This window comes from Leeuwenhoekiella obamensis, from assembly GCF_055391795.1.
This window is the reverse complement of the sequence record NZ_AP029251.1, coordinates 1335415-1566100: the sequence shown is the minus strand read 5'-3', so window position 1 is coordinate 1566100 and position 230686 is coordinate 1335415. Positions and strand designations below refer to the sequence as shown.

Genomic DNA, 230686 nt, shown 5'->3' with positions numbered 1-230686 from the left:
CGGCGAGCGAGTTGCAGATTAATTTGCGCAAAGAGGTTTAAATATTTTCGGTCTTGTTCTTGAGTACTAAAGGCATCACCTTCTAAACTTCCCATACCATCATTTTCTTGGTACAGATTTTCAAAAAGTTTAAATTCATAATGCTCATCAAAATACTCTACGCCGGCACTGGCTTTCGCCGGAAGGCCAACAAGATCAAAAGCAGAGTTGAATGTACTGCGAATACCAAATGCAAAAGAATTCTCATCAAGAATGTCAAATGGTCGCGGTTCGTAGCCATCTCTTGCATTGAGAAAAACGCTCGTTTTCCAGGTAGTATTTGCTGAAAAATCATGTTTTAATGAAAGTCCGCCGAGTACTTTATCATAAGATTCAAAACCTCTTGCAGCGCCCCAAGTGAAGGCCGCCTTTTCAGGATTGTTATTAAAATCATCTTCGTTTAATGAACTCGGGATGTATGCCTTCACGTGTGTGTAAAGCCCAAATGCAGAAAGTGAGGTTTTTTCTGTGAGATTGGTTTTCGCGTAAAGCGAAACATTCTTACGGTCATACTCGCTATTTGCTCTAAAACCACGTTTATCTAGTTCATAATATCCTACTTGTAAAAAGGATTTGTAAGAAGAGGTGAATGCGCTTACACCGCGCTGCCAGTAGCCGTACGAACCGCCGGAAAAATTAAGGTCAACGCCGGTAACATCTTCTAAAGGCTTTTTAGTTTGAATATTTATCGCTCCGCCGAGGCCAGATCCATAAATATTGCTGCTAGGACCTTTAATGATCTCAATGCGATTGATCATATTAAGATCAATATCTTCTAGAGTGGTTTCACCTTCACCGGTAGTTAATGGTATTCCGTCTAAATAAGCCTTTACACGATTTGTAGAATACTGACTGCGCGCCCCAAGACCGCGAATAGCAATGCGACTGGTGTTTGTCGCTCCTTGCTGCATCTGCACGCCAGGGATCTTGTTCACTTCATTTGCGATCGAAACAACATCGCCACGCTCTATTTTTTCACTGTCTATCAAAGCAACCGAAACCGGAAGTTTGTTTAACGTGTCGCTAATGGGTGTAGAAACAATAAAAACCTCCGGCAGCGCCGCAGGTTTATTTTTTTTGTCAGTCTGCCCGGTTGCATGGTAAGCAACGAGGCAGAGCATAAAGGCTATAATTTTTTTCAAGAATCTTTATTTAGCAGTCACTTTCCAGATGATACCAGCGTCGTCATCATTAACGAGCAATGAACCATCAGGAGCAATAGTTGTACAAACCGGACGGCCGTAAACTTCGCTAGCCGATTCGTCTTTTATAAAACCAGTTAAGAAATCTACTGCTGGTTGTGGTTTTCCATTTTCAAAAGGAATGTATACTACTTTGTAGCCTGAAAATGGTACGCGGTTCCAGCTACCGTGTTGACCTACAAAAGCTCCGTTTTTAAATTCGGCAGGGAACTGGTCTGCGTCATAGAATACAAATCCTAAAGAAGCTGTATGTGCGTTTAAAGGAACATCTGGGATGATGGCTTTATCTACAAGATCCTGATGCGGATCATCTTCCCAACGTGGATCATTGATCTGCCCGTAATAGCTATAAGGCCAACCATAGAAACCACCTTTTTTAACGCTAGTGGCATAATCTGGAACAAGGTTGTTACCAAGTTCGTCTCTTTCGTTCACTGCGGTCCAAAGTTCACCATTTACGGGATTCCAGTCCATCCCAACAGGATTGCGGATACCAGAAGCATAAAGTATCTCATTAGAACCATCAGGATCGATCTCTAGGATAGCCGCACGACGTTCTTCTTTATCCATGCCATATTCTCCCACATTACTCGCAGAACCTACAGAGATGTATATCTTATCACCAGCTTCATTAGTGATGATATTACGCGTCCAATGATTGTTGTAACCACCAGCAGGAAGATCTAAGATCTTTTCGCCTTGAGCGTCATTACTATTCGCGCCTGAAGTGTATGGGTAACGGTAAAGTCCGTCAGTATTTGCAACGTAGAAATAGTCGTTAAGCACGAGCATACCGAAGTTCTGATTAAGTCCCGTTAAGTACACATGCTGTTCATCTATCTCGCCATCATTATTTGTGTCACGCAGCAAAGTGATCTGATTCTTACTGCCGTTGCCTGTGTTTGCTTCAGCCACAAAAATATCGTTGTTAGGCGCAACATACGTCCAGCGAGGATGCTCAAGACCTTCGGCAAAACGTGTCACGGTAAAACCCTCTGGAGCCGTTGGAGCCATATCTTCTGGCCAGCCCACGACTTTGCTGTTCTTTTGTTGTGATTCAGAAGAATATGGAGCCACAAGATCTAGCGGGCCAACGGTGGTTTGCACCGTTACCGTACTATCATTTGCGATCTCTTCCTTTTCATCTTCAGAAACGTGCGTTTCAGATTTACAGCTAAACAATGCAAGAGCTGCGATCGCTGGTATAAGTAGTTTTTTCATTTCTAGAATTTTGCCGTTAATTTAACTAATCAAAATCCCACTACCGCCGTGGCGTTGTAGGATTAATATAAGTTTAACGGGGTTTTGAAGTTTAGGTTTTTTGCTTTCCATGCCATGGGCTTGGTAGAAAAGCCAAAAGAATTTATCCCATCACCTTTGCCATCACATGATAGCGCGGATCGTCGATATCTTTCTCAATGACTTTAGCAAGTTTAGGTGAAGCCTTTATCATAAGCTCTTGACACTCCTCGCTAAGGTGTTTTACCTTGAGGTTTTTGCCAGCCGCATCGTATTTTTCAACCAGTGCGAATAAAGCTTCAAGGGCAGAGTGATCGCTCACTCTACTCTCCATAAAGTCTATCTCTACGTTTTGCGGGTCGTTTGCCACATCAAATTTTGAATTAAAAGCCTGGATGCTCCCGAAGAATAAAGGACCCCAGATCTCGTAAACCTTTGTGCCATCTTCTTTGACGTGCTTGCGAGCTCTGATGCGTTGGGCGCTCTTCCATGCAAAAACTAATGCACTTACGATAACACCCGCAATAACCGCAATAGCAAGATCAAAGATCACAGTTAATGAAGAAACAAGGATCAATACAATTGCGTCTGCAATAGGTATTTTACCTAGAATTCTAAAGCTAGACCAAGCGAATGTACCGATCACTACCATGAACATCACACCCACAAGCGCAGCAATTGGGATACGCTCAATAAGTCCACTAGCAAAAAGAATGAAAAGCAACAAAGTTACTGCCGCCACAATACCAGAAAGACGCGTGCGCCCACCAGATTTTATATTGATGATAGATTGCCCGATCATCGCACAACCACCCATACCACCAAAAAGGCCAGTAATAATATTTGCACCACCTTGAGCCATACACTCGCGGTTTGCATCTCCACGTGTTTCAGTAAGGTCATCAAGAAGGTTAAGAGTCATTAACGACTCTATAAGACCGATGGCAGCAAGTATTAAAGCATAAGGAGTAATGAACTTAAAGGTTTCCATGTTTAAAGGCACTTTGTCAAAAATGCGCCATTGAAATTCTGGTAAACCACCCTCAAGACCAGATCCGCCACCGTCTCTAATAAAAGAACCTACAGTCGCCACATCAAGGTCTAGACCTATACCGATAGCCGCAACCACAATGATCGCTGTCAATGCTTCAGGAAGTACTTTAGTGATCTTAGGAAGACCCCACATGATCAGCATGGTAAGTGCAACCAGACCAAGCATAAGATATAATTTAGAACCATGAACCCAAACTTGCTCACCGCCTACATTCTCTTTAAATAGACCTAATTGTGCCGTGAAGATCACGATAGCAAGACCGTTTACAAATCCCATCATCACAGGATGCGGAATCAAACGCACAAATTTACCAAGCTTAAAAGCACCAGCAAGAATTTGAAAAATCCCCATTAAGATCACGGTAGCAAAAAGGTAGTATAAACCTAATTGTTCACCTTCAGCACCCATGGCGTTACCCTCTGCAACAAGTGTAACCATAACCACAGCAAGTGCACCGGTAGCACCAGAGATCATCCCAGGACGACCACCAAATATAGAAGTGATCAACCCTATCATAAATGCGGCATACAAACCTACCAGTGGATCAACACCTGCCACAAAGGCAAATGCAACCGCTTCTGGCACAAGGGCGAGAGCAACGGTAAGACCACTTAAAATATCGTTCTTTGCGTTCTTTGTTCTTTTTCTAATGAATTCTGTCATGATGGCTTTTAAGAAGCCGCAAAAGTAATACTATTAGATCAAAGGTTGAAACGGGTTATCTTTTGGCTTTAAGCCAAATAAAAAAACCGACACTGTTGAGTGCCGGTCTATATGATCGATAAGCTGTGCTTAGTCTTTGTTTTGTTGTTTCTTAATGGTCTTCTCGTCAATATCCACATCATTCGTTTTGATATTGCGTTCACCAGTAGGGTTGGTAGGATTTGTTTGATGCTCCTTACGCTCGAATTTCTTTTCTATAGTTGCCATAATTTCAATTTTTATTTGATATAAAATTAATGGATCGTTAGCGTCTTGTGTAATAAGGGTTTGCTAAAGATGGGTTAAAAAGTCTTAAAGCACAGTAGATTGAGTAAATTGATTTAGCTAGATTAACCTTGCAGAAATATTTACTTAACAATTTGTTAATACAGAATTTTAAAAATACTTTTGCCTGCAAATCCCCCTATTAGCGCATATGCGAATACAATGGAGACCCCCGAAGACTGATCAAGATAATAAAGATCAACTTGCTGTTCTTATTGAGCTAGAGTATGCTTTTAGAAAAGCCATGACCAGATTATTTCTTGTGCATGATATAGACTTTGAGTGTGAAGCCGGGTCAAACAGTGGCGAGATAGAGTTCTTGTTCTGTACTGAGACGCGCAAGTTTATGCTGCTTAGCACAGGTTGCGAGAGTTGTGATAAGATCAGTTCATTATTAAGTGCGCCAGAGGTAAGTGAATACTTCGCTTAACTAATCATCACCCTTTTAGAACCATTTGCCGCCGACTCAAATATGGCTTGTATAACCTTGATATCTGCCAGACCTTCTTCGCCCGGGCACATCATGGGTTCATTATTCATGATAGCCAAAGCGTCATCATCCATCTGTATGGCTTGCTGGTAGCATTCACAAGGTTCAAGTTTCTTCCCATCGCTGGTGGTGCCTTGCACCCCGTTGTATGCCTGAAAAGGAGCAAGTTCATACCATCCCTCTGCACAATTGATCTTCAGGAAGTTTGTATTATCATTATAGGTAACACGACCTTGTGTGGTTATCCCGCCAGGGAACTCCAGATCAAAGTAGGTGATCTCTGGGGCACCATTAAGAAACATTTGTTTACGCTTAGTCTCATGTCTTGCAGTAACAGATATGGGCTCTAATCCTGTGGCGTATCGAGCGCCATTAATGTTATATACGCCCATGTCATAAATGGCTCCGCCGCCTTTAGCGCCATCTAGACGCCATCCACCGTTTTCGCCTATTCTAAAGCCAGACTCGGTGGAGACAGATTTTATTTCGCCGTAAGGCTTATCATCTGCCCACTGCATAATGGTCTGTGTGTTTTGCTCGTGGTGCATGCGGTAGCCTATGGCAAGGTTTACATTGTTTGCATTGCAGGCATCAATGATCTCCTGACATTCTGTGGGATTCATCGCCATGGGTTTCTCACAGAACACGTGCTTGCCCGCATTTGCTGCCATAATGCTAAACTTCTTGTGCAAGAATGTAGGTGTGACGATATAGACTACATCTATATCTGGATTGTTTGCTATTTGCGGGAGGGTCTCATAGTTGTATATGTTCTTATCTGGGATACCGAATTTTTCTTTCCATTGTGGGATCTTCTCTGGGCTGCCGGTTACTATGCCGCGTAGCTCAATATGCTGTGTTTGCTGTAAGGCTGGCGCCAAAAGATTTGTGGCGTAATTGCCTAGTCCTAGCAGGGCGATGCCTAGTTTCTTTTTGGGGTCTGTAGAAGGAGTATTCTTTGCTTTGTCTTGAGGTGCGCCTTTGCATGAAAGGTAGTGCAGAGGCAGTGCGGTGGCTGCAAGTGCAAGGCTGGATCTTTTAATGAAGGTTCTTCTTTTTTGCATGGCTGTGTTTTGTAGAAAGTTAAGAAGATTATTTTGATGTTGAGCACTGGTATGTGTATAAAACCTACCTTAAAGCAGGTGTTTACCTAGGGTAAGGTGCAATTAAACCACAAGTAACTACGCTATAACCACGCTATAACTATGCTATAAGGTGGGGTGGGGAACCCTCTGACCATCGTTGCACTCGGCCATTACGCCGAAAATGGCGCACAGGCTCCCTTTTAGTAAAGGGAGAATTTAATTATGGCGGCCATCGTTGCACTCGACCCTATTGTTAGAAAGTTCGCTATGGCTCCTTTTTTAGATTTTTTTGTGGTCTTTATTACACTCGGTCATTACGCCGAAAATGGCGCACAGGCTCCATTTAAGTAAAGGGAGAAGCTAATTATGGAGGTCATCGTTGCACTCGACCTATTTTTTAGAAAGTTCGCTATTGCTTTTTTTTTGATGCCTTTGTTTCACTAGGCCTTTTAGGTAAAAGTTCGCTAAAGCTCCTTTTTAGTTAATGGAGAAACATATTTGAGGGGCCATTGTTGCACTCGGCTTTTGAGTTAAAAAAGTTCGCTATTGCTCCTTTTTGGTAAAAATGTAAATATCATTTATTTCACTCGGGCTCAGTCTCGCATTGTGCCCAGGCTTCCTTTTTGTTCATTATTTCAGTCAAGCTATAGTTTCACTTGGCTTTTTTTAAGGAAAGTCTGTATAGGATTCTTTTTGGCTATAACTCAAAGTTAAACTATGATGATGAGAATAGTGAGGTTGTAGTGTATTTTGTTGTTATTTAGTATATTATAGCGTTTAATGCATGTTTTATGGCAAAACAGAAAGGAATTTTAAAGGTAGAAGGTAAGCTAGGTGACTTAAGTTTTTATAAGCTTAATGGCAAGTATGTTGTGCGTCGCAAGGGTGGAGGATTTACTCGAGAAGCGATAAAGCATGGAGCTAATATGGCACGAACTCGCGATAATGGAAAAGAGTTTGGGCATTGTTCGGCGGTGAATAAGGCGTTTAGAGTAACGCTGCGACCGTTGTATGAAGGACATACTTTTAAATATTTTCATAGTAGATTGATGAAGCTGTTTACCAGTCTTAAAGATCTGGATACTGATAGCTCCAGAGGATCTCGAAAAGTTTATGTTGGCGCAGTTACTGAAGAAGGGCAAGAGCTACTAAAAACCTATAGTTATACGCCACGCTGTGAACCTCTGACGGTGCTGCCTTTTACTATGCGGTATGATGCTGATATGCACATGCTACTTATTAAGAATGTAAATGGTGATTTGATACAATTTGCTAAAGGAGCTGATTGCGTGGGATTGACGCTGGCGGGTTTACATTTTGATTTTGTTACTACGCTTGGCTCTTTACATCTGTCTGAACCTGTTTATTTAAATGCTGATACAGCGCAGCAGGATGTAAGCTTATGTATAGAAAATGTGGCGGAAGAGTTCGAAATGGTATTTCTGGGAATACGCTTTTATGAAGTTGTTGATGGAAAGCGTAGTTTACTTAAACGGGATAATGCTGTGGGGTTTGGGGTGGTGTGAACCCTCTGACCATCGTTGCACTCGGCCATCTCCCTTTTGGTAAAGGGAGAAGTTAATTATGGAGGTCATCGTTGCACTCGACCATTACGCCGAAAATGGCGCACAGGCTCCCTTTTAGTAAAGGGAGAAGCTTATTATGAAGGTCATCGTTGCACTCGACCTGTTTGTTAGAAAGTTCGCTATTGCTCCTTTTTTTTGCGGCCTTTGTTTCACTCGGCTTGATTGTTTGAAAGTTCGCTATTGCTCCTTTTTGATAGAGTTAGAGGTTTATTTGGGTGATATGCGTTTTGCATGGTTATTATTCTAAAATGGGGTTTTCGGGTGTGTGAGGGGTTTCAGGGGAGATAGGGGGTGAATTGGTGTTGTATTTTAAAAATTTTAGTGGATGTATGTTTAGCGTTTTGGCCTAAAGCCAAAAGAACATTATGCGCTGCTATAGTATTAATTGTTAAAGATCTGAGGTATGCCGACTATTTTTTTAAAACCGTTGAATAAGAACGATGCCCGATATGTGGCTGTCTATTTTGACTATGCTGAGGATGTAAAGGATCATGTGAAGCGTTTTGCAGGGATATCATATTCTGCCACAAGGCGATGCTGGTATTTTAAAGATAGTGTGGAGAATCGCAGGCGTTTTTTTGATCACTTGCGTGAAAAGAAGTGGTATTTGAACTATAGTGCTTTGTCAAAACCGCAGCGGCAAGTTGCTGATAAAAAGCGGCGTGAAACACCGGCAAAACCTACTCTTACTGTAGCTGAAGATAAGGAAATAGCTAGCTATACAGATTATCTTACCGGTTTGCGCCTGAGTGAGAATACTCAAAAGGTGTATGGGACTTTTATAAAGCATTTGCTTATTTACAGGCGTACGCATCTAGATGAAGCGTTTACTGCTGAATGGTTGCGGCTTTTTGTAGAGCATGAGATCAAGGTGTATGCGTATGCGATAAGTACACACCGGCAACTGATAAGTGAATTGAAGCATTATTGTGTATTGCATGGCGAGGAATCGTTAGCCTTAGAGCATTTGGCCAGACCCAAAAAATCAAAAAAGCTTCCAGTGGTTTTGAGTAAAGAGGAGGTGGTGCGTTTAATAAGCAAAACAGAAAATCTTAAACACAGGATGGCGATAACGCTATTATATTCGGCAGGAATGCGCATAGGTGAATTGATGAATCTTATGGTTTATGATATGGATATAAATCGCAGACAAATAACTATACGTAATGGTAAAGGCCGAAAGGATAGGGTAGTGGTGCTTGCTCATAGCATTTTGCCGATGCTTAATAATTATCTTATTACATATTCGCCTAACACGTATTTTATACCAAGCAGTGATGGCGGTAAGTATAGTGACTCTAGCGTACGCAGTTTTTTAAAGAAATGGGCTAAGAAAGCAGGGATTAAAAAGCGTGTAACACCGCATTGTTTGCGTCATAGTTATGCTACACATCTTATTGAGAACGGAGTGGGGCTGCGCCATGTGCAAGAGTTGCTAGGACACGCCAAGCCTGAAACCACAATGATCTATACGCATATTGCGCGCAAGGATCTACTTGATATTGAGAGTCCGCTAGACCATGCGGTGAAGTTATACAAAAGGGATAAACAGGACGAAAAACTGCGGATATCCCGACGTGGGAAGGGATAAATGATTACTTTAGTGCGGATATAACAAGTTGTGTGCAAGCTGAAATAAAACGAACTGAAAAACAAAATATGAAAAAGATTAATCTAATGTTACTGACTATACTTTTATGCATCTCTTGCGGAAAAGTTGAACAGAAACAAGAAAAATTTAATACTGACAAAATGATGATTAGAATATCGGAAATCGAAATAGAACCCGAATTTCTTGACGAATACTTATTAATATTGAAGGAAGAATCTAAAGCATCCGTGGAATTGGAACCAGGAGTGATTTCTATTTTTCCAATGTTCCAAAAAGACAAACCGACAGAAATTAGAATTTTGGAAATTTATTCGGACAGAAAAGCTTATGAAAGCCACCTTGAAACACCTCATTTTAAACACTACAAGACTACGACTTTAAAAATGGTAAAATCCTTGAAGTTGGTTGATATGAACACAATAGATGGAGAATCTATGCCAATGATATTTAAAAAAATAAAATGACCTTAAAAAGCCTGCACACAACAAGGGCTATAAGTAATTGCTGGTTCTCGCCTACTTCTGAAAATCCTAGCGGATTTTCAGCTTGGTGTGTACTTGCAAAGTTAACTGCTCAAACACGCAACTACCCATAGCCTAGGCCGTTAGCGGTCATTTTAAATCACTTCATTAAATTAATATTTGTATAGACAAACGGTTAAATTCAAGACTTTTTGAATTTCTTTCTTGATTCCTCAATAAATTCCATATTGCTTTTTGCCCATTTTTCTAAATTATCGATTAGCGGAACAAGAGATTTCCCCAAGTCAGTAATTGAATATTCTACTCTTGGTGGTACTTCTGGAAAGATTTTACGCGTTATAAAACCATCGGCCTCTAGATTTCTTAATGTAACTGTTAGCATCTTTTGAGAGATGTCAGCACCAATTTTTTTATTGATTTCATTAAATCTTAAAGTTTCATAACTACCCAAAATCAGTAGTACAAGTAAAGACCACTTATCTCCAAAGCGGTCTAAAACTTTCCTTACAGGACAATTTTCTATATCTAAATCATTTTTAAAAATTTTTATTTTCCGCATAAAGCATTGGTTTTCAGCAATAATTACTTTAAAGTTAGGTGCTAACCTAATAGCAAGCTCTTTTTTAAATAGTTAAATATTGTATATTTACATACTATAGTATACTAAGTTACTTTTAGTAAGTAAAACTAATTAAAACTATTCAAAAATGAAAAATATAATCTCTTTAATCATCATTTCTTTGTTTGTGTTTGGGTGTAAGCAAAATAACAAAGTAAATGCGCAAGGAAACTTTGGTGCCCAAAACGAACGATTTGCTAAAGCAGAAGATGAAAACCTCAATTCAACTTATAAGGGTATAGTAACTTCAAATGGAAAAGTTGAAGGGTTATTTCCAATTAAATCTACTGGAGTCACAACGAAGCCTATAAAAATTGCAGCCGATGATTTTTTAAATGCACTTACTAAAGAACAAATAATAAGAACCCAATTTGAAATCACTGATAACGAATGGCAAAAGTGGGCTAATATGGACAATGGTTTTTACAAAAGACAAGGTATAAGTATAAAAGAAATGACTAAAGCCCAAAGGAAGTTAGCATTTTTATTAATGGAAAAAGCTTTGAGTGCTAAAGGATTGCAATTAAGCAAGGATATTATGAAAACCGACCAAACCTTAAAAGAACTTAACAATGACAACCCAGATTTTGATGAAGAACTCTATTTCTTTACCATAATGGGAAAACCATCAATGACCGAACCTTGGGGTTGGCAGATTGACGGTCATCATTTGGTTATAAATTATTTTATCTTGGGTGACCAAGTTGTTATGACACCTGTTTTTATGGGCGGTGAACCTATTATTACAACCACGGGTAAATATGCTGGCAACACCATATTTCAAGACGAACAGAATATTGGGTTAAAGTTTATGCAGTCACTTTCAATAGAACAACAAATTAAAGCGACTATCGAACAAGATAAAGACAGGAACAATATGGAAGCAGAAGCTTTTTCTGATAATAAAACTGTTGATTACCAAGGATTATCGGCTAATGATATGACTCAAAAGCAAAAAGAGCAATTATCAGACTTGGCATATCAATACATATCGAATATGGAAGATGGACACGCCAAAATTAAGATGGAAGACATAAAAAGCCACTTGGATGAAACTTGGTTTGCTTGGATAGGAAAAACAGATGAAGATGCAGTATTTTATTATAGAATTCACAGTCCAATAATATTAATAGAATTTGACCATCAAGGACCAGTTGGCATAAAAGGTCAAGGTCGAGAAGCGACAAGAAATCATATACACACTATGGTAAGGACGCCGAATGGCAACGATTATGGAAAAGATTTATTACAACAGCACTTAAAAGAAAAACACAAGCATTAAAAAAATCTATAGAATTAAAGCAACGAAGCGCTAACACCGTATATAAAAAATAGCGGTTTAAGCGCTTAATCGAAAATGAATTTTATAAATTTAAGGTCAGTACCAAACCGAAAAGTCCGTGAGTAAAACCCGCTACTTTCCATATACAATACCGTTAGCTGCAAGCAAAACAGAAATTTTGCAGATATGAAAATGACTAAAAAAATATTAATCTTATTTTCAATTTTACTGTTTCAAAATTATTTGAATGCTCAGAAGTTTGATGTCTCAGATAGTATTGAAATAAGCAAACCGAATATTTATAATATATTCCAAGAAACTGTAGAACAGGATAAAGACTTTCCGACAACTCTTTGGTTCAGTGACAATACGAATGATAAATATTTTAAATCTGATACAATTAAATTAATTCACGCAAATAGTTACAAAAGAGATTATTGCAACATAATAAATTGGACATTTCAAAAGAAGGATGAAATGATTAGAACTTTTGCAGATTACTGCGAAGAACCCCCTACCGCAAAAGTAACTACCGAAAATGACTATTTTGAAGTTCGGATTTCAGAGAAAAAATCAAATACATTTTTAGAACTATATAACAAAAAGAGATTAGTAGAAAAATTCAAAATTGAATCATTAGTGAAAAATCAAATTTTATCGTACGAGCACGTAATTCAATATATTTTAACTCTAGTTAGAACCAACTAATTTGCCAGCAGCTAACAACGGTTAATCGCCAATAGCCGGCAGAATTAGAAAGAAAATAATTAACTTGACCAACAACAAAATACTAAGCCGACAAATCCGCGTCCCTTACTCCGCCAACTGGCGATAACCGAGACCGTTATCTTCCAGAACTCCGATTAAATCATAATTCTATTAATTTGAATATAGATTAGATTTAATTCTTGCAGATCAAGAAAATTCAAATGACGAAAAACTTGTATCTGTAAGAGTTTCTAAAGAATAAACATTTCAGATTCGAATCATACAAAATGATTATCGCTGCGGAAAGACTATCAAAGCGCAGAAAAAATTAAAAGCCAATCTTTACGGAATTAAGATCCTGCGGATCTCCACTCATGCATATAGAAAAAGCTAGGGTAGAAGCAGAGCGTGTCGTTCCATAAGATTACAACGCATAACGTCCATTGCTTCTGATTTTCCTGGCGGAAAATCTTCGGCTACTCGTAATTCAGGTGTTTTAACTATTTTAGTGCTAACGTTCCGCAACGGAACGTTATTCGAAACCGTTGTGCACAAGCTGAAAAAATCGTAACTTAATGAAAAACAGAACGATTGATATAAATGAATCTACAATTAAAGAATACGTGGAATCATTACGACCTGAAAATATTGAAATTAGAGAACAAGTTGATATTGGATATTCATATGATGGAAAAATTATAATTCTGTTTGAAATTCGACCTGATTGGCAAGACCCAAAAAAGAAACAACAATTTGATTTTGCCAAAATCCGATATTACAAATCAAGAAAAGAATGGAATTTATACTGGATAAGAGCAAGTGGAAAATGGGAAATATACGAACCGTTTCCCGAATCTACTTATTTAGATAAAATTGTAGAAATTATAAAAGAAGATAAACACGCTTGCTTTTTTGGATAATTCTAAACAAAATATAATTAAAGAAATTGCGCAGGAATTGGATTGCGGATTTGATTGCTATTACAATTGTAAAACCAATGAAATTCTAGCAATACCGAACTTTTCGCATATAGCAGACGAAGATGATTTTAAAGAAGCTTTTAGAGAGGATTTAAAAAAAATAAAGAAGCATCAAGCGGATTTTGTAAAAATTGAGGTTTTACAAAGTTTTGAGAGTTTTAAAATAATGGAACTTTTTGTTGAGCAGTTGCCTGACAAAAAACTTCAAGCGGAATTAGAAAATGTATTAGCTAATAAAAAACCATTTCAAAATTTTAAAAATAGAATTGACCATTCAAATTTTAAACAAAATTGGTTTGATTTTAAGCAAAGTAAACTAGAAAAAATAGTAGAAAATCAACTAAACGGCAGAAAAGCCAGCGCACAACACCGGCTATAGTTCATTGCTTCTGACTTTCCTCGCGGAAAGTCCTCGCAAATTTGCTATCTTCAGTTTATGGCGGAAAATCCTTGCGGATTTTCACGCAACGAAACCATAGCCAAACACGTTGTGCTTCATACCTGAAACTAAATACACTTGAAAGAAATTTATCGAATAAAAAATGGAATAATCGAATCAGGTGGAATAAAAATTCCATTCTTTTTTGGAATTGTATTCAGTGATGATGGCTTCATAAGACTTGATATTTATGTCAATGAGGATTATGATTTAGCCAAATTGATGGATGATGAAAACAAAGAATATTGGCAAAAAGACTATAAATTAAAATCCTTTACTGAAGATAATAATCATCTATTACTAGACGAATTAAGATTTTCTCAAAATTCACCACATCGTTCTCGAATTAAAATGGTCTGTTATGGGAAAATGGAGCATATAAAAGAAGAAAAAAATTATAAAGAAGAATACGACTTAAAAGAATATATATCTTACCTACTCATTGAAGGACTCAAAGTTGAATTCACAGATTTTACTGAAGAAATACGAGCTAGAGCAGGGAAAAAAATTGAAGATTTTAACGACCATAAAAGAGACCACATAACCACTAATTTAGTTTATAAACTAGCACCTTACAGTCAAACTTATTATCAACAAAAAAATTCTGAAGACATTGTTGTTGAATTCACGAATGAGCATAGTAATATGATGAGCTATGAACTGTTTTTAGAATTAAAAAGAGATTACGTCTCTGCTCTTTCATTTGTTAATGGCGCAGAAGTTAGAATTAGAAAAGAATGCCACGGAACATATCACACAATCGGAAAAGTAGATGCTGAAAAAGTTGTGACTTACTCTTTCAGAACAATAAGCAATGATAGAAATAACAAATACTTGCCTATTAATGACCATAACAACAGAAGCGAAAGAGTATTAACTAAAATGTTTATGTTTAGTTTTGACAATTTTGTTAAATGGAATATAGAACTAGATTTGAATTCTATCATATTCTATCTAAATAATTCTCAACAGTCAAAAAGCATAGAAGAAAAGGTTTTTATTCAAATAATAGCTTTTGAGAGGTTGTCAACAATGTATGTTGAATATTTAGGTCAAAAAGAAGATTTTTTACCTTCAAATGATGAGTATCAACCAATAAAAGAACAATTTCTAAAAATAGCCAAAGAAAATGAAGAAAAGTTTGGTAACGCTTACAATACAATAAAAAGTAAACTAGGAAATTTGAATCAGATTAAAAGGCATTCTACTACAGATAAAATGTATAGAATAATTAATGATTTTAAAATACCAATTAATTCAAATCTGGAACAATTAATTGATGTTGTAAGACATAAAACTGTACATAGAGGTGATATTGGAAAAGGAAAAGAAGCTGTTATAATTTACCATTTACTTGATGAATTAATAAGGGAAATTCTACTTCGAATGATAGATTATAAAGGAAATAGAAATAGTTTAATATTATTAAAAGAATAAGTACGAAAGCACAACAATGTGTATAATTCATTGCTAGTTATAGCTTACTTACGAAAGTCCTCGCGGACTTTCTATCTGTGATTTATTTGCTAACTTTAGTGCTTAAACACGCAACGAAATCATACACAAACCCGTTGTGCAACATTTGACCAAAATATCCTGAAAAATATGTTTACACCAATTATTAGAATTGTACTTGTTATATTTAGCTTAATTGCGGCTGCATATTTTTACTCAAAAGAGGATTTTGTAAATATGTCAATGATGTTAATAGCAGGTGGACTTTTTATTTACGGATATTTCAAATACGGAACTGTTTATGCTGCGTTTCAACAAATAAAAAAAGACAACGTAAAAAAAGCAGAAGAACTGATTTCTAAAATCAAAAACCCAGATAAACTGACTAAAGGACATAAGAGTTATTACTACTTTACAACTGGAATAATTGCTTTAGAGAAAAAAGACTTTGAAAAAAGCCATTCTGATTTGACTCAAGCATTGGATATAGGTTTAAGAACTGAAAATGATAAATCAATTGTATTATTGAATTTGGCTAATGTCGAACTATTGAGAGAAGATTATAATAAAGCGTTTGAATACATTAAAAAAGTTAGGCAACTTAAATTAAAACCATTAGTCGAATCGGAAACAAACCGAATTGAAAAAGAAATAAAAACGTTTTACAACAATGTATCCTATGAAAAGCCCTAGTCCAGTTCTTTAAAGTTAATATTTAATTTTTGATTACTTCATATTTTTGATTTTAGCGTATTGAATTTTGGATGAGGCTGTGCATCATCTTTAATTCAATACCTATATAACTTGCTCGGCATCCTATATGTGATACACGCATCTAGGCGGTTCACCAGCATCTGTATGATTATAAGCTATAATAAATCTGGTCACTTGCTAACCGATGTGATTCCCGATGACTATTGGGATCACCTACATTGTTTTGTGATCCAGATTTTGCTACTTCTATGTTGAGCTTTGTTATTGGTTTATTATTCTACAATCCCTATTTCGTAGGGAATTCCTGTTTTTATTACAGCTAAGGTGCGGCTTAGTAATTTACGAGCTACCTTAACGATTATTGATTTTACGTTCTTGCCGTGATTTTTACGATAATATGCTTGCATTACCGGGTCTGTTCTGATCGCTTGCCATGAAGCCTCAATAAAATAACTGCGTATCAAGCGGTGTGCTCGCATACTCACGCCGGTATGTCTTAGGGTATCTCCACTTTGATAAATACCTGGGGCTAAGCCCACATAGCCTGCCAGATGCTTTATGTTTTTAAAGCGTCGCAGATCTCCAAGTTCACTAAGTATACCACTGGCCACAATAGGGCCGATACCCGGTATACTTCGTAATAACATATAATCGTGTTTAAAATGCATTTTAGTGTGTCTTCTAAGTAAAGTAGATACATCCCTAAACTCCTGATCTATAAACCGAAAACTACGCATACGACTGCGTAAAACCTCTGTGCCTGTATCATACTCAAACTTCAAGTCATCTAACCAATACCTGAAGTTATGGCTCCAGTGATCATTGTCGTACTGCGGAGGTATTTCTATACCATAATACAGCAATTGCATTTTGATATAACTCTTGATCTGACGCATATCTTTAACCAGATCATTACGCCGACGAAAAAGACTACGCAATTGCTCACGGCATTTGTCAGGCACGGATATACTTGTTAACCTACCGTCCTTTAGTTCACGAGCGATCAGTTGGGCATCAATACGATCAGTCTTTGTAAAGCGTTCTTTACCCTTTCTAAAAATATCTGCAGGATTCACAACTAAGGAACTCCAACCATAACTCTCAAAGCAACGATGTGCGTGGTAGCCGCAACATCCGGCCTCATAGGCAGTGGTTACTTTATAATCGCTATAATGCTTGGCAACATAATCCTTCAAGACTTCAGGTCGAGGTGGCATACTAAAGGTCTTGCCTGAAAACAAATCGGTAGCGCAATGAATCTTCCAGCTACGCTTGTGTATATCAATGCCAATGAATAATTTAGACGATGCAGTTTGTTGAGTTTCCATATCTTTTGATTTTAGTGAATCTTAAAGATACTCGACAGGCTGCTTTTACATAGATGCTAACCGCAATTACGGCGGATTCTACTGCGTCCAAATCCAGCGCGAATTGCTAACGTCAGTTCTTAACCGAAAATTATTAACTTTAATCCCGTAACTGACGGTTATACGAGACCGTTGTACCCAATTTGAGAAAACGTCATTTCCTGAAATAGGTTGACCAAAAATCAATCATTTAATTCAGGATCAAGATGAAATACAACAAACCTCCCTACCCAAAAAAAGAATACCAAAAAGTAAGTTTTGAACTTAAACTCATGATCATTGACCAAATTCAAAATGGTCAGATCTCTGTTAATTTTGCAGCCAAATCCTATAACGTTTCAAGATCTTCTATTGACTATTGGCTAAAAAAATACAGTACCTTAGAACAAAAGAAACGAGGTATGAGTAAACAGGATGAAATCAAAAAGCTAAAGGAGAAGATCGAAGAATTAGAGTTTATTAAGGAGTTTCAGAGGGATTACATCGCTAACCTAGAGAACCTTTCAGGACTAGACTTGGCAAAAAAGCATTTGCCCGAAGCATTGGCCAAAGAAATCGAAAAACGCAAAAGAGACCTTTTAAAATGAAATGGGTCTATCAATGCTTCGGGATATCCAAACAAGCCTTTTACAAGCGTCTGACCAATTTTAGAGCATCCAACCTTCAGGAACAGGTACTTCTGGAGCTTGTTGAAAACGTACGAAAAGAAATGCCTAAAACAGGCGGTTTAAAGCTTTATAAAGCTATCAAGCCGGCATTGGTTCAAAAGGATATCAAAATCGGCAGAGATCGCTTTTATCAGTTTCTAAGAAGACATCGATTGTTAATGCCCAGAACTAAAAAAGCACACATCACAACAGGCTCAAAACATCATTTTTATAAATATCCTAATCTCATTAAAGACTTTATTCCTACAGCCGCAGAGCAGTTGTGGGTTAGCGATATCACCTATATCAAAATTGAGGGAGGTAATGCTTATCTAGCATTGGTTACAGATGCGTATTCAAAAAAAAAAATGGGTTACAAAATTGATGATCATATGAAAACAAGCCTTTGCATAGATGCCTTAAGAATGGCAGTCAATCAGCGAAAATATGGTAATCAGAAGCTCATTCACCACTCTGATCGTGGCTTGCAATACTGCAACCCTAACTATACTAGTTTTGCTGAAATCAACGGTATCCAAATTAGTATGACGCAGCATTATGACCCTTATGAAAATGCTGTAGCCGAAAGAATCAACGGAATATTAAAACAGGAATTTGGATTGGGTAAGACAATCGTAAACTTGAAATTAGCGCAGAAGATGGTCAAAAAGGCCGTAAAGATCTACAATTCAAAACGAATGCATTACAGTCTAGGATTTAAAACACCAGACTTTGCTCACATCTATCAAAACCACAGTTACAAACAGTACAGAAAAATGCCGATATTAGTGACCACTTAAAACAAAATAGTAAACCAAAAATGGTCAACCTATTTCAGTATAAGACAAATGAAAAGTCTACTAAAACAAATATCAGAGAAAGCGATTGAGTTAGCCAATTTTGAGTTTACTCAAAAGCATACAGAAAATAAATGGTTAGGGACTAAACCAGCTTCCGAAACTGAAATAAAACTGACCGAAAAAAGACTCGGAATTGAATTCCCAACAGACTTTAAAAAGTTCTTATCTATAACAAACGGATTTGCTGCACCAAATGATATCGAACCTACTTTTGAGCCAACTGACAAAATTAACTATTTAAAAAAAATTGATAGTTTCATAATCGAAGCTTACAGCATTGAAGGAATTGAAAATATTGGTAAGGAGCTGGAAAAAAGTATCCTTGTTGGTGGAATTAACGAAGAACAACACTTTTTATTAATCCCATCTGACTTGAAAAGAGGAAAATGGAAATATTGGAAGTTTGCAAATTGGTATCCTGGAGAAGTTGAATATGAAAATTTGGAACATTATTTTAATGATGTGTTGGAATTTATGAAAGAACAAATTGGACCGGAATAAAAAAAACTAACCACAACACCGACTATATTTCATTACTGTTGTAATCCTCACCGTTTATTTGGGCAACTTTACCAAATTTATGTTTGACGGAACCCCTATTGCTATTTAGACCAGTGAAGGTTTCCAGCAACGAAAACATAGCTATAACTATTTCGCGTAAGCGTGAAAAAATAAAACGCTATAAGAAATGAGTGATACATCTATCTCAATAGTTTCAGAAACATTAGATGTTGCTGCTGCAAAAAGAACTGCGGAAAGAATAATTGAGTTTCTTGTGAAAGGAAAGATTATTCAAAAAAATCTACTGATTGTGTTTTGGATAGAACTCATGGATATGTATCTGCAGATAATGCTCAACAAAACCATATTCAATACCGTTGTTACCTTTTTAACGCAACCTTTTATAAAAATTTACATCTTATTAAAAAGTAAATTATAATTGAGACATGAAAAAAACGCTAATCCTAACCCTAGTTATAATCACATTCTTAAGTTGTTCTAATGATGACGACAATAGCAATTCAATTAATAATTGTGATCTTGAAGTTGTTGTAAGTGCTGAACAATACGAAAATGCACCTTCTTTCCAATTATATATTAATAGCTTAGAAATTGACGGTAATTGTTTGAAGATAGATTTTACTGCAAGTGGTTGCAGTGGAGAATCTTGGGAAGTTAAATTGATTGATTCAGAACAAATTATAGAATCAAATCCTACACAACGCAATTTAAGACTTTCATTAAAAAATAATGAGCTTTGCCATGCTTTACCTAATAAGACTATGACATTTGACATCTCAAAATTACAAATACAAAATAAAAATCAAGTCTATCTTAATATCACGAATTCTGATGACAAAATTCTATATGAATATTAATTTAATGGCATCAAAATAAAAGGCTGAGATAAAATAATTTTTAATTTACTATTATTAGATCAGATAATAATTAAAAACATTTAAAATGATTCAAACAGCGCCTATAATAATTCTAATAATCGCTATCCCCACCTTTTTTATATTCCGTTGGATTTTAAAAAGGTTTGTTCAAAACAAAAAAACTCACAATTTAATTTCAATTGCAGGAACTATAATTGTTGCGCCGATTTTATATTTGGTATTAAATTTTGCTTTTTTTAGCTACCTGTTTTACGAACCACAATTTGACTTTGACAAAGAAAAATGGTTTGCAGACAAGCATTCTCGTTATAAAATGAGAGAAGACATTATAGAAAGCAAAATACTTGAGGGGAAAAGTAAATCTGAAATAGTTGAGATCATAGGAAAGCCAGAATCAAACGATTCAATAGAATTATGGACATACGATCTAGGGATGTCTGATGCTGGTTTGGGTTGGCAGTTTAACTACTTAGAATTGACATTTAAAGACGGAAAAGTAATTAACGTAAAGGAACTTAAAGTAGCTGATTAAAACTTCTTACAAGAATACACTCATTCTAGTTTCATGAAAAACCTTATTTTATTGTGTGCAATTCTTATTTGCACAGGATGTAACACAAATCCCGAAACAGAAAATATTTCGGTTGAGAATAAAAAACTTCAAGAAGTACAAGAAGGTAAATTCACTTTAAGATCAGAGATATTGGATCAAGATAGAACCTATCATGTGCGATTACCAGAAGGTTATTTGGATGCATCCAAAGAAAAAAAATATCCACTCATTATATTGCTTGATGGTGAAACTTTTTTAAAAACTACAGAAGAAGTTGTACACTTTATGAGCTCAGACCGTAATAGGAATCATTTAATGCCGGCAAGTATAATTGTTGCTGTTGAGAACATTGATCGCGAGCATGATCTTACTGTAACGAAGATCAAAACAAAACGAGAGAATACTATGGGCGGCGGTAGAGATTTTCTAGATTTTATTCAAGATGAGTTGCTACCACATATACGATCTAATTATAATACAGAATCTCAAACAACCCTCATAGGCCACTCGCTGGGCGGTCTTCTTACATTAAATGCCTACATACATGAGAATAGCATTTTTGACTCATATTTAGCCATAGATCCTAGTGTGTTTTGGGAAGAAGAGATGATGAGAAGTAAGGTGGATACAGTGACTCAAAAGGCGCTTCAAAAGAAACTATATATAGCGACAGCAAATCAAGGAGAAGGTAATCATGGCAAAAATAAAATACGTCACGATGCGCTATATGCTATGCTTAAAGCTAAAGCGAAAGACACTATGAGATTATCGATACAATATTTTAATAATGAAAATCATCGCTCAGTGCCTCTAAAGGCTTTGTATGAGGGGTTAAGATTTTTAAACCAAGGTTGATTGTTCTCTTCTCAAAATAATAAGCAATAATCATTAAAAATACCGAGTATTGAAATGAGAACTTTTCGCGAAAGCGTAATTGTTTAAAGATCTATCAAATGTAGTAATGGCGCATGGTTGTGCGTTTTAGTACGTATTTACCATTCGTCTACACATATCTACCATCCGTCGACAGTAATTTTCGGTTAAACTGGGTTTGCTTTATTTATATTTTAATAACTTCAAATTTGCATAACCTTAGTAAACCCTATACTCGTGAAAGAACTTACTATTATGCTTATCGAAGATGATGCCATTGAAGTGATGAAACTTCATAGAGCATTGACGAAGCATCCCGTAAAACATAATGTCGTAGAAGCTGAAAATGGTGAACGCGCTCTTGAGTTGTTACGCGATGGAAGTAAATTACCAGATGTGATTTTCTTAGATCTTAACATGCCTAAGATGAATGGTATAGAATTTTTAACTATCTTAAAAAGCGATCCGGTAATTAAATATATTCCCACTGTGATACTATCTACTTCTGCTAATCTTAATGATGTAAAAACATGCTATGAGATAGGTATTGCAGGCTATATTATCAAGCCGCTTAAGTATGAAGATTACACTAAGCGTATTATGAAAACTGTAGATTACTGGTCTGTTAATCAACTATACAAATAAAGTATGAAAGGAATTGTCTTTACAGAACTGCTAGAACTTGTAGAAGAAAAGTTTGGGATGCAAATGGTAGATGAGATCATCACGGCGTCTGATCTTGAGTCTAACGGAGTGTATACTGCGGTGGGCACTTATAGCTTTTCTGAAATGTTGAGTTTACTTACAAACCTTAGTGAACGTACACAGTTAAGTATTGATGATCTTTTGCTGGTTTATAGTGAGCATTTTTTTAAAGTGATCGAAGATTCTTACCCTGGATTACTCAATACATATTCTGGCCCTATAGAATTATTATCTTCAATAGAAAATCATATTCATATTGAGGTAAGAAAGATCTATCCAGATGCAGAACTTCCTACATTTATTATAGAGAAGAAAGGTGATGATCATCTTAGTATGATCTATAAGTCTAGCAGAAAAATGAGCAGTTTTGGCTTAGGATTAATGCAACAAACCTTTAAACATTTTGGTAAAGAAGGTGAAATAAAAGTTGAAAAAATAAACGATGATGGTTCAGAAGTATTATTTTTAATAAAACAAAAATAGTCTGTGCAAGAGGATGTTAATATATATAAACGTGCTTTAGAGCGCGAAAGGCAAGCACGTAAGGCTGCCGAGAAAATCCTCGAACAAAAATCAAGTGAGCTCTTTAATCTTTCGCTAGAGCTTAAAAAATCTAATGACAAACTCCTCGAGATCTTAGGGGAGCAAAACTCAGAATTGCAAGGGCTTTTTAAAAACCTTGTAGATGCCTACGTTGTATTTGATTTTAAGGGTCAGGTATTGCGCATGAACGATGCAGCGACAAAACTTGTGGGTAGAAAATTAAGCGATGAACCCTTATGGGTTAACGGCATTATTGCTCCTGAAGACAAGAAGAGAACATTTACAGCCTTTAATCAACTTAAAAGAAAGGGAACTGTAACTAATCTTAAATTCAATATTGATACACCTCATGGTGGTAGGAGACTTATTCTGGTTAACCTTAGCGTTATACGTGATATAAAAGAAACTCCTATTGCAGCTCAAGGTATTATAAGAGATATTACTAAAGAGCAAGAAGCAAAATCTAATCTGCTAGAGTCTCAAAAAAGGCTTAAATCCTTAATCATAAATTTACAGGCAGGTATCCTGCTAGAAGATGAGAACAGAAAAATTGTTTTTACAAATAAGATGTTTTGTGAGATGTTCTCAATACCTGCAGATCCAGAGAGCCTTAAAGGTATGGACTGTACACGGTCTGCAGAAGATGTAAAGCACTTTTTTACAGAGCCAGATGCATTTGTAGCGCGTATATCAAAACTAGTAAACGCTAGAAAAACCACGCTGGGCGATGAACTTCACTTGATTGATGGTCGCATTTTGCAAAGAGATTACGTGCCTATTTTTGTAAATAAAGTATATAAAGGCCACCTGTGGAGCTACACAGATATCACGATCAAGAAGAAGTTTGAGTACGGCCTGCAAGTACAAAAACAGAAGTACAGCAACATTATCGCAGATATGAATCTGGGTCTTGTTGAGATGGATAATGAGAACAATATTCAGTGGGCTAATGATACATTCTGTAACATCACTCAATTTGCTTTATGTGAGTTACTCTCAAAGAATATTAATGATCTGTGTAAACATGAAAATGATGAAACTGTAATAGATTTGGCTGTAGCCAAAGAAATAGAAATACACACCAGAGAAGGAGAGATTAAAAATTTGTTATGCAGCCAGACGCCTAATCGCGATATCACAGGAGCGATAAAAGGTATGATAGGTACATTTCTAGACATTACCCACATCAAATCTTTAGAGAAAGAAAAAGAACGTTTACTAGTAAATCTAGAGCAGAGCAATCAGCAGCTTAGTGAGTATGCACATATTGTCTCGCATGATCTTAAATCGCCTTTAAGAAGCTTGCAAGCATTGATCTCTTGGGTAAGAGAAGATGAGGCAGATAAACTGTCAATTGAAAGTGTTCAGAACTTTGATCTCATGGAAAATACTCTGGTGAAGATGGAGAATCTAATCAGCGGTATATTAAACTACAGCAACATACAAAGCGCTGGCAGAAATGATAAACCTATAAATCTCAATACAGTAATTGAAGATCTAAGGCAAATTCTCTATATACCAGAGCATATCAAACTTATCCAGAAAAAAGAGTTGCCTACCATTGTGGCAGATAATACAAGAATGCAGCAGCTATTTCAAAATTTGATCTCAAATGCAATAGATCATATTGATAAGCCTTTCGGCGAAATAGTTATAGACGTAACAGAAGATACAACTGAATACATTTTTACAGTAGCAGATAATGGCGTAGGGATTTCAAAAGTGTATCACGAAAAGATCTTCAAGATGTTTCAATCACTTAGTGAACAGAAAAAATCAACAGGTTTAGGACTTTCTATAGTTAAGAAGATCGTTGAGATGTACGGCGGTAAGATCTGGTTAGAAAGTGAAAAAGGCATTGGTACTACATTTTATTTTTCAATAGCGAGATCATGAGAATACAACAAGGCAGTAGAATTAATCTAGGCAAATGGCAGTATAAAGGATGTGAGGCTAAAGACTTCAATCCACAATTAGTATTTGTATTTGCAAACAGGTTTTTATTAGAGCAACCTAAGATCTTAAAAGAAACTAAGACTTTATTTGCAAACGCAGATGTAGTTTTTGCTTCTACCGCAGGCGAGGTGATGGGAACTACAGTGAGAGATAATACATTAACATTTACTGCAATTGAGTTTGAGCATTCGCATCATGAGATTTTTCGTGTAAACGTATTAGATTATGATAAAGATTCTTACCGCGCCGGAAATGCTCTTTGCGATCAGATCAACAAAAAAAATCTAAAACACGTTTTTGTAATATCAGAAGGTAGTAATGTAAATGGCAGTTCGCTGATAGACGGTCTAGAAAAAAATCTAAGTGAGAAAATAGCGATCACAGGTGGTATGTGTGGTGATGATGCCCGTTTTGAACGTACGCTTGCCGGCGTAAATAATTTTCCAGAAGAAGGTGAGATCATTGCGGTGGGATTATATGGTGACACGTTAGAAGTGAGCTTTTCTAATCATGGCGGTTGGATTCCCTTTGGCCCTGAGCGCATCGTCACAAGGTCTGAGGGTAATGTGCTTTTTGAACTAGATAATAAACCAGCTTTAGATCTATACAAAACTTATTTAGGAGATAAAGCTGCAGAACTTCCGCAGGCTTCACTTTTCTATCCTCTTAGCGTTAAGATCGAGAGTAAAGAGAATCCGCTAGTGAGAACGATATTAAATATTGAGGAAGATACAAATGCGATGATCCTTGCAGGTGATATTCCAGAAAAAGCCAGAGTTCAATTGATGATGGCAAATGTAGATGGTATTGTAGATGGTGCAGTGCAAGCGGCACAACAGTCTATGAATGGCCGTAAAGAAAAACCACAACTTGCGATCGCGGTAAGTTGCATAGGCAGAAAACTCGTGATGGATCAAAGAGTAGAAGAGGAGATAGAAGAAGTTTCTCTTGTAATAGGAAGCGATGTGCCCATAACAGGGTTTTACAGTTATGGAGAGATGGCACCCTTTGCTGGTAGCCGCAACTGTGAATTGCATAATCAAACGATGACTTTAACGTTAATAAGCGAATAATGAATTCACTGCTTCAAAGACAAATAAGAAAGTTGCTAGCAAAAGAAGGAGAAAATCCTAGTGCTGAACTTACCGCATTTCTCAATGCAGTAGATCAATCTTATGAAAACTTTGAAGACCAGTTAAAAATGATTCAAAGAGCGATGTCTGTTAGCTCAGTAGAGTTAGAAGAAGCAAATAAGCGTCTTCGTCATGAGACAGAGCGTCAACAAGAAGTTATAAAAAGTCTTAATGACACGATAAACACATTAAGAGAATATGCTAAAGCTTCTGGTAGAGTTCAAGATGCCGCAGATGATGGTGTATCATTAGCAAGGTTAATTGAAGATCAAACACAAGAACTTATAAGAACAAATAAAGAGCGTGATATGCTCATGAAAGATCTTGAGAGGCGCAACAAAGAACTAGGTGATTATGCGCATGTAGTATCTCATGATCTTCAAGCACCGCTAAGAGGTATTGACGCTTTACTCAATTTCTTAAAAGAAGATTATTACAAGCTTTATGATGAGACAGGTAGAAAAAATATGGAAGGTATTTTTTCACTTCTTGAAAAAATGGATAGTCTCATTAAAGGTATTCTAGAATATGCAGAGATCGCACCATCTGAAGAGATCAAAAAAACGGTTGATCTTGATCAATTAGTAAATGAGGTAGCGGCATCAGCTTATCCGCCAGATCATATTAAGATCAAAGTAGATAGCTTACCTCAAGTACAAGGTAATGCTTTGCGATTTAGGCAGGTTTTTCAAAATCTAATTCAGAATGCCATAGGCGCCATAGATAAGCCTTACGGCGAAATAAACGTAGGTGCAACAGATCAGGGTGAGGTATATAAGTTTTGGGTTTCAGACAATGGTAAAGGCATAAGCAAGAAATACCACGATAAGATATTTGAGAAATTTCAAAGAATAGATAATAAACCCAATTCATCAGGAATAGGTTTACCTATAGTTGAAAAGATCATCATTCATTATGGAGGCGAGATCTGGCTAGAGTCTGAAGAAGGAATAGGAACAACATTTTATTTTACAATACCTAAGTAATTATGGAAAAGCCAGATCTTACGGTTATACATGAAATGGGAGGTGGAGACAAAGAATTTGAGGCCACAATGATAGAGATCATGCAACGCGAGTTCCCTAAAGAAAAGGAGATTTTCTATGATACTTTAAAACAAAATGATCTAAAGCAAACCGCACAGATCGTTCACAAGTTAAAACATAAGATTAGCCTGCTTAATATGCATGAAAGCTATAAATTTTCAATGGTGTTTGAAGAAGAGTTAAAAGCAGGAAATAAAAAGTCTGTAAAAAAGTTTGAAGATATATTAGATACCATTACCTTGTATCTCAAAGAATTGGCCCCATGATAAAATGTTTAATAATCGATGACGAAGAACTCGCCAGAGCGGTTATTGCAAAACATTGCAAAGCTGTAGAAGAACTGGTAGTTGTAGAGCAATTTCCTAATGCTATCCAGGCGATAAAATACCTTAACTCAAATGAGGTTGACCTGCTATTTCTAGATATTCATATGCCAGATTTTACAGGTTTTGACTTTATTGAGACACTTAAGAATCCGCCATTAACAGTGCTTACCACTTCTGATAAGAATTTTGCTATAGAAGCTTTTGAGTATGATTCTATTGTAGATTATCTCGTTAAACCTGTTATGCTTCCACGTTTCTTAAAAGCGGTGCAGCGCGCACAGAGTCTCCTAGAAGAAAAAGAAGTTGAGGTAGAGCAACAGGCTCCTGTAGAAAAACCTTTGGCGAAAGCCCAATCTTCTAACAGTGATCTGTATGTAAATATAGATAGACGATTGATCAAGATCAATTTTACTTCTATAGACATCATAGAGGCGCGAGGCGATTATATCTATATTAAGACAGAGGATAAGAATTACACCGTTCACTCTACATTAAAGAAAATAGAGGAAAAATTACCCGAAAGTATTTTCTTGAAAATCCACAGGTCTTACATTATTAACTTTCATAAAATAATTGATATTGAGGATAATAGCGTCTTGATCAAGAAAGATGTTATACCTATCAGCAGGTCTAATAGACCAGAACTTATGAAAAGGCTCAATTTACTTTAAGTAACTCATCGATCATTAAGTAACATTCGTCTACACTTTTTTCGCTTCAAGCGAAATAAACTATGTAAACATCAGTAAGTCAGTAGTTTTACTTCATAAACAAAAGCCATGAAGAAACTTCTACTATTTACTTTACTATTGACAACCGGTTTTGCTTATACGCAGAATTTCAATTATATGGGCACTTTTGATAGTCAGGGTGTACCAGATTATTTAGACGGTCGTGATGAGATCTCTGCAGAATTTTTAGAGCGAGTAAACAACTCTGTTCCTGAAAGTTTTCCTGTGCCTATTTATAATCCTCATTACATTACAGCTGGTTATGACACAGATATTCATATAGAAGAAGATGCTGATGTATGGGTAACGTTTGTAAAAGAAGGGGCGGGGTATAAAAATGTTTTGGGGTTTTACACTTATGATATAGATAATCCCAGAACCACAAAACCAGAAGATCATGAGATCACTATAATTTTTCCTAATGTATCAGAATTATATTCCGGTGGCGGTTTGATCGCAGGAGATCGTGTGAAGCTGGGTTCTTTTGAAGCAGGTACAGGTATTGGTTGGGTACTTTTGGCGAATGCCTGGAATGGATCAGGAGCAGGTTATGGTTACTGGCAATTATTCTCTAATCCAGATTTTAATCCAGAGGCAGAAGAGACTTTGCGCTATCATAATGTTTTACTTGCAGATCCTGATGAAGAGCGTATCATATTAGGTTTTGAAGACATTCGCAGAGATTACGCAAGTTGTGATCAGGATTTTAACGACGCGTTGTTTTATGTAACAGCGTCTCCATACACGGCGATCAAGAAAGCAAATTTTGCTGAGGTAAGCAAAGAAGCGCCAGTTTATAGCGCCTTTGATGGTGGGTTAGAGAGCAACGGTGATCTTTCTATGCTTATCGCGAAAAGAAATATGCAACGTGTAAAAGACGGTGTGTATGTAAACCAGCGAAAGTATCAGAAGAAGTATAGAAGAAATTCTGGTCAGTATAAAAGTGCTGTTGCTAAAGACTATTTTCCAGATACAGGATTATTTGGTGATGAGACCACTTATATTTCTTCGCCAGAAGATCTACTTGCAATCACAAACGCTACAGATGTTTTTGCGATAGATTATTATAAAGGCGAAAACCGCGTTGCAGCTGCTCTTCTAACCGAAACTAGCGGCAAAGTGTACAATCATACAAAAACCATTTGCGATAGATTAAATGGATCTCTTTTAGAAGACATTCGTACGATCAAGCTAGATAATTATTCTATGATCATGGCACAGATCATTAGAGACACCGGGAATCGTGAATACGCAATAAGTTTTTCGATCAAAGATAATGCTGGCAGCAGCGAATTAATGAGCTTCTGGAACATCTCTCAATACCCTGAAGGGAATTACAAAAACTTCCAAGTTTGGGGGAGTAACATGGGCCAGGTGAGTCATATAGTTTACAACATTTTAAAGACGATAAAAGAAAATGGCTCTGTAAAACAAAACAACGTTGAAGATATGATTCCAGATGTTTTTGTACAGCACGGATATTATGATGCAGGTAAGATCTATTTGCAACTTAAAAACAGAGGAGAAGCTACTCAAGTAAGCGCAAATGTAAACTTTAAAAAACATGAAAACGCTGAAAACCAGCAATACACAAAAAACGTAAGTCTTGTAAAGAATGAAATTACAGAGGTGGCACTAGAGACAGGATATCTTTTTGACGCGGGTATTGGGCTATATAATGTTAACGCAGCGATCGCAGACGAATTATACCTGGCTGATGGCCCATGGGGAATAGATTACAACGGTGAGGAAGCAGTAGTAAATGATTTCTCTATTGTACCAGAAGATAATTTAACCATTGAAGATAATTACTATGCAGTAGAACGAAGTATTACGCTAGATGCATCCATACGAGGAACGGTAAATATTTTCAGGCATATTTATGCAGGTGAGTTGAGCTTTGATGCTAGTAACTACGCAGCAGTAGAATTTACAGCGAGCAATTCAATACCTGTTGAGGTGATAATTGTACAAGAAGGCTTATCAGACTGGAATAACAGATTGCGATATACAATTCCTGCGAGTACTAAAGAAAACAAATTTGTGATCCCTTTTGATTCTTTTGAGAATGGAAACGGCGAAACAGGTAAAGTAACAAAGGTTAAAAGTGTAGTGTTCTCCCTACAAGGAGATTATGTTAACGATAAAGAAGTTAGAGCAACAATTGATGATCTGGCCTTTAGTAATAACACGGCGTCTTTGAGCATTGATAATACCATAGCTCATAATGCAGTAACGGTGTCAAATTATCCTAATCCCTTTACTATGGAAACAACATTTACTATCCCAGTGCAAACAGATAAAGTAAATCTTAAGGTTTATGACCTTAATGGTAGAATCATGTATCAAGCCTTTCACCCCACGGCAAATGATAACAAAACAATACAATTTAACCGCAATGGTTTGAGCTCTGGCTTCTATGTATGCCAATTGACAACCGCAGACGGTGAAACATTTAAAAAGAAAGTTCTCGTTAATTGATTTGGAGAATAATTTGGTTGGTTAGTTTTTTTGGATAGAAGAGCGCGGGTGGTTCCGCGCTTTTCGCTTTTTATAAAGTATCGTGTTACTTTTCGCGAAAGCGTAATACTTATAGCATACCATCATAAAAGATTCACAGCATGAGAAGGATATATTGTAACTCTATAAAAAGTGATTTTAAACTACTTCATGACGATAAAATCGTAGCAGATGTTGTGTATAAAAACTGGCTTACCGGCAAAGCGCAAGCAACGGTTAATAATAGTTTGATCTGGCTTTCGCCAAAAAATATCTGGACGAGTAAAATACGCATTATAAAGGATGATGAGGAAGTGGGCGAGATCACTTTCACTTTGCGCGGTACGATGGTGATCACCTTAGAAGTTAATGGTAAAGAGATCAATTATGTGCTTAAGAATGTAAGCAAATTAAAGCTAGAGTTAAACGTGTATAATGATGCAGAAGAGCTTCAATTCACAATGAAAAGCAAAGGAAAATGGAATAAGCTTAACTATGATTATAAGATCAAGATGGCAGACTTTAATAATGCTGTGGATCTGGACGAACTCTTAGTGTATTGCGGCTATACAGCTAATCTATATCTTGCGATCATAAGCTCTTTATAAAGAATAAAACAATAAAAAACCCCGGCGATCACCGGGGTTTTCTTTTCGCGAAAGCGTTATTCTATTTTGCATTCCACTGCAGGTTAAAACCAAATTCTGTAAACTTAAAACCGGCTGCCGTAGCAGAAGCGATGTTACTGTATTTTGCATGTAAGCCAGCCTTGAAGTTAGAAGTAAAATAGTAGCCCAGCGAAGCTTCTAAGCGGTATAAAGTGCTGGCATCATCTTGCTCTACAAATTGATAACCACCAGCTGCAAGCGCATGATATGAAATTCCGTTTGCGCTGTTGTGTGTAATATCTGCAAACACTTCAACCGCCTGATAAATTTCTGGACTAAAATACAACTCGGGCATTTGCTCTTTAAAGCCTAAGTATTGATAATTCACACCCATTTTAAGCGGTGGCACTCGAGTGAGATTATAGTATAGCGAAGTGAATACAATGTTTCGTGTGTTTCCGTCTGTTTGCGGTGTGTGGATGATTGAGGTGTACCAACCTAATTTTGGCGTAAAGCCAATATTGTGATTTACAAAATAGTTATTCATAAAGATCTTAGAACCTATCAACTCAGCATTAAATGCCTGCAATTCTCTGGTGTAACCCACAGTAAGATCTTGGCGTGTCATAGGTTTCATTTTTGCCTGCAAGGTTGTGCTATAACCCGTGTAATCGCCATTTGCAGTAGCAGCTTTTACAAGACCTGCATTTGCCTCAAGATCCATCCATGGTAGCATATCATAGGTTAACCCTGCGCCAATGCTTTGAGAATTTGCCTCGTCGTTACTCAGGCCATTTTTTGTGTTTCGGTAAGAGTAGGAGAGTTGGGCTTTTAATTTTTGGGTTAACCCAAAAGAACCATTAAAAGCTGTATAATACGCTGTATTCTCACCATTATCTTGCGTTGTTCCAGAAGTATTTGAAAGCACTAAAGCGCCGTCATTCTCTATTTTTGCTAAGAGAGAAAGCGCGTCTTTTTGACCAGGAAAATAGGTAAGCGTTTTTTCAGCATAGGATGCTGCCATTTTTTTTTTGCCAGAAGCAAAATAGGCATTTGCAATTCCTAGATTCCCATCAAAGGAAGTGCTGTCTTTTTCTAGGATCTTACCATAGGCGGTAAGTGCATTTTTAAAATTGCCGGTGTACATCCCCAGCATGGCTTCACTGCTATTTACTTTTGTATTCTCAGGAAACTGCAGTTTAAACTCCTCTAGCGTATTTTGTGCTAGCGCATATTTAGCATTCCAGACTAACGCTTGAAAATAGCGTTCATAAACCATTGCTAATTGCTCTTCTGTAAGCTCATCTTTTTTTGCAAAAGCTTCTTTAGCGAGGTTTAAGGCCGCTTTTTCCTTCTTTTGTAAATGCGCGTTGAGCGCAAGGCCGGTAAGAACTTCAATATTGTAAGCGCTGTCTTGCATCAATTGCTCATACGTGGTGGCTACTTTGTCATATTGCTTCGCAGCAGTATACAGATTTACTAAATTTTTAAGGGTGTCGGCATCCTGAGGTAGCATTTCGAGGTTTTCAAGCAGCAGCGCTTCGGCTTCAGCGTATTGCTCATTTTTAGAGCGTTGATACGCATAGCCTAATCGTATATATTTTAAAGACGTGATCGCATTAGGATTTCCAGGAGAAACTTCTAATCCGCGGTTGATGGTTTTTAACGCATTTTCATAATCCATAAGGTTACTTTGCGTGTTTGCCAGACCTAATATGGCAGTGAAGTTTTCAGGATATTCATTTACTAAGGTTTCATATATAGGTAACGCTTCCGCGAAATTTTTACTCCACAGTAGAGATTCGGCATGATTTAAACGTATTTCTAGATCCTCTGGGTTTGCAGCTAGGATTTGATCAAAATATTTTTTGGCGGAAGCCGCATCACCACCTAGACCTAACGCGCGACCGTAACAGATCTTTGCCGTCTTATTATCAGGGTGATCGTTGAGAATAGATTTAAAATACATTTCAGCCTGCTCATATTTTTGATCTTCTAGGAGCTCAAAACCTTCTTTCATGTCTTGTGCAAATAGTGACGTGGTAAGCGTCATTATAAGTATTGCGAATATTAGTTTCATGGTGGTGTGTTTTGGTGAGATAAAATTATAGGGCATAAGCACATATTTAATCTACAGATACTTACCACTCACCGAAGGTAAACTGCGATTAATAGAGGTCGAGACTGTCTGCAACGTCAATTGTGGCGCTACCTCGCTAAATCACTATGTAATTTACTGATAATTAATGATTTTCTGTTTAAAGCGCTTTTGTTACAACTCGTCGACACATAAATCCCATCTACCGAAAAACAGGGGTGATAAAGAACACTATATGAGAAATTTACAACACCAAATCACCAAATTATGTCAGTTACAATTAACATCACTAGAAAAATATCTCCCGCACAGTGGTTCATGTTGAGTTCGCTATTAGTGAACGTTGGCAACTACGTGTACAATCTTATACTTGGCCGTTTACTTGGTCCAGAGGCATTTGCAGATGCGGCGGTGATGGTAACTTTTTTGTTGATCTTGTCTTTTATAGCAATGACTTTTCAACTTACTGTGGCGCGTTTTATCGCTGAGGTAGAAGAAGATAAACAAAGCGCTGTTTATAGAATGATCAATAATTGGTCATTGAGATTTGGTATTACGGTTGGGATTTTAGTTATGGCTTTCGCCAAAAATCTTCAAACCATATTTCACACCTCATCATCAGAGATGTTCATGATCTTTGGAGCTTCTTTGCCATTATATTTTATAATGAGCACAAACCGCGGAAACTTTCAAGGAAGACAGGAATTGTACAAGCTATCATATACCTATCAAGGAGAAATGATTGCACGCTTAAGTATAAGTTTGCTTCTTATTTACTTATTAAATTGGGAAGCTTCAATACTTATTGCAATCGGGATCGCAGTATCGTTTTTGATCGGTCTTTTTCCTTATCATAAAAATAAAAGTCTTAATACCCTTAATGCCCCTTACACCCCTAATTCCCCTTGTCCCCTAAACCTAAGAAAGAGCATTATGCACTTTCTCTTAATCACTGCCCTTTATGAAGGCACCCAAATCATCATTAACAATAGTGATATCCTACTTGTGAAGCATTATTTTCCTAGCTATGATGCAGGATTGTATGCGGCGCTAGCACTCATAGGAAGGGCAGTGTATTTTGTTACCTGGATGTTTGTTATGATCCTTTTGCCTAAGGTTGTAGAGGCGCATAAAAATGGTTTGCCTCATGCTTCTTTGCTCTACAGTAATCTAAAAAGTATAGGGATTTTATGTTTAACGATTGTTTTAGGATGCTTCCTGTTTCCTAAGTTGGCTGTAAGTATACTCTTTGGCGAAGCCTATCTTGATGTAGCCTATTTATTAGGACCATATGCGGTAGCAACTTCACTATTTGCACTGGCGAACGTATTTGTCTATTACAGCTTATCACTATCAAAATACAAACCTGTTTTCTTAGCATCAGTTTTTGGAATACTCCAAGTAAGCGGAATTATCTTTTTGCATGACAGCTTATTACAAGTAGTATTAGTGCAAATCGGTTTAATGTCAATTCACCTTTGCTTACAGGTTATCTATTTCCTTAGATCACAGATAAACCGTTAGTCGATATGTAATTACGTTTTATCGACATCAAATTACCCTCTATCACACCTCCTCAATTATTAAGTAAAGCAAATGCAATATTTGCTATATCATTTAAAAACAAAGAATTATGAAACTAGCTATCGTAACCGCATATCCGCCCAGCAAAGTAACACTTAATGAATATGCTTATCATTTAGTAAAAAGCTTTCGCACTAATGAAGAAGTAGAAGAAGTAGTAATTCTTACTGATGTAGATGTAAGTAAAGAGTTCATCGAGTTTGGTGATCAAGGCTGCAGAGTGAAGACTGTAAAATGCTGGGAATTCAACAGCATGTATAATACTCCTAGAGTCTTAAAAGCAATACGTCAAGAATCACCAGATGCAGTGCTTTATAATCTACAGTTTTTAAAGTTTGGAGATAAGAAGATCCCAGCGGCTTTAGGCTTAACGCTTCCGTATCTAACAAGAAAAATGGGTATACCTACAATTGCTTTGATGCATAATATCCTTGAACAAGTGGATCTAGAAAAAGCCGGAATACAGGGCTCTAAATTCATGCACAAGATGTACAATGCCTTCGGGACACTTTTGACGAAAGTCTTATTAAAAGCAGACCGTTTTGCAGTAACCATCAACAAATATGTAGAAACTCTAGAGGAAAAATACAAAGCAGAAAATGTGGTTTTAATGCCTCATGGATCCTTTGAAGTGCCAGCAGAACCTTCTTATGAATTACAGGAAGGACCAAAGAAGATCATGGCTTTTGGCAAGTTTGGCACCTATAAAAAAGTAGAAAGCTTAATTGAAGCTGTACAGCAAATAAGGATTAAATCTGATCACGATATAGAACTTGTTATCGCAGGTACTAACAATCCTAACGCTCCTGGATATCTTGAGGATGTATTTCAGAAATATAAGCATGTGCCACAGTTGAGATTTACTGGCTATGTGGAAGAAGAAGATGTGCCAGTGTTGTTTAAAGAATCTGCGATCGTTGTTTTTCCATATACGTCTACAACGGGTAGCTCTGGCGTATTGCATCAAGCGGGATCTTACGGTAAAGCGTGTGCGATGCCAGATCTAGGAGATCTTGCCTTATTAACCCAAGAAGAAGGATATGAAGCACAATTTTTTGAGCCAGATGATAGCGTGAGCATGGGAAATGCATTGCTAGCATTGCTTGATGATGATGCTTACCGCCAGCAGGTTGCAAAAGCGAATTATACAGCTGCAACACAATATCCTATGGAGCGTATCGCGCAGATGTACATCGATGAGTTTAAGCAGATCATGATGGACAAATACAGCGAAAAATACAATTTAAGTGTTTAATTAATTTGTTTTCAACTACGGTTGTAAACCCCGCCCTTGCATCTTTTCCCCTAGGATGTGAGGGTTTTTTATTGCCTAAAAACCGGAAAACTTTCCTTTGGCTTACCTTCATTATCTATTATCCCAAATGCCGCCTGTGGCTTTTTACGCCACGGTAATTTCCCCACAACTTGGCTAGGAACCTCAGTAAAATCATAAAGCGTCCAGAAGGCAAAATGAAGTTTTTCTTCATCTATGGTTTGCAGCATGGTCTCATAATATTCTTCTTGATCTGTTTGGCTTTCGCCAAAAGGTCTCCAAAAGCCACGATACGTGCTTAATCCAAACTCCTGCAGCATCAATGGTTTTTCAGTTTTTGATCTTAAAGTTGCAAACGCTTCCTGAAAACCATCTGCTTTTTTGTAATAATGAAAGGAAACCAGATCTACTTCTTCTTGTAACTCTAACGCAGCTTCGGTTGAACTCCAGCCTACGGTCATTAAAGCGTCGCTATCTTCAGATCTTACTGTGTTTATCATGGTTTGTAACCAACCTAAAACGCGTTCTTTTCCGCGTGAAGCGAAATCAAGATCAGGTTCATTTTTAATATCCCAAGCCAAGATCGCAGGATGATCCTTAAATCTCGAAACGATCGCTCTTGCATGCTTCTGAGCTGCAGGCCAATCAAATATTGAGTAGTTGCCATAAAAATCAAAAAGCGTTACTACGACGTTCAAATCATTTTGATGTGCGCTATCGAGCAGTTCTTCAAGCTTATCTAATTTTTCAGGAAGTACATATTCTTTTCCAAAATCTTCATAACCCACAAAAACCCTGATCGTATTTAAGTCAAGATCTTCAATGATCTTAAAATCCTTGTTTAAACTATCAACATTGAATTTTTCACCAAATGTATCCCAGGGAGCATCTTTTGGATAATAATTTATACCGCGTAATTGAGATTTTGATAAGCTATCAACCTTTGGTCTTAGTATAGAATCTTGCTTTTCAGGATCAATTTTTACAATGTGTCGCACGCGCCATCTACCGTCTTTTAAAAGCATGATCACTTCATAAGTTGATCGTTCTGTGCTTGTCGCTTGCAACATTTCATTTTGATACACATATTGAACTTCTTCAACATTATGATCTGTTAGCGCCAGCATTTGTCCGTCTGCACTGTAAAAATCCAAGTCCAGGTCATGTGCCAGCGTAGTAGATTCTATCTGAATATTTTGAGAAGCATTGAGGTTTAAAATTTGCTTTAATTTTTCTAACTCTTGATCTGTATAATGATCTTCAAGAAACTCAATATCATTGCTATATAACGCAAGTTGTCTAGCATGCCACGCGTTTAAATAATCTATTTCAACAGTGTTTTTAGCAGATTTATCAAGCGGTCTACTTGGATTTTCAATATTCTGCCAGATTAATTGAGGTTGGTAAACAGTAGTTTCAAGACTGGTAAGCTTAAGCATTGTGCTTCGCTCTGCACCGGTATTAAAAAAGCCATAGGCTTGCGCCAAAAAGTAGATCACAACAAAATTGATCGCCAGAAAAAGCGAGATCAAAACAATTTTTATTGAGCTTTTTGTGTGTTTCACTGTGCTATGTTAATCATTTTAGACTTTTCCTTTCCTAAAACGGTGAGCTTTATTTGCCATTTTCCTGTAGGTATTTCTTCCGCCGTAAGGCTAAAAGTCACCATCCCGTTTTCTGCATGTTTGATGAAGTCATGACTTTCATTATCATTTGACACGATCAGTTCAACAGTTGTTCCCTCGGCAATGCGTTGCTTTAAAAAAGAATATACAGGACCCACAATTATGGTTCTATCATCAACCTTGAATTCAAAATCTTCTACAGCTGAAAAATATTGAATAGAGATCGTATCGCTCTCTGCAATGCCGTCAACACCTGCTTTTACAGTGAGGATTACTGGTTTTTCAGGATGATTTATCTGTGTTTTAGCAACGCCATGAATCGTCGCGCCGGTTGTTCTATAAACTTCGCCATGATCATCTGTGATAAAAAACTCTACTAACGAGCCGTCGCTAACAGTGTTTCCATATCGATCTAGAATCGTAGAAGTAAACAAATTCGTGATCTGATCGCCATCTGCAAATTTGTTTGGCCTTTCGGCGAAAATCATAAAATCAGTTGGCAGATGCGGGTAAACTTTTGTGAACATTCCCTCTGCAGCTACATCATTGCTACTGGCAACGACCATAATTGTACCGTCTTGAAGCGGAGAAAAGATGTCCTCAAAAACAAAACCTTTATGCGTTCTAAACTCATTTTGATTCACCGCTTCTTTAAATTGATCACTAACTTTTACCAGCGTACTATCAGGAAAGCGATTATCAAATTGATCTACAGGAATGGCTGTAAGCTGCGTAAAATCTTCACCGCCTGCAGTTATACTCGACGGACCTAAATAGGCCTCTATCGCCTTTGTTTTTAATGTGTCAGCTTCAATTTTAATGCTTCCGGTGTGTTTAGTTTTTCCATTTTGAATTAAGCGGTAAGAGAGTTTACCTTTTTGTTCACTGTAGATCTTGGGGATCTCGAAGGTGAGTTCGCCAGCTTCTTGTTTGCCTTTAAGAAGCGTACTTCCTAGACTCGCTTGTATAAAAAGGATCGCGTCTTTGTCGCTTTCGCGGAAGCGTAACATAATATCATCTCCTGCTGTATAGAATTCTTGATCTTGTGCCAGACCTGCAACTGCTAAAAACAGCAAATAAACAACCGATATGTAGTGTTTAGCTTGCATCATTGTTCTTCTGTATAAACGTTAAGCGAAAGCCTTACAAAACCGTCTGAAACCTTGAGTAATTCGGTTTTATTGTAAGTTGATATTTCTCTAGTATAATGCGGCGAAAGATCTTTATTTGGCAAGCCATTGACATAGCATTTTGAGAGATCTTCGATCAGGATTTCGGTAGGAGTGAAGCGCAACGGAATCGCAAAAGTACCGCTGCGTTGCGAGCGAATACCTTCTTCAATAAAATACGATTGTACGTCAACAAGGTTTTTATCATTATCGTAATATGAGATCATGATCTGCGGTACGGTTGCTTCTTTGATACCGTGGTTAAACAACTTACCTTCTACCATATTATCGGCGATCCTCACATCTTGAAAAGCCACGTTTTTATACAGTTCGCTACTCGCAACATGACTTGCGATATGAAGGTCAAAAGTTTGTGGTTCATCAGGAAGTTCAGCCATGGTGATCTGGTCTGGATCAAAGGTATCAGGAATTTTATCCTCCTGTTTTACCCAGGCAACATCTTCAAAGTACAGTTTAAACTCTGTGGTTTCCATGGGCATAAGTCTGTGTTTTGCCTCAAATTTTACTTGATATGTTGCCAGCGGTTTATCTGCAGCAGTGTACAACGTAGATTTTATCACCACATCTGCTGGCATATTTGCGAGATTCTGCATTTTACCAAGGATGATATATTCATCATCTAGGCAAACCATTTTTGCGTTTAGCACCTCAATAATAGGTTTTACAAGAATGTCAGCATGATCGGTTTGATTTGTGCTTATTCGGCGTTTACCGTGCCCGTAAAAGGTAGTTTCGTTTTGAGATAAAAAGCGCTCTGGCGGAATGTTGAGATCTGCTTTTTCTGGAATTATAAACCATTTTGCACCTCGTTTTATCAAGTCGTGATTAAAGGTCCTTTTGATCTTTTTTACCGGTGTGATCCAGAAACCGTCTACCTTGGCTTGCGCCAAAGTATCTGAGCGATAATTAAAATCAATATGCATAGAGTCTAGCTTTGCATAACTTCCCAGCAGACCATTTGTCACAGAGATCTCAAGCATAAATTGATCCATGCTTTTGCCAGCCTCAGGATCCATATAAGAATGTGCACGCTCAAATTCTTTAAAATCCATCGCATCATAATAAGCTTCAATAACATTCTCAGCGCTTAACTGCGCAGCGTTGCTTACCGCAAAAGAGACGCTCAATCCGGCTACAAAAAGAAGCATGCCCGCCATCCAGATAAAGCTAAAGCGAAATAGATTTCTAGAGTATTTATTGTATTTGTTTTTGACAATTAATGCCTTAGGGATTACATCAGGATTGTTTTTGTTCTTTCTTTTAAGAAACAAACGCCAAAACGCAACAAGAAGTGCGATGATCACCGTAAGCACAGGTATAATTCCCCACATCAGATTAAGAATAGGATTTCCTTTTTCTGCAGGAAGTAAAGAAGGCAATGGCGGCACTGAGAGTTTTTCCCAAACCACAATACCATTTTCTAACGGTCTCAAGCGTTGCCAACCTGAGAAATATAGCAGCGGATCGTAAAACTTATCATTACTGAAAACGTATTTTAAATGATATTTCTCAGGAACGGTGAGAAATTGTTGTAATGATCCTAAACCTTCTATTCCTCTAAATTTACTATTCTCAAGCCGCTCTATCGCTCTGCTGGTAAGCTCAGGTAATCTTCTGGCAGAATGGTAATTTCCGTCAACGGTTAAAGCATCTGTTTGGGCTGATAGCCATGCAATCTGATCGCCAAATCCCAATGGTAAAAAGCGCCAGCGATAATGCATATCCTGATTTAAGAAATTAACCAGCGGTAGCATATCAATGGGTTCAGGTTGTGAAGGTCTAAAGCGTCCCAGACATAAACTAAAGACAGTTACTCCTAAGAATATAAATATCAAAAACCCGGTCATTATACGATGGATCGCGATACCATAACGTTTTACAATATACCTGTTGATATCGCCCTCAATAAGACGTTTAGCCATTTCGCCTACGAGCGGTAAAACCATAATACTCGCCCAAAGTGTAAAACGGTCTAAAGTGAGAATATTAAAGGCATTATCGCCCAGAAGCATTTTTGGGATAGGTGTGGTTCCGCCGGTTCCCAGAATAAAAAGCATGGTTAGGCTTAAGCCAAAAAACAACTTCCGTTTGTGATAATATCTATAGAAAAAGTATGGAAGGAATAGCAAGAGCACACCCCAAGGAATCAAGAAAAATACGAGTCCGGAGGAAGTGATCTCAATAAAATTGTCTCTAGACCCATGCGGAATGGGAACTTGAGTAATGGGATTATTTTTTGTGTTTACCCAATAAGGAAGAATACAAACAACAACTGAAAATAAAGCGCTTGCGCCAAAAAGGATAATTCTTTTGAGTTTACTTTTAGTTAGCAGTACGGTAAAGAATAATCGTGGCTTTATCTCCTTATAACTACTTACACGCAGTCTGGCGGCATCCATCACCGCCATCCCGATAGTTGGGAAAATAAAGAATACCATGCCAAAGATCGTTGTTACATGATGCGAAGTAACGGTGACCATAAGTAAAGAAACTGCCGAGATAAAATTCTTTGTCTTGCCGTGTAAGACCCATAAATAGATCTCTGGTAAAGTGATCATTAAAACAGAGATGCCAGTAAGACTAGGAAGTTGACCAAAGAGATGCAGAGTTTCTACAAAAGAAGAAGACAGCATTGCGATGATCGCAGCATAACCAGCGCTTCTTTTGTTTGAAGTCATTAAAAGGGTAAATCGGTAAACACCTATAATAAATAAGCAGACTACAACTAGGGTAAGTGTAAATAGGCCAAACTTCAATCCACCAATATAAGAGAGTAAACCCATTGCTTGATGTACAAGCGGCGGATAACCTTGCACGGTAAAGCCGGTGTACCACTTCTGGCTCCACGGGTTAAACCAGTCTCCTGCATAGTGCTCTGCAAAAAACAAATGTATGAGCGCGTCGTATGTTTTTTCTAAGGTAAAAAACATAGCCGTCCCGTGAAAAACGAGGCCTAGACCTAGCGCTACATATAGAAGTTTACTTTGTTTTTCCTGCACTTTAAAGTGAGTTAATGTTTACGGTACTAAGTTAAAACAATCGACGAATGGTAAATCTATCGACGAACGCTTTCTAACGAAGCAAAGGTTTTACTAGTCGAAAATCACCGATTTCAGGCGGCTTTCACTGGTAGGTTTGTGGTGTAACTAAAAAGAAACACCGTATGAAAACTGCAATTATCATCCCTTGCTACAACGAAGCTAAAAGATTAGATAAACAAGCTTTTAGCGCATTTATTCTGGAAGATAACAATTATCATTTATGTTTTGTAAATGATGGTAGTAAAGATAACACCCTTGAAGTTTTACATGAGCTTCAAAAGGTAGATGAAAACAAGGTAAGCGTTATCGATATGAAGCGCAACTCTGGTAAAGCCACTGCTGTGCGTGCAGGTGCCAGATACCTTTATAGTAGATCAGATGTTAAGCAAATGGGATTCATCGATGCAGATCTTTCTACAGATTTTAAAGATTTTGATGAGTTAGTTAAAAAGCTTGAAGATAATACGCAGCTTAAAATGGTTTTTGGATCTAGAAACAGCGGCGATAATGACGACATCAAAAGAGATGGAAGCCGCAAACTTCTTTCAAACATTGTAAAATTATTCATTTATATGATTTTGGGCTTACCCATAAAAGACACACAATGCGGCGCAAAAGTCTTTACACGTGATGTGATACCTATGCTTTATGGAAGAAGCTTTAAAAGCAAATGGTTGTTTGATGTAGAGATCTTCTTGAGATTAAAAAGATCTTATGGAAACAGCAAAATGGTAATGAACCACATCTTAGAAGTGCCATTAAAAAGATGGGTACACATGGACGATTCAAAACTTGGTATGGTAGATTCTTTGAAAATTCCATTAGCACTTATGGAAATCTGGTTAAGCTACAACACCCCTTCTTTTGAAATGAAAATGGAAAGAACCTTTGAACCAGAAGTTATCCCATCATTCTCAATCGCCTAAACATGAAATAAAATTATATTCTCAGTTTTAATATTTGGATTTTTTGGTTGGTTATGTACTTATTCCCATCTGGTTTTGCGACAGATGGGAATAAACTTTTATTAAAACTTTTTCTATTGAGCGGTAATCTTATAATTTCGAAGGTAAACCGCAAATATGGCCCAACGCATCGTTATCGTAGGAGGAGGTTTTGCCGGACTCAACCTGGCAGGATCGCTCGCAAAGAACAAAAACTTTGACATAACACTGGTAGATAAAAACAACTACAATTTCTTTCCGCCTCTTATTTATCAGGTTTCTACAGGTTTTTTAGATCCATCGTCTATTTCTTACCCCTTCCGTAATTTGTTTCTCAATAAGAAGAACGTACATTTCTTTATGGGTGAGTTGCTTCATATCGCTTCCGCGAAAAGCAAAATAATTCTAGATAGCGGTGAACTTGAATATGATAAACTCATCATCGCGACAGGAACAAAGACCAATTACTTTGGCTTAGAAAATCTACAGAAACACGCCATACCCATGAAAACCCTAGAAGATGCGCTAAATATGCGTAATCTTCTTTTACAACGGCTAGAGAAGGCCACAAAGATAAAAGACAGCAGTATGCGCTTGCCGTGGATCACAATGGTGATTGCCGGCGGCGGTCCTACGGGAGTAGAGATCTCTGGTATTTTTGCCGAGTTAAGAAACAGGCGTATACGCGAGGAGTTTCCTGAGTTGGTAGGAGCAGGAGGAAGAATCTACCTCGTTAATGGTGGGAATGAGTTGCTTTCGCCTATGAGCGAAAAGAGTCAGAAATATACATTAGAGAAGCTGCAGAAAATGGGTGTGGAGGTTATGCTCAACACTCGGGTGGTAGATTATGACGGTGAGAAGGTCGTGATGAAAGACGGCTCACATATTTATAGTAAGAATCTTATTTGGGCTACCGGCGTGACCGCTTCTCGTTTTGATGGACTGCCAGAAGAAAGCTATGGTCACAGCAATAGGCTTAAGGTAGACGCACATAATAAGGTAGAAGGCACAACGAATATTTATGCTGTGGGCGATACCTGTATACAAACATGCGATGCAGATTATCCGCTGGGGCATCCACAACTTGCGCAGGTCGCCATACAACAAGGAAAGAACCTGGCAAAGAATCTTAAAAACGAGTTAGAGAACAAACCGCAGAAGCCTTTTAAATATAAAGACAAGGGAAGCCTCGCCATAATAGGTGGGAATAAGGCCGTGGCAGATTTGCCAAAGCTGCACTTTAATGGACTCACCGCTTGGTTTATTTGGGTTTTTGTTCACCTATTTGGGCTTATTAATTACCGCAACCGCTGGCGCACCTTTTATAACTGGTCATTAGATTATTTCTCAGACAATCAAGATTTGCGACTTATACTTAGGCCAGATAGGCGTAAAAGTCCTAAAAAGGACGAGGTGTAACCTATTAAGTTATTGTCTGGACGCACTCTGCAGCGCCTTAGCGGGCTCTGCAATTACCGGAACACACTTTGTAACGCTCTGGACGCACTGTGCAACCTCCGGAACGCGTTGTGCGAGCACCGGAACACATTCTGCAGCGCCTTAACGGACTGTGCAACCACCGGAACACACTTTGTAACGCTCTGGACGCACTGTGCAACTCCCGGAACGCGTTGTGCAATCACCGGAACGCATTCTGCAGCGCCTTAGCACGTTGTGCAACGCCTTAGCAGGCTGTGTGGCTTCATTCAATTATGGGGCAAGAATAAGATCACACTTTGTTTATTTGGCTTTAAGACAAATAAAAACCTTTTTAATTGCTTACTAATCAGTTTAAACCTGTGTAACAATATTCTTCTAGCTGCGACATATTTTATATGCGTTTCCGTTTTTAAAGCAGTTTATCATATTTCGCTGTGGCGAAAAGCTATTAATTTACAATACGTTACGGTAGATATATTGCTTTTAAAGCGAGAAAAGGACAGTTGCATTATTTGTAATTATTGAAAATAAGTGCAGTCCTTGAGAAAAGTTAAGTCACTTCAAATCAATATATTTTACTAAGTTTAGACAATCACAAAACCATTCATCATCATGAGACAGTATTACTTTGTGCTATTATTTTGCCTATTTCAGTTAACCGATTTAGTCGCTGCGGGAGATCCGATACGGGTAATTGAGCATCCGGCAGTAGAATTTTCAACCACTTCACGTTTTGAGATCTCAAAAATTGAACTCAGCGATACCGAAACTCGGATCACTTTATCCTGGTCATTGCAACCCGGCTGGTGGGTTACCTATGGTGACGATACTTGGATAGAAGATGTTGATAGTAAGGAACGCTATGTGATCAAATCTTTGGCGGATGCCACATTTGCAGAAAAGGTTTACGTGGATGATGAAGGTAAACTTACTAATGTGCTGATCTTCCCGCCGTTAAAAAAGGGAGTGAAGAAGATAGATTATAACAATCAGTTTTATGGAGTTTCACTGCTTGAAACAGCAAATACCACAGAAGCTTCAATTCCTGTTGCCGTTGAGAAATGGATAGATGATGAATTGGCAAAGGTCACTAAAGAACCTTTAAAGGATTTTGAATCAGATGACTTCTTTAAACGCAGTACTGGTAGGTTAGTAGGCTTTATTAAAGGGTATGATAAACGAGCCGGTTTTGAAACAGGGATCATTTATGTAGATAATGAGTTTTTACAAGAAGATTATCCACTGGTAGTGGAAGTTCACCCTGATGGGCGTTTTGAAGCAGATATTCCTTTAAATCATCCCATTTCGCAATTTATGGTCATGAATAATCGGTTTATCTATTTTTACTTAGAGCCTGAGCAAACAGTTGCACTGATCTTAGATTGGAAGGATTTTTTAAAGTTGGATCAGGTTAATGGGCGCGATTATCCAGCAGAGAATATTGAATATCGCGGTAAGTTGGCAAGAATTAATAAGGAAGTTTTTAGCTTTCCTAAATTAGAATATGACTATCAAGAATATAGCGAGAAAATGGGTAAGATCTCTCATGACGAGATGAAACGTCTTATTCTGGATGAAAAGCAACAGTATGAACAAAAGCTAGAAGAACATATTGCAGCACATGATTTCTTAGAAAAGTCTGAAATAATTCTTAGGGAAAGTAATGATGTGATCGGTACTATGCGAGTGTTGGACTACCTTATGGATGTAGGCTTTAAGAAGAGAACCGAGCCTAATAATGAAATACTAACTGCAGAAATACCATACTCTTATTATTCATTTTTACAGGACTTTCCATTAAATAAGCAATCAATGCTAATTGATTCTCAGGTGAAGAGTTTTATTAACCGTTTTGAATTTCTAGATCCTTTAAGTTTCTATGCTAATCCAAAAATGTTCAAGCCAGAAATATATTTTAAAGAATATTTAGAAAATGAAGGTATTGAGTTAACTGAAGAGGAAAGGAAATTATTGGAACCACAATCATTTTCTATGGATCAGAAGGACGAGATGGAAGAGTTTAATAAGAAAATGATAGCGTTTAATGAGAAATATTCTGATAAAAGGAAAACATACACAGATAAATATGTTACTCCATTTTTACCACAGAAAAATGAAATAGATTTTATGGAACCATGGCGTAAAAAGGATTCTGTACTGACCAATCATCTTAAACTTCAGAAGAGTCTTTTTTATGATATTACTAAAACCAGAAGGTTAAAGTCTGAATTTGATAGAATTAAGGATGCAGAACAAGCTTATAAGTATTGGGATGCGCTAAAAGCAACCATTGAGTCTGATTTTGTTAAAAGCCAAGGTCAATTATATGTAGAGAGTAAATTTCAAGATCCTGATGCGCCGCAGCAACCAGAGGGCACAATGCAAGGATTTAAAGTAATGAGTGAAGCAGTCGTCTTGCCCGATGGTAAAGCCAAAGAGTTGTTTTATAACATAGCAGACAAGTATAAAGGTAAAATCGTCTTTCTTGATTTCTGGGCAACAACCTGCGGACCCTGCGTTGGTTCTATTAAAAGTATGAAGGAAATACGCGCAAAACATAAAGGCAATCCAGATTTTGAGTTTGTATTTATCACAAGCGAAAGAGATAGCCCAGAAGATCGCTACAATAGTTTTATTGAAGAACAAGAGATGGAAAACGCGTATCGTGTGGATACAGATACCTATAACCGTTTCAGACAGCTGTTTAAGTTTAATGGAATACCACGTTATGTGGTTTTAGATAAGAATGGCGATGTGATCGATGGAGATTTTGAGATGTATAATTTCACCTATAAACTTCCTAAAATACTAGAGCTGTATAAATAAAATTTGATCTTTTTTCGCTGCAGCGAAAAGAACATTACCCGTATTTCAACCATTATTAATGAGACATTATTACTTTATACTTTTAGTATAACATATTAGAAAATAAATCAAACACGGTTGTTAGCTGTAATTTTTACAATAGAAATTTTTGAATTCAATAAGATAAACTTTATATATAAGCTCTAAAATGAGGCAAAATCCCACGATCTATAAAATTGAAGAATCCTTTAATTTACCTACTATTTTACAGAAAATTGGAGAACACCTAAAATTAAATAGTAAAGTTTTTCAAACAAAGGATATTAAGTTAGGAGAATATCTTGCTAAACTAATAGTCATTGAATCAGATGAAAAGGAATCTGAGTGGTCAAATTTCTTTCCTAAACAATATACCGAGAATCTCTCGTTGACCTACAAAATTCCTTCTCTACTAGTTTTAGTTTCAACAAAAAGCGGAATTTATGCAATTATAGGTGGAGCATTTTATCAATATATCTTACCATTCTTAGATACTTCATATGGTCTTAATACTTATTCTCGATTAATGGATCCAGTTTTGGATGAAATAATTTCCATTAAAACTCGAGGAGTAACGGGACTAAGAGCTGGAATGTCAGAACAGTTCAAGGATGATTACAGAGTAATGGATTATATTAAATTCGGTAAAATCCCTACCGAATTAAGAATAAGGTTAGCCAATGATACCGCTGAATTATTATTTGATCAATATTTATCGAATAGATCACCAAGTATAATATTAAATATTTCAACGGGATTCAATATTAATAAGGATCTGTCCTATTCCAACTTAGCTTTATTAATAGAAATATTAGAACACGTTGAAACCAAAAAGGCAAACGATTTCTTTAGTTCCTACAAAGAAATAACAGATGATGAGAAAATTAAAAATTCCTTGAAACCAGCGGTAATTAATGAACTTTTTAATAAACGTGCAGATATTCTGAATAATAAAATTTCAAATTTTGATATCTGTTATCCGAACAAAGTTGAAGAGTTTTATACTGCAGATGAGTATGCAATAAAATTAAAAATTGATAAACATAAATTCGATTTAATTGGCCGTACGAATGACAAAAGAGAAATTTTAAGAACTATTCTCAAATATTTAAGCGAAAAGGGATTAGATCGAAACATATCTACTTTCAGTTCTAATATCTATAATATATACATTAACACTTATAAAAGCCATAAAAAGAAACCAATTCTACGAACAGCTCTGATATATCATTTGAATACAGAACTATACATAAATGGTTTGGGCACTTACATATATCTAGATTCAAAATGGTACAGGCTAAAGGAGATATTTGTCAATGAGATGAACGCGAGATGTTCAGAGATTTTAATTAATAATAACCTCAATAATTCAGTATTAGATAAAAAGTGGGTTAAGAAAGAAAATGGTAATAGAGAAGATGAATCTAGTTACAATGGACACTATGATAAACCAAACTATTTAATTCTTGATGAAATAACAGTAGATTCAATTGAATTAGCAGATATAATGAAAATTACAAATGACACTATTTATTTATGTCACGTAAAATATGGGTTTAGTACAGATATAAGAGCTTTATATAGTCAAATTATTTCATCAGCAAGGAGATTAAAAAATGATCTTAAAGATGAGAAAAACACATATTTAAAATCAATTTTTAAAATATTAAAACGTAAAGGTAGAGAAAGGGAATTCACTGAAAAAGAATTCGTAGACCTTTTTAAGGTGAAGAAAATCAATTATGTAATGGCTATAACAAGCCACTTGAAAAATAAGCCTCTAATAGGAAAAATCGAAAAATATCAATCAAATATTGCAAAACTTTCCTTAATTCAATGTTTTACAGAAATGAGAACAGAATATTTCGAAAATTTTGAAATTGAGATTATAAATAATCAAGATTGTTTTGCAAACTAGTAAAAACTACAGCTGTCAACGGCTCATCGCCAATTACTGGTATTATCGAAAAAGTGTAATTTTAGAAACTAGGAAATAATACAATTAAGCCAACAACTCTGCGTTCCAACTCCCGCAACTGGTGATAGCCGAGACCCATAAAAGTTATCATTTAAAAATTTGGCCTAGCTCTTATTTGATAGACCCATCAGGTAAAATTATCGATGCTAACCTTAGAGGAAATGCTTTAGAGAATAAACTTAAAGCTCTGGGCATTCATAAAAAGTAATTAGAATATTGGTTTTGTTTTAGAAACCTAACTAAAATCCCTATTCACTCGTTAACTTCGCGTAATTAAAAGATCTTAATGCGCGTATTTCAATTTATAGTTTTCTTTTTGGTTTTTGGGGCAACCCTAAAAGCACAAGAGTTGCCACCAGTGCAAAATTATTTGCCGCAAGAATATCTTGCTGGTAACCAGAATTGGGGCATAGCGCAAGATGATGATCGCAATCTGTATTTTGCGAATAATGCCGGTTTACTTACCTATAACGGTTCGCAGTTTAAATTATACAATTCTCCTAATAGCACCATTCTTCGATCTGTTAACGCTCGCGATGATAAGATCTTTACAGGAGCGTATATGGATTTTGGCTACTGGCAGAAGGATGAAAAAGGTCTTCTCAATTATACCTCACTGGTAAAAGAATTGAATATTGACGTAGTAGAAGATGAGCAATTCTGGAATATTCTTTTCATTGACAAATACATCGCTTTTCAATCATTAAATAATATCTATTTATACGATTCAGAGATTGAGCAAATACAGTTGATCGCGGCAGATGATGTTTTGCTAAAATCCTATAAGTTAGAGAACACTATTTTTTATCAGGTTTCTGCTCAAGGGCTGTACAAAATAGAAGGAGGGAAGCCTAAGTTGCTTTTTAGTAGCGAAGTTTACCTTAATGATGTAATTGTTTCCATTCATTATAATGCATCTCGTGAGCTTATTTTGCTTACGCAGAATAACGGCTTCTTTGTTTACGATGCAGTTCGTGGCGTGAAAAAATGGGAAGTTCAATCTAACGAAATCTTAGCTCGAGAATCAGTGTACAGCGCGATTCCTACAAATGATGGCGAACTCATAGTGGGTACGGTTGCAAACGGCTTGTACAAAGTTGACACCACAGGAGCGATCGTCGCTCATCTTAATCAATCTAAAGGTTTAGCGAATAACACGGTGCTTTCCACCTTTGAAGATATGGATGGTAACGCTTGGCTGGGTCTTGACAACGGTATTAGCGTAGTGAATTTTCATTCTCCATTTCGCGTGTTTCAGGATGTTGAGGGCGAATTAGGAACGGTATACACCTCTGCTGTGTTTGAAGATCATTTATACCTTGGGACAAATCAAGGCTTGTTTTCAAAACCTCTTAACGATCAAGATGATTTTAAATTAATTCCTGGTACGCGAGGCCAAGTTTGGAAACTTAAAGAAGTAAAAGGAACGCTTTTTTGCGGTCATAATTTAGGAACATTTATCATTCATAATGATGCCGCTCACATGATCAGCTATGTGACGGGCGCATGGGATTTTAAAACCATATCGTGGAACGACGATCTTATTGTGCAGGGTAATTACAGCGGTTTATTTGTTTTACAACGAAAAGGAGATACTTGGGAACTCCGCAACAAACTTGAAGGTTTTGATATTTCTAGCAGATTTTTTGAGATCTACGACCAGCAAACCATACTTGTGAGTCATGAATATAAAGGCGTTTTTAAACTTGATATAGCTGAAGATTTACAACGAGTGAATGATTACCAGATCATTTCAGAAGATAGTAATGGAGCAAAAAGCGGACTCGTAAAATATCAGGGAGAAATTCTTTACGGCTACAATAACGGAATTCTAAAATACGATGCCGCTCAGGAGAAATTAGTAAAAGATACTATCTATTCTCAAGGTTTGCTTGAGAATACAGAATATGTAAGCGGTAAACTTATCGCAGATGATAAACAAGACCTTCTTTGGGGATTTACGCAAGACGGCTTGGTTTATTTTGGTTCGGCCAGTTTAGATCAGGAGTTAGTGGCACGCAGAATTGCTTTTCCTTCCCAAAAACGCAAGGATATGCAAGGCTATGAGAATTTAGTGAGCTTAGGCGAGAATCAGTATTTATTGGGTTTTGCGGGAGGTTATTCCATTTTTGATCTAGAGGATTTTGATACGAATTCTTATACTATTCAGCTGCAATCTGTTGAGAATAAATTTCGCGAAAGCGAAGCTCAATATTTTTCCACTTTAAGTGAAAAGGACTTTGAAGCAAAATTGAATAATCCTGCTTTTACCTTTTCTGTGCCGGTTTATGGCAAGTTTCAGGCGGTTGAATATCAATACAGATTACTCGGTTTATACGAGAATTGGAGCCCTTGGACTACTGAAACCAGCGCGTATTTTGAGAATTTGCCGCATGGTGATTACACCTTTGAGGTGAGAGCAAGAGTCAATAATCAGCTTACTGAGAATACGATACAGTATTCTTTTGCTATTGCGCGGCCTTGGTATATTTCGATTCTTGCGATCATTCTTTATGTAATCGCATTCGTGGCGTTGCTAATCCTTTTTCATCTCAATAACCGTAGATATTACAACAGGCAGCGCGAGAAGCTGATAGAGCGCAATAAGCGGGAATTAGAAATGGCAAATGTGAAGAATGAGGGAGAGCTGATCAAATTGCGTAATGAGAAACTTCAAGACGATGTAGAAAGTAAAAACCGTGAGTTGGCCGTTTCTACCATGAGCATGGTTAAGAAAAATGAGCTTCTTAATAAGATCAAGAAAGATTTGCTTAGCGCCAAAAACAAAGATGATATTAGAGGCGTTATAAAAAACATAGACAAAAGTCTGAACAATAATAAAGATTGGGAATTTTTTGAGGAAGCATTTAATAATGCAGATACAGATTTCTTACATAAAATAAAAGACCTTCATCCTAATCTTACACCTAGCGATCTAAAATTATGTGCTTATCTAAGACTTAATTTATCTTCTAAAGAGATCGCACCACTTCTTAATATTTCAGTGCGCAGTGTAGAGATAAAAAGATATCGTTTGCGTAAAAAAATGGAGCTTGAGCACGAAGCCAGTCTCACAGATTACATTTTGTCGATATGATGTGGTGATACAATAGTGTTAAATTACCACAACATCACCACAACGATAACGTTTTTTAATAGTGCATAGATATTTTTAAAAGTACTTGTATTTGTTTTTAAATTATTGATAAATAAATAATTGATAGCTTTTTCTTAAAGCAATTTTAAAAATGTTAAGCTAAAGTTGTTATGTAGATTTTTTGTTGAGGTGAAAAATTACAAAGTTGAAGTATCAAGGATGTAATTTTCCATTCATTCAAATTAATCAAGTAACAAATGAAAAAAATCCTTGGATTAACTATCCTATTATTTAGTTCGCTGGGATTGTATGCTCAAACGTTTTCGGTTTCCGGGACCGTTACTTCTGAGAAGGACAGCATGCCATTACCAGGTGTAAATGTATTAGTGGAAGGGACAAGCAATGGGGCCGTCACAGATTTTGATGGTAACTATGTTTTGAACAATGTTGAGAATGGACAAGTGATCGTCTTTTCTTATTTGGGCTTTAAAACCCAAAAGATCACTTCTAATGGTCAAACCACACTTAATGTATCTTTATTAGAAGACTCTGAGTCTTTAAATGAAGTTGTTGTGATAGGTTATGGATCACAGGTAAAAAGGCAGGTAACTGGTGCGGTTTCTACCGTGGGTGATGAGACTATCGCCGCCCTTGAGCCAGTAAACGCAGCACAAGCGTTACAAGGAACAACATCTGGGGTAAACGTTACTCCGCAAGGTGGTGCTCCTGGAGCAAGTGCTAACATTAGAATTAGAGGTGTTGCCACAAACGGTGATAACCGTCCTTTAATTATTTTAGATGGTTTTCAATATGACGGAGATCTAAATTCTATTAATGCATCAGATATTGAGAACTTTACTGTTCTTAAGGATGCTCAAGCTGCTATTTATGGTGCAACTGCTGCTAACGGTGTAATACTTATTACAACTAAAGCTGGTCGTCGCAATCAAAAAGCTAAGATCAGTTATGATGGTTACACGGGTATTCAAGAAACCACAAGAACGTTACCATTGCTTAATGCTCAGGAGTATGTTCTTTTGCTTAACGAAAGCTACGCAAATGCAGGACAGAGTCTTCCATTTCCTAATGCGAGTGGTTATGGAGTTGGGACAAATTGGCAAGATGAGGTTTTTCAAGATGCACCGATCTCTAGTCACAACTTAAGAATAGATGGCGGAGCTGAAAAATTAAACTACTCTATCAGTGGTTCTCACTTGTATCAAGAAGGTATTGTAGGTGGAGATAAAGCAAGCCAAAGAAGAAATACAGCTTCCTTAGCTTTAAATGCTGACCTTTCAGAAAAATTGAACATCTCAACTAAGCTTTTCTATACCTATAGAAAATCAAGAGGTATTAATTCATTCAGTTTAGGATCTGTATTATTTAATGCGGCAAACATTGCACCGATCATTGATCCTTCTACAGATAACCTTGACGGCGAAATAAACTTGGGTAACGAAGTTGTAAATCCGCTGACTCAAATTGAGAATACGTTTAACAGTAACATTCTTAATAGATTGAGTGGAAACTTTCAGGCATCATACGATTATGCAAAGAATCTAGAGTTAACCGGTAGAATAGGTTTCAATACTTCAGAAAGTAAAGGAAGAGATTTTGCTCCTATTTATGATTATGGTACTGGTAAGATCTATACTCGTGATGGAAACATGGTGAGCTTATCTAGTGTTAATAATAATGATTACACGTTTGACCTTTATAACACGTATGAGAACACTTTTGGCGAAAGCCATGAAGTTACAGCAACTGTAGGTCTAACAGCTTATAAGACTTGGGGTCAAGGATTGTTTGGTAGCCGTACTGATGTGCAAAGTAACAGTTGGCAATTTGCAGATTTTAATACTGCAACAGGAACAGGTGATAATCAAACGAATAGTTCTTATGCGTATGACATAAGAAGATTATCATATTTCGCGCGTTTGCAATATGCCTTTCAAGATAAATATTTGCTTTCTGCGATGTTGAGAAGAGATAGTTCAACACGTTTTGCTCCAGATGTGCGCGTGGCGTATTTCCCATCGCTTACGGCTGGTTGGGTATTTACTGATGAAGGTTTCTTCCCAGAAAATGATGTGTTGACCTTCGGTAAATTGCGTGCTAGTTATGGTGTGCTAGGAAATGACAGAATTGGTGATTTCTTATACCTTTCGTTATTAAGTGGAGAAGCTACTTATGTGCTTGGGCCAGATCAGGCGCTTGCTAATGGTAGAGCTTTAGGAGCGTTGCCTAACCCAGAGATTCAGTGGGAAGAGGCTAAGAAATTTGACGTAGGTGTTGATCTTAATTTCTTTGGAGGTGAATTGACATTCACTGCTGATTACTTCATTAACAATAGAGATAATCTTCTTATACCTAATATTCCTGTATCTGGAATTTATGGTACTGGCGCTCCTGCAGCTTCTGGACCTACAATTAATGCAGGTGCTGTGAAAAACACAGGTCTAGAATTTGCGTTAGGTTACAACCACACATTTAATGAGGATTTTTCGCTTAACGCGAACTTTAACGTTAGTACATTAGAAAATGAAGTTACAGAAGTTAACGGTACAGCTTTTATTGAAGGTGGTGGTTTTGGCGTAGGTCAACCAGCAGCAGCACGTATGGAAGTTGGTATGCCTCTAGGATATTTCTACGGTTATAAAACAGATGGTATTTTCCAGAATGCTCAAGAAGTAGCAAATCATCCTTCTCAGTCTGCGCTTGGCGCGGAAGCAATGCCGGGAGATATTCGTTATGTGGATGTTAATGGTGACGGCGCGATAGACGCTAATGACAGAACATACATAGGAGATCCTATTCCTGATGTAACATTAGGTTTTAACCTTTCTTTAAACTACAAAAACTTTGATTTCTCTGCTTACACATACGGAAACTTAGGTAATGAGATCGTGAGAAACTATGAGCGTAATCAACCTAACGTGAACCGTATGCGTTATGTGCTAGATCGTTGGACGGGTGCTGGAACAAGCAATACAGTACCACGTGTTACAACTGCACCTACATCTAACGGTGTATTCTCAGATTACTATGTAGAAGATGGTTCTTTTGCAAGAATCCAGACAGTGAGTTTAGGGTATACAGTGCCACAATCATTTACTGAGCGCGTGGGTGTATCAAAGTTTAGAGTATATGCAAAGGTTGACAATGTTCACACATTTACTAAATACTCAGGTTATGATCCTACAGCTTCTACAGGAGCTCCTATAGGTGGAGGTATAGACTATGGTTTCTATCCTATTCCACGTACGTATATCATGGGTGTAAATCTTCAATTCTAAAAAAAATCAATATGAAAATGAATATAAAATATTTCATGTTCCTAATTATCTCAGGGGGATTATTGGTTTCCTGTGGAGATGATTTTGTGGACGTTGATCCTAAATATCAAATTACTTCTGGTACATATTTTACCAGTGAGGCAGATTATGAAAATGCTTTAATAGGAGCATATGATGTGCTACAATCTACGTATGCAAATGTTATTCTGGGCGAGATAGCTTCAGATAATACACACGCTGGTGGCGAAAGTGCTACAGACGTGATAGGATGGCAGCAAGTAGATCGTATGCAGCACACAGAAATTAACGACAATCTAGATGATATCTGGGATTGGAATTTTGCTGGTGTACAACGTGCGGCTTTTATCATTGAAAATGAAAATAAATTTGATTTTGATGGTAAGGCACAGATCATCGGTGAAGCTAAGTTCTTAAGAGCGTATTTCAATTTTGAATTAGTAAAATGGTTTGGAGCTATTCCTATTAAGCCAGAAGGACAGTTTCAACTAGGTGATGTGACTGAGTTTCCTCGTACTCCTGTAGATCAGGTGTATGCTTATATTATTTCAGACCTTCAGGATGCTGTACAAAGCATGGCATTAACTCCGGTTCAGGTAGGTCGTGCAAGTAAATATTCCGCGCAAGCGTTATTAGGAAAAGTACAATTATACAACGGTAACTTTGCTGAAGCAGCTACTAACCTTAATGAAGTGATTGGCTCTCAACAATACCATTTATACGGTACTGAGGCTGGTGAGGATTATGCAGATCTTTTTGAATACGTAGCAGAAAATGGACCTGAGTCTGTTTTCGAAATTCAGTATACGGGTCAAGAAGGTGCTGGTTTTGGATGTCTGCAGTGTAGTGAAGGTAATGTGATGGTAGGTTTTAGCGGTGTGCGTGGTTACAGCGGACCAGTTTTTGAATCCGGATATGGATTTAACTTACCTACTGAAGAAGCGTATAATGCCTTTAGTGATGGTGATCTACGTAGAGATGTAACTGTTTTAAATATTGATAGTTGGTCTTCTGCTAATCCATCAGTAAGTTATAACGTAGGTAATCCTGATCCTGTAACTGGTCACACAGGATATTACAACCGTAAATATTTACCACGTCAAAACGAAAACCAAGGTGATCCTAACCTTACTCAGCCTAACAACTACAGAGCGATTAGATATGCAGATGTGTTACTTATGGCTGCAGAGGCGATGATAAAAGCAAATCTTAGCGAATCACAAGCACGTGGATATCTTAATCAAGTGCGTAACCGCGCTGGTCTTGCAGATGTAAGCAGCAGTGGTAATGATCTTCTAGACGATATTTATGAAGATCGCAGACTAGAGCTTATGGGAGAAGGACATAGATTTTTTGATCTTGTTCGTACCGGTAGAGCTGCTGGTGTGATAGACGGTTTTACTGCTAATAAGAATGAGGTTTTCCCTATTCCGTTAGAAGAAATGCAATTTGCTCAGGGAACCTGGGATCAAAATACAGGATATTAAAAAATAGAATATGAAAAATTTTGTATCAAAAACATTTTTGGCTTTATTTCTCATTATAGGAGCGATCTCCTGTTCTGAAGATGAGCAGCTTACTGAGGTAAGCGCGGGAGCGCCTATGGAAGTAAGTGCAGACTTTAGCATTACTCAAGATAACTCTGGTGATGTTTCAATTTTTCCTTCTGGGAAAAATGCAAACAGCTTTCAGGTAGATTATGGCGATGGCAGTGGATTATCAGATGAGTTTGAGACTGGTAAAAGCGTGATGCACACCTATGCTGAAGGTAATTACACAGTAACTATCTATGCAAAGAGTGTTACAGGAGAAGTAACAGAGGCAACTCAGGAACTTGTAGTTTCTTTTAGAGCTCCAGAAAATCTTGAAGCTCAGGTAAGCGTAGACGGCGCAAATCCTTTTTTAGTAAGCGCTTCCGCGGAAGCAGACTTCGCAACGTCGTTCACAATAGATTGGGGAGACGCATCAGATCAAGAAGCATTCATGGCAGGTGAAACTGTAACGCATGAATATAGCGATGTAGGTATGTACACGATCACTATCACTGCTTTAAGTGGAGGTTCGGCAACAACTACGTATACAGAAGATGTTACAATTGTAGATCCACTTGTATTGCCTATCAATTTTGAGTCAACTACTGTAGATTATACTATTTATGCTTTTGGCGGAGGCCAAAATACAACAGTTGTGGATAACCCAGCACCAAATGCAGTAAACGATAGTCCTAAAGTGGCGATGTATACTAAGCCATCTGGCTCTGAGACTTGGGCGGGTATCGCAAGAGAATTGTCTGAAGATATTGATTTCTCTCGTTCTAACTTTATTGCGGTAGATGTGTATTCTCCAGCTGCAGGAACTCCAGTTCTGTTTAAAATAGAAAACAGAGATAACGCAGATATCAATGTAGAATTTACTGCGACTACAACAGTAAGTAATGAGTGGGAAACGTTGATCTTCGATCTTTCGGGTAGAGATGCGGCGCAGACTTATGGAACAATGGTAATGTTCTTTAACTTCAATACTTCTGGTACTGGTGAGACGTATTACTTTGATAATATTAGAACAGAAGTTATTGAGAATACAGAACTTCCGCTAACATTTCAGTCAGAAAATCTTAGCTATAACTGGTCAGGTTTTGGTGGTGCAGGTGGAGCAGTTGTAGACAACCCAGATATGTCTGGCATCAATCAGAGCTCTAGAGTTACCCAGCTTGACAAGAGCAACGGAGCACAAACTTGGGCAGGTATTTCACTTAATCTTGATGTGCCACTTGATTTCTCAAATGGTACAACCGTGAGAATGAAAACATGGTCGCCAGCTGCAAATGTGCCTGTTCTATTGAAGTTTGAAGATTCTCAATCGGCGCCAGATGGTAACGGTAATCCTAGCGTTGTGGTAGAAGTAATTACAAATACAACAGTGGCGAATGCGTGGGAAGAATTGTCGTTTGATCTTACAACTTTTGGAGCGTTTGATACAGCTGTAGATTATGATAGAGTGATCGTATTCTATGATTTTGGTAACATGGGAACAGGTTCTACATTCTATTTTGATGATATCGCACTAGGTGATCAGAGCTATGTTTCGCTTTTCAGCGAAAAGGACGACGATGTAAATGTGGATACTTGGAGAACAGGTTGGTCTGTTGCAGATTATGAGGAAACTACCTTTGAAGGAAACCTTGTAAAGCATTATTCAAATCTGGATTATGTAGGTATAGAAGCTACAAACCCAATGATCGATGCGACTGCGATGACACATTTTCACACAAGTGTATACGTAAATAGCGGAACGACTTTTAGGATCAAATTAGTTGACTTTGGAGCTGATGCTGCTTATGGTGGTGGTGATGATGTAGAGCATGAAATAGAGTTTACAGATCTTCAACAAGGACAATGGAATGATCTTGATATACCATTATCAGATTTTGCTGGTCTAACCACAAGAGGTCACATTGCACAATTGATTTACTCGGGTGCACCAGCAGGAACAGTAGATGTTTATATAGATGAAGTTTACTTCCACAATTAAAAATTAGACTATGAACAGAATTAAAATATATTTAGGAATTTTTCTGACGGCCCTTGCATTTATTGTGCAAGGTTGTCAGGAAGATGATCAGCAGTTCGGAGATATTTTGGCTCCAGCCAACTTAACCATTACTGCAAATATTCTAGGAGCAGACGAGCAAAACCCTTACGGTGACGGTAGTGGTACTGTAGAGTTCACTGCAACTGCAGACAATGCATCAAACTATAAGTTTGCTTATGGTGATAATGCAAGCACTTTAGCGTCAGATGGTGTTGTAGAACACACATTCACAACTCCAGGAACTAATGAATATGTAGTCACTGTAATCGCTACAGGAACTGCAGGTGTTGCAACAAGTGAAACAATGACGCTTACAGTTTATAGTGAGTTTGATGATCCTGAAACTAAATCTTTACTTACAGGAGACAATACTAAGACTTGGTATGTGGCAGCAGCAATGCCAGGACATTTAGGTGTTGGTCCAGTAGAAGGTGCTGATCCTAGTTATTATGCAGCAGCGCCATTTGAGAAAGATGGTGTGGGATGTTTTTATAACGATGCGATAACCTTTAGTCTTGATGCAGGAGGGAACATTGTTTTCAATCATGATAATCAAGGAGCTACTTTCTTCAACGTTGATTACTTAAGCGTTGGCGGTGGCGGCGGAGGTGAAGACCAATGTCTAGGTTTTGATACTTCTGGAGATAAGTTTGTTAATTTGGCTGCAGTCCAAAGTGCGGTTCCAGAAGAGTTAACAACAGGAACTCAAATGATCATTGGTGACGGTGGATTTATGAGTTATTACATAGGTACAAGTAATTATGAGATTCTTGATATCAATGATGATTACATGTACGTTCGTGCAATTCCTGGTTCAAATCCTGCGCTTGCATGGTATTTAAAATTCACTACAGATCCTGATGGTGGTGGCGGCAGTAGTGCTACCCCAGAAATGCTAGAAACTCAATATGAGACCTTAGCTTGGTCTGATGAATTTGATGCAGCTAGCCTTGATACATCTATCTGGAATTTTGAGATAGGCAACAACAATGGTTGGGGTAATGGTGAGCAACAGTATTATACAGAGAATAATACAGAGATCGTAGATGGTGTTTTAAAGATCACTGCTAAAAGCGAATCTACAAATGGATTTAACTACACATCTTCACGTATCACTACTCAAGATAATTATGAGTTCACTTATGGTAGAGTAGAAGTAAGAGCTAAGCTTGCAGGTGGTGGCGGTACATGGCCAGCGATCTGGATGCTAGGCGCAAACTTTGATGTAGTAGGCTGGCCAGAAACTGGTGAAATAGACATCATGGAGTATGTAGGTAATAATCCAGGTCATACTTCTAGCGCGCTTCATTTGCCAGGAAACAGCGGTGGTAACGCGATCTTTAACGATACTGAAGTAGAAAATGAAACTACAGAATTCCATAACTACACAGTAGAGTGGAGAGAAGATAAGATCATTTGCGCAGTGGATGATGAGATTCACTTAGTGTTCAACAACACGGCTTCAACGCCATTTAATGATCCATTCTTTATTATTCTTAACGTCGCAATGGGCGGTGCACTAGGAGGAGATATTGATCCAAACTTTGATCAATCTTCTATGGAAATAGACTATGTAAGAGTTTATCAGTAAAAGTATGATCAAAAGGAAAGCCCTTGGGGCGATACTATTATGCGCGATTGGCTGGACTTCAGGAGCAGCTCAACAGGGATTGCAAAATCTGGATCCAGCCATAGAGCATAAAATAGATTCTGTACTTGGTTTAATGACGCTACATGAAAAAGTAGGGCAAATGAACCAGTATAGCGGTGGCTTTGAAGTTACCGGCGAACCATCTGATGTGAACACGCAGGCAAAGATCGAAATGCTTAAGAATGGCGAATTAGGATCTATGCTTAATGTGCTTGGCGCAAAAAGTACGCGCGAGTACCAAGAGCTTGTTATGGAAAATTCAAGGATGAAAATTCCATTGCTTTTTGGTTATGACGTGATTCATGGTTACAAAACCATTATGCCTGTTCCGCTAGGAGAAACTGCAAGTTGGGATCTTGAAGCGATGCGCGAAAGCGCTGAGATCGCAGCAAGAGAATCTGCGGCTGCAGGTTTACACTGGACGTTCGCACCTATGATAGACGTTTCTCGAGATGCGCGCTGGGGTAGAATAATGGAAGGCGCTGGTGAAGATCCTTACCTCGTGGCAAAAGCCGGCGAAGCCAGAATTAAAGGTTTTCAAGGAGATGACCTGGCGAGCGAACAAACCATTGCAGCTTGTGCAAAGCATTTTGCCGCATACGGTTTTGCGGAAGCGGGAAGAGATTATAACACCGTAAACATGGGAACTTCTGAGTTGTATAACGCAGTTCTTTACCCATTCATAAAAGCAAATGAAGCTGGTGTTGCCACATTTATGAACTCTTTTAATGAGATCGATGGTGTGCCTTCTACCGGTAATGAACATTTGCAGCGTTACATTCTTAAAGGAGAGTGGGGTTTTAATGGTTTCATGGTTTCAGACTGGGGTTCTATCGCAGAGATGATCGTGCATGGTTTTGCAAAAGACAGCGATGATGCGGCTAAAATTGCTGCCGTTGCTGGGAGTGATATGGATATGGAAGGTCATATTTATGAGGCTTCTCTTGAAAAAATGGTTGACAACGGCACCGTTCCGGTTGAGATCATTGATGATGCGGTAAGAAGAATTCTTCGCGTGAAGTTTGCTTTGGGGCTTTTTGACGATCCTTATAAATATTGCGATGAAGATTTTGAGGCTAGCGAACTGGGCTCTCAGGAGAATTTGGCGAAAGCCAGAGAAGTAGCCCGCAAATCTATCGTACTGCTTAAAAATGAAAATAACATTCTGCCTTTAAAGAAGGACCTTAAGAGCATAGCAGTGATCGGTCCGCTGGCAGACGACAAAGACAGTCCTATAGGTAACTGGCGCGCTCAAGGCGAAAAGAACTCTGCCGTGTCTGTTCTAGAAGGAATAAAAGCTGCCGTTAGTAAAAAAACGAAGATCAACTATGCAAAAGGCGCTGATCATGGTATGGGTGAGCGTAGTTTTTTAATGCCATTAAAGATCAATAAAGATGACGAGTCTGGTTTTGCCGAAGCTGTAAATGCAGCAAAAAAATCTGAGGTAGTTGTAATGGTTTTGGGCGAAGATGCGTTTCAAACAGGCGAAGGTCGTAGTCAGGTAGATATCCAGATCTCTCAAGTGCAACGCGATCTTTTAAAAGCGGTAAAAGAGGTAAATGAGAATATCGTTCTTGTTTTGATGAACGGTAGACCGCTAGATATTGTTGAGCCTAGTAATTTAGTAAACGGAGTTTTAGAGACTTGGTTTCTTGGTTCAGAATCAGGAAATGCGATTGCAGATGTACTTTTTGGCGATTACAATCCTAGTGGGAAGTTGCCGGTTTCATTTCCTAGATCTGTGGGGCAAGAACCGCTCTATTACAATCAGAAAACTACGGGTAGACCAGCAAGTGATATGGTAACATATTCTGGCTATCAGGATTCTGAGCGTGATGCGTTTTACCCTTTTGGTTTTGGTCTGAGTTATACAGATTTCGCTTATAGCGAAATAAAACTTGACGCAACATCTTTTAACAAAGGAGAATCACTGAAAGCGACCGTAACAGTTACAAACAACGGTGACAGAGCGGGTAGAGAAGTGGTGCAATTGTATATTCATGACAATTTTGCCAGCAGAACAAGACCTGTAAAAGAATTGCGTGATTTTGCGATCGTTGAACTAGAGCTTGGAGAAAGTAAAGAAGTTACTTTCACTATAGATGAAGAGACTTTAGAATTTTATTCGGCAATGAATAAATGGGAAGCAGAATCTGGTGAATTTGATATCTTTATAGGAACTAACTCTATTGATAATCAACGATCAAACATTACTTTAAACTAAGATGAGAAATTTTGTATTTATTCTTTTGTTTTTGCCTTTAAGCATATTCGCTCAATCTGGAGGTGTTTTAGTTTGGCAAGAAGATTTTGATGGTGATGAGTTAGACATGAACGTTTGGAATTTTGAATTAGGCAACGGTTGTCCAAACATTTGCGGTTGGGGTAATAATGAACGCCAATTCTACACCAAAAAAAATCATGAGCTTAAAGATGGTTATTTGATCATCACAGCAAAAAAAGAAGACTCGATCTATACATCTACACGTATCACGACTCAAGGTAAAAAAGAGTTTAAATATGGTCGTATGGAAGCTCGTGCCAAAGTTCCTGTAGGACATGGTATTTGGCCTGCATTCTGGATGCTAGGTTCTAACATTGGTGAAGTAGGCTGGCCACGTTCTGGTGAGATCGATATTCTAGAATATGTAGGTAGACAGACAGATACGGTTTACACAACTTTGCATTTGCCTGTGGGGTATGGTGAGAATGCTTTATCAAAGCAAACCCGCATGCCAGATATAGAAGAAGGCTTTCATACCTATGCGGTAGACTGGTCACCTGAAGAGATCGTATTTCTGGTAGATGACAAGAAGGTATATTCATATTCAGTAGATGAGAAAACCGAAGAGAACTGGCCGTTTGATCAGCCATTCTATTTCATTCTCAATGTAGCGGTGGGCGGTAACTTTGGCGGTCCAGATGTAGATGATTCAATTTTCCCACAACAGTATATTGTGGATTATGTAAGAGTATTTAAAACCAATTAAATATTTGATTACTTGTTAGCTTATTGCAGAACCCTCATTCGTAAGTTTGAGGGTTTTGTTTTGGCTTAAAGCCAAAAAATTAAATGAGTTTACCTATTTTAGATTTTTAATAAGCTCCACAATTTTGACGTTAAAAGAAATTGCCAAATTAGCCAACGTTTCTCAGGGAACCGTAGACCGCGTAGTACATGAACGCGGTAGAGTGTCACCCAAAACGAAAGAAAAGATCTTAAAGATCTTAAAAGAAGTGAACTACAAGCCTAATATTTATGCGCGAGGTTTAGTTCTTAATAAGACTTATGAAATCGTTGCTTTACTGCCAGAGTTTGTTGAAGGTGAATATTGGCAATTACCTACTCTTGGAGTTTTAAAGGGAGCAAAGGATCTGGAACAATTTGGTGTTAAGCTCACTATCTTATCCTTTGATCAGAAGAATGCAGATAGCTTTCTTCATCAGGTAAATAAAGTTTTGGCGATGAAACCAGATGGAGTTATTTTAGCTCCTGTTATAAATGTTGAAGCTTTAAAACTTACTGAAAAGCTTGCAGAGATCAATACAAAGTTTACCATAATAGATTCTAATCTCGACACAAACAAATCTTTAAGTTTTGTGGGGCAGGATGCATATCAAAGCGGTAGACTTGCTGCGAGTTTAATGATCCCTAATTTAGAACAGAGCAAGACGATTCTTATAATATCAATAAAGAGCAATGAGAATCACAATAGCACTTTAAAAAAGCGCATAGATGGCTTCTATTCTTATATCAACGAAAGTGAGGACAATATTGATCTAGGACGATTTAATATTGATGAGCGTGATAAGAGTTGGTATAATGATCTACAGAACTTAATTACAGCCAGCAACGCAACAGGTATTTTTGTTCCTAGTTCTAAAGTGCATCATGTAGCAAAGTTTCTAGAAAATGCTGATAAGAAAATACATCTTATAGGATACGATCTTATTGCAAAGAATAGTTTTTACCTAGAAAAGAATGTAATTAACTACATCATAGGGCAACGTCCAGAAAATCAAGGTTATATTGCGATGTATAATTTTTATAGAGCATTGATCGCTAAAGAGGAAGTAAAAAATCTTCATTACTTACCTATAGACATAATTAGTAAGGAAAACCTTATGTATTATAAGGATGATATCCTCAATTAGTGATTAATATATCAGTAATCTTATTAATTCTTAAAGTAATACTTAGTTAAAAAGAAAACGTTTTAGTAAGTTAGCTTCATAAAGTTTAATTAAAAGCGTGTTCGTACACATAATTTAAAATCTAATAAAAATAGAATGAAATCAAGACGAACTAAACTACTGTCAGTTATTGTCACAGGTCTATTATTTACGGCTTGTGAGAATGCTCAAGAAGTTAAAGATCCAAGTATCGCCCTTTTAAATGGCAAAGATCTATCTGGCTGGAGCCAAAAGAACGGCGAAGCAAAGTATGAGGTTAAAGATGGAATGGTCGTAGGAACTACGGTTTCAAACACGCCAAACTCTTTTATGACCACAGATAAAGTGTACGGTGATTTTATTCTTGAATTAGATTTTAAAGCTGATCCAAGTATGAATTCAGGAATACAGATACGCAGCGAAAGCAAACCGAATTATCAAAATAACCGAGTGCATGGGTATCAGATAGAAATAGACCCTTCTGAGCGCGCATGGAGTGGTGGAGTGTATGATGAAGCAAGACGAGGATGGTTGTATCCTTTAACGCTTAACACTTCCGCGCAAAGCGCCTACAAAAAAGATGACTGGAATCATTATAGAATTGAAGCTATTGGTGACACGATCCAGACTTGGGTAAATGGTGTAGCTGCCGCAAATCTTGTTGACGATAAAACCAGCGAAGGATTTATCGCGCTTCAAGTACATGCCATAGGCGGTGATGATGAACCTGGCAAACAGATCATGTGGAAAAACGTGAGAATCATAACTGATAGTTTAGACCAGTATAACATGAAAAGTGACGCACCACTTTTCAATACAAAAAACCAACTTACAGAAGCAGAGAAAAAAGACGGCTGGAAGTTGCTCTGGGACGGTAAAACCACTAATGGATGGCGTGGAGCAAAGTTGGATAATTTCCCTGAAAAGGGATGGGTTTTAGAGAATGGTAATCTTATTGTGAAATCTACGGGCGGTGCAGAATCAGCTGCCGGCGGAGATATCGTTACCACTCAGAATTATTCAAACTTTGAGCTTAAGGTTGATTTTAAACTTACTAAAGGCGCTAACAGCGGAATTAAATACTTTGTGGATCCAGATCTTAACAAAGGTTCAGGTTCGGCAATAGGGCTTGAGTATCAAATCTTAGATGATGAGAATCATCCGGACGCAAAACTGGGGAATCATGATGGTAGCCGTACAGTTTCTTCATTATATGATTTGATCAAGGCAGATCCTAAAAAACCAATTAATGCCATTGGTGAATGGAATACAGCCAGAATCGTTTCTAACAATAACCATATTGAACATTGGCTTAATGGCGTAAAGGTTTTAGAATACGAAAGAAAAAGCCCAGAATACCTTAAACTGGTCTCTGAAAGTAAGTATGCAAAATGGCCAAACTTCGGTGGATGGGATGAAGGTCCTATTCTTTTGCAAGATCACGGTGACCACGTTGAATTTAAGAACATAAAAATCAAACCACTTTAATAGCATTTTCATGACTTCAAGAAGAGATTTTATTACAAAAGCTGCTCTAGGCGGCGCGGCTGTAACCCTTGGCGGTTCTGCTATGGCGATGCCTGCAAAGAGCTATAGAAATATCATAGGGGCCAATGACCGATTGAATATTGGTATCGCTGGTTTAGGAAGAAGATGGGGCGGCTACATTGAGCCCATCATCAGGAAAGAATCTAATGTAAAATTGCTTTACCTCTGTGATGTTATGGTGAGTCAGCGAGAAAGAGCATTGAAGCATTTTCATGAAAAGAGTGGTTATAAGCCAGAAATCATCAACGATATGAACCAAATTCTTGATGATAAGGATGTGGATGTGTTTATAAATTCTACTCCAGACCACTGGCATACCCCAGGAGCTATCCTGGCAATGAAGGCCGGTAAGGATGTTTATGTTGAGAAGCCATGTAGTCATAATATGTGGGAAAACGAATTGATCGTTGAAGCAGCAAAGAAGTATGACAAGGTTGTGCAAATGGGTAATCAACAGCGTTCTTCAAGCCTTTCGCAAGAGATCATAAAAGAAATTCATAACGGCGTTATAGGCAAGCCATATAAAGCAGTTGCTTTTTATACAAATAGTAGAGGTGAAGTCCCGACGCAAAAGAAAGCTGCGCCACCGCAAGGTTTAGATTGGAATTTATTTCAAGGTCCAGCTCCGCACAGAGAGTATACAGACAATACTTGGGATTACAACTGGCATTGGTATGGTTGGGATTTCGGGACTGCAGAAGCAGGAAATAATGCAACGCATGAGTTAGATATCGCAAGATGGGCTTTAGGAGTAAATTATCCTTTGCATGCTGATGTATGGGCAGAAAAACTCCAGTTTGAGAATGACGGTTGGGAAATGTATGATACCATGCAGGCAACGTTTAAATTTCCAGAGGGGAAAATAATAGAATGGGATGGCAAGAGCCGCAACGGTTATGATACGTATGGCGCTGGTCGCGGAACGATAATTTACGGTAGCGAAGGTTCAGTATTTATTGATCGAGGAGGATACAAACTTTTTGACAGGGCAGGTAAAGTTGTAAAGGATTCCTCATCGGCTACAGCCGAAGCAGGCACAGCACTTGGTGGCGGTGGCGATCTTACTACTGGTCACATGGTAAACTTTTTTGACGCTGTACGCGGAAAAGCTAAACTCACTGCTCCCATCGATGATGCAACGGTAAGTATGGCCATGGTGCATTATGCGAACCTTGCGTATAGAACAGGTAAAGGTTTTGACATTGATGACAAAACCGGAAAGATTTATGACAGGGATGCCATGAAACTTTGGGGCCGTGAATATGAAAATGGTTGGAAACCTCAAATCTAAACTATGAATAGAAGAAATTTTGTTGTAAAAAGTAGTCTGGCCGGTGCTGCCTTAGCTAGCTCTGGTCCGCTTCTGGGCAACATTTTAAATGCGAATGAAACAATAAATGTAGGCGTAATCGGTACAGGAGATCGTGGCGGAGGTATTATTTCGCTTATCAATCAAGTGCCAAACCTTAAAGTGGTTGCATGCTGCGATATTTTGGCGTTCAGGCTAGAAAATGGTCTGAAGCGTGCCGGAATAAAACGTGGATATGCTGACTACAAGAAGATGCTTGACGAAAAGGACATCGACGCTGTAGTTGTTGCAACGCCATTTAGCACCCACGCTGCGATTGAGTGTGATGCAATTGCTGCAGGCAAGCATGTATATGGTGAGAAAACCATGGCAAAAGGCTTTGATGGCATTCACAAATTACTCGAAGCAAAAGACTCAAATCTCATTTTTCAGACGGGGCATCAATACCACAGTTCACGTCTGTACACGCATGTTGTGGATATGATTCGTGATGGAAAGGTTGGTAAAATAACCGCTTTTGAATGTCAATGGAATCGTAATGGTGACTGGCGTAGAGCTGTGCCAGACCCAAAATTTGAAAAGCTAATCAACTGGCGTATGTACAAAGAATATTCTGGCGGCCTTACGGCAGAATTATGTTCTCACCAGATTGATTTTGTGAATTGGGTTACGGGTAATGTGCCGCTTCAAGTTTTTGGAACTGGAGGGATAAATTACTGGAAGGACGGTCGTGAAACCTACGATAACGTGCATCACATTTATGACTATCCAGAAGGAATACGGGCCAAATTCACTTGCTTGACCTCTAATGCCATGGGAGATTATGGCATCAAGGTTATGGGTGACAAAGGAACTATAATGTTAGATTACTCAAAAGCCTGGTTCTATCCTGAAGGAAAGGAAAATAAAGTGATTGGTGAAGTTGACGGCGTTGCGGGAGCCACCGTAACCTGGGAAGCCGGCAAAGGTATTCCTATCACGATAGATCATCAAGACCCTACCAAGCAGGCCTTGATGGATTTTAGAGATTCAATAAAGAACAACAAAGAGCCTGAGAGTAGCATGCAAACCGGTGCAAAAGCCGCGATGTGCGTGCAAATGGCTTTAGACTCAATGTACAACAACGAGATTGTAAAATGGGAGGACAAACACAGCAAATGGCTTCATGTTTAACCTCACAAAACAATCCCTAACCGAGACAAGAACGATGAAGAATCGTCCTTTTATTACAGATAATTTCTTGCTGCAAAACAGCTTTGCAGAAGAGCTTTATCACAACTATGCTGCGCCGCAGCCCATCATTGATTATCACAATCACCTGTCTCCGCAATTGCTTGCAGAGAACAAGCCGTTTGAAAATTTGACCAAAGCCTGGATTGACGGCGACCATTATAAATGGCGTGCCATGCGCGCCCTAAAGGTGGATGAAAAATATCTTACGGGCGATGCGAACGATAAGGATAAGTTTTTGGCTTTCGCCAAAACAGTTCCGCTCGCAGTGCGTAATCCTCTGTTTCACTGGACGCATCTAGAGCTCAAGCGCTATTTTGACGTTGATGAATTGCTAAGTGAGAAAAACGCAAGTGAAATTTATGATTTGGCTACAGCCAAATTGCAACAATATTCTCACACTCCGCAAGGGCTTTTGAATCAAATGAACGTAAAGTTTGTTTGCACAACAGATGACCCTACAGATGATTTAAAACATCATCAAAACATTGCGGGTCAAGATATTGACCTTAAAGTCAGTATGGCATTTAGACCTGATAAAGCTTTGAAAATTAGCGATGAAGATTTCGGTGATTATATCGTTAAATTGGCTGAAGTTGCTCAAATTGAGATTGATTCTTTTACAAAACTTCAACAAGCTTTACTTGCCAGAATTGATTATTTCCATGAAAATGGATGCAGGATTTGCGACCATAGTTTAGACAGCATGCCTGTTGCTGATGCTACTTCGGCAGAGGTAGATGCCATTCTTAAAAAGCGATTACAAGGTGATGGAATTTCGGCGCTTGACGCAGAAAAGTTCACAAATGTTTTGCTACGCTTTTTGTGTGAAGAATATCATGACCGCGACTGGGTGCAGCAGTTTCATTTAGGGCCGTTGCGCAATAATAACAGCAGAATGCTACGAGAATTAGGTCCTGACACAGGTTGGGATTCTATCGGTGATTTTTCGCAAGGTGTCGGACTTTCTCGTTTTCTAGATTATTTGGACAATAAGAACAAGTTGGCAAAAACCATCATTTATAATAACAATCCTGCAGATAATGCGGTGTTTGCCACTATGGCTGGGAATTTTAATGACGGCAGTATAAAAGGTAAAGTGCAGTTTGGTTCTGGCTGGTGGTATTTAGACCAAAAGCAGGGAATGATTGACCAAATCAACACGCATTCTAACATGGGCTTGATAAGCACGTTTGTTGGGATGTTGACCGATTCTAGGAGTTTACTTTCGTTTCCCAGACATGAATATTTTAGACGGATTTTGTGTAATCTTTTTGGTGAAGATATGCAGCGTGGCGAACTACCGCAAGACCCTGAATTCATTGGGAAATTCATCAAAGACATCTGCTATTTTAACGCTAAAGAATATTTTAATCTCTAATGAAAAAGCAGGGTAAAATAGTCACATTTGGTGAGGTTATCATGCGCCTCAATCCACCGTATAAATTAAAAATGCAGCAGGCGAAGCAGTTGGATTTCACCTTTGGGGGCACCGAATTTAATGTTGGTGCTTCCTTGGCAAACTTTGGGCATCAAGTAACGCACGTCAGCGCACTTTCAGACGATTTTGTAGGTGATGCGGCGTTTCGATTTATAAACGGATTTAAGGTTGATTCAAAGTTTATCACCCGAAATGTAAATCCGCTAGGGCAATATATTCTTGAAGAAGGAATCGGGATGCGCCCCGGGCAAATTGCATACAATCGTTTGCACGGCGCTTTCGCAAATATCAATCCGGCAGATTTTGATTGGGAAACCATATTAGAAAATGCGGATTTCTTTCATTGGACGGGCATAACTCCGGGCATTTCAGAAGATGCGTTGATAGCGTTGAGGGATGCTTTGGCTGTAGCCAAAAACAAAAAAATACAAATAACCTTTGACCCAACCTACAGAAGTAATCTTTGGAAATACGGTCAAGATGGGCAAAAAGTTCTTAAAGAACTAGCTTCATCGAGCACAATTTTATTGGGAAGCGTAAGTGAAATCAATAGTTTGATTGATACAGATTATCCTGAAACAGAAGAAGGTTTCAAAAAAGCAGCTGTAGGTTTAATACAGAAAATCCCAAATATTCAGAAAGTTTTTGGGAAGGTTCGTGCGGATAAATCGGCTAACAATCACTCGATTTGTGGACAAGCTTTTAATGGAGAATACATCAAAGCCGAAACTATTAAAATCACCGAGATTGTAGATAGAATAGGCACTGGCGATGCTTTTGCGGCCGGAGTCATTCATGGTTTACTTACCCAAGATGATGCGTTTGCGCTTAAATTTGGACTTGCGGCATGTGCCATAAAACACACGATTCCCATGGATATCAATTTGGCGAAAGCCCATGAAATAGAAGAAATTATGAACGGCAACCTGAAAGGCAGACTTAAGCGGTAAGCATGGCAAAATCTAAAGAAGAAATAAAGGATTTGATAGGTTCAACTGGGATGGTGCCCGTGTTTTATCATGCCGATTTTGAGGTTTGTAAAAACATCATTCAGGCGTGTTTTTCTGGTGGTGTGCGAGTGTTTGAATACACAAATCGTGGCCCGGAAGCTTTGGCTGTTTTTAAAAATTTAGTAGAGTTTGTTGATAAGAATCTTCCTGAACTAGTGCTAGGAATTGGTTCTATTGTGGATGCAAAATCTGCTGAGGAATTTATTTTGGCTGGAGCCAAATTCATTGTCTCACCTATCTTAAATCCAGCAGTCGCCGAAGTATGTGAAAAACACAATATTCCTTGGTCGCCAGGCTGCGGAACGGTAACAGAAATTTATAACGCACAGCAATTAGGAGCTGATGTTGTCAAGGTCTTCCCAGCATCACAAGTCGGTGGACCGGGATTTATCAAAGCCGTTAAAGGGCCGATGCCGTGGTCAACCTTAATGCCCACCGGCGGCGTAAAACCAGAGCGAGAAAACATAGAATCCTGGTTTAAAGCTGGCGCCTTCTGCGTGGGAATTGGCTCTGCACTGTTTCTAAAGAAAGCTGATGGAACTTTTGATTATGAAAAGATTGAAGCCCTTACATCTGAGACCATTCAAACGATAAAAACTATCAAAAGTGCTTAGATTTTTCAAAAACATATGCGTTGCGGTTTTGCTTGTAGCTTTTTTTGGCTGCAGCCAAAAAAACGACGTTACGGTTATAAATCTTGCACACGGCCTGGATACAAAACACTCTGTACACAAGGCGATGGTTTTTATGGGAGAGCGCCTCGCTGAAAAGTCAAATGGAAAGTTAGAAGTACATATTTATCCTAATCAACAATTGGGTTCAGAGCGTGAACTTGTTGAACTCTTACAAATAGGAACCGTAGGAATGACAAAGGTTTCAACGGCTACGATGGAGAATTTTGTGCCAGAATTTAGAGTGTTGGGAATGCCATATTTATTCCGGGATGGTGAGCATATGTTTAGAGTTCTAGAAGGCGAAGTAGGAGAAGAACTTTTGCAAGAAAGTACAGATAAACGCTTGTTGGGATTGGCTTTCTACGATTCTGGTGACCGTAATTTTTATGCTAAGAAACCCATTAAAACTCCAGACGACCTCAATGGGATGAAAATTAGGGTGATGCCCAGTAAAACGGCTATCAATATGGTGGAAGCTTTGGGCGGTTCTGCGACACCGATTTCGTGGGGAGAACTATACACTTCGCTACAGCAAGGTATTGTGGATGGTGCAGAAAATAACCTTCCAAGTTTTTACTTGAACCGTCATTATGAGGTGTGTAAATATTTTACAATGGACGGTCACACTGCGGTTCCTGATGAATTGATAATCAGCACACAGGTTTGGGAAAAACTCAGCGAACAAGAAAAAAAATGGGTTAAAGAAGCCGCGATGGAATCTGCGCAATATCAAAAGAAACTCTGGAAAGAATCTGAGGATGAAGCTCTAGAAGGAATCAAAGAAGCCGGTGTAGAAATCATCGAGCCAGACAAAGAATTATTCAGGGCAAAAGTTGAGGAAATGTACAAGGAATATGAGAAAGACCCGCAACTCAAAGAAACCGTAAAACGAATCAAAGCCGTACAATAATGCAGTTTAAAAAGATACTCGACAAAATTCTTGGGTCGCTACTCATCCTGCTTATGGCGACCATGCTATTAAGCGTTTTATGGCAAATTTTCACGCGTTATGTGTTGAATTCGCCCAGCTCGGTAACCGAAGAATTATCAAGATTCACCTTTATCTGGATGGGAATTTTAGGCGCTGCGTATGCCAGCGGACAAAAAATACACGTCACCATTGATTTGCTTTCGCCAAAATTGAACGAAAAACAACAGCGCTTTGTACAAACGGCAATCGCAGTTTTGATAATGCTTTTTTGCCTTTTGGCCTTGGTCATTGGCGGTGGAAATCTAGTTTACATAAACCATTTTCTTGGTCAGCAAAGCGCCGCGCTCAATTTGCCATTATCCACGGTATATTCAGTGTTGCCGCTAGGAGGCGTCATTATCATCATTTACAAATTGATTGAATTATTTCAACCTAAAACCCAGCATTCATGAGTTACGAAATTCTTGTTTTGATAATTTCATTTGTTTTCTTGTTGGGCATAGGCGTTCCCGTGGCGTGGAGCATCGGGATTTCATGTTTGTTAACGCTCATGATCGCGGTTGACCCAGTTGCGGGTTACACCACGATTGCGCAGCGTATGGCGACCGGTCTAGATAGTTTCTCGCTGCTAGCGATACCTCTTTTTATTCTCGCTGGTCAAATCATGAATCAGGGCGGGATTGCAAATAGGCTTATCGCTTTCGCGAAAGCGTTAATGGGGTCATTGCCCGGCGGCTTGATCTATGTAAACGTAGTAACGGCAATGCTTTTCGGGGCGATTTCTGGCTCGGCAGTGGCGGCAACGTCTGCCATAGGTGGCGTGCTGGGACCACACATGGAAAAGGAAAATTACTCCAAGGAATTTGGTGCCGCGATAAACATTACATCTTCCACAACAGGATTGATAATACCGCCGTCTAATGTGCTGATCGTTTATTCATTGGCGAGTGGCGGGGTTTCAGTAGCGGCGTTGTTTTTAGCCGGTTACATTCCCGGGATTTTACTAGGCCTGGGTATGATGATCATGGCTGCTTTTTGGATTAAAAAGAAGAAATATCCTCGAGGAGAACGCAGTAGCACAAAACGAGTTTTGACAACATTTATAGATGCTTTGCCTAGTTTAATGCTTCTTGTCATTGTGATTGGTGGAATCGTAGCAGGGATTTTTACAGCCACCGAAGCTTCAGGAATTGCGGTGCTTTACGCCTTGATTTTATCCTTTATTTATAGAGAAATCAAACCATCGGGATTGTCTAAGATTTTCTTGGATTCGGTTTGTACCTCTGCGATTGTGATGTTGCTTATCGCGACGTCTATGAGCATGTCTTGGGTAATGAGTTTTGAGGAAATTCCGCAGACGATTAGCCAGAGCCTTGTAGCGCTAAGCGATAACAAGTTTGTGATTTTGATGATTATCAACCTCATTCTGCTTTTTGTAGGAACTTTTATGGATATCACACCAGCCGTTTTGATTTTCACACCTATCTTTTTACCTGTGGTGACAAGTTTGGGTATTGACCCAATTCATTTTGGGATAATGATGGTAATAAATCTTTGCGTGGGGCTTTGTACGCCGCCGGTAGGTTCAGTTTTATTTATCGGTGTGGGTGTGGCTAAAACATCAGTTCAAAAGGTTTTAAAACCACTAATTCCGTTGTATGCCGTGATGGTGCTGGTGCTTATTCTGGTAACAGCGGTTCCGGCAATCAGTATGTGGTTGCCCAGTTTATTTGATTAACACTAAACCAAAAAATTATATGAAAGTTGTAGTAATAACGGGAGCTGGCGGAGTGCTGTGCAGTACTTTGGCGGAAGCCCTCGCAAAAGAAGGACATAAAATCGCGGTGCTGGATTTAAAACTGGATGCGGCTACCGCTGTTGCGGAAAAAATAAAGTCAGAAGGCGGTACAGCATTGGCATTATCCGCTGATGTTTTGGACAAAGAATCACTTGAAGCTGCGCAGAAAACCATCACTGAAGAGTTAGGAAAGTGCGATATTTTAATCAATGGAGCAGGAGGGAACCATCCGTTGGCGACAACCTCTCACACGCATTTATCTGAGAGTGATTTAACAAACAAAACAGAAGGACTAAAGACATTTTTTGACCTGGATTTAAAAGGAGTTCAGTTTGTTTTTAACTTGAATTTCCTCGGGACTTTATTGCCCACACAGGTTTTTGCAAACGATATGATGGGAAGAAAAGGCTGTAGCGTGCTCAATATTTCTTCGATGAATGCCTTTACACCACTTACTAAAATCCCGGCGTATAGCGGGGCAAAAGCTGCGGTTTCAAACTTTACACAATGGCTTTCTGTGTATTTGTCAAAAATGGGAATTCGTGTGAATGCGCTTGCTCCCGGATTTTTCTTGACAGAGCAAAACAGGACTTTACTTACAAATCCTGACGGTTCTTTGACCGAGAGAGGAGAAACGATTATCAACCGCACGCCGCTTGAACGTTTTGGGAAACCTGAAGATTTAATCGGGACGACTTTATGGCTTTGTGGTGATGGCGCTGAGTTTGTAACGGGTGTTGTGGTGCCTATCGATGGCGGATTTAATGCGTATAGCGGAGTTTAAAATAGGAATATGAAATTAGGATTAGAACAAACCTGGAGATGGTATGGCCCAAAAGACGGCGTTTCTCTTAAAGATATAAAACAAGCCGGAGCAACCGGCATTGTAACCGCTTTGCACCACATCCCAAATGGTGAAGTATGGAGCATTGAAGAAATTAAAAAACGCAAAGACGCAATTGAAGCCGAAGGTCTTTTTTGGTCAGTTGTGGAGAGCGTGCCGATTCACGAAAACATCAAGACACAGTCTGGAGATTTCAAAAAGTACATTGAGAATTATAAGCAAACCATAACAAACCTTGGCGCTTGCGGCATTGATACCATTTGCTACAATTTTATGCCCGTTTTAGATTGGACGCGCACGGATTTAGATTTTGCAATGCCAGATGATTCTACTGCGCTTCGGTTTGAGAAGGCCGCTTTTGTGGCGTTTGAAGTATATCTTTTAAAACGTCCGGGAGCAGAGGAGAATTACAGTAAGGAGGATTTGGCTGCAGCCAAAAAATATCTAGAGCAATCTACACAAGAAGAACAGAATAAGCTCATCAACAATATTATCGCAGGACTTCCAGGGGCGGAAGAAGGTTACACGCTAGAAGAATTCAATGATATTTTGTCGACGTATAATAATATTGATGCAGCAAAACTGAAAGCACATTTGTTTTACTTTTTGGAACAAATTATCCCTGCGGCTGAAGCTGCTGGCGTGAATATGTGTATTCATCCAGATGACCCGCCGTATCCTATTCTTGGACTTCCACGTGTGGTGAGCACAGAACAAGATATCCTTGATCTATATAAAGCGGTCGATAGCCCGAACAACGGATTGACATTTTGTACAGGTTCATTTGGCGTACGCCCAGATAATGACTTGGCCGCAATGGTCGAGAAGTTAGGAGAGCGCATTCATTTTATTCACTTAAGAAGTACACTGCGCGATGCTGATGGAAACTTCCATGAAGCCAATCATCTTGAGGGCGATGTGGATATGTATGGCGTTATTCTAACCTTATTGAAAGAACAAAGCAAACGCAGTAAAAACGGCAGAAAGGATTTAAGAATGCCTATGCGTCCAGACCACGGTCACAAGATGCTAGACGATTTGAGAAAACAAACCAATCCTGGGTATTCTGCGATTGGCCGTTTGCGTGGTCTTGCAGAATTACGCGGCGTTGAATATGGGATTATTAGAGGTGGTTTAGTTTAGCGATCAGTGTTTGATAGATCGTAGCAAACTATCTAATTCTTTGCGAGGATAAAGATTACCATTTTTTATCACCGTATTGATGTCTTCAGTGTTTTTAATATCCTCTAACGGATTAGTGTTAAGTAAAACAAGATCAGCAATATAATTTTCTTTGATCGCTCCTTGATCACCATCTTTTTTAAGAAATACAGCGCCATTGTAGGCTGATGTTAACAGCACTTCTAAAGGTGATAGGCCAGCGTTTGCAAGTGCTTCCATTTCTTTGTGGATTGAGATCCCTGGATAAGTATAGGAGTTAAAAGCGCCACTATCTGACCCTGCCAAAATAGTCACATCATTTTTACTTAAATTATAAGCTAGATTCCCAAAAAATGAGTCTAGCTTTTTTCGATTTCTGGATGCTTCTGGTGAAGCGCTAAGAGCACCTTTTATTCTGCCTTCATAGGTTTTTTGAATTCCGGGAGACATGTACTTTAAATATTCATCGTTAGTATGATCTTCTTCATCCAGATAACTCAATGTATGGCCTATGTGTAGCGTAGGTATAACTACCACATTGTTTGATCTTAATTTATTGAAAGTACTTTTCGCAACAGCGTCATCATAAGTATTTTGCAGTATTGGCATGGCTTGCCAAAAACCGATCTCACCCTTTAAAAGTTGACCTGTAACTGCGGTTTCTTCGCTTGAACAGCCTTTCATCACATAATAAAGATGTTCAACACCGTCAATTCCTGCGTCAATTGCATCGCTGAGTTCAACGGTAAAAGGCATGTGCCCGGAAGTTATCATATTGCGTCGCTCCGCTTCCTTTATCGCATTGAGATAGGCGTCTTTACTAATGCGACTGTCGTAAAGTTTTATAAAATCTACAGGGATCTTTTGAAGTGAGTCGATAGCGGTTTTAATGTCTTCTTCATTTTCAACTTCTAGAGAGCCGGCCCAAGTAGCATTAGGTCCGTCAATTTTAGGTCCAGAAGTATAAATGGTAGGTCCTATCAATTTATTTGCCGCGATATCTTCTTTCCACTGCATCACAGAAGTTGTAAGATCACCGCCAGCATCGCGCACAGTAGTCACGCCGTTTGCGATAAAGAGTTTTAAGAGCTCTTTGTTTGAAGCGATCAGAGAATCACCACCTCTAAAGTGCACATGATTATCCCAAAATCCCGGAAGTAAATATTTACCTGTTGCATCTATATTTTTTTCTGCAACATAATCATCCACAAGAGAATCTAAGATCTTAACGATCTTGCCATCATTAATATAAACTGAGCGCGTTTGCAGTTCGCCAGAAGAAAAATCAATGAGTTGCGCGTTAGTTATCACAACATCAAAGGTTTGTTTTTTTGAAGTTGAGCAACTCGCTAAGATCAGCATGATGAGTAAAAGGGGAAAATATCTCATGGGTAGTATTTGTAAACGCTAAAAATACTACATAAACCCTAATCTATATATTGAGTTCTTCCATGCGGGTGCGCACCATTGCGATAATTACATCTTTGGGCAACGGCTCATTTAAAGGAAATTGTACCGATCCTTTCCCGGATTTATAAGAGCTTAATTCTTTTGAAAACTTTGAGATAATGCTGGGCGTAGGATAAAATCCTACATGTTTTTCATAGCCCGCAATCATAATTTGTTTGTCCCTTTTACCACCTTTGATCAATGCATACGCAGGGATATTATAATTGATAAGCTCTGTCGTATGTGGAGCAGCTTCAAGAATGTAACTTTTTAATTCTAGTAATTTTAAAAGCAGACTTTCGGGTAGGGAGTCAAAATAGTCATCCGCACTTTTAAACTGAACGTCATTTCTCATAGGTTCAATTATTCTCGGTGTACTTCTTAAAATTGTCAAGAATCGCTTGCCAGCCCTGCTGCTGCATTTCTACTGGATTTTCATTCTCGGCCTCAAAGGTTTCAATGATGGTTGTTTTTTCGTTCGCTTCCGCGAAAACTACGCTTACCTTACGGTTGTCATCCAATGTGTAGGTTAGCTTTTCCTTTTCTACTACTTCGTCATAAGTCCCACCAAAATCAAAACCGAAACTTCCATCTTTAGCTTCCATTCTAAAGGTAAACTTGCCGCCTTCTTTAACTTCGTTTTCTGCTTTTGGCGTATGCCAATCATCGCTGGGAGAATTCCATTTTATGATGTGTTCTGGCGCTGTCCAGTAGTTCCATACTTTATCGATATCAGCGTTTATTGTGGTTTCGATCTTGATTTCAGTGGGATTGCTCATAATAAGATGTTTTTAAAATAATGGTGCGTATTTCTTGCGGTTGTCAATTAGAATCCAGATCAGGATGGCCCAAATCACCAAAGCAATTATTAATCCTGACGTATCCACTACCGAATTGGTTAAAAAGATTCCCACTGCAACAGGGAAAATAATCAAAGCTCCTAGGGCTCTTGTTTTTGGGATGATGATAAGAATTCCTGCGGCAATTTCGGCGACAGCCACAAGAGGCAACAGCCATTCAATTTCTACAAAAGCCGCAAAGTCATTTGCCAATGCTTCTGGCATATCCTCGGGCATGGGCATGTAATGCAAGAACTTGTCGAGGCCGCCATTGATGAACAGCAGGCCCATAAGGGCAGATAGAATGTTAAGTACGATTTTCATTTTTAGTTGTTTTCGTTATGGTTTATCATCCAGCACACGCCGAATTTATCCTTAAAGCTACCAAAATAATCGCCCCAAAATTGATCTTCCATGGGCATTTCTATAGAACCGCCTTCTGAAAGGCCTGCAAAGATCCTATCGGCCTCTTCACGACTCTCAGGATGCAGGGAAATGTAGTTGTTATTACCCATTTGCAGCGTTTGCCCCATAGATGGGCAAATGTCTGATGCCATGAGGACTGACCCATTTTTTCCTATAGGAAGTGAAATGTGCATGATCCTTTCTTTTTCATCATCTGGAAGTTGGTCCGCAAGTCCGGGAGCATCCTTCATTTTCATAACCATGCGGAATTCACCGCCAAAGGTCTTTTTGTAGAACTCAAAAGCTTCTTCGGCCTGGCCGTTAAAGTTTAGATAGGGTTGTGCGATCATATGATTGGTTTTTATGTTTATAACTGTTCGTTTTTTGACTCTTTTTATTATTTATCCCATTTTGGTTATATCCATATATAGCATTCCCCAGCGGTGGCCATCAATGTCAGCAAAACCTATTAAGTACATCCATCCATCAACTTCTTGAGGTTTTGCAAAAACATTTCCGCCAGCATCTTCAACCATCTGTGAAAACTCATCCACATATTCACGTGAGGGCGCATCAAGGTTTAAAAATACCTCGGTAGCCTTCGCGGTATCACACACGGGATTATTTGCAAAGTGAGCAAACCTATCTTCTTTAAAAAGCATTAGAACAGTTTTGTTCTCATCAATGAAAAAGCTTGCAAACTCATCACCGCCACTATGTTTTTCATTCTCGATAAAACCTAGATCTTTAAAGAATTTTCGGGATTTGGCGACATCTTTTACAGGAAGGTTGACCCAGAAGGTCTTTACTTTATTTTTCATGGTTTATGGATTGATTAATTTTTTTACTAGTGTTATTTGACCCAGATGGTAAACATCATGCTGAATGATACCTTCCAGCAGATATTCAATTGAATACGTTCTTGTGGGGACTTTTTGATTCAATATAGAATCCTGTGAAGATTGTAGAATGGAGAGGATATTTGATTGCGTTTCTTTTAGCTTTCGCAAAAGCGACTCCCACTCTTGCTCTGTGGTTATTGTAATTTCCTTCCAGTCATTTGCATCATTCTGCTGAACATTAAAAGAATCGTCACCCTGAAGACTTTTAATGGCAAATTCGCGCCAGGTAATCATATGTAGCACGATACGTGCGATGGAATTAAAATGTTCTCTAGGAATCTTGTTCACATCGTCAATATTCAAGTTTTCTAGGACATCCATAATTGATTCGCCATACCACGGGTCGTCCTGGAAAACTTGATTGAGTCGTTTGCTTATATCCTGGAGCTTATTATTCATTCTTTAAACTGATAATATAAGATTGCAATTGTTTCACTTTAGGGTTTTTAAAGCCAGATAACTTATAGATGTCACTGTAAGCGTATTGTTTTTTGTCGGGCATCGTTATGATACCGTTCACTGCTGCCATATCTCCATGGGTGATGATCTTGTCAACCTTCAAAATCACCTTAGCATCAGATGCCATTGTCTTGATTTCTTTGCTAAATGCCTCCTTGCCAATGATCTTTTTGTCCCCATAAATCGTCCATTCAATATCATCTGTGACACTATCGATTATGAATTTTGTATTGCTTTTGGCGAAAGCCTCATTGAATTTATGCAGGAATTTTGCTTTCTCAGTCATTGTGTTTTATTTCAATAAGTTATGGTTCTTAAAATGTGGCGATAATCAAGAACAATCCAAAGATAATCGGAATAATGATGTTTTAAAATGTGTGAATCCGACAATAGTAGGGGTTGATTACGACAACGATTAAGTTTACCTTTAGCTTACATTATATCAATCAATTAATTGTATAACCGATGAAACATGTTTCACTTTTAGTTCCCAAGGGAGATGCTAGTTTAAGCAATCTAGAGGCCACACATAAAATGTTTAATATGGCTAACCAAACCCTGCAAAAAATGGGTCAGGGGCCGTTATTTAACGTTCAGCTTGTCTCAATGGATGACGAGGTGCAAAAATGTTATGGGATCTTTACAATTCAGCCAGACGCGACAATTGACAGTATAACAAAAACCGATTTGATAATGATTCCTGCGGTGCATGGTGACAGTAAAAAAGTCATGGAAGATAACCAAAGGTTTATCCCATGGATCAATAAGCATTATCAAAATGGAGCCGAGGTTGCTAGCTTTTGTATCGGAGCTTTTTTACTTGCCGCAACGGGATTGCTGGATGGTAAGAATTGTGCCACGCATTGGCTTTCGGCAGATGATTTTAGAAAAATGTATCCTCAAGTAAACCTTCTAGATGATAAGATCTTAACCGATGAAAATGGGATTTATACCAGTGGTGGTGCTTATTCATCATTGAATCTTAATCTCTATCTGATTGAAAAATATGCGGGAAGGGACCTTGCCGTTCTATCTTCAAAGATCTTTGAACTTGACATGGGCAGAGTTACTCAATCCCCATTTATAATCTTTAAAGGTCAAAAAGCGCATGAAGACAAGGAGATACTTGACGTGCAATTGTACATTGAGAAGAATTATGAAAAGAAACTGTCAGTTGATGAACTATGCGAAAATATGGCCGTAAGCCGTAGGACCTTTGAGCGAAGATTTAAGGGAGCAACCTCTAATACCGTGATAGAATATATTCAACGTGTACGTGTTGAGGCGGCAAAGAAAGCCCTAGAAAATCAACTAGTAGGTGTAAACGAGGTTATGTACAGTGTAGGATACAATGACCCTAAAGCCTTTAGAACTGTTTTTAAAAAAATAACCGGGCTTACGCCAAATGATTATCAGCATAAGTTTGTGGGGAATATGGTAGCCTAGCTTTTATCTAAAGGATTTTATGCGCAACTTTGGGTAAAAATCAAACAAATGAAAAAGATAGTTTTAACGCTAAGTATTTTTGGCGCAAGCCTAATGATCACCAGTTGCGGCACTTCGCAGAGTGACAGTGATTGTATTGACGAATCTAAGATTAATGAAGATGGCATTTGCACAATGATCTATAAGCCGGTGTGTGGATGTGATGGTAAAACGTATAGCAATGAATGTGTTGCGGGTAATAAAGGTGTTACCTCGTGGACAGAGGGTGAATGCCCAGATGCACAGTAAAAAGAAATGCCCTCGGGAGACCGAGGGCAGATCTGAAATTGGATTTTGTTAGTGGGTAAGGGTAATTAAGGTTATGAGTATTTTATCTCGCTCCTAGAGTTGACTCAAAGTTGAAGCTTTGTCCGCTTACAGATTTGTTTGCTTCAGCGACAACCATTACACCGTTAGTGTACTCTGGAGTGAATTTTTTATTCTCGTTAAGAACCACTGCAGCAGCTGTGTTGCTTAATTGCAGTTGGTCATTTTGAAAATTCTCTGTTGCTTCGTCTGTTTCAAAAAATATAACTTCGTTAGAACCAGCGATTTTTTTGCTTCCTCTGTTGTGTTCTGTAATTCCTACAGCAATACCGTTTTCAAAAAGAATTCCTTTTCCTTCTGCATCATTTTTAGGGAAAACAACATAAGAATCTGATATAGCAAAGTATAATTGGATCTCCGGGTTTGCATCAATGATCTCTGCTTTTGCGTCTAGAGCCTCTTGCACTAATGCGTCTGTCTCATTTTTAGAGTATTCATGACGATCAGCATTTTGATTCCAGTTAGGACCTTGAGCATTTGCAGCGATTGAGAATCCAATAAAAGTTAAACCGAACAAAATCGATTTACTAAGCGTAGGTAGTGTTTTCATTAGGGGGATATAAGATTATTAAAACAGGGCAAAATTAAATAATGTACAAGTAATTAATTGTTAAATTCTTACAAATTTTTAATTTTCCACTTGTAAAAAATGACATTAACGTCTCTATGCCCGATTTTACTGCCTTTCAACGAATGTTAAATTTAACTTGCTTTAAAATAATTATTTACGGTTATTAAATAGTTTGAAAAGTAATTCAAATGGATAATTAATAAGAGATTACGAATTTGGATAATACAGATTTTCTTGCTGATTAAGAGATTGTTTGCTTTGTGTTGTAATACTATGCTTACATTTTAAATTTTATGTTGTGTTTTTTAGATTTTGATATTAATTCTTCAAAGAAAAACGAATACGATTGAGAATCATTTTTCGGCTATTTTTGCATAGAATCTTTAATTTCTAGGTACCAATAAATATGCTATTTTTATAAACGTAATAATTACACTTATTTGATTTTTGTTTTGATCAACTTATACGTGTAGTGCCATTTAACTTTAAGAATATGCATAAAATAGTACGCACAGGAATTACTGTGTTATCATTAGCAGCACTTTTAAGCTGTAAGTCTACAAAGGATGAGAGTAAAAAGGATGCTTCTAAAGATCAGCGACCTAATATCGTGTTGATCTTAGCAGATGATCTGGGTTACTCAGATCTAGGTTGTTATGGTGGAGAAGTAGATACTCCTTATTTAAATTTCATGGCGCAAAACGGGATGCGTTTTTCTCAATTCTATAATACTTCAAGGTGTTGTCCTAGTAGAGCTTCTCTTCTTACAGGGCTTTACAACCATGAGGCAGGAATTGGTGAAATGACCACAGATAGAAATCTACCGGGTTACAGAGGTCATATCACAGAAAATGCGGTGACACTTGCAGAAGTGCTTAAAGAAGCTGGCTATCACACAGGGATGACAGGTAAATGGCACGTGTCTAACACGGTTGTACAAAATACACCTGAGAAGCAGTTGAACTGGTTAAACCATCAGGAAGAGCACCCTTTATTTTCTCCAGAAGAGCAATATCCTACAAACCGTGGGTTTGATAAATACTTCGGGAATATCTGGGGAGTTGTAGATTTTTTCGATCCGTTTAGCCTTGTGAGCGGTACAGAAGCCATTACAGAAGTACCAGATGATTACTATCACACAGATGCAATAAGTGATACAACGGTGGCTTATATCAAGGAATTTAGTCAAGATGACAAGCCATTTTTTCTATATGTAGCAGAGACGGCACCACACTGGCCTTTACATGCGCTTCCAGAAGATATAGAGAAATATAAAGACACCTATAAAGAAGGTTGGCAAAGCATTCGCGAAAAGCGTTACGCGAGAATGGTTGAACTTGGTCTATTAGACGAGGCTACAGCCAAATTATCTGAGCGTTGGAACGACGATCTGAGTTGGGAAGACAATCCGCATAAAGAATTTGATGCGCGTGCTATGGCAGTTCATGCTGCGATGATAGATCGCATGGATCAGGGAATAGGAAGAATCATCGAAGCATTAAAAGAGTCGGGCGAATTAGATAATACGCTCATTGTTTTCTTGAGTGATAACGGTGCCAGCCCAGAAAGTTCTGCGGGTTACGGTCCTGGATTTGACAGACCAAGTCAAACGCGCGAAGGTGAGAAAGTGTCTTATTCTACAGAGAAAGACGTGATGCCTGGTCCAGAAACTACGTTCTTTTCGATAGGGCAGCGCTGGGCAAATGTTGCAAATACGCCATTTAGGTTATGGAAGGCAGAATCCTTTGAAGGTGGTGTACACACCCCAATGATCGCTTACTGGCCGAAAGGTTTAACAGCAGACAAGGGAACCATCACTCCGCAAGTTGCCCACGTTATGGACATCATGCCTACGGTAGTTGAACTTGCAGATGCAAAATATCCTGAAACCTTTAATGGTAACGAGATCACTCCTGTGCAAGGGTTAAGTCTTGTACCAGTTTTTAAGGGAGAAACTAGAGCAGGTCATGACATGGTTTTCAATGAGCATTACGGAGCAAAATATGCACGTTCTGGTGATTGGAAGTTGGTTCAGCGTTCTGGTGGTGATCAAACTTGGTTCTTGTACAATCTTGCAGAAGACCCAACTGAGACTAACGATCTTGCTATAGATAATGCAGATAAAGTAAAGGAGCTAGAGACTAAATGGCAAGAATGGGCAGAATCTCATAATGTATTGCCTAAACGATAAGAGATTTTTTTTGGCTGCAGCCAAAAGAACAAAAGCCTGTAAGTTATACTGCTTACAGGCTTTTTTTTTATTCTTTGTCTTTATTCACCTTAATATTAAAATTAGGCACTTTATAATCTGGCGGTAAATAATCTGCCGGAATAGTGATCATATTCCCATCGCGAACAGCGCGGTAATGTGGCGATAGAATCTCGACATCACCTTCATTAAACGCATCCTGAATATTCGCATGTAACTGACTGTAAATCTTTGCAGCAATGCCCGCTTGATCTGTATATGCGTTGATCTGATAGCTCACATAAAAATCATCAAGACTGGTTTGTAGAACAAAAGGTTTAGGCTCTTGTTTTACATGGTCTGTCTTTAGCGCAGCGCTTATAAGCAATTCATGCACATTGCGCCACGGCACGTCATAACCTATGGTAACCGTACTGCTAAGAATAAGACCTCTGCTCTGTGCGCTAGAACTATAGTTTACCGTATTCCCGTTTAAGATCGAACTGTTTGGGATGGTGACATCTTCATTTTTAATGGTTCTAAGGCGAGTAACAAGCATTGTTTTTTCGACAACATCGCCTACTGTATCACCAATTTTTACGCGTTCACCAATTTTAAAAGCACGCATATATGTAATTACGAGTCCGGCGATAATATTGCTTATCGCAGAAGAAGATCCTAGCGAGAACAAAATACCCAGAAATACACTTACACCTTTAAAAACATCAGAGTCACTTCCCGGCAAATACGGAAAGATCATCACAAATGAAAAGGCGTAAATAATGATCTTAAGCAGGTTATACGTAGGATTTGCCCAATCTGGATAAAAACCCGGAAGTTGCAACTTGCCCGTTTCGACCTCGCTGGCAAGAAACTTCAGGAATTTTACAAAATATCTTGTCAGGAAAAGGATAACAACAATGGTTATCATCTCTGGTATATACCCAAGAACCGAAACTCCAAATGCTTTAAGCGGATCAAGCACATAGCCCAAAAGAGTACTTGCCATACCTGTAGTCGCAGGAAAAATACTAAAAACAACAGGCAACGTGAGATAAACTACAATTAGGATAAAGAACCATTTAAGCATCTTAAGCAACCAGCGTAGTAATTGTTCTTCTCGCTCTTGCGAAAGGAACTCATAGTTCTTCAATTTTACGCCGTTTATAAAGCGTTTACCTTTTTTCAGCAGCCATTGATTAAACCATGTAAACCCTTTGTGCGTGAATTTTATGATGATAAAGAGTACTACAAGAACAAATAGCAATAGGCCAATGCGCTTAAGAGAAGTCCACAAACTTGTATTGTCTTTATACGCTTCAATACTTGCAATGATCGCAGCTTGATAATCGTTAACAACCTCAAGCGGAGATTTATCTAACCAAAACGCATCGCGGCTAGTCACACTAAGGATCATAAGATCATCATGAATAAGATCTACACTCTCTTCATTCTCTAGAATTCTAAATTTTTCTTCGTCATACAAATGCTCATCAACAAGCATTTCTATTTTTTTAGAAATAGTTTTTGCTCTATCGCTTGCGCTAAAAGGACCCAGCTTTGCGTGCACAAAAAAGATGGTGTCATTAAAAACGGTAACAGGAATACCTGGTGTTTTAGTTTTAAGAGAATCTACTTGACGTTTTATGCGTGTATTTCTTTCTTGCTGTGCTAATGTAAGAGAATCAAGTTGTGCCTTAAGTTCTTCTTTGCGTTGCGTGTCACTCGCTCTTAGTTCTTCAATTTGCTTAAGAAGTGCTTGCTGCTGAAGACTATCAGACAGATGTAAAGAGTCTGCTGCGGTAATGATCCTTTCAGAATACTCAAGGTTAGACTGTGCAAGACTATCTTGAATGGCAATGGCGGTAGAGTCTTGTTGCGCAGTTATTTTGGCGCAAAGCCCTATAAAGAAAAATAGATATAATACGTTTTTAATCAATGTCTTAAATGTTGTGTTTGGTGTTTTTAAAACGAGGTGCAATTATATGTAAAAGAAGTATACAAACTCTTGATAAAATGCAGTTTAGAAAATCATTTTTAAATTAAAGTTTACAAGATAGTAATGCTGCATGAAGAATTTTAGCATTTTTTTGAAATTTGGTTAGTCTATCAATTTGTTAAATACGCTTATCTTGCCTGTCTAACCAATTATACTTTATGGCTTCAGGATTTTTTGCGCTACTGGATGATATCGCTTCATTGATGGATGATGTGGCAACAATGGGAAAAGTAGCGGGTAAAAAAACAGCTGGGATCTTAGGAGATGATCTTGCAGTAAATGCAGAAAAAGCTTCAGGTTTTGTGTCTTCTCGTGAGTTACCCGTTTTGTGGGCGATCACAAAGGGTTCTTTACTTAATAAATTGATCATTTTACCCGTGGCATTTTTATTAAGTGCCTTTGTTCCTGTCGCAATTACTGTGATCTTAATAATCGGCGGACTGTATCTGGCGTATGAAGGAGTAGAGAAGATCTATGAGTTTTTCTTTCCGCATGCGCATGAAAGTGCTTCGATAAATGATAAAGATCTAAGTAAAGAAGAGATACTTGAACTAGAGAAAGAGAAGGTGAAGTCGGCTATTTTAACTGATTTTATTCTCTCTGTTGAGATCGTGATCATTGCTCTGGGCACTGTTACCGGCGAAGCATTAGCCACGCAAATAATGGTGGTTACGCTAATCGCACTGGTGGCGACTATAGGAGTTTATGGTATTGTAGCGCTTATTGTGCGTATGGATGAATTTGGTTTAAAACTCATAAACCTTAATGAGCAAGATGACAGCTTTTCAGATAAAGTAGGCCGACTGCTAGTAAGTGCGTTGCCAAAAGTGATCAAAAGTCTCTCTGTAATAGGAACGATCGCGCTGCTAATGGTTTCTGGTGGGATATTTGTGCATAATCTAGAATTTATGCATCATCTTGAAGAAGCAATTCACATTCCCGGGATTTTATTTGAGATGCTCGCTGGGCTTATCGTAGGAGCTGTTGTTGTAGCAATTGTAAAGGGAATAACTTCTTTAATTAAAAAGTAATAGCATTTAAATATATAGAACGAAAAAGCCTGCTCTATCTGAGCAGGCTTTTTTATGCGCCTTAAATAGTAAAAACTTTAAATCGATTTAGGTAAAAGCCTTGCTAATATTTAAGATTTGCGTTAATGGGTAATCAATTATATTTGCAAAAAGAGTACTATGAAAACACCTCTACTATTGCTATTTTTTATTATCACAACACTATCGTTTGCCCAAGAAACGGTAGGTTTAGTTTATGATAATACAAACAGAGAAAAATCTGAAGGATACACCTTATTTACAGCGCTTAATGATGACAGAACATTTCTGATCAATAATTGTGGAGAAGTTGTAAATGAGTGGACAAGCACCTGGGGAAATGCTCCCAATCAAAAAAGTAGAATGGTCTACCTTCTTGAAAACGGGAATATTATGATAGGTAGTGGCCTAGACGTAGAAATACGTGATTGGGACAATAATAAGATCTGGGGTATAAATTATCAGCAGAAACTGGGCTTTAGAATTCACCATGATATAGAGCCTCTTCCCAATGGAAATTTTTTAGTACTTGTAAGAGACTCTAGAACAAGTACAGAGATGTTTGCTGCTGGTATGGATACTTCATATCCAGAAGATACATATGTTCTTGAAAGAATAGTAGAGATCAAACCTATAGGTACAGATGATGCTTCAATAGTATGGGAGTGGAAACTCTTTGACCATCTTGTGCAGGAATTTGATAATACAAAACCTAATTATGGTCAAGTTTCTAGTAATCCTCAATTATTAGATATGAATTATGATGCAGGTCATGGTTCTAACCCTATACATGCAAATGCTGTAGAATACAACGCAGAGCTTGATCAAATAGCAGTATCTGCAAGACACCTTAGCGAAGTATTTATTATTGATCACAGTACAACCACAGAAGAAGCCGCAACGCATACTGGTGGTAATTCTAATAAAGGAGGAGATCTTTTATGGAGATGGGGTAATCCAGAAGTTTTTGATAAAGGTACGGCAGATGATAGAAAATTAGGAGAACAACATGATATTAAATGGATAGAAGAGGGGCCTCATAAAGACAAACTATCAGTTTTTTCTAATTATGGGTATGGTTCTGATCATGAAGCATCCTCTATACACATTTTAACTCCAGTATTTACAAATGGCGCTTACGCGATGAATGCGGGTAAATTCTTGCCTGCAGATTACACCTGGTCTTATGATGGTACCATAATGGGCGAAGTAGTTTATGAACCCAGTAGGAGTGGAGTGCAGATCATGAGTAATGGTAATGCGCTGATCAATGAAACCGGTAAAGGGCGTATTTCAGAAGTTGACGCTAATGGTAATCTAGTATGGGTTTATATAATCCCTACAGCGAGTAACAGTACCTTTGATCAATTTGAAGATCCCATAGGTAATGAAGCCTTTCGTGCTCATAGATATGCAACAGATTTCTCAGGTTTTGATAACGTAACTTTTGTAAATCAAGGGATCATAGAAAACGAGAACACAATATCTCAAAACTGTTCAGAATCTTTATCTGTTACTAATTTTGAGTTAAGTAGCGTGAATATATATCCTAACCCAGTAAGTGATATTATCAATATCCATGCTTTAGATAAGATCGACCTTCTTGAGCTTTATGACCTTTCAGGAAAATTGTTGATCAAGCGTAAGGATGCAAATTCACTTGATCTCAATGCATTTTCTAATGGAATCTATTTACTCAAGATCTCAGCGAATAACACCTCTCAAATTCATAAGATCATAAAGAATTAGATTTTAAACATTTAATAAAAAAGCCTGCTCGATCTGAGCAGGCTTTCTTGTTTTTTATCACTTCAGTGAAAATTACTCATCCGTAAGCGAGTAGGGCATATCTGCCTCTTCAGTTCCTCGAACTTCGTTAGGAGTAGCTGACATATCAAAGTTTAGCGTACCGCCATTGATCAATGTGTTGTGCTCAATAAAGTTTTTAGTATATGTCTTGCCGTTAAGCTGAGCAGACTCTATGTATCTGTTGGTCTCACTGTTATTCTTTGATGTGATCACAAAATCCTTGTTATCATCAAAGTGAATGGTAACCTTATCAAATAATGGAGAACCTACAATATATTGGTTAGTCCCTGGTGTCACCGAATAAAAGCCCATCGCCGAGAAAACATACCATGCCGATGTCTGACCATTATCTTCATCACCACAATACCCATCAGGAGTTGCGTGATACAGCTTATCCATGGTTTCTCTTACCCAATATTGCGTTTTCCACGGTTGCCCGGCAAAGTTGTACAGATAGTTCATGTGCTGTATGGGTTGATTACCATGAGCATATTGCCCCATGTTCACCACTTGCATTTCGCGCATTTCATGCACAAGGTCTTTAGGTTTTTCGCTTCCGCCAAAAGTAGGAGGCATCAAGAAAACCGAGTCTAATTTTGATACGAATTTCTCCTTACCGCCCATCAAGTCTATCAGTCCGTCGATATCATGGAAAACAGACCAAGTGTAATGCCAGCTGTTACCTTCAGTAAAGGCATCCCACCAGCTTACCGGTTTAAAGTTTGAAGGAAAAGAACCATCCTTATTCCTTCCACTCATCATATTAAATTCTTTGTTGAAGGTCTTTGTGTAGTTAAGACTTCTTTCGCGGTACAGCTTAAGCTCTTTTTTAGGTCTTTTTAGCGCTTTTCCCATCTGGTAGATACACCAGTCGTCATAGGCGTATTCTAAAGTACGAGAAGCATTGTCACGTATTCCTACGTCATAAGGCACGTAGCCTAACTCGTTATACAATTCATACCCCAATCTTCCGGTAGAAGAAATATGTGGATGGCTGCTATTAGCGCCGTGCAACATGCCTTTATACATTTCTTCAGCATTCTCTTTAATAAGCCCTTTTTTAAAGGCATCATAGATCACGGCGGCAGAGTTATTACCCACCATACTTTCACGGTGACCAGGACTTGCCCATTCTGGGAAAAAACCACTCTCGCGATATGTGTTCAACAATCCTTTTTGAATGTTTTCTCCTATCTCAGGATACACAAGATTCACATAAGGAATAAGTGAACGGAAGGTGTCCCAAAAACCCGTATCAGTAAACATGTACCCAGGCAAAACCTCTCCGTTAAACGGACTGTAGTGTACAATCTCGCCTTTTGCGTTGTATTCATAAAACTTTCTTGGGAAAAGCACCGTGCGGTATTGCGCAGAGTAAAATGTTTTCAGGTTTTCTTTATTATCATCTTCAACCTCGATCTTTCCTAGAGTTTCATTCCATGCTTTTTTACTTTGAGCTACATTTTCATCAAAGGTTGACTTTAGTTCTTTCAGGTTAAGTTCTGCCTGCTCATAACTTATAAAAGATGATGCAACTTTAGCATGAACCACTTCGCCATCTTTGGTTGAAAAACCAATAATTGCACCAGAATGATTTGTTGCAGACTCTAGCTCATTTTCTACGATCTCTCTTTCTTTGGCTACAGCCTTATACTCAAAATCCTTATCAAACTCAATCACAAAATAGTTCTTGAAATTCTCAGGAACGCCGCCACTGTTTTTTGTAGTGTACCCTATTATTTTGCGCTCTTCTGGCAAGATCTTCACATAAGAACCATTGTCAAAAGCATCAACGATGATGTATGAATTGTCCTGCTGTGAGAAGGTAAACTTAAACATCGCCGCACGCTCTGAGGTAGTAAATTCGGTCACAACATCGTAGTCAGAAAGGTAGACCTTGTAGTAATACGGTTTTGCAATCTCAGTCTTGTGGCTGAACCAACTTTTGCGGTCTTCCTGGTCAAAAACCACCTTCCCGGTAATGGGCATTAATGAAAACTGACCGTAATCGTTGATCCAAGGGCTGGGTTGATGTGTTTGTTTAAATCCGCGTATTTCATCGGCATCATAAGTGTAGGCCCAACCGTCACCCATTTTGCCGGTTTGTGGCATCCAGAAATTCATACCCCAAGGCATAGCGATCGCAGGGTAGGTGTTACCGTTAGAAAGTCTAAACTTAGAATCTGTACCCATAAGCGGGTTTACGAAATCCACGACGTCTGTGGTTTGTCCAAATGTTTTGAGCACTGAAATGCACAAACAAAATAAAAGGACCATATTTTTTTTCATATTGTGAAAAATAAGCTTTGGTTAAAGAATATTTCCAAATATAAGTAAAACGATTTAGTAATTGTTAATTTTTTATGATTAAGCACTAGAATATGATTTTCAGTCTATTCAAGTTATTCTAAAATGCTATTGAGATTTAAGTTTAGAATACTCTTAATTATAACGCTTACGCGAAAAGGTGATGTATAGAATTCATGGAGTGGAATAGGTGTGATCTTAGATAAAATTTAGGTTTTATGTGTATTAAATATAGTTTATGTAATTTCCATACACTATCCATACACTATCCATACACTATCCATACACTATCCATACACTATCCATACACTATCTATGCTATAACTATGCTATAACTATGTAGTAACTGGTTAAAGGGATAAAATTATATATGAGGATAAAAAACTGCGGATATCCCGACTATATAGTGTGATATCTGTTATATTTATGCGGATATAACAAGTTGCCAGCAAGTTAAACAAAACCATGTGCGAATTGAAAATCTGAAATGAAAAGAATAATATGCCTACTTATTTTAGCGACTTTGATAAGTTGCAGATATTTCAATGTTAGCCCAGTAAATGGAATTACAACAAAAAATCTGACTGAAAAGCCGACTCAAGCGGAAATGATTGGAACTTGGGAAGTTGATAAATTCAGTTATGAATTAAACGAAGAAAAAGGCTACGAAAAGAAAAAAATTAAACTGAACCTCAAGGACAATGGAACTTTCTCAATAACGAACTTACCGAATTATGTAAATGTTTTTGACCAAACCGAACAAAAATTCGTGAATACAAGCGGAACTTGGAAAATTGGAAAGGACTTTAAAGGAGAAAAATGGGTTCTGAATATTCGATTTGACAAAAGCAACTTGTATGAAGATGGAATGTCGACCTATTACGATTTATATTTGCAAGATGACGGAATTATAATCTGGAATTTTATTGGAGACCCAGATTCCGGAGAAAGATTTTTATATAGAAAAAAGTAAAAAAAACCAGCTGGCAACAATGGCTATAAACAATTGCTATTACAGGCTCATCCTGAAAATTCCTGCGGAATTTTCAGCTCGTCGTGTACTTGCAAAAGTCCGTGCTAACCCACGCAACTGTTCATAGCCGAGACCGTTGTAACACATTTACGTAACAAACAACGGAACATTAATTAAACATAATGAAATGAAAAAAATTACACTTCTGATTATTGCAGTTCTGACTCTGAATTTAATGCAAGTTCAAGCACAAAAGAAAGTTGAAAAACTTGACGAATATGCCGCTTCTAACGGAGTGACTTACAAAGTTGGTGATGAATTTAAACTTGGGCAAGGTTCTGACACAAACGGAAAATTTGTCTACGTGAATATTGGAGGTTGGGGAATGTCGACTAATGCAGAAGCAAACCGACTTGGAGCAGCCAACGCTGGACTAATAGTTACTCTAAAAAAAATCAAGAAATATAACTACAAAAGATACAAAGGAGTTTATTTCACAGTTGGTGGTGGAAATATTACGAATTACACTATTGATATTGAAAACGCAATAAAGTCGTGCGAAATCGAAATTTGTAATGACAAAAAAGAAGTCGCAGAATCAAAACCTGACAAGTATGACCAATTGGCGAAACTGAAAAAATTGCTTGACGACGGAGTTTTGACCAAAGAGGAATATGACGCTGAAAAAAAGAAAATATTGGAACAAAAAGACTGATAAAAAACGTGTTACAACAAAGAACTGAGGTAAAAAACAACTCTTTTTCGCATAAAATTTTAGGCATATCTATCCTTAGCTAAAATCCATATTAACAGATCTTAGCTGTTTCATTTTTTATATTTAAGACCTATCCTTTAGGTAAGACAGATACGTGATTTTCATCGTAGATTAGGCCTGATTTAGCTATTGCAAAAGCCTGTTTTAGAAGTTTATTTGCTACAGCAATCAAGGCGAGTTTCTTACTCTTACCTTTTGCTAGAATCCGCTCATAAATTTCTCTACATGCCTTGTTATGTTTACACGCGTTAAAGGCACATAAAAACAATAGATTCCTTAGTTTTTTATTGCCCACTTTACTTATCCTACTCCTACCTTTTACACTACTTCCTGACTCCCGTATTGTTGGAGTAATTCCTACGTAGCTGCACAGTTGCGAAGCTTTCTCAAACTTGGCGAAGCCATCCGTTATGACCACCAGGAATAATGCAGTCTTTATGCCTATACCGGGTATGCTGGTCAGTAGCGTTAGTTGCCGTTGCTGGTCCTGCTTCACAAGCTCCAGCAGGCGGTCTTCTATTCCTTTCACTTCATGGTCCAGATGTTTAAGATCACGTTTCAGGGACCTATAGGCATACCTAGAGGGAATGCCCAGGGCTTCTTCTCCATGGAGCTTGTTCTTGGTGGCCGTACGCTTCTTTAGATAGCTATCCATAAGCCTAAAGAGCTGCAGGCACTCTGCCTGTACATCGGTAAGGGCATTGTACAACGGAACCTCGTTTGACAGGGCATACTCACAGATAGCCTTGGCATCGCTCTTATCGGTCTTTATTCTGGCCAGCTTCATCTGTATAAAACGCTTGACCGATAATGGGTTTACTACAGACACCCCTATACCGTTCTTGTAAAGGAACTGTGCAAGCCGATAGTGGTAATAGCCCGTAGCTTCCATAACCACAACACTGTCCCGGGGCAGTGCCTTTAGAAATAGCCCAAATCCCGAAGGATCATTCTTGAATTGGGAATGTCCGCTAGCACTGCCATGAACATCGAAGACATCCTTACTGATATCAACTCCAAAAGTTTCTTTATATTTATTCATAAGAACTGTATTTGGAAAGAACACACTACCGATGTTTCAACAACTTAAAATCGAGTTTTGCACTCATAGAACTGAACGAAATGAAGGTAGGAAAAGAGAGAGGGTTATCAATGTTGACGAAGTCGAACGCTTCAACGTATAACATAACCTTGCTTCTCTCTTTTGTTCTTTCTGATTAGACTATTAATTTAATGAAAATCAAACTTAAGACGTGTATAGCTCATTGCAGCTGAATTTCTAATCGGAGTTCATTGCAATTTGCTATCTTTCGGTTGCGCCGGAAAATCATAGCAGATTTTCCGCAACGAGCCATACACAAACCCGTTGGCATTAATATTATGAAAAACGTACTTACCATTCTACTATTGATTTTGACCAATTATATTTTTGGACAACGAATTCAGTATGTTAATGCTGACAACGGATTAATCATAAGAGAAAAACCCAATGCAAGTTCTGAAAGAATTGGGAAACTGGAATACGGAACAAGAGTTGACATTATAAAAGAAACCGAATTCGACTTAACAATCAAAGACGGAAATAAAAATATTAGCGGAAAATGGGTTGAAATTCAAGAAATCGATGGCAGTCAAAAAGGTTATGTTTTTAATGGTTTTTTGACATCAAACCGATTAAGTAAAAGAATTGAAATCAAATTTCAAGATTTTTCACTACAAATGGAATTAGAGGTTTGGGACGAAAATGGAGAACTTAAAAAAGTTCAGAATGATACCGCAAAAGTTTATGTAGAACTTGGAGAAACGCCACAAGAAAAAAAAATAAAAATTAAACAATCTAAATTTAAAAAAATTGAGATTTTCCAACGATACGAAAATAGTGTAACTATAATGAACGAAGGTCCACATTGCGACTTAACAGAATGGAAACACTATTATTCCGATTGGAAAAAATTGAATTTTGATTTTACAGAAAATACATTTGTTTCTGACACATATGAATATAAGGATTCGGAAAAGTTCATAGACATTGATATAAATGAGTTAAAAAAAGCTGTCGAAAAAGAGTGTGGCGGATACTGGCCAGAACATATTAAAGATATAAAAAACGTTAATGAATATCCAAGTGGAGTTTCAATGAGCAGGATTTTTTTAAAAATATTATTGACTGATGAGAAAGATTCAGTTATTGAAAAAACTATCGAATTTGAAATTCCAATGGGATGTTAAAAATACTAATGCCAACAACGTGTATAGCTCATTGCGGCTGAATTCCTAATCGGAATTCATTGCAATTTGCTATCTTTCGGTTACAGCGGAAAATCATAGCTGATTTTTCGCAACAAGCCATACACAAAACCGTTGGTAATAATTTTGAAAAAAAACTGCTCTATATTGATCGTTGTCGTTACAATGATGTTGATTTCATGTGGTCGTAATGAACATGAAAAACAACTTTATGGAAAATGGTATGAGCTGGAAAGTAATCTTGTAACTTTATTAGATTTCAATTCAGATAGTCTAAGAATTACTGACAGTAAAACTCAATCTGTAAGTTGGACAGCAAACCAGTCAAAAATCAGATTTGATTATAATACTTGGGAGGATGGTTTACAAAAAACAATTCTTGAGTATAATTTATCTGTAAAAAAAGATACGCTATTTACTAAATTCGTAAAACCAAAAAGAGAACAGAAATTCAATTTGATTCGAGCAGATAATTATATTGACTTCTTAAATAAAAAAAGTGGTCTCAAATTTAAACTACCGGAAAATGATATCTCTGAATATATTGAATTTGACAGTCAGTATGGACTCAAAATATTTATAGGTTATTCAGGGACAAATAATATTATAAAAAAGACTCAATTCTCTGATGACTTAGCTAATTTAAAAGATGATATTAAAAAAATTAAGAATAATCTTATAACTGGTCGACCAGAGACGGATCTCGCAATTGATTATCGCTTTCATTTTAGAATTTTCGCTGATAGGGACATTTCAGATTCTATAATTACTAAAAGCTTAGCCGTAACAGAAAATAGTGACCTTTTTAAAACTAACGATTATCCTAGACCGCCGAATGACACTTTACCTATCAAAATATATCGGATATATCAGACTAAGGAGGAAAATAATCTTGATATTTTGAAAGGAATAAAATTAAAAACTATTGCCAACACCGTGTATAATTAATTGCTTTGGCAAGAGCTTACTTGGAAAATTCCGAAGGAATTTTCTGCGGTCAGTATTTCTTTACTAAATTAGGTGCTATACACGCACCTAATCATACACAATCACCTAGAGCACATTATAACCTGCTAGATAATTTATGAAATCATTTCAATTCGTCTTTCTTTTATTCTTAACTCAACTAACATTTTCGCAATCTATTGGCAGTTATTTATCTAACCTTCACATGTATGATAAATATGAAGGTATTGAAGAAATAATAGAAGAAACTACATTTTACAATTCCGATGGACCTGAAACAGACGTTGAACATAAAACATTTAACAATTCCATGGATTTAATAAGCCTGCAAAGGTTTAATGAAGCAAATAAATTAATATGGTTAAATCTATATAAGTACGACAGCTTGGGGAGAAGGATTAGATTAGATAACAAAAAATGGATTAATATAATAGGTTATCAAACTAGTTACACCACTTATGAATATGACGAACAAAACAATTTTGTAGAAGTAAGCTATAATTCTGCAAATCAACCATTATCCATTTTCGCTTATTATTTTGATGATAAACACAATTTAATTCGATTAGAGAATTATGATCAGACTGGCAGTTTATTTGGATATGAAACTGCAACTTATGATATTGAAACTAATAGAATGAGAGTAAATGTTTATGACAATCAGAATAACTTAAAAAGTTCTAATGAAAGACCAATTCGTCATGAGGGCGAGTACCAACAAGATTCAAAGAATAAATATAATGAACATGGAGACATCATATACTGGGATCGTGGCTGGAACAAGGATGATAATGTCTGTTATACGGTTGATTATAAATATGACGACAATGGATACTGGATTTCACAAAAAAGATATAGTTATGAGAAAACTGATGAAGGAAAATTGAAAAAGAAAAAACTTAAAATGGTGAAGACGCGTAAAATAAAAATGAGAAAATAACGTGCCCTAACAAAGAACTGAGGTAAAAAACAACTCTTTTTCGCATAAAATTTTAGGCATATCTATCCTTAGCTAAAATCCATATTAACAGATCTTAGCTGTTTCATTTTTTATATTTAAGACCTATCCTTTAGGTAAGACAGATACGTGATTTTCATCGTAGATTAGGCCTGATTTAGCTATTGCAAAAGCCTGTTTTAGAAGTTTATTTGCTACAGCAATCAAGGCGAGTTTCTTACTCTTACCTTTTGCTAGAATCCGCTCATAAATTTCTCTACATGCCTTGTTATGTTTACACGCGTTAAAGGCACATAAAAACAATAGATTCCTTAGTTTTTTATTGCCCACTTTACTTATCCTACTCCTACCTTTTACACTACTTCCTGACTCCCGTATTGTTGGAGTAATTCCTACGTAGCTGCACAGTTGCGAAGCTTTCTCAAACTTGGCGAAGCCATCCGTTATGACCACCAGGAATAATGCAGTCTTTATGCCTATACCGGGTATGCTGGTCAGTAGCGTTAGTTGCCGTTGCTGGTCCTGCTTCACAAGCTCCAGCAGGCGGTCTTCTATTCCTTTCACTTCATGGTCCAGATGTTTAAGATCACGTTTCAGGGACCTATAGGCATACCTAGAGGGAATGCCCAGGGCTTCTTCTCCATGGAGCTTGTTCTTGGTGGCCGTACGCTTCTTTAGATAGCTATCCATAAGCCTAAAGAGCTGCAGGCACTCTGCCTGTACATCGGTAAGGGCATTGTACAACGGAACCTCGTTTGACAGGGCATACTCACAGATAGCCTTGGCATCGCTCTTATCGGTCTTTATTCTGGCCAGCTTCATCTGTATAAAACGCTTGACCGATAATGGGTTTACTACAGACACCCCTATACCGTTCTTGTAAAGGAACTGTGCAAGCCGATAGTGGTAATAGCCCGTAGCTTCCATAACCACAACACTGTCCCGGGGCAGTGCCTTTAGAAATAGCCCAAATCCCGAAGGATCATTCTTGAATTGGGAATGTCCGCTAGCACTGCCATGAACATCGAAGACATCCTTACTGATATCAACTCCAAAAGTTTCTTTATATTTATTCATAAGAACTGTATTTGGAAAGAACACACTACCGATGTTTCAACAACTTAAAATCGAGTTTTGCACTCATAGAACTGAACGAAATGAAGGTAGGAAAAGAGAGAGGGTTATCAATGTTGACGAAGTCGAACGCTTCAACGTATAACATAACCTTGCTTCTCTCTTTTGTTCTTTCTGATTAGACTATTAATTTAATGAAAATCAAACTTAAGACGTGTATAGCTCATTGCAGCTGAATTTCTAATCGGAATTTGTTGTAATTTTCTAACTTTCGGATACGGCGGAAAATCATAGTTTATTTTCCGCAACAAGCCATACACAAACCCGTTGTGTGTAATTTGAGCGAAAATGTACAAATTTGATTTTTTACCAAAAATTGGTATATTTAATGAAAATTAATAAAAATGAAAAATACATCAATATCGCTTGGAAATTATTTTGACCAGTTTGTACAAACCCAAGTTTCTGCTGGACGATATAAAAATGTAAGCGAAGTAATTAGAGCTGGACTTCGACTTTTAGAAAATGAGGAAAGTAAAGTAATTGCGTTAAGAAATGCTATTCAAGAAGGAATTGATAGCGGAATTGCTCACGATTTTGACCCGAAAAAAAATCTTGAGGAATTAAAAGCTAAACGCAAAAAGAATGGCTAAATACGAACTGACTAACAAAGCCGTGACGGATTTAAACGGAATTTGGGAATATACGCTCGAAAATTGGTCGGAAAATCAAGCTGATAAATATTACGATATGCTTCTTGATATTTGTCAAGACATAGCTGATAATCCAGAATTGGGAAAAAACTATGATGGAATCAAATCTGACCTTTTCGGATTAAAAGCAAATCGACACGTAATATTTTACCGTAAAAGAATTGACCATCCGATTGAAATTACGAGAATTTTACATGGTCAAATGGATTTGAAAAACAGAATAACGGAATAAAAAAACTACACACAACAAAGAACTGAGTTAAAAACAAGAATATCTAGCTCAAATTATTGGCATAATTTGGATCGTATGGTAATCCACTCTTTGCGATTGCAAAAGCTTGTTTTATTAGTTTATTTATCACTGCTATTAGTGCTAACTTTTTGCTTTTGCCTTTAGCTATAATGCGTTCATATATTTTCTTACAAGCGATATTATATTTGCTTGCAGAGAACTGAGTTAAAAAACAAGAATATCTAGCTCAAATTATTGGCATAATTTGGATCGTATGGTAATTCACTCTTTGCGATTGCAAAAGCTTGTTTTATTAGTTTATTTATCACTGCTATTAGTGCTAACTTTTTGCTTTTGCCTTTAGCTATAATGCGTTCATATATTTTCTTACAAGCGATATTATATTTGCTTGCAGAGAAGGCACATAAAAATAGGAGGTTTCTGAGTTTTTGGTTGCCCATTTTACTGATTCTGCTTTTGCCTCTGACACTGCTTCCTGATTGACGTATGGTTGGGGTTGTTCCTGTAAAACTACAAAGCTGAGATGCGGTTTCAAACTTGGTAAAGCCATCAGTCAATACAATCAATAAAGCTGCTGTTTTGTCTCCTAAACCTGGGATACTTTTTAAATTAGTCAACTGTTGTTGATGCTCTTCTTTAACTAGAGATAATAAGTGTGTTTCTAGGGATTTTATTTCTTTATCCAGTATTTTTTTCGATCTATTTAAAGATCTTAAAACTGCTTTTGAAGGTATGCCCAAAGCTTGCTCTCCGTGAATTTTATTCTTTAGTTGAGTACGCTGCTTTAAGTACAGCTCTAATAAACGCAGAAGTTGTAGAGATTCTGCTTGATTCTTATCCTTACCAGTATATAAAGGAACTGGATTGATCAAAGCATAATCACATATGGCTTTAGCATCACTTTTATCCGTCTTGATTTTTGATAGACGCATTTGTATAAATCTCTTAACCGATAAAGGATTTACAACAGAAACCGGTTGGCCGGATTCAAACAGGAACTGTGCTAAACAATAATGATAATAACCCGTAGCTTCCATAACGACAATTGCCGAAGTTTTTATTTCTTTTAAGAACCTTTTAAACCCTGCAATGGTATTAGGATACTGACAGTAAAAGCCTGTGGTATTTACAACATCAAAGACGTCTTTACTAATATCCACTCCATAAGTTTCATTATATTTACTCATAACAATTAGAATTTGGAAAGGACAATCTACTTGGTATTCAACAACTTTAAAACGAGGTCGTATCCTCACAGAACTGATCGAAATCTAAGTAGAAAAGAGCAGGGATTATCAATGTTGACGGAATCTGAAGTTCCAACGGCTATATTAACCTTAATCTGCTCTTTTGTTCTTCCTGATTAGACTATTAATTTAAATAGAATCAAACTTAAGCCGGCTATAGTTCATTACTGCGGTATTCCTCAAAATATACTCGGGTAACTTAACTATCTTTAAGCTGGATCGAATTCTGATAACTATAGCAACACCGTCTGTAATTTAAACCAACTTCTGTAGTAAAAAGAAAGACAGCGAATAGATAGAAACAAAAAACCCGGTGTAAAATATTATTTTACACCGGGTTTTTTTAATGAGTTTTAAACTCAAGAAGTGGAGTCGGGCGGAACGCCCATTTTTAAATAGATATATGATTATCAGTAAATTACATGTGTAGTTATATAAGTGTGGTACCGATTAGGTATCACTTTAACAATATTTAACATACATACGAAGTAAATGACTAATTCTAGGCTATTTCTATTTAATGAATATTTCTATTAAATTATCTACACTGTCCGCTCACTAATAGTAAATAGGTTAAGTTATTTATATAATTATGATGTCATTCAAATATTAATTTTTTTAAAATTATTGTATCTAAAGCTTAAATAATACAATGTTGTTATTTCGTGCCAATTAATGTGTATCAATTTTCTGACTATTTCTATTTTTCCTAATAATATACAATCTATTATTTGATAATAATTTTGCCTTAATCTTTTAAATAATCAATATATTCGAATAGCCTGATGCTCTATTTTGCTAAGCTTATTTATAAATAATTTAAAGTCTTAAGAAAATATGTCATGAATCTTCTGAAGGATGAAAATGTAATTTCAGAACAGTGGATTATCACACATGGTAACCAAGCTTTACTAAGCATGCTAACTAATCAGAGATTAATAATAGAGTGTGATAATGAACATGAAGTTTTTGAATTAAAGGATATCAATAAAGCTAGATTAGAAATTGTCACAAGACAAGACAAACCTAAATTGGAATATTTAATTTTTGGAGCATTACTGATAGCCATGACTGGATTTATATTATCAGCTATAATTTACTCTTTAGATCAAACAGATGTCTATTTATTTTCATTTCTTATAACTTTGCTAGGGATTTTAAGCTTATTAAATTATACCAGAAATGAAGCGTCTGTTTATTTAGTTATTGATAGAATTGGTGGAGCTAGATTTTATCAAGTAGTTAATACCGTTGCCTTAAACATCTACGTAGATCACATTAATCAATCATTAAATTTTATTCACTCGAAGAATATTTTATAAATATTCAATAGCCATAGATACTCATGTCTGAAGTTTAATACAATTTGACTATCCATAATATTTATAACTTATTTTTCATTATAAACGCAATATTTCTATATAAAAATATCTAGAATTGTATCGAATTTGCTCTAAAAATATACTAGTAGATTTTACATTTTGTAGTTAAATTTGTTATCTACGTTATAGTAGGGCCACATCATTGTGGTTTGGGGCATAATCCTCGTACATAGTGCGAGGATTATATTTTTGGTTACTTAAATATCCATATAACATATTTTTGAATTAGATAAACTCATATAGCTTTTTGATACTCAAATTCTCAACTTAATCTTTAAAAGATACGAAATTTTAATATTGCTAAAAGCTCATTAAAACTTCTTGATTTTCTGAATTAAAATTCACTTATAATTTCAATTCAGAAATACCAAAATTACCAGTATACTCCCATATAAAACCTTCAATTTTATACTTAGCCAATTTTTCTCGTACACATTTAAGATATATTTCTCTGGAGTTTTTATCTGCATTAATTGAAACTCCATATTCTGTACACCATACTTCTACACCATATTTCATGGACCATTGGTTCATTATAGAAATTTTATCCTCTACAGCTTGAAAAGTGCCAGTTAGGTGATAATCTTTATAATTAATTTCTCCTGGGGTGCCTAAAACGTCAGGATGTAAAGGAGGCATTTTAATAGTATCAAGAGTAGGATAAGGAAATGGGATGTTGATAGTTTTAGTTTGATTGCCAGTCCAACTCGTGCCTTGATGTGTGAAAACATAGGGCTCATAGAAATGAAAGGCATATATTATATTACTGAATTTTAAAGGTTCGGAGCGAGATAGCTCGTATAAGCTATTATAATTTGAAGCACCATATATTATTTTAATATTGGGATTTTTTTCACGAATCTTTTTTATAATATAAGTCCCGGTCTGTTCCCATTCGGTAGGGTATAAATTTGGTTCATTAGCAATATCAATATAAATATTAGAAATATCTCCCTTTAAAAGAGCCAATATCTCTGACCAATTCTCAACTATTTCTTCTCGTTTAACGTTGTAATTATTTAGAGATAAATTATGATTAAAATTAGCTAATATGAGATCTACATTTTTCTTTCTACTTAATGTTACAATTGAATTTAAAGCCTTATTAAATTGTTTTTTATGAGTATTTAAATGGTAATGAATATCTATTGGTATTCTGAAAGAATTATATCTATTATCACTTAAAATTGATATTTCAGTTTTTATTTTTTTTACTACCAAAGAAAATTGAAAATCTTCATTCCAAGTTTGTTCTAAACCGGTAAGATTTATTCCTTGACTATACATCCTATTAAAAGCGCCTGTATAAATTACAATTACTACTAAAAATAATATATAGTTTAAATTGGTGATTCTACCAAATTTACTAACTTCATCATATCCCAATATAAATCTTATGAGTTTAGCCAAACTTTCCCGTAAAGATTTCTTAGAAGAGTTGCGAGTGCAAATGTGGCAGACTTCTAATAAATTAGTTTGGGGTATTGTTTTCTTCATCGTTTTGATATCAATATTAGATTTTTTGATAGTTCCTCAACTTTATCTTGAGTTGTTCATCATCAAAGTCATTGATATGATAATAATCTTGCTGAGCCATTTTCTTCTCTCCAAGGTACAACAAAAACCGATTCTTCTTTTACATATTCTTCTAATAACCCAATTAATGGTATACTTCTATAGTTTGAGTATTACCCCAGAGATTGGGAAAATATTATACTTGGTTTTAATTACAGTACTATTCGTAAGCTTCAATACTGTTGCGCTTTGGAGAGTAACTGATGCGGTTATTCAATTCATAATTTTATGTTTAATGTTTATCTCATTGAATATTTTAAAAGTTATTGATCTTAACCAAATTCTTCTTTTGGGAGGCTATACAGCATTATCAGTGAGTGCAGTTAGTGTTGCTTTTCCTGCAATTAGAATGCTTGCGTTAAGAGAAAGGGTTGAAAAACAACTTTTAGTTGACAAACAATTAGCAGATGCCCTAAGATCTAAAGAAGGCATTGAAAAAGAATACAACCACAATTCAGCTAAAATCTTAAGTTTTCAAAAAGAAATTAAGGTTTTACGACATGATTTAAAAAACCGTTTAGGTAGTATTGAATCATTGATTGAATTAATAGAGCTTGAAAAGCGATATATTCATGAAATGGGTCAATATGATTACATGCAACTAATTAAATCTTCTATTTCTGATCTCTCAAATTCTACAGATTCTCTATTTGATTTTTTTACTAAAGAAGATATCTCAAATTCAACTGAGATTATAAAAACGCAAGTTGATCTACATGATGTTTTACAGAATAATAAATATAAATTTTTCGAAAGTACATCCTCTAAAAATATTAATCTCAATTTCAGCCTCATGGCTAAGGATAGTTTGATATATGTTGATAAAAATATGATTGATGTAGCGGTTCATAACTTGATGAAATACGCTCTAAAATTTTCTAAGAATAATGATACGTTAGAGATAAATACTAGGCTGGCCCAAAACAAAATCTATTTGGAAATCATAAATAGAAACTCTGGTATTTCAATGAGTGAAATGGAAAGACATTTTAAAAACATTGATGATTACCAACTTAAAGATATGCATCATTCAAAAGGTTTAGGTCTAGGTATAGCAAAACACTATATTGAAATTTTAGATGGTCATTTGAGTTATAGCTCTTCCTTATCCCTAGGTTTTGAATTTATTGTTGATTTTCAATTGGATAATTTTAAATAAAAAAAATAACTATGATATATAGAGTAGTAGTTCTAATAACCTTTTTGATTCTTTCGAAATCCATTGTAGCACAATCAAAATTTAGTTTTTCTGATTTTGATTATCCTAATGAATCTGTGTTATATGGTTCCAAAAATAGAACCTCGTATTTTATACCAGTTAAGGGAAAAAGTATCCAATCAGACAGTGAAATTTTTCTATCCTTTAAAGCGTCAGAAGTTTTAGATAAAAAAAATAGTTTTATAACAGTAGTTGTTGCTGGCATTCCCATGAGTACCGTAACACCCTCACTAGACAATAGCATAATTAACATTAAAGTTCCGCTAAGCTCAAAATATGTATTAAATGGTTACATAAAAATAGACGTAATAGCTGATCTAAAAATAAGTGATGAAATTTGTGAAATATATAATGAAGGCGCCTTCTGGGTTAGGAGACTACCATCTTCTTATATAATTCTAAATACATTAAAGGAGAATTCTATTGTAAAGTCTCCACGCCATATGAGTGATTTTCTTCCTATGGCAGATAAAATCTTACTTCTAGAAAATCCTGACTTGTCAACCTTAAGTTATGCTTCATATATAAAGTTTTATTATCAAGAAAAGTTTAATCAAGAACTTGAAATTGGAACTTTAAAAAAATCGGATACTATTGGTTTTCATAATGCTTTACTCTTAGGCAAACTATCCGATTTACCCGCGTCAGTACATTCAAAACTTACTAAACTCCCAGATGAAAGTGAGGGGGTGTTATCTATGGTAGATTTTGGCAATACCAAAGATTCATTGGGTACACATCATTCTTTGATTATAACAGGTGGAAATGAGAAGGGACTGAAAAAAGCTGCTCTGACATTATTAGATGATAATATGGTAAAATCATTGTTTACTAATCAAGTCAATGTTTACCAAAGTGTGGATATGAGACAGGCTAATAACAATATTGATTTAGCTTATCTCAATTTGAAAAGTTTGGGAGTTGAAGAAGGGATGATAGAGGGAATAGGTAAAATGTCGCGAGAAATTACGATACCTCGATCGATTTTTGGGTCCAACTTAAAAGAAATGGATTTTCATCTTAATTTCAACTATAAGCCGCTAAAAATATCTGAAGATGCCTATGTAAATATATTTTTGGATGATGTGTTAAAGGAAAGTCATGAATTAAATGAATCTGGTACTTTCAGCAAGGAAATAAATTTTGATCATTTCGAACTTAAAAAAAATAATGTTCTTAAAATTGAGTTTTACTTCGTGCCTGATGGCGGATTATGTATTTCAAATCCTACCTCTTTTTATGCTCAGTTAGATTTATTAAATTCTAATATTAAGCCTATTAGCTTTGATGAGAATCCTGAATTGAATTTTTTTAATTTTCCTGAGAACTTTAAGAAACTACCCACACGAATCTATTGGAATACTCAGGTAGAAGTAAAGAGTGTAAATACTCTGGTAAAACTCATAACTGGACTTAATTCAACGCAAAAAATTAATTCATCATATTATTTTCCTCCAATCGTACCAATTGACAGTTTGGATTCATCTAGCGATTCGGAATATAATAAGATTATTATTAGTGATGAACTAGAACCCTTTAAAGGTATATTGAATAATAATGCTTACTTAAATGTTTCAAACGATCGCTTCTCCTACAAGAGTGAACATCATAATCAGTATTTTAATTTAGAATATTTAATTCCTGTAGGATTTAATCAACTATTTAGGCAAGACAATAATGAAATTATGTTTGTTTATACGCCTCAAAACAATCAAAGTATACTTGATAATCTATTAAACAAAATGGATAGTGATTATTTATCCAATACCGGGAATGTTATAATCGCAAATAGTGAAGATTCTCATTTTTTTAATCTACAAAAAGAGAATGTAAATGTTGAAAAAGAGCAATTAGAAACAGGCTTTAATTCTATCTGGCAGAAATATCGAGTATTTCTCATTTTTGGTTGTTTTATTTTAATGGTAGTATTATTAATTTATGTGTTCCAAAAATCTCAGCAGTCTAAAAAGAATATCACTGATGACTAATAAGTATTATATTCAATGGATTGTATTACTTGTGACATGGACATGTGCATTTTCACAGGAAAATAAAGGTGTAGGTGATCTAAGAAATAGGGATATAGAAGATTCCACTAAGGTCCATAACCCTTGGCAACAAGCAGATGGCAGTATTCTTATCTCACCGTACATTAGTCATTATAGTACATCAACATTTCGTGATTCAGAAGGTAATAAATCAAATTTTTCAAGTGATGGTCAGTATAGTAATTATAATCCTAGAGTATATCTTGCTATTCCAATTCTATCGGATCGACTGAATTTAATAGCTTCTATTCCTTATTTCTCCAGCAAATACGAGGATGACAATCTTAGTTTAAAGAATCAAGATATTGGTGATATTGAAATAGGAGGTAGGTTTAACATTACAAATTTTAATGAGAATTTTCTGATGGGGGCTCTAATTGCATATATTCCTGCATATTCGAATTCCCAAGAACCCTATGCAGGATATCAACTGTTTGGATTAGAAAGTAGACTGATTCTAGGAGGTACTCTAAAATTTTTAGGAGATTACAATAACTTTCATAAGGTAGAGGCAGGTGTTCGTTACTTTTTTCCTGATGATCCGTTTCAGTTGCGATTCCTCGTGTCAGAAGGTTTTAGAATTACGGATAGATTTTTATTACTTGGAGAACTTGAAGCTATGTTTTCTTTTAGTAATAATAACGAGTTTATTGCGAGTAACCTGCAATCCATTGCTCAATACAAGATGATAAAGGCATCCTTTAATCTTGGTTATGATTTCAGTCCTAATTTTTCATTATATGGAGGTTTTTTTCATGACGTTTATAATAGAAATTCAGCGATTGGTAGCGGCTACCAAGTATTTGCTGTACTCAGAATAAATTGATATGCAAGAATTTCACAGAAATGATTTATTCTTAAAATCTCATCTAGTTAATGAAAATGAGTATTTTCAAATTGAGCGTATAGCTGTTGATCTCAATAAATCTTTTCTTAAAGTAGCATTAAATTATTCATTTATATCCAGGCTTTATTATAAAGAGCTTTTGGAGAAAGAGGGAATTCATTTCTATACTTTTGATTACGATAATCTTTCACGTCTCAACGTTGATTTAACAAAAGATGATTTAGATTTTCTACTGGATCATAATCTCTATCCAATTGATAAAGAAGGGGAAGGTGTTGATATAGTAAGTGCGGATCCTTCTGATTTTATTATAATCACAAAATTTAAAGAACGATTTAGCTTGGAAGTAAATAATATCCACATAGCAGAAGATATGGATATTGTAAAAGCTTTACATGTAACCTATGGTCAAGAAATCTTACATAAAGCTGTATTTGATTTATATGAAAAAGATAGCAAAAGCTCTGCGCTAGAAACTTTTACCTTTCGTCAACTTATCGTTTTAGGAATAATAGGCGTTATAATACTTGTTTTACTTTTCTTTTATCCTATTACTACGATTATAGGGATTAATTTAATTATCAATCTATTTTTACTAGTTGCCATATCTTTTAAATTCATTCTTACAGTTGTTGGTGCGAAATCAGAAACAATCAAAAAAATCTCACAAAATGAGATAGCTTATTATAATGATGATGATTTACCAATTTATACCATACAACTACCAGTTTTTAAAGAATCAGAAGTCATATACAAATTAGCCTATAACTTACAAAATTTGGATTATCCAAAAGTCAAGTTGGATGTGAAACTTCTAATAGAGTCGGATGACGAGGTGACCTTTAATGCAATTAAAAATTTAAAGTTCCCTTGTATATTTGATCCCGTAGTCATTCCCTATGCTCAGCCTAAGACTAAACCTAAAGCTTGTAATTATGGATTGCATTTTAGTAAAGGGGAATATCTTACTATTTATGACGCAGAAGATATACCAGATAGTGACCAGCTGAAAATGGTACATGCACTATTTCATAAGTTGCCTGATGAATATATTGTCGTTCAATGTGCTCTCAATTACTTTAATAAAACTGAAAACTTTCTTACAAGAATGTTTACTCTTGAGTATTCCTATTGGTTTGATTATATGCTACCGGGTCTGGATGGTTTAGGGGTTCCTATTCCACTTGGGGGTACGAGTAACCATTTCAAATTCGATAAGCTTATGGAATTAGGAGGTTGGGATGGGTTTAATGTTACCGAAGATGCTGATTTAGGGATTCGAGCCTATGCTAAAGGATATAAGGTGACTGTTCTTGATTCAACTACATATGAGGAGGCTAATAATGCATTTTATAATTGGATTCGTCAACGTTCACGATGGATAAAGGGATATATGCAAACGTATTTAGTGCATATGAGAAACCCCATGAAGCTTTTAAAAGAAGTGGGTTGGAACGGTTTTTTTGGTTTTCAATTTTTCATTGGTGGTACCTTCTTTACATTTTTAGCCTATCCTTTATTGTTGTTTTTATTATTGTTTTATTTCCTTGCCACATTAGATTTTAGTAATCATCTCTTTGGGGATTATACCACTACAGGAATTCAAAAACTTTTCAAGCTTGTATTTCCTGATTGGGTCATAATTATTTCTGTTTTTAATTTTTTTGCTGGTAATCTGCTGATGATATATATCAATATGATTGCCGTTTTCAGACGTAAATCTTATAGTCTAATTCTTTTTGCCATTGCAAATCCGGTGTACTGGTTGATGCATTCTATATCATCGTATAAAGGACTTTTTCAGTTGATTAGCAAGCCTTTTTATTGGGAAAAAACCAATCATGGTCTTACAAAGGCTCATAAACAGGATTCTATATGAAATGGAAAAGGGTAGTCATATTGGTTCTAGTGGCTATATGCTACTCTATATATTATCTCAGTATTGGAATTTTTGGTTTAAAGATGGGTTATTTTAACTATGAGCAGCTTTTTATTTCAGATAAATTGCAACTCTTATTTTCTTCAGACACAAATACCTTAGAGGTTTTTTATTTCACATACCCTGTATTAGGTCAAGTTATGGCAATACCAGCAGGGTTAATTGATCCCATTATAGCTCCTATTATTACTTCCTCTTTGTTCACTGGTTTTTTGGCTGCTTACCTCGTCACTAAATTAATTAGTCTTGATCTCAAGTTTTTCGCATGTATTACATCCGCTTATTTCATATTTAGCCCTGTAATGATTTTTGTCGCGATGTCTGGTATGACTTTGTATCTCTTTTTAATTCTCTATTTTTTATTTTTCCACTATGTATTCAAATATTCTCGAGATTTAACTACATATAACTTCGTTATTATTAGTATATGCTTGTCTGCATTTGTATTTCTTGATTTTTCTTTTCTTTGGATAATTGTATTTATGATCCCTTTGGTATTCTTATTTAGTATTTACAGTGATCCTCATTTAAAACCTAATTTCATTGCCATATTTAATCAAATCACATTAAGAAATGACAAGGTAAAAGAACTCATTGGTAGATTTTTATCAAGTCTTTTGGTGATTATTTTCACACCGTTAATCAGCTTACTTTTCTATTTATTGATTAATTATTGGTTTACGGGACAATGGTTTTATTTTAAAAATTTATCTACATCTCAATGGGATCAAAAAGGATTTTTGAATTACACGTTTTCTAATTCGCTCATAAAAGAGAGTTTTACCGTAAAATATGTTTTGAAAACATTGTTTTACTTAAGTTCATTTCTTTTAACTGCTTTATGGTTAGGAAGACGGAGATTGTTATTTACTTACTCTTTAATTATGGTGGTACTATGGATAATATTTAACAAGAATTATGATGGTACCCAATTTTTTTCACTCAATACATTACTCATATTGACAGCTTCAGGTATTGCCGGTATATTACATCTCTTCCAAACCTCTTTAATTGATTCTTTAAAAAATAAAACTTTAACCTCTATTTTAATATCCACAGTTTTTGTACTTACTCTTACAGGTGAAGTTTTTTATTTTAAATCAACCCGAAGTGCCCTTGAGAATAATATGGTTGACTTTGTTTTTCAAAAAAATGCAAATGAAGAAATGACTGCTTTCTTGGATATGGCCGATTTCATAAAGACCAATTTGAATAAAACCGATATTATCTTAACAGATAATTCTATTTTTTACCCTGTTACAGCAATGACTAGGACAAATATTTCATATTTGGATCAATATAATGAGTCCTATTATTCAGCCATACAATTTCCGAAAAAATTTGCAAATTACATATTGGTAAGTAATTTGGAAACAGAATATTATACTAAGGATCAAATGACAGCTGTAAAACTGCAAAGAGAATCTTTATGGTATAAAGTGTATTCAAATGATTTTTTTACTATTTACAAATTATAGAACAAATTACATTCAAGTAAACTATGGTAAAAGAAAGGAATACAGATAAAAGTTTGAATACCAGAATACTCATTGTTGAAGATGACCCCGTTAATGTATTTATCATTAAAAGTCTTTTTGAAAAATTTAAGCTAACTATTGAATTTATTCATGCTAAAAATGGAAGTGATGCAGTAGATATCTTTAAAAAATTAACTCCTGATTTAATTTTTATGGATCTCAACTTACCGATAAAAGATGGATTACAAGCGTCAGCTGAAATTAGAAGTTTTGAAGGAACCAATTCTCATATTCCTATAATAATTCTTAGTGGAGAACGAGAACAAGATTTAGAAGACTCCAACGAGCGCAATCTTATAGACGAATTTGTAATGAAACCATTAAGGTTTTCAAAATTGCAGCAAATTGTAGATAAGTATATTTAAAACATAAAAATTCTGAGAATATTGGTTAAATTTATTTAAAACACTAAATATTTTATATCACCTTAAATAGAAAGTTGAATAATCATTACAATCAAGTAAGAGTATCTAATAGAATTAATGTAATTTCTTATGCAATCTATGGCATTCATCTATCCAACTTATTTTTACAACATAGCGACAACTCCTGAGGTAAATAAGTTTATAGAAAACTATTGTATTTATGGAATGTTATATGTTGATAATATTGAGAGTGAAGTAATTTTCTTGAACCCTACGTTACTTAGTCATTTAGGTTTCAATACTTCTGATCATAATATTGTATTGGCTAAAAATCTTACTTCTATAAATCATTTTGTTACCAATCCTGTTGATAATACGCTTCAATTATTGGATGCTAATGATGAACTCGTGAATTTCAAATGTTACCGAAAATTAACCTCAAAGGGGATTATAATTGGTTGTTATAATAAAAAAGTAACTGACGATAAATCACAGTTAGAAATTCAACGATATCGCCATATTCTGGAAGGCACATCGATTGGGGTTTGGGAATGGAATATTCAGAAGGGTGAGGTCCTGATAAATGAGGAGTGGGCAAATATATTAGGATACAGTAAAGAAGAGCTCTATCCAATTGATGAAAATATCTGGAAAAAATTAAGTCATCCTGAAGATTTTGAGCATTGCACTCAACTGCTCGAGGAACATTTCGATAATAAAACTTTTTTGTACCAAAGTGAGGCCAGAATGAAACATAAAGATGGACACTGGGTTTGGGTGAGTGATCAAGGTAAAGTCGTAAGCTGGAAGAATGGTAGGCCGGAATGGATGACAGGGTATCATAGAGAAATTACCAAGGCAAAGCTTGCTAATGAAATTAAAAAAACTTTTATAGATCAAGCTCCTGGTGCTATAGCTATGCTAGATAAAAATTTGGATTATTTAGCAGTTTCGAAACAGTGGCTTAAAGATTATGATTTAAAAGAAAACATAATAGGTCGAAATCATTATAAAGTTTTTGATATTCCGGAGCGCTGGAAAGAAATTCACCAAAAATGCTTAGAGGGAGAAACTCATGAGGCTGAAGAAGATAGATTTGTTGGAGTCGATGGAGAAGTTCATTACTTAAAGTGGCAGGTTAAACCATGGTTTACAGATAACAATGAAGTAGGTGGAATTTTAATGCAAACAACTAATTTAACACCACTAAAAAAGCTTGAAATTCAAAGGTATAGGGATAAACAATTGATGCAAACAGTTTTTGAGTCAATGGAGGTAGGTGTAGTTGTGTGTAATGAAGATGGCGAATTGACCTTCTTTAATAGAGCAACCAGAAATTGGCATGGAATACCATCTGCAAAAATTCCACGATCAGATTTATCTCAATATTACAATTTGTACTACGAAGACGCTGAGACCTTATTAAAAGAGGAAGATATTCCTTTGCTTAAAGTGCTCAACGGAGTTCCTTTAGATGAAAATGAGATCATTGTTATTAAATCAGCAAGTGGAACGCGTTACGTTAAAGTAAAAGGTGAACGATTATATAATAATGACGGTGAATTGTCTGGAGCGGCTGTAACCATGTATGATATCACAAGAGATCGTGAATCTCGTGAAAAACTAATGATTAGTGAAGAAACATTTCGCGGAAGCTTTGAATATGCTGCCCTAGGAATGGCATTAGTTTCTCCTATGGGTAAATGGATAAAGGTAAATAAAAAAGTACCAGAAATTTTTGGTTACTCTGAAGAAGAACTTCTTAAGATAACTTTTCAAGATATAACACATCCAGAAGATCTAAATAAAGACCTTAAACATTTTAAAAGGCTTTTAAATAACACCAGTGACAATTATCAAATTGAAAAAAGATATTTTCATAAAAATGGTGAGATAATTTCCACACTTCTTTCCGTTTCTATAGTGCGTAATAAAGCTGGTGCACCTCTATTTTTCGTTTCACAAATCTTAGATATTACAGAGCTTAAGAATTCAAAAGCCTCGCTTGAGCATATTTTGAAAGTGACTAAGAGTCAAAATGAAAGGTTGAAAAATTTTGCACATATTGTTTCTCATAACTTGAGATCTCATTCAGGTAACTTTGAAATGTTACTAAATCTTCTTCTTGAGAATGGTGAAACATTCAAAGAAAATCCAATTATTAAAATGTTGAAAACTGCTTCTGATCAGTTGGGTGAAACCATTATCCATTTGAATGAAGTTGCTGCAATTAATACTAATAAAGATATTGAATTGCAACCCTTAAACTTGAAGGAATATCTTATTAATGTTTTAAGTAGTATTGCTGGACTTATTAAAGAAAATGATATTCGAATAATTGATGAAATTGAGGATAGATGGAATGTATATGCCATACCTGCATATCTTGAAAGCATTTTACTTAACTTTTCAACTAATGCTATCAAGTATAGATCAGACAATAGAGCATCATTTGTTAAATTTTCTTGCAACATTCAAGAAAATTACCTTGTTTTATCAATTATAGATAATGGTATAGGAATAGATCTAAAACGTTATAGAAATAAAATTTTTGGAATGTATAAAACATTCCACAACCATAAAGATTCTAGAGGTATAGGCTTGTTTTTGGTTAAAAACCAAATTGAGGCAGTAGGAGGGAGAGTAGAGGTTGAAAGTGTGGTTGATAAAGGTACAGAATTTAGAATATTTTTTAGATATGAAGAAAATTGATGTTGCGTGTATAATTGATGATGATCCAGTTTTTGTTTTCGGTGCTCAGCGAATGATGGAAATTACCAGATTTAGTAAAAGTATAATGGTATTTCCGAATGGACAAGAAGCGATTAACGCTTTAAAACCAATGATGAGCTCGGAAAGCAATATAATTCCGGATATTATTCTTTTGGATTTAAATATGCCTGTTATGGATGGTTGGGCTTTTCTTGATGAATTTTTACTTATACCTTCTAATAAAAAAGTAGAGATTTATATAATAACTTCTTCAATTGACCCAGCGGATATAGAGAAAGCAAAGAGCTATGAAGGAGCAGTGAGAAATTACATAATAAAACCTATATCAAAAGTAAAGTTAGAATCGATCCTTAAAGATCAATTGGAATAATGACTATTAAATTATTCTAAACTAAAAGTATTAGTTATAACAAAATCTGAATATAATGGGAAAATTTGTAGTTAAAAAAAGATCGAATGGTGAATTTCAATTTAATCTTAAAGCATCAAACGGACAAGTAATTTTATCCAGCGAGGGATATAGTTCTAAATCGGGTTGCTTAAACGGGATTGAATCGGTAAAAACTAACGCAGAAAATGATAAGAGATATGATAGAAAGAACTCAACCAATGGTAAGTTTTACTTTAATCTTAAGTCTTCTAACGGTCAAATTATAGGCTCCAGTGAAATGTATGAAACGAATGCTAGTCGTGAAAATGGGATTGAGTCTGTAAAAAAGAATGCACCTTCAGCTGGTACAGAGGATGAGTCTTAAATGTTCTACACTTTTTACATCCTAATTTAGGAATTATCTTCGCTTATCATAATATTAGCTTGAATTTGCTGAATAAATTTTAATAAGCAAATTCAAGCTTTCTTATATGTTGCCTGTATTATATGCTATGTAGTCCTTTACGTCATTCAACAAATTAATAAAGAGAAAATACACTATAAAATTCTCTCTTCAATATTCCACAAACCAAATTACATTGAAGTAAAGTTTCTTTTATAGTTACGCCGTTTAGCACATCCCCATACATTTCATTTCTTTTCATTGCTGGGAAAGAGCTGCACTCCAAATTATCTTGGACACAATCCACCTTTTCAGATTTCAGCTTCATTGTATTCTCACAACTTTAATTAATAGCCTCTTTTGACCACTAAAGTGAATTGAGTCCGCTACTACCAACGGAAAGTCAGTATTTCGATTCTCTAAACGGATTTGTTGGTAAGATTAATTTAAATCTTTTCAAAATCCCTGAAATCAAAATACTGACTTACACATTTTAAGGGGTTTATAATGGGAAAGGCTTTTTACTATTTTTCGGTACAGCGAAAAATAGGTAGACTATAACCAATACTAAATTATATACAGCCGCTTATCTCGCTTAACTACCTGTACGCTCAAACACAGCTGCATATAAAAGTATAGCTAATACTCTTATGGAACTTATCAAGGCCGTGGTTGATTTTAGAGCGCAGATAAGGTTTCTACTTCCTTGAATCCCGATAACTATCGGGATTACTACGTCGCAGACACTCCTGATTTGTGCTCTAAAAGCCTTGACAAAACCCACATTTCCCATTGTGCGATGCACGAAAGAAATCAAACAAACACCCCTTAAAATTTGATTTCAAAATAATGCACAAGGGGATTATTAATCTTTTAAAATTTAAGTTATGAGTACAATTAAAAATCATGTACAGCTAATCGGAAATGTTGGACAAGAACCAATAGTTACAAATCTCGAAAGCGGAAAGAAAGTAGCCCGTTTCTCTTTGGCAACTAATGAATATTACAAAACCGGTAAAGGAGAAAAACAAACCGATACTAATTGGCACACTATCGTAGCGTGGGGTAAGACCGCAGAAATCGTTGAAAAGTTCATTGATAAAGGGAAAGAATTAGGAATAGTAGGTAAGCTTAAAACTCGAACCTACACTGCTGAGGATAACAATCAGCGTTATGTGACTGAAGTAATAGCAGATGAAATATTACTGCTTGGAGCAAAAAGTGAAGACTAATATGTAAAAAGAGAGAATGCGTTATTGATATATGCGCATTCTCTTTTTTTTGTTTCAATTCTGACGCAATGAAAAATACGATAAACGAGATAAAAATAAGTTATAAAGGAGGCTATAAAGCTTCTAGTTGGCATAAGGTCTCCAATTCCAGAGAAGGTGCAAAGTTATTATATAACAGCTGGGACAAGGATACGATTGGGATTCATGAGACTTTCAAAATTGCGCTATTAAACAATAATAATATGGTGAAAGGAATATATCAAATCTCCCAAGGAGGGATCACAGGAACAATGGTGGATTTACGTTTACTATTTGCAGTAATTTTGAAATCTTTATCCGTAGCAATTATATTGTCTCACAATCATCCTAGTGGCATTTTAAAGCCAAGTACAGAGGATATAAAACTGACAAATAAAATAAAAAAGGCAGCAGAGCTTTTTAATGTTCGTGTTCTGGACCATATCATTCTTATCCCCAATGGTGAATATTACAGTTTTGCAGATGAGGGCATTTTGTAATTAAATACTTTTGGCAATAAACACCTCTTTCGTGTGAGGTGTTTATTGTTTAAGTATAAATAATTCGCTGAAAATTAATATCTTTAAAGATGATTGATGCCTTGATATCAATCCGGTTATCTAAACTCTTTCGCCGATAACCGATTTATTATAAATCATAGAGGAAATAGTATTTCCGAAAACAGCAGTTCGCTTTCGAAAATGTATCGAAATGATTCTGGTCGTTTGAATTTTTGTTCGCTTGAAGCGAACGAAAAGGAAAAGCAAGAGGGTAACACGCTACGCGATGTTAACAGGATCTATCAATTTTAAAAACGCTGAAAAACAAGGGTTTGTAAATTAATTGTTTTTCTCGTCTTTAATAATTTGCGACAATTGTCCGCTAAACTGCCATTTTTCGGGACCTATTTGCTACAAATCGGCAAAATATGGAAACATTTATTGGAATTAGATTTAAAAAAGATACTGCTAAACGGTTTCAAGAATTTTCTAAAAAACATTTTAAATCACATACGGAGGCCATGGCCACGATGCTTGATTTTTTCTTCTATAATGAGATTTCACCAAAAGAGCAACTCGGTCCTACAGCTCGAACACTGGAAAATAAACTTCTAAAAAGAATTAATGCTGTCATTGCCATAATGAGAGACGTGGAAAAAACACAAACTAAGCCCACGGCCGCAATGCTTCAATCTCTTTTTCAAATGGAAGAACCTCCAGAGAAACCGCTGTTTGTAGAGAAGAAATATGCTGATGATCACTCAACACCCCAATATCAGGAAAAGAGAAATTCTTGAGAATAATTTTTAAATCACTTCCATGTATATCACTATCTCACCTCAAAAATTAGGAAAACAGTATTCACAGAGCGCAGCAGATTTTGTAGGGTATCTTGAAAAGGAAAATAAAGAATTACCACAAGAAAATCATGAATATTTCTTTAATCAGTTTGGTGATGGAATACCATCAGAAAACGTAATAAAAGAGATTGATGCGAACACTGCCAAACTGAAAAAAAGAGAACCTAAATTTTATTCGATCACAGTGAATCCATCAAAATATGAGTTGAAACAATTGAAGCATACTACAAAAAATCTAAAAGAATATACACAGGAATTGATGAAAGTATACGCTGCTTCATTCAATAGAGAAATCAATGGTCGTCCTATCTCAATAACTGATATCAAATACTTTGCGAAAATTGAACATCAAAGAAAATTTAAAGGTACAGATAAAGAGGTTCAAGAAAATCAAAAGTATGCCACCAAGATCCTTCAATTAAAAAATGAAATTCGTAATGCCAAATCTGAAAGAGAAACTGAGCGTATCCTATTAGTAAAAAAACAAATCGCTCAACTTGAGCAGAATGCTCCCCATAAAATTGATGGAAAAAGAATCGTCCAGGGTATGCTGAAACCAGGGAATCAAAGTCATATTCATATTATTGTTAGCCGAAAGGATGCTTCTAATTCGTATAGTTTATCACCAGGTAGTAAGCATAAAGCTTCTGAAGTGGAGATGCATGGTAAGATAGTGAAAAGAGGTTTTGATCGAGATAACTTCTTTATGGAGGCTGAGAAAATTTTTGATAAAACTTTTTCCTATCAACGCAACTATGCAGAAACGTATAAGGCTAGAAAAAATTTCATAAATAATCCTCAGAAGTACTTCGCAGCATTACTAAAATTACCAGCTAATGAAAAGGCTTTAGCTTTTAAAATATTAAATGCTTCAGGGACTTCTATAGTACCTTCAGTTCCTATAAATAAAGCGCAAATTGCGCTTAGAGTATTGAAAAGGTTAAAGCGTGGTGCTGAGATCGCTATCAATTCCAGTTCAATAGGTATATAATCGTGGATATAAAGTTTATAACATATCTTTTATGTACAATTGGAGTGACAGTCGTGGCCTTCTACGTTATGTATCGGGTAAGTAAGTATGCTTTTGTCTTCAATTTCTTAATTCTTGGAATTCTAACTTATTGCATGTATAACGATTATTCATTGCATATGATATTACTATATCTGGATTGCCCTCTGATGATGATGAATATTGTGTTGTATGTATTTCTGCATGAGACAAAAACTCCTATTAAAAAAGATGCGGTGTACAATGTCATTTTCGAAACTTCTAATGGAGAATTTGAATTAGATAATATCAAACGGGGAGCTTCAATTATTGGATCAGCAGGGAGTGGGAAAACAGAAAGTGTAGTGTATGGTTTTTTAAAGCATTTTAGTCAAAACAAGTTTTGTGGTGTTATTCATGACTACAAACATTTTGAACTTACTGAAATTGCATATCCGCTTTTTGAGACTAGTGATATACCCTTTAAAATCATCTCTTTTGATAAAATTATGCATAGAGTAAATCCCATTGCACCTCGATATTTGGATAATGAAGAAAGCGTCAATGAAGTAGCAAGAGTACTCATCGAAAATCTATTGGAACTGCGTGAATCAGGTACCAGTGGTACTACAAAATTCTTTAATGATGCTGCTGAAGGATTGATTTCAGGAATTATATGGAAATTGAAAACGGATTATCCCGATTATTGTACTCTTCCTCACCTGATCGCGATCTACCAGTTTCTTGATACAGATAGTCTGATTAAATTTTTAGAAACCAATATCACTTCAAGAGCTATGGCAGACGCATTTATTAGTGGAAAGGATTCTGATCGACAGACAGCGGGCGTAAAAAGTACTTTGGCTAATGCCCTTAAACGTATCAGTACACAGCGGATTTTTATGGTATTGTCTGCAGATGAAGTTCCCCTTGATATCAATAATACAGAAAACCCAGGGGTTATATCAGTGGTGAATAATCCTAAATATGAAACTTCTTATTCTCCCGTGATAGCTACTATTATTCACACATTAACTAAACAAATGAGTACACGAGGTCAAAAACAATCGTTTTTGCTAATGGAAGAAGCGCCAACCATTCGTTTATTAAATATGCATCGTGTACCGGCTACGCTACGTAGTTATAATATAGCGACGATCTATGTGATGCAAGACAAAATTCAAAATGATATGATGTATGGCGATAAAGCTAGTAAAGCGATTTTGAGTAACTTATCTTATCAGTTTTTTGGAAAAGTGAATGATCCTGATACCTCAAAATACTATGAGCGCTTCTTTCAGATTATCAAAAACCCTACAAAAAGTATCAGCCGCGGGTATAATCTTGATTTTGATACGAGGGTAACCACCGGGGAAAAGGAAATACCCAAAATTAGGTCTGATGTTTTTTTCCGATTACAACCCGGTGAATTTGTTACGTATGCAGATGGGAATGATAAAAAGGTACAATTTAAGCTTGCTAGTATCAAAAGAGCTTTACCAGAGGATATTCAGCAATGTACTAAGGCTGATTTAGAAAAGAATTTTGAACGCATTTATGCTGAGGCACGGTCAATATTCAATTGATGGGAAATATAGAAGATTACCCCCCGCAAGCACAATGACTTAATTTGACAGGTTGATAAATTACATTTCAAGGGTACTATGAAGCATCAATGAATATTACCACCTTTATTCTTTGCTTGGTGTAAATAAGGAAGATATGAACACTTAAAAAATAATTCTTTTACCGAAAAATCAGAGAGTGTTTGAACAGCTGGGAGAATATAAAACTGGCTCGTAAAAGAAGGAAGCTTACTACAGTTCAAGTTGCTGAATGGGCTGGTTTTATTCGTCTGACTTTGTATCGAATCTAGAAGGGAGATCCAGCGGTATCTATGGGCTCATATTTCAACGTATTTCAAGTGTGAATTTAGAAGATAACTTTAAAAAATTGGCCTTAGATGATGAGCTAGGTAGCAAACTGCAGGACCTGGATTTATTATAGAATGTTATGACAAAAGGAAAATTTGATAACTATGTATTTGCTGATAGGGAGTTCTTAGAAAAAGCAACTTTGATTGGAGTACTTTATGCGCATTTTGCCAAAGGGTAGAAAGCATTCAGTTTTGAGTATGACAAGGATTGGCTAAAAACAGAGACATATGATGGATGGCGCTATTAAATGGTGACTAGTAATTTTTACAAACGTTTTATCTCAAGAAATATCCTTTCAATTGGGATTATTGATAAATCTATGGGAGATTTTCAACTTAACGATGCGTTCCCCATGATTTTCGTTTAATTCTAACATCATACTTCTATCATTAGAAAGGGAATACTTAGGCATGACATATACAGTTCTTATCTGATCTCCAGCTTTTACCTTGTTTGGTAATTGATGTACGTATAAAGACGGTCTATATATACGTTGTAAGGATTTTCGTTTTCCCTTTTTCCTTGTGGTTAGATAGAAGTTTAGAAAATTTAAATCATAGTCTAAATTGGATTTGTTTTCTATCTTAATTACAAAATAAATCTGTTCGTCTTTAAATACTATGTTATCAACTTTTAGAATAATCCCTCCTTTTCTTTTTTTGATATTTCCTAAATGCTGATTTCGCCGTAACAGGGAATTACAGAAAAGTTTGTAATCACTATTCTCTAAAGGCATTACGGGCTTTGTCGTTGCCGTATCTTTTGTGTTATTTATAGATGGATCTACATTTCCAATACTGTTATTGTTATCTATAAAATAATTGACTTGATTAATTCCTTTTTTATAACCTATTATATATGAGAAAATTGAACCATTCTTAGTGATCACCAGTAAGTTGCTGTTTTCACCTTTCGTGGCTTGGAGCAACCCAAAATATTGTTCTTTTTCTCGATTGAATGTAAAGACAAAATTTTCTGTTCCTGTTGTTGCCTGATGAATAGGGTCAGGAAAAAAGAGCGCGACATTCTTGGTTTCATTTGCATAAATTGTATCTAAACCATGAGCTGTATTAAGGTGCTGTTGACTCCAACTTAACTGCGATGAAAACAGAACTATAAGAAGAATTAAAAGGTGAGTGTAAAATTTCATGGTTTAGGTTTTAGTAGTAATTTATAGTTGTTTAGAATCGTAACTTTTACATGGCGATTAGAGCGCCTAAGAACTTTTGTTATTCCGTTAACCTGTGGAACTGATGGAATATTAATATCTTGTATTACGTCATCCACAATCTCTTCTGTGGCTTCAGATCTGAAATTATTTTCTACATATATACCTTCAGCACCATCATCTATATCAAAGGCCTTAAGACTCGTAGCAATAGATTGAATATTTTCTATTTTAATCATGGCTCTATTGGGTTTAAAACTGATAAAGCCATAGAGTACTGTGTTTTTAGGAAGGACTACATTATTAATTTTTGTGTCTTTCGTTAGCCGCATACGTAACCTGGAGTGGGCTTTTACTACTTGATTACCATCCACAACCACCACTATATTTTTATCTGTGTTATTGAATAGTGTTTGGTCATTGATTTTTGGCGCTGACGCAAAGAATAATTGATGCTCTAAACCTAATTCTTGTGCTTTGATCTTTAGATCGTTTTTATATTCTGTTGAATCAATTTCAGGTTCCTCCTTAATTCTAGAAATTGCATGTCGTGATGAGTTTGTGGAGGCGGGTGTATATTTTATTTTATTGGCAGCATAGATGCTATCAACGACCCGTTTCTTTTCCTTGTTATCTAGTTTAGGATCATAGTAGCCTAAGGAATCAATAAACTTTTCACTATATATACTCGGGACAGTTGTCTCCCTAGCCTCTTTTAAATTATCAAGGGCGTCGAGTTTGGAAGTATAGGTTTTCAGATCTTTTTCTAATTCAGGAACTACTGTCTGCTTAAGGTCTTGACCATTTTCTTCACTATCATCCATAATCAGGATTGTATATGATATCAGAAATAGGAAAAGAACAGCCAGTACAGAAATAAATACAATTTTGTTTTTCTTTAGAGTCATAACACGTTATGAAGATTTAATTTGTTTGCTTTACTGGGTTATTACTTGTTCTTATCGAGCTTTTGTAGGCTTTCTTCAAAGAAATCAGTGATTAACAATCCATGTGGGTTTTTAGGAAAATTGCGATCTACTGGTATAAGTTTGCCTGTTGTGATCAATGCATAGGTGTCTTTGACAGTTCCTCTGTTAATCTCAAAAATGGTCTTGGTCTTAAAATGATATTGATGATCTACTATAGAAATCGTGGAAGTGATATTTAGCACGTTCTGTAATAATGAGTATTGTATAAGTCTATTGTAAACACCGTCTGCTTTTTTCTGCCGATAAAGGTTGTCTACTGAACTATTTCCCAGCCATAGGGCTTTTTCAAGATTCTGTTCATAATTGCTAGCGTCAATATCATAGAAGTAGTTATGAAAAAGCTCTAAATGAGCTAATGCTTCAACCTTAAAATTTTCTCTCTGATCGATTAATTTTAGCGGGATAATACTACCGTCAGTGTTTATAGCAAACACACTGTTAAGAGACTTCTCATGGATAGTATAGGTTATAAAAACTGAGAGTGAGCTGCTTATAAAAGCAAAAACGATCACAGCAATAACTATAAACCTATTAAGCTTGAGTATCTTATAAATATTTAAAAATGGTGTTTTCATGATCGCATATTTAATTGGAAAACAATCTGAGCGTAAATGAAGTCGCTTTTTTGTACAATTTGATTTTTAAAAAAACAATAAAGCCTACAGTGCCTAATTGAACTACAGGTGCAAAAAAGCCCTGACCTGTATTGGTACCAAATAAATCTTCCCAGAAATTAGTGTTGACCTCAGTATATATTGCATTGATAAAAACATTAACTAGAAAAAAGGCGGGAACAAGCATATATATCGCAGCATATAATTTAAAAAAAGTATAGGCGAGTGAACGGAACTTTTCAAATACGGCAAGACTTATAACTAGGGGAAAAAATGCCTGCATTATACCTAAAAGGAAAAAACGTTCAGCTAGAAAAAGAGGATATATAAAGAGATCAAGCATCCATAGAAACATTCCAATGATAAATGCAATGATCTTAAATCCGTAAAGAGGTGTAATCAATGCTTCATAGAGTAGGGTCATGGCCGCCTGAGCCACTTCAAGTATTCCCACATCTTCTTCAATGGGTATGTCTTGCATTTGTAAAGGCAAAAGGGCAGGGGCAGTGCTTCTATATTGATTTTCGATGGCTACGAGTATACCATCAAAAAGCCCTAATACTTGAGTTGAGAATATTACAAGCAGAACGATTGCAAAATTTTTCACGAGCTCCTCTGGACTCAATCCCCAAGTGTAGCCGTTCTTGTTGGCTATACCTTCATTATACTTTTTAAGGATATTAATTAGAAAAAACAGAATAGCAAGTGCTTTCATTCCCACAATGGTATATTGGGAAAATTGGCTGTTTTGAATGGTCTGAAATATTGTGTCCACATATTCAAGCCCGAACCCTAAAAGCATTAGAAGTTCCATCTTAATATGATTTTTCCCGGTTATTGATTTTATCCTGCATTTCTCGAAAGGAGATAATATCCTTATAGCGTTTGGTTCTGGTATTGATATTCGAGACCATTTCCCTAGATTCAGCTTCCTTTTCCTTAAGTATCTCTGCACGCTCGGCATCACTCATTTTGAGGTAATCACTGGATAAAACTTCATCAATAAAGTCCATGGTTTCTAAGGAGTTCTCAACAATTGCGTCAAACGATTCGTTGATGCGTGTGATTTCATCAGCCCGTATATAAGGAGAATTTAAAATGGCTCTAAGATCATGTCGCATTACATTGATTAAGCGTTGATTGTTTCGTCCTATTTCACGGACGGCTTTTAGCTGTCTTACCACATTGGAAACTTTCTCTACACTTTCTTTGGCCTCTTTTAAAAACTTTACTGATTTAATCAGTTGAGCGGTTTGCTTTCCAGACTCTACCAATTGCTTGACTAGACTTACAAAGTTGGTGTTATCATATACTGGCATTCCTTGTGATCTTGAGCTTAGCGGTATTAAAATAGTTAATACCATTGCGATAAATAAAATGTTAGATTTCATGAGTATTTAATTTTTGGATATAAATTCTTTAATGGCTTCTTCCATGTTTCCTGTTCTATCATAAATTGCCATAATTTCCTCGTTCTCTTTTCCATCCGTGAGGTAGGCTGCATATACTTCTCTGGGGACTTCTAAGCGAAATATGTTGCTCTCCTTTCCGATTTTGATGAACATCTCAGTATACTTTCTTGAACCAGAGAGGTTGTTCTTAATTGATTCAAGTTGGTTGAGGTCATGGCTTGTTAGATTGAGCCTTTTTACAAGTGCATCATACCCCTTTTCATTGTTTAAACTATAGAGTACCTGAGTGTTTTCCAGTATACTGGCAGAGGTAGCGTTGTTAGGTAATTGATTGATAGATTGTAAAATGATACCAATAGCGCCGTTTTGTTTTCTGATCGCTTGATAATAGAATTCAACGCTTTCTAATACATTCTCAAACTTTAATTGTTTTGCAAATTCGTCAAATAATATGATGCCTTTTTCTGCTCTGTTTTTCCAGATCGTTCGCTGTACGGCTGTCTTGATGAGCTTCAACATTACAGATAGAATCTCTTTATTATCTTTAACTTCATCAAGCTCAAAGACAATCAATCGCTTGTCTTCAAGTTTGTAAGTTTGATCCTCGCGTACTTCAAATAGAAAGCTATATAGACCATTCCCGACATACTCGGACATGACATGTAAAAAACTGGTTACATTGAAGTAGTCGGGATGGATTTTAAGGTCATGCAGAATGGTGTTCTGATTCCTTTCTATATAGGTGTAAAAATTGGCTAATGAATGATTAGTATCTGTATGACTGTAGTAATGACGAAGTATCTTTTTTAAGGATACAGACTGAGATTTGGTAACATTATGCTCTGATGCAAAAAGTTCAAATATGAAAACAGATAAGTCCTCTAAACGCTCTGGCGTAAGATCTTCCTTTTGGGTAATGAAAAAAGGATTAATCCCAAGATTTTTTCCTGTTTCATACCTAAGGATTGTATACTTTTCAGGATATAGCTTAGCAAACTTGGTATAGGATCCACCAAGATCGATAATTACCAACCGCACACCACTTTCAAAATATTGCCGAAGTATATTATTTGCTAGAAATGATTTTCCTTCACCGGTGGGAGCGAAAATTGCAAAGTTTCGGGCCTTGATACGCTTCTTTTGTTCATCCCACACATCCTTTAAAATCGGGATATTATATTCTCGATCATTGAAGATTATTCCCGTTTTGTCAGACTTGTATTTACTGTTATTTATAAAGAGACATAAAGCATGTTTGAGATCGGTTACATATAGATCATCGTTGGAGAAATTAGATGAAAAGCAGAAGTAACTATTAAGAATATAATTTTTACGTTCTGTACCTCTGGGGTAATAGGGGGTAATATCAAGTTCCTTAAACTCAGTTTTTATTTTAGATGTGATCTTTTCTAATGCTTTAGCTTCTTTAGCCCAATACACTACATTGAAATGTCCTCGTATAATTCTCGCGTTATCATCTGAATTTATTTGATCTAATATCTGTTGGATTTTGCCTAAAACAACCTTGTTCTGTGATCCGAAATTGGAGCTTTTGCTTAATTCCTCTACCTTTTTGTCGAGTATCCTTCTCCATTTATGTTTATCATCCAGATATAGTATTTGATTAATTATATGATTCTCATTTAGAGTAAGCCCTAAGCCATCAATAAACCCTTGATGAAATACAAAATCATCTGAAGTGAATTTCTCATTGGTTTTACTACTTTGTACTCTTTCGCCAAAGCACAGTTCGTTATTGATGGCCAGGGCATCATAATGATTATTTCCTATGGTAAAATCTTTTTGATCTAGGATAATATCGGTTGTACATCCTTCATTAAATCCATTGAAATACTGATGCGTGAATCCATGTAATTCATCATTTGTAAGCGCCTTGCATTCTATTTTTCGACTGTTATTTATAAAGGAAATTGAATCTTCAACTGCATTCGCGAAGTCTTTTACATTCTCATTTATTTCTTGTACAATGCCTGGTGATATTTTCTTAAAAGGATTTACATATTTTGGATTATTGAGTGACGTATTCTTTTTTAAAATAAAGAACAAATAGCATTGGTGTTCTAAATAGTCTCTTCCTTCAAAGTAATCATGGGTGGCTTTTTCTAAAAAGGATGTGGCAGGTAGGTGTTCAGATGAAAAATTCTTTTTTAAATAGACGTCTTGTTTATGAATTACAGTTCCGGAGGGTAAGGATTTAAAAGCTTGAAACCAGGCGCTGTGCATATCCTCAAAGTCTTTTTCCGAAAGCGAGTAGATTTCTGGAAGATTGCCCTTGTAACCTAGTACTACATTGCCATTATTGGCAAAGACAATATTATCCTGAATATCTGCTATTGGACGGAAAGAGGCCAGATTAATTCTTTTCATAATACATTCCTGAATTTCTTTTGTTGCTAATGACTTTTGGAAATGGATTATCCCATTGAAATAGGCTAGGGGTATGAGCGATTTTGGTTAGCCCTATATATAAGAGTATGTCAAATACAACTAGCCCCAGCATGATACCCAACCCGAATGAGAAGATGATAATTAAAAGGGTTAGTAGGATAGCTATCATCATCAACGCGAATAAGGAAAGGGGTAGTCCAAAGATCATAGCGCGTTTCCTTATATTTCGGTAAATTTCATACTGCTTCATATCTATACTACTATTCCAATTAAATAGGTGAAAATCCCTACCACAGCCCCGGCAATAAGTACGAAAACCAAAACACGGGTAATTCCTTTCTTCAGATCTGCATTTTCACCAAAGAAGTGTCCGGCATTAAATAAAAACCCAACCAGAAAAATGACTCCAAGGATAATTGGAAAAATGGTTCTTATGGTATCTGAAACATCATTTACCGAATCTTCAATACCTCCTATTTGTGCAAAAAGTGAACTGGATACTAGCGAAAGAATAGTCGCCAGATAAAATGATTTTTTCATAATGAATAAGTTTAGAAATTGTGTTGTTTTCGTTAGGAGTAATTTACATATATTTGAATATAAAAACCTGTAAATCAATTTTTTATATTTAAAATATTAGTTACTTTCATTTAATTCTCTTTGCTGTTATTTGATTTTAATTTCTATGGAATTTCAATGGTAAGGAGATAAAAACTAGAATTGTAGAAATGAAAAATATGCTCAAAAACGTCAGTTTTACTTTTTTGATCTTGAAAAGTTGTCTGCTTTTCAGTCAGGGGATCGAAGCAAACAAAGTGGTTGTGATAGACCCTGGGCATGGGGGAAATGACCCGGGAGCAATAGGGATAAATGAAATTCAGGAAAAAGATGTTGTTTTGGATATCGCAGGCGCCATTTCGAAACTTAATAAAGAGTCAGATTCACCTTTAGAAATCTATTTGACTCGGGATAGAGATACGCTAATTTCACTGTCGGATAGAACCAAGATAGCCAGAGCATTGAAAGCAAATTTGTTTTTGTCCCTGCATTGTAATCATTCAGATAATCCCAATGCTAGAGGTATTGAAGTGTATGTAGGTAACCGGAAAACAAAATTCTCTGATTCATCAATTTGGTTGGCATATAAACTAGAATCAGATTTTAAAAATAAACTTGGTTTTGAGGGTCGAGGTGTGAAATTTGCAAATTTTCAGGTGCTTCGGGAAACGATCTTAGATATGCCTTCGGTACTGTTGGAATTGGGGTTTTTGAGTAATCAGGACGAATATGACTATTTCTTAAAGCCTAATTCTACCAAAATTTTAGCTGAATTGATTTGGTATGTTCTAAATAAAAAATAAAACTATGAAGGATCTTGGACTTGAACTAATGGACATCCTCAAAAGAATAGTTAAGGCGATCTATCAGATTTTAATTGATCGGTTATCACGAAAGTTCTAAATTTTTTATAATGGTCTATTACTTAATAATAGGCCATATTATAAATATTAATCCCTCTTATCTCCCGCATCTTTATCAAATGCTATCAAGTTAAACAGTTCCCTCATTCGGCTACGTACACGGTTACCATAGCGTTCTTCTAGTTCTTCTGCATTTAGATTGGTGGTAGCATGTGTTTTTATTGCTCTTTTGGTTTTTAAGTACAGATCGTATCTTGATAAGAGAACTTCCCCCATGACATTTAGATCCTTGCCGTAAAATCTTCCTGCTGGCTCAACACCCAGATCATCAAAACAGAAAAACTTGGAGTTTCCATATTCCTGAACCGTTTTAAACCCTAAATGATTAAAACTAAAAGTTACATTTCGACAAGGGATCATTTCATAAGGGCGCTGTAATGGTACAATATGACGTAATAGCTTCATTAAACTGGTCTTGCCACAGCCCACCGGACCAGATAGCAATAAACCTTTGTTTATATCGAGATCATATTTGCTACAGTTTTTCTTATCTCTTGTAAAATAGGAGCATAACTTCAACAAAGTTTTTCGATCTTCATCATAAATCCTAAACTTTTTACCAAAGAGCAATTTCCCTTTTACATCTAAATATATTAGGATTTTTGAAAAATCATAACATACATTTTTACCATCAAATGTTCCCAATGAATATTCTACACTTCCTTCGATTATTTTAGAGGGGTTGTCCATAATCTTTAGATTTTGAAGTTTTTAGATTATCCTTAATACCTTGATTTTCAGATTGAAAAATTTGTTTGTCTATGGAAGTATTTTCCAATTGAAATACCTTCTTCCGGTCAACCCAACTGCTTGCTAAAGCTCGCCAATCTCTAACAGGATTACCATCGCCGCAAAGCCACTTACGTTCGCTGTAGTGATTGTAAAAACTTTTGGCATCTTCAAGGTCGAAATTTTTTTCTTTAAAATAATCAATAACAACCTTACAGTCCTTTGGTTGTTTGATATAGTTTTCCTGTTTGATATTGTTTATATTAGATACCAGTGCTTGTCCACTGGTGGGATTGTGCCGGTACACTACATGGCCATTTTTAGGACGGTACTGTACCGCAGGTGGTTCATCTCTGGGATTGTACTGTTCTGCCACTTGTTCTAATATGGGATTGTACCGTCCCGTATCTGGTTCATTACTAATCCAAAATTTGGTCATCTTAATTTTGCTTCCTTTGTAGGGATTCTTAGAAGGAAAGTAGTTGAGATATGACCATTTTTCCAGTTCAACGATACAGCGGTGATAGGTTGTTTTAGATCCTATTTTACCAACCCTCATAATATCTCTTCGGTTTACATAAAATTCATCAATAAAACGGCAGGCATTCCATTCTAAAAATAGCGCCATATATAAACTTATATGACTAGGGTTTAGACGCTCATCCGCATAGAACTTGTCAAAAGCCGCATTCAGTAGCTTAATATAATTCATGGATTATGAGTTGTTGTGTCTTATATGATTTGCTTCCATTACCTCTTGAATTTCCTCTGCATCATAATAGATAATACCACCAACCTTCGTGTACGGTAAAGTTCCATTCACGCGAAGATTTTGTAACGTACCGGGGCTTATTTGCAATAAATCCATTACTTCTGAGGATTTCAAATACTTCTTAAGATTTGTATCCGATTGCTTGGCTAATAAACGTTTGATATCCTCGAGTAATTCCATTTTAAAATTTCGAAGATCATCTGTGGTAATAATATTTGTTGACATAATAGAACGATTTAATTTTAAGACCATAATTCTTTTTTGATAGCCCTAAATTGATTTGACTTTCGTTCTTCAAATTTGATGAGTTTTGCTACGAATCTTTCACAATGCCTTACGTAGGGGGAGAAAATTTAACATGCAGAGAATTTAGCATTTAGTTGCATCAGAATCTTGGCATTTACAGGATAATAATGTAAAAATTAGTACCTGTTTATAAGCAAATGCTTTTTTCGTAGTTACGTCTATAGGGGATTCGAAAACCTTTATTTGTCATCCTTATTCATCTTTGTCTCTAACCCTACGATTAAGTTTTCCAGATACTTTGTTCTGTTATTTTTTCTAGCTTTTATTTCTGAGTAGGTTTTGTAAATATTATCCAGTTTTATGTTGAAGTAATCTTCAAAGGATGATGCAATAGTACTTATTTCAGAGGTGCCGTGATTAAGATCTCCGGAAGCATACAGGGCGTAAATCAATTCTACAAGGGCTGTTTTAGATCCAGACCAGAGCATAACTTTATGTTTTTTAGGCTGAAACTGTTCAATGCTTCCTGGTTGTAAGGCTTCAAGAGCTTCACGTATATGATGAATAAGCATGTACATTGCTTGGATTTTTGCCCATAACATATCGTGGGAGCTGGAAAAATCTGGGTATTGATAATAATTTATGGTAGGGGTGAAGGGAAAGTTTTTTCGATGATTACGCGTGAATAATTGATGATCCATATAGGAGTGACCTTGTTCCATATATTGAACAAAATCATTATTTTGATAAAAGAACTTATTGATCTTTCGCAATTCTTTTTTAAAAACCGAACCTTAAAGCTTTGTCCCGCTTTAGGTTTTCTTGTCTCACAGGAGCGCATCTCGGAGAAGTATATGAGATAACTCATGGGACAGGGTTTGATATTTTTAAAAAAATCAATTTCTTCCGGGACATTATCAAAATCTTCTTTTTCAACAATGGCCTTGAGGTTAGAGAGGGAAGTATTGGCTACATCAATTCCCGTAGCTGCTTTTTTTAATGGATTAATGATGCTTAGCACTTCGTTGTTAAGCTTGTTGTGGAATGTTTGGATTTCGGCGTCGAACATATTATTAACTAGACGGGTTAACAAATAGTGAGGTAGATGTATTTTCAAATGGGGTGATGATTTAAGCGGAATAGAATAAAGTGGGTTTTGAGCTTTTATTTACCGCTTCTCATCATTTCCAGTTGTTCTAACATAAAATTGTCATTGGTGTGTACATAAGCCTTTTTGGATAGGGTAGTTGCACCTATTTTTCGCTTTTCAAAAGAGGCACTAAATCCAAAGTCGATTTGATTAAATCCTAAAGCTTTAGCTCGTTTTACGGTTTGATAGAGTAACTGTCTATAAACATGATAATCTCGGGCATAACGATAATCCATACCTATTAAATTGGGAACGTATTTTTTCGATACGTTCTTGTAGCAAAACATTACCCCTAATATTTTCTTATCCGATTTTAATGCTAGTTCTATATACTCCCAATTGGGATGAGCAGCCATCTCTTTGAACAATTTAATAGGGTAGGTAAACGTATTTATGGCTAGATTTCTTTCTTTAACTTGTTTATAGAGTTCATAGTATGTAGTAATTCTCTTGGGGCTTGGTTTCTGCAGAATATTGATATTAAAAAGATTTTCGTGCGGTTCAATATCCTTTTTAAAATGCTTTTGTGACCGCTTGGAAAGATAGTGGATGTAAGGGAACTCTAACTTTTTATCGAGATCGGTTACGATGGATGAATCAGGCATGTCAATGGAGAAAAATCCTTCTTTTAAAAAGAGATTCGACCATGAAAAGTTGGGTTCAAAATCTCTTAGAACGGTCATTGACACATTCTTTTCTGCTCCTAATTTTTCTACAAATATTAGAAATTCACGCAGCGCTTCTTCAGCTATAGGATGATCACGATTTACATATATATGCTTTCCCTCTGTAAATATTGAGCCTAACCCTAAGACCCGGGAGGTATGAATATAAGGATCGGTTAACCTTTGCTTTTCTATAGCTTTAGAAATAGCAGAGGTAGAAAGCATATCGTCTTTCCAAATAGCATCTGTGAGAAACCCTAGTACAATGGTTTTATTCAATCTATCTGTGATGTGTATGTAATGAAAATTCCAATGATGTTCTTTTTGAATAGTATCCTGAAAGACCTCTTCAAGAAATTGAACTCCTTTCCAATCCATCATATTGTTCTGTCCTATTGTTTCATTCCATAATGAGACATCTATTTGGTTAATGCTTTCAAAGTAGCGTAGTTTGAGTTTCCTATTTTGTATAGCTTTTAACCGCGTAGATTCGCTCAACCCAAACGCAGCTGCAATACGTTCATTTGTATTACCTGTTTCTATAAGTGCTTCTGAATGATACTGCTCTAATGCTTGGCATAAATTCTTAATATCATGAAAATCATTATGTATGGATATTGTTATTCGTACTCCTGTATTCTTAACGGGTACAGCAGGGTATAAGCCTAAATTTACAAAGTATCCATTGTCTATAAGTTTTTTTACTAATCGATGCCCCGTTGCAGGGAGGCCGGTTCCAATAAAAAATACTGGTGAATCGTTTTTTGATACAAGGGGTAGATCAGTATCTGATAATAATGTGTTGAAGTAATCGATTCTTGATTTTAATTGATCTTGAAGTGTATATATTTCTGTTGATAGATGTATCTGGGCAGAAGCTATAGCTGCTCCTACGGCGCTGGGCTCTAATTGGGCAGAGAAAGTTAGCGGTCCTCCAAAATTCTTTATTCTGTGATACAGATCCTTATCTGGACAAACCAAAACCGCTCCAGACGCACCAAATGTTTTGCTTAATGTTCCAAAAATAAGTACGTTGTGTGGTATAGATTTCATTTGACTCATTACATATCCACTGCCATGCTTGCCCTGCCAACTCATACCATGTACATCGTCAAAGTAAAGGTGTAGTTGTGTATATTGCTTAGCTAAAGCTAAAAGTGCTTGTACAGGTGCATAATCACCAAACATAGAGTATACACCATCAGCCATATACCAGATCTTTTTGGCCTTAGAAGAATACTTCTTAATCATGTCTTCTAGCATTTCTAGATTGTTGTGACGCACAAGGCGCACAGTAACTCCTCTAAGTTTTAATATTTGAGCAGCATTTTGGACACTCCAGTGAACCTGATGATCTAGGAGTACTACATCATCATCCATTACTACAGAAGGAATCACAGCAATATGCCCTAAGGTACTGTTCTTAGTGATTATTATAGGATAACCATATAACCTTTTAATTTGGTTTTCTAATATAGCATAAAGGGGATGAGAGATATAGGTCTTAGATAAAGGAAACTGAGTTCCGTATCTCTTAATGGCATCTATAGCTCCTTTTTTGAGGCGACTGTCTTGCTCAAGACCCAGGTATCCAGTGGTTCCAAAATGATAACAGCGTATTCCGTTTATTGTAATATATCGTCCATTTAAAGAAGTATCTTCGGCTTTCAGGTGTAATATACCAGCCCGTTTGGCTTTAGAGATAATCTCATCTACAGTATCAAGAAAATGATTGTGTTTGATCTTGGCCATGTATGACTTATTTTGATTAATTCCCTCAAACTAATCAATATCCAGCACCACTATTATACAAGACGGTGATTAATGGCATATCAGACAAGTATTATGTCTAAACATTCAAATTCAACCAAATAAAATTGTAATTATTTAGTTTTTAGTAAAATTTGATGTCTTTTAGTGCAAATTGAAATAGGATGGAATTGTATAAATTCGTAGAATCCAAAATATTAGCGGAATGTATGTGGAAGGAGAATTTGCAAAAATGTGGATCAGTGAGGGTATATTCTATTTTGTCTACAAGCCCTTTAAAGTAATCGATTATAGAAGTGCCATTGCTATTGTTAATCAACGCATGGAATTGCAAAATGGATCTTCGTACCCTATCTTTTGTGACTTAAGAGAAGTTGATAATGCTCATAAACAGGCCAGAGATTATTTATCTACAGAGGGATCTTTTTTGATGAAAGCACTGGCTATACTCGTTAAAAATGAGCATGCTTCAGCAATTCTAAAGATGTATATACAAACCTCAATGGTGCATTGTCCTACCGCAATATTTACAGAAAAAAATAAAGCTATTGAATTTTTAAAGGACTATAAATGAATAGATAATCTTAAAAAATGCAATCATGGAGACAAATGATCAGAAACGTATTGAGCAACTTTATGAGCAGATAATTGAAATCGCAAAAGGTAATTTTGAATACAAAAACACGCTTTCAGAAAGTAGGGATCAAATTGGCACAATAGCACAGTTATTGAATATGATGTCTGAAGAAATTACATTCCTCGATAGCTTAAGTATTCAGAAGTCCAGACTCTTATTTGCAAATCAATTGGTGATAGTTGATGAACAAGGTTTTATTAAATCATATTCTCCTAATTTCTTTGCCGAGATGGGGTATCCCAAGTCCTACTTTTCTCAAAGTATTTATTCCTTCCTTGACAAAACTTCAGAAGATCTTTTGAAATATCAATTACTTGAGGCTAAAAATGAAAGTGCAAGAAATCGATTTAATTTGAGTTTCAAGTCGGCAAATAATGCTTCCATAGATTTCTTTTGTAACCTGGATAAAGTGTTCTTTGCAATAGATAAAGAACTATATATTATAAATGTTTACCAGGATGATCAGCCTGATCTAAAACCTGATAAGGAATTTTGGATCAAAGACTATAAATCTTTAAAAGAAAAACGAGCCAATAATAGAATGTTGGTAAGAGAAGTAAGATTGTATGTCTTAAAGAATCTTGATAAGATGTTACCCTCACTAAAAAAGATAGGTTTAATTCATCAAACCAATCAAACTAAACTTAAGGTAGAGTTTAAAAAAGCATATGGTATTACTATTCACCAATTCCATACGCAAAAGCGGTTAGAAAAGGCGGAACTGCTGCTAAGAGCCACTGAACTTCCTGTGTACGAAGTGGCTAAGAAATGTGGTTATAATGAACTTGCTCACTTTTCTAGAAAGTTTAAAAAACAGTTTGGATTGTCTCCCAGTTATTACAGATCAAAGTTAAAGGGGGAGTAGAAAACAGATCGTTTAATTTAATAGACGTATTGGTCAACCTGTAACTCGCTTTCATTTAGAACTTTGATATAAAGTTTATAAAATGAAAAACACAGGAGCATCATATAGGAGACTGGTCATTGAAATAGCATGTTTCTTCTTTGCGTTGTTATTTGTTTATGCTGCCACGGCCAAAATACTGGAATTCGAGAACTTCGAGGTACAAGTAGGGCAATCCCCGGTACTCAGTACACTGGCTAAGTATATTGTGGTGCTAGTACCCTTACTTGAATACCTTATTGCCATCCTTTTGTATATAAATAAACTGCGTATATATGCCCTCTACGGGGCTTTTTGCCTTATGGCAATGTTTACCGCATATATCTTTATTATACTCAACTACGCAGATTACATTCCTTGTTCTTGTGGCGGAATTTTAGAATCCCTCGGTTGGACAGAACATTTGATATTTAACCTCTTCTGTGTAATTCTTGCTGCGACGGCTATTCTTCTTATGTGCAATAATGTTGAAAAAGGTAAACGATCTACTTTAATAATGCTAGCTACTAGTCTATTAATAAGCACAGCATTAATGACTACGCTATATTTGACTTCAGAACATCAGCTACAACGCAACAATGCTTTTATACGTCGCTATCCACAGCATGTCGCGAAAATTAAAACAAAAATTAATTTAGGCTATAACTCTTATTACATAGCTGGGATTACAAACGATAGTATTTATTTAGGGAATACTACAGCTCCTTTACACATCATTACTATTGACAGGAAACTACAGGATACCACACACCACAAGTTGGATATTCCTGATATAAAAAAGTATGCATTCAGATCTCTGCAATTTCGGGTGCTAGATAATAAGTATTACCTGGGTGATGGAAGTATTCCTGTAATTTTTATGGATACAATTGGGAAGTGGAGACCATCTGTGGTATTAAAAAATGATTATCCATTTTACAAAGTACAACCCATTCAGGATGCAACCTTTGCTGTATTAACGGCAAATAAAGATACAGGAGATCATGAGCTGGGCCTATTGAGCTTTAAAGATTCCGCATCATTTAGGATAGCCCCACAATTATTAGTGAAACAGGTAGATGGAATTTTTGACGTAGATGGCTTTTTGCGATATAATGAGAATCAGGATAAACTTATTTATGTGTATCGCTACCGCAATGAGTATTTGGTAATTAATAATGATCTTAAGCTCGAATATAGAGCGAACACCATCGATACTTTAAGTCAGGCACAGCTGGATATTGCTACAGGAAGTAATACAATAAAAATTGGACCTAAGTCGATTGCAGTAAATCTTAATGTGGCTACTGCAGGGCAATATCTCTTCATACGTTCTGAGCGCTTAGGGCAATATGAACCTGCAGAAATGCTAGATGAAGCCAGTATCATAGATGTATATAAACTGAAGGATAATAGTTATGTGCTTAGTTTTTACCTCTATGATCATGACGGCCATTCAATGAGAAACTTTATGGTAAAGGGTAATCAACTTTATGCTTTACACGATAGGTATTTAATAAAGTACACATTAAAAGCTGATGCTTTTGATTTTTAAAATATTCCGGCCGGGATCAGGAGACTTTAATGTGCTGAAAACCTGTAAAAGAGTAGGCCATTTAATATTAATTTTTAAATTTTTTAAATTATGAAAACCTTAAAAAGAAAAGTCATTTTTCCCGTTATGGTTATGGGACTAGGTGTTTTTGGAGCTTTTGTGGGTACTGCACATACTTCAAATGCATTTTCGCTTGAATTTGGATATGTTGAAACAGATGAGCCTTGTGATACAAGGGTAGACTGTGATACCACTGGGGAAGAAGCATGCACCGTTGTGATTAACAATGAGGAGCAGGAAGCATTAGGGAAGTTATCCCCTACAAGCGATTGTAATATTCCACTGTATAGACCACAGTCTCATTAATCTTTAAAAGAGAAGGGGCCTAATGGCCCCTTCATTATTAACACATTACTTACAAGAATTGAGCATCAAGGCATCCAACTCTTTTTTGGTGCTCCTTTTAAATAATGGTTAAACCATTCCAGATGTCTCCTATACAAATCTTTTCGCGCAATTGAATCCCTGATTCCATGGGCTTCTTCGGGATATACTAACATTACATGTTCTTTTTCCAGACGTCGTAAAGCTTGATATAACTCGCGACTTTGTGTCCATTCTATATTGGGATCTTTAACTCCGGCCCACGTCAGTAAAGGGGTATTCATTTTTGCTGCTTCATGGACGGTAGAATTAGCGAGATAGGCTGCTTGTGTATCATAGAAACTTCCGCTAAAACGCCATTGATGATTTTCAAAGCGAGAGAAGGCTGAATCCATTATAAACCATAAATAACTGAAGGAATAACTTACCAGGTCAGTAACCGGATTTCCAATAATAGCGGTCGCATATCGGTCAGTTTGTGTGATCATAAAGCCGGCTTGCGATGCGCCAAAGGAAACCCCCATGAGCCCTACGGCATCAGGATTGATAGGGGCAACTTCCACAGCTTTATCCACAGCAGCTCCCACGCAGTTCACAGCCGATATTCCCATAGCATTTAATTCATAGTGAATATCAGGACGTAAAACAAAATACCCGTTGAGATTTAAATCAACAGGCTCTATTCTGGCCTTTTGAAACGTCAAAGAGGGTAGATGATACTCATGTAGTTTTTTTGAATTTAATTCATAGATATCTACAACCATAGGATACTTTTTACCAGGATCATAATCTACTGGGTAGTATAAGGCCCCGTGCATTTTACGGCCTCCCTGCCAGTAGGTGATCAGTTTAGAACGTGAGGTATAGTAGCTTTTTTCATGTTTGTTGCTTTGCTCAATGGTTTTTACCTCTTTCTTTTCAATATCCAGATACATTAGCTGTGTAGGATAATCGGAGGATTCTTGCTTAAAGGCAAAGCGATTTTGATGCTTATCTGCGACTAGATTATAGGTTTTTAAATCATTATACACCATAAAGGTTGTATCCTCGCTTGCTGATAAGCTAGTAAGCCCCATAGCATAGGTGTCTAGATTTTTAATCTTAAGTAAAGGATCCTTATTAAGATCAATGCTAGAACTTGTAAAGCCAAGCTCTGTGTAAAGACTCACTCTTGTTTCAGGCTGGGTATTAAAGCGAAATTGTAAATCTCTGCTTTTTCCATGAGTCAGACGCTTTCGCTTACCAGTCTTAATATTTACTTCCCATATATCCCAGCGATCGTAGAGCAATATGGATTTATCGTCATCAGTAAAATAGGGGAGATCATATGGAGGTATGATCCCACTACGATCATGTTCTGTATCATAAACCGGAACCTCCCATCCTTTAGTAAGATTGGTACTACTTTCAGTAGCTATAGTATATATCCACCAGTTTTTATCTTTAAAATAACAGATGTACTTTCCTTGAGGAGAAGCACAAAACCCTTTTTTTATATAAGGTAAGCTATCCACCACACGTTTAGTTTCACCAGTTGTTAGATCAAGCAAATTAAGATCAATTAATACCTCCTTGGTTTTAAACTTAGGGAGGTGATTTAGTGTGGTATACGTTATAGCATGACGTTGATCTGGTGTAACTAAGGAGAACGGCTGCTCCTTAGATTCTATAGGTAGAATATTTTGAGTTTTTGGGTTCCAGCAAAATAGACGAACCCCATTTTCAATCCATTCAAAATGGATTTTTTCAACTTCTGTCCATGGTGCATCTGCTTTCCAGATCTGAACATTCGCAAGCTTACTTGAGTCTGCTGCAGGAGCTTTTTTAGACACTGGCATGGCAGTAAAGAATACCCGCTGGTTATCTTTAGAAATTCCAAATTTAGAACCAGAACCATTGTACAAAGTATAGCCTATAACATCCTTTTCACTTAAAGTAAATACTTCACCTTGAAGATTTACCAAAAGGAGACTAGCTCCGGTTTTGTCTTTGCATAATACAGTAAAAGATTTTTCGAGCGGATGCCAGTGAACATCTGTAAAATTGCCTTCCGCACTCTCAAGTTCCTTAATGATCTTAAAATTATTTTTGAAGTCTATTACCTGTAAGCGATCTCCGTCAGGATGCTTTAATACAAATACTCCATAATCCTGCACATCACTTAACAACACATCTTTCACTCCGGTAAAGGTTTTGGATAGGGAGGTTTTTAACTGCAATAGTTTACTTATATGTACCTTACTATTGTGTAAAATGAGTACCTCTCCGCTAGCACTAAAGTTCCCTTTGGTAAATGCTTTAAAGGTTTTTAAAGTATCATTCTCAACATCCAGTAAGTGTACTCCCGCTTCTGTTGTATAGCTTGCCCAGGCACTGTTGGTCGAAAACTGAAGGTTTTTCCCATTGGGAATTATCTTATCTGCATCAGTCGCAGTGTTGGTAAGTATCAACGTATCTTCCTGTTCGGCATAATACCGGTCATAAGAAACCCATATTCCATTAGGAGATAGATTAACATTGCCTAGTTTATACCACTTAGATAGATCTTCCGGTGATAGAAAGCGATTTTCTTGAGCAGCACTATTTTGTCCAATACAAATAGCAACCAGTAGTAAAAGGATTTTTAAATATTGCATTAGTATCCGGTGTTTTGAGGTTGCAAATTCGGATTAAGTACCAGTTCAGATTCAGGTAAAGGAAGCCTTACTTTATACGGCTCCCATCCACTTTTATAATTTAAGGCCTCATCAGCAGCATTAAAGCGTTTCAGGTCATAAAATCGATGTCCATATTCAGTAAAAAACTCGTGTCTGCGCTCGCTTAAAATAGCGGCAAGCATTTGCTCTGGTGTACTGGCTTCTATATCCGGGAGCGCTGCCCGTGTTCGTATTGTATTTAGATCACTTGCAGCAAGTGATAATTGTCCCATATGTGCATAAGCTTCAGCGCGTATAAGGTATTGCTCTGCAATACGTAAGACCACGGTATATTCTAGGGTGCTGTCTGTGCTTCGCTTTTCTTTATATTTAAAGGGATAATAGCCTATTGCCTCATCTTCTTCTACCTTACCTATCCATTGCTGTAACCGTTGATCTTCTGTTTCAAAACTATTTATGAGTCTTTGGGTTAAGGCTGTTTTTGGAGCCGGCAACGATTCAAATATATATTCAGCAGCTTCATAAGTATTTAATCCATCAGAATCTGGACTTAATTGAAAGATCGCTGCTGGGCTATCTTTTAAAAAAACCTGATTTAATGGGATTTCAACATCATAAATAGGATTCTCAATCAGCTGCGTGGCTGTGGTAACAGCCTTATCCCATGCTCCGGCATAGAGGTAAACTCTGGATAATAGCGCCTGGGCCACCGCTTTATTTGGTCTTACACGGTCACTGGCAGGGTACAACTCTGGTAATAGTTCTTGTGCTTGCAATAAATCTGCAATCAGCTTTTCATATACCTGCTCTTCTGATAACTTTTGAATTTTAATGTTATCTACATAGTTTGTTGTGGTAGTATAGGGTATCTCGCCAAAGAGTTGTTGAAGGTGAAAATGCAATAGCGCGCGTAATAAATAAGCTTCTCCTTGTATTTGTTGTACATAGTTTGCGTCCAGCTGTGCATTGTCTGCAGTATAGTTTAGGATATCATTTAAAGCATAGATTTGGTTATAAGTATATTCCCACAGTTGTTCAATAAAAGGGGTTTCTGGTAACAGATTGTTTTCATAAAATAATAGCAGGTTTGCCCGGCTTGTTTGATAGAGATCTAATTCATCTGTATAATGCGCCATTAAATTTCCTACCCCTACATCATTACCGGTAAGTATACCACCTTCACGCAGCTTTGCATACACATTTAGTAAAGCAGAAGACGTGGTGTTTTCGTCAGCATATACAGTTTCTGCCGTGATTTGGTTATTAGGGAGATCAGTCTCTACAAAAGATTCGCAGGCACAGAGGCTGCAAACCAGTAGGAGCAGCATGTGTTTAAAGATTCTCAAATGATGGATGTAATATATGATATAACGTTTCATAGATTCTTATCTTAAAAATTAGCCTGTAAGCCTACGGTTAAAAAACGTAGGGGAGGGATGTTGTTGATGCGTTGATTCTCAGGATCTGCACCTGCATAATCGGTTATGGTAAATAGGTTTTGTCCCTGTAGATAGAGCCGCGTGTTAAAGCCTTTTACCATATCTTCTGGCAGGGTGTATGAGAACGATAAGTTCTTAAGGCGTATAAATGAAGCATCGGTTACTGATGCGTCACTATTGCGGTAGTTAGCATAAGCGCTTACAGCTGCACTGTCACCTCCTGCAGTAATTTTTTGAAAAGTGGCTATATCGCCGGGTTGCTGCCAGCGATTTATTAGGGCAGCAGGTTGGTTTGATTTAATCCCGGGCCTACCACCACTGAAATAATAATTAGAGCCTTGTTGCTTAACAAACTGTAGCAGGAAGTTAAGCTCAAAAGCTCCCCAGTGTAATCGATTGCTCAGCCCACCAAAGAAATCAGGGTTGAGGTCCATAACAAGTTGACGATCATTAGGAAAACTGATGCTTCCATCCCCATCATAATCCTTAAATTCATAAATACCGGTTTCCGGATTGATTCCTGTAAATGCATATACCTTACGTATATTGAGGGGTTCTCCTACTATATATTGATTAGCGTAGGTAGATCCCTCCAGATCAGGAAATGAAACCAGTTTGTTTCTAAGAAAGGAAAGGTTCAGACCAGTACTCCAGCTAAATTTTTCGTTTTGAAAATTAACGGTCTTAAGCTCAAACTCAACCCCTGTATTCTGCACAGAGGCATCCAGATTGGCTAGTATAGAACTAAAGCCCGTGGTACCCGGTAGGGGTATTCCCACCAGCTGATTTCCAGATCGGTTTCTAAAGTAGGCGGTGTTTAATAATATGCGATTCTTTAAAAAACCCAACTCAAGGGCTAACTCTAATTTTTTATTTTCTTCCCAGGCAAAATCACCATTAAACAGACGGGTAGGGGTAATGCCGGTTATGCCTTGATACCTGTTAGAAGTTATAGTATACGAATCAAGAAATTGATAATCTCCTATCGCGTCACTTCCCGTGATACCATAACTCCCACGCAGTTTCCCATAACTCCACCAGGGCATATCCTGTATCACATCTTCTTCAGAGAATATCCAGGCCATACCTACGGCACCAAAGTTGGCAAACTGTTTCCCGGGGCCAAACCGGCTACTACCATCTCTTCTTCCGGTAATGTTAAGTATATACCGATCTTTGTATTGTAGATTAAGCCTACCAAAACCAGCAGTGTATTTATAAGCTGTCCTACCGTTTTCAAGAACATAAATAAAGGAGGCCGCACTTAAATTAGAAATCAGGCTGTTGTTAGCGTATCCTTGACCGATTAAAACATTACGCGTTGATGTTTGGTTTTGAAAAGTGGCCCCCAGCAATGCATCAAGTTCCCAGTCTTTATGAGCTAGAGTATAATTTATTTGAGGTTCTATAATCCAGGATTGATTGCGGGTATCATTACTAAACCTATACGAGCGATCACTACCATATCCTAAAGCAGGATTGTTCACAGTAGAAGGTACTTCGTGAGATTCGTTGAGAAGACTTTCAGTATACCCCAGATTGGTACTTACTTTAATATGCTTTGTGAGTTGATACCCCAAGACCGCATTAGCAAGTAGTGTATGTGTTTTGGCTGCATACTTTTGTTCTAACATCGCCAGTGGATTATCCCATGTACTATCAGCCCAATTCAGTTCACCAGATGCTGTATAAAGATCGGGAGCATTCGGAGCTAAACTCCGTGCTTCTCTGCTAAAATCAATACCGGGTTGATTGTTTTGATCGTAGGTATACGATGCCGTTAGATTAATAGTAAATTTTTTATCCTCAGAGCGGTGATTGATATTGGTGTTTACTGATAGTTTGTTATACTCAAAATCACCGGGAAATACCGTCGTCTCGCGTTGATATCCTCCACCTGCTACAAATCGGGTGGTTTCATTGCCGCCATTTACTGATCCTTGTATACTGGTGGTAGTTGCGGTATTGACTATCAATACATCTTGCCAGTCAGTATACTTTGTTTCATCCCAGGTCCCGTTGATATCATAGGCATTATCAGGATATTCTGTAACACCATCATTTGCATAAGCCTCCCTACGCATGTCCAGATACTGCTGGGTATTCATCAGGTCTAAGGTGCGGGTTACTTTTCCACTACCGGTATAAGCATTAATACTATAGCGAGTCTTACCCGCTTCTCCCTGTTTTGTAGTGATCAGCACCACACCATTAGCTCCACGAGATCCATAGATAGCAGTAGCATCGGCATCTTTTAAAATTTCAACACTCTCTATACTGTAGGGGTTGATAGCATTTAAAGGGTTAGTACCTGCTCCGGGCAGTATATTGGCAGATATAGTACTACTTCCTAGTGATTGGGAGTTATAGGGTACTCCATCAATAATAAATAGGGGAGCATTTCCTCCATCTCGAATACTATTAATCCCACGTATCTGTATATCAAAACCTCCACCGGGAACTCCGGTGGTCTGCGTGATGTTTACCCCCGGCATACGCCCTTGTAGTGCCGCTAAAGGATTAGTAACCGGTTGTTGTGCTATCTCAGTGGCAGTTACCCGCGCAATACTACCTGTTTGCTCCTTGCGGCTGGCATTATAGTAACCCGCATTGATCTTTATTGCATCCAGAGCGGTGATGTCGTCCTGTAATGTGACATCCAGTGTTTTTGTATCCAGTACCTCAATCTCCTGTTGGATAAACCCCAGCGATCGAAAGATCAGTACAGCATTGCTGGGCACTTGAATACTGTAGTTACCCTCAAGATCAGTCGTAGTACCTTGATTGCTGTTTTTTAAACTGATGCTTACACCCGGCAGTGGTACACCGTGTGCGTCAGTAACGGTACCGCTTACCTGCTGTTGAAAAGTTTCAGCAACAGGCAGGATACAAGAGCTAACAAAAGCTTTAGGAGTGAAAGCCACGTCGGTAGCGCTATGCGCTGTAGTTAAGCTAGTTATAAAGATAAAGCATAGTAGTACCTTTAAACGAACCTTACCCGTATTATTTTTCATAATTTTATAGTGTTAGTAAAATGAAACATTCGTTTTATGCAAACCAGGCCTTCCCGCGCGACGCCAATCACAGGGAAGGCTAATGGTTCTACCCGTTAAAACAGGATCTTCATTCTTCGTTTTCCATAAGCAACTCTTTTTTTGGCTAATTCAACATTCAATTTTTTTATTTAATCTTAGAGTGTTCTTTATATTCCCTAATAACCATTTCCCCGGCCTACTTTTTAATTTCGTAGCAATTGCGGAAAAGCTTCGAAGCGATAGCTGTGGAGCATGGAACTAGTGAAACGGTTTTCCATGCGCATGATAAGAAGCTTTTTCAGTAATTCAAGAAATTAAAAATCAGCCTAGTCCCGATTTTTATCGGGATTTGTTTCTTTTTTGGGCGATGCAAAAAAGATATGCATTCATCCTAAGCACCTAAATTTTTAAAAGATTAAAACCACTCCACACCCACTAAATACCCTTATACCTATACTATAGTATAAGCCCATGCAAGACCATTCACAATCATGCATAACCCGCCCATTTACCTGCACACAGGTAACCCACGGGTACTTAGCGGAATGTAACGTGCTCCCGTAGGCACGTTGTATCGTTTTTTGCAGTGTAAGCACTGCCTTAGTTCTCGTCCTCCATAAGGAGTAATGACCGGTAAGGCCAGTATCAAAGTTTAGGGGAATAAAGGATGCGAAGCTTTTTAAAGCGAAGAATATGGCTTTGAATAAGTAAGTTGAAGATTACGAAACGCCTGAATACAAAAAAGGGCGTGTCTCAACTTACCGACTTTGGGTACTGGTATACCTCGGAAACGGAAAGTGAGATGCACACGCCCGGGTCGTGAACATCCTAGCTTATCCTCTCGTTTCCTAAAAATTACCAGTTTCAAAGTCGAGATTCAAAGCGAATGCTTCTAATATTTTATGTTCAGAAGTTTCGCAAAAATATAATTATGAAGTAAATATAAATAAAATAAATTACATGAGAGTGTACGCTCTCAATAAAAATAGATACATTTTTTTCATTTGTGCTAATGGCGGATAATAGTACTAATAAAAAAAAGAAGATATTTACTGCGGATAAATACGTTTGTAAATTTATTAGTGATGAATGGCTTTCATCAAAGGATATCAGTTCAAGAAAATATGGTAAAATGTATGGGGTCAACTACCATATAATTGAGAAAATTCAACAGGAAGATGGCTATAATTTACCATTGTCTACGTTAACTACGATGTGCTTTAATCACGGAATGAAACTTTCTGATTTCTTCAAACATGTTGAAACTAAATATGCTGAATTCTTAACGGACGATTATTTTATTAAAATCAGTTAATTAATCTCTTTAATTTTAATATCTCTTCATACTCTATAAGTTTTTCCTGACATTGAACTGTTTGATGCAGTGCTGTTGCTTTCCGAAATATTTAATAAGAATTACTCAAGTATAATCCTAAAATGGTAATACATTTCCTATAAGGTTAGGGAATTCCGTAAGCTGGTTTACTTAGGAAGAAGTAATTTGGTTTTATAAATCCAATAAACGAGAACAAGAGTTCCGTTTATCCCGAAAAATTAGTGGGATAATGGGTATATTTATCTGAATATAACGAGTTGTGGTGCATACCTGAATGAAGACAATCTTAATAATATTTGGAGTTTTAATTGGGATAATCGGACTGATTTTTCTCGCGCTTGTAATTGCATCATATCGAAGACGACCGAAATTCAATAACAAAGGATTTACACCTATAGAAAAGAAGTTGCTTTCGGAACTTTACGAACTTTTCGATTCAAATATTCAAACTAAATTAAAAGCGCAAATCGAATACTTTGAGCCAAAAAGGAAATGGAGACAGTTTTGGGAAAAGAGTATGTCGTTGGAACTGTATGGAAACAATGAAAATCCACTTTCCGACAACTTACGATACAAAAGAAAAGATGAAAGTAAGCTCGCCACTATTAGATTTAAAGCTAACGATGAAAAATACCAGATAGAATTTGACAATTATGACGGCCGAATTTGGGGCTGGAAAATAAGACCGAACCCCAAAAACATATTGAAATTGGAATCGATTAACGTAACTAGCAAAAAAATAAACAACGACCCAAATAGTTTTGCTCAAAGCTCATTCAAAAAAGAAAAGTTTAAAACAATTCCAAATTTTAATGGACTTCTTGGAAAATTAAATAATATAGAACCAATAAATCAAGTTTTTGAACCTATTGGAGCCGAATATCTAGAAAATTATATTAAACGAATTGACTCAAGACTTCCATCTGAATATCTTGACATTATTCAGCAATCAGAAGGAGTAGATTTTAGAGAATTTAGCATATTGGGAATATCAGAAATACGGACAACTGGACTTGACGATGGAAACTATTATCATTTAGCTGAATTCGATGATGGAGTTTTGGCTGTGAAAGAGGAAGAAAAAAATGGTACTCTTTATTACTGTCATTATTCTGGACTATTAGACAATTTAGGTACTGACTTTAAAAAAGCAATAACAGAAAGAATAAAAGAATAAAAAAGTACGACACCACAACACCGTGTATAGCTCATTGCGGCTGAATTACTAATCGGAATTCATTGCAATTTGCTATCTTTCGGCTACGGCGGAAAATCCTCGCGGATTTCCCGCAACGAGCCATACACAAGACCGTTGGCACCAATTAGAACGAATGAGATATGAATAAACATATACCACCAGTATTAGATAGTAGAAAATTTCATTGTCCTCAATGCGGAGTTTTAGCTGAACAAACTTGGTCAGGAAATATTCACTGTCATTATACAAGAAGATTACCGAATGGAAACAATTCTTCTGAAAAATATATATTACCGAATACGAAAACTGCTAAATGCACTCATTGTGAAAAAACTTCATTTTGGATTGGAGGTAAAATGGTTTATCCTCTTTCTGGAAATGTTGAAATGGCAAATCCTGACCTTCCAGAAGATATTAAGAATGACTATAACGAAGCAAAAGATATTGTAAATGTGTCACCTCGTGGAGCAGCAGCTCTTTTGAGACTTGCAATACAAAAATTATGTATTCATTTAGGCGAAAAAGGAAAAAACATCAATGATGATATTGCAAGTTTGGTAAAAAAGGGATTACCACAAACAATGCAACAGGCACTTGACAGTGTTCGCGTAATTGGAAACAATGCAGTTCATCCTGGAAAAATTGACTTAAATGATAAAATAGAAATCGCTTATGCTCTTTTCGGTTTTGTAAATGTCATTTGTGAAGTTTTAATAAGTCAACCGAAAAAAATCCAAGAGTTTTATGAAAAAAACATACCTGTTGGAGCGAAAAACGGAATTGAAAAAAGAGATGGAAAATAACTGGTGCCAACAAAGAACTGAGGTAAAAAACAACTCTTTTTCGCATAAAATTTTAGGCATATGTATCCTTAGCTAGAATCCATATTAACAGATCTTAGCTGTTTCAATTTTTTATTTTTAAGACCTATCCCTTAGGTAATACAGATAGGTGATTTTCATCGTAGATTAGGCCTGATTTAGCTATTGCAAAAGCCTGTTTTATAAGTTTATTTGCTACAGCAATCAAGGCGAGTTTCTTACTCTTACCTTTTGCTAGAATCCGCTCATAAATTTCTCTACATGCCTTGTTATGTTTACACGCGTTAAAGGCACATAAAAACAATAGATTCCTTAGTTTTTTATTGCCCACTTTACTTATCCTACTCCTACCTTTTACACTACTTCCTGACTCCCGTATTGTTGGAGTAATTCCTACGTAGCTGCACAGTTGCGAAGCTTTTTCAAATTCAGAGGAGCCTTCAGTAGAAAAACTTTAATTAGGGGAATCAAACCAGGACCTAAGCGTATTGCCAATTCAACCGGCAAACCAGATCGCAGATAACGAGACAACTATTGTACCCTGTGATATAAGCTATCTTAAAAGCTTATAATCACAAAAAATGAGACTAAGCAATTCATAAACCACTTGACAAGGCCTTATAAATACCCTATATTGGTCATGCTGGTTCTTCAAGATAGCTTACCAAAATCAACCAATAGCAAGTCTTACTGCTTCAATTCTTTTTTACTCACTAGCTAAGCTCCCTTCACCCGCAGTTCACCCGTGGTTTACCCGTGTTTCACTCGAGGATAATGTATAGATGAAGTAAGGTATTTATATGCAAAACCTAATAGAGCAGTAGGGAAGTGGTACTTTACTCCTGTTTCTGATCATAGGTAGACTTGTTTATTCTGTTTTGTATTTTGATAACATTAACCCACCAACCTTGTTAAAAGGAAGACAAAAGGAGATTCAGAGAAAATACCCTCAGTAAAACTGAATATCTTTATTTATGAATATGAAATCTAGCTAGGCTTGCTTTTAGTTTAGCTTTTAAATTGAATATATTATGAAAAAGCTGATTGTATTACTGGTGGCCCTGTTGATGTTCTCTTGTAACGACATAAATAAAAAGCAAAAAGGGGATGAGGGCCTTATAGATAATCAAGAAAAAACTGCACAGACTACGCTAAATGGTAAGTGGTGTTTTAAGAATGAATATGTCTATGAGGATAATCCATCTATGAAGGATGAGCTCAACTTGACACTTATCTTCAATGGACAAGATGTTACCGGAAATTATGATTGGCTTCCTCAAGAAAAAGATCAACGAAAAGGAACTTTAAAAGGGAAATTAAAGGATCAAACCATTACAGCAGATTACGTTTTTATGCAAGAAGGTGAGAAAGATACCGCGCAGATAAAGATTGTACTACATAAAGATAAGGCCGTAATTTCTGGTGGAGCACCCGAATTGGGCTTAAAGGCTTCATTAAATAAAACGGAATGTAAATGATAGAATGGAATACTATTAAATGAACATAATGATGAGAAAATTTCTAATTGTATTAATGATCCCGTTAATGTTCGCTTGTAACAATTCGAACAGAAAGGAAAAAGAAGAAAATATAAATCCCACCGCCATTCCCACTCAGGAAAAAAATGAAAATAATCTGGAATCCTAGGAAGAAGTAGCAGCTTCCCAATTAATTGAGCCGGGTAAGAGTATTGGTGATATCCACATAGGTGACCCTATTAATAGTGTGATATCAAAATTAGGTAAACCTGATAAATCTGATGGTGCAATGGGTAGCAGCCTGATGATATGGAACAGCGATGATGCGCAAAACGAACGTACTGCTGTCTTTGCTGGATTATCTATGGGTGATGCAACTGATAAGCTTGTAAAAAGAATTATGGTAAGTGCATCAGAATATCAAACCAAAGATGGGATTGCCACAGGTGCCACTTTAAGTGAAATACAGGAAAACTATAAACTTGAAAAAGTAGATGATGCTACCGCAAAAGATCAGGGAATTGTAGTCTACGATGATTCTAAAAAGGGAATTACCTTTGATATTGATGATGCTATAAATACCTGTGTAGCCATAACAGTCCATAAAGCTGGTGAAAGTCCACAATCTTATATTAATATGCATCAGGAGTAAGCTAGCGCTAATATATGATCAAGCTCTTTTATAGCTTTGAGGATTTAGAAATTCCAGATGATTATTTTAAGCATTGGAACTTGCAATTGCATTGCAATATTTTTATTATACTTTTGCATTATGAAATCTTTGGTGATCATATTTTCAATCTACTTCCTCGGGCTTAGCTTTTTACCGTGTGAAGACGATGCGATTTTTCAGGATGACGCTACAGAATTTCATCAGGTTGATAAGTCTCACGCCTCAGGTACTGCTGCAGATGATTGCAGCCCTTTTTGCCAGTGTCATTGCTGTCATGTACACATGATGACTTTCGAAAGCGCTGAAGCCGATTTAAATAGCTTTGAAATTTCTACTAAGATCTCCGAATATACATTTGAAATAGGAGATGATATTCCACAGTCCTTTTTCCAGCCACCCCGCGTTTAATTCAGTTATAGGAAACCTATGTCTTGACAGTAATATTCTGCAGGACTCAAACTACTTTTTACTGAATTAAACATACAATTCATGATTAACAGAATCATTGATTTTTCGATCAATAATAAATTTATTATTGGGTTATTTACCGTGGTGCTTATTGGCGCGGGAATATGGAGTATGACCGAAGTGCCGGTTGATGCTCAACCAGACATTACCAATAACCAGGTGCAGGTAATAACGCAGGCACCAAACCTTGGAACTGAAGATATAGAGCAATTTGTGACCTATCCGGTAGAGATCGCTATGAGTAATCTTCCTGGAGTAAATGAGATTCGATCGGTATCCCGATTTGGTCTTTCTGTGGTTACCATCGTTTTTGAAGATGATATGGGTACATATCTTCCCCGACAGTTGGTGGGAGAAAAATTGAATCAATTGAGGGATGAAATTCCCCAAGGATTCGGCCAGCCTTCAATGGGGCCTATCTCAACCGGACTTGGGGAGATTTACCAATATACACTTGAGGTAAATGAAGGCTATAAAAATGAGTATACGCCTACTGAACTTCGGAGTATCCAAGATTGGATCGTTCGGCGGCAGATGGCCATGGTGCCTGGAGTGGTTGAAGTAAACGGAGTTGGTGGCAAAATAAAACAATATGAGGTTGCTATAGATCCAGATGAATTACGAGCCATCGGCCTTAGTATTTCAGATATTTTTTCTGCCCTAGAAATGAATAATCAGAACACAGGAGGGGCTTACATCGCCAAAAATCATCAAGCGAACTTCATACGTGGGGAAGGGCTGGCCAGGAATATTGAAGACCTGAAAAATATTGTCGTTGCAAATCCCAATGGCATTCCTATTACGGTAGATGATATAGCCAAGGTACGTCTTGGCAGTGCGGTAAGATATGGAGCACTCACCAAAAATGGAGAAGGAGAAACAGTTGGAGGAATGGTTATGATGCTTAAAGGTGCCAACTCTAACGAGGTGATTGAAAACGTAAAGGTTCGTATCCAACAAATTCAAAAATCACTTCCTGAGGGTGTCTCCATTGAACCTTTCCTGGATAGAAGCGAACTGATTGCGAATACAACTTCCACGGTAAAAGGGAATCTTTTGGAAGGGGGACTTATTGTGATCTTCGTCCTTGTATTGCTCCTGGGAAACTGGCGAGGCGGACTAATAGTGGCTTCCACCATTCCCTTATCATTGCTTTTTGCCTTTGTCTTAATGCACATCTTTGATGTCTGGGCTAACCTGATGAGTCTTGGAGCCATAGATTTTGGGATCATTGTAGACGGTGCCGTGATCATCGTAGAAAGCACGGTATTTGTCCTTCATCAAAAAATGTTCAGAGGCAAAAAAATAGATCAGACAGAGAAAGACCAAATTGCAAGCTCTTCAGCAAAGAAAATGATGAATTCAGCCTTCTTTGGGCAGTTGATCATTCTTATCGTTTTTTTGCCCATTCTAGCGTTGGAAGGGGTTGAGGGCAAGATGTTCAAGCCTATGGCGCTCACTTTTATTTTTGCCATGCTGGGAGCAATGATACTGTGTCTTACCTATGTTCCTATGATCTCTTCTTTGTTTCTGAAAGAAGTTAAAAATCATAAGAAAACCTGGGGAGATAACGTAGTAATCTGGTTGCAGCAAAAATATGAACCTCTTCTGAGAAAGTCGCTTAAAAGAGGAAAGCTAATTTTAGGAATGTCTATTCTGCTTTTCGGAATTGCCGCTTTTATGTTTTCCCGAATGGGAGGAGAATTTATTCCGCAACTGGATGAAGGGGATATAGCTTTTCATGTGATCCTGCAACCTGGTAGTTCTCTGGATGAAGGTATTCAGACTTCTACCAAGATCGAAACCTTGCTGCTTGGAAAATTCCCAGAGATCGAACAGGTGGTGACCCGTTTCGGTGTTTCAGATGTGCCTACAGATCCCATGCCGATGGATATTGGGGATAGTTTCATCATTTTGAAGGATAAATCTGAATGGACTTCAGCAGAAACTAAGGATGAGTTGATCAGTAAGATTAAAGAAGAGATCAGCATATTTCCAGGTGTAAGTTATGAATTTACCCAGCCGGTAGAAATGAGGTTTAATGAATTGCTTACAGGTGTAAGGGAAGATATAGCTGTAAAACTTTATGGGGATGATCTCGATATCCTGGCTTCAAAAGCTCAGGAAATAGGTGGTTTTATTGAAAATATTGAAGGAGTTGCTGATATGAAGGTGGAGGCTACTGCAGGTCTTCCCCAGATCACTATAAACTATAACCGAGATAAGATTGCTCAATACGGACTTCAGATTGTAGAATTGAATTCACTCATTCAGTCTGCTTTTGCAGGGGGAAAAGCAGGGGTGATCTTTGAAGGTGAAAGGCGCTATGATCTGGTAGTTCGATTACAACCCGAAGTACGTACCGGTATTGAAGATATTCAAAATTTATATGTTACCCTGCCATCAGGGATGCAGATTCCGCTAAAAGAGGTGGCAAACATTAGTTACCAAGCAGGTCCTATGCAGATAAGTAGGGACAATACGAATAGGCGCACCTATGTTGGAGTAAATATTAGAGACCGGGATGTAAAATCGGTGGTTGAGGATATTCAGGATAAGCTGGATGCAGATCTTGACATTCCTCCAGGATATTATATAAGATATGGCGGTGCTTTCGAGAACTTTGAGCGGGCCAGAAAAAGACTTCAGATTGTAGTACCTATTGCTCTTATTTTGATTTTCATACTTATCTATTTCGCCCTGAAATCATTTAAACAAACCAGTATGATTTACATCGCGATCCCCTTAGCGGCCATTGGTGGGATTTATTCATTATGGTTAAGGGATATGCCTTTTAGTATTTCTGCAGGAGTGGGATTTATTGTGTTGTTTGGAGTGGCGGTACTCAACGGTTTAGTTCTTATTAGCGGTTTTAATGAACTCAAGGAAGAAGGAGTGGCCGATGTTAATGAACGAATAGCCCAGGGGACTAAACGAAGGATCCGCCCCATTCTGTTAACTGCATTGACCGATGTACTTGGATTCTTGCCAATGGCGATTTCAAACTCCGCAGGTGCCGAGGTACAACGGCCATTGGCTACCGTGGTAATTGGAGGTCTGGTTACTTCCACATTTTTGACCTTATTTATATTACCTATTCTTTATCGTTGGGCAGAAACCAAGAAAACTGGAAGCTTGATGAATAAAAATGTTTTGACAGGATTGACAGTTTTTGCTGGAATTATTTTAAACATAAATACTGCAGAAGCACAGGAAAACCTTCAGAAGACTCAAATTATTGATAAGGATGAAGCCGTGGAGATCGCTTTGGGAAATTATCCGTTGCTTAAAAATGAAAAACGAAGGGTGGAACAGGCAAAAGCTATGAAAGGAGCAGCCTGGGATTTTGGACGCACAACTGTTTTCAATGGAGGAGAAGAATTGAATGGGGATCGTGGAATTTACACTCTTGTTGGATTCCAGCAACAGCAAATAGATCTTCTGGGAATTCCTTCAAAAAATAAACTCTATAAGAAGCAACTAGAACTGGCTGCCAGTTCTTATGAACTTTCAGAACTGGAAGTAAGTAAGGAAGTTAAAAAATCTTGGAGTGAAGCTGTTTCTGCCAAAAGGAAATTACACTTGTATCATAAACTAGACTCCTTATATAACCGCCTGGACAAGGCTGTATCTCTGCGGTATGAAACTGAAGCGATATCAAAGCTAGAGCTATTGGCAGCTAAGAATCGAATTCAGGAGATCACTGTACAGAAGGATCAGGTATTTTATGACTATGAAATTGCCATGCAGAAACTGAATCTCTGGCTTGGAAAAGGGAACTATTCAGTTCCGGAGGCAATCGACTTAAGTCTAGACACAGATCTAAATATTCTAACTGAATTACAAGAACATCCATTTTTAAATGTATCAGAAAACAAAATAAATGTTGCTGATGCAAAACTAAAGGCTGAAAGAGCAGATTTTCTGCCAAACTTTAATCTTCAGTACGGAATTCAGGAAGTGAACGGAAATGATGGCTTTCACAGTTATCAGGCTGGAATCTCTATTCCTGTATTTTCAGGAAAAGAACATGCTGAGACTAAATCTGCAAAAATTGGACGGAAGATAGCAGAGGAAGAATTTCAATTCAGAAAGCAACAGCTGGATACTGAATATAAATCAGCCCTTCAGCAATATAAAAAGTGGAAATCTTCTTGGGAATTTTACCGGGATCAAGTAGTGCCACTTTTGGAAGAACAACGACGAGGAACCCTTCTTGCTTTTAATGAAGGAGCTATTGATTATGTGGAAATGATCCAGAATCTGGATATCGCGGTTCAGTCTGAACTCAAAGCGATTGAGGCTTGCAATAAATACCAGTACGCTCTTGCGGAAATCGAATATTACCTAAATAAAAAATAAGAGAATGAAATATCTAAATATCTTAATAGTAGCTGTTGCCCTTATATTAATAAGTTGTGAGGAAAGTCCGGTAGAAAAAGCTACAGAAGCCGATACTACGCAGAACTCAGAAAATAAGAGCAAACGGGCTCAAAAGGAAGTAATGCTTACTGCCGCTCAATTCGATGCTCTTGACATGAAGATCGATACACTTAATAAAAGAATGATGAGTGGATTTGTTGAGGCGAACGGTCATCTGGAAGTTCCGCCACAAAGTGAAGCGACCGTAACTCCTGTAATTGGAGGCAATATAACCTCTATTAAAGTTATAGAGGGTGAGGAGGTAAGTAAGGGGAGTGTACTGGCTTACTTGAGCCACCCGGACATTATTAAAGTTCAAACTGATTATATCAATACGGCCAACCGCTTAGATTTCCTTGAAAAGGATTTTGCACGTCAGAAAAAACTTTATGAAGAAGGTGTGGGTTCTGGAGAGACTTTTCAAAAGGCTCAATCTGATCTGGAAAGTGCAAAAGGCCATCTGAAAGGTATGGAAGCACAACTAAAGCAGTTGCACATTAACCCTGCTTCAATCAAGAACGGGGATATTCAACAACAGATTCCAGTTTTAAGTCCAATCAAAGGAGCTATTCAAAAAGTGAACATAAAGACAGGCCAATTCGTTGAGGCAAGATTTAATATGTTTGAAATTATTAATATACATCATGTTCATGCCGACCTCATGGTTTTCGAGAAAGATGTAGCCAAGGTTAAAAAGGGACAGAAAGTATATTTCAATATCGCCTCACAGCCAGGTAAAGAATGGGAAGCCAGTATACTTTCCATTGGAAAGAATTTCGAGCAGGATCCAAAAGCACTTCACGTACATGCAGAGATAAAGGAACGAACAGAAAACCTAGTACCTGGAATGTATGTTCGCGGAAGAATAGCGGTAGAAAATATGAGAACCCTTGCTTTTCCTGAAGCCGCAATTGCCAAAAATGCTGATAAATTTTATGTCTTTAGTGCTGAAAGAGAAGGAGAGGACTGGAGCTTTAAACCAGTAGAAGTGATCATTGGAGCAAAGGATGATGAATGGACAGAGGTAAAGCTCCTAAATAAAACAGCAGCCGCTTCCAAATTTGCTTTCAATAATGCCTATTATATAATGGGAGAAATGAATAAAGGAGAAGGTGGCGGTCATCATCATTAAAAAACTGTAGAAATGGGACATAATCATTCACATGAACATAGCGTTAAAAATCTAAAAGTTGCATTTTTTCTAAATCTGGCTTTTACAATTTTGGAATTCATTGGTGGAATATACGTGAACAGTGTCGCGATCATTTCGGATGCTGTGCATGACCTTGGTGATACTTTGTCCCTTGGAACCTCTTGGTATCTTGACTCGAAAAGTAAAAAGGAATCGAATTCGAAATACTCATATGGATACAGGAGGTTCTCCCTTTTGGGAGCTTTAATTAATAGCATTGTACTAATTGCTGGTTCAGTCTATGTGATATACGAAGCGGCAGGCAGAATCTTAGAACCTGAGCATTCTGATGCACAGGGAATGATCATTTTTGCGATTATTGGTGTGCTAGTAAATGGGTATGCGGCCTATAAATTAAGCAGCGGTAAATCCTTGAATGAGAAGGTGGTTTCCTGGCATTTAATGGAAGATGTTTTGGGATGGGTAGCGGTCCTTGTTGTGGCGATTGTACTTTATTTTAAGGATATCCACTATCTGGACCCTGCTTTATCCCTTGTAATCACTTTGTATATTCTTTATAACGTTGTCAAAAGGCTTAAGGAAACGCTTTTTATTTTTCTTCAAGGAGTTCCTAATAGTATCAACTTAGAGGAGATCAAGAATAAAATCCTAAAGTTTAAATATGTAAAGTCTTTACATCATACCCATATCTGGTCTTTGGAAGGGGAGAAACATGTTTTTACCTCACATGTAATTTTGAAAAATATCAAAGACTTTAATCAATTAATTCAGGCAAAGTCTGAAATCAAGGAGTTTCTGGAGGAACATAAATTTGAACATTTTACGATTGAAACCGAATTTGATAAAGAGAGTTGTAAATTTAGGTCTTAAAGCCCTTAGATCTTATTGCCAAATTATCCCGGATTATCCTTAGTTAACTGAATATTTTGGTGAAAATTTAATTAACGTACATGAATTTTATACGTGGAGAGTTAACTTTTATACCAGTCACTAATTATCCATCCCCGAACCACATCACTTCCTTTAAGGGATTTCCCTGCATATATAGCCAAACATACACTCGTTTTGAGACGGTCCCAGAACTTTTTTTCAATATTTTCTATATTATCTGTAACGTCATATGATGGAATTAATTAAGAGAAATTTAATTCCTAGGAATTCTAAATCTTAATAGAATTTAGAATCAATCTTATTCTTAGAGAAATGTCTACTTTCTAAAAATTCTGGTCCATCTTTTATTAGTAGGATAACTTCTATGCGGTGTGATATTATTAAAAACCAAAGCGGTAATCAGTAAAATTAAAACCCCTGAGAGAACAGGTGAGAGGATATAGAAGTAACCTAGTTCTTTAATTTTTTCGCTTCCAATAACAGCTATTAGTGCCGTAGCACCACCAGGAGGATGCATTGTTTTAGTAATCTGCATAGCTACTATGGAAAGAGCCACAGCTAAAGGCGCAGTAAGCCATAATATATCTGGCAATATCTCAAAGATACTAACCCCTATAATAGCTGATACCAGATGACCTCCTATGAGATTTCTAGGCTGAGCAAGCGGACTCTGGATTGCGCCATGCACAAGTACACTTGATGCTCCGAAGGAGCCTATTAGAAAAATATTCTCTAATCTGGTAAACGAAAGAGATTGGAATAATGCAATTAATCCTATCCCAAAAAACGACCCTATAAAAGACCATAACTGCTCTTGTTTATTGATAAGGGTTTCTTTATAAATTACATATCGGGTAATTCTAGCGTTTCTCTTAACTTTTTGCCTTAGTTTTTTCATAATCGGTCAAACATAAGGTTTGCAAAACTTTATTACAAAATACACAACAAGAAAAGTTTACTTAATACAAGAGGGTTGAAACTATATGAAGAATCCGTATGGTTTGTAAATTAATAAACCCCGCAACATGCGAGGTTTATACTAAAACGAATTCATAACAAAAATATAATAAGGCAGGGATTGTTCCCCGCCTTATCATGAGTAGTTCTTACCCCTAAGTTCCACTCAAAGCTTGATTGAAAAGATTAAATTACAAATTATGAATGCTCTTCCATTTTTATTAAACAATAATTCATTACATATCCAAAATTATGGAATTTACAATTGAGCTCTGTGCGTATTTTCACCCGTAATTCATCAATAGTTTTAACATTCTATTGATGAATAATGATATAAAATTATCTTGAATAGTGCTCTTTGCTTTATACATATTCCTAATAATCAGATTATATAATAGGTCTTAATCTCAATGTTTGTTTTAAGAAAACGTAATTATGATGTTGATATAATAGGTATATAAGCACGTTATTTTTTACTTGTTAATTTAACTTCTATTTGCAAACTATATCCATTGGTAGTTTTTAATTTTAGCCATTTAATCTTTATAGATCTAAATTTAATTGGCTATCCATCTAATGAATTTAATGCCATCCTTCCAGGAAATTAGTAATGAAACTTTTTATGACTTTTATACTTCGAAATGTATCTATGGTCTAATTTCCTACAGTCTAGATAATAAGAATGATATATTTTTCAATCCTACGCTTCTTGCACATTTAAAATTCGAAAAAAATTCAGTCTGTAAACAAACGAACGCAGCACTTTTAAGAGATTTTAATCATAACAATACCAAAGCTCTCAAGTTGTTGAATAGTCAAGGGAATTATATTTTTTTTGAATATGAGACTTTGACTTTTAATTCTAAATACTACATAGCTTGTGTAAATAAAACTAATGACAATTCAATTGACAAAAGATTGACTCGCTATGAAAATATTTTGGATGGCACTTCAATCGGAACTTGGGAATGGAATGTCCAGACGGGAGAAGTAATTATTAGTAAAGAATGGGCCAAAATTCTAGGTTATACCATTAAAGAATTAGAGCCTATTGATGAATCTATTTGGAAACAACTTGCACATCCTGATGATTATAAATTATGCAATAAATTGTTTTCAAAACATTTCTCAGGAGAGACCGAAATTTATAGTAGTGAGGCTAGAATGCGTAGCAAAGATGGTAGCTGGATTTGGGTTTTCGATAAGGGAAAGGTAGTATCATGGAAAAATGGTAATCCAGAATGGATGACTGGTTTCCATCGTGAAATCACTCAAGATAAACTAGCTAAAGAGATTCAAGAAACATTTATCGAACAATCACCTGAAGCTATTGCAATGTTCGATTCTCAAATGAAATACTTGGCTACTTCTAACAAATGGATGGAAGAGTACAATTTAGATGAAAGTATAATTGGAAAATGTCATTATGATTTGTTCAACATACCTCAAAAATGGAAAGAAATTCATAAGAAAGCTCTATTAGGTGAAACTTTAAGTTGCGATGAAGATCAATATATTGATCAAAAAGGAGAAATATCATATTTAAAATGGCATGTTAAGCCATGGTTTACACGTAAAAATGAGATTGGAGGAATACTACTTCAGACCTCTAACTTAACTGAAATAAAATATTTACAAAAACGCAGATTTGAAACAAAGCAATTACTCAACACTGTATTTGATGCGATGGAAGTGGGAGTTGCTGTTTGTAATAATCAAGGACATATTACTTTTTTTAATAAAATCGCACAATCTTGGCATTCCAATAAACCTTCAAATATCGATAGATCTGAAATAAGCAAATTTTATGGTTATTATGATTATGCTACTAAAAGTATATTAAAAGAAAATGAATTACCTATTCTTCAATCTTTAGCGGGACATTCGGTTAATAATAAATTGATGCTAATTAAAAATAGTAATGGTAAACGAGTTGTAAGACTTAAAGGTGGTCAATTACTAAATAATGAAGGGAATGTTAATGGTGCTGTCATAACGATGTACGATATAACCGAAGACTTAAAATCTAAAGAGAAGATTAGAGTTAGTGAAGAGACTTTTCGTGGTAGTTTTGAGCATGCTGCCAATGGGATGGCCTTGGTTTCTACTAAAGGAGAATGGATAAAAGTAAATCAACAAATATGTTCAATTTTCGGATATACTGAATATGAATTATCTCAATTGACATTTCAGGATATTACGCTGGAAGAAGACTTGAATAAAGACCTAGAGTATTTTAATAAACTGTTGAATAATGAAACGGATAATTACCGAATTGAAAAACGTTATGTTCATAAAAATGGAAACATAATCAATGCAATACTTTCTGTTTCAATAGTTAGAGATTCATTCCAAAAGCCTCTCTTCTTTGTTTCTCAAATTTTAGATGTTACTGATTTTGTCAATTCAAAAACTGCTTTGGAAGAGGTTTTAAACATAACAAAAAATCAAAATGAACGGCTAAAAAATTTCGCACACATCGTTTCCCACAATCTACGTTCACACTCTAGTAATTTTGAAATGCTGTTAAGTCTATTTCTAGACAGTAAACCTGAATTAAAAGATGATGAGTATTTAGAAATGCTAATTAGTGCTTCTGAACAATTAGGAGATACGATTTTTCATCTTAATGAAGTTGCTGCTGTGAATACAGTTAGAAAACTTGAGTTACAAAATTTAAATCTTCTAGTATATCTTCAAAATACGATTGACAATCTATCAGCAATTATTAAAGAAAATGGAGTTCAAATTTCTATCAATATAGTTGATCAACAAATTTCAGTTCTAGCCATTCCTGCATACCTAGAAAGTATATTACTGAACTTCATTACAAATGCTATTAAATATCGATCTAAAGATAAAATACCTGAAATATCTTTTACAACTAGAGAGGAGAATGATTATACTATCTTATCTATTCGTGACAATGGTCTGGGAATTGATTTGCAAAAGTATGGGTCTAAACTTTTTGGTATGTACAAAACTTTTCATAAAAATGCAGATTCTAGGGGGATTGGTCTCTTTATAACTAGAAATCAGATTGAGGCAATAGGAGGCAAGGTTAATGTGGAAAGTGTAATAAAACAGGGCACTACATTTAGTATCTATTTTAAAAGTGGTGAAAAGATTACCGTCTAAATAATGATACCATTAACTATTCACTAGTTTTCAGATGATAAAATAATTGATTTAAATTTTGTTTATTTAAGGGTTTTACTAAATAGTCAAATACATTATTAAACTTCAGGCAGATATCTTTATCACTTTGCCTATTACTACTAAGAATTAGTGTTTTAGTTGTTAAATTTAGGTTTTGCATCGAGGTTAAAAAATCGATTCCAGAAAGTCCTGGCATATTTAAATCTAATAGTATCAAACTAGGATTATTTTCTTTAAGAAAATCAAGAGCTGCATAAGGATTAGTAAATTCATAGATTTCACCTATAAATCCAGCATTAATCAAAATTTTTTTATTAATGAAGTTAGTTATTTCTTGTGTAGGCTTCCCCTTTTTAGGACACCTTAAAATTCGATAAATAGTTATTATTTAGTTCAGGTTTGATGAAGAATTTAAATTCTTCATCAAACCTGGGCATATATTCTTTTGGGGATTTATTCCCTAAAGATTTATGAGGGTGATTAAAATTGTAATCTTCCCTCCAGTTGTCGCTTATCTTTTGAAGCTGGTAGATGTCATTAAAATAATAAGCATCCAAAATATCTTCTCTAAAGAAGCGGTTAAAACGTTCTACATATCCGTTTTGCATTGGTTTACCGGGTTGTGTGTATTTTATTTCTATAAAGTTTTTCTCACACCATTTTGTAAATGTTTTAGAGATAAACTCGGGCCCATTATCGCATCTAATATACTTAGGAGCTCCAAACTCTTCTTTTAAATTGGTTAGGGTCTCTACTACAGCTCTGGCAGGATAAGAAAGTCCTGCATCAATAGCAAGGGCCTCTCGGTTACAATCGTCAATTACATTAAATACCCGTACTTTTCTACCATCGGTAAGTGCATCACTCATAAAATCCATACTCCAACATTCATTGAGTACAGCAGGCATTTCTAAAGGTTGTTTTACGCGCTTTATTAAACGCTTCTTATGTTTGCGCCTGAGACTGAGCTTCATCTCTCGATAAACTCGTAATACAAGCTTTCTGTTCCATTTTAGACCTTCACGACGAATCTTATAATAATATTCATCAAAACCTCGGGTAGGATAGGCTTCTGCTAGTTGAGTCAACTTATCAATGACTTGGCTATCGTCCTTTTTACTCTGGTAGTACCACATTGATCTGGTAAGCCCTATAACATTACAGGCTCGTACAACCGGCACTACATATTCCTTGATAAGATACGTGGCTCGAACTCTCTTGTCGGAAGGTCTTAGAACTTTTTTGATAAAACGTCTTTGAGCATTTTGTTGTCCAGACTTACATCTGCATACATTTGCTTGAGCCTGTTATTTTCTTCCTCGAGCTCCTTTAAACGCTTAAGGTGTTGCTGCTCCATTCCTCCATACTTTTTACGCCAGTAATAAAAGGTACTTTTGTCAATACCTAATTCTCTGGATAAATCTCCTACAGATCTTCCCTGTTCATTCTCCTTAAGAGCTTTGATTATTTGGCTCTCGCTAAACTTGCTGTTTTTCATCGTGACAGTGTGAATTTAAAATTAGTAAATTCGAATTAACAACTGTCCTGTTTTTAGGGAAGCCTACATTTTTAGGGAAGCCTACAATGCCCCAAATTATTTTCATGATTTTAATTCGCAATGTCAAAAAGAATAATAGATGATTTAGTTTCATCAATTGAACAAGGAAGTGAACCATGACCTGAATTTTTGTTTGTTATTCAAACAAACAAATTATGCTATAGTTGCGAGGATGGTTTTTGAATCATAATCAATTCTGAAGCTTGTGGATAATCAAAATCAAATTGATTTAATTTTTAAATTTTATACTAATCGATTAGAAGAACTATTAGAAAAGGGGATCTATACGGAGTTTGTATTTGTAGAGGCTATTTTTAAGACTGAGTTGTTATGCTTTTTTGAAGATGTACTATTAGCCCTTAATAATAATGAGCAAATTGATAACTTAGAAATCAAAATGTTTGTAATTTCTAAAGCTATGTCATTGGTCCAAAAATATCAATACAAGTTTTCACTACTAAACCCTAATCACAAGAATTGAAATTTTTAGTTTTAAGGTTCACTTTAAATTTTAAATTAGAAAAATTTATCCACAAAGGAATTATATATTAAAATTGGGGTGGAATGGAGTTTATTATAAAAAATATTCAAGTCTATTTCATGAATATCTATAACTTAATATAAACAACTATCAAGATCAGCTTAGAAAATTTTAAGAATATTTTATGGGATTGTTTTATTCTCATTAATTATTTTCAAAGTATCCAAATGATTAATTAAGAGGTACTCTTAATTGTGGATCGGGGTAAAATCCTCGTATTTTTATACGAGGATTTTTTTAAAAGAATATATTTGTTTATTCCTTTTAGTTTTCAAACTTCTATATAAGGAGAAATTAGGTTAAAGACTCTACAGCGGTGTAGGGTCTTTTTAATTTTATCTCTACTCAAAAATTTCTATAGTGAAAAGATTATTGATAGAGAGAAATGTTCAAATCCATTAAATATTAGATTTAACATTTTGCAATTTCAATTTAAGTAACCTCATATCCTCACTTATCTTTTTATCAACTATTTTGGCGTAATGTTGGGTAGTTCTTAATGATTGGTGACCAAGCATATGGCTAACTGTTTCTATGGGGACTCCATTAGTTAAGGTGATTGAAGTAGCAAATGTATGCCTTGCCAAATGTGTAGTAAGATGCTTTTTAATATTACAGATAATAGCGATTTCTTTCAAGAAAGCATTTGATTTTTGGTTACTAAAAATGGGTAAAAGTCTATCACTGTTAATTACTTGTGGGTGAGTACTATACCGTTCAATAATTATTTTAGGAACAGGTAGAAGGGGTATGCGACTTTTCGTTCCGGTTTTAGTACGTTTTATATGAATCCATTTCTCACCATCTATGCCAATAACTATATTTGATCGAGAAAGTTTCTCAACATCAGAGTAAGCCAAGCCTGTATAGCAAGAAAAAATAAACATATCTCTTACCAACTTTAATCGATCAAAATGTAATTCTTTATTCCATATCTCATCGACCTCCTCTTGGGTTAAGAATTCCCTAACTACTGGATCAAATTTTACTCTGTAATTGATGAATGGATTATGTGCCATCCATTTGTTTGCTAATGCAATTCTTATAATTTTTTTAAAATTATTGACATATTTAAGAGCAGAATTATGATTACACTTTCGGGTAGTTTTAAGGAATTGTTCAAATTTGGTAATAAAATTATGATCAACATCCTTTATCCGATAATCATCTTCTTCATAGACTTCAGAAATAAACTGTTGAACGTGATTATGGCAAGTCCAGTAACGTTGTGCCGAAGAAGCAGAAATGTCCTTGCCTATTAATTCATCCAAATCCTCATTGTGGGTTTTGAATACTTCAAGAACCATTTTTACATTTTCATTTTCTCCTTTCAGCTCAGTTATTAAATTTTTTGCGGTAACGCGAGTATCATTTTCTATGAAATTTTGATGAATTTGATTGAGCTTATGTCTTAGGTTACTAATGTGGGTATTAATCTCTACTGCTTCACGACTACTTCCCAAAGCTTTTTCCTGACGTGAATTCCATTTTCGAGGATTTATTCTTCTAGAAATACTATGTTCTTTACGTTTTCCGTCGACGGTTATTCTGAGATAGATTGGTACTAGCCCTCTTTTATTAACCTTGTTTTTTATAATATGAAACAGTGCATAATAATTGTTTTTCATGACTTTAAATTTGTTACTCCCGAACCTTCGTGGTGGGTTGGATATGAACCTTGAAGTCAAATTAATAAATGATTTACAGGGTCAAAAAACTTTAACTTTTGGAAAAACATTAAAAAAGAGGAAGTTACAGGCTTGGCGAGACCCCCCAAGGCCAATAATGGCGGGACCTGCCTAAAGGGTCCCGTTTTTTTTGTTATTAATCGATATTAAATAACAACAGTAAAAATAAAAAACCCTGTAAATCAAATAATTACAAGGTTTTTAAATGAGTTTTAAACTCAAGAAGTGGAGTCGGGCGGACTCGAACCGCCGTCCAAACAAGCAACTCAATAGCTTTCTACACGCTTATTTGCCAATTGTTTTTCGTGCAATACCCGGTCGGCAACTACCAAGCATTACCTTATTCCTAATTAATTTTCACAACCGCATCAAGACCCTGCTGTTGCTATGTCTACTTTTACGGTGCCTCCTGTTGGACCGCCGTAAACCAAGGCTTTCCGGAGGCATCATGGTCTCATGCCTCGCATGAGATTAAGAAAATCCTACTATGATTCGGATTATGCAGCCATGGCGTAGTTATTCTCGCCGTTTAAAAAAGGATGAAATATGAGATTTACGAGCTATATCCCAGCGCTCGGCGTGCTTACTATTCAATTAGACTCGCTGTCAAAACCAAATCGACCCCAATTTATTTTCAATGAACTTTGTCTTAGTAGCTTTCGCCGTAAGGCAAATAATATGGGCGCTTGCTCAGCCTAAGGGCTGATCACCGGGCTTTCGGCAGTCGCTTTTTATATTTCGCAAAAGCGCAATATAAAAGAGCTCCAACAAATGCCTCAATCCCTAGCGCGGCCGGCAAAGATAAATAATCTTATGGCATTAAAAAGCAAAACCCATACCGAGTATGAGTTCTGTGCTTATTTGTCATGTAGATCACTTCTTGATGATCTCTGCCTTATCGTTTAACGACTTTACATTAACCTCTGGATTACCGTAGATCTCAATTTTAGAATCGTCTTTTGCAAAAATGCTTAGTGCTTTTGCCACATCCACAGTCGCATTAGAACTTGAACTTAATGTAGCGTCTGCTTCTTGAACTTCAAATTTGCGGCCTTTAAAATCTGCCTTAGCTTCTGTGATCAAGGTAAATAGTTCAGACTTTCCTTTAGGAGTAAATTCTGCTCTGTCTTTCATGGTGAACATACTTTCTTTAAAACTAAAATCACCTTTAAGGTCTGTGCGTCCAGACATGTTTAAAGCGATCTTATCTCCCTTTAAAGAGAGTTCACCAGTGCTATTATCGCGCATATTTACTTTGGCTCTAGCGGCAGTAACATTAAGGTCAAATTTACTGTCTTTATCTGCCGTTACACTAAATGCAGGACTCTCAATATGTCCCGGAGTGCGAACCTCTGCATCGTCATGAATAATTATGTGTCTAGGGTCTATGAGTTTGATATAAACTCCCATTTCTCTTTTGCTAGTGACATTCATATTTGTCTTAATTCTTAGAATGCTATCACGCACATCAAAGTCCACAACTGAAACTAGATTTCTATCAGTCGTTAGTATGTAATCATCACTTTTTGCTTTAACTATCCTTACTTTAATGTCATTACTAACTTCAATAGTATTGATGCCATAAGGAAGATCTTCAGAGACAGAAATCACATCTTTATCGCCTTTTATCTTTTCTTGCGAAGAGCCGCAAGAAGTTAAAAGTGATGTTGAAAGAACTGCAGTAAATAGATAAGTGTATAGATTTTTCATATTGTCAAAAATAAAAGTTGGGAAGCTCTTTTTACTGTAATGAATTATTAAAAATGTTTAAAGGTTTGTCAAAATAAATAAACAGCATTGTTTGGCGTTTATAAATCGTAATTTCGAAATTAAATCAAAAAAGGTCATTATGAAGTTTGCCATCATAAAAGAGAGAAAAAATCCGCCAGATAGACGAGTGGTATTCACACCACAGATACTCCAGGAGGCACAAGAGAAATTTCCTGATGCAGAATTCATAGTAGAATCTTCGGATGTGCGTATCTATCCTGATGACACATACAGAGAAGCTGGTTTTAAAGTTACAGAAGACGTTTCTGACGCAGATGTGATGATAGGAGTGAAGGAAGTTCCTGTAGAAGCTTTACTACCAAATAAAAAGTATTTCTTCTTTAGTCATACTATCAAGAAGCAACCTTATAATAAAAAGCTTTTACAAAACATTCTTTCAAAGAATATAGAGCTTTATGATCACGAAGTGATCACAAGAGAAGATGGAGCAAGGTTGATAGGTTTTGGTCGTTACGCAGGTCTTGTGGGCGCTTACAATGGCATTAGAGCTTGGGGCAAGCGATTTAATTCTTGGGATCTGCCTAAGGCTGATGATCTACCAGATCTTGAAGCCATGCTGCAAGAGCTCAATCAAGTTGAACTACCACCTTTAAAAATAGCACTTACAGGAAGTGGTAAAGTGGCAAACGGAGCCAAGGAAATTTTAGATAGTATGGGAATACGCAAGGTAGATGTTGAAGATTATATGCTTAAGGATTTTCAAGAGCCGGTTTATTGTGTTTTAGATGTACTAGATTATAACAGAAGAGTAGATAGTACAGAAGGAGATCTAAAAGAGTTTTTTAGTGATCCATCGGGATATCAATCTAATTTCTTTCGCTTTGCGAGAGTAACAGATCTATTTATTGCTGGGCATTTTTATGGAGATGGCGCTCCATATCTTTTCACAAGAGAAGATGCTAAAAAAGATGATTTTAAGATTAAAGTAGTCGCAGATATTTCATGCGACATTGATGGGCCTGTGGCTTCAACGATAAGACCATCAACTATTGAAGAACCCTTGTACGGTTATGATCCCAAAACAGAGAAGGAGACTGATTTTGACGCTCCTCATGCCATAACGGTTATGGCTGTGGACAATCTACCATGTGAATTACCTAAGGATGCAAGTGAGGGCTTTGGCAAGATGTTTTTAGAACATGTATTACCAGCGTTCTTTAATGAAGATGCTGATGGAGTTTTGGCTCGAGCCAAAATGACTCAAGCCGGTAAACTCACAACTAATTTTAAATATTTGAGTGATTACGTTGAGGCTTAAAAAACTCCTCAACTCTTTTGTACTCAATAAATCCGCAAAGCACTATACCGAGGAAATACATCAGTATATCGAGAAAATCAAAGCGCTCTCCGGTAATAGTTCTAATTAATCTTCCTTGAGGAAGTGGTAGGAGAGAGAATAGGTCTAATCCTTGTGCGATCTCAACAAGTATCGCAAAAACTAAAACACCTATAAGAGCTTCAATTACAGGTAGGTTAGTGATAGCCATTAAACCACAATACAGCATGATGGCGACAAGAAAATCTCCTACATAAGATCTAATAAATCCGCTGGGAATAAACACAGCGATGCAGATCTCTAGTATCAATACGGCTAGAAATCCGAGGAAGTAATACAAGGTTTTGTTTCTTTTGGGCATTTTAAAGCAATTTGTTTTTAATAAAAATACGGTTTAAATTGTAAATAATATGTAAAAAGACACCTGTAATTACCACAAAAACCCATATTCTGTAATGTTCTAAGGGTGCAAGAAACATATTACTCACATCAACTATCAGAGGCTTAGGGCTTGTAATAATATCCCAACTGTTATAACGTAAATTCCTACCTAGATAAATGCCATAAGCACATAAAAAGTGTATCAAGAGTATAAGCCCTTGTCGCACATTTTTTGATAATTTGTCTTCTAGTTTTTTCTCAATTTCAAGCGTAGAGAAAACTCCCATTAAAAGCCCTGTAAGTGCAAAAAGAGCGATCACAAAACTATCTAGAAGTTCAAAACCTTCAGGCGAATTATCTAAATGGATAAAATCCGTTATAATGTATGGAGCATTAGGCAGAAACAACAGCCACATGCACCCAAGCATGATGTTTAGATGTTTTTTTCGCTTAAGCGAAATCAACCAGGCGATAAGTAGAGGGACAAATGCTAGAAACAAATTCCATACCAAAAACAGTAAATATGTTTCTCTTGAAATTTTTATTCTAAGCATTAGCAGAAACACGCTGCTAGCGGCAAAGATAAAAAGTATTTTTAGAAAGAAATACTTTCTGAATATGAAGTTTTTCATGGTTTACGGTGGTTAAGACGTTATTTGTTATATACTAGTTAGTTATGCCATTCAATTTTTCTTGAGGCAAACATGACAAGTGCAAGAATCACAAAGAGACCAATACTTCCTACTAGCAAAGCATAATTCTCAAGCTGAATTATAACATATATAAAACCGTATAAGGCGCTTAGCGAGGTAGTTATAAACAGCGGGAACTTCCAACCTTTTAAAATACTCTTACTATACAGTGTAATGAGTAACACTACAGAAATACCTGCAATGAGATAAGCTTTAAGAAAGCTGCTGTGCTCTGATATTGAGATCAATAAAGTGTAGAACATGATGAGCGCAAGACCTATCATCAAGTATTGAAACAAGTGAATATTGATCTTACTCAATGTCTGGATCAAGAAGAAAATAAGAAAGGTGAGACCTATTACCAGAAACCCATATTTTGATGCGCGATCGCTCTTTTGATACTCATCTACAGGAATAAGAAAATCTACTCCTACGGCATATTCTGTAAGTTGTGGCTCAAAGCCAAAATACTCCTGTGGAAATGGTCTATTGATATCTAGAACTTTCCAGATTGCTTTTTGACCGCTGTTTTCAAGATCAATAATTTCTTGCGGTAAATAGTCGCCATTGTAATGATTGGTATGCCAGTTTGAAGTGATCTCTATATCTGAAACTTTACCTAGCGGCACAAAACGAATGCTTTGACTTCCATTAAAATTTAGGTTCATCGAGAAAGTAATAAGAGATTCCTTCGGAGTGTCTTTCGCTTTAAGCGCAGCCGTCTCTAGCGTATAAAGTGAATTTTTAGACAAAGAAGAATGATGTTTATCAAATTGCGTTGTGAAAGAATATTGACCATCATTGATCTTCAATTTCATCTCATCGCTCACACCTTTGAGATTTGAGGTTTGAAGAACGAGTTGGGCTTTTTCCCAAAGTATATCTTCAGGCGCTATCTCTTGACTAGACCAATCTAAGGCTTCAAAACTTCCGGTGATATTGATGTCGCTTTTATGTACCGCGGCTTCATAAATGCCTAAACTTTTTGTCTCTGGAGTTACTGTACTTTTAATATCTAGCGTAGCGGGAAGGAAGTAAGCATACTTCAAGTTTTCTTCTATTTCTGTAACGCGGGTTTTCGTGTCAGAATTCGTTACATATTTTTCTTTGTAAGTCTTGTATGGTACTTTAAGTATAGGCCCATACACCAGTACTTCTTGTCCCCATTTTTTGTTGATCTCTTCCACAACATCCTGTTGCCGATATTGTCTTTCAGCGATAAGGCTTTGTACAAACCAAAGCGGTATTAATAAGACTAGGGTTAAAAAGCCTACCATGAGCATTTTTGCGGTCATTGATGTCTTAAACCAGTTTCCTGTTTTTATTCCTGATTGTGGTTGGTTGTCTGTATTCATTTTGCTTATTTTAAAGTACTTTGAAATTCAAAGTATATGAGTAAAAAAAATTATTTGTTTATCAGTTTTTCAAGTGCTTCTATGTGCTTCTCAAAAGCTTCTTTACCGGCTTTTGTAGCGATGTATTTTGTATTTGGTTTACGGTTAATAAAAGACTTTTCTACACGTATATATTTCTCTTTTTCAAGCGCTTTAGTATGGCTGGCGATGTTACCATCAGTCGCGCCTAGCAGCTCCTTAAGCGTTTTAAAATCGGCATGATCGTTCACCACAAGAATACTCATGATGCCCAGCCTTATGCGGTGATCAAAGGCCTTGTTTATATTTTGAATTATATTCTTCATCAAGCCGTTTTACGATCGTATTTATTATACATGATCGTACCGTAGATTATATGGCTTACGCCAAAACCTAAAGCCCAAAAATACAATCCATATCCTATAAACTGCGTTGCAACGAGGCCAATTATTACATTTACTAGACCCAAATACTTAATGTCGCCCACAGTGTATTTGCTTGCGTTGATCAATGCCAAACCATAAAAGAGTAGGGTAGCGGGAGCTACAAGACCTATAAGTTCATATTGTAAAAGCACCGCACAGAAGAATCCACCCGCTAAAAATGGAATAGCAAAATTTGCTATCAATCTTCTGCTTATGGGTGTCCAGATCTTTTCTCCGGTTTTTTTAGTCTTTTTCAACGTTAAGATAAATGCCGTGGTGATCGCAAGAATAAGTGTGATCAGCGCTATAAGAATAAGTTTAGCAACAATCTCTGCATTACTGGTTACTCGGTCTACTGTTAGATTATAACTGCTATCAATTGCGTATTGCGGAATACTAGTTAAAATCTCTCTTGCAAGAAATGTGGCAATCAACGCATACACACCAGCAAGAATTCCGCTAAGGCCACTAAGGGAAAGAAACCTTGAAGAATTGCTCATCATCTTCTTGATCTCTGCTATATCATTTAAGTATTTATTGCTATCCATAAAAGTACTTTGAATTGCAAAGTAAATTAATTTATTCAGAATAATCTACTATTTTTAAAAGAAAAATGAATCCGGCAGAAAATTATATCCTCACAAAATCAGAGCCATGGCGTTCTATTCTCATTGAATTGCGAGAGATCGTTAAGCAAACGGTGCCAGAAGTAGAAGAGTCTTTAAAATGGTCGCTTCCTTTTTATACCTTAAATGGCAAGATGTTCTGTTACCTCAATTTCAGGAAAACATTTGTGGACATTTCTTTCTTAAACGCACACAAGATGGAGCATCTTCAGGAATATCTCATTGCTGGAGAAGGTAGAAAGATCGTTAGATCGTTGAGATATACTTCGCTCGAGGAACTAGATTATGATCTACTAATAAAGGTTTTGCTTGCGCAAAAAGAAAACATATCATAGTAATTTTCGCTTTAAGCGAAAACTACTTTGTCTTCTTCTCACTTACCGCAACACCAACCATTGAATCTGCGGTGCCATAATATAAAAACCATTGATCTTTAAAGTAAACCAATGCTTCTACGAAAGTGGTACCCGAAGCATACTGACCGCTAGTTTCATGAGGTAGTGATGGGCAAATAAATGGTGCATCCATGCGCTCGATGAATTTTGTAGGGTCTTGCGCATCAAATAACGCCTGACCGCCGCAATAACCACCTTTGCCATGCTCAGGATCTGTTAGTTCGTCGTTTTCGCTATTTCTACCATTATACATCAAGATGATGCCATCTTCAGTGAGTAGGGCAGGAGGTCCTGGTTCTACAAGGTCGCTGTCAAATTTTTTATCACGCGTCACCATAGATTTTAGCAGTTCGCCATTTTGATCTAGCGTAGGCGTCCATTCAATAAGATCGTCTGACCAAGCGGCATTTACAAATTTCTCACCCCAATACATCCAATATTTCTCATTGATCTTTGCAGCGATGAGTCGGCCATTTTCCATTTTGGTGACAACCGAACCAGATTTACTCCACTCATTTAAATATTTACTGTCATGCGATTTTTGAAAAACCGGACCATGTTTTGTCCAGTTTTTAAGATCTTTAGATGAAGCCGCCGAAAGTCTTGCGGTCTCATTATCCCAACTTGTGTGGAGCATAACATAGGTGCCATCTGGGCGCTCTACCACACGTGGATCTTCAATACCGCCGGGATACTCCCATTTAAGCGTTGCTGAAGAATCTGGATAAACCACAGGTTCTGGATAGCGTGTAAAATCCATACCGTTTGTGCTGTAGGCAAGGCCAATGCGCGAAGTTCTTCTACCAAGGATCGCATCTGGATTATCTTCTGCTCTAAAGAGCATAAAGACAGTATCATTTTTTACAATTGCAGCGGGATTAAATACATCTGCCTGTTGCCAATGCACGATAGAATCTGTCAAAGGATCTTTAAACGTGTATGTAGAATCTGGTTTGAGAATCGGGTTTTGATCAGGCTTAGTAAAAGTACCTAGCCATGCGGTTTCCTCTTTTTCTTCTTTAGTTTCTTTACACGCTATCGTAAGCGTTAAGGCAGCCAGTATCAGGCTGTATTTAATCCCTTTCTGCATAGTATTTTAAGATTTTGAAAGCTCTATCATCATACCTAACTCATCTATAAACTCTTCTTCTTTTCCGCTCCAGCCCACAGACTTAAATTTTATCTTTCCGTCAGGGCCAATTATGAACTTCGTAGGTATGCCGTCTACTTTAAATTGGGATACAATATCGTAATTTTCTCCGTCTTTTCTAGAGTCAAGAAGTACATGAAATGGTAATTGCTTTTGTTCTAAGAAACTGGCAACAGCTTTTTCTCGTTCTTCTTTTGGCGTTCTCTCCCAAGTGTTCACAAACAGGAATTCTACATCACCGTTTTGCTCATATTTTTGTCTTGCTTTTTCCATTGCAGGAAAAGAAGAAATACATGGTCCACACCAGGTTGCCCAGAAATCTACGATCACTGTTTTACCTTTAAGATCTGCAAGTGCAACTTCCTTACCTTCCATATCCTGTAGAGCAAATGCAGGCGCAGTATCATCAATGATGTCTTCTCTTAGTTCTTTTAAAGCCATTTTACGACCGGTTGTTTCTAATTCAACTAGTTTAGCCTGGTAGTCTAGATCAGGATTTACTTTGGCGAAAGCCGATTTATAATATTCTTTAAGCTTTGCATTAGCTTGATTATTGGCGATGAATTTCTCAGCTTGTTGTATTGCTTTTTCATTTTTACCGCCTTCTACTAAAAAGAGAATATAGTTTTCGTTATTCTCAGTGATATCACCATCTTCTAAGACTCCTTCTTGCAATGCGATCGCTTTATCATAATCGCCTTTTTTGTAGTGGATATAAGCGTATGTATCTGTAAATTGCCTTTGTGCATCTCTAATTCTATCCTTAAACTGGCGTGTACTGTAGTATGCCGGTTTGTTCTCTAGACTTTCGTCTAAAAGGTCTAGCGATTCTTTTGAAAATTGTGTTGCAGTTTCAAGATCCTTGTCGCTTAGCGCCATATTCCATGCAACATCATTCAAGGTATATGCGATACTTACCTTGTCTGTGATTTTGTTTAACGTCTCTTTGAACTTCTCAGTATTCCCAGCGTCAAGTTCAGCTCTCGCAAGTAAATTGTACATGTAGTTCGTTTCATTTTTAGGTTTGCCGCCTAAACTTTCATACTCTTCAACAATAGCTTCCTTTTCTTCAAGTGTTTTAGCTGATTGTACTTTACCTATGAAACTTCCTAAAGCATAACTTCCTAAAGGGAATTTTTCCTTTATAATCTGTACAAGCGAGTCATTTGCTATTGTGTTTTTCGTACTAGAATAGGACATAGAAAGATCAGTATACTCTTCTTCTGTAAGACTTTCTTTTGCTGTTAGCGCTTCAATTTTTGAGCGATATATAGAGTCTGCAAATTTTTTATCTGCTCTGCTTATACCATATAGATAAGCTATGTGATCAGCATTATCAGCCCAACCCCTTTTTAATACTGCTGCGGCAGAATCTTGTGAATATTTAATACCGTATTGCGACCCGCGTATAAGTTTAAAAAAAGCAGCGCTAGAAGCACTATTACTAATCTCGTTGCCTTCTTCATCATTAAGTGTTATGACATACCCATTCTCATCATTGTTGTCAAACTCACCCTTAGTTTCAAACCCAAAGGCAATTGCGGTGGCAGAATCTGGAATTTTAAAACTTCCTTCTAGAATCTCACCTTTTCGTGTAAGATCAACATCTTGCGGATAATTTTCTTCTTCCACCATTACGACAACCAAACCAAAGGTTTCGTCAATAGAGTCGGCTTTAGTGTACTTAAAATCAATCTGATCGCCGGCCATAGGCTTGGCCTTAGATATATGAAGTTTGCCCATATCTAGGCCTTTATCTTCAGATTCTTTTTCGCATGAAGCCAGCAAAGTAATACCAGCTAATAATAGTAGTGCTTGTTTTTTCATCATCAGGTTTTTTGATTGCTATGACAATTTAGTAAAAAACCCGACTAAAACGTTAAGCTTACTAGATTTCTGTAATAATGCTTCTGATTTTTACCAATTTGGTCAATAATCCTTCTAATAATGATAGATCTAGCATGTTTGCGCCATCACTTTTAGCGTTTTTAGGATCAAAGTGTGTCTCAATAAATAGTCCATCAACACCGGCAGCGATTCCTGCTTTAGCCATGGTGCCTATCATTTCTGGACGACCACCAGTTACACCACTACTTTGATTGGGTTGCTGTAGAGAATGAGTCACATCAAGCACGGTAGGAGCAAATTGTTTCATCGTTGGTATCCCACGGAAGTCAACAATAAGATCCTGATACCCGAACATCGTGCCACGGTCTGTGCACATTACTTGTTCGTTGCCAGTTTCAGTCACTTTAGTAACTGCGTGTTTCATACTTTCAGGACTCATGAATTGTCCTTTTTTAAGGTTTACTACTTTACCTGTTTCCGCGGCAGCGACAACAAGATCAGTTTGACGCACAAGAAATGCAGGAATTTGAAGCACATCTACATATTCTGCAGCTTGAGCAGCATCTTCTTCTTTATGAATATCTGTAACGGTAGGTACGCCAAATTCTTTAGAAACCTTAGCTAGGATCTTAAGCGCTTTCTCATCACCTATACCGGTAAAACTGTCTATGCGACTGCGATTTGCCTTCTTAAAACTTCCTTTAAAAACGTATGGAATACCTAGTTTATCTGTAATTCCCACAACTTTTTCTGCGATGCGCATTGCCATTTCTTCACCTTCAATGGCGCACGGACCGGCAAGTAAAAAGAAGTTGTTTTTATCAGTATGTTTTATTTGTGGAATCTTATTGAGTTGCATGGTGTCTTAAGTAGAAATTTAAAGAACAAAGATAGGATTTTAGTTGTTGTCATAATATTAAGTAAATCCATATTTAAACCACCTAAATGATTGATTAACCAATTATCAATTTCACGGTTATTTTCATAAATAATTGTTTTTTAATTAATTATTTGATTAAATAAAACGTTTTAGTACATTTAAAACCTAAAACGAACTGAATGAAACTAAAAAACTATTTAATACTCTTTTCTTCACTGTTTATGGCGGTTTTGCAGCTGTCTTGTACGAAAGATGAGAGTGAAACAGCCATTGAAATTCAATTATCAACTAATGAAGTTAATATTGGAGCAAATGAAACAGTAACTGTTGATATAATTGAGGGAAATGGTCAATTCACCGCTAGATCTTCTAATGCAGATCTATTAACAGCAACTGTTTCTGGAAATAAGATCGAAATCAAAGCAAAGAACAATGTAACCTATGCAGAAGTTGTGGTGTATGTTGCTGATGTTTATGATAAGCGAAGTGAAATAAAGGTTTTTCTAAAGAATGCTAGTGGTCTTACATCATCTAAAGAACAGATCGTTTTAAGTAGCGTTCAAAGTACTGAAAGTTTCACAGTTAGTGGATTAAGCTCAGAATATTCAGTTGAGTTTACAGATTCTGCGATAGCAAGTTTTACAAAAAAGGACGGTGATTTTGTAGTCACTGGTAAACGTCGCGGAGAAACTAAATTGATCATAACAGACAAGTATGCTGGCAAAACCGAAATCTTAATCAACGTTCAAGGTGATCCTATGGCGCTAGCTTTTGGCGAAAGCCTATTTGGTTATGCAAATTTTGAGGATCTTCTTGTTGTAAACCAATCTATTGAGAGTTTAGAGCAAGTGACTTTTGAAATGACATGTAAGATCAATAGCTATAGAGGTTTGCAAACGTTTTTAGGGCTTGAAGGTCAACTTATCGTGAGAGGTAAGAATGATGATTACAGAGAGACGCATCCTATACAGATCGCTGGGCTAGGAGATAAGATCATGCTTGAAACCAGCAGTAGCTTTAATCTTAATGAGTGGATGAATATTGCACTTGTGGTAGATTGTTCTCAAAGCGAAGTTTTAGATAAGTACAAACTCTACATTAACGGTGTGCAGGATCAATTAGTGGTTGTGCGCAGTGATGAAACTCATCAAAGCATCAACCTTGCTTCAAGCAATGAGGGTAATCGTTTTGTTGTTGGGCGCGCTTTTGGTCAGGATTTTAGAGCCATTAGAGGTACGGTTGCAGAGGCTAGAGTTTGGACAACAGCACGTACTAAAGAACAAATAGCTGCTAATCTATGTTCTTTGCAAGAAGATTCAGATGAAGGTCTCCTTGCGCAATGGGATTTCTCTGCAAATATGGCAACAGATTACATATTAGATAGTAGCAATAATCAATATGGTACAGATCTTATTTTGGCTAATGCCAAAATAAATAACAACTACACACCACTAACCGTTGCAAAAGAATCATTTGTTGATTATACATGCGAATTATAAAACTGTGAAAATGAAAACTACATTTATAAAAACTATTGTATTAAATCTAGCAGTACTGTTTTTCTGCTGTTCTTGTACAGAAAGCACTGATGACGTTATAGGTATGGGAGAGAATATCCCAGATATGATTCCGCCTATCTCTGCTTTAACTGTTGAAAGACCAGATAATAGTGAACAGGTAACCCTGAACTGGAAGAATCCTGTAAACCCTTATTTATCTTCTGTTGAGATCACTTATTACAAAACAGCAGAAGAAGATCAGAAGATCACTATTCTTCTGGATGCTGTAAGTGGTCAGACTGTGACGCATAACGTTACAATAGAGGATCCATCTTCTTATATGTTCACGCTTGTTGCGATTAACAAAGCAGGTGTGCGCTCTGAGGCGAAATCTATTAGCTACGAAACGCTTACAGGAAAAGCAAAATGGCTAGATAGAGCAAATACCTTGATGACCTCAATGGTCAATCTATACCTTAATAATAAGCCTCTAGATATCTGGAGTAGTCAATATCCTCAAGGAGATGGTTACTGGGATGGAGCAGCTGTTATCTGGGGACACGGAGCAGCATTCTCAGGATACGCTACTTTAAAGCACGCTGCAGAATCTGATGCCGAGCTTAAAACCTTTATCGAGACAAATTATGATTCTAGACTTTTAACGGGTATTGACAAATTTAGAAACACTCGTGATGGCGGTCCTGAGGCGTACGCTGTTTATCCGGGAGAAGGAGACGAGCGTTTTTATGATGACAATATCTGGGTAGGTATTGACATGGTTGATCTTTATGAGTTAACAGGTGATTCAAAGTACCTTAACAGGGCTAGATTAGTTTGGGATTTTGTACTCTCTGGTAGTGATCAGGCTATGGGCGGTGGCGTTTACTGGAAAGAAGGACAGAAAACAAAAAATACGTGCTCTACTGCGCCGGCGGCTGTACTAGGTGCTAAACTTTATAAAGCTACTAATGAACAGCAATATCTAGATAAGGCGATCGACTATTATGATTGGGTAAAAACAAATCTTCAAGACCCAGAAGATCATTTATACTGGGATCATGCTTATTTTACTGATGAGAACGATCCTAACTCTGATATCCAGATAGCGAAGCAGAAGTACTCATATAATTCAGGGCAACCCATACAGGCTGCTGCATTGCTGTATGAAATTACAAACGAGCAGAAGTATCTTCAAGATGCGCAGATCGTTGCAGAGGCGGCGCATGCTAGATGGTTTACACCATTTAAATCGTATATATTAAATGAGAACTTTAATATTCTTGAGCCAGGACATGTATGGTTTCAGGCGATAACGCTTAGAGGATTTGCAGAGCTATATGAGATAGATGGTAACAGTAAATACATTGATGATTTTAAGAAAACACTAGATCATGCCTGGTTGTCTGACGCAAGAAATCCTAATACTAATCTTGTGAACGAGAACTTTAAAGGTACAACTACTCAAAACTCCTGGGAGGTTATTCATCAGGGGGCGATCGTTGAGATGTTGTCTAGATTAGCGATGCTCTCAGAATAAGGTAAGAATTGACATAACTTTCCTTTTTTGGCTGTAGCCAAAAAACCACTCACATAAACCCTCACCGTCTAACATATTGAAAATCTGTGTGGCGGTGAGGGTTATTCATTGATAAAAAACATTTTAAGCTATGTATTATAAATCCATTAATTACGCGTACATTTGCGCGCTCAAAAACAAGGCTTAACATGGATATTAGAAACATCGCCATTATTGCACACGTTGACCACGGTAAAACTACACTGGTTGATAAGATTATGTACCATTGTCAGTTATTTCGTGAAAACGAAAACACAGGCGATCTCATCCTAGATAATAACGATCTGGAGCGTGAGCGTGGGATTACCATTACTTCTAAGAACGTTTCTGTAAACTATAAAGGAAGCAAGATCAACATTATCGATACTCCTGGTCACGCCGACTTTGGTGGTGAGGTAGAGCGTGTTCTTAACATGGCAGATGGTGTGTTACTTCTTGTTGATGCCTTTGAAGGACCAATGCCACAAACGCGTTTTGTACTACAAAAAGCGATAAGCTTAGGTCTTAAGCCTTGTGTGGTTATCAATAAAGTAGATAAAGAAAACTGTACTCCTGATGAAGTTCATGAGAAGGTATTTGACCTTATGTTTGAACTAGGAGCAGAGGAGTGGCAGCTTGATTTCCCTACCGTTTACGGTTCTGCGAAGCAAAACTGGATGAGCGAAGACTGGCAAGACAAGACTGAGAACATCGAGCCATTGCTTGATATGGTAATAGAACATATCCCTACCCCTAAGGTAGATGAGAATGGTACTGTACAGATGTTGATCACTTCATTAGACTTCTCATCATTTACAGGTCGTATCGCCATAGGTCGTTTGCAACGTGGTACCTTAAAAGAAGGTATGAACGTAAGCCTTGTGAAGCGTGACGGTAAGATCGTTAAGTCTAAAATTAAAGAATTACACACCTTTGAAGGTCTGGGTCGCAAGAAGGTTGACGCTGTTTATGCAGGAGATATCTGTGCCCTTGTAGGTCTAGAAGGTTTTGAGATAGGCGACACTGTAGCAGACTTTGAGAATCCTGAAGGTCTTAAGACCATCGCGATAGATGAGCCTACAATGAGTATGTTGTTCACGATAAACGACTCTCCGTTCTTTGGTAAGGATGGTAAATTCGTTACATCGCGTCACATTAAAGATCGTCTTAATAAAGAATTAGAAAAGAACCTTGCGCTACGTGTAGCAGATACAGACAGTGCAGATAAATTCATGGTATTTGGCCGTGGGGTATTGCACCTATCTGTATTGATCGAGACTATGCGTCGTGAAGGATACGAACTACAAATAGGCCAGCCACAAGTAATCATTAAAGAAATTGATGGTGTACAATGTGAGCCTATTGAAGAATTAACTATTGACCTACCAGAGAACGTATCTGGTAAAGCAGTAGAGATGGTAACCATACGCAAGGGCGAAATGCTAAGTATGGAAGCTAAAGGTGACCGTATGGTGATCGAGTTCCTTATCCCGTCTCGCGGAATCATAGGATTAAGAAATCAACTCCTTACTGCAACTGCAGGTGAGGCGATCATGGCACACCGCTATAAAGAATACCAGCCGTTAAAGGGTGAGATCCCAGGACGTAACAACGGTTCACTAGTTTCAATGGAAAAAGGTACAGCGATCCCGTATTCAATTGATAAACTACAAGACCGTGGTAAATTCTTTGTTGACCCAGGAGAAGATATCTACGAAGGTCAGGTGATAGGAGAGAACAGCCGTCAAGACGATATGGTTGTGAACATCACAAAAACAAAGAAACTATCTAACGTACGCTCTAGTGGTGCAGATGATAAAGCTCGTATCGTACCAGCGATCAAATTCTCACTAGAAGAAGCACTAGAATACATCCAGAAGGATGAATATGTAGAAGTAACGCCTAATCACTTACGACTACGCAAAGTGCTACTTACAGAGAACGAAAGAAAACGCTCTAAAGCGATTTAAACTAAGGCTAGTTTACTATAAATAAGAAGGAAGCTCACACGGGCTTCCTTTTTTTGTTTACGCTTCCGCGAAAGATACTCAGCCGTGATCTCAACGATAAACCTAAAGCATTGCATCCTTGCGCAGGCTTAGTTCTTCTTTTGCTTAGCGTTCAACTAAATCATAGCTATCATTTAGAAAAATCATAGGCATCATTTTACAAAATGATAGGCAAGACTTTATCAATTCATAAGCATGAAATAATTACTTCACACGCATAGGTATAAAAAAAGTACCGGCACACCCCAATTAAATGTGCCGGTACTACGGGTATAATGAACGTATTAGGGATCAGACCTTTGTATATTCGGCGGCTTTAAGAGCGTTCTTAATATCCTTACCCGGGGTAAAGATGATCTTATTACTGCGTATACTGCTTGCATTCACAGCACTAGCACTAGGCTCGCCCTTACTGCTAATACTTACTCTAAAGTACCCTAACTCGCCCAGACGCACGATAGTACTATTAGCAAGTTTGCCGGGTATAAGTTCAACTAGTGCAGTAAGCACACCTATAATATCGGCTCTGCTCACGGTACTAATGCGCTCGATCTCGGCACTTAGGTCTTTAAGGTTGATACTGTTTTCGCTAATGGCGCTTGCATAATACTTCTGCTCACCGCCGCCAGATACCCCAGGTTCGCCCCGGGCAATCACTTTGTATTTAATTGACATAATGAATAAAATTTAATTTACATCTTTTGATCGGGGCGAAAGTGTAGGTAAATAAACTTTTGGCTTGCGCCAAAAGAATCAAAAAATGGGGTGAAAAGCCGTCTAAACGCTGCTTCTGATAACGTTATAGCTAATATAATAAATTTTATAATACATTGAAAAACAATTTTTTACAAGTGTATTTCTTTTTGAAGGTAGCTTAGCCGTTTAAGTCCTTTTCGCCGAAAGGCAAATAGCTATTACCGTATAACGGTTGTGTTTATAGGGTATAAAAAACCCTCTGATCGCAATGAAGCTACCAGAGGGTTACAGAAAAACTACTCACTAAATTAATCGTCTACCAGTACGGGTTTTGTACAAGTTCTGGGTTAATGTCTATCTCTGTCTGGTGGATAGGCACCCAGTAGTTCTTTTTACTGAATTCGCGAGATTGATATACCTTACGCACAAAGAAACAGTCAGGGTTGTCTGGATCGTCGCATAGGTCTTTACCAAAGAAGTTCATACCCCAGAAGTCGCGGTCTAGGGCTTCTTCTCCTATCTTCCAGCGGCGTATATCATGGTAGCGTATACCATCTTCACAGTTAAGCTCAACGCGGCGCTCTCTGTGTATTGCCTCACGCATTGCATCTTGATCTAGACCAGTGGCAAGATCTGGGATACCCGCACGTTGACGCACAAGGTTTACATACTTTGCTATATCTGGATTGCCAGGTTCGCTCTCGTTAAGCGCCTCTGCATAGTTAAGGTAGGCTTCTCCCAGACGGTACAAAATGCCCGGGCGATACGGGTTAGTACCGTTGCGAGGGTCGTGGTCTGGGTGTACCTTTTTACGCATTAAATATCCGTTTTGTGGCGCATCATGTGTTGGACCACCGTCCCATTCGCCCAGCATAAAGCGGGTAGTGCGGTTCTCACGACGGTGCCAAGCACGGTTATACAAGACTGAGATATAAAAGCGTGGTTCGCGGTGGGTGTACATATTATACGTACCAGCAAGAGTAACCTGACCTTCTTTACCGGCTTGATCTCCCTGTACTTCTATCCATTTTGTGTTTCTAACCTCTGGTGCATCAGAGAAGCCTTTTTCTACATATCCGCTATTAGGGTCGTTAATAGGCAGACCGTTTTCCATAAAGAAAGCGTCAACAAGTGATTGGGTCACGCCCAAACCTCCATTACCACCAGTACCACGTGGCTGTGAGTGCCTGTCGTATTCCCAATGGTTAGACTCTGGTCTTGCAAAAAGGATCTCATTGTTACCATCGTTAGTCTTCCTGAACATCATATTTTGATAAGATAGGAAAGGATCAATACTGCCATCATCGTTATATTCTTTATACAACTCATGACCGGCAGCATGTGCTTTGTCTATCATTTCTTTGCATGCTCCTGCGGCTCTATCCCACTTACTTGCATCGTATGTTGAGTTAAAAAGCGGTTCACCTAGCCTGTTAGTATATCCATTATAGTCTGGGTTGCCGTTAACCAGTGGGCTAGCGGCAAACAATAGCATGCGCGCTCTTACAGCAAGCGCCATGATAGAAGTAGCACGACCAAACTTAGACCCATCAGAATATTTAGCAGGCAATGCCGCTGCCACCTGTTGCAGTTCGTTATCTATCCACGCTACTAATTCGTCATACGGTCTACGTTCTAATAAAAGATCCTCATCTGCGGTAAGAATACGGTCTGTGAATGGTACAGGTCCATACGACTCTAATAATAACGAGTAGTAATAGGCGATAAGAAAACGAGCTTCGTTCTTCATATTCTCAACGTCTTCTTCAGTTACCTGTTGCGCAGGTAACGGTTGTACATTCTCAATGAATATGTATGCAGAGCGTATTCTTTTTGGTAAAAGATCCCAGTAGTTACTATCCCACGAGCTTGACGGACTCCAGTTTCCTGTTTGTTTTGCGATCACATTCCACCCGAATTGTTCCCAACCGGTAGAAGGAGCTGCGTCGTCACCTAGTGCATCATAACCTATACTGCGCATAAAACCCCAGTAAGGATCTGGCACGCTAGAGTAAATACCTGCTAACCAGTCTTCAGTTCTTGTTTTATCATTAAATACTTTGTTAAGTGTAAGTTGATCTTCTGGTTCTTTATCCAGATAATCAGAACACGAAACAGTAGTCGCGATCATAAGCACGACAGCTATATACTTTAATATTTTCATAGTACAATAAATTTGTTCTTGATTAGAAGTTTATGTCCAGACCTAGTGCGATAGACTGTATAGGAGGATACCTGAAACCTGTGGATGTATCGATCTCTGGGTCCCAAAGGTCAAAAGAAGAGAAGGTAAGCAAGTTGTTACCACGCAGATATAAGCGGGCATTGTTGCTGTGTATCTTCTCAGTAAGCATCTTTGGGAACGTATAACCTACCTCTACAGTTTTAAGACGTAGCATACTCATATCTCTTAACCACCAGGTAGAAGACATGCCGTTATTCGCATTAGTCTGGTTAGAGAGACGCGGCCAGAAGACATCTTGTCTTGGGTTCTCAACCGTCCAGCGGTCATTAACATTAGAGTAGATGTTACCCAATGCACCAGCACCTGTACCAGGAATAAAGTATTGACCACCTATGATACGGTGCGTCTTAGCATTCCCCTGAAAGAACATACCCAGATCAAAGCTTTTGTATTGCATATTAAACCCAAAACCATAAACGATCTCTGGAGTATATGTACCGCCAATGGCAGTATTGTCAAGGTCATCTATTCTACCATCACCGTTTATATCTGTATATTTTATATCCCCAGGACGCACAGGACCAAAGGTGTGATCTGGCACACCATCTGCTAAAACGCCTTCATCGATATCTGCAAAGTCAGCGTCTGTGAACAATCCATCATCCACAAGCCCGAATATTTGTCCCACAGGCTTACCTGTAGAAGAACGGTTTGTACCTATCACAGCAAGCGGTTCATCCTGCTCTAGGATCTCATTATGCGCATAACTGAAGTTACCCCAACCTCTGATAGAGAAATCTTCAGAGAATCTTTCATTTACATCTACAGACACTTCAAAACCTTGGTTCTTTACTTTACCATAATTCGCCCAAGGGTTATTAATAAATCCTGAAGATCCTGGCACCGTGCGTCGCTGCATGAAGATGTCGCTACGCACTTCATTAAATACATCGGCAGTGATGTTTACACTTTCCCATAGTCCTAGATTTAAACCAAGGTTGGCTTTAGCAACAGTTTCCCAAGTAAGATTTGGTACACCATAGTCACCTTCCCAGCGACCTGCTCTGTAATAATCATTATTCACACCCCAACGGTAACCGTCAGTACCGCCTATGGTCGTGATGTATGGAAAGCGTCTTCCTCCCAATTGATCGTTACCAACTAAACCATAAGAAGCTCTAAGTTTCAAATTAGATATGGTGTTGTTATCCTCTAAGAACTTTTCTTCAGATAAAACCCAACCCGCGGCAACAGAAGGGAAGAAGCCATAACGTTTACCTTTTGCAAAGTTTTCAGACCCGTTGTAACCAAAGTTGAACTCAGCGATGTATTTTCTTTTGTATGAATACGAAAAGCGTCCTGCAAAACCTTGGTTACGGAACGGTAGTCTGTCACCATTATCATAGTTACGCTGATTGTATAAAAACAAACCATCTACCTGATGATCTTTAAAATTGTTAGAATATTCCATTCTACCTTCAAGGTAAACAGCCTTATCACCCCACTCAGAACCTGTTTCATACCCTAGGAAGTCCTGCCCATAACTATAGATTGTAAGGTCTAGAGAACCGTCTTCATTTCTACCGGTAGATGGGTTGTAATAATCAGGATTTTTGCTACGTGTTACACTGTTAGCGTTATATCTATCAAAAGAGAACTTGAACGTTGTAGATAATCCTGGCAATAAAAAGTCAAGATCCTGCTGAACAGAGAATAAAGACTCCAGTTTACTTGCACTTTGTCTCTCGTATCCTGTTTGAGTAGCAAGCGCCCAAGGATTAGAGCGTTGCGGCTGCACAGGTATCTCACCAGATGAATACTGCGTAGGATGCTGGTAAGGAGGTGTCTCAAAAGCAAGATTGAACAAATTATCTACAGATTGTGGTGCGCGGCGCAGATCTTGTAAATATCCACCTATGCTTACGCGAAATAACGTTGTAGGAGTCATATTAAGATCAAGATTAGAACGCAGGTTATAACGATCTAACTTTGGTGAAGAATCCCATTCTTGTGATGGATCTCTTTCTATAATACCATTCTCCCCATAATAAGAAGCTACAAAAGCATAACGTATAAGCTCAGTTCCCCCTGAAACAGTAAGGTTAAGACGATCGCTAGAAGCGTGGTCTTTTGTGATCTCATCCAGCCAGTTAACATCAGGATAAAGATCAGGGTCCACGCCAGAGCGTATGTTGTCAATTCTTTCTTGAGAGTAAGGCTCTGTAGTACCTTCTTCTCTAGCGATAGAGTTCATGATCTCTAGGTATTCTGCAGCGCCCACAAATTCTGGTAATTGCACAGGTTGTGTCAAGCTGTGCTCATATCTTGCGTTAAAGGAAGGCTTAGCGATCTTACCTCGTTTTGTAGTGATAAGAATAACACCGTTTGCACCACGCACTCCGTACACTGCACTTGCTGCAGCATCTTTCAATATTGAAAATGTTGCGATCTCAGCAGGATCGATATTATTAAGTGAGCGTTCTACACCATCTACTAATACAAGAGGAGCAGAGTTACCCGCAAATGAGGAAATACCACGAATCCAAAACTGACTGTTATCGTATCCTACTTCACCAGATCGCTGTACGGCAATCACACCGGCCAGTCTACCAGCCAAGTTGTTGCTTAATGATCTAGAAGAACTTGTCTGTAATTCTTCCGGTTCTACCGTAGAAACAGAACTGATGATAGAGTACTTTTTCTGTTTTCCATATCCTACAACAACAAGCTCATCTAGACTTGCTGTATCTTCTTTAAGAGATATTTCAATAGTACTTTTCCCGTTAAGGGCAATCTCTTGCGTAGCAAAACCTATATAAGAGACCACTATTGTAGCATTAGGATCTGATACACTGAATTCAAAATACCCATCAAAGTCGGTAGCGGTACCGTTTTTTGTGCCTTTTTCTAATATGTTTACGCCAGGTAGCGGCATACCGTCAGGACCTTTTATCGTCCCAGAAACGTTGTAATCTTGCGGTTTAGAATTTGTGGGAGGCGACTCATTTTCTGGAGTCTTAGTTAATATAATTTGATTTTTTAAGATCTCATAGTTTATGGGTGTGCCCAAAAAAAGTTGGTCAAGAACCTTTTCTACCGTTTGATCTTTAACCTGTATAGTTACCTTACGGTCTACATCTACATCTTTTCTGTTTAGCAGGAACTTATAAGCTGTGTTTGTTTCAATGGCATGAATCACCTCTGCAACAGAAACTTCTTGCATGTCTAGAGATAATTTCTTTTGAGAATATGAATTTGCCTGAACCTGAAAAATGGAAACTATGGTAAGAAGAACAGCAGTAAGGCTCATTTTTAATTTAAATTGATAAATAGAACGATTATCACCCCAATGTTGTGAGCGTTTTTTCATAATTTGCATGTCGTTAATGGTGGTTTAAAACTTGTTTTAGATCATTTTATAAACCGGGAAATGTTGGCGCATTTTCTGGTTTTTTTGATTTAAGAGAAGTGGGACCTCGTAATTGTTGTCTCATAATTTGAAATTTGGTTGAGTTAGATCTTAATAAATAAGTATTTCGTTTTCTGTTATTTGATAATTAAAAGTGTAACTCACTTTAAATGATTCTAGCACTTCTTCAATAGTTTCTACATCAAAGGTGGCATCAAAGAATTCATTGGCGAGCTCTTTGTTTTTTACATCGATCTTTACGTTGTATTTCCTTTCAAGCGCAAGCTCAATATTCTTAAAGGTGGAATTTCTAAAGATGAGTTTACCTTCCATCCAGGCGGTGTAGCGGTACGTATCAACTTCTTTAAGCTGAATCTTGCTACTCGTTTTATTCCACTCTGCTTTATGGTTAGGTTTTAGTAACGTAGGAGTTGTATTCTTATCATCTGTTATTTGCACAGAACCTTCTACTAGAACGGTGCAGATCTGATCATTTTCAGGATAGTTAGTAACGTTAAATTGGGTTCCCAGAACTTCAATGTCCATTGCGTCAGAACTCACAATAAATGGATGCTCTTTGTCTTTTGCAACATCAAAGTATGCTTCCCCATTTAATTCTACTTTTCTGTTTTCACCCTCTTTAAAGAATGTAGGATAGCGCAACGAGCTTCCAGAATTTAAGTGAACGTTTGTGCCATCAGCAAGCTGAATATTAAAACGCCTACCATAAGGCACGGTTACGGTAATAAAAAACTGCTCTGCAGTGAAGTGTTCCCGATTATAAACTATTTTCTCACCTTTCTGATCACCTATTAAAACTCCTTTTGAGTCCTTTATTTCCCTCTCTTTATTAGGATTTAAGAATAGCGTTTCTCCACCGTCAGTTTCAATCGTTACATAATTTTCAGTATTCTCAAGCTCTTGTTCATTAGATAGAAATAACTGTGTCGTCATGAAGTAACCTGCCGTAAGCGCAAGAATTAGCACAGCGGCGTATTTATAGTACTTTTCGCTGAAAAGCGGCTTAACCTTAATTTCTTTTTGCGGCTTTATATCACGAAGCAATTTATTTTTAATGCTAGGGATCTCATCTTGCTGGAGAACCGTTGAGATCTCAAAGTGCGCTTTGACATATTCATCAAATATTTCTTGATTATTCTCATCGCTAATCCACTGTGATAGGATCTCTATATCGTTTTCGGAAGCGTCCCCAGTAAGGTATTTTATAAGAATATTCTCAATATTAAAATCTGCCATGTGATTATTAAGTTATACAGCTATGACAGTTCTCAATTCTAAAACCCTAATATTTTGCTAAATTTTTTTTCATATATTTAATTTTCTACTAGAATTATTGATTTTATAACATTTAAGTAAAACGATTTAAATAAAGAATGCAGAGCAGTAGCGATAGTACAATACTTAGTGCGCTTAAACAAGGCGATGAGAAGGCGTTTGCTTTTCTTATTGATAAGTTTAGTAATTCGCTTTTTGGGTATGCATTTTCGCTGGCTAACGATAAAGCGATGGCAAAAGACATTTTGCAAAATGTCTTCATGAAAGTGTGGGAAAAGCGAGATCGATTGCAAATAGATACTTCCTTAAAAAGCTATCTTTTTAGAAGTACATATAATGAGTTCATCAATCAATACAAGAAAAATAATTCTACTTCGCTTATAGAGCAAAAATACCACGAAAGTCTGCAACAAATCGCGCAAGATCATAACGATGAGCGCATGCAAGTGATCTTAAAAGAGATCTATGCAGAGATAGATAGGCTTTCGCCAAAATGTAGAGAGATCTTTTTGCTAAGTCGCAAAGATGGACTCACAAATAAAGAGATCGCCCAGTATCTGGATGTATCTGTGAAAAACGTAGAAGCCCAGATCACCAAAGCATTTAAAGTCTTAAAAAAGAATCTAGGTCCTAAATTCTATATGCTTCTTATGCTATTTGCTAAATAAGATTTTTATTCTTCTAGCTGTAAACTGTCCTAACTAATTTTCATACTTTCACAGTACACAACATAGCTGTGCAAGAATTCACCATTCATCAATATAAACCTGAATTTAAAGAGCAGTGGGATGCATTTGTAGCTACTGCAAAGAATGCCACGTTTCTCTTTTACCGGGATTTTATGGAGTATCATGCAGATCGCTTCATGGATGCGAGTCTCTTGATCTATAAAGGTAAAAAGCTTTTCGCATTACTTCCTGCAAATCAGGTGAAGTCGGCGGTTATATCCCATCAAGGTCTATCTTATGGCGGATTGATTCTTCAAAAAAATGCTAAGCTAGATGAGGTTATTTTGGCTTTCGCCAAAATAAAACAGCATTTAAGAGATCAAGGCTTCAGAGAACTTTACCTTAAAATTCTACCAGATTTTTACGCAACGCATCCTTCTGGAGAATTAGAATATATCATGTTTTTGCTTGATGCGAAATTGATCAAAGTAGAACCTACTTCGCTCATAGACTTAACACAAAAAGTAAATATCCACAGATCCAGAAAAGACGGTATTCGCAAAGCAAAGAATCTTGATCTTAAGATCGAAGAATCTAAAGATTTTGCGAGCTTCTGGAACAAAATTTTAATTCCCAATCTTGCATTAAGACATGAAGTTGCTCCGGTTCACAACCTTCATGAGATCGAAAAACTAGCATCTCATTTTCCTGAGAACATTAGACAATTCAACGTTTATAACAAGGATGAGATCGTGGCTGGCACGACCATTTTTGAAACAAAGACCACAGCACATGTGCAGTATATTTCTGCAAATGTAGATAGGCAAAAGCACGGAGCACTAGATCTCTTGTTTGCAACGTTGATCACAGACACTTTTTCGCGCAAGCGTTACTTTGATTTTGGCATCTCTACAATTGATGGCGGTAAGAAACTTAATTTAGGTCTAAATAACTGGAAATCTGGTTTTGGCGCAAGCCCTTTTACACAAAAAACCTATCTTGTAGACCTGTTGCAAACTTCTAATTTAAAGCAGGTTATACAATGATTCCGTATCTGGATCTCAAGAAAGTAAATGCCGTTTATGAGAAGCGATTTTATGTAGCTTATCAAAAGTTTTTAAACAGTGGGCGATATATTCTAGGCGAAGAATTAGCGTTATTTGAGAAGGAATTTGCGCAATTCTGTAACACAAAATATTGCATAGGAACTGGCAACGGTTACGATGCGTTGCGTTTGCTTTTTGAAGGTTATTTACAGCTAGGCATGTTGCAAAAAGGAGATAAGGTAATCGTTGCTGCAAACAGTTATATCGCGACGATCTTAAGTATAAAACATTCTGGTTTAGAGCCTGTTTTAGTAGATTGTGAAGACACGTATTTTAATATTGACACAAATCTGCTTAACGACGCGTTGCCGGCAAAGGCGATAATCATCACGCATCTGTATGGGCAAATCGCTCCTATGAAGAAGATTCGGGCTTTCGCCAAAAAAAATAATCTCATACTTCTTGAGGATGCTGCGCAAGCTCATGGAGCCATTGCCACTGCTTTAAAAGCTGGAAGTATTGGCGATGCAGCGGCTTTTAGTTTTTATCCTACTAAAAACCTTGGAGCTTTGGGTGACGGTGGTGCAGTTACAACATCAAATAAAGCTTTGGCGGAAGCCATAATAAAACTGCGTAACTACGGTAGAAACTCAACGTATGAAAATGAGTATGCGGGTTTTAATTCTCGTCTTGACGAAATTCAGGCTTCTTTTTTAAGAGTTAAGCTAGATAATCTGGATTATGATAACGGAATTAGAAGATCGATCGCAGGGAATTATCTACGCGAAATTAGCAATCCTAAAATAAAACTACCGTATTATAAGCGTGATTATTCTCATGTTTTTCATGTGTTTACGGTTCTGGTTGAGAATAGGGATGACTTTTTAAATTACCTAGAAACAAACGGAATAGGCTATAATTTACACTATCCCATCCCGCCGCATAAGCAAGAGGCTTTAAAGGAGTTAAACGCGCTACAATTTCCTGTAACCGAAAGAATCGCTGCTCAAACGGTGAGTATACCGCTGCATCCGGCGATTTTGCTTAAAGATATTCATCATATTATTAAATGTCTTAACGCATATTAATGTTTAGATGGTTTGGTAAGATCATAGGGACAAATGTGCTGTTAAAAGTCACCTCCTACAATGCAATAGGCATTGCGGTTAGAATGGTAACAGGTTTGATCGTTTCTAAAGCTGTGGCTTTCTTTCTTGGTTCATCTGGGATGGCATTGCTTGGCGAACTGCGTAATTTTCTTTCTTCTGTGCATAGTTTGAGTATTCTGGGTATCAAAAACGGAATAATCAAATATGTCGCCGAGCATAAGGACAATAGGGCAGAGCTTAAAAATGTATTGACAACTTCATTGGCGCTTAATGTAGGCGCAGCGATTGTTGTGGGCTTGGTTATTTTCTTTGGCGCTCCGTATTGGAATGATGTTGTTTTCAGCGATAATCAAGACTTTGTTTTTGCCTTTAGATTAATAGGTATTTGTCTTCCTGCGTTTATGCTGTTTATGTATGGCACAGCGGTGATCAATGGCTTGGGCAAATATAAAATGGTCGTGAATATCGGCATTGCGACAAATGCAATCGCACTTCTTGTCACGCTGCTGTTGATCTATTTTGAACGGGTTCATGGAGCAATCATTGCATTGATCTTAGGCCCTGTGATCAATCTCATTTGCATTTTAGTGATTCTACTTTACAGAAGAGTAAATGTATTTGAGTGGCTTTCGCCGAAAGGCATAAAAAACAGCTATATCAAGAAATTATTGTCATACACTGGGATGACGCTGTTTTCTTCCATTTTTACGCCGTGGATATATATTGGCATTCGCCAAAAGATTATCGATACGCAAAGCTTGACGTCTGCGGGATATTGGGATGCGATGGTGCGTGTGAGCGATTATTATATGATGTTTGTGACGACTTTGTTGACGCTTTACATTCTACCGAAACTTAGTTCAATTGATAACGATAAAGATTTTAGAAAAGAAATCGGGAATTTTATGAAAACCGTGATCCCGATTTTTATTGCTGGCGGCGCTTTGATCTTCTTGCTTAAAGGTGTGATCATCCGCACGATTTTTACCACAGAGTTTTTAGCGATGAAACCTATTTTTATCTGGCAATTATTGGGTGATCTTATGCGTGTGGCATCTACAGTTTTGGCATATCAATTTGTGGCAAAAAATATGTTCTGGCATTTCACGATCACCAATATAATTTCGCTTGCTGTGATCTATTTTAGCAGTTCGTTTTTTGTGGAGCGATACGGATTTACTGGCGCTTCAATGGGACATTTTGTTAGCTATACCTTCTACTTAATTATGATGTTGCTGATCTTTAGAAAGCCTTTATTTCGCTTTAAGTCGTCTTAATACTTTGGTAAGCGGCGACATATTTTTTAGCAACTTCTACATAATCATGATTCTCAGTAACAAACTTTTTTGCCTTGTTGCCTATATCTTGAATAAATCCCGTGTTTTCAATAAGCATACTTAAATCATCCACGATCTTTTTTGTCTCTGGTATCGTGTGAATGGCGACTTCGTTCATCTTTAAACTGTAGCGTTTACAGAATTCTTTACCGGCGCCGGTAAACACAACTTTGCCTTTTGCCATCGCCTCAAGCGCATTGTATCCCTGATCTAACGCATAACATTGATCCATAAGAATATGAGAATCGTTGTAGAGATTTACATAGTCTTTGTACGGCAAACTTTCGGTGGTGAGAATTTGAACTTTAGAACCGTATTTGTTTGAGATCTCATTAAGGGCTTTCTCAAAAAAGTCATTCCCTTTTTTGTGGTAATTACTTCTATTGATCCCGTGAAAGATCTTAATTTTCGACAGATCAGGAAACGGCGGAACTTCTATGTTTTCAAGATTTACAGGGTTTGGGATCAATCCGTAATAGTCTGGTTTTCCTTTATAAACGGTATGGTAATCAAGATCTGAGGAGATGACAAGATCCTTTTTCTTAAAAACAAACTCATGAAACTTCTTATGCTTTGCGGTTAAGTATTTTTCGCTGTAGCGAAAACGAATCTTACCCTTATGCATTGTAATAGGATGATGTGGCAGCTTATCTATATTACTTAAAAAAATATGATCATCACCACAGGCGAGAACGACCATCCTATCAGCGAGATCTCGTAAGATCTTTATGATCTTTTTTTCTTGGCGATACGAAGTTTTAAATGGATATTCGTTGATGAGTTGTACAACGTCAAAGGGCTTTTGCTTCTTCAACGCCTTTTTTGTACGAAATGCAGTTTCTAGCAAAGCAAGATCTCTGCGCGTAACTCTAAAGATTCCCTGCCGTATCAAATTAAGAAACTTGCTGTCTTGCATTCTTTTTCCGCGTACGTCAATGTCCGTAGGGAATTTTTTAAACGCATCGCCAGCAGAAATCAAAATAACCTCGTGACCCAACTTTTGCAGGCCAGCTTTTAAACTATTGTGCAGGTTACTATATTCTCCCACCAGCAGTATCCTCATAAATGCTATTTTTACTTTAAAGATACTCATTAAGTGACGAACAGGAAATTTAAGATCTGTATTCTGGTAGAAGCCCTGAGTGGAGGAGGAGCAGAGCGTAGCGCGGCCATTTTATCGTATATGTTCACTGGTATGGACCACGAGGTTCATATGGTGACGATCACAGACGATATTGCGTATAAATTCTCTGGCACTTTATTTAATCTGGGGAAGTTCAAGAATAAAATGAACGGTCCGCTTAATAAATTAAAGCGACTTTATATTTATCAAAATTACTTGCGTAAGCAGAAGTTTGATTACGTTCTTGATTTTCGTTTCAGGCAAAAAATGATCAAAGAGCGCATCCTAGCCAGGTTTCTTTACACTAATGTAAACGTCATTTATATGGTGCGCAGTAGTAATCTGGATTATTATTTTCCTAAAAAGGAAAAAGGAGCGCGCCGCGTTTTCAAAAAAGCACATGCAGTTGCCGCTCAAACGCACGAGATCAAACTGAAAATCGAGAAAAAATATAAATTAGAAAATGTCGTGGTCATTCCTAACGCAATTGATCTTGCTTACGTTAAAGACAAAAAAGAAGAGCCGTTAGAAATTGATTTTCCGTTTATATTGGCCGCTGGTCGCATGAATAATGATATCAAGCAATTTGATAAATTGATCGATATTTATTCACAGAGCACGCTTCCGCGAAAAGGAGTCAAACTTATCATCCTTGGTGAAGGTGAGATGGTCGAATTGTATAAAGCGCAAGCCGTTTTTCAAGGGGTTGAGAATGATGTGATTTTTGAAGGATTTCAAGCCAATCCTTTTAAGTATTATAAAAAGGCTTTGTACTTTGTACATTGTAGTAAATACGAAGGTTTCCCCATGGTGATCTTAGAGAGTCTTGCCACAGGAACTCCGGTTGTAGCGCTTAATTGTCCCACAGGACCGGCAGAAATGATCCAGAATCATTATAACGGAATTTTGCTTGATGATGCTGATTTCGCTGCGCTGAAGAATGCTATGGAAGAACTTGCAAATGATGAAGAATTAAAAGAACATCTTGCTGAAAATAGCGCATCAAGTGTTGAGAAATTTGCCTTAGAACGTGTCGCCGATCAATGGCAAGAATTATTTGAAAAATGAAGATCACACGCATAAAATTATCCAAGATCAAAGACCGCAGAGGTAATCTCTCTGTGATAGAAAAAGATGTGATCCCATTTCAATCTAAGCGTGTTTATTATTTATACGATGTTCCTAGCGGAGCCAAGCGTGGCGGGCATGCTCACAAAGATCTGCAGCAATTTGTCATTGCGTTAAGCGGTAGTTTTGATATCATTTTAGACGACGGTAAAATCCGCGAAAGAGTCACTTTAAACAGGCCAGATGAAGGTCTACTTATAGAAAACGGCACTTGGCGCGAAATGGAAAATTTCTCTTCGGGCGGGATTTGCTTGGTTCTAGCTTCAGCCGAATTTGATGAAGAAGATTACATCAGAGATTACGAAGAATTCTTACAGTTTAAAAAGCAGTAACTCGCTTTCCATTTTTTAAGAGATGTTTTTTTATTTGGCTTAAAGCCAAAAGAACACCTCGTGGAGCACTTAATAAAAATCGCTGTTTTTTAGATAATTGAGAAGTGTCGATCTTAGATCTTAATTGTTCCAATCCTTCCCAATTTTTCTCGAGTTTATAAAAGTTACACAAGAAATACCTTTTTAAATTGATGTATCTATGAAGACTTTTATGCTCAGGATTTTCAAGTAAAAACTTCTCAAAATCTGGCGGATTAAGATCTGTCTTGCGCTGTTTTGTGATCTGATTCTCAGAATTCATCCGGTAGTGGCAGGTCATTTTTGGAGAATATGCCATTGTAAACTGCAGATGCACACGGATGTAAAAATCCACATCTTCAGAATATGTTACACTTTCATCAAAGCCACCAATGGCTTTAAAAACCCATTTCTTGAAAGCAAAACTACTAGGGATCACAAGCGGTTGCATCATGTTTGCCTCAAAAAAATCTGGTATTTCGCAAGCCTCCAAAGTCTCAAAACTTACCGCTGGTTCAACCAAATTTCCATTTGAAAAAAGCTCTTTGTATGAGGTTCCAAAAGTGCTTGCGTTTGGATCATTTTGGCTTAAGCCAAAAAGAGTTTCTAAATGATCAGGCAACCACAGATCATCTGCATCTATCAATGCGATAATTTCAGAACTCACCGCGGTAATTCCAGCGTTCCTAGCCGCTGAAAGTCCATTATTCTCTTGATTATAGATTAAAAGTCGGGAATCCTGATTAGACTCAAGGATATTTAAACTAGCGTCTGTAGAACCATCATTTACAGCAATGATCTCAAAATCTGTAAAGGTTTGTGCAAAGATGCTATCAAGGGTCGCTTGCAAGTATTTTGCCTTGTTGTAAACCGGTAAGATTACAGAGATCTTAGGCATTTTTTGCTCGAGCTTTAAGAAAGTGATACAGTCTAAAAATATCAAAAAGGCGCAAAGAAGGATCGCTCGATCTTAGATTTTTAAGAATTGGTTTTTCTATGACTTCGAATGATTTGAAGAATAAGATTTCTAGTTTTAAAGCATTGATCTTATTTCCCAGTTTTTGAATCGGTCTAAAGTTGATTGGTATTTTTTTTGATTTTTCGAGTTCGCTTAGCGTTCTTAAACCTTCTAAAGTCTTCTTTAAATAAAGATCATTGCTTTCTAAACCATTGTGAATTATAGGATTGTCAATATGATTAACTTCAATATCATGGTTTTTGATTAAGTAACTAAAAAGCGTATCAAGACCGTATTGATTTTTATCAGTCAAATTCAGTTTTAAAAAAGAACTTTTATCGATCAGAAACGCCATAGAAATGATCGAAGAAAAGGGATTTTTCTTTCTTTCAGAAAGCGGTCTGGCTTCGCGGGATTTTCCATATTTCCAGCGTAAGCTGTATTCTTTTTCAACTTTATCACAGTAAGCAATACCTCCTAACGTAATTTTCTCTTTGCCTAAATGTTTTAAATACGTCGCTATAAAATTCTCTTTTAGCGGTAAAACGTCTGCATCTAGAAATAAGAGATTTTCATATTTTGCGGCTTTCGCCAAATGATTTCTCGCATGTGTTCTTCCTAAATTGTTAGGAAGTTGGACATAAGTACACAGATGCTCAACAGATGCATTTTTTTGAAGAACGTCTTGATCTGTAGACGCATCATCAAGAACAATGATCTCGATAGGCGTTTGTAAATTTTCTAGCTCTTTAAATAAATGAAGAATAAGTGTATCTACGGCATTATTATATGTAGGTACAAGTATTGAGAGCATCTAGCTTAAATTGTCTTCTGCACGACTTCAAAGATCTTGTTGCCGTCGCATTTAAGCGTTTTAGAAGGGAATTTTAAGATCAACGCATAATCATGCGTTGCCATCAGGATCGTATTTCCGTTTTTGTTGATCTCTTGCAAAACGCCCATAACTTCTACAGAGGTTTGCGGATCAAGGTTTCCTGTAGGCTCATCAGCAAGAATAAGCTCTGGATCATTAAGCAAAGCACGTGCAATTGCAACACGCTGTTGCTCGCCACCAGAGAGTTGATAAGGAAATTTAAAACCTTTAGTTTTCATACCTACTTTATCAAGAACGGTATCAATTCTGGTTTCCATTTCAGATTTGTCTTTCCAGCCGGTGGCTTTTAAAACAAACTGCAAATTTGCTCTAACCGTGCGATCATTAAGCAATTTAAAATCTTGAAAAACAACACCAAGTTTTCTTCTTAAAAACGGAATCTCTTTTTCTCGAAGCGTCTTAAGGTCCATGTCTACAATGTTGCCTTCTCCTTCTTCTAGTGGAAGATCACCATAAAGCGTTTTCATAAAACTACTCTTACCAGATCCTGTTTTACCTATGAGGTAAACAAATTCTCCCTTATTGATCGTAATGCTTACATCGCTTAAGATCAAGTTTTCTCTTTGAAATATAGAAGCATTTTTTAGTTCAAGAACCGGTGTAGACATTGATGTGTTTTAATAAGATGATCAAAAATACAATAAGTTTTTTGAGCTCACTTATATGTATATCGTAAATAGTTTAGCAACCACATTCGCCATAAAATTCAGTTTCTGCCAGCGCGCCGGTAGAATCTACAACAGAGAGCGTTCCTTCTCTGTGATATAATTCGGCATCAAGCTGTACTTCATCCTTAAGATTTATGATAACGTCATAGCCGTTCATCGTTTCGCCCTCAACGTTCACTTTTACAAGTTTACCGTCAACAGAGATGTATGCAGGATTGCGCTCGTAAGCATCTACGTAGATAAATTTCTGTTGTTTAAAGTCGGCTTCATTTTTTGCATAATAGCAACTGCAACCTATAATTTCTGGCGGGAAACCTTCAATCGTAGTAAGATTGATCTTTTTATCGCCCCAGCAGGATGTTAATGATATGGCTGTCGCCAAAAAAACTACTACGCGCAAAATTTTCATAAAGCTGAGAAATTGATTCAGAATGCTAACGTGGTTGTGGCGCATTTTATTCCAGCGAAAGCTTAAAAAATCTAATTGTTGAATGCTTTTTTAATGCGGCTAAGATTACGCTTTGTATCACGTTCTTTCATGGTCTCGCGTTTGTCATACAGTTTTTTACCTTTTGCAAGCGCGATTTCCATTTTTGCAAGTCCGCGATCATTGATAAATAAGCGCAACGGGATGATCGTTAAACCAGAATTGCGCACTTCTTTGTGTAGTTTGTTTAGTTCGCGTCTATTGAGAAGAAGTTTGCGAGAACTTTTTGGATTATGATTAAAGTATGTAGCATGCGAGTACTCCTGTATCGTCATATTGATCACAAACAGCTCGTTATCTTGAAATTCGCAAAAACTTTCTGCGATGCTCGCTTTACCTTCACGAATAGATTTTATCTCAGTTCCTGCAAGTTTAATTCCCGCCACAAATTTGTCAATGAATTCATATTCAAAGCTGGCGCGTTTATTCTTAATATTTATCGTGTTCTTCATCTGTATAGCAAATTTAAGGTTTTTCGCTTACGCAGAAATACATCACGGCAACAACTCGCAAAGCAGTATCTTTGAAGCATCCTAAATTATAAATTATGCGTGCTTTAGTTCTTTTGGGCTTGACCCTTATATTTTTATCCTGCCAGGAGCAACCCACGGCAGATGAGATCATCAACAAAGCCATTGAAACTGCCGGTGGTGATGTGCTGAATAAGGCTGATATTTCATTTAAATTTAGAGACTATTACTACAAAGCGCACCGTGACGGCGGCAAGTATAGCTTAGAGCGCTGCACAGATGAAAATTGTGAGCAAGTGCATGATATTTTGACAAATGATGGTTTCAAACGTCTGGAAGAAGGTGCGCAGGTTAATTTGCCAGATTCATTAAAAAATAGATATTCAAGCTCAGTGAATTCTGTGCATTATTTTGCGGCTTTACCATATGGATTAAACAGCGCGGCGGTGACAAAAACGCTTGTGGGAGAAGATGAAGTTAAAGGTCAAGAATATTATAAGATCAAAGTAACTTTTGCTGAAGATGGTGGAGGCGAAGACTTCCAAGATGAATATATGTATTGGATCAACAAAGCGTCTTACACGGTTGATTATTTAGCCTATAATTATCAAGTAAATGATGGCGGAACACGCTTTCGCGAAGCTTATAATGTGCGAACTATAGACGGAATCAGGTTTGTAGATTATAATAATTACAAACCAGAAGAAACCTTCCCAGCATTAGAAAGTCTTGACTCTCTATTTGTGAATGATAAACTTGAGCTGCTATCTAAAATTGAGCTAGAGAATGTAGAAGTTACTCCTTGCTCCAGCTGTTAAGCGTCTTAACTTCTACATCTGCATCACCAGCACTTATGGTGATTTTAAAAACTTTACCAAACTGCGCATCATCAATTTCCTGAAATTGATTTTCGCCAAGCATTTTATTAGCCAGATTTGCTGTGGTATTTGTGTGGCCCACAACCAGAATCGTTTTTCCCTCTGTAGCTTTTATAAAGGCTTCATCATATAAACTAGCAGGATCGTATTGATTGATCTCTAGACCTAATTTTTCTGCAGTAGGCGTAGCTGTTTGCATGGTGCGCGTAGTGTTTGTGCTGTAAACCGCATCTATATCTTTGTCAGCAAAATAATCTGCCCAGTATTGCGCACGTTGCTCACCTTTTGCCGTAAGGCTAGGATCTTCACCAGTTTGTTTTTCGGCATGTCTTATTAAGTAGAATGTAGCTTTTTCATTCGCAGGTTCTGCTTCACTTTTAGACTGTGAAACCGTGTTATTGCAAGAAAATAGAACGAGTGGAAGTAAAATAAGGCTAAGCGAAAATCTCATGGTTTTGTTTTGCGGTCAATTTAAGCATTTTTAACGCATGCAGATTAAAATTTGGCAATCTATTGAGAATGATTTACTATTAGTATGAGTAATTTTAGGATATAAGAAATTTAAAAACAATTAGCTATGAACCAGATGGAATTAGAAGGAAAGTGGAAGCAAGTAAAAGGTAAATTCAAGCAAAAATATGGCGAGATTACTGATGATGATACCACTTTTGCAGAAGGAAAGTTTGACGAAATGTTGGGCCGTTTAGAAGAAAAAACAGGAAAAACAAAGAGTGAAATCAAGAAGGAAATAGAAACCTGGTAGAGAAGCAAGTAAAATTGCTATGAAGAAGAGGGAGAAACCGTTGCATTTGCAGCGGTTTCTTTATTTATACACCTCGCAGATTTACTTTATTTTTGCGCCCTGATGCGAATTAAAAAAGAATTTCTCGTTACCATAAATGATGACCTCAAGACTAAGATCACGGCTTGGGCTTCGCAGAACACGCATTTTTGCTGGTTAGATAGTAACGGTCACAAAGGCGATTTTGAAGCTGTGCTCGCTGTGGGCGCAGAAGAGGTACTTTGTGTAAATTCTTATCAGGCTTTCGCCAAATTAAATGCGCTTGTAGAAAAGCAGCAAGATTGGTTTTTTGGATATTTAAGCTACGACCTTAAAAACGAACTAGAAGATCTTGAAAGCAATAATCTTGACCAACTTGATTTTCCTGAACTCTATTTTTTCCGTCCACAAAAGGTTCTCAAACTTCAAGAAGATAAAATTGAGGTTCAATATTTACCTGAATTTGAACATGAAATCGAATCTGATCTTGAAGCGATCAAGAATCAATTATTTGATGAAGATTTTAATGGCAATGCTCTAGAAATTAAAGCAAGACTCACAGAAGAACAATATTGTGAACGTGTAGAAAAAATGCTAGATCACATCAAGCGTGGTGATATTTATGAAGCTAATTTCTGCATGGAATTCTACGCAAGCGGTAACATAAAACCACAGCAAACATTTACGGCGCTTAACTCAATTTCTAAAGCTCCATTTGCTTCATTTCTTAGACTTAACGATCATTATCTTATTTCTAGTTCGCCAGAGCGCTACATAAAGAAAACAGGAAATAAAGTCATTAGCCAACCCATAAAAGGTACTGCTCGTCGCAGTAACGATTCAGAAGAAGATCTGCAGATCGCCAAAGAACTTAGCGAGAATCTCAAAGAACGTTCTGAGAATATCATGATCACAGATCTAGTGCGCAATGATCTCTCAAAGATAGCAGAGCGTGGTAGCGTTAATGTTGACGAACTGTGCAAAGTGTATTCCTTTAATCAAGTGCATCAAATGATCAGCACCGTAACAGCAACCGTTGATCAAAATTTCAATGCAGTTGATGTTATAAAAGCAACTTTCCCCATGGGAAGCATGACTGGCGCGCCTAAGGTTTCGGCCATGAAGATCATAGAAGATCTTGAAGTCACAAAACGCGGACTTTACAGTGGTGCGGTGGGATATTTTGATCCTTCGGGCGACTTTGATTTTAATGTTGTGATTCGCAGTATTCTCTACAATGAACAACAGTCTTACGTTTCATTCTCAGTGGGTAGCGCGATCACAGCTTTGGCTACAGCCAAAAACGAATATCAAGAATGCCTCTTAAAAGCAAAGGCTATGCGGCAAGTGCTGGAGTAATCTTTTCCTGTTGTCTATCATATAAAGTATATTTGACTCACGATGACGCAGGAATTCTCAAAACATATCAACGCACATTTTGCTAAGCTTAAAACTAGCAGAGCGATTCTTGCGATAAGCGGTGGCGTTGATAGCGTTGTTCTTGCGCATTTACTGCACGAGATCAAGATCCCATTTGCGATGGCGCACTGCAATTTTAATTTGCGAGGTGAGGCTAGCGATGGTGATGAGCAATTTGTTGAGAAACTGGCAGAAAAGCTGGATGTAGAAGTTTTTACACAAGGTTTTGATACGTTGGCTTTCGCCAAAGAAAATAAGCTCTCAACACAAATGGCAGCCAGAGAACTACGGTATCAGTGGTTTGAAGAATTACGTAGTTCGCTGAATTTTGACTTTATTCTCACCGCACATCACGCTAATGATGATTTTGAAACCTTCTTGATCAATCTTAGCAGAGGCACTGGTCTTGATGGTTTACTGGCGATCCCAGAAAATAATGGACATATCGTTAGGCCATTAATACCTTTCAGTAGAGATGTAATCTTGGCTTACGCCAAAAAACATTCGATCGAATGGCGAGAAGATTCAAGTAATGACTCTGATCATTATTTACGCAACCACTTGAGACATCACGCCGTGCCACCCATAGTTGAGAAAGTGCCACACTTTCTGAGTAATTTTGGCGAAAGCCAGAAACATCTTGCCGATGCTAAGGATTTGCTTGATGATTATATCGCGTTGCTGTATGATCAGATCGTGATCGAAGCTTTTAATGGATATCAATTTAATATCGCTGCGCTTAAAACCATACCGCATAGAAATGCCGTTATATATCAACTACTGAAGCATTTTAATTTTACCGCTTGGGATGATATTTATGCACTTATTGATGCGCAAACGGGAAAATATGTGAGTTCTGGTACGCATAGAATCATAAAAAACAGAGATCATTTATTGCTTACAGTGGCTCGCGAGCCTGATGCGAGAGAGATTTTAATCGCTGAGAATGAATGCAAAATGGCGCATGAAAACTTGCAGTTGTGTGTAAGTGAGGTTGATACATTTGACGAGGTAAACACGCAGATAGCTTACTTTGAAAAAGCGGCTTTAAAATTCCCTTTAAAATTGAGAAAATGGCAAGAGGGTGATTATTTTTATCCTTTCGGGATGCGCGGCAAGAAGAAAGTAAGCAAGTATTTTAAGGACAAAAAATTCTCTGCGATAGACAAAGAAAAAACATGGATCCTGTGCAGTGGTGAAGATATAATTTGGATCGTAGGTCACCGCACAGATGACAGATATAAAGTAGATAGATCAAAAAATGACACAATACTTAAAATTGAGGCGAAATACATTAATTAATCTCTTTTGCCTATTTCTACTGGCAATTCCACAACTTACGTTTGCACAAAGTTTTGGGCAGGATTCTCCTTTTGGCAATCAAGGGATGATGATAAGTCCGGTGAGTTGGGAAGGTAGCGTTGAGAAAATTTCTGACACAGACTATAACTTGATCTTTAAGGCGGATATTGACCCAGAATGGCATATTTATTCTCAGCATACACCAGATATAGGTCCTATTGCGCTGGGTTTTGAATTTTTGGGTCAACCCAAAATATATACCTTAGAAGGTGAAACTGCAGAGAGTGAAACACATACAGAATATAGCGATATCTGGGAAGGTGATGAGATCTTCTTTGAGAATGAAGCTATACTGACACAAAAGATCAAACTTGTTGACAAGAGTGCTAAGACTGTAAAAGTTACTGTGAACTACCAGGTTTGTAAAGAGCAGTGTATCAACGAAGAATATTACTTTGGTTTTAACCTAGAAACCAAGAAAGCTGAAGTCTTTGAAGACTACAGCGCGTTTGAAGCCTTTGGCGCAGAGGCTGAAAAAAAAAATGAAAAAGTAGACGTTCCCACAGCTACTGAAACTCAGGAAAAAGATGAAAGTAGAAACTTGTGGACACTTTTTATAGTTGCTTTTCTTTCAGGGTTTGTGGCGTTGCTAACACCTTGTGTTTTCCCCATGATACCTATGACGGTGAGCTACTTTACTAAGCGTAGTAAGAATGTTGCCACCGGTAAACGCAACGCGATACTTTATGGAATTTTCATTATTGTTATTTACGTGAGCCTTGGTTCACTAGTAACAGCGATTTTTGGTGCAGATTCGCTTAATGCGTTGGCTACGAGCGTTATTTTCAACCTTGTTTTCTTTGTTATACTTGTGGTTTTTGCGGTTTCTTTCTTAGGAGCTTTTGAGATCATGTTACCCAATTCTTGGGCAAATGCGGTGGACAAACAAGCAAATCGTGGTGGATTGATAGGTATCTTTTTTATGGCTTTGGCATTGGCCATTGTTTCCTTTAGCTGTACAGGTCCTATTGTAGGAACTGTTCTTGTTGACGCTGCCGCAAAAGGTGGTCTTGCGCCTATAGTCGGTATGTTTGGATTTTCGCTAGCCATTGCGCTTCCCTTTGCACTTTTTGCGTTGTTCCCAGGGTGGTTAAATTCTTTACCCAAATCTGGGGGATGGCTCAACACGGTGAAGGTTTTTCTAGGATTTTTGGAGTTGGCTTTTGCCTTTAAATTTCTTTCTAATGCAGATCTTGTAGTTCAAGCGCATTGGTTAGAACGCGAAGTTTTCTTAGCCATCTGGATCGCGATCTTTGGAGCGATGGCGCTGTATCTTTTCGGTAAGATCAGGTTGCCGCATGATAGTCCGTTGCCGCATATTTCAGTAGGCAGATTATTTATGGGGCTTATCGTTGCTTCATTCACTATTTATTTAATTCCGGGACTGTGGGGCGCTCCGTTGAAGTTGATTAGCGGTTTTCCGCCACCTATGGAGTATAGCGAATCTCCGTACGGCGTAGGTTCCGCGCAAGCGTCACAACCAGACTTAGATGATATTGAAGAGGATTTGCAAGAATATGTAAAGTTCAAAGCGCCAGAGAATATCATGTATTTTACAGATTATGATGCTGGTATGGCTTACGCCAAAAATAATAACAAACCGGTAATGCTAGATTTTACAGGTCATGCATGCGTAAACTGTAGAAAAATGGAAGATCGCGTTTGGCCAGAGCCAGAAGTGCTTTCTATTTTAAAAGAAGATGTGGTATTGATCTCATTATTTGTAGATGCAAAAGAAGAACTACCAGAAGCTGAACAATACACCAGCGAAACTACTGGCAAGCGTATCGAAACGGTAGGTAATAAATGGAGTGACTTTCAGATCAAAAAATACGGTGCTAATGCACAGCCATATTATGTTTTGATAGATCATAATGAGAATAACTTAAACGCTCCTGTGGGCTACACACCAGATGTTGAAGAATATCAAGCGTGGCTTAAAGAAGGAATTAAAAATTTTGAATAACGAATAAAACCCCTAATGAAAAACTTAAAAAATCTCTTTGTTGCGGTATTACTGTTTGTTGCAGCTATTGCACAAGCACAAACCGAAGAATACGTAAGAGCGCATTATGACAAGCAAGAAGTAAAGATCAAAATGCGTGATGGTGGTATGCTACACACCACGATATATTCTCCTAAAGACAAAACAAAAGAGTATCCTATCTTAATGATGCGTACGCCGTATAGCTGTGCGCCTTATGGCGAAGAAAACTTTAAAGGTAGAATAGGGCCTAACCAGTTTATGGTTGAAGAAGGTAACATATTCGTGCAACAAGATGTTCGTGGCCGCTGGAATAGTGAAGGTGTTTATGACAACATGCGCGCGTATATCCCAAATAAAAAAAGAAAGCAAGTTGATGAAGCCAGTGATACGTATGACACGATAGATTGGCTTGTTAAGCATGTAGATAATAACAACGGTAACGTGGGTATTTGGGGAATTTCTTATCCTGGTTTTTACGCTACGTATTCTTTGTTAAGTGAGCATCCAGCGCTTAAAGCTGTTTCTCCACAAGCATGTATTTCAGATTTCTTTTTTGATGATTTTCATCATAACGGAGCGTTTTTAGAAAGTTACTGGAGAGCGATTTCGCTTTTTGGATATATGAAAGAAGAGCCTGTAACTGAGGCTTGGTATAAATTTCCAGATTTGCCTACGCAAGATCAATATCAATTTTTCTTAGATGAAGGTCCGTTAACAAATCTTGATGAGTATTATAAAGAAGACAATGTTTTCTGGCAGCAGATCAAAGATCATCCTAATTATGATGAGTTCTGGAGAAGCCGCGGAATTCTACAGCATTTAAAAGACATTAAACCAGCTGTGATGATCGTAGGTGGACTGTTTGATGCCGAAGATCTTTATGGACCATTCAACACATATAAAAAGATCGAAGAAACCAGTAACAACTATAATATTTTGGTTTATGGACCTTGGAGTCACGGCGACTGGGCGCGTTCTTCAGAGCGTCAGGCGATAGGTAATGTGTACTTTGGCGATAATCTTTCAAGAGATTTTCAAAAGAACTATGAGACCGTTTTCTTCAATCATTTCTTAAAAGACAATGGAAAAGGAGAGATCAACTTCCCAGAAGCTTCAATGTATGATAGCGGTGCTCGCGAGTGGGACAGCTACACACAATGGCCTCCTAAGGAAGCTGTGACAAAGAGTTTCTTTTTGGGCGAAAGCCAAAAACTAGATGAGAGCGCTGATGCAGATTATGCAAATACATTTATCAGCGATCCTGCCAAGCCAGTACCGTATTCTGAAGATATTAAAATGGTTTTCACACCTAGAAAATACATGACAGACGATCAGCGTTTTGCTGCGCGTAGACCAGATGTTTTGGTTTATGAAACTGATGTTTTGACCGAAGATATGACGCTAACTGGCGAAATTCTAGCTAAATTAAAAGTGGCTACAACCGGTACAGATGCAGACTGGGTGGTAAAAGTGATCGATGTGTATCCCAACGATGCAGAGGATTTTCCTGAGACGCAGCAATACCTTAAAATGGATAATTACCACATGATGGTGCGCAGTGAAGTAATGCGTGGTCGCTTTCGCGAAAGCTTCTCTGACCCAAAAGCGTTTGAGCCAAACACAAAAACTGAAGTTGACATCACATTACAAGGCGTGAATCACACGTTCTTAAAAGGTCACAAAATGCAAATTCAGATTCAGAGCACATGGTTCCCGTTGATAGACCGTAATCCTCAGACGTTTGTGCCTAACATTTACAAAGCTGATGCCGATGATTTTCAGAAACAAACGCACACAGTTTTTGGAGACTCTGAGATACAGTTTAATGTTTTAAAATAATTTTTATGAAAAGACTGTCTATATACCTTGTTCTAGCGACTTTTTTATTGAGCGTTTCTTGTAAAGAAGAAAGTAAAAAAATCTACACTGAAGCAGAAATAGAAGAAGCAAGCACCGCGCTTCACAACTGGCTTGACGCCGAGTTTGAAGAAGAGGTTATGGCTTCACCTATGTTTCAAACAGAGTTGGGCCGCAAGACAAATTATGGGCAGTGGGATGATATATCATCTGATGCAAAAACAGCGCTTCTAGAGCGCAACAAAGAGCGTTTGCAGTATCTAAATAATGATGTAGATACTGCAGCGCTTAATGCAAATGCAAAATTGAGTTATGCTTTGTATAAACTCAATATGGAAAATGAGATCGAGGATCACGAGTATCGTTTTTATGATTATCCGGTGAATCAAATGTTTGGTTTGCATGCAGAGATCCCTTCGTTTTTGATCAATAAACATAGAATAGATAGTCTAGCTGACGCTAAAGCTTACATTGAGCGTTTGAAGAATATTCAGCCGCTTTTTAAAGAGTTAGTTAATCAACTTAGCATTCGCGAAAGCAACCAGATCATTCCTCCTAAGTTTGTTTTAGGCCGTGTTCTAGAAGATAGTCGCAATATCTTAAAAGGTAAACCTTATGAGAAATCAGTAGAGCGCACGCCACTTCTAGAAGATTTTGTAACAAAGATCGATGCCATTGAGCTTACAGATGAGGAGCGTAAAAAACTCATCAGTGAAGCAGAAACTGCACTTATTGAAAATGTAAGACCTTCGTATGATGAATTGATCGCTTTTGTTGAAAATCAGCAGCAGCGCGCAACTACAGATGATGGAGTTTGGAAATTTCCGCATGGCGAAGAATATTATCAGGTAATGCTGCAGCGATCTACAACAACTTCAATGACGGCAGATGAGATTCATCAATTTGGTCTGGACGAAGTTGCTCGCATTCATCGTGAGATGGAAGCGATCATGAAAGAAGTTGACTTTGATGGTAGCTTACAAGACTTTTTTGCCTTTACGCGCACAGATGAGCAATTCTATTATGAAGACTCACAGGCTGGGCGCGAGCAGTATTTGGCTGATGCCAAAAAACTAATTGACGATATGCGTTTGCGTCTGGATGAGTTATTCTTAACTAAGCCAGAAGCTGATATTGTTGTAAAACAAGTTGAACCCTTTAGAGAAAAAAGCGCAGGTAAAGCCTTTTACAATCAGCCGGCGGCAGATGGAAGTCGCCCCGGGATTTATTATGCAAACTTGTATGATATTAAAGCGATGCCAAAATATCAAATGGAAGCCTTAGCTTATCATGAGGGAATTCCTGGCCATCATATGCAAATCGCGATCGCTCAAGAATTACAAGATGTACCAGACTTTAGAAAATTTACTTTCTACACACCTTATGTAGAAGGTTGGGGTTTGTATTGCGAATTGATCCCAAAAGAAATGGGATTTTATAAAGATCCTTATTCAGATTTTGGTCGCCTTGCGGCAGAATTATGGCGTGCATGTAGACTTGTGGTAGACACAGGTATTCATTCTAAAAAATGGACACGCGAAGAAGGAATCGCATATTATGTAGATAATACTCCCAATGCAGAAAGCGACTGCATAAAAATGGTTGAACGTCACATTGTGATGCCAGGACAAGCGACTGCCTATAAAATTGGGATGCAAAAAATCTTAGATCTTAGGAAAAAAGCACAAACAGAATTAGCTGAAAATTTTGATATCAAAGAGTTTCACGATGTAGTGCTTACTAATGGTTCTGTACCGCTATCAGTTCTTGAAGAACTTGTAGACCAATATATTGCTTCTAAAAAGGAGATCTAAAGGGAGAAAATGGGGTAGGCCTAAAAAAGAAAAACACCCCCGCAAAGCACGAGGATGCCTTTCACCCCTAAAATTTTAACTATCACTTTGAATAGATTGTTCAAATATAGTAATTACTTATATTTTAAAAATATCTTTTATAATTTTTTTTAAATCAAGGTTTTAACTTGTAAAAAGTAAGACATCCCCAAGTGATGAGGATGTCTTAACACCCTAAATTAATTATGTCTAAAATTTGATACCCCTAATAATCAAACCCCAAACGCATATTTAATCTCTACGATTTAAATACATGGCTAAATTATATGTAATATCTCATCAAAAAAAGGGGGAAATCCCCCCTTTTTTTGATAACTACCACTAATAATTATTGATTAAAAATTAAGTGTTTTAATTACACAAAATCATTAAGCTTTTGAGCGCTAGAATTAAGCGCCGTTTTCAGAGGGTGATGAATTTTTTTTAGGAATTTCTCATTTTAACATTCGTAGATTTTTGAGATTCTAGAGTAATCTTTTTTTTTTGAAAAAATAATATCGCTTTTTATTTACCCGTTTTCAATTCCATAATATTTTAAAACTAGGTTAGTATTTCTTCAAATTCGCATAGTAAAATATTCTGAATATTACATTTCTCACAATTTTTGATAATTGCTTCTTTCTCGTGATGCGTTGTTTGATGTAGTGCGTAACTTTCGATTAATTCTAAAATTGAACGTTGAGATCACTTTTTGGCGAAAGCCAAAACATTATATAATTAAGGAGTAGATGGAGGATAAAAATGTTAAGCAGATAGTTTATCAGGTTTTTACCAGGCTTTTTGGCAATACAAATGCGGCAAATAGACCGTGGGGAACGATCGCCGAAAATGGAGTAGGGAAGTTTAATGATTTTACAGATGTTGCGTTGCAGGCTATTAAAGAGCTTGGCGTCTCGCATATTTGGTACACCGGTGTGCCGCATCATGCGGTGATAAATGATTATACTGCTTTTGGGATATCTAACGACGATCCTGCTGTGGTAAAGGGCCGCGCGGGTTCGCCTTATGCGGTTAAAGATTATTATCAGGTAAATCCTGATCTGGCGGTAGATCCTGCAAATAGAATGGCAGAATTTGAGGCGCTTATCGCTCGCACACATGCTAACGGCATGAAGGTGATCATTGATATTGTGCCTAATCACGTGGCTCGCAAATACGAGGGTTTGAACAATCCGCCGGGGGTTACGGACTTTGGCGACGGTGATGATACCAGTTTGGCTTACGCCAAAAACAATAATTTTTATTACATCCCAGGCGAGGATTTTAAGACTCCTAATTGGCGGTATGGCTACGAACCTCTGGGCGGTGAAAAGTTAGAAACAACTGATGGAAAACTTATAGAAAGCCCAGCAAAATGGACAGGCAACGGCTCTCGCAACGCACAACCAGATTTTAATGATTGGTATGAAACGGTGAAGATCAATTATGGCGTGCGACCTGATGGACAAAAGGATTTCCCAGAATTGCCGGCAGGATTTGAGCATGAAAATTATAAAAAGCACTTTGAGTTTTGGTCTGATAAAGACTTGCCAGACAGTTGGTATAAATTCAGAGATATTGCGCTTTTTTGGTTAAGCAAAGGAGTAGACGGCTTCAGATTTGACATGGCTGAAATGGTCCCGGTAGAATTCTGGAGTTTTATGAATAGCAGTATAAAAATGCAAAACCCAGATGCGTTTTTACTTGCAGAAGTTTACAATCCTGCTTTGTACAGAGATTATATTTTTAAAGGAAAAATGGATTATCTCTATGACAAGGTTGAGCTTTATGACACGTTAAAAGCTGTAATGCAAGGTCATGGAAGTACAGATCATATCGCGCCCATTATTCTTTCTCAGGATGATATAGAGCTCAATATGTTGCATTTTTTAGAAAATCATGATGAGCAACGCATTGCAAGTCCAGATTTTGCTGGCGCTTCCGCGAAAGGTAAACCAGCGATGGTGCTAAGAGCCACGATCACAACTTCGCCGGTGATGCTTTACTTTGGGCAAGAAGTAGGAGAAGCAGCTGAAGAAAATGCAGGATTTGGTTCTCCCACAAGAACATCAATATTTGATTACATCGGTGTGCCGGCGCATCAAAGGTGGATGAATGAAGGAAAATTTGATGGTGGCCAATCTACCGAAGAAGAAAAGGAGCTAAGAGATTTTTATAGAAGACTTCTTGCATTTACATCACAAAGTAAAGCGCTTACGGGAGATTATAAAGACATTCATGCGCATAATAGATATAATACAGAGTGGTATAATGATAAGGTGTATAGCTTTGCTCGCTGGAAGGATGATGAAAAGTTAGTGATCATTTCAAATTTTGATGCGCATGATATCTTTGGTTTTGAGTTACAATTACCGCATGAACTCGTGCAAGCATGGAATTTAGAGAATACTGAATATCTTTTTGAAGATCAATTGTATCAGCGATTTACAAGCAAGATGACAGTGAATGATTCACTCGGTTTTATGCGCATTGATATTAAACCTCTTGAGTCGTTTATCTTAAAATTAAAGTGATCTTTTTAAGATTTTACAACGTGAAAATACCTGCTTTATTTTCTTAAAGTATTCTTAAGACAATTGATATGCCTTTATTAAATTTGGTCTCGTAACTTAATTTAATCAATCAATGTCAAAAAACACAATTACTCTACAACAAGCAAAAGACTGGACTTCAAGATGGAGAACAGAGGATAAAGAAGGCAAACATGAAGATCTTAAAGGTTTTCTTATACCTGCAGATGATCTTATAGAAGTGCTTAAGGAGTTAAAAGGAGAAAAAGGCGATCGTTATGTGCGTGCATATCTAGGCGTTAATGATGATGACACTCCTAAATTAGTCATCGTAGGTACAGAAAAGGCTGTGGACGAAAAAGGAAACACATATTACAAAGATCTTCTACCAGCAGAAGCCGATAGTTTAAATGCTGATGATGAAGGGATTTTTGATTTAACAAGACCTTGCCCACCGAATTGTGACCCTACCAGTGTTTTGAACTAAAAATAAATTATCTTGGATATAGGAAAGTTAACGATTTACATCTCTTTTGCTCTCCCTATTCTTTTTGTTATCAACTTCAAAAAATATGATAAGGCTTACCTAAGCTTTTTCATTTATTTATTTTGTATAGCATGCATTCAGGGTTTCTCTTTCTATGTAAATATGGGAGAGTATAATATTTTTCTTGTGCATTATATGTTGTTTGCACAATTTATATCCTTGTCTCTATTTTTCTTTTTTATAATAAATAGGAAATGGATTATTTGGTTGTCAAGTATTGTTCTGACGGCTTATTTGATACAATATTTGTTTATTATTAAAATTGAGAATAGCTATAATCCTATAGGTTTAGCAGTATGCGGTTTAATATTTACTTTTTATGCGGGTAGATATTTATATAGTCTTCTTAATAAAAGAGGAAGTTATCTTTATATCTCTCTAGGGTGTCTGGTCTATTTTTCCATTAGCATTTTGGTTTTTGGATTGGGAAATATAGGTCTTGAAATTAAAAAATCTATTGTCCGTCTTTTATCTGATGTAAATGCTTATGCGTATTTGATCTTTCAGGTATTGTGTGTTGTTAACTGGTATTCATTATTAAAAAAAAGAAAGCTTCAAGTAGCTAAAGAATCATGATCGATGAAGAGCAGATTTTTTGGTACATTATTATAGGCACAGGGGTAATCATTTTTCTGGCTGCACTGGTGATCATTTTTTTCCTCTTTTCGCGAAAGCAAATCTTTGAAAAAGAGCTAGAAAAACAAAACCTTAAACTAAAGCATAAAGAAGATCTTCTTAACGCAACCATCATCACACAAGAGAAGGAACGTGCAAGAATTGCTCGTGATATTCATGATGAAGTAAGTTCTAAACTCAATGTTATTGTGCTTAATATGAACTTACTTCAGGATGAAGATGTGCGCAAAAGTGAGATGGCAGAGGAGATTTCGCTTAAAGCGAAAGAAATAGGTACACGAGCGCTTGAGAATGCCCGTAGAATTTCGCATGATCTATTGCCGCCGGTGCTAGAGAACTTTGGACTTTTTGCCGCAATTGAAGAGATTGTAGACGAGTTTAATACCATTGAAGGTCTCAAGGTTAACTTAAAATATAACTGGCCCAAAGGTATTTTTACAAAGCCATTACAAATACATGTGTACAGAATTGTTCAAGAGTTGCTTAATAATTCTGTGCGGCATGGTAAATCCACAACTATTTTTGCAGAATTCATTGATAATCAAGGTGAATTAAAAATGGCTTACGTTGATAATGGTTGCGGATTTTTAATGAATGATCCTAAAATTACTAGCGGTTTAGGCATGAAAAACATTGAAAGTCGTGTAAATTTACTGGGCGGTAGCTGGGATTATTGGAGCAAACCCGGCGAAGGAGTTAAGATCAACACATATTTTAAACCCAACTTATGATCAAACTAGGACTTTGTGATGACGAAGAATTGTTTAGAAAAGGCATGGCGCTTTTGCTAGGCAGTAAACCTGGTCTTGAAGTCGTTTTAGAAGCTTCTAACGGTGCATTGTTGTTAGAAAAACTCAGGAAGTCAAAAAACCATCCAGACGTTTTGTTGATGGATATTAATATGCCAGATATTAATGGTATTGAGGCGACAAAGATCATCCGCAAAGAGTTTCCTGATATTATGATCATCGCGCTTACCAGTTATAATTCTTCCTCGTTTTTGCGCAACATGATACAAGTGGGCGCATCGTCATATCTCGTTAAAGATTCTTCGCCAGATCGCGTGATACATACCATAAAGAAGGTACACGAGACAGGATTTTATTATGACGATAAAACCGTAGATATGATCTCAAAATCTGGTGATGGGCTTTCGCCAAAGGATAACATCGACGATATCTTAAGCGATCGAGAAAAACAAGTTCTGCAATTGATCTGTGAGCAAAAAACAACCACAGAAATGGCCGAAGAACTTTTTTTAAGTCCACGTACGGTAGAAGGCCACCGCAACAATCTACTTCTCAAAACCGAAAGCAGGAACATGGCCGGACTCGTGATCTTTGCACTTCAAAACAATCTTGTAAGTATTTAGTTTTTATTCTGTAAATCAATAAGTTGCATTTTTAAAGGTATTTTCTTTTATTTGAAAGACAATACTTTAACATGCTTACAAAGGTTTATGGTTCAGCAGTTTTTGGCGTAGAAGCCACAACAATTACAATTGAGGTAAATATTGATAAAGGTGTAGGATATCACCTTGTAGGTTTGCCAGACAATGCCATTAAAGAAAGCAACTATCGTATTGCTGCTGCACTTCAAAACAACGGCTACAAAATCCCCGGAAAAAAGATCACGATAAACATGGCGCCGGCAGATATGCGCAAGGAAGGTTCTGCTTATGATCTTACCATCGCCACGGGTATTCTCGCTGCTACCGCTCAGATCAAAGCAGATGATCTTAATGAATACATCATTATGGGAGAACTCTCTCTTGATGGAAGTTTACAGCCTATTAAAGGAGCTTTACCCATCGCCATTAAAGCGCAAGACGAAGGTTTTAAGAAATTTATTTTACCCATTCAAAATGCGAAGGAAGCTGCTATTGTTAAAGATCTGCAGGTTTACGGGGTTGAGAATATAGCTCAGGTCATAGATCATTTTGATAATGGCGCTCCACTAGAAGAAACCATAGTTGATACAAGAGCAGAATTCTATAATAGTCTGGAGCATCCAGAATTTGATTTTGCAGATGTAAAAGGGCAGGAGGGAATTAAGCGCTGTATGGAAATCGCCGCTGCTGGTGGGCATAATATTATTTTAATAGGTCCGCCGGGTTCTGGTAAAACTATGCTTGCAAAACGATTGCCTAGCATTCTACCGCCCATGACATTGCGCGAAGCGCTCGAAACTACAAAGATCCATAGCGTTACTGGCAGAATTAATGAGCAAGTTGGGCTCATGGCGCAGCGACCGTTTAGGAGTCCGCATCACACAATTAGTGATGTTGCACTCGTGGGAGGAGGAGCTTACCCGCAACCTGGCGAGATATCTTTAGCGCACAACGGCGTACTGTTTCTAGACGAGTTGCCAGAGTTTAAAAGAACAGTGCTTGAAGTGATGCGACAGCCGCTAGAAGATCGTGAAGTCACGATCTCTCGTGCGCGATTTACAGTTACTTATCCCAGCAGTTTTATGCTTGTTGCTAGTATGAATCCTAGTCCCGGCGGTTATTTTAATGATCCAGACGCGCCTGTTGTGAGTTCGCCGGCTGAGATGCAGCGTTATTTAAGTAAGATCTCTGGGCCTTTATTAGATCGTATTGACATTCATATTGAGGTTACGCCGGTGCCATTTGATAAACTTTCAGATGAGCAAAAGGCCGAAAGTAGCGTGGCAATAAGAGAACGTGTGAGCAATGCCAGGCAGTTGCAAACAGAGCGCTTCCGCGAAAGCGAAACAACAAATTACAACGCCCAGATGGGAGTGAAGCAGATTAGAAAATATTGCAAACTCGACGAAGATTCTAAACTCATGCTCAAGAACGCGATGGAACGTTTGAACCTTTCTGCGCGCGCTTACGACCGTATTTTGAAGGTTTCTCGCACGATCGCAGACCTTGAGGATTCCGTAGATATTAAGGGTCACCATATTAGCGAGGCGATACAATATCGCAGCTTAGATCGCGATGGCTGGTTGGGTTAAGATATTTTGGCTACAGCCAAAAGAAGTAAAATAGAAGGTTTGTAAACACGACGATATTAAATCCTCAATATGTTGACCATTTAATATCAAATTGATTTTTTACAGGTGAAATTTTATCAAATTGATAATTTCGATGAAGAATATGCAACAAAACCTAAAGTAAGCTGTCATATTTTAAAATATAATTAACACTAATGCTTATCTTAGCAAATCCTTAATCCAAAATAAATTTTTCCATGAAAAAATTCATTTTCAGATCGGTGGTTTTAGTACTATCGATTTTATCTGTAGGGTTGATCTCTTGTGAAGACAAAGAGAAAGACACCGCTGCTGCAGATACAACTTTATCAATCGATTACGACAAGTATGAATTAGAAAACGGACTTAATGTTGTCTTACACAAAGACGCATCAGATCCTATTGTGTCTGTAGCGATACAATATGGAGTAGGCTCAAACAGAGAAAAACCTGGACGCACGGGTTTTGCACACTTATTTGAGCATATGCTTTTTCAAGAATCAGAGAATGTGCCGCAAGATCAATTCTTCAAAACCATTCAAGATGCCGGTGGTACTTTAAATGGTGGTACTTGGCAAGACGGGACGATCTATTATGAGGTAGTTCCTAAAAATGCACTTGAAACTGTACTGTGGATGGAAAGTGACCGTATGGGTTATTTTATCAATACAGTGACTGAATCTGCTTTTGCAAATCAGCAAGAGGTGGTACAGAATGAAAAACGCCAGCGCGTAGATAACAATCCTTATGGTCACACGGGTTATGTGATCGATAAGAATATTTATCCAGAAGGTCATCCATATAACTGGCAAGTTATTGGTGAATTAGAAGATCTTCAAAATGCTACTGTTGCTGATGTAAAAGAATTTTATAATCAGTTTTATGGCCCTAATAATGCGACTCTTGTAATTGCTGGAGATTTTGATGATGCAGAAGCAAAAGAATTAGTTGAGAAGTATTTTGGTGAGATTAAATCTCATGGAGTTAATGAGCCATTAGAGCCACAGATCGTTACGCTAGATGAAACTAAGCGTGTTTATCACGAAGATAATTTTGCAACGGCCCCACAATTAAATATGGTATGGCCTACGGCAGAGCAATACACTAAAGATTCTTATGCTTTAGACTTTCTTGGCGAGATCTTATCTAGCGGTAAAAAAGCGCCTTTGTACAAGGTTCTTGTTAAAGAGCGTGATCTTACAAGTAGAACAAGCGCTTGGAATAACAGCGGTCAGATCGCAGGAACGTTTAGAGTTTCGATCACTGCAAATGACGGTGTAGATCTTGATAGCGTAGAAGTTGCGATCAATGATGCTTTTAAATTATTTGAAGAAACCGGAGTTACAGATCGCGATATGGAGCGCGTAAAAGCTGGACTTGAAACTGGTTTTTATCAAGGTGTAAGCAGTGTGCTAGGAAAATCTTTTCAGTTAGCGCAATACGATGTTTTTACAGGTGAGCCTGATTTTATCACGCAAGATATTGAGAATATTAAGGCGGTGACTAAAGAAGATGTCATGAGTGTTTATGACAAATACATTAAAGGTAAGCCGTTTGTTTTAACAAGCTTTGTGCCTAAGGGTAAATTGGATTTGGCTGCAGCCAATTCTGAAAAAGCTAAAGTAGTAGAGGAAGAGATCACTGAAAATGTACAAACAGAGGTAGTTGATGCTGAAGTTGAGATCGAGAAAACTCCGTCTAAAATTGATAGAAGCACACCTCCTGCAATGGGCGAATCTCCATCATTAAACGTTCCTTCTAGCTGGAGTGCAACACTTGATAACCAGATGGAAGTTTATGGTATTGAGCAAACAGAATTGCCGCTAGTTAATTTTAGCATGGTGATCGAAGGTGGACATTTGCTAGATACTAAAGACAAAAATGGAGTAGCGAATATCATGAGCGACATCATGATGGAAGGTACAGCTACAAAAACTCCTGAAGAATTAGAAGAAGCAATAGAATTACTTGGTGCAAGCATAAATATGTACACTTCACGCGAGTCAATTGTTGTTCAGGGAAGTACGCTTAAGCGAAATTTTGACAAAACCATTGCGCTTTTGCAAGAGATCCTTCTTGAGCCACGATGGGATGAAGAAGAATTTGGTCGTATCGTAACAAGCGTAGAAAATGGAATTAAGCGTAGCGACGCAAATCCTAATGCGATCGCAAGCCGCGTGTACAACAAAGTACTTTATGGTGAAGATCATCCATTTGCGATGCCTACAAGCGGAACGATCGAGTCTGTAGAGAATATCACTATCGACGATCTTAAATCATATTACAATAAGAATTTCTCACCATCAGTTTCTAGATTTCATGTAGTAGGTGATATCACAGAATCTGAAGCGCTTGCTGCGCTTGATGGATTAGAAGAAAATTGGGCGGCGAAAGAAGTTGAGATACCAACTTTTGAAGTCTCAAATGATAGAGATAATGCTTCACTTTATTTTGTAGATGTACCTAATGCTAAGCAGTCTGTGATCAATATTGGTTATATTTCTATGCCTAGAACAGATGCAGATTTCTATCCAGCAGAGGTGATGAACTACAAATTAGGAGGAAGTTTCTCTGGTAACGTAAACCTTGTGTTACGTGAAGAAAAAGGATACACTTATGGTGCGCGTTCTGGCTTTAGCGGAAGCAAAATACCAGGAACATTCACAGCTTCTTCAAGTGTAAGAACAAACACAACTGGTGAGTCTGTGCAGATCTTTAAAGATCAGATCTCAAAATACAAAGAAGGTATTTCTCAAGAAGATCTAGACTTTACTAAAAACGCATTGATCAAGTCTAATGCGCGTCGTTTTGAGACTAATTATTCATTATTAGGCATGCTTCAGGAGATGAGTGCTTACGACCTTGATCCTAAGTACATCGAGAATGAAGAGGCGACGGTTAACAACATGACTTTAGAGCAGCACAAAGCACTTGCAAATAAGTATTTGGATGAGTCCAAAATGGCTTATCTGGTTGTAGGTGACGCTGCAACACAGTTTCAGCAGTTTAAAGACATGGGCTTTGACGAAGTAAAACTTCTTGATAAAGAAGGAAATGAGATCAAGCTTGAAGATGTAAAGATGTAATCTTGACATCAAATAACTTTAAAGCCCTGCAATTGCAGGGCTTTTTTTATATTTAAGACCAAATCAACCCTATGCGAAAACTTTACTTTTTATTATTTCTAGGTATCATTGCTTGTCAATCTAACGAGCAAAAAACAGAGGAAGCAGAACCAGCTGAAATATCAGCGATCAAACAATATTCAACTCCTGAGTTAACGCTAGAGCAGGCTAATAATCTTGCTGAAATGCCTCTGGCATGCGTTAATCAAGAGTATCCTAACAAATTGTCTCAAACCATTGGCAGTGCTGATGATCTAGAAGAACCTTCAGCGTTACATCCTGCATTTTATGGATGTTTTGACTGGCACAGTGCCGTGCACGGTCACTGGAGCATGGTTTACCTTCTTAAAACGTTTCCAGATTTGGCGAAAGCCGAAACCTTAAAAACGTATTTACAAGAACATCTTACCAAAGAAAATATAGAGCAAGAGGTCTCTTATTTCTACGGTGAGCATAACAAATCTTACGAGCGCACCTATGGCTGGGCTTGGCTTTTAAAACTTGCAGAAGAATTACATACATGGGATGACCCGTTTGCAAAAGAACTAGAGCAAAACCTGCAGCCGCTTACAGATTTGCTGGTTGAGAAATACAAGGAGTTCTTGCCAAAATTAAATTATCCTATTAGAGTGGGAGAGCACCCTAATACCGCTTTTGGGATGTCTTTTGCCTATGAGTATGCAGAGGCTGTGGGCGATACCGCATTTAAAGAGATGTTAGCTCAACGCGCTAAGGATTTTTACATGCAGGATGAAAATTGCCCAATGAGTTGGGAGCCTGGCGGTTCAGACTTTTTATCGCCATGTCTTGAAGAAATGAATATGATGCGTTTGGTTTTAAGTAAAGAAGAGTTTTTGGCTTGGGCCAAAAAGTTTCTTCCGCAATTGTCTGACGAAAATTATGAGCTAGCCGTGGGGGAAGTTTCTGATAGAACAGATGGAAAACTTGTGCATCTTGATGGCGTTAATTTCAGTAGAGCTTGGAATTTGTATGCCCTAGCAAAGCAATATCCTGAATATGCTCATTTAAAAAATCAGGCAGATAAACACTTGAGTTATTCTTTGCCCAATGTTGTGGGAGACGATTATGAAGGCGGACATTGGTTAGGAAGTTTTTCTCTTTATGCTTTAAAAACTGCGCATAACTAATGCGTAATCCGTTAAAAAATATTGGCCCTGGTGCGCTGATCGCTGCAGCATTTATAGGTCCAGGAACGGTTACAGTCTGCACATTAGCTGGTGTGCAATTTGGTTATGGTTTGCTTTGGGCGCTTACTTTATCAATAGTTGCGACCATTATTTTGCAAGAAACTGCTGCTAGGATCGGGCTTGTAACAGGCAAGGGACTTTCTCAGGTTCTTCGCAATGCATTTACAAATCCGGTGGCGAGAAATGCTATTCTTATTCTGGTTTTGGCTGCCATCGTTATTGGTAACGCGGCCTATGAAGCCGGTAATTTAAGTGGCGCCGTTCTGGGTATGGAGGTTTTTTATGCTGGCGATCTTCAGATAGCTGGATTAAACCTAAATATTTGGAGTTTAATAATTGGTGTTTTTGCTTTTGCCGCGCTTTATTTAGGCAATTACAAGATCTTAGAAAAGCTCTTTTTAATGCTTATCATTCTCATGAGTTTGTCGTTTATCATCACGGCGATAATTACAAAACCGGATATTGTTGAATTTTTTAAAGGAGCTTTTATTCCTAGTATTCCGGCAGGCGGAATCTTGATGGTTATGGCGCTCATCGGTACGACGGTGGTGCCTTACAACTTATTTTTGCACGCTTCTCTAGTGAATCAAAAATGGTCTGGAGAAGGTGATCTGGCTTTTGCCAAAAAGGATACGATGATCGCTGTGATCGTCGGCGGTATTGTTTCTATGTGCGTGGTTCTTGCTGCAACTTCAATCAATGCAAAATCTATCGCAAACGTTTCTGATATGGCTGTAGGTTTAGAACCGCTGTATGGCTCGCTGGCCAAATATAGCATGACCACAGGAATGTTCGCCGCTGGTTTGACATCTTCCATAACCGCACCACTTGCAGCTGCATTTGTCGCTCAAGGTTGCTTAGGTTTATCTGAAGATCAAAAGAGCTGGAAGTTTAGAGCCGTCTGGATGACAATTCTAGTACTTGGGATTGTGTTTTCTACTTTTGGCTTTAAGCCCATTGAAGTTATAAAGTTTGCGCAAGTAGCAAATGGAATGTTGTTACCCATCATCGCCGGAATTTTAATTTGGCTTGCAAATCAAAAAGCCATTTTAGGAAACAAAACAAATACAAGGACGCAAAACATATTAAGCGCATTGATCTTGATCATCACCATAGCGCTGGGCGTAATCAGTATTTCTAAAGGATTTTCGTGAAAAATATAATTGACATAAACTGTGATCTGGGTGAAGGCATCGGCAATGAAGCTGAGATCATGCCATTTATCAGTTCGTGTAATTTAGCCTGTGGCGGTCATGCTGGCGACGGCTCAACCATAGATCAGGTCGTAGCGCTTGCAAAACACAATAATGTAAGAGTAGGGGCGCATCCATCTTTTCCTGATAAGGCGAATTTTGGTAGAAAACCCATGGTGATGAGTAAAGAGGATCTTTATGTAACATTGCGTCAACAAATTCTTCTTGTGATGAATTGTTGCGCGATTCATGATCTTAAAATGCATCATGTTAAGCCTCACGGAGCTTTGTATAATTTGTGCAGCGTTGATGAAAATCTTGCAAGTGTAGTGATCGATGTGATGTTAAATACGTGTCCTGGCGTAGCACTTTATGCACCACCGGGAAGTGAGATCGCTAGACTCGCAAAAGGTAAGATCGTTGTCCTTTTTGAAGGATTTGCAGATAGAAATTATAACGGTGATCTAACGCTAGTTTCAAGGCAAGAAAATGATGCTTTGCTTACGCGAAAAGAAGATGTTCTTGACCACGTTTTGACCATGGTAAAAGAACAAAAAATTAGGGTGAGATCTGGTGAAAAGATCGATGCAAATATCGATACGATCTGTATTCATGGTGACACAAAAAATGCTGTAGAAATAGCCTCGTTTCTGTATGAGAATCTAACCAAAAAAGGTATAAATATTAAATAGCAATTGTTCAACAAAACACCTATAATATCACAATTAGGCGAACGCAGTATTTTGCTGCAATGGGACTTTGGGATCGATACCGAAAAGGTGTTTTGGCTTTTGGATCTCAAAGAAGTTTTAAGTAAATTATTGTTTAAACAACAAGTTGAGATAATTAACACATACAATTCATTATTAGTTAAATGTGTTTTTGATATAGATAATGTCTATAATATAAAATCTTCACTATTATCTTTTGATTTTGAAAATTTTCCCTCTAAGGATGTTGTTAGAAATATTTACAAAGTCCCTGTTTGCTATGATGATCATTTTGCTTTAGATCTTGAGCTTATAAGTGAAGAAAAGCAACTTCAAAAACAGGAAATAATCAGTCTTCATTCTGATCCTGTTTATACCATTTGTTTTATGGGTTTTTTACCAGGTTTTGCCTATTTGTCTGGTATGAAAAATGAGCTCTCTTTTTCGCGTAAGCGTAGCCCTAGAAAAAGTGTTTTAAAAGGAGCTGTAGGCATCGCAGGAAATCAAACCGGAATGTACCCAAATGCAAGTCCTGGCGGATGGCAAATTATAGGGAATTGTCCGCTGAATTTCTTTGATGCAAAAAGAGAAAATCCATCACTTTTTAAAGCGGGTGACCAACTGAAATTTCACCCAATTTCTAGAGAAGAACATGAAGAAATAAAATCGCTTTCTGATAGCGGAGTTTATCAATTAGAAACTTTGCAAAATGGGTAAGATCGAGGTTATCAAATCAGGATTATATACTTCGATCCAAGATCAAGGTAGATTTGGTTTTGCAAATAACGGAGTTCCACAAAGTGGTGTTTTGGATAGTTTCTCGGCGCAAATGGCAAACCTGCTTCTAGGAAATCATGAGAGCGACGCTGTGTTAGAGATCACGATGACTGGTCCACATTTACTTTTTAACGCGTCAACGGCCATTTGTATCTCTGGAGCGAAGTTCAAATGTTTGCTTAACACGCATGAGATCGAGAATAATAAGCAGATCTTAATCAATGCTGGCGACGAAATAAAATTCAGCGGATTAAAACAAGGTTTTAGAGCGTATCTCGCTATTGCAGGCGGTTTTAAAAGTGAGTTGGTCATGGGAAGTCGTAGTCAATACAACGGGATAACTTCATCTTCTAAACTGCAGAATGAAACCTTAATTTTTGAAGATTTAGATGAAAAAAAGCAGAACACACGTTCTAAAATTCAGGTGAAGAATGATTGGCTTTTTGATGAAGAGGTAGAAACCTTTAAAGGCCCAGAATACGAGAGTTTATCACCTCAACAAAAGAAATTTATAGCTGATACAGCTTTTGAGATTTTACCAAGCTCTAATAGAATGGCAATAGGTTTTAAGCAAAAAATAGATGGCGGTGTGGCAGATATTATAACGTCGCCTGTTTTGCCGGGGACCGTGCAACTTACGCCTGCCGGCGATATGATCGTGCTCATGAAAGATTGTCAAGTAACCGGCGGTTATGCGCGAGTTTTGCAAATTTCTCAGAAAGGCATGTGTGTTTTGTCGCAAAAAAGGCCTGGTGAGAAGATCGTTTTGGCGCTGCGAGATTATTAGTTTAAAACATTTTATCTTCCTTCTTGTACTCTCGTTTCAGGCCGGCGATAAGCACATCTTCATCAATTATTTCTTTTTTTCGCTTTAAAGCGAAAAGACAACAGTAGTGCATAATATTTAAAATATTAGCTCCAGTTACTTCATAATTCTTGGCAACTTGATTAATGTCAATTGCTGCATCTAATGTAAAACCGGCGGGTAAATTACTTTGCCACAAGCGCAACCGCTCCTTATACGACGGATTTTTAAAAGCTACCAGCGATTGAAATCTGCGAGTAAAAGCAGCATCAATATTGTGCTTAAAGTTTGAAGCCAAGATTACAAGACCAGGATGCGATTCAAGTCGCTGCAACAAATATGAAACTTCCTGATTTGCATATTTATCATGCGCATCTCGCACGCTCGTTCGCTTCCCAAAAATCGAGTCGGCTTCATCAAAGAATAAGATCCAGTTTTTATTTTTTGCCTTGTCAAATAAGCTAGAAAGGTTTTTTTCTGTCTCACCGATATATTTTGAGACCACTACCGAAAGGTCTACACGATACACATCTCTGTTTGTATATTTCCCTAGAAGGCTTGCAGTAAGGGTTTTTCCCGTTCCTGGCGGACCGTGAAATAAGGCTTTATAACCCGGTTTGAACTTCTTTTTAAGATCATACTTTTCACTCAAGATCTCTTGAAATTTCAACCACGTTTCGATCTCTTTGATCTCTTCCAGTGTTTCTTCGGCAAGAATAAGATCTTCCCATTCTAGCTGCGTTTCTAACTTCTCAGCAGGAAAATCAATACTCAGTTTAGGATTTGGGATTTTTCCGGTTAATAGTTGATGTGCGAGATCTGGCGTTATTGTGAGCCTTCCGCTTGTAAAGGGTTCGCCTTTCGGTGAAAATTCTAAAGAAACAATTTCCTTTTTTATCAGTTTGCTTTGCTCATTAATAAACCGCAAAGTATCGATGCGTTGTGCAGCAATATTGCCACCTATGATGAAAAGTGCCGTTTCACCCGTAGGAAGGATTCCGCGATGATTTGTGCCTTTAACACCGCCCATTTCTGGCAGTTCACCACCATGCGGAAAAACGCTGGCAACAGCTTCGCCTATAAGTTCTGGTTTTAAATACGGACTCAATGCAAGAAGTAATACGATCACTTCTTCAGTCTGCAGATTGAGTTTCTCGATTTTATTAGCGATCCCAGAATTTCCTAGTTGGTCGCTGTCGTAAGCAGGAAGACTTTTGGCGGAAGCCTGCATATTACCTAAACGCCACTTTAAAACCTCGCTTAGGTATGCCATTGCATAATCTAGACCTTGAGCTGCTGTGTTCTTTTTTGTCATGAGTTGTAGCGATTGTAAGCGCGTTCTAGCTTTGTATCATAATTATTGCTCTCGTAAGCGGGGCCGTTGTATCCACGTGCAAATTTTGCCCAGTCTAGTGCCTTAATATACTTTATGAGATTATTGACCTCTAGAAATTTACCGAAAGCTTTGAGATGATTGCGCTCATGCTCATACATCTGCGAAACAAAATGATCTACAGAAAGATAGCCCAATGACTCATAATGAAATCCCATGATCTGGTATGAACCGTAGCTCGCTGAAGCGTATGCCGCATCGTGAAATGCGTCATTATCGCTGATTCCTGCGGCTTTTTCTAAACGATCATATTCATCGCTGCCGCCTTTGTAATATTTTTTTGTCCATGAAGAATACAACACATCTTTAGTATGGTCATTTACATGATCAGCAGGGTTGATATTTCTTTTTTCTAGCTGTCGCCAAAAAATGTGACCCTCAAACAAAATGCGTGGTCTGCCGTCTATCAGGAAGCCTTTACCGCTACTTTCAACCTCATTTACCGCTTTTACAGCAGCAAGCGGAATATCGTATTGCTGAGCAAATTCTTTAAGGTCATCTTCACTAAGCAACTTATCACTGAATGAAAGCAGATTTTCTTTTGCCTGAAGCAGTTTAGACCATGTTTTAAGACCTACGATCCCATCAACAACAAGATTATGTTTAAGCTGAAAGTCTTTTATCGCAGCATCTGTGTCTTTACCAAAGTATGTGCTTACGTAAACATCGTATCCTAATTCTTTGAGAATTTCTTCAAGAAAATATACTTCTTCATCATTAGAGCGGTAGCGTAGTGTTTTCATGGTGGGTTATTTATTTTTTGAGGATTTTTTTAATCTTAATTAAAGCTAATATATTCATTATCATACCATGTTTCTATTTTAGAAAGAGGTATTTCGGTCTTCGTACTCATTGATACGCGGCCTCTAAATGTTCTTTTTTCAAGAATTTTTGCCACTTCATCACTTGTAATATTAGGAATGGTCTTTAATGTTTCTTTATTAGCTGTATTAATGGATACTGGATCTGGCTTATCACTACCAAGATTTGTATAATCTTCATAACTATTTTGCTTAATTGTATTAGGTATATTTTCAGCTATAGTAAGACCGCCTTGAACAATTTCTCCGTCTTTATCTATCTGCTTCACATTTGGCTGTATAGAAGTTGGGACATATTGTTCCATTTTTATTATTTCAGCAACTTCGGCAGCCTTTGGTTTTCCACTTGCTATAACTTCATCTATCAAAGACTGATTTAAACCTCTACCATAGTTTACCTGCAACATGTATCTAAAAGCAGTTTTACCATTTACCATCTTTTCTCTTATCTTTCCTTCAACTCTAGTTTTATGTAGACTATTTGCAGAATAGGTCAATGGAGTTAAATTTTTCCATTCATTGCCAGGACCATGGAAGTCAGCATTAAGCAAATGCCCTCTTACATAATATGGCCTACTTCCAGATTCGCCTTTCCTCTTATCTAAATGGCGATATTGTGTATTATATAATTTGCTATCTGCTGATGATCCAGAACTTTTTTTAGTTGATAAAAAGTCAATGCGCATTGAAGTTCCAAATGTGCCATTAAATTCGCTACCCCAAACAGGTCTACTATTTTCAATTGTACCTTTGTTTGCCTCCATCAATTTAGAAGTTAAAGCTACAAGGAGTTGCATTTTAGCCGAAATGACCTCTGAATTATCTTTATTGGTATTTGAAGCACTTTCGGCGCTTAGTCTGTCAATTTCTTCGGCATGATTCAGAGCTTCAACTTTTTTAGGGCCTAGCGTTGGATCACTACTGATATCAATGCTATTTATGAAGCTTTCATAAGGCATTTCAGTACTTCTAATCGTTAGTTCGTATTTATTCCCTTTTTCTTTGAAGAATATTTTATGCTCTTCTCCATTAGATAAAGTGAATTTTACTTTTTTTCTTATCCATGACAATACTCTGCCAGCAGCAGCCTTTCCTTTTTTCACCAACCCTTTAAAAGCCTTTTTCGCTTTAAGGATCAGTTTATCGATCGCCTTATCAATGCGTTTTCTGATTTTGCCAATGAGGTTTTGTACTTTTCGAGCAAGCCCACTCAAACCTAATAGACTCGCTAAGAAACCTATAATTACTGGTACGGCCTTGCCTAAGGCTTCTTCAATTTTTGTTGCGATCGCAGTGACATTACCAGACGCGACGGCTTTGATCCCATCAATAAACGCATTTACAAGCGCGATGATCTGACTGCCGCGTTCAATAAAGAATTTTACAATATCGATGATCATCATTGCGGCTTTGACAAATGCTCCCGCCGGACTCATCAATCCTAGAACCCATTTTATACCAGCATCAACCACTTGTGTAATAATCATATCTTGTATCGCCTCGATCACGGTCTCTTTGAGGTCATTAAATTGATCTTTGAGATATTCCCAAACACCTGCGATTCCTTCTGTCCTGATGATCTGGAAAATCTCAAAACCTACTTCAAGCGCTTGTACAACGGGTTCACCAAGAAGTTTTACAGCCTTTTGACGCATGTAATCCCAAGTAAGACCTAAGACTTGTAACACCAGACTAAAGATTCCCTTAAGGCTGAAAATATCTTCAGGAATGGTAATTCCCATAGGGCCAAGTGCGCCGGTTAACCAAGTAACAAGACCATTAATAAGGTGTTTAAGAATGTTCTTGCCAAAATTCAAGAAACCATCTTTTACGCCTGTAAAGAGATTATTTAAGAAGCCTATAGGATCTGTAATAATAGCTCCAATAGCAGAGATCGCTGCACTTAGTAGATTTGTGAGCATATTTTTGATCTCGATAATGGTCTGGATCACGCCTACAACAAGATCCATCGCCATGTCTATGAGTCCGCGGTTTGCGGCTTGCATTTCTTCTATGCGTGCATCTACTGCGGCAAGATTTTCTTGATATTGACTAGCAAGACTATCTATCAACTCGTCTTGTTTGCTATTTACACTGTCAGTTAGCTCATCAAATTTAGATTGTATCTCGCCAGCAGCATCTTGACCTATAGACTGTAAATTTTCAGGCAACGAACCTACATATTCATTGATCTGATTTTTCCCCAGAGCGATGCGCTGTTGTGCTTCAGTAAGTTTTTGTGCAATGTATTGCGAAATGGACGTCAGTTCGCCATCCATCGCTTTGATATATTTTGCTTTTCCTTCTACAAAGAATTCATTTACCTCATCCGGTAAGCCAGTAAATGCATCGCCTACCCAAGTCACAGCACCTCCTAAACCGCTATAACGCTCATCTTTATAAGCGTCCATTTCTTTCTCAACGTGACTTTCAAAAATGCCCTTAGCTCTTTCCGCGGCAGCGGTAAACTTCATGGTTACTTGCTCGTCAAGAGATGCGAGTATGGTTTCAACATCTACTTTAGTCGCTTCATAAATAGCATTGATCTCGGCAGAGATCCTTTCGCGCTCAGCGCTATCTTGTGTAGATGTGCCTTGTTGCTGCTGTGTAACTTGATTAAGAACTCCGCTGCGGCTATTGTGCATTTCTTGCAAGCCTTGTGAGCTGGCATTCGCAGCAGACTGTTGCGATGAGGCTAGCGTGTTTGATTCCTGCTGTCTAAAGCTTTGCGGCGCCTGCTCTGTATGCTCTCTGGCTTCATCGCGAGATGCTAAAGCACCGGTAAAACTAGGTTCGTTACTATTTGCCAGCATTTCATCTGTGACCTCATTGTCTTGCATCTGCTGATCTACACTTTGCATATTTTCCTGCAACGGTTGGCTTACTTCGCTTTCTGCTCTACGCGGCGGCATCGCCTGAGCGGCTGGCACGGGAGCAGGAATATTGCCAATCGCAGGATCGGGTAGGGCAGTTACCTCGCGTTGTGGTACGGCTTCAGTATTCGGTTCGGCAGTTGTGGCTTGTTCAATTGGGCCTGCGGCGTTTTGCCTTTCGGCGGAAGCCATTTGTGTACCATCAGCGGTAATCTCGTCAATGTTATTATGATTTTCAAAGTCATCTGCCTGTTCCTCATTTGCCGGAAGCTGCATTCGCTCAATACGCTCCATGAGTTGCGCTTTAAAGGCTGCAGCATCAAAGGTTCCTGCTTCTTGCTCATCCATAGCTTCTACCTGACTCGCTTGCGCGCCGCCTTGTCGCTCATTTGCAGGAACGGGTGAAGCGCTTTGTGCCGCAGATGAAGCCGCCGAAGCTTCTTGCGTGGTTTGTTGCTCTGTCGCTCGGTTTTCAATTTGTTGTTGAGCAGCTAAGAAATTAGGATCATCTTCTGGCGATCGTGGTGTTGAGAATGTTTGTTCTTCTTTAGACTCTTTATCACCTGCTGACTTTTCTTTTGCGTTTTTACCTTCTTCAGGAAGTTTGATCGCTTCTTTGCCAGGCTTTGCTTTTATATTTTTCTGGCTTTCGCCGGAAGGCAAACTTTCTTGACCACTTTGCTTAGGAGCGTTAGCATTTGCAGCATTAGTTTTCTTTTCTGCTTGAGGTTTTTTATCTGCCGCAACCGCACCTTGCTGAATGGTGTGCGTTAACTCATGCGCAAGAAGTGTGTCGCCTTCTTTAGTATCTGGTTTAAAATTGCCTTCATTAAAATAGATGTCTTTGCCATTGGTAAAAGCCTTTGCGCCCAGATCCTGATTCATTTTTGCGGCTGCAGTGTCAGTATGCACACGTACATCGCTAAGATC

The 230686-nt window shown here is 37.2% G+C and carries 190 protein-coding genes, 1 other RNA gene and 3 pseudogenes (2 of these 194 running past the window's edge); 122 read left to right on the top strand and 72 right to left on the bottom strand.

Features of this window, described 5'->3' with window-relative positions; translation table 11 throughout:
* From ACZ5L8_RS06965 to ACZ5L8_RS06950, 4 genes are all read right to left on the bottom strand, one after another.
* Window positions 1–1181, bottom strand: partial view of a TonB-dependent receptor family protein gene (locus tag ACZ5L8_RS06965; RefSeq protein WP_464440539.1) — the 5' portion only. It extends 892 nt beyond the left edge of the window; the window shows 1181 of its 2073 coding nt (coding positions 1–1181); its start codon is at window positions 1179–1181; its stop codon lies off the left edge, out of view.
* A gap of 6 nt (window positions 1182–1187) precedes the next feature.
* Window positions 1188–2462 (bottom strand): PQQ-dependent sugar dehydrogenase, encoded by a 1275-nt coding sequence (locus ACZ5L8_RS06960; RefSeq protein ID WP_464440538.1) that lies wholly within the window; start codon window positions 2460–2462, stop codon window positions 1188–1190.
* A 142-nt stretch (window positions 2463–2604) separates the two neighbouring features.
* Window positions 2605–4197: a SulP family inorganic anion transporter gene (locus ACZ5L8_RS06955; RefSeq protein ID WP_462598105.1), complete on the bottom strand. Its 1593-nt coding sequence runs from the start codon at window positions 4195–4197 to the stop codon at window positions 2605–2607.
* 129 nt (window positions 4198–4326) lie between these two features.
* Window positions 4327–4464, bottom strand: coding sequence for a hypothetical protein (locus tag ACZ5L8_RS06950; protein WP_464440986.1), 138 nt, complete (start codon window positions 4462–4464; stop codon window positions 4327–4329).
* 208 nt (window positions 4465–4672) lie between these two features.
* On the opposite strand from ACZ5L8_RS06950, the gene ACZ5L8_RS06945 reads away from it, so the two are divergent.
* A complete protein-coding gene (locus ACZ5L8_RS06945) occupies window positions 4673–4951 on the top strand; it encodes a hypothetical protein (protein WP_462598106.1) in 279 nt (92 codons plus the stop codon).
* Here ACZ5L8_RS06945 and ACZ5L8_RS06940 read toward each other — a convergent pair.
* A complete protein-coding gene (locus ACZ5L8_RS06940) occupies window positions 4948–6075 on the bottom strand; it encodes a Gfo/Idh/MocA family protein (RefSeq protein WP_464440537.1) in 1128 nt (375 codons plus the stop codon). The two genes, ACZ5L8_RS06945 and ACZ5L8_RS06940, sit on opposite strands and share 4 nt — an antisense overlap.
* Window positions 6076–6887: 812 nt before the next feature.
* Here ACZ5L8_RS06940 and ACZ5L8_RS06935 point away from each other — a divergent pair.
* From ACZ5L8_RS06935 to ACZ5L8_RS06925, 3 genes are all read left to right on the top strand, one after another.
* Entirely contained in the window at window positions 6888–7622 is a 735-nt protein-coding gene (locus ACZ5L8_RS06935; RefSeq protein ID WP_464440536.1) for a hypothetical protein, read from the top strand.
* A gap of 463 nt (window positions 7623–8085) precedes the next feature.
* Window positions 8086–9273: a tyrosine-type recombinase/integrase gene (locus ACZ5L8_RS06930; protein WP_464440535.1), complete on the top strand. Its 1188-nt coding sequence runs from the start codon at window positions 8086–8088 to the stop codon at window positions 9271–9273.
* A gap of 68 nt (window positions 9274–9341) precedes the next feature.
* Complete coding sequence (locus tag ACZ5L8_RS06925) at window positions 9342–9758, top strand: putative quinol monooxygenase (RefSeq protein WP_464440534.1); 417 nt, start codon at window positions 9342–9344, stop codon at window positions 9756–9758.
* A gap of 199 nt (window positions 9759–9957) precedes the next feature.
* Here the strand turns inward: ACZ5L8_RS06925 and ACZ5L8_RS06920 are convergent, their stop codons facing one another.
* On the bottom strand, window positions 9958–10335 hold the full coding sequence (locus ACZ5L8_RS06920) for a winged helix-turn-helix transcriptional regulator (RefSeq protein WP_464440533.1): 378 nt from the start codon (window positions 10333–10335) through the stop codon (window positions 9958–9960).
* A gap of 148 nt (window positions 10336–10483) precedes the next feature.
* On the opposite strand from ACZ5L8_RS06920, the gene ACZ5L8_RS06915 reads away from it, so the two are divergent.
* The 6 genes from ACZ5L8_RS06915 (at window position 10484) to ACZ5L8_RS06890 (ending at window position 15952) form a co-directional block, all read left to right on the top strand.
* A complete protein-coding gene (locus tag ACZ5L8_RS06915) occupies window positions 10484–11677 on the top strand; it encodes a DUF3500 domain-containing protein (protein ID WP_464440532.1) in 1194 nt (397 codons plus the stop codon).
* Between the two features lie 186 nt (window positions 11678–11863).
* On the top strand, window positions 11864–12385 hold the full coding sequence (locus ACZ5L8_RS06910; RefSeq protein WP_464440531.1) for a hypothetical protein: 522 nt from the start codon (window positions 11864–11866) through the stop codon (window positions 12383–12385).
* 575 nt (window positions 12386–12960) lie between these two features.
* Window positions 12961–13305: a DUF3024 domain-containing protein gene (locus tag ACZ5L8_RS06905; RefSeq protein WP_464440530.1), complete on the top strand. Its 345-nt coding sequence runs from the start codon at window positions 12961–12963 to the stop codon at window positions 13303–13305.
* Window positions 13298–13744 (top strand): UPF0158 family protein, encoded by a 447-nt coding sequence (locus ACZ5L8_RS06900; RefSeq protein WP_462599813.1) that lies wholly within the window; start codon window positions 13298–13300, stop codon window positions 13742–13744. The genes ACZ5L8_RS06905 and ACZ5L8_RS06900 overlap by 8 nt, the downstream gene beginning before the upstream one ends.
* 138 nt (window positions 13745–13882) lie before the next feature.
* A complete protein-coding gene (locus tag ACZ5L8_RS06895; RefSeq protein WP_464440529.1) occupies window positions 13883–15241 on the top strand; it encodes a hypothetical protein in 1359 nt (452 codons plus the stop codon).
* A 168-nt stretch (window positions 15242–15409) separates the two neighbouring features.
* On the top strand, window positions 15410–15952 hold the full coding sequence (locus tag ACZ5L8_RS06890; protein WP_464440528.1) for a tetratricopeptide repeat protein: 543 nt from the start codon (window positions 15410–15412) through the stop codon (window positions 15950–15952).
* 293 nt (window positions 15953–16245) lie between these two features.
* Here the strand turns inward: ACZ5L8_RS06890 and ACZ5L8_RS06885 are convergent, their stop codons facing one another.
* Window positions 16246–17301 carry an IS110 family RNA-guided transposase gene (locus tag ACZ5L8_RS06885; RefSeq protein ID WP_464440527.1) on the bottom strand — a complete coding sequence of 352 codons (1056 nt, stop codon included), beginning with the start codon at window positions 17299–17301 and terminating at the stop codon, window positions 16246–16248.
* Window positions 17302–17546: 245 nt separating this feature from the next.
* On the opposite strand from ACZ5L8_RS06885, the gene ACZ5L8_RS06880 reads away from it, so the two are divergent.
* The 16 genes from ACZ5L8_RS06880 to ACZ5L8_RS06805 all read left to right on the top strand — a co-directional run bounded on the left by ACZ5L8_RS06880 (window position 17547) and on the right by ACZ5L8_RS06805 (window position 31220).
* Window positions 17547–17927: a transposase gene (locus ACZ5L8_RS06880; RefSeq protein ID WP_464440526.1), complete on the top strand. Its 381-nt coding sequence runs from the start codon at window positions 17547–17549 to the stop codon at window positions 17925–17927.
* A complete protein-coding gene (locus ACZ5L8_RS06875) occupies window positions 17924–18787 on the top strand; it encodes an IS3 family transposase (RefSeq protein ID WP_464440525.1) in 864 nt (287 codons plus the stop codon). The genes ACZ5L8_RS06880 and ACZ5L8_RS06875 overlap by 4 nt, the downstream gene beginning before the upstream one ends.
* Window positions 18788–18835: 48 nt before the next feature.
* On the top strand, window positions 18836–19348 hold the full coding sequence (locus ACZ5L8_RS06870) for an SMI1/KNR4 family protein (protein ID WP_464440524.1): 513 nt from the start codon (window positions 18836–18838) through the stop codon (window positions 19346–19348).
* Window positions 19349–19535: 187 nt separating this feature from the next.
* On the top strand, window positions 19536–19787 hold the full coding sequence (locus ACZ5L8_RS06865; RefSeq protein WP_464440523.1) for a hypothetical protein: 252 nt from the start codon (window positions 19536–19538) through the stop codon (window positions 19785–19787).
* A 7-nt stretch (window positions 19788–19794) separates the two neighbouring features.
* On the top strand, window positions 19795–20226 hold the full coding sequence (locus ACZ5L8_RS06860) for a hypothetical protein (RefSeq protein ID WP_464440522.1): 432 nt from the start codon (window positions 19795–19797) through the stop codon (window positions 20224–20226).
* Between the two features lie 85 nt (window positions 20227–20311).
* Entirely contained in the window at window positions 20312–20779 is a 468-nt protein-coding gene (locus ACZ5L8_RS06855; RefSeq protein ID WP_464440521.1) for a hypothetical protein, read from the top strand.
* A 33-nt stretch (window positions 20780–20812) separates the two neighbouring features.
* On the top strand, window positions 20813–21655 hold the full coding sequence (locus tag ACZ5L8_RS06850) for an alpha/beta hydrolase (protein WP_464440520.1): 843 nt from the start codon (window positions 20813–20815) through the stop codon (window positions 21653–21655).
* 249 nt (window positions 21656–21904) lie between these two features.
* Window positions 21905–22318, top strand: a complete 414-nt coding sequence (locus ACZ5L8_RS06845) for a response regulator (RefSeq protein WP_462600505.1) — start codon at window positions 21905–21907, stop codon at window positions 22316–22318.
* A 3-nt stretch (window positions 22319–22321) separates the two neighbouring features.
* Entirely contained in the window at window positions 22322–22861 is a 540-nt protein-coding gene (locus tag ACZ5L8_RS06840) for a heme NO-binding domain-containing protein (protein WP_462598127.1), read from the top strand.
* Window positions 22862–22864: 3 nt separating this feature from the next.
* Complete coding sequence (locus ACZ5L8_RS06835) at window positions 22865–24817, top strand: PAS domain-containing sensor histidine kinase (protein ID WP_464440519.1); 1953 nt, start codon at window positions 22865–22867, stop codon at window positions 24815–24817.
* Window positions 24814–25950, top strand: a complete 1137-nt coding sequence (locus ACZ5L8_RS06830) for an FIST signal transduction protein (protein ID WP_464440518.1) — start codon at window positions 24814–24816, stop codon at window positions 25948–25950. Before ACZ5L8_RS06835 ends, ACZ5L8_RS06830 begins: the two co-directional genes overlap by 4 nt.
* On the top strand, window positions 25950–26996 hold the full coding sequence (locus ACZ5L8_RS06825) for a sensor histidine kinase (protein ID WP_464440517.1): 1047 nt from the start codon (window positions 25950–25952) through the stop codon (window positions 26994–26996). Before ACZ5L8_RS06830 ends, ACZ5L8_RS06825 begins: the two co-directional genes overlap by 1 nt.
* A 2-nt stretch (window positions 26997–26998) precedes the next feature.
* On the top strand, window positions 26999–27322 hold the full coding sequence (locus ACZ5L8_RS06820; RefSeq protein ID WP_464440516.1) for an Hpt domain-containing protein: 324 nt from the start codon (window positions 26999–27001) through the stop codon (window positions 27320–27322).
* Window positions 27322–28053: a LytR/AlgR family response regulator transcription factor gene (locus ACZ5L8_RS06815; RefSeq protein ID WP_464440929.1), complete on the top strand. Its 732-nt coding sequence runs from the start codon at window positions 27322–27324 to the stop codon at window positions 28051–28053. The genes ACZ5L8_RS06820 and ACZ5L8_RS06815 overlap by 1 nt, the downstream gene beginning before the upstream one ends.
* Before the next feature lie 108 nt (window positions 28054–28161).
* Window positions 28162–30594, top strand: coding sequence for a DUF4114 domain-containing protein (locus ACZ5L8_RS06810; protein WP_464440515.1), 2433 nt, complete (start codon window positions 28162–28164; stop codon window positions 30592–30594).
* 140 nt (window positions 30595–30734) lie between these two features.
* A complete protein-coding gene (locus ACZ5L8_RS06805; RefSeq protein ID WP_464440514.1) occupies window positions 30735–31220 on the top strand; it encodes an aminotransferase in 486 nt (161 codons plus the stop codon).
* A 61-nt stretch (window positions 31221–31281) separates the two neighbouring features.
* Here ACZ5L8_RS06805 and ACZ5L8_RS06800 read toward each other — a convergent pair whose 3' ends face one another.
* Entirely contained in the window at window positions 31282–33300 is a 2019-nt protein-coding gene (locus ACZ5L8_RS06800) for a tetratricopeptide repeat protein (RefSeq protein WP_464440513.1), read from the bottom strand.
* A gap of 285 nt (window positions 33301–33585) precedes the next feature.
* Here ACZ5L8_RS06800 and ACZ5L8_RS06795 point away from each other — a divergent pair, with 285 nt between their 5' ends.
* Window positions 33586–34842, top strand: a complete 1257-nt coding sequence (locus ACZ5L8_RS06795; RefSeq protein ID WP_464440512.1) for an oligosaccharide flippase family protein — start codon at window positions 33586–33588, stop codon at window positions 34840–34842.
* A gap of 109 nt (window positions 34843–34951) precedes the next feature.
* Entirely contained in the window at window positions 34952–36157 is a 1206-nt protein-coding gene (locus tag ACZ5L8_RS06790; protein ID WP_464440511.1) for a glycosyltransferase, read from the top strand.
* A gap of 68 nt (window positions 36158–36225) precedes the next feature.
* Here ACZ5L8_RS06790 and ACZ5L8_RS06785 read toward each other — a convergent pair whose 3' ends face one another.
* Genes ACZ5L8_RS06785 through ACZ5L8_RS06775 form a run of 3 tightly spaced genes read right to left on the bottom strand, consistent with a single transcriptional unit; the run spans window position 36226 to window position 41989 of the window.
* Window positions 36226–37740, bottom strand: coding sequence for a cellulase family glycosylhydrolase (locus ACZ5L8_RS06785; protein WP_464440510.1), 1515 nt, complete (start codon window positions 37738–37740; stop codon window positions 36226–36228).
* A complete protein-coding gene (locus ACZ5L8_RS06780) occupies window positions 37737–38912 on the bottom strand; it encodes a hypothetical protein (protein WP_464440509.1) in 1176 nt (391 codons plus the stop codon). Before ACZ5L8_RS06780 ends, ACZ5L8_RS06785 begins: the two co-directional genes overlap by 4 nt.
* Window positions 38909–41989, bottom strand: coding sequence for a hypothetical protein (locus tag ACZ5L8_RS06775; protein ID WP_464440508.1), 3081 nt, complete (start codon window positions 41987–41989; stop codon window positions 38909–38911). Before ACZ5L8_RS06775 ends, ACZ5L8_RS06780 begins: the two co-directional genes overlap by 4 nt.
* 164 nt (window positions 41990–42153) lie before the next feature.
* Between ACZ5L8_RS06775 and ACZ5L8_RS06770 the strand changes: the two genes are divergently transcribed.
* From ACZ5L8_RS06770 to uxuA, 23 genes are all read left to right on the top strand, one after another.
* The gene (locus ACZ5L8_RS06770) at window positions 42154–42957 is read left to right on the top strand and encodes a dolichyl-phosphate beta-glucosyltransferase (RefSeq protein WP_464440507.1); all 804 of its coding nucleotides are present in this window, start codon (window positions 42154–42156) and stop codon (window positions 42955–42957) included.
* A 156-nt stretch (window positions 42958–43113) separates the two neighbouring features.
* A complete protein-coding gene (locus ACZ5L8_RS06765) occupies window positions 43114–44394 on the top strand; it encodes an NAD(P)/FAD-dependent oxidoreductase (RefSeq protein ID WP_464440506.1) in 1281 nt (426 codons plus the stop codon).
* Between the two features lie 633 nt (window positions 44395–45027).
* Complete coding sequence (locus tag ACZ5L8_RS06760) at window positions 45028–47241, top strand: TlpA family protein disulfide reductase (RefSeq protein WP_464440505.1); 2214 nt, start codon at window positions 45028–45030, stop codon at window positions 47239–47241.
* Between the two features lie 187 nt (window positions 47242–47428).
* The gene (locus ACZ5L8_RS06755; RefSeq protein ID WP_464440504.1) at window positions 47429–49177 is read left to right on the top strand and encodes a DUF6119 family protein; all 1749 of its coding nucleotides are present in this window, start codon (window positions 47429–47431) and stop codon (window positions 49175–49177) included.
* A 346-nt stretch (window positions 49178–49523) separates the two neighbouring features.
* On the top strand, window positions 49524–52334 hold the full coding sequence (locus tag ACZ5L8_RS06750) for a triple tyrosine motif-containing protein (RefSeq protein WP_464440503.1): 2811 nt from the start codon (window positions 49524–49526) through the stop codon (window positions 52332–52334).
* A gap of 257 nt (window positions 52335–52591) precedes the next feature.
* Window positions 52592–55630 (top strand): SusC/RagA family TonB-linked outer membrane protein, encoded by a 3039-nt coding sequence (locus ACZ5L8_RS06745; RefSeq protein ID WP_464440502.1) that lies wholly within the window; start codon window positions 52592–52594, stop codon window positions 55628–55630.
* 11 nt (window positions 55631–55641) lie between these two features.
* Entirely contained in the window at window positions 55642–57135 is a 1494-nt protein-coding gene (locus tag ACZ5L8_RS06740) for a RagB/SusD family nutrient uptake outer membrane protein (RefSeq protein WP_464440501.1), read from the top strand.
* Window positions 57136–57145: 10 nt separating this feature from the next.
* Window positions 57146–59179, top strand: a complete 2034-nt coding sequence (locus ACZ5L8_RS06735) for a hypothetical protein (RefSeq protein ID WP_464440500.1) — start codon at window positions 57146–57148, stop codon at window positions 59177–59179.
* Window positions 59180–59189: 10 nt separating this feature from the next.
* On the top strand, window positions 59190–60830 hold the full coding sequence (locus ACZ5L8_RS06730; protein WP_464440499.1) for a family 16 glycosylhydrolase: 1641 nt from the start codon (window positions 59190–59192) through the stop codon (window positions 60828–60830).
* A gap of 4 nt (window positions 60831–60834) precedes the next feature.
* The gene (gene bglX / locus ACZ5L8_RS06725) at window positions 60835–63114 is read left to right on the top strand and encodes a beta-glucosidase BglX (RefSeq protein ID WP_464440498.1); all 2280 of its coding nucleotides are present in this window, start codon (window positions 60835–60837) and stop codon (window positions 63112–63114) included.
* A gap of 1 nt (window position 63115) precedes the next feature.
* Entirely contained in the window at window positions 63116–63880 is a 765-nt protein-coding gene (locus ACZ5L8_RS06720) for a glycoside hydrolase family 16 protein (RefSeq protein WP_464440497.1), read from the top strand.
* Between the two features lie 124 nt (window positions 63881–64004).
* Window positions 64005–65045, top strand: coding sequence for a substrate-binding domain-containing protein (locus tag ACZ5L8_RS06715; RefSeq protein WP_464440496.1), 1041 nt, complete (start codon window positions 64005–64007; stop codon window positions 65043–65045).
* Window positions 65046–65180: 135 nt separating this feature from the next.
* Window positions 65181–66551, top strand: coding sequence for a 3-keto-disaccharide hydrolase (locus ACZ5L8_RS06710; RefSeq protein ID WP_464440495.1), 1371 nt, complete (start codon window positions 65181–65183; stop codon window positions 66549–66551).
* Between the two features lie 10 nt (window positions 66552–66561).
* Window positions 66562–67902 carry a Gfo/Idh/MocA family oxidoreductase gene (locus ACZ5L8_RS06705; protein ID WP_464440494.1) on the top strand — a complete coding sequence of 447 codons (1341 nt, stop codon included), beginning with the start codon at window positions 66562–66564 and terminating at the stop codon, window positions 67900–67902.
* Between the two features lie 3 nt (window positions 67903–67905).
* Window positions 67906–69093 carry a Gfo/Idh/MocA family protein gene (locus tag ACZ5L8_RS06700; protein ID WP_464440493.1) on the top strand — a complete coding sequence of 396 codons (1188 nt, stop codon included), beginning with the start codon at window positions 67906–67908 and terminating at the stop codon, window positions 69091–69093.
* Window positions 69086–70531, top strand: coding sequence for a glucuronate isomerase (gene uxaC / locus ACZ5L8_RS06695; RefSeq protein ID WP_464440492.1), 1446 nt, complete (start codon window positions 69086–69088; stop codon window positions 70529–70531). Before ACZ5L8_RS06700 ends, uxaC begins: the two co-directional genes overlap by 8 nt.
* Window positions 70531–71541, top strand: coding sequence for a PfkB family carbohydrate kinase (locus ACZ5L8_RS06690; RefSeq protein ID WP_464440491.1), 1011 nt, complete (start codon window positions 70531–70533; stop codon window positions 71539–71541). The genes uxaC and ACZ5L8_RS06690 overlap by 1 nt, the downstream gene beginning before the upstream one ends.
* Window positions 71542–71543: 2 nt before the next feature.
* Entirely contained in the window at window positions 71544–72215 is a 672-nt protein-coding gene (locus ACZ5L8_RS06685) for a bifunctional 4-hydroxy-2-oxoglutarate aldolase/2-dehydro-3-deoxy-phosphogluconate aldolase (protein ID WP_464440490.1), read from the top strand.
* Window positions 72208–73185, top strand: coding sequence for a TRAP transporter substrate-binding protein (locus ACZ5L8_RS06680; protein WP_464440489.1), 978 nt, complete (start codon window positions 72208–72210; stop codon window positions 73183–73185). Before ACZ5L8_RS06685 ends, ACZ5L8_RS06680 begins: the two co-directional genes overlap by 8 nt.
* The gene (locus ACZ5L8_RS06675; protein ID WP_464440488.1) at window positions 73185–73658 is read left to right on the top strand and encodes a TRAP transporter small permease; all 474 of its coding nucleotides are present in this window, start codon (window positions 73185–73187) and stop codon (window positions 73656–73658) included. The genes ACZ5L8_RS06680 and ACZ5L8_RS06675 overlap by 1 nt, the downstream gene beginning before the upstream one ends.
* Window positions 73655–74944 carry a TRAP transporter large permease gene (locus ACZ5L8_RS06670; protein WP_464440487.1) on the top strand — a complete coding sequence of 430 codons (1290 nt, stop codon included), beginning with the start codon at window positions 73655–73657 and terminating at the stop codon, window positions 74942–74944. The genes ACZ5L8_RS06675 and ACZ5L8_RS06670 overlap by 4 nt, the downstream gene beginning before the upstream one ends.
* A gap of 19 nt (window positions 74945–74963) precedes the next feature.
* A complete protein-coding gene (locus tag ACZ5L8_RS06665) occupies window positions 74964–75788 on the top strand; it encodes an SDR family oxidoreductase (RefSeq protein WP_464440486.1) in 825 nt (274 codons plus the stop codon).
* A gap of 9 nt (window positions 75789–75797) precedes the next feature.
* Window positions 75798–76991 carry a mannonate dehydratase gene (uxuA, locus tag ACZ5L8_RS06660; RefSeq protein ID WP_464440485.1) on the top strand — a complete coding sequence of 398 codons (1194 nt, stop codon included), beginning with the start codon at window positions 75798–75800 and terminating at the stop codon, window positions 76989–76991.
* A 3-nt stretch (window positions 76992–76994) separates the two neighbouring features.
* Here the strand turns inward: uxuA and ACZ5L8_RS06655 are convergent, their stop codons facing one another.
* From ACZ5L8_RS06655 to ACZ5L8_RS06620, 8 genes are read right to left on the bottom strand one after another with little or no spacing between them, the layout of a single operon-like run.
* Complete coding sequence (locus ACZ5L8_RS06655) at window positions 76995–78398, bottom strand: amidohydrolase family protein (RefSeq protein WP_464440484.1); 1404 nt, start codon at window positions 78396–78398, stop codon at window positions 76995–76997.
* A 43-nt stretch (window positions 78399–78441) separates the two neighbouring features.
* Window positions 78442–78813 (bottom strand): iron chaperone, encoded by a 372-nt coding sequence (locus ACZ5L8_RS06650; protein WP_464440483.1) that lies wholly within the window; start codon window positions 78811–78813, stop codon window positions 78442–78444.
* 4 nt (window positions 78814–78817) lie between these two features.
* On the bottom strand, window positions 78818–79237 hold the full coding sequence (locus ACZ5L8_RS06645; protein WP_464440482.1) for an SRPBCC family protein: 420 nt from the start codon (window positions 79235–79237) through the stop codon (window positions 78818–78820).
* Window positions 79238–79249: 12 nt separating this feature from the next.
* On the bottom strand, window positions 79250–79621 hold the full coding sequence (locus ACZ5L8_RS06640; protein ID WP_464440481.1) for a DoxX family membrane protein: 372 nt from the start codon (window positions 79619–79621) through the stop codon (window positions 79250–79252).
* A gap of 2 nt (window positions 79622–79623) precedes the next feature.
* On the bottom strand, window positions 79624–80052 hold the full coding sequence (locus tag ACZ5L8_RS06635; RefSeq protein ID WP_464440480.1) for a VOC family protein: 429 nt from the start codon (window positions 80050–80052) through the stop codon (window positions 79624–79626).
* Window positions 80053–80103: 51 nt separating this feature from the next.
* Complete coding sequence (locus ACZ5L8_RS06630; protein ID WP_464440479.1) at window positions 80104–80523, bottom strand: VOC family protein; 420 nt, start codon at window positions 80521–80523, stop codon at window positions 80104–80106.
* Between the two features lie 3 nt (window positions 80524–80526).
* Complete coding sequence (locus ACZ5L8_RS06625; RefSeq protein ID WP_464440478.1) at window positions 80527–81003, bottom strand: DinB family protein; 477 nt, start codon at window positions 81001–81003, stop codon at window positions 80527–80529.
* Window positions 80996–81349: a nuclear transport factor 2 family protein gene (locus ACZ5L8_RS06620; protein ID WP_464440477.1), complete on the bottom strand. Its 354-nt coding sequence runs from the start codon at window positions 81347–81349 to the stop codon at window positions 80996–80998. Before ACZ5L8_RS06620 ends, ACZ5L8_RS06625 begins: the two co-directional genes overlap by 8 nt.
* 257 nt (window positions 81350–81606) lie before the next feature.
* Here ACZ5L8_RS06620 and ACZ5L8_RS06615 point away from each other — a divergent pair, with 257 nt between their 5' ends.
* A complete protein-coding gene (locus tag ACZ5L8_RS06615; protein ID WP_464440476.1) occupies window positions 81607–82509 on the top strand; it encodes a GlxA family transcriptional regulator in 903 nt (300 codons plus the stop codon).
* 48 nt (window positions 82510–82557) lie between these two features.
* The gene (locus ACZ5L8_RS06610; protein WP_464440475.1) at window positions 82558–82797 is read left to right on the top strand and encodes a Kazal-type serine protease inhibitor domain-containing protein; all 240 of its coding nucleotides are present in this window, start codon (window positions 82558–82560) and stop codon (window positions 82795–82797) included.
* A gap of 82 nt (window positions 82798–82879) precedes the next feature.
* Here the strand turns inward: ACZ5L8_RS06610 and ACZ5L8_RS06605 are convergent, their stop codons facing one another.
* Window positions 82880–83425, bottom strand: a complete 546-nt coding sequence (locus ACZ5L8_RS06605; protein WP_464440474.1) for a lipid-binding SYLF domain-containing protein — start codon at window positions 83423–83425, stop codon at window positions 82880–82882.
* Window positions 83426–83939: 514 nt separating this feature from the next.
* On the opposite strand from ACZ5L8_RS06605, the gene ACZ5L8_RS06600 reads away from it, so the two are divergent.
* Window positions 83940–85637 carry an arylsulfatase gene (locus ACZ5L8_RS06600; protein WP_464440473.1) on the top strand — a complete coding sequence of 566 codons (1698 nt, stop codon included), beginning with the start codon at window positions 83940–83942 and terminating at the stop codon, window positions 85635–85637.
* A gap of 67 nt (window positions 85638–85704) precedes the next feature.
* Here ACZ5L8_RS06600 and ACZ5L8_RS06595 read toward each other — a convergent pair whose 3' ends face one another.
* Complete coding sequence (locus ACZ5L8_RS06595) at window positions 85705–87573, bottom strand: mechanosensitive ion channel domain-containing protein (RefSeq protein WP_464440472.1); 1869 nt, start codon at window positions 87571–87573, stop codon at window positions 85705–85707.
* 218 nt (window positions 87574–87791) lie between these two features.
* Here ACZ5L8_RS06595 and ACZ5L8_RS06590 point away from each other — a divergent pair, with 218 nt between their 5' ends.
* Together ACZ5L8_RS06590 and ACZ5L8_RS06585 are read left to right on the top strand one after the other, a co-directional pair.
* On the top strand, window positions 87792–88664 hold the full coding sequence (locus ACZ5L8_RS06590) for a DUF808 domain-containing protein (protein WP_464440471.1): 873 nt from the start codon (window positions 87792–87794) through the stop codon (window positions 88662–88664).
* 159 nt (window positions 88665–88823) lie between these two features.
* The gene (locus tag ACZ5L8_RS06585) at window positions 88824–90431 is read left to right on the top strand and encodes an aryl-sulfate sulfotransferase (RefSeq protein WP_464440470.1); all 1608 of its coding nucleotides are present in this window, start codon (window positions 88824–88826) and stop codon (window positions 90429–90431) included.
* Between the two features lie 72 nt (window positions 90432–90503).
* Here the strand turns inward: ACZ5L8_RS06585 and ACZ5L8_RS06580 are convergent, their stop codons facing one another.
* Window positions 90504–92780, bottom strand: coding sequence for a GH92 family glycosyl hydrolase (locus ACZ5L8_RS06580; RefSeq protein WP_464440469.1), 2277 nt, complete (start codon window positions 92778–92780; stop codon window positions 90504–90506).
* A 505-nt stretch (window positions 92781–93285) separates the two neighbouring features.
* On the opposite strand from ACZ5L8_RS06580, the gene ACZ5L8_RS06575 reads away from it, so the two are divergent.
* Together ACZ5L8_RS06575 and ACZ5L8_RS06570 are read left to right on the top strand one after the other, a co-directional pair.
* Window positions 93286–93771 carry a hypothetical protein gene (locus ACZ5L8_RS06575; RefSeq protein WP_464440468.1) on the top strand — a complete coding sequence of 162 codons (486 nt, stop codon included), beginning with the start codon at window positions 93286–93288 and terminating at the stop codon, window positions 93769–93771.
* A 187-nt stretch (window positions 93772–93958) separates the two neighbouring features.
* A complete protein-coding gene (locus ACZ5L8_RS06570) occupies window positions 93959–94486 on the top strand; it encodes an SHOCT domain-containing protein (protein WP_464440467.1) in 528 nt (175 codons plus the stop codon).
* Between the two features lie 130 nt (window positions 94487–94616).
* Here the strand turns inward: ACZ5L8_RS06570 and ACZ5L8_RS06565 are convergent, their stop codons facing one another.
* Window positions 94617–95588 carry an IS110 family RNA-guided transposase gene (locus ACZ5L8_RS06565; protein ID WP_464440463.1) on the bottom strand — a complete coding sequence of 324 codons (972 nt, stop codon included), beginning with the start codon at window positions 95586–95588 and terminating at the stop codon, window positions 94617–94619.
* Window positions 95589–95926: 338 nt separating this feature from the next.
* On the opposite strand from ACZ5L8_RS06565, the gene ACZ5L8_RS06560 reads away from it, so the two are divergent.
* The 3 genes from ACZ5L8_RS06560 (at window position 95927) to ACZ5L8_RS06550 (ending at window position 98699) form a co-directional block, all read left to right on the top strand.
* A complete protein-coding gene (locus ACZ5L8_RS06560) occupies window positions 95927–96775 on the top strand; it encodes an SH3 domain-containing protein (RefSeq protein WP_464440466.1) in 849 nt (282 codons plus the stop codon).
* 165 nt (window positions 96776–96940) lie between these two features.
* Window positions 96941–97741: a hypothetical protein gene (locus tag ACZ5L8_RS06555; RefSeq protein WP_464440465.1), complete on the top strand. Its 801-nt coding sequence runs from the start codon at window positions 96941–96943 to the stop codon at window positions 97739–97741.
* 223 nt (window positions 97742–97964) lie between these two features.
* Window positions 97965–98699: a hypothetical protein gene (locus tag ACZ5L8_RS06550; protein WP_464440464.1), complete on the top strand. Its 735-nt coding sequence runs from the start codon at window positions 97965–97967 to the stop codon at window positions 98697–98699.
* 123 nt (window positions 98700–98822) lie between these two features.
* Here ACZ5L8_RS06550 and ACZ5L8_RS06545 read toward each other — a convergent pair whose 3' ends face one another.
* Window positions 98823–99794: an IS110 family RNA-guided transposase gene (locus ACZ5L8_RS06545; protein WP_464440463.1), complete on the bottom strand. Its 972-nt coding sequence runs from the start codon at window positions 99792–99794 to the stop codon at window positions 98823–98825.
* A 401-nt stretch (window positions 99795–100195) separates the two neighbouring features.
* Here ACZ5L8_RS06545 and ACZ5L8_RS06540 point away from each other — a divergent pair, with 401 nt between their 5' ends.
* Both ACZ5L8_RS06540 and ACZ5L8_RS06535 read left to right on the top strand, forming a co-directional pair.
* Window positions 100196–100444 carry a type II toxin-antitoxin system ParD family antitoxin gene (locus tag ACZ5L8_RS06540; protein ID WP_055413791.1) on the top strand — a complete coding sequence of 83 codons (249 nt, stop codon included), beginning with the start codon at window positions 100196–100198 and terminating at the stop codon, window positions 100442–100444.
* Entirely contained in the window at window positions 100437–100736 is a 300-nt protein-coding gene (locus ACZ5L8_RS06535) for a type II toxin-antitoxin system RelE/ParE family toxin (protein ID WP_464440462.1), read from the top strand. The genes ACZ5L8_RS06540 and ACZ5L8_RS06535 overlap by 8 nt, the downstream gene beginning before the upstream one ends.
* 43 nt (window positions 100737–100779) lie before the next feature.
* Here ACZ5L8_RS06535 and ACZ5L8_RS06530 read toward each other — a convergent pair.
* Window positions 100780–100968: pseudogene (locus tag ACZ5L8_RS06530) on the bottom strand (IS110 family transposase); the annotation flags it as partial.
* A gap of 10 nt (window positions 100969–100978) precedes the next feature.
* On the bottom strand, window positions 100979–101944 hold the full coding sequence (locus ACZ5L8_RS06525) for an IS110 family RNA-guided transposase (RefSeq protein WP_464440461.1): 966 nt from the start codon (window positions 101942–101944) through the stop codon (window positions 100979–100981).
* Window positions 101945–102846: 902 nt separating this feature from the next.
* Here ACZ5L8_RS06525 and ACZ5L8_RS06520 point away from each other — a divergent pair.
* The gene (locus ACZ5L8_RS06520; protein ID WP_464440460.1) at window positions 102847–103326 is read left to right on the top strand and encodes a hypothetical protein; all 480 of its coding nucleotides are present in this window, start codon (window positions 102847–102849) and stop codon (window positions 103324–103326) included.
* A 405-nt stretch (window positions 103327–103731) separates the two neighbouring features.
* Here the strand turns inward: ACZ5L8_RS06520 and ACZ5L8_RS06515 are convergent, their stop codons facing one another.
* Entirely contained in the window at window positions 103732–104796 is a 1065-nt protein-coding gene (locus ACZ5L8_RS06515; protein WP_464440459.1) for a glycoside hydrolase family 5 protein, read from the bottom strand.
* Here ACZ5L8_RS06515 and ACZ5L8_RS06510 point away from each other — a divergent pair.
* The 14 genes from ACZ5L8_RS06510 (at window position 104783) to ACZ5L8_RS06445 (ending at window position 121607) form a co-directional block, all read left to right on the top strand.
* Complete coding sequence (locus tag ACZ5L8_RS06510; protein WP_464440458.1) at window positions 104783–106120, top strand: sensor histidine kinase; 1338 nt, start codon at window positions 104783–104785, stop codon at window positions 106118–106120. The genes ACZ5L8_RS06515 and ACZ5L8_RS06510 overlap by 14 nt on opposite strands.
* 11 nt (window positions 106121–106131) lie before the next feature.
* Window positions 106132–108168 carry a cellulose biosynthesis cyclic di-GMP-binding regulatory protein BcsB gene (locus ACZ5L8_RS06505; protein WP_464440457.1) on the top strand — a complete coding sequence of 679 codons (2037 nt, stop codon included), beginning with the start codon at window positions 106132–106134 and terminating at the stop codon, window positions 108166–108168.
* A complete protein-coding gene (locus ACZ5L8_RS06500; protein ID WP_464440456.1) occupies window positions 108161–109054 on the top strand; it encodes a hypothetical protein in 894 nt (297 codons plus the stop codon). The genes ACZ5L8_RS06505 and ACZ5L8_RS06500 overlap by 8 nt, the downstream gene beginning before the upstream one ends.
* 1 nt (window position 109055) lies before the next feature.
* Window positions 109056–110954: a glycosyltransferase family 2 protein gene (locus ACZ5L8_RS06495; protein WP_464440455.1), complete on the top strand. Its 1899-nt coding sequence runs from the start codon at window positions 109056–109058 to the stop codon at window positions 110952–110954.
* Window positions 110951–112492, top strand: a complete 1542-nt coding sequence (locus ACZ5L8_RS06490; protein ID WP_464440454.1) for a hypothetical protein — start codon at window positions 110951–110953, stop codon at window positions 112490–112492. The genes ACZ5L8_RS06495 and ACZ5L8_RS06490 overlap by 4 nt, the downstream gene beginning before the upstream one ends.
* 23 nt (window positions 112493–112515) lie before the next feature.
* On the top strand, window positions 112516–112917 hold the full coding sequence (locus tag ACZ5L8_RS06485; protein WP_464440453.1) for a response regulator: 402 nt from the start codon (window positions 112516–112518) through the stop codon (window positions 112915–112917).
* A gap of 138 nt (window positions 112918–113055) precedes the next feature.
* Window positions 113056–115629, top strand: coding sequence for a PAS domain-containing sensor histidine kinase (locus ACZ5L8_RS06480; RefSeq protein WP_464440452.1), 2574 nt, complete (start codon window positions 113056–113058; stop codon window positions 115627–115629).
* On the top strand, window positions 115616–116020 hold the full coding sequence (locus ACZ5L8_RS06475) for a response regulator (protein ID WP_464440451.1): 405 nt from the start codon (window positions 115616–115618) through the stop codon (window positions 116018–116020). Before ACZ5L8_RS06480 ends, ACZ5L8_RS06475 begins: the two co-directional genes overlap by 14 nt.
* A 55-nt stretch (window positions 116021–116075) precedes the next feature.
* Window positions 116076–116405 (top strand): YegP family protein, encoded by a 330-nt coding sequence (locus ACZ5L8_RS06470; protein ID WP_462598216.1) that lies wholly within the window; start codon window positions 116076–116078, stop codon window positions 116403–116405.
* Window positions 116406–117310: 905 nt separating this feature from the next.
* A complete protein-coding gene (locus ACZ5L8_RS06465; protein WP_464440450.1) occupies window positions 117311–117655 on the top strand; it encodes a single-stranded DNA-binding protein in 345 nt (114 codons plus the stop codon).
* 68 nt (window positions 117656–117723) lie between these two features.
* Window positions 117724–118173, top strand: a complete 450-nt coding sequence (locus ACZ5L8_RS06460; protein WP_464440449.1) for a JAB domain-containing protein — start codon at window positions 117724–117726, stop codon at window positions 118171–118173.
* A gap of 428 nt (window positions 118174–118601) precedes the next feature.
* Entirely contained in the window at window positions 118602–118970 is a 369-nt protein-coding gene (locus ACZ5L8_RS06455; protein ID WP_464440448.1) for a BfmA/BtgA family mobilization protein, read from the top strand.
* Between the two features lie 22 nt (window positions 118971–118992).
* On the top strand, window positions 118993–120024 hold the full coding sequence (mobB, locus tag ACZ5L8_RS06450; RefSeq protein ID WP_464440447.1) for a MobB family relaxase: 1032 nt from the start codon (window positions 118993–118995) through the stop codon (window positions 120022–120024).
* Between the two features lie 68 nt (window positions 120025–120092).
* On the top strand, window positions 120093–121607 hold the full coding sequence (locus ACZ5L8_RS06445) for a type IV secretory system conjugative DNA transfer family protein (RefSeq protein ID WP_464440928.1): 1515 nt from the start codon (window positions 120093–120095) through the stop codon (window positions 121605–121607).
* A gap of 646 nt (window positions 121608–122253) precedes the next feature.
* Here the strand turns inward: ACZ5L8_RS06445 and ACZ5L8_RS06440 are convergent.
* The 7 genes from ACZ5L8_RS06440 to ACZ5L8_RS06410 form a co-directional block, all read right to left on the bottom strand.
* Window positions 122254–123108, bottom strand: coding sequence for a DUF4138 domain-containing protein (locus tag ACZ5L8_RS06440; RefSeq protein ID WP_464440446.1), 855 nt, complete (start codon window positions 123106–123108; stop codon window positions 122254–122256).
* Window positions 123105–124034 carry a conjugative transposon protein TraM gene (gene traM / locus ACZ5L8_RS06435; RefSeq protein WP_464440445.1) on the bottom strand — a complete coding sequence of 310 codons (930 nt, stop codon included), beginning with the start codon at window positions 124032–124034 and terminating at the stop codon, window positions 123105–123107. The genes ACZ5L8_RS06440 and traM overlap by 4 nt, the downstream gene beginning before the upstream one ends.
* Window positions 124035–124075: 41 nt before the next feature.
* On the bottom strand, window positions 124076–124690 hold the full coding sequence (locus ACZ5L8_RS06430; protein ID WP_464440444.1) for a conjugal transfer protein TraK: 615 nt from the start codon (window positions 124688–124690) through the stop codon (window positions 124076–124078).
* Between the two features lie 10 nt (window positions 124691–124700).
* The gene (locus ACZ5L8_RS06425) at window positions 124701–125543 is read right to left on the bottom strand and encodes a hypothetical protein (RefSeq protein ID WP_464440443.1); all 843 of its coding nucleotides are present in this window, start codon (window positions 125541–125543) and stop codon (window positions 124701–124703) included.
* Window position 125544: 1 nt separating this feature from the next.
* Complete coding sequence (locus tag ACZ5L8_RS06420; protein WP_464440442.1) at window positions 125545–126120, bottom strand: TrbJ/VirB5 family protein; 576 nt, start codon at window positions 126118–126120, stop codon at window positions 125545–125547.
* Window positions 126121–126126: 6 nt separating this feature from the next.
* Window positions 126127–128529, bottom strand: coding sequence for a TraG family conjugative transposon ATPase (locus ACZ5L8_RS06415; protein WP_464440441.1), 2403 nt, complete (start codon window positions 128527–128529; stop codon window positions 126127–126129).
* Between the two features lie 273 nt (window positions 128530–128802).
* Complete coding sequence (locus tag ACZ5L8_RS06410) at window positions 128803–129090, bottom strand: hypothetical protein (RefSeq protein WP_464440440.1); 288 nt, start codon at window positions 129088–129090, stop codon at window positions 128803–128805.
* A gap of 188 nt (window positions 129091–129278) precedes the next feature.
* On the opposite strand from ACZ5L8_RS06410, the gene ACZ5L8_RS06405 reads away from it, so the two are divergent.
* Window positions 129279–129911 (top strand): N-acetylmuramoyl-L-alanine amidase family protein, encoded by a 633-nt coding sequence (locus tag ACZ5L8_RS06405; RefSeq protein WP_464440439.1) that lies wholly within the window; start codon window positions 129279–129281, stop codon window positions 129909–129911.
* Window positions 129912–130058: 147 nt separating this feature from the next.
* On the opposite strand, the gene ACZ5L8_RS06400 is transcribed toward ACZ5L8_RS06405, so the two are convergent.
* The 5 genes and pseudogenes from ACZ5L8_RS06400 to ACZ5L8_RS06380 form a co-directional block, all read right to left on the bottom strand.
* Window positions 130059–130721: an ATPase gene (locus ACZ5L8_RS06400; protein ID WP_464440438.1), complete on the bottom strand. Its 663-nt coding sequence runs from the start codon at window positions 130719–130721 to the stop codon at window positions 130059–130061.
* Window positions 130705–131472, bottom strand: a complete 768-nt coding sequence (locus tag ACZ5L8_RS06395; protein ID WP_464440437.1) for a hypothetical protein — start codon at window positions 131470–131472, stop codon at window positions 130705–130707. Before ACZ5L8_RS06395 ends, ACZ5L8_RS06400 begins: the two co-directional genes overlap by 17 nt.
* 3 nt (window positions 131473–131475) lie before the next feature.
* A complete protein-coding gene (locus ACZ5L8_RS06390; protein WP_464440436.1) occupies window positions 131476–131757 on the bottom strand; it encodes a helix-turn-helix domain-containing protein in 282 nt (93 codons plus the stop codon).
* Between the two features lie 260 nt (window positions 131758–132017).
* Window positions 132018–132619 (bottom strand): annotated as a pseudogene (locus ACZ5L8_RS06385) (RteC domain-containing protein).
* A 323-nt stretch (window positions 132620–132942) separates the two neighbouring features.
* Window positions 132943–135345 (bottom strand): aminotransferase class I/II-fold pyridoxal phosphate-dependent enzyme, encoded by a 2403-nt coding sequence (locus ACZ5L8_RS06380; RefSeq protein ID WP_464440435.1) that lies wholly within the window; start codon window positions 135343–135345, stop codon window positions 132943–132945.
* Between the two features lie 223 nt (window positions 135346–135568).
* On the opposite strand from ACZ5L8_RS06380, the gene ACZ5L8_RS06375 reads away from it, so the two are divergent.
* The 4 genes from ACZ5L8_RS06375 to ACZ5L8_RS06360 all read left to right on the top strand — a co-directional run bounded on the left by ACZ5L8_RS06375 (window position 135569) and on the right by ACZ5L8_RS06360 (window position 138804).
* Window positions 135569–135937, top strand: a complete 369-nt coding sequence (locus ACZ5L8_RS06375; RefSeq protein ID WP_464440434.1) for a DUF7793 family protein — start codon at window positions 135569–135571, stop codon at window positions 135935–135937.
* A gap of 25 nt (window positions 135938–135962) precedes the next feature.
* Window positions 135963–136865, top strand: a complete 903-nt coding sequence (locus tag ACZ5L8_RS06370) for a helix-turn-helix domain-containing protein (RefSeq protein ID WP_464440433.1) — start codon at window positions 135963–135965, stop codon at window positions 136863–136865.
* An 82-nt stretch (window positions 136866–136947) separates the two neighbouring features.
* Window positions 136948–138438 (top strand): MauE/DoxX family redox-associated membrane protein, encoded by a 1491-nt coding sequence (locus ACZ5L8_RS06365; RefSeq protein WP_464440432.1) that lies wholly within the window; start codon window positions 136948–136950, stop codon window positions 138436–138438.
* A gap of 90 nt (window positions 138439–138528) precedes the next feature.
* The gene (locus tag ACZ5L8_RS06360; RefSeq protein WP_464440431.1) at window positions 138529–138804 is read left to right on the top strand and encodes a DUF6520 family protein; all 276 of its coding nucleotides are present in this window, start codon (window positions 138529–138531) and stop codon (window positions 138802–138804) included.
* A gap of 65 nt (window positions 138805–138869) precedes the next feature.
* On the opposite strand, the gene ACZ5L8_RS06355 is transcribed toward ACZ5L8_RS06360, so the two are convergent.
* From ACZ5L8_RS06355 to ACZ5L8_RS06345, 3 genes are all read right to left on the bottom strand, one after another.
* Window positions 138870–141458: a S9 family peptidase gene (locus ACZ5L8_RS06355; protein WP_464440430.1), complete on the bottom strand. Its 2589-nt coding sequence runs from the start codon at window positions 141456–141458 to the stop codon at window positions 138870–138872.
* Window positions 141458–142807: a RagB/SusD family nutrient uptake outer membrane protein gene (locus tag ACZ5L8_RS06350; protein WP_464440429.1), complete on the bottom strand. Its 1350-nt coding sequence runs from the start codon at window positions 142805–142807 to the stop codon at window positions 141458–141460. The genes ACZ5L8_RS06355 and ACZ5L8_RS06350 overlap by 1 nt, the downstream gene beginning before the upstream one ends.
* 62 nt (window positions 142808–142869) lie before the next feature.
* Entirely contained in the window at window positions 142870–145932 is a 3063-nt protein-coding gene (locus ACZ5L8_RS06345; RefSeq protein WP_464440428.1) for a SusC/RagA family TonB-linked outer membrane protein, read from the bottom strand.
* 1631 nt (window positions 145933–147563) lie between these two features.
* Between ACZ5L8_RS06345 and ACZ5L8_RS06340 the strand changes: the two genes are divergently transcribed.
* Together ACZ5L8_RS06340 and ACZ5L8_RS06335 are read left to right on the top strand one after the other, a co-directional pair.
* Window positions 147564–148466 carry a hypothetical protein gene (locus ACZ5L8_RS06340; RefSeq protein ID WP_464440427.1) on the top strand — a complete coding sequence of 301 codons (903 nt, stop codon included), beginning with the start codon at window positions 147564–147566 and terminating at the stop codon, window positions 148464–148466.
* Window positions 148467–148627: 161 nt separating this feature from the next.
* Window positions 148628–149290 (top strand): DUF4145 domain-containing protein, encoded by a 663-nt coding sequence (locus ACZ5L8_RS06335; RefSeq protein WP_464440426.1) that lies wholly within the window; start codon window positions 148628–148630, stop codon window positions 149288–149290.
* A gap of 124 nt (window positions 149291–149414) precedes the next feature.
* Here the strand turns inward: ACZ5L8_RS06335 and ACZ5L8_RS06330 are convergent.
* Window positions 149415–149753 (bottom strand): annotated as a pseudogene (locus ACZ5L8_RS06330) (transposase); the annotation flags it as partial.
* Between the two features lie 586 nt (window positions 149754–150339).
* Here ACZ5L8_RS06330 and ACZ5L8_RS06325 point away from each other — a divergent pair.
* The 6 genes from ACZ5L8_RS06325 to ACZ5L8_RS06300 all read left to right on the top strand — a co-directional run bounded on the left by ACZ5L8_RS06325 (window position 150340) and on the right by ACZ5L8_RS06300 (window position 158372).
* Window positions 150340–150786 carry a hypothetical protein gene (locus ACZ5L8_RS06325; RefSeq protein WP_464440425.1) on the top strand — a complete coding sequence of 149 codons (447 nt, stop codon included), beginning with the start codon at window positions 150340–150342 and terminating at the stop codon, window positions 150784–150786.
* Between the two features lie 289 nt (window positions 150787–151075).
* Window positions 151076–151438 (top strand): hypothetical protein, encoded by a 363-nt coding sequence (locus ACZ5L8_RS06320; RefSeq protein WP_464440424.1) that lies wholly within the window; start codon window positions 151076–151078, stop codon window positions 151436–151438.
* Window positions 151439–151558: 120 nt separating this feature from the next.
* On the top strand, window positions 151559–151867 hold the full coding sequence (locus ACZ5L8_RS06315) for a DUF6660 family protein (protein ID WP_464440423.1): 309 nt from the start codon (window positions 151559–151561) through the stop codon (window positions 151865–151867).
* Window positions 151868–151948: 81 nt separating this feature from the next.
* Window positions 151949–156289 carry a CusA/CzcA family heavy metal efflux RND transporter gene (locus ACZ5L8_RS06310; protein WP_464440422.1) on the top strand — a complete coding sequence of 1447 codons (4341 nt, stop codon included), beginning with the start codon at window positions 151949–151951 and terminating at the stop codon, window positions 156287–156289.
* A gap of 4 nt (window positions 156290–156293) precedes the next feature.
* Window positions 156294–157481 (top strand): efflux RND transporter periplasmic adaptor subunit, encoded by a 1188-nt coding sequence (locus ACZ5L8_RS06305; RefSeq protein WP_464440421.1) that lies wholly within the window; start codon window positions 156294–156296, stop codon window positions 157479–157481.
* Window positions 157482–157493: 12 nt separating this feature from the next.
* Window positions 157494–158372, top strand: coding sequence for a cation diffusion facilitator family transporter (locus ACZ5L8_RS06300; protein ID WP_464440420.1), 879 nt, complete (start codon window positions 157494–157496; stop codon window positions 158370–158372).
* 337 nt (window positions 158373–158709) lie between these two features.
* On the opposite strand, the gene ACZ5L8_RS06295 is transcribed toward ACZ5L8_RS06300, so the two are convergent.
* Window positions 158710–159291 carry an HPP family protein gene (locus ACZ5L8_RS06295; RefSeq protein WP_464440419.1) on the bottom strand — a complete coding sequence of 194 codons (582 nt, stop codon included), beginning with the start codon at window positions 159289–159291 and terminating at the stop codon, window positions 158710–158712.
* A gap of 635 nt (window positions 159292–159926) precedes the next feature.
* On the opposite strand from ACZ5L8_RS06295, the gene ACZ5L8_RS06290 reads away from it, so the two are divergent.
* Window positions 159927–162488 (top strand): PAS domain-containing sensor histidine kinase, encoded by a 2562-nt coding sequence (locus ACZ5L8_RS06290; protein ID WP_464440418.1) that lies wholly within the window; start codon window positions 159927–159929, stop codon window positions 162486–162488.
* A gap of 16 nt (window positions 162489–162504) precedes the next feature.
* On the opposite strand, the gene ACZ5L8_RS06285 is transcribed toward ACZ5L8_RS06290, so the two are convergent.
* From ACZ5L8_RS06285 to ACZ5L8_RS06260, 6 genes are all read right to left on the bottom strand, one after another.
* Window positions 162505–162813 carry a response regulator gene (locus ACZ5L8_RS06285; RefSeq protein WP_464440417.1) on the bottom strand — a complete coding sequence of 103 codons (309 nt, stop codon included), beginning with the start codon at window positions 162811–162813 and terminating at the stop codon, window positions 162505–162507.
* Window positions 162814–162862: 49 nt separating this feature from the next.
* Window positions 162863–163756 (bottom strand): IS3 family transposase, encoded by an 894-nt coding sequence (locus ACZ5L8_RS06280; RefSeq protein ID WP_464440927.1) that lies wholly within the window; start codon window positions 163754–163756, stop codon window positions 162863–162865.
* Window positions 163741–164007: a transposase gene (locus ACZ5L8_RS06275; RefSeq protein WP_464440416.1), complete on the bottom strand. Its 267-nt coding sequence runs from the start codon at window positions 164005–164007 to the stop codon at window positions 163741–163743. Before ACZ5L8_RS06275 ends, ACZ5L8_RS06280 begins: the two co-directional genes overlap by 16 nt.
* A 999-nt stretch (window positions 164008–165006) precedes the next feature.
* Window positions 165007–166236 carry a site-specific integrase gene (locus ACZ5L8_RS06270; protein WP_464440415.1) on the bottom strand — a complete coding sequence of 410 codons (1230 nt, stop codon included), beginning with the start codon at window positions 166234–166236 and terminating at the stop codon, window positions 165007–165009.
* A 283-nt stretch (window positions 166237–166519) separates the two neighbouring features.
* Window positions 166520–166921: a transfer-messenger RNA gene (gene ssrA, locus ACZ5L8_RS06265) on the bottom strand.
* Window positions 166922–167169: 248 nt separating this feature from the next.
* On the bottom strand, window positions 167170–168006 hold the full coding sequence (locus tag ACZ5L8_RS06260; RefSeq protein WP_464440414.1) for a GIN domain-containing protein: 837 nt from the start codon (window positions 168004–168006) through the stop codon (window positions 167170–167172).
* A gap of 139 nt (window positions 168007–168145) precedes the next feature.
* Here ACZ5L8_RS06260 and ACZ5L8_RS06255 point away from each other — a divergent pair, with 139 nt between their 5' ends.
* The gene (locus tag ACZ5L8_RS06255; protein ID WP_464440413.1) at window positions 168146–169345 is read left to right on the top strand and encodes an NAD(P)-dependent oxidoreductase; all 1200 of its coding nucleotides are present in this window, start codon (window positions 168146–168148) and stop codon (window positions 169343–169345) included.
* On the opposite strand, the gene ACZ5L8_RS06250 is transcribed toward ACZ5L8_RS06255, so the two are convergent.
* Genes ACZ5L8_RS06250 through ACZ5L8_RS06230 form a run of 5 tightly spaced genes read right to left on the bottom strand, consistent with a single transcriptional unit; the run spans window position 169314 to window position 172782 of the window.
* Window positions 169314–169724, bottom strand: coding sequence for a ribosomal maturation YjgA family protein (locus ACZ5L8_RS06250; RefSeq protein WP_464440412.1), 411 nt, complete (start codon window positions 169722–169724; stop codon window positions 169314–169316). The genes ACZ5L8_RS06255 and ACZ5L8_RS06250 overlap by 32 nt on opposite strands.
* 1 nt (window position 169725) lies before the next feature.
* Window positions 169726–170376, bottom strand: coding sequence for a DUF1361 domain-containing protein (locus ACZ5L8_RS06245; RefSeq protein WP_464440411.1), 651 nt, complete (start codon window positions 170374–170376; stop codon window positions 169726–169728).
* Window positions 170377–170414: 38 nt separating this feature from the next.
* A complete protein-coding gene (creD, locus tag ACZ5L8_RS06240; RefSeq protein WP_464440410.1) occupies window positions 170415–171791 on the bottom strand; it encodes a cell envelope integrity protein CreD in 1377 nt (458 codons plus the stop codon).
* A gap of 50 nt (window positions 171792–171841) precedes the next feature.
* Window positions 171842–172135, bottom strand: a complete 294-nt coding sequence (locus tag ACZ5L8_RS06235) for a winged helix-turn-helix domain-containing protein (protein ID WP_464440409.1) — start codon at window positions 172133–172135, stop codon at window positions 171842–171844.
* Window positions 172135–172782, bottom strand: coding sequence for a hypothetical protein (locus ACZ5L8_RS06230; RefSeq protein ID WP_464440408.1), 648 nt, complete (start codon window positions 172780–172782; stop codon window positions 172135–172137). The genes ACZ5L8_RS06235 and ACZ5L8_RS06230 overlap by 1 nt, the downstream gene beginning before the upstream one ends.
* Window positions 172783–172847: 65 nt before the next feature.
* On the opposite strand from ACZ5L8_RS06230, the gene ACZ5L8_RS06225 reads away from it, so the two are divergent.
* Complete coding sequence (locus ACZ5L8_RS06225) at window positions 172848–173195, top strand: DUF1801 domain-containing protein (RefSeq protein WP_464440407.1); 348 nt, start codon at window positions 172848–172850, stop codon at window positions 173193–173195.
* A 22-nt stretch (window positions 173196–173217) separates the two neighbouring features.
* Here ACZ5L8_RS06225 and ACZ5L8_RS06220 read toward each other — a convergent pair whose 3' ends face one another.
* The 3 genes from ACZ5L8_RS06220 to kdsA all read right to left on the bottom strand — a co-directional run bounded on the left by ACZ5L8_RS06220 (window position 173218) and on the right by kdsA (window position 177112).
* Window positions 173218–174345, bottom strand: coding sequence for a glycoside hydrolase family 130 protein (locus ACZ5L8_RS06220; protein ID WP_464440406.1), 1128 nt, complete (start codon window positions 174343–174345; stop codon window positions 173218–173220).
* Between the two features lie 6 nt (window positions 174346–174351).
* Window positions 174352–176232, bottom strand: coding sequence for a redoxin domain-containing protein (locus ACZ5L8_RS06215; RefSeq protein ID WP_464440405.1), 1881 nt, complete (start codon window positions 176230–176232; stop codon window positions 174352–174354).
* A 61-nt stretch (window positions 176233–176293) separates the two neighbouring features.
* Window positions 176294–177112, bottom strand: coding sequence for a 3-deoxy-8-phosphooctulonate synthase (gene kdsA, locus ACZ5L8_RS06210; RefSeq protein ID WP_462598266.1), 819 nt, complete (start codon window positions 177110–177112; stop codon window positions 176294–176296).
* A gap of 200 nt (window positions 177113–177312) precedes the next feature.
* Here kdsA and ACZ5L8_RS06205 point away from each other — a divergent pair, with 200 nt between their 5' ends.
* The 3 genes from ACZ5L8_RS06205 (at window position 177313) to typA (ending at window position 182157) form a co-directional block, all read left to right on the top strand.
* A complete protein-coding gene (locus ACZ5L8_RS06205; protein WP_464440404.1) occupies window positions 177313–178632 on the top strand; it encodes a LamG-like jellyroll fold domain-containing protein in 1320 nt (439 codons plus the stop codon).
* A gap of 10 nt (window positions 178633–178642) precedes the next feature.
* Window positions 178643–180169, top strand: coding sequence for a glycoside hydrolase family 76 protein (locus tag ACZ5L8_RS06200; protein WP_464440403.1), 1527 nt, complete (start codon window positions 178643–178645; stop codon window positions 180167–180169).
* Between the two features lie 188 nt (window positions 180170–180357).
* On the top strand, window positions 180358–182157 hold the full coding sequence (gene typA / locus ACZ5L8_RS06195; protein ID WP_462598269.1) for a translational GTPase TypA: 1800 nt from the start codon (window positions 180358–180360) through the stop codon (window positions 182155–182157).
* A 330-nt stretch (window positions 182158–182487) separates the two neighbouring features.
* Here typA and ACZ5L8_RS06190 read toward each other — a convergent pair whose 3' ends face one another.
* From ACZ5L8_RS06190 to ACZ5L8_RS06175, 4 genes are all read right to left on the bottom strand, one after another.
* A complete protein-coding gene (locus ACZ5L8_RS06190) occupies window positions 182488–182871 on the bottom strand; it encodes an HU family DNA-binding protein (protein WP_464440402.1) in 384 nt (127 codons plus the stop codon).
* A gap of 337 nt (window positions 182872–183208) precedes the next feature.
* Entirely contained in the window at window positions 183209–185056 is a 1848-nt protein-coding gene (locus tag ACZ5L8_RS06185) for a RagB/SusD family nutrient uptake outer membrane protein (RefSeq protein ID WP_464440401.1), read from the bottom strand.
* A 22-nt stretch (window positions 185057–185078) separates the two neighbouring features.
* Window positions 185079–188447: a TonB-dependent receptor gene (locus tag ACZ5L8_RS06180; protein WP_464440400.1), complete on the bottom strand. Its 3369-nt coding sequence runs from the start codon at window positions 188445–188447 to the stop codon at window positions 185079–185081.
* Between the two features lie 150 nt (window positions 188448–188597).
* The gene (locus tag ACZ5L8_RS06175) at window positions 188598–189743 is read right to left on the bottom strand and encodes a FecR family protein (RefSeq protein ID WP_464440399.1); all 1146 of its coding nucleotides are present in this window, start codon (window positions 189741–189743) and stop codon (window positions 188598–188600) included.
* A 137-nt stretch (window positions 189744–189880) separates the two neighbouring features.
* Here ACZ5L8_RS06175 and ACZ5L8_RS06170 point away from each other — a divergent pair, with 137 nt between their 5' ends.
* From ACZ5L8_RS06170 to ACZ5L8_RS06155, 4 genes are all read left to right on the top strand, one after another.
* Entirely contained in the window at window positions 189881–190450 is a 570-nt protein-coding gene (locus ACZ5L8_RS06170; RefSeq protein ID WP_464440398.1) for an RNA polymerase sigma factor, read from the top strand.
* Window positions 190451–190518: 68 nt separating this feature from the next.
* Window positions 190519–191496 (top strand): GNAT family N-acetyltransferase, encoded by a 978-nt coding sequence (locus ACZ5L8_RS06165; RefSeq protein WP_464440397.1) that lies wholly within the window; start codon window positions 190519–190521, stop codon window positions 191494–191496.
* A complete protein-coding gene (locus tag ACZ5L8_RS06160) occupies window positions 191493–192584 on the top strand; it encodes a DegT/DnrJ/EryC1/StrS family aminotransferase (protein WP_464440396.1) in 1092 nt (363 codons plus the stop codon). Before ACZ5L8_RS06165 ends, ACZ5L8_RS06160 begins: the two co-directional genes overlap by 4 nt.
* Complete coding sequence (locus tag ACZ5L8_RS06155) at window positions 192584–193882, top strand: O-antigen translocase (protein ID WP_464440395.1); 1299 nt, start codon at window positions 192584–192586, stop codon at window positions 193880–193882. The genes ACZ5L8_RS06160 and ACZ5L8_RS06155 overlap by 1 nt, the downstream gene beginning before the upstream one ends.
* Here ACZ5L8_RS06155 and ACZ5L8_RS06150 read toward each other — a convergent pair.
* Window positions 193869–195005, bottom strand: a complete 1137-nt coding sequence (locus ACZ5L8_RS06150; protein ID WP_464440394.1) for a glycosyltransferase — start codon at window positions 195003–195005, stop codon at window positions 193869–193871. The genes ACZ5L8_RS06155 and ACZ5L8_RS06150 overlap by 14 nt on opposite strands.
* 33 nt (window positions 195006–195038) lie before the next feature.
* Between ACZ5L8_RS06150 and ACZ5L8_RS06145 the strand changes: the two genes are divergently transcribed.
* Entirely contained in the window at window positions 195039–196133 is a 1095-nt protein-coding gene (locus ACZ5L8_RS06145; protein WP_464440393.1) for a glycosyltransferase, read from the top strand.
* Window positions 196130–196525 (top strand): sugar 3,4-ketoisomerase, encoded by a 396-nt coding sequence (locus ACZ5L8_RS06140; RefSeq protein WP_464440392.1) that lies wholly within the window; start codon window positions 196130–196132, stop codon window positions 196523–196525. The genes ACZ5L8_RS06145 and ACZ5L8_RS06140 overlap by 4 nt, the downstream gene beginning before the upstream one ends.
* Here the strand turns inward: ACZ5L8_RS06140 and ACZ5L8_RS06135 are convergent.
* From ACZ5L8_RS06135 to smpB, 5 genes are all read right to left on the bottom strand, one after another.
* Entirely contained in the window at window positions 196512–197441 is a 930-nt protein-coding gene (locus tag ACZ5L8_RS06135; RefSeq protein WP_464440391.1) for a glycosyltransferase family 2 protein, read from the bottom strand. The genes ACZ5L8_RS06140 and ACZ5L8_RS06135 overlap by 14 nt on opposite strands.
* A complete protein-coding gene (locus ACZ5L8_RS06130; protein WP_464440390.1) occupies window positions 197434–198315 on the bottom strand; it encodes a glycosyltransferase family 2 protein in 882 nt (293 codons plus the stop codon). Before ACZ5L8_RS06130 ends, ACZ5L8_RS06135 begins: the two co-directional genes overlap by 8 nt.
* A 5-nt stretch (window positions 198316–198320) precedes the next feature.
* On the bottom strand, window positions 198321–199004 hold the full coding sequence (locus ACZ5L8_RS06125) for a cell division ATP-binding protein FtsE (RefSeq protein WP_464440389.1): 684 nt from the start codon (window positions 199002–199004) through the stop codon (window positions 198321–198323).
* 73 nt (window positions 199005–199077) lie between these two features.
* A complete protein-coding gene (locus ACZ5L8_RS06120) occupies window positions 199078–199473 on the bottom strand; it encodes a hypothetical protein (protein ID WP_464440388.1) in 396 nt (131 codons plus the stop codon).
* Window positions 199474–199544: 71 nt separating this feature from the next.
* Window positions 199545–200003: an SsrA-binding protein SmpB gene (smpB, locus tag ACZ5L8_RS06115; protein WP_464440387.1), complete on the bottom strand. Its 459-nt coding sequence runs from the start codon at window positions 200001–200003 to the stop codon at window positions 199545–199547.
* 95 nt (window positions 200004–200098) lie between these two features.
* Here smpB and ACZ5L8_RS06110 point away from each other — a divergent pair, with 95 nt between their 5' ends.
* Entirely contained in the window at window positions 200099–200839 is a 741-nt protein-coding gene (locus ACZ5L8_RS06110; RefSeq protein ID WP_464440386.1) for a DUF6503 family protein, read from the top strand.
* Here the strand turns inward: ACZ5L8_RS06110 and ACZ5L8_RS06105 are convergent.
* Window positions 200817–201350: a SixA phosphatase family protein gene (locus ACZ5L8_RS06105; RefSeq protein WP_464440385.1), complete on the bottom strand. Its 534-nt coding sequence runs from the start codon at window positions 201348–201350 to the stop codon at window positions 200817–200819. The genes ACZ5L8_RS06110 and ACZ5L8_RS06105 overlap by 23 nt on opposite strands.
* 126 nt (window positions 201351–201476) lie before the next feature.
* On the opposite strand from ACZ5L8_RS06105, the gene ACZ5L8_RS06100 reads away from it, so the two are divergent.
* The 18 genes from ACZ5L8_RS06100 (at window position 201477) to ACZ5L8_RS06015 (ending at window position 224651) form a co-directional block, all read left to right on the top strand.
* Window positions 201477–201662: a CsbD family protein gene (locus tag ACZ5L8_RS06100; protein WP_462598288.1), complete on the top strand. Its 186-nt coding sequence runs from the start codon at window positions 201477–201479 to the stop codon at window positions 201660–201662.
* Window positions 201663–201764: 102 nt separating this feature from the next.
* A complete protein-coding gene (gene pabB, locus ACZ5L8_RS06095; RefSeq protein ID WP_464440384.1) occupies window positions 201765–203039 on the top strand; it encodes an aminodeoxychorismate synthase component I in 1275 nt (424 codons plus the stop codon).
* A 42-nt stretch (window positions 203040–203081) separates the two neighbouring features.
* The gene (gene tilS / locus ACZ5L8_RS06090; RefSeq protein ID WP_464440383.1) at window positions 203082–204401 is read left to right on the top strand and encodes a tRNA lysidine(34) synthetase TilS; all 1320 of its coding nucleotides are present in this window, start codon (window positions 203082–203084) and stop codon (window positions 204399–204401) included.
* Between the two features lie 85 nt (window positions 204402–204486).
* The gene (locus ACZ5L8_RS06085; RefSeq protein ID WP_464440925.1) at window positions 204487–206427 is read left to right on the top strand and encodes a protein-disulfide reductase DsbD family protein; all 1941 of its coding nucleotides are present in this window, start codon (window positions 204487–204489) and stop codon (window positions 206425–206427) included.
* A gap of 15 nt (window positions 206428–206442) precedes the next feature.
* Window positions 206443–208287 carry a CocE/NonD family hydrolase gene (locus ACZ5L8_RS06080; protein ID WP_464440382.1) on the top strand — a complete coding sequence of 615 codons (1845 nt, stop codon included), beginning with the start codon at window positions 206443–206445 and terminating at the stop codon, window positions 208285–208287.
* Between the two features lie 5 nt (window positions 208288–208292).
* Entirely contained in the window at window positions 208293–210119 is a 1827-nt protein-coding gene (locus tag ACZ5L8_RS06075; protein ID WP_464440381.1) for a DUF885 domain-containing protein, read from the top strand.
* 767 nt (window positions 210120–210886) lie between these two features.
* Window positions 210887–212671, top strand: a complete 1785-nt coding sequence (locus ACZ5L8_RS06070; protein ID WP_464440380.1) for an alpha-amylase family protein — start codon at window positions 210887–210889, stop codon at window positions 212669–212671.
* A 112-nt stretch (window positions 212672–212783) separates the two neighbouring features.
* Complete coding sequence (locus ACZ5L8_RS06065) at window positions 212784–213155, top strand: hypothetical protein (RefSeq protein ID WP_464440379.1); 372 nt, start codon at window positions 212784–212786, stop codon at window positions 213153–213155.
* A 12-nt stretch (window positions 213156–213167) separates the two neighbouring features.
* A complete protein-coding gene (locus ACZ5L8_RS06060) occupies window positions 213168–213791 on the top strand; it encodes a hypothetical protein (protein ID WP_464440378.1) in 624 nt (207 codons plus the stop codon).
* Window positions 213788–214582 carry a sensor histidine kinase gene (locus ACZ5L8_RS06055; RefSeq protein ID WP_464440377.1) on the top strand — a complete coding sequence of 265 codons (795 nt, stop codon included), beginning with the start codon at window positions 213788–213790 and terminating at the stop codon, window positions 214580–214582. The genes ACZ5L8_RS06060 and ACZ5L8_RS06055 overlap by 4 nt, the downstream gene beginning before the upstream one ends.
* Window positions 214579–215223, top strand: a complete 645-nt coding sequence (locus tag ACZ5L8_RS06050) for a response regulator transcription factor (RefSeq protein WP_464440376.1) — start codon at window positions 214579–214581, stop codon at window positions 215221–215223. The genes ACZ5L8_RS06055 and ACZ5L8_RS06050 overlap by 4 nt, the downstream gene beginning before the upstream one ends.
* Window positions 215224–215294: 71 nt before the next feature.
* Window positions 215295–216833, top strand: coding sequence for a YifB family Mg chelatase-like AAA ATPase (locus ACZ5L8_RS06045; protein ID WP_464440375.1), 1539 nt, complete (start codon window positions 215295–215297; stop codon window positions 216831–216833).
* Between the two features lie 236 nt (window positions 216834–217069).
* Window positions 217070–219937, top strand: a complete 2868-nt coding sequence (locus ACZ5L8_RS06040) for a M16 family metallopeptidase (protein ID WP_464440374.1) — start codon at window positions 217070–217072, stop codon at window positions 219935–219937.
* 71 nt (window positions 219938–220008) lie between these two features.
* Entirely contained in the window at window positions 220009–221124 is a 1116-nt protein-coding gene (locus tag ACZ5L8_RS06035) for a DUF2891 domain-containing protein (protein WP_464440373.1), read from the top strand.
* A complete protein-coding gene (locus tag ACZ5L8_RS06030; protein ID WP_464440372.1) occupies window positions 221124–222338 on the top strand; it encodes an Nramp family divalent metal transporter in 1215 nt (404 codons plus the stop codon). Before ACZ5L8_RS06035 ends, ACZ5L8_RS06030 begins: the two co-directional genes overlap by 1 nt.
* Window positions 222335–223069 carry a 5-oxoprolinase subunit PxpA gene (gene pxpA / locus ACZ5L8_RS06025; RefSeq protein WP_464440371.1) on the top strand — a complete coding sequence of 245 codons (735 nt, stop codon included), beginning with the start codon at window positions 222335–222337 and terminating at the stop codon, window positions 223067–223069. The genes ACZ5L8_RS06030 and pxpA overlap by 4 nt, the downstream gene beginning before the upstream one ends.
* Window positions 223070–223072: 3 nt before the next feature.
* Window positions 223073–223804, top strand: a complete 732-nt coding sequence (gene pxpB / locus ACZ5L8_RS06020) for a 5-oxoprolinase subunit PxpB (protein WP_464440370.1) — start codon at window positions 223073–223075, stop codon at window positions 223802–223804.
* A complete protein-coding gene (locus ACZ5L8_RS06015; protein WP_464440369.1) occupies window positions 223797–224651 on the top strand; it encodes a 5-oxoprolinase subunit C family protein in 855 nt (284 codons plus the stop codon). The genes pxpB and ACZ5L8_RS06015 overlap by 8 nt, the downstream gene beginning before the upstream one ends.
* A gap of 1 nt (window position 224652) precedes the next feature.
* On the opposite strand, the gene ACZ5L8_RS06010 is transcribed toward ACZ5L8_RS06015, so the two are convergent.
* The 3 genes in view from ACZ5L8_RS06010 to ACZ5L8_RS06000 are tightly spaced (at most 35 nt apart) and all read right to left on the bottom strand, a layout consistent with a single transcriptional unit that may run on beyond the window.
* Window positions 224653–225984, bottom strand: coding sequence for an ATP-binding protein (locus tag ACZ5L8_RS06010; protein ID WP_464440368.1), 1332 nt, complete (start codon window positions 225982–225984; stop codon window positions 224653–224655).
* On the bottom strand, window positions 225981–226805 hold the full coding sequence (locus tag ACZ5L8_RS06005; RefSeq protein ID WP_464440367.1) for an N-acetylmuramidase domain-containing protein: 825 nt from the start codon (window positions 226803–226805) through the stop codon (window positions 225981–225983). The genes ACZ5L8_RS06010 and ACZ5L8_RS06005 overlap by 4 nt, the downstream gene beginning before the upstream one ends.
* A 35-nt stretch (window positions 226806–226840) precedes the next feature.
* Window positions 226841–230686, bottom strand: partial view of an eCIS core domain-containing protein gene (locus ACZ5L8_RS06000; RefSeq protein WP_464440366.1) — the 3' portion only. It continues 597 nt past the right edge of the window; only the last 3846 of its 4443 coding nucleotides appear in the window; its start codon lies off the right edge, out of view; its stop codon occupies window positions 226841–226843.

What these genes read in the sequence shown, in the direction of transcription:
- ACZ5L8_RS06960 (WP_464440538.1), bottom strand. Translation starts at nt 2,462, where the DNA reads ATGAAAAAACTACTTATACCAGCGATCGCAGCTCTTGCATTGTTTAGC.
- ACZ5L8_RS06955 (WP_462598105.1), bottom strand. Translation starts at nt 4,197, where the DNA reads ATGACAGAATTCATTAGAAAAAGAACAAAGAACGCAAAGAACGATATT.
- ACZ5L8_RS06950 (WP_464440986.1), bottom strand. Translation starts at nt 4,464, where the DNA reads ATGGCAACTATAGAAAAGAAATTCGAGCGTAAGGAGCATCAAACAAAT.
- ACZ5L8_RS06945 (WP_462598106.1), top strand. Translation starts at nt 4,673, where the DNA reads ATGCGAATACAATGGAGACCCCCGAAGACTGATCAAGATAATAAAGAT.
- ACZ5L8_RS06940 (WP_464440537.1), bottom strand. Translation starts at nt 6,075, where the DNA reads ATGCAAAAAAGAAGAACCTTCATTAAAAGATCCAGCCTTGCACTTGCA.
- ACZ5L8_RS06935 (WP_464440536.1), top strand. Translation starts at nt 6,888, where the DNA reads ATGGCAAAACAGAAAGGAATTTTAAAGGTAGAAGGTAAGCTAGGTGAC.
- ACZ5L8_RS06930 (WP_464440535.1), top strand. Translation starts at nt 8,086, where the DNA reads ATGCCGACTATTTTTTTAAAACCGTTGAATAAGAACGATGCCCGATAT.
- ACZ5L8_RS06925 (WP_464440534.1), top strand. Translation starts at nt 9,342, where the DNA reads ATGAAAAAGATTAATCTAATGTTACTGACTATACTTTTATGCATCTCT.
- ACZ5L8_RS06920 (WP_464440533.1), bottom strand. Translation starts at nt 10,335, where the DNA reads ATGCGGAAAATAAAAATTTTTAAAAATGATTTAGATATAGAAAATTGT.
- ACZ5L8_RS06915 (WP_464440532.1), top strand. Translation starts at nt 10,484, where the DNA reads ATGAAAAATATAATCTCTTTAATCATCATTTCTTTGTTTGTGTTTGGG.
- ACZ5L8_RS06910 (WP_464440531.1), top strand. Translation starts at nt 11,864, where the DNA reads ATGAAAATGACTAAAAAAATATTAATCTTATTTTCAATTTTACTGTTT.
- ACZ5L8_RS06905 (WP_464440530.1), top strand. Translation starts at nt 12,961, where the DNA reads ATGAAAAACAGAACGATTGATATAAATGAATCTACAATTAAAGAATAC.
- ACZ5L8_RS06890 (WP_464440528.1), top strand. Translation starts at nt 15,410, where the DNA reads ATGTTTACACCAATTATTAGAATTGTACTTGTTATATTTAGCTTAATT.
- ACZ5L8_RS06885 (WP_464440527.1), bottom strand. Translation starts at nt 17,301, where the DNA reads ATGGAAACTCAACAAACTGCATCGTCTAAATTATTCATTGGCATTGAT.
- ACZ5L8_RS06880 (WP_464440526.1), top strand. Translation starts at nt 17,547, where the DNA reads ATGAAATACAACAAACCTCCCTACCCAAAAAAAGAATACCAAAAAGTA.
- ACZ5L8_RS06875 (WP_464440525.1), top strand. Translation starts at nt 17,924, where the DNA reads ATGAAATGGGTCTATCAATGCTTCGGGATATCCAAACAAGCCTTTTAC.
- ACZ5L8_RS06870 (WP_464440524.1), top strand. Translation starts at nt 18,836, where the DNA reads ATGAAAAGTCTACTAAAACAAATATCAGAGAAAGCGATTGAGTTAGCC.
- ACZ5L8_RS06865 (WP_464440523.1), top strand. Translation starts at nt 19,536, where the DNA reads ATGAGTGATACATCTATCTCAATAGTTTCAGAAACATTAGATGTTGCT.
- ACZ5L8_RS06860 (WP_464440522.1), top strand. Translation starts at nt 19,795, where the DNA reads ATGAAAAAAACGCTAATCCTAACCCTAGTTATAATCACATTCTTAAGT.
- ACZ5L8_RS06855 (WP_464440521.1), top strand. Translation starts at nt 20,312, where the DNA reads ATGATTCAAACAGCGCCTATAATAATTCTAATAATCGCTATCCCCACC.
- ACZ5L8_RS06850 (WP_464440520.1), top strand. Translation starts at nt 20,813, where the DNA reads ATGAAAAACCTTATTTTATTGTGTGCAATTCTTATTTGCACAGGATGT.
- ACZ5L8_RS06840 (WP_462598127.1), top strand. Translation starts at nt 22,322, where the DNA reads ATGAAAGGAATTGTCTTTACAGAACTGCTAGAACTTGTAGAAGAAAAG.
- ACZ5L8_RS06830 (WP_464440518.1), top strand. Translation starts at nt 24,814, where the DNA reads ATGAGAATACAACAAGGCAGTAGAATTAATCTAGGCAAATGGCAGTAT.
- ACZ5L8_RS06825 (WP_464440517.1), top strand. Translation starts at nt 25,950, where the DNA reads ATGAATTCACTGCTTCAAAGACAAATAAGAAAGTTGCTAGCAAAAGAA.
- ACZ5L8_RS06820 (WP_464440516.1), top strand. Translation starts at nt 26,999, where the DNA reads ATGGAAAAGCCAGATCTTACGGTTATACATGAAATGGGAGGTGGAGAC.
- ACZ5L8_RS06810 (WP_464440515.1), top strand. Translation starts at nt 28,162, where the DNA reads ATGAAGAAACTTCTACTATTTACTTTACTATTGACAACCGGTTTTGCT.
- ACZ5L8_RS06805 (WP_464440514.1), top strand. Translation starts at nt 30,735, where the DNA reads ATGAGAAGGATATATTGTAACTCTATAAAAAGTGATTTTAAACTACTT.
- ACZ5L8_RS06800 (WP_464440513.1), bottom strand. Translation starts at nt 33,300, where the DNA reads ATGAAACTAATATTCGCAATACTTATAATGACGCTTACCACGTCACTA.
- ACZ5L8_RS06795 (WP_464440512.1), top strand. Translation starts at nt 33,586, where the DNA reads ATGTCAGTTACAATTAACATCACTAGAAAAATATCTCCCGCACAGTGG.
- ACZ5L8_RS06790 (WP_464440511.1), top strand. Translation starts at nt 34,952, where the DNA reads ATGAAACTAGCTATCGTAACCGCATATCCGCCCAGCAAAGTAACACTT.
- ACZ5L8_RS06780 (WP_464440509.1), bottom strand. Translation starts at nt 38,912, where the DNA reads ATGATGCAAGCTAAACACTACATATCGGTTGTTTATTTGCTGTTTTTA.
- ACZ5L8_RS06770 (WP_464440507.1), top strand. Translation starts at nt 42,154, where the DNA reads ATGAAAACTGCAATTATCATCCCTTGCTACAACGAAGCTAAAAGATTA.
- ACZ5L8_RS06765 (WP_464440506.1), top strand. Translation starts at nt 43,114, where the DNA reads ATGGCCCAACGCATCGTTATCGTAGGAGGAGGTTTTGCCGGACTCAAC.
- ACZ5L8_RS06760 (WP_464440505.1), top strand. Translation starts at nt 45,028, where the DNA reads ATGAGACAGTATTACTTTGTGCTATTATTTTGCCTATTTCAGTTAACC.
- ACZ5L8_RS06755 (WP_464440504.1), top strand. Translation starts at nt 47,429, where the DNA reads ATGAGGCAAAATCCCACGATCTATAAAATTGAAGAATCCTTTAATTTA.
- ACZ5L8_RS06750 (WP_464440503.1), top strand. Translation starts at nt 49,524, where the DNA reads ATGCGCGTATTTCAATTTATAGTTTTCTTTTTGGTTTTTGGGGCAACC.
- ACZ5L8_RS06745 (WP_464440502.1), top strand. Translation starts at nt 52,592, where the DNA reads ATGAAAAAAATCCTTGGATTAACTATCCTATTATTTAGTTCGCTGGGA.
- ACZ5L8_RS06740 (WP_464440501.1), top strand. Translation starts at nt 55,642, where the DNA reads ATGAAAATGAATATAAAATATTTCATGTTCCTAATTATCTCAGGGGGA.
- ACZ5L8_RS06735 (WP_464440500.1), top strand. Translation starts at nt 57,146, where the DNA reads ATGAAAAATTTTGTATCAAAAACATTTTTGGCTTTATTTCTCATTATA.
- ACZ5L8_RS06730 (WP_464440499.1), top strand. Translation starts at nt 59,190, where the DNA reads ATGAACAGAATTAAAATATATTTAGGAATTTTTCTGACGGCCCTTGCA.
- bglX (WP_464440498.1), top strand. Translation starts at nt 60,835, where the DNA reads ATGATCAAAAGGAAAGCCCTTGGGGCGATACTATTATGCGCGATTGGC.
- ACZ5L8_RS06720 (WP_464440497.1), top strand. Translation starts at nt 63,116, where the DNA reads ATGAGAAATTTTGTATTTATTCTTTTGTTTTTGCCTTTAAGCATATTC.
- ACZ5L8_RS06710 (WP_464440495.1), top strand. Translation starts at nt 65,181, where the DNA reads ATGAAATCAAGACGAACTAAACTACTGTCAGTTATTGTCACAGGTCTA.
- ACZ5L8_RS06705 (WP_464440494.1), top strand. Translation starts at nt 66,562, where the DNA reads ATGACTTCAAGAAGAGATTTTATTACAAAAGCTGCTCTAGGCGGCGCG.
- ACZ5L8_RS06700 (WP_464440493.1), top strand. Translation starts at nt 67,906, where the DNA reads ATGAATAGAAGAAATTTTGTTGTAAAAAGTAGTCTGGCCGGTGCTGCC.
- uxaC (WP_464440492.1), top strand. Translation starts at nt 69,086, where the DNA reads ATGTTTAACCTCACAAAACAATCCCTAACCGAGACAAGAACGATGAAG.
- ACZ5L8_RS06690 (WP_464440491.1), top strand. Translation starts at nt 70,531, where the DNA reads ATGAAAAAGCAGGGTAAAATAGTCACATTTGGTGAGGTTATCATGCGC.
- ACZ5L8_RS06685 (WP_464440490.1), top strand. Translation starts at nt 71,544, where the DNA reads ATGGCAAAATCTAAAGAAGAAATAAAGGATTTGATAGGTTCAACTGGG.
- ACZ5L8_RS06675 (WP_464440488.1), top strand. Translation starts at nt 73,185, where the DNA reads ATGCAGTTTAAAAAGATACTCGACAAAATTCTTGGGTCGCTACTCATC.
- ACZ5L8_RS06670 (WP_464440487.1), top strand. Translation starts at nt 73,655, where the DNA reads ATGAGTTACGAAATTCTTGTTTTGATAATTTCATTTGTTTTCTTGTTG.
- ACZ5L8_RS06665 (WP_464440486.1), top strand. Translation starts at nt 74,964, where the DNA reads ATGAAAGTTGTAGTAATAACGGGAGCTGGCGGAGTGCTGTGCAGTACT.
- uxuA (WP_464440485.1), top strand. Translation starts at nt 75,798, where the DNA reads ATGAAATTAGGATTAGAACAAACCTGGAGATGGTATGGCCCAAAAGAC.
- ACZ5L8_RS06655 (WP_464440484.1), bottom strand. Translation starts at nt 78,398, where the DNA reads ATGAGATATTTTCCCCTTTTACTCATCATGCTGATCTTAGCGAGTTGC.
- ACZ5L8_RS06650 (WP_464440483.1), bottom strand. Translation starts at nt 78,813, where the DNA reads ATGAGAAATGACGTTCAGTTTAAAAGTGCGGATGACTATTTTGACTCC.
- ACZ5L8_RS06645 (WP_464440482.1), bottom strand. Translation starts at nt 79,237, where the DNA reads ATGAGCAATCCCACTGAAATCAAGATCGAAACCACAATAAACGCTGAT.
- ACZ5L8_RS06640 (WP_464440481.1), bottom strand. Translation starts at nt 79,621, where the DNA reads ATGAAAATCGTACTTAACATTCTATCTGCCCTTATGGGCCTGCTGTTC.
- ACZ5L8_RS06635 (WP_464440480.1), bottom strand. Translation starts at nt 80,052, where the DNA reads ATGATCGCACAACCCTATCTAAACTTTAACGGCCAGGCCGAAGAAGCT.
- ACZ5L8_RS06630 (WP_464440479.1), bottom strand. Translation starts at nt 80,523, where the DNA reads ATGAAAAATAAAGTAAAGACCTTCTGGGTCAACCTTCCTGTAAAAGAT.
- ACZ5L8_RS06625 (WP_464440478.1), bottom strand. Translation starts at nt 81,003, where the DNA reads ATGAATAATAAGCTCCAGGATATAAGCAAACGACTCAATCAAGTTTTC.
- ACZ5L8_RS06620 (WP_464440477.1), bottom strand. Translation starts at nt 81,349, where the DNA reads ATGACTGAGAAAGCAAAATTCCTGCATAAATTCAATGAGGCTTTCGCC.
- ACZ5L8_RS06615 (WP_464440476.1), top strand. Translation starts at nt 81,607, where the DNA reads ATGGCTAACCAAACCCTGCAAAAAATGGGTCAGGGGCCGTTATTTAAC.
- ACZ5L8_RS06610 (WP_464440475.1), top strand. Translation starts at nt 82,558, where the DNA reads ATGAAAAAGATAGTTTTAACGCTAAGTATTTTTGGCGCAAGCCTAATG.
- ACZ5L8_RS06605 (WP_464440474.1), bottom strand. Translation starts at nt 83,425, where the DNA reads ATGAAAACACTACCTACGCTTAGTAAATCGATTTTGTTCGGTTTAACT.
- ACZ5L8_RS06600 (WP_464440473.1), top strand. Translation starts at nt 83,940, where the DNA reads ATGCATAAAATAGTACGCACAGGAATTACTGTGTTATCATTAGCAGCA.
- ACZ5L8_RS06590 (WP_464440471.1), top strand. Translation starts at nt 87,792, where the DNA reads ATGGCTTCAGGATTTTTTGCGCTACTGGATGATATCGCTTCATTGATG.
- ACZ5L8_RS06585 (WP_464440470.1), top strand. Translation starts at nt 88,824, where the DNA reads ATGAAAACACCTCTACTATTGCTATTTTTTATTATCACAACACTATCG.
- ACZ5L8_RS06580 (WP_464440469.1), bottom strand. Translation starts at nt 92,780, where the DNA reads ATGAAAAAAAATATGGTCCTTTTATTTTGTTTGTGCATTTCAGTGCTC.
- ACZ5L8_RS06575 (WP_464440468.1), top strand. Translation starts at nt 93,286, where the DNA reads ATGAAAAGAATAATATGCCTACTTATTTTAGCGACTTTGATAAGTTGC.
- ACZ5L8_RS06570 (WP_464440467.1), top strand. Translation starts at nt 93,959, where the DNA reads ATGAAAAAAATTACACTTCTGATTATTGCAGTTCTGACTCTGAATTTA.
- ACZ5L8_RS06565 (WP_464440463.1), bottom strand. Translation starts at nt 95,588, where the DNA reads ATGAATAAATATAAAGAAACTTTTGGAGTTGATATCAGTAAGGATGTC.
- ACZ5L8_RS06560 (WP_464440466.1), top strand. Translation starts at nt 95,927, where the DNA reads ATGAAAAACGTACTTACCATTCTACTATTGATTTTGACCAATTATATT.
- ACZ5L8_RS06550 (WP_464440464.1), top strand. Translation starts at nt 97,965, where the DNA reads ATGTATGATAAATATGAAGGTATTGAAGAAATAATAGAAGAAACTACA.
- ACZ5L8_RS06545 (WP_464440463.1), bottom strand. Translation starts at nt 99,794, where the DNA reads ATGAATAAATATAAAGAAACTTTTGGAGTTGATATCAGTAAGGATGTC.
- ACZ5L8_RS06540 (WP_055413791.1), top strand. Translation starts at nt 100,196, where the DNA reads ATGAAAAATACATCAATATCGCTTGGAAATTATTTTGACCAGTTTGTA.
- ACZ5L8_RS06535 (WP_464440462.1), top strand. Translation starts at nt 100,437, where the DNA reads ATGGCTAAATACGAACTGACTAACAAAGCCGTGACGGATTTAAACGGA.
- ACZ5L8_RS06525 (WP_464440461.1), bottom strand. Translation starts at nt 101,944, where the DNA reads ATGAGTAAATATAATGAAACTTATGGAGTGGATATTAGTAAAGACGTC.
- ACZ5L8_RS06520 (WP_464440460.1), top strand. Translation starts at nt 102,847, where the DNA reads ATGAATCTTCTGAAGGATGAAAATGTAATTTCAGAACAGTGGATTATC.
- ACZ5L8_RS06510 (WP_464440458.1), top strand. Translation starts at nt 104,783, where the DNA reads ATGAGTTTAGCCAAACTTTCCCGTAAAGATTTCTTAGAAGAGTTGCGA.
- ACZ5L8_RS06505 (WP_464440457.1), top strand. Translation starts at nt 106,132, where the DNA reads ATGATATATAGAGTAGTAGTTCTAATAACCTTTTTGATTCTTTCGAAA.
- ACZ5L8_RS06500 (WP_464440456.1), top strand. Translation starts at nt 108,161, where the DNA reads ATGACTAATAAGTATTATATTCAATGGATTGTATTACTTGTGACATGG.
- ACZ5L8_RS06495 (WP_464440455.1), top strand. Translation starts at nt 109,056, where the DNA reads ATGCAAGAATTTCACAGAAATGATTTATTCTTAAAATCTCATCTAGTT.
- ACZ5L8_RS06490 (WP_464440454.1), top strand. Translation starts at nt 110,951, where the DNA reads ATGAAATGGAAAAGGGTAGTCATATTGGTTCTAGTGGCTATATGCTAC.
- ACZ5L8_RS06485 (WP_464440453.1), top strand. Translation starts at nt 112,516, where the DNA reads ATGGTAAAAGAAAGGAATACAGATAAAAGTTTGAATACCAGAATACTC.
- ACZ5L8_RS06480 (WP_464440452.1), top strand. Translation starts at nt 113,056, where the DNA reads ATGGCATTCATCTATCCAACTTATTTTTACAACATAGCGACAACTCCT.
- ACZ5L8_RS06475 (WP_464440451.1), top strand. Translation starts at nt 115,616, where the DNA reads ATGAAGAAAATTGATGTTGCGTGTATAATTGATGATGATCCAGTTTTT.
- ACZ5L8_RS06470 (WP_462598216.1), top strand. Translation starts at nt 116,076, where the DNA reads ATGGGAAAATTTGTAGTTAAAAAAAGATCGAATGGTGAATTTCAATTT.
- ACZ5L8_RS06465 (WP_464440450.1), top strand. Translation starts at nt 117,311, where the DNA reads ATGAGTACAATTAAAAATCATGTACAGCTAATCGGAAATGTTGGACAA.
- ACZ5L8_RS06460 (WP_464440449.1), top strand. Translation starts at nt 117,724, where the DNA reads ATGAAAAATACGATAAACGAGATAAAAATAAGTTATAAAGGAGGCTAT.
- ACZ5L8_RS06455 (WP_464440448.1), top strand. Translation starts at nt 118,602, where the DNA reads ATGGAAACATTTATTGGAATTAGATTTAAAAAAGATACTGCTAAACGG.
- mobB (WP_464440447.1), top strand. Translation starts at nt 118,993, where the DNA reads ATGTATATCACTATCTCACCTCAAAAATTAGGAAAACAGTATTCACAG.
- ACZ5L8_RS06445 (WP_464440928.1), top strand. Translation starts at nt 120,093, where the DNA reads ATGTATCGGGTAAGTAAGTATGCTTTTGTCTTCAATTTCTTAATTCTT.
- ACZ5L8_RS06440 (WP_464440446.1), bottom strand. Translation starts at nt 123,108, where the DNA reads ATGAAATTTTACACTCACCTTTTAATTCTTCTTATAGTTCTGTTTTCA.
- traM (WP_464440445.1), bottom strand. Translation starts at nt 124,034, where the DNA reads ATGACTCTAAAGAAAAACAAAATTGTATTTATTTCTGTACTGGCTGTT.
- ACZ5L8_RS06430 (WP_464440444.1), bottom strand. Translation starts at nt 124,690, where the DNA reads ATGAAAACACCATTTTTAAATATTTATAAGATACTCAAGCTTAATAGG.
- ACZ5L8_RS06425 (WP_464440443.1), bottom strand. Translation starts at nt 125,543, where the DNA reads ATGGAACTTCTAATGCTTTTAGGGTTCGGGCTTGAATATGTGGACACA.
- ACZ5L8_RS06420 (WP_464440442.1), bottom strand. Translation starts at nt 126,120, where the DNA reads ATGAAATCTAACATTTTATTTATCGCAATGGTATTAACTATTTTAATA.
- ACZ5L8_RS06415 (WP_464440441.1), bottom strand. Translation starts at nt 128,529, where the DNA reads ATGAAAAGAATTAATCTGGCCTCTTTCCGTCCAATAGCAGATATTCAG.
- ACZ5L8_RS06410 (WP_464440440.1), bottom strand. Translation starts at nt 129,090, where the DNA reads ATGAAAAAATCATTTTATCTGGCGACTATTCTTTCGCTAGTATCCAGT.
- ACZ5L8_RS06405 (WP_464440439.1), top strand. Translation starts at nt 129,279, where the DNA reads ATGAAAAATATGCTCAAAAACGTCAGTTTTACTTTTTTGATCTTGAAA.
- ACZ5L8_RS06400 (WP_464440438.1), bottom strand. Translation starts at nt 130,721, where the DNA reads ATGGACAACCCCTCTAAAATAATCGAAGGAAGTGTAGAATATTCATTG.
- ACZ5L8_RS06395 (WP_464440437.1), bottom strand. Translation starts at nt 131,472, where the DNA reads ATGAATTATATTAAGCTACTGAATGCGGCTTTTGACAAGTTCTATGCG.
- ACZ5L8_RS06390 (WP_464440436.1), bottom strand. Translation starts at nt 131,757, where the DNA reads ATGTCAACAAATATTATTACCACAGATGATCTTCGAAATTTTAAAATG.
- ACZ5L8_RS06380 (WP_464440435.1), bottom strand. Translation starts at nt 135,345, where the DNA reads ATGGCCAAGATCAAACACAATCATTTTCTTGATACTGTAGATGAGATT.
- ACZ5L8_RS06375 (WP_464440434.1), top strand. Translation starts at nt 135,569, where the DNA reads ATGTATGTGGAAGGAGAATTTGCAAAAATGTGGATCAGTGAGGGTATA.
- ACZ5L8_RS06370 (WP_464440433.1), top strand. Translation starts at nt 135,963, where the DNA reads ATGGAGACAAATGATCAGAAACGTATTGAGCAACTTTATGAGCAGATA.
- ACZ5L8_RS06365 (WP_464440432.1), top strand. Translation starts at nt 136,948, where the DNA reads ATGAAAAACACAGGAGCATCATATAGGAGACTGGTCATTGAAATAGCA.
- ACZ5L8_RS06360 (WP_464440431.1), top strand. Translation starts at nt 138,529, where the DNA reads ATGAAAACCTTAAAAAGAAAAGTCATTTTTCCCGTTATGGTTATGGGA.
- ACZ5L8_RS06355 (WP_464440430.1), bottom strand. Translation starts at nt 141,458, where the DNA reads ATGCAATATTTAAAAATCCTTTTACTACTGGTTGCTATTTGTATTGGA.
- ACZ5L8_RS06350 (WP_464440429.1), bottom strand. Translation starts at nt 142,807, where the DNA reads ATGCTGCTCCTACTGGTTTGCAGCCTCTGTGCCTGCGAATCTTTTGTA.
- ACZ5L8_RS06345 (WP_464440428.1), bottom strand. Translation starts at nt 145,932, where the DNA reads ATGAAAAATAATACGGGTAAGGTTCGTTTAAAGGTACTACTATGCTTT.
- ACZ5L8_RS06340 (WP_464440427.1), top strand. Translation starts at nt 147,564, where the DNA reads ATGAAGACAATCTTAATAATATTTGGAGTTTTAATTGGGATAATCGGA.
- ACZ5L8_RS06335 (WP_464440426.1), top strand. Translation starts at nt 148,628, where the DNA reads ATGAATAAACATATACCACCAGTATTAGATAGTAGAAAATTTCATTGT.
- ACZ5L8_RS06325 (WP_464440425.1), top strand. Translation starts at nt 150,340, where the DNA reads ATGAAAAAGCTGATTGTATTACTGGTGGCCCTGTTGATGTTCTCTTGT.
- ACZ5L8_RS06320 (WP_464440424.1), top strand. Translation starts at nt 151,076, where the DNA reads ATGGGTAGCAGCCTGATGATATGGAACAGCGATGATGCGCAAAACGAA.
- ACZ5L8_RS06315 (WP_464440423.1), top strand. Translation starts at nt 151,559, where the DNA reads ATGAAATCTTTGGTGATCATATTTTCAATCTACTTCCTCGGGCTTAGC.
- ACZ5L8_RS06310 (WP_464440422.1), top strand. Translation starts at nt 151,949, where the DNA reads ATGATTAACAGAATCATTGATTTTTCGATCAATAATAAATTTATTATT.
- ACZ5L8_RS06305 (WP_464440421.1), top strand. Translation starts at nt 156,294, where the DNA reads ATGAAATATCTAAATATCTTAATAGTAGCTGTTGCCCTTATATTAATA.
- ACZ5L8_RS06300 (WP_464440420.1), top strand. Translation starts at nt 157,494, where the DNA reads ATGGGACATAATCATTCACATGAACATAGCGTTAAAAATCTAAAAGTT.
- ACZ5L8_RS06295 (WP_464440419.1), bottom strand. Translation starts at nt 159,291, where the DNA reads ATGAAAAAACTAAGGCAAAAAGTTAAGAGAAACGCTAGAATTACCCGA.
- ACZ5L8_RS06290 (WP_464440418.1), top strand. Translation starts at nt 159,927, where the DNA reads ATGAATTTAATGCCATCCTTCCAGGAAATTAGTAATGAAACTTTTTAT.
- ACZ5L8_RS06275 (WP_464440416.1), bottom strand. Translation starts at nt 164,007, where the DNA reads ATGAAAAACAGCAAGTTTAGCGAGAGCCAAATAATCAAAGCTCTTAAG.
- ACZ5L8_RS06270 (WP_464440415.1), bottom strand. Translation starts at nt 166,236, where the DNA reads ATGAAAAACAATTATTATGCACTGTTTCATATTATAAAAAACAAGGTT.
- ACZ5L8_RS06260 (WP_464440414.1), bottom strand. Translation starts at nt 168,006, where the DNA reads ATGAAAAATCTATACACTTATCTATTTACTGCAGTTCTTTCAACATCA.
- ACZ5L8_RS06255 (WP_464440413.1), top strand. Translation starts at nt 168,146, where the DNA reads ATGAAGTTTGCCATCATAAAAGAGAGAAAAAATCCGCCAGATAGACGA.
- ACZ5L8_RS06250 (WP_464440412.1), bottom strand. Translation starts at nt 169,724, where the DNA reads ATGCCCAAAAGAAACAAAACCTTGTATTACTTCCTCGGATTTCTAGCC.
- ACZ5L8_RS06245 (WP_464440411.1), bottom strand. Translation starts at nt 170,376, where the DNA reads ATGAAAAACTTCATATTCAGAAAGTATTTCTTTCTAAAAATACTTTTT.
- creD (WP_464440410.1), bottom strand. Translation starts at nt 171,791, where the DNA reads ATGAATACAGACAACCAACCACAATCAGGAATAAAAACAGGAAACTGG.
- ACZ5L8_RS06235 (WP_464440409.1), bottom strand. Translation starts at nt 172,135, where the DNA reads ATGAAGAATATAATTCAAAATATAAACAAGGCCTTTGATCACCGCATA.
- ACZ5L8_RS06230 (WP_464440408.1), bottom strand. Translation starts at nt 172,782, where the DNA reads ATGGATAGCAATAAATACTTAAATGATATAGCAGAGATCAAGAAGATG.
- ACZ5L8_RS06225 (WP_464440407.1), top strand. Translation starts at nt 172,848, where the DNA reads ATGAATCCGGCAGAAAATTATATCCTCACAAAATCAGAGCCATGGCGT.
- ACZ5L8_RS06220 (WP_464440406.1), bottom strand. Translation starts at nt 174,345, where the DNA reads ATGCAGAAAGGGATTAAATACAGCCTGATACTGGCTGCCTTAACGCTT.
- ACZ5L8_RS06215 (WP_464440405.1), bottom strand. Translation starts at nt 176,232, where the DNA reads ATGAAAAAACAAGCACTACTATTATTAGCTGGTATTACTTTGCTGGCT.
- kdsA (WP_462598266.1), bottom strand. Translation starts at nt 177,112, where the DNA reads ATGCAACTCAATAAGATTCCACAAATAAAACATACTGATAAAAACAAC.
- ACZ5L8_RS06205 (WP_464440404.1), top strand. Translation starts at nt 177,313, where the DNA reads ATGAAACTAAAAAACTATTTAATACTCTTTTCTTCACTGTTTATGGCG.
- ACZ5L8_RS06200 (WP_464440403.1), top strand. Translation starts at nt 178,643, where the DNA reads ATGAAAACTACATTTATAAAAACTATTGTATTAAATCTAGCAGTACTG.
- typA (WP_462598269.1), top strand. Translation starts at nt 180,358, where the DNA reads ATGGATATTAGAAACATCGCCATTATTGCACACGTTGACCACGGTAAA.
- ACZ5L8_RS06190 (WP_464440402.1), bottom strand. Translation starts at nt 182,871, where the DNA reads ATGTCAATTAAATACAAAGTGATTGCCCGGGGCGAACCTGGGGTATCT.
- ACZ5L8_RS06185 (WP_464440401.1), bottom strand. Translation starts at nt 185,056, where the DNA reads ATGAAAATATTAAAGTATATAGCTGTCGTGCTTATGATCGCGACTACT.
- ACZ5L8_RS06180 (WP_464440400.1), bottom strand. Translation starts at nt 188,447, where the DNA reads ATGAAAAAACGCTCACAACATTGGGGTGATAATCGTTCTATTTATCAA.
- ACZ5L8_RS06175 (WP_464440399.1), bottom strand. Translation starts at nt 189,743, where the DNA reads ATGGCAGATTTTAATATTGAGAATATTCTTATAAAATACCTTACTGGG.
- ACZ5L8_RS06170 (WP_464440398.1), top strand. Translation starts at nt 189,881, where the DNA reads ATGCAGAGCAGTAGCGATAGTACAATACTTAGTGCGCTTAAACAAGGC.
- ACZ5L8_RS06160 (WP_464440396.1), top strand. Translation starts at nt 191,493, where the DNA reads ATGATTCCGTATCTGGATCTCAAGAAAGTAAATGCCGTTTATGAGAAG.
- ACZ5L8_RS06155 (WP_464440395.1), top strand. Translation starts at nt 192,584, where the DNA reads ATGTTTAGATGGTTTGGTAAGATCATAGGGACAAATGTGCTGTTAAAA.
- ACZ5L8_RS06150 (WP_464440394.1), bottom strand. Translation starts at nt 195,005, where the DNA reads ATGAGGATACTGCTGGTGGGAGAATATAGTAACCTGCACAATAGTTTA.
- ACZ5L8_RS06140 (WP_464440392.1), top strand. Translation starts at nt 196,130, where the DNA reads ATGAAGATCACACGCATAAAATTATCCAAGATCAAAGACCGCAGAGGT.
- ACZ5L8_RS06135 (WP_464440391.1), bottom strand. Translation starts at nt 197,441, where the DNA reads ATGCCTAAGATCTCTGTAATCTTACCGGTTTACAACAAGGCAAAATAC.
- ACZ5L8_RS06130 (WP_464440390.1), bottom strand. Translation starts at nt 198,315, where the DNA reads ATGCTCTCAATACTTGTACCTACATATAATAATGCCGTAGATACACTT.
- ACZ5L8_RS06125 (WP_464440389.1), bottom strand. Translation starts at nt 199,004, where the DNA reads ATGTCTACACCGGTTCTTGAACTAAAAAATGCTTCTATATTTCAAAGA.
- ACZ5L8_RS06120 (WP_464440388.1), bottom strand. Translation starts at nt 199,473, where the DNA reads ATGAAAATTTTGCGCGTAGTAGTTTTTTTGGCGACAGCCATATCATTA.
- smpB (WP_464440387.1), bottom strand. Translation starts at nt 200,003, where the DNA reads ATGAAGAACACGATAAATATTAAGAATAAACGCGCCAGCTTTGAATAT.
- ACZ5L8_RS06110 (WP_464440386.1), top strand. Translation starts at nt 200,099, where the DNA reads ATGCGTGCTTTAGTTCTTTTGGGCTTGACCCTTATATTTTTATCCTGC.
- ACZ5L8_RS06105 (WP_464440385.1), bottom strand. Translation starts at nt 201,350, where the DNA reads ATGAGATTTTCGCTTAGCCTTATTTTACTTCCACTCGTTCTATTTTCT.
- ACZ5L8_RS06100 (WP_462598288.1), top strand. Translation starts at nt 201,477, where the DNA reads ATGAACCAGATGGAATTAGAAGGAAAGTGGAAGCAAGTAAAAGGTAAA.
- pabB (WP_464440384.1), top strand. Translation starts at nt 201,765, where the DNA reads ATGCGAATTAAAAAAGAATTTCTCGTTACCATAAATGATGACCTCAAG.
- tilS (WP_464440383.1), top strand. Translation starts at nt 203,082, where the DNA reads ATGACGCAGGAATTCTCAAAACATATCAACGCACATTTTGCTAAGCTT.
- ACZ5L8_RS06085 (WP_464440925.1), top strand. Translation starts at nt 204,487, where the DNA reads ATGATGATAAGTCCGGTGAGTTGGGAAGGTAGCGTTGAGAAAATTTCT.
- ACZ5L8_RS06080 (WP_464440382.1), top strand. Translation starts at nt 206,443, where the DNA reads ATGAAAAACTTAAAAAATCTCTTTGTTGCGGTATTACTGTTTGTTGCA.
- ACZ5L8_RS06075 (WP_464440381.1), top strand. Translation starts at nt 208,293, where the DNA reads ATGAAAAGACTGTCTATATACCTTGTTCTAGCGACTTTTTTATTGAGC.
- ACZ5L8_RS06070 (WP_464440380.1), top strand. Translation starts at nt 210,887, where the DNA reads ATGGAGGATAAAAATGTTAAGCAGATAGTTTATCAGGTTTTTACCAGG.
- ACZ5L8_RS06065 (WP_464440379.1), top strand. Translation starts at nt 212,784, where the DNA reads ATGTCAAAAAACACAATTACTCTACAACAAGCAAAAGACTGGACTTCA.
- ACZ5L8_RS06055 (WP_464440377.1), top strand. Translation starts at nt 213,788, where the DNA reads ATGATCGATGAAGAGCAGATTTTTTGGTACATTATTATAGGCACAGGG.
- ACZ5L8_RS06050 (WP_464440376.1), top strand. Translation starts at nt 214,579, where the DNA reads ATGATCAAACTAGGACTTTGTGATGACGAAGAATTGTTTAGAAAAGGC.
- ACZ5L8_RS06045 (WP_464440375.1), top strand. Translation starts at nt 215,295, where the DNA reads ATGCTTACAAAGGTTTATGGTTCAGCAGTTTTTGGCGTAGAAGCCACA.
- ACZ5L8_RS06040 (WP_464440374.1), top strand. Translation starts at nt 217,070, where the DNA reads ATGAAAAAATTCATTTTCAGATCGGTGGTTTTAGTACTATCGATTTTA.
- ACZ5L8_RS06035 (WP_464440373.1), top strand. Translation starts at nt 220,009, where the DNA reads ATGCGAAAACTTTACTTTTTATTATTTCTAGGTATCATTGCTTGTCAA.
- ACZ5L8_RS06030 (WP_464440372.1), top strand. Translation starts at nt 221,124, where the DNA reads ATGCGTAATCCGTTAAAAAATATTGGCCCTGGTGCGCTGATCGCTGCA.
- ACZ5L8_RS06015 (WP_464440369.1), top strand. Translation starts at nt 223,797, where the DNA reads ATGGGTAAGATCGAGGTTATCAAATCAGGATTATATACTTCGATCCAA.
- ACZ5L8_RS06010 (WP_464440368.1), bottom strand. Translation starts at nt 225,984, where the DNA reads ATGACAAAAAAGAACACAGCAGCTCAAGGTCTAGATTATGCAATGGCA.
- ACZ5L8_RS06005 (WP_464440367.1), bottom strand. Translation starts at nt 226,805, where the DNA reads ATGAAAACACTACGCTACCGCTCTAATGATGAAGAAGTATATTTTCTT.